Genomic DNA, 226,535 nt, shown 5'->3' with positions numbered 1-226,535 from the left:
GGCTGCTGGTGCTGCACGAGCGCCGCGGCCGCGAGGAGCTGCTGATCTGGGACGTCGAGTCCGACACCGAGACCGAGATCACCCTGGACCTGCCCGGCGAGGTGTCGGCCGACTGGTACCCGGACGGCAGCGCGCTGCTGATCGCGCACACCCACCACGCGCGCACGACCATGCACCGCTACGACATCGCCTCCCGCACGCTCACCGACCTGCCCACCCCGGCCGGGACGGTCGGTGGCGCGGCGGTGCGCCCGGACGGTTCGGTGGAGTACTCGTGGTCGTCGGCGGCGACGCCGTCGCTGGTGCGGTCGCTGTCGGCCGGAGGCGAGGACCGGGTGCTGCTGTCGCCGCCGGGCGAGCGCGCACCGGGATCGCAGCCGGTGACAGACGTGTTCGTCGAGGTGCCCTACGGGCCGAACGACACCGTCCACGCGCTGGTCTCGCGGCCGGAGGGCGACGGGCCGGTGCCGACCGTGTTCAACCTGCACGGCGGTCCGCACGCGGCGGACGAGGACCGCTTCTCCGCCTACCGGGCGGCCTGGCTGGACGCGGGCTTCGCCGTCGTGGAGATCAACTACCGGGGGTCCACCGGCTACGGCTCGGCCTGGCGGGACGCCATCGAGGGCCGTCCGGGACTGACCGAGCTGGAGGACGTGGCACGCGTCCAGGACTGGGCTTTCCGGGAGGGCCTGACCACGCCGGAGCTCAGCGTCGTCGCGGGCGCGTCGTGGGGCGGCTACCTGACGCTGCTGGCGATGGGCACCCAGCCGGAGCGCTGGGCGGGCGGCGTGGCCGGGGTGCCGGTCGCCGACTACGTCTCGGCCTACGCCGACGAGATGGAACCGCTGCGCGCCTACGACCGCGCCCTGTTCGGGGGCTCGCCGGACGATGTCCCGGACACCTACCGCGACTGCTCGCCGATCACCTACGTCGACCAGGTCCGCGCGCCGGTCCTGGTCCTGGCCGGCGACAACGACCCGCGCTGCCCCATCCAGCAGATCCTCAACTACCTGGACCGCCTGGCCGACCGCGACGTCCCCTTCGAGTTCTACCGCTACGACGCGGGCCACGGCTCCCTGGTCATCGCCGAAACCCTCCGCCAGGTGTCAGCGGAGATCGCCTTCGCGCGGAATGTCGTCGGAAGGCCCTGATGGGCCTTCCGACGGCGCTCCGCGCCATCCGGCCGAAGGTCGGATGACAGAGTCGGAACTCTGACAGCCCGGTGGGGCGCCCTGGACCCCAAGGCGCCCCACCGCGGGCACGTATTGCATCCGTCCTCCGGACGGATGGTGCGAAGCACCACTGAAAGCCCCATCTGGGGCTTTCAGCTCACAACTTCTCCGCTCGGACGACGTCGAGGTTGTGGAACGTCGGTTCGCCGTCGCAGAGGTCCCGCATCCTGCGGGAGAGCGTCTCGGTTTCCGGTAGCGCGGAGTTGCGCATCGCCTCGTCGTAGGACGGGAACTCGACGAACTCGTAGTAGCTGTTGGGCTGTTCGTGGTCGGCGGCGAGCACGGCGCGGCTCGCGGTCCGCTTGCCGCCGGTGGCCTTCTCCCACTCGTCGATCAGCTGGTTCATCTCGTCCCGCTTGGTGGTCCGGAACTCGATGAGCTGCACGAAGTTCATCCCGTTCCCGGCCGGGGCTCCCGCTCCTGCCTCGGCCGCGGCCGGGGCCTCGTCCTCGAGGAGGCGGCGGATGTCGTCGCGCAGCTCGGGCGTGTCGTCGTGGCCGTGCACCGAGATCGCGTGCTCCGCGGCGGCCCGCACGACTTCGTCCTCCTCACCGCTGATGGTCAGCGTGCAGTTCATCTCGCTCGGGTAGTTGCGGCAGTCGGCCACTTTCCTGGTCATGATCACTCCTGTTCCCCGCTGAGCCACCTCAGCTCGCGCTGGTACTGCGGGTCCGGATGGGATGCGACGCCCTCGACCAGCGGTGCCCGCAGGTGCGCGGACGGCCAGAACCACTCGGCGCGGCGCAGCACGAGCCCGGCGCGGTGCATCCCCTGCAGCACCTCGTGGTTGAAGTGGCACCGTCCGCTGCCGCGCATGATCTCGTCGGCCCGGTCCTGGGCGTTCCCGACGATGCCGCTCGCCCGGGTGTGTTCGAGGAACACCAGGTGCCCGTTCGGCCGCAGCACGCGCCCGATCTCCGCGAGCGTCTGCTCGGGTTTCGCCGCCCGGCACAGCGAGAACCGCAGCACCACCACGTCGAAGGCGTTCTGCGGGAAGCGCAGGGTGTCGAGCTCGCCGTCCTCGACCTCCGCGCCGGGGAGCCGCAGGGACTTCGCGCGTTCGCACGCCGGTCCGGTCGCTCCGGCAAGCGCCAGCGTGCAGGCGTTGCGGTAGTCGGTCAGGTCGTCGACGTCGTGCGCACCGATGTCGAGCACGCGGCCGCCTGCGATCCTGCGCACCTGGGCGCGCAGACATCGCCGCGGGTCGTCGGGAACCGTGATTCCATCGCGCCGGTAATGGCAGACGAGCGTGGTGCCGCGAGTGGTGCTCGACGTCATAGCTCAAGCGTCGATGGCCGGGTGGGTTGACCCAAAGAGACTTCCGGCCCATGTTCGGCCGATCGGCGGACCGTTCTCCTGGCCTGGACGCCGATACTCATTCTGCGTGAATTCGCGCGAAACGACTAGGTTTCAAGCAACTCTGCGAAAGGACGGAGCATGGCTCGCTTCAGTCGCCGAGGTTTTCTGGGAGCGGTCGCGCTGGGGAGCGCGGCGACCATGGCCGGGACCAACCGGGTGCTCGCCCAGGCCGGTGAGCCCTCCGGGCTGACCGTGCGCGGCAACGAGTTCCTGCTCGACGGCGAGCCGTTCCGCATCATCGCCGGCGAGATGCACTACTTCCGCACCCATCCCGACCAGTGGCGCGATCGGCTGGACAGGATGCGGGCGCTGGGTCTGAACTCCGTCGACACCTACGTCGCGTGGAACTTCCACGAGCCGCGGCGCGGGGAGGTCGACTTCACCGGCTGGCGAGACCTCGTCCGGTTCGTCGAGACGGCGGCGGAGGCCGGACTCAAGGTGATCATCCGCCCTGGCCCGTACATCTGCGCGGAATGGGACTTCGGCGGCCTGCCCGCGTGGCTGCTGGAGTCCGGGAACCTGCCGCTGCGGTGCAGCGACCCCGCCTACACCGAGCTGACGCTGCGGTGGTTCGACGAGCTGCTGCCGCGCCTCGCGCCGTTGCAGGCGACCAAGGGCGGTCCGGTGCTGGCGTTCCAGGTGGAGAACGAGTACGGCAGCTATGGCAACGACCAGACGCACCTGGAACAGCTGAAGGCGGGCATGCGGGAACGCGGCATCGACAGCCTGCTGTTCTGCTCCAACGGGCCGGCGGACTACATGCTGCGCGGCGGGAACCTGCCGGACACGCTCGCGACGGTCAACTTCGCCGGTGACCCGACCGACCCGTTCAAGGCGCTGCGCGAGTACCAGCCGGAGGGACCGCTGTGGTGCACCGAGTTCTGGGACGGCTGGTTCGACCACTGGGGCGAGGAGCACCACACGACAGATCCGGTCGAGACCGCCGGCAACGTCGACAAGATGCTGGCGGCCGGCGCGTCGGTGTCGCTCTACATGGCAGTCGGCGGCACGAACTTCGGCTGGTGGGCCGGTGCCAACTACGACACCTCCAAGGACCAGTACCAGCCGACGATCACCAGCTACGACTACGACTCCCCGATCGGCGAGGCAGGCGAGCTGACCGAGAAGTTCCAGCGCATCCGCGAGGTAATCGCCAAGTACGCCCCGGTTCCCGAGCAGCCGCTGCCCGCACGACCGCCTCGGCTGCGGCCGCAGACCGTGCGGCCGGAGGCGACCGCCGGGCTGCTGGAGTCGCTCGACGTCCTCAGCTCGCCGGTGCGCAGCGCGACTCCGGCGCACATGGAGAAGTTCGGCCAGGCCCACGGCCTGATCCACTACCGGACCACGATCCAGGGCCCGCGCCAGACGGCCGGACTGCGTGTGTCCGGGCTCGCCGACCGCGCGCTGGTCTTCAGCGATGGCGCGTACCTCGGCGCGCTGGACCGCAACGCCCCGGACGTGACGATCGACCTCGCCGTCCCCGGCCGGACCGGGCGGCTGGACCTGCTCGTCGACACCGGCGGACGGGTCAACTTCGGGCACCAGCTCAGCGACCCGAAGGGCATCACCGACCGGGTGCTGCTCGGCGCGCAGGCCCTCCACGGCTGGGAGGTCCGGCCGCTGCCGCTGGACGACCTCTCCGGGCTGCGGTTCGGCGGCGGGTCGTCGGCCGGGCCGGTGTTCCACCGCGCGCGGATGTCGATCGCCGAACCGGCGGACGGGTTCCTGGCGCTTCCGGGCTGGGAGAAGGGGATGATCTGGCTCAACGGCTTCCTGCTCGGCCGGTACTGGTCGGTCGGCCCGCAGGTCACCCTCTACGCTCCGAGTCCACTGTGGAGGAGGGGCGAGAACGAGATCGTGGCGCTGGAGATGCACAAGGCCGGGCAGAACATCGAACTGCGCTCCGAGCCCGACCTCGGCTAGCCCACCCGCACCGGCCCTGGCCAGGGTTGCCGGTCGCCCTCGGCCAGGGGACCGGGGAGGTCCTGTTGCCCGCTACCCCGAAGTACGGGCTGCCCAGACCTCGCCCGGTTAGGCTCAACCGATGATCAACGTCTTGGCCGGAGTCGTCGGCGCGCTGCTGGGTTTCTCGGGCGCCCTGCTCGGAGCCTGGATCAAGAGCAGGGGCGAGCACCGCAAGTGGCTGCGCGACCAGAAGCTTGCCGGGGCTGCCGAGATGGTCAGCGCGGGCACCAACATCTACGAGTTCCGCAGCGGCAGCAAGGCCTGGCTCGAATCTTTCGAACCGAGCGAGTTGCGCGAGTGGCAGTCACAGCTGCAGAGGGGCCGCGCGGCCATCCACCTGCTGTGCACCCGGGAAACCCGCGATCGTGCGGACGCCTTCGTGAGGTCGTGCTGGCACGCCGAGGACGACGAGGAGAACTTGACCGAGGCCACCCAGGCACTGCGTGCGTTCACCGCTTCGCTCCGCAAGGAGGTCGGCAGCGACTGACCCGCCGGGGCCGAAGCGGCTCCTAGAGGTCGAGGTCGTAGCGGGCCTCGGTCAGGTCGTGGCCCCACTGCCGGACCGGGTGCTGTTCCGTGCGGCGGAATCCGGCCTCGGTGTAGAGCCGGGCGGCGGCGTCCAGGCCGTCCACCGTCCAGAGCTTGACCTGCGCGTACCCCCTGCTTCGCGCGTGGTCGAGCAAGGTGCGCAGCAGCTCGCGTCCGAGCCCCGTGCCGCGCGCCGACGGCGCGACCAGGAACCAGCGGAGCTGGGCCACGCCGCCGCCTTCGTCGGTGAGCGCGACCGTGCCGACCGGGTCGTCGCCGCGCTCGGCGACCCAGAGAACCCCCGGGGCCGCCCCGGTGTCGCGGGCGTCGCCGAGCGCCGCCGCGAACGCCGCGAGGCCGCGTGCGACGTGCGCCTCGAAGCGCTCGTCGAAGCCGTGCTCGCGTGCGTAGAGCTGACCGTGCATGGCCAGCACGGTGCCCAGGTCTCCCGGCCGCGGGCCGGTGCGGATCTCGATGCCGCCCATGCGCCCTCCTGAAACAGTTGTTTCAGTACGATAGCCGGATGACCCGCACCGACGAAAGCCGCCGTCGCCGAGAACTGCTGTCCAAGCTGCTGGAGTACTCGGCCGACCACGGCCTGTCCGAGGTGTCGCTGCGCCCGCTGTCCGCAGCCGTCGGGTCGAGCCCGCGCATGCTGCTGTACTTCTTCGGCTCCAAGGAGGGCCTGGTCCGCGAGGTGCACCGGCACGCCCGCGAGGTCCAGCTCGCACTCCTCTCCGACGCGCTCGGCGACAAGCTCGCGGCCGGCTCCCGCGCCGACGCGCTCCGCGCGCTGTGGGAGTGGCTGAGCGATCCCGCGCACCACAACGTCGTGCGGTTCTTCTTCGAGAGCTACGCCCGCTCCCTGCACGCGCGCGAGGACGCATGGGAGGGCTTCGGCGAGACCAGCGTCCGGGAGTGGCTGCCGCACATCCGGCGAGCCCTCGGCTCCTCGGACGCGGAGGCGACGCTCGTGCTCGCCGCGCTACGCGGTCTGATGCTCGACCTGCTTGCCACCGGCGACGCCGAACGGGTGCACGCGGGCTTCGAGTCGCTGGTCGCCGGGCTGCCGGTCGAGCCGGCCTGACCGGGGGCGCCCCGATCATCCCGGGACGCCTCCCGCCGGACCAGCTCCCACTCCCGTCGGCCGCCGCTGCCGGGAACCCACTGGGTGGTCCGCACCACTCCCCGTCCCGCCGTCCGTGTCGGCGGTCATCGCACCTTCGAGCACTTGTTTTGACCCGTTCAGGTTCTTATCTTGACTAGTTCCAATCTAGCCGTGGCATACTGGCGTCGCCATGAACCCGGAAGCGACTCCCGACAGCAGCGACCGCGGCGCCCGCGACGTGCGTGAACGCCTGCACGACGCCGGTCTGCGCGTCACCGGGCCACGGCTCGCGGCGCTCACGTGGCTGCGGGGCCATCCGCACTCGACCGCCGACCAGGTGGCGAGCGCGGTGCGCCGGGAGCTCGGGTCGGTGTCGACCCAGGCCGTCTACGACGTCCTGAACGCCTGCACCGACGCGGGCCTGCTCCGCCGCATCGAACCGGCCGGTCACCCGGCGAGGTTCGAGACCCGGACCGCGGACAACCACCACCACCTGGTCTGCCGCCGGTGCGGGCGGGCCGAGGACGTCGACTGCGTCCACGGCGCCGCGCCGTGCATGAGCCCGTCGTCGACCGCCGGCTACGCGGTGGACGAGGCCGAAGTCGTCTTCTGGGGACTGTGTCCCGACTGTCAGGCTCCCGCGCCGGAGCCGACTGACCCGCACACCCACCACTAGGGAGGCAACGCTCGTGAGTTCGGCACGTTTCACGACGACCAACGCAGGCATCCCGGTCGGGAGCGACGACCACTCGCTGTCCGCAGGCGCCAACGGGCCGCTCCTGCTCCAGGACCACTACCTGATCGAGAAGAACGCGCAGTTCAACCGCGAGCGCGTGCCGGAGCGCGTGGTGCACGCCAAGGGCGGCGGCGCCTTCGGCTTCTTCGAGGTCACCGAGGACGTCAGCCAGTTCACCAAGGCCGCCGTGTTCCAGCCCGGAACCCGGACCGAGGCCCTGATCCGGTTCTCCTCCGTCGCGGGCGAGCTGGGCTCCCCCGACACCTGGCGCGACCCGCGGGGCACCGCGATCAAGTTCTACACCTCCGAGGGCAACTACGACCTCGTGGGCAACAACACCCCGGTGTTCTTCATCCGCGACGCGATCAAGTTCCCGGACTTCATCCGCTCGCAGAAGCGCCGCGCCGACAACCACCTGCGCGACCACGACATGCAGTGGGACTTCTGGACGAACTGCCCGGAGTCGGCGCACCAGGTGACCTGGCTGATGGGCGACCGAGGCATCCCGAGGACCTGGCGCCACATGAACCTCTACGGTTCGCACACCTTCATGTGGCAGAACGCGGGCGGCGAGAAGTTCTGGGTCAAGTACCACTTCAGGACCGAGCAGGGCCACGACTTCCTCACCCAGGCCGAGGCCGACCAGCTCGCGGGCACCGACGCCGACCACCACATCCGCGACCTGTGGAACACCATCAAGGCGGGCGAGAACCCGGAGTGGACGCTGTACGTGCAGGTCATGCCGTACGCCGACGCCGCGGACTACCGGTTCAATCCGTTCGACCTGACCAAGGTGTGGCCGCACGGCGACTACCCGCTGATCAAGGTCGGCCGGTTCGTGCTGAACCGCAACCCGGAGAACTACTTCGCCCAGATCGAGCAGGCAGCGTTCGAGCCGTCGAACCTGGTGCCGGGCATCGGCCCGTCGCCGGACAAGATGCTGCAGGGCAGGCTGTTCTCCTACCCGGACGCGCACCGCTACCGCATCGGCACCAACTACGCGGAGCTGCCGGTCAACCGCCCGGTCTCGGAGGTCAACAGCTACTCCAAGGACGGCGCGATGCGGTTCGGCAACACCCAGGACCCGGTGTACGCGCCGAACTCCTACGGCGGCCCGCACGCCGACGCCGAGCGCTTCGGCGACGACGTGGCCCCGGCCAACATCGAGCAGGAGATCCTGCGCACCGCCTACACGCTGCACTCCGAGGACGACGACTTCGGGCAGCCGGGCGCCATGGTGCGCAACGTGTTCAGCGACGAGGAGCGCGCCCGCTTCGTCGACAACGTCGCGGGGCACCTCAACGGCGGCGTGAGCGCGCCAGTGCTGGAGCGCGCCCTGGCATACTGGCGCAACGTCGACAAGGCCACCGGCGATCGGATCGCCGAGAAGGTCCAGGCCGCCGGCTGACGTCACGGACGCGGGCGACCTGCCGCTGACTGCGGCAACCCACCACACACCGTGCGGCCCGGGAACTCGGTTCCCGGGTCGCACGGCCGTTTTCAGGTACCGGTCAGCGGTCGAACCGCCCGGCCTTCACGGCGTCTACGAACGCCGACCACTGCGCCCGGCTGGTCGTGAAGTATCCGGCAGGCCGGTCCTTGCTGTCCCGCACCGCCGCCCCGGCAGCCGACCCGCCGACCTCGACGCAGTTGCCGTTCGGCTGACTACGACTCGACTTCCGCCAGTTCTCAGGCTTCATTGCGCAACTCCTTCAGGATCTCCGTGATGCGTTCGGTTGTTTCGGCGGGGCTCATCGCGACTCGGCGGATGTCATCCACGGCACGCTGGTACGCCCGCACGTCATCAGCGTCGGGAACGAACGCTCCCGAACTGAAGTGTTCGAAGTGGACGACCGAGGGCGCGTCCGGGAAGTCGTACAGCACGAACGGACCGGCAAGACCCGGGTGCCATCCAATGCGCGGCGGCACGACCTGGACCGTCACGTTGTCGTGCAGACCGAGGTCGAGCAGGTATCGCAGCTGCTCCTCCATCACCTCGGGTTCGCCGATCTTGTCGCACAGGGCGTCTTCACCGATCAGAGCCAGGAACCGCACGGGTTCTCTGCGCGTCAACACCTCGCGCCGCGCGATGCGGAGCATGACCCTCTGCTCGACATCGGCCGTCGCCAGACCGCTCGCCTTCGAGATCGTCCTGGCGTAGTCGGCGGTCTGCAACAGCCCTGGCAGGCCCATCGGCGCCCACTCGACGATCGAGGAGGCCGCGCGTTCGCACTCGACCGCTCCGGCGAGTTGCTGCGGAATCCCGGGCATGCCAACGGTGAGCCAGTTCGGTTCGCTGGCGTGGCGGGCGAGTTCGACGACTCGCTGCTTCTCGTCGCCGGTGATCCCGGCGGCGGTGAGCAGCGATGCGACGTCTTCCGGCGTCGGGACGCGACGGCCCGTCTCCCAGTGCGAGACCGTGCCGTGGCTGAGTCCCAGCCGTTTGCTCAGCTCCCTGCCGCTGACTCCAGAGCGTTCCCTGATCGACCGGATTGCGGCCGAAAGCGCTCGGGCTCGTGGCGTCACGCCGTTGGTGTCTACAGGCACGAGACAAATCGTAGCCGCGCTGACCTGCGTTTTAGTTCGCCCGATCGTGGAATTGATCAGTTGTCTACTAGACGGCAAGCTGTCTACAGCAACTGATCGACCGGCCGATTCAAACGCCCGACTACGGGCCGACCGTACTGGCGGTAGCGATGCTTCCCTTCCACTGGGTTCCCTGCGATGGCGCGCGGCATGCGAGCCGGGACACCCGCCCCGCCGGTGGCTATCCCACCGGCAAGGAAGTGAAGACGCTGTGCGGCCGGGAAATGACGGCCGACAACTCGCAACACGCCTGGTTCTGGGGCACCTGCACCGACTGCAACCGCGAAGCGCACCGCCTGGCCGCATCCCGCCAGGAAGCCCAGGCTCGGGCGCAGAAGTGCTTGCGCCGCAAGTAGGTCCACGCGGAGAGCCACCCACCCAGTCCCTGCTCGACATCGCTGCGCCCGACGAGGGGCGTCGAGCCGCGCGGCCGATCGGTGTACTTCCTCCCCGTATCGCCGACCGGCCGCATCCGAACCACCGCGGCCGATCAGTGGCCACCGCCGGCGGTCGCGTTCCGGGCCGGAGCCCGAGGGGCTGGTCCAACGGGTGAGGCAGCCCCGTGATGCGTTGACCGCTATCCGCGAGTCCTGTTCAATGGAGGTCAGGCCGGTGACAAGAGCCCCAGGGGGGTTCTCCTCCTACGAGGGGTAGCCGGCCTCTCACTTTCCCCAGGGCGTGAAGCACGTGACGATGGAGTCCGCGATCATGTCCTAGTAGCGGACCTCGTCCTTCTCCATCTTCCGCTGAACTGCCCAGGCCGCGTAGTCGGCGACCTGCAGGCCCCACGACGTCGGGGCGGGCCAGTGGCACAGATGAACGTCCCGCCCGCAAGGACCCTGCACCTGGCACACGTCATGGAGCGCCGACTCGAACGCCTTCTTCCGCGCGTTGGTGCCGAGGGTGGCCGCAACGACGAACAGGCGGTCACAGGGATCGGCAACGCGGAGAGCACTGTTCTTGAAGTGCTGGTACCAGGCCATCTTGTAGAGGTACACCTCGCCTGCCTGGCGGACGTGGTCGTAGGCGTTGCGCTTGTACAGCATGGTCGCGTCAAGGCGCCAACCCTGTCCCGCGATCAGGCTGAAGACCTCTTTGCGCGTTGGGTGGCTGTCGTCCGTGGCGTGGAAGAAGCCCTTCTTCAACGGAACACCGCGGGCGTGGAGCTCGGTGCGGAGCATGAGGGCCTCGTTCAGCGCCTGGCCGTGGTGTCGGGTCACCGCCGTGGCGATGCCGAAGAACCGTGATGCTCCTTCGTGCTGCTGGTAGTCGAGATTGCCGGTTTCGTCGGCATACATGTACACGTCGGCCAAAGCGGTCCCTCGCCGGTCATCGAGTGTGGTCGACGGTACTGGCGAAGTGGATCTCCGCTGTACCGACCAGCCCGGTGTTCACGCGTGCGGAGCACCAGTAGATTGGTCGGTTCGCCGCGTCAGCCCCGCATCTGCGAGGCGATGAGCCGCTCGCAGCTGCGGACGACCGTCCGCACCGCTTCGCGGTGCGGACGGTCGTGCAGGGGGTTCACGGCCTGCTCGCGCCAGCGCGCGAGGGTGGCCGCCGCTTCGTCGGCGAGGTCGGCCTCCATGGCGTTCTCGTCGCCGCCCAGCCTGCTGCGCGGGTCGTGGCCGTAGGCGCCGAGCATGCGGTGGGCCTCGGACTGCAGCGAACGCGGGAACCGCACCTGCCCCGACGCCAGGGAGGAGAGCAGCCGCAGCTCGTCCCACTCGTGCGCGGCATTGACCATCAGGTGTTCGAACTCGCCGAGCAGGCGCTGGACGCCCGGGCGGGGGTTCGCGCGCAGCACCATGTCGACGGCCAGCAGGATGGAGCGCGCCCGCAGGGCGTCCTGGCGCTCGACGAACTGCAGGTGCACCGCCTCCTGCAGGTCGTTGAGCCTGCTGTCCTCCAGCAGCGCGGTGCGCAGGCCCTTCAGGTCGGTGACGCTGCCGTCGCGCAGGCACGTCATCGCGCGGGCGATGCCGTAGCGGCCGAAGCGCTCCAGCAGCTTCGCCCGCCCCGCCGCGGGGACCGACTCGGGCGCGGTGCTGTTGGCGAACCGGTCGGCCGACAGCAGCAGCGCCTCCAGATCTGCCTGCGACAGCCGGGCGAGGCCGACGAACGAGGCGAACTCCTCCGCCGTCATCGTCGACGCCGCCTGTCCGAGGAGCCCCACGACGGGGATCACGTGCTGTGAGAAGGACCGCACGGTCGGGTCGTCGCGGTAGCGCTGCGCGATGCGCTCCGCGGCGTCGAGTGCGTCGACACCGCCGCTGCCGGTCTCGTCGGCGCGGGAGAACGCGATGATCGTGTTGATCGGCGCGTAGCGGGCGATCTGCAGCTCGTGCACCGACTGCAGGAACTGCAGGTCCGTCTGGTGCGGATGCCTGGTCAGGTACAGCACCGCGTCGGCTTCCGACAGGATCTGCGCCAGCGCGGAGCGCCCGGTCTCCTGCACCGCCGACGACGCGACCCCCGGCGTCTCGATCAGCGTGATCGCCTGCAGCCCCGGCGACGGCGACTCGATCACCAGTCGCGTCACCTCGTCGGGCCGCCACCGCTGGAGGTCGCGGATGGTGCTGGTGTCCAGCGACGGCACCGGCACGTTCTGCACGGCCCCGCTCGGGGTGTGCACGAGCACCTTCGGCTCGGGCCCGTACTGGTAGAAGGTGCTGACCTGGGTCCGCTCCTCGGCGTCGGTGGGCGCCAGCTCCTCCCCGACCAGGGCGTTGATCAGCGTCGACTTGCCGGACTTGACGCGGCCGCTGACGGCGATGCGCAGCGGCTGGTCGAGTCGCTCCATCCGGCCGCGCAGCCAGGTGGAGGTCCGCGTGTCGTCGCGGTAGAAGGTCATCGCGCGCACCATGAGTGCGCGGGCGTGCTCGAGCAGTCGTGCGCTCATGCGGCGGTGATCCGGTTCTGGGTCAGCAGGCTGGCGCGCTGGCGCAGCACGGCCAGCTCCTCCAGCTTCTTCTTGATCTCACGCGCGCGCCGGTCGCGGTCGACGGCGCTGCGCTCGGCGGAGCGCTTGATGTTCTGGATCTCCCGGCTGACCTCCATCTGCGCCTCCTCGGTGAGCTGGGTGAAGTGCTCGTGCAGCCTGCGGTGCACGCCGCGGATCGCGTCCTTGGCCTCCTTGTTCACCTGGAAGACCAAGTGCTCGACGTAGCGCTGCACCGACGCCCGGGCCTCGGTCTGGCGGCGCCGCAGCCGGGAGTCCTTCTCCTCCTTGAGGCTCTTGCTGCCCAGCAGCAGACCCGCCGAGATCGACACCACGTTCATCAGCGGCAGCCCCGCCATGGTGGTGATCAGACCGAACATCAGCACACCACCGTAGGAGCCGCGCAGACTGGTCAGCACCTGGTCCAGCCCCGGGTAGTCGGAGCTCTTGGGCTCCTTCGGCTTCGGCACCGCGTCGAACGGGTCGGGCGGCCGGATCCGCTCCACGTCGGGCAGCGAGTCGCCGTACTCGCGGCGCAGCTCGTCGGCGACCTGCTCGGCGAGCCGCTCCCGGCGCATGTCCAGCCACTCGAAGGTCTGCACGATCGCGTCCGTCAGCCGCTCGTTGAGCCAGTCGATGAACTCGTCCCAGACCTCCTTCGGGTCGGCCTCGTCGAAGGTCTCGTTGACCTGGTGCATCACCGCCCAGCTGCGCTCGCGGAAGTCGAACTCGATGTCGGCGAACAGCTCGGAGATGCCGTCCGACAGCGTCTTCTGCCAGCGGCCCGCCATCCGCCGCAGGTCCTCGGCGCGCCGCTGCGCCGTCTCCAGCTCGACCAGCGTCTCGGCGGCGGTGCGCGGGTTCTGCGCGGCGAGCTCGGCCTTCAGCGACGTGGTGAGCTGGTTGATGACCTCGGCGAGGTTGTGGGCGACCAGCCTGCGGGTGAGCTGGGCGTGCTTGCCCGCCATCTCGTTGCGCAGGTACTCCAGCAGCGCCGGGAAACCGGACTCGGCGTTGAGCTGGCCGTCCTTGGCCTGCATCGCGCGCATCCGCACGACCGACGACACCGGGAAGATCTTGGTGGTGATGCCCGCGTTGGCCAGGTGCTTGCGGTTGACCTCCATGACCCGGCGCCAGTGCGGGGTGACGTCGATCTTGGGCTGCACCACGGCGACGTTCGGGCACAGCGCCGTGACCTGCTTGAGGAAGGCCAGCTCGCTGGTGGTCAGCTCCTGGGTGGCGTCGGAGACCATCAGCAGCGCGTCGGCCTCGGCGGCGACCGCCAGCGTCGTGGTCGTCAGGGTGGAGGACACGCTGCCCACGCCGGGGGTGTCCATCAGCACCAGGCCGTCTTCCAGCACCGCTCGCGGCAGGCCGACCTCGCCGCGGGTCAGGGGGCGGCCGAGCTCGACGGCGCGGTCGAGGTTCTCGCGGATGCGCTCGATGGGCACGGGGTGGCGTTCCAGCGCGGCCGGACCGCGGGCCGGTTCGTGCTCGACGAGCATCGCGCTCGGTTCGTCGGCGTGGCGCACCAGGGTCGGCACGACGGTCGTGACGTCCTCGCCGGAGGCGCACACCGGGGCGTTGACGATCGCGTTGACCAGCTCGCTCTTGCCCTGCTTGGACTCACCGACGATCAGCACGAGCTGAGCGGGGTCGAGCACCCGCGTGCGGATCTGCCGCAGGCGGCCGTGCAGGTCCGCGCGCTGCTGCTCGGCGCACTCGGCAGTAGCGCGATCGATCAGTTCAACCAGCGCCGTCTCGATCACGGCGGTTATTGTGGCGTGCCGAGCCGAGAAGAGAAACCCGAACGGGTGAAGTCGTCCCGCGACGCGCATGTGTTACACGCGCGGGCGCCGGCAAATCTGCTGCTGAGCAGCGGCACCAGTGCGGGGGGGTGCGGCCGCCGGGATTGGAGTCACTTGTTCCCGGCAGGCGGAATGCCGGGCCCGCGTGAATTCGCAGACCCGGCATTCCCGGCATTCAAGCCTAATTTCAGAGCAGGCCGTCCAGCGGCAGGGCCGAGGTGGCCTCGCCCGCGATCTGCTCGACGGCGCCACCGGCGACCGGGCCGACGACCGGCAGGTCGCTCGGGGCCGGCAGGTGCGAGGTGACGTCGTTGACCGGCAGGGCCGAGGTCACGTCGTCGACCGGCAGGTTCGAGGTCACGTCGTCGACCGGCAGGGCCGAGGTCACGCCACCGACGGTGTCGGTCACGCCGCCCACGGTGTCGGCCACGTCGTCGACCGGCAGGGCGCCCGCGACGTCGTCGACCGGCAGCTCACCGGCGACGCCACCCACGACCGGCAGCGCGGACGGGTCGGAGATCGCCGGGGCCACGTCACCGACGACCGGGAGGCCACCGGTCACGCCGCCGGCCAGGTCGGTCACGCCACCGACGGTGCCGGCCACGTCGCCCACGACGGGCAGCTCACCGGAGCCCGCGGCACCGGCCACGTCACCCACGACCGGCAGGCCACCGGCCACGCCACCGACGGTGCCGGCCACGTCGCCCACGACGGGCAGCTCACCGGAGCCCGCGGCACCGGCCACGTCACCCACGACCGGCAGGTCGCCCGCCACGCCACCGACGGTGTTGGCCACGCCACCCACGACGGGCAGGTCGCCGGCGACACCGGTCACGTTGCCCGCGACGTCGGTCACGTCGCCACCGGTCAGGTCGCCCGCGACGTTGGTCACGTCGCCCACGACGTTGGTGACCTCGTTGACCGGCTGGATGTTGACGTCGCCACCGATGAGCGCGGAGCCCGCACCGGCGACCAGGTCGCCACCCATGTCGACGCTGTTGTCGACGGTGTTGGTGACCTGCGAGACCGAGCCGTAGGCCACGTCGCCGACGGTGCCGACCACGGTGTTGGCGGTGTCGCCCACGACGTCACCGACGACGTTGCCGACAGCGGCGATGTTGCCGATGTTGTTGTCGCTCGCGATGTGGTGAACGCTGATCAGGTTGTGCGAGTCGTTCTGCTCGATGTCGACGTTGACGTCGCCACCCTTGGACTCGGGCGCGGGCTGGGGCATCAGCTTGTCGACGTCGCCGCCCTGGGAGAAGTCGGGGGCCTGCGGGGAGGAGTTGTGCAGCATGGTGAGTTCTTCCTGCTCGAGTGGGTGTACGGGATGCAGTTGGTTGATCGCGACGTGCTGGGTGCTCGCAGCGAACTTCTCGACGCTGCTCTGGAGTGAGCGGTCGTACTCCTGCACGACCTCGACCGGCGCGTAGTCGAGCACCAGTGAGGCGGCTTGCAGCACGTCCGTCGCGGTCATGCCCCCGAGTCCAGCCTGATCCAGCGTGGCGTGCGGATCGGTGTCGAAGGCCGACCTGGCTGCCGGGTCACTGACCAGCCTGGTCAGGAACTCGTGCAGCGTCGGCTGGTCGGCTTCGAATTGCGTCCCGGGACTGGAAGCGAAGGTTTCGGCACGACCTTCCGGCTGAGAGTGCGGCATGTCGTTCTCCTCAGCGGATCGGTTGCGGACGACCGAGTGAGGTCCTGCGTCGCCCTCACTGCCGTTGATCACGCTATGGCCCCCGGCACCCCCGGGCCATCGGGTCAGACGCCTAGTTAGTCGAGACACTATTAGGGGATCGGCCTAGTGACCCGTTAGGGGATCGATGGCAACATTCGGTACCGCTCTGTAACCGAGCGCGCGTTAAATTGTGTCCGCCCCGGACACCCACCGGCTCGCCTGAGCCGGATGGCCGAAGGGAGACAGCCGAAGGGAATGCATGCCGTACGTCCTTGGGATCCATCTCGGTGCCACTGCGACCTCGGCCGCGATCGCGCGGCGCGAGGGCGGGCGGTGGGCCGCGGCGGCCCCGGTTCCGCTCGGCAGCGGTAGCGCGGGCGTCCCGACGGTGCTCTGCCGGGCGCAGGACGGCTCGTACCTGGCAGGCGAGCAGGCGCAGCGCCAGGAGCTCACCCACCACCAGTGGGTGGCCCGCGGCTTCACCCGGCGGGTCGGCGAGGACGCGCCGCTGCTGGTCGGCAACGACTTCGTCCAGCCGCACGCGCTGGCCGCGACCATGATCGAGTGGGTGGCCGACGCCGTCGCGCACCGCCAGGGCCATCCTCCCGAGCACATCGCCGTCGCCCACAGCGCGAACTGGGGACCGCACCGGACCCACGTCGTGCACCAGGCGCTGGCGCAGCTCGGCATCAGCGACGTGACGCTGCTGCCGGAACCGGTGGCGGTGGCCATGGACTACGCGAGCAAGCAGCGCGTCGAGGAAGGAGGCGCGATCGCCGTCGGCAACATCGGCGGCACCGGCTTCGACGCGACCGTGCTGCGCAGGCGCACCCCCGGCTTCGAGGTCGTCGGGCCGCCACTGGACTCGCCCCACCCGGGCGGCCAGGACCTCGACGACGCGCTCTTCGAGCACATCCGCGCCGAGCTGGGCGGCCTCGCCGGACTCGACGTCAGCGACTTCAACGTCCGCGCCTCGCTCGCGCAGCTGCGCGGCGACTGCGTCCACGCACGGGAGACGCTGTCGTTCCACCCCGGGGCGACGCTGCGCATCCACCTGCCGAAGGCCAACACCGACTTCGCGGTCTCGCGCTCGCGCTTCGAGAAGCTGGCCAGGACGCACCTGGAGCGGGTGCCCGAGCTGGTCCTGCAGGCGGTGCAGTCGGCCAACCTCACGCCGGGAGAGCTCGACGCGGTCGTCCTCGCGGGCGGGGTCGCGCGCACCCCGCTGCTGAAGCAGCTCGTCCAGGAGCGGCTGGAGCGCCAGCCGCTGGTCGACGGCGTCCCCGAACTGGTCGCGGCGTGCGGCGCGGCGGTGTCGGCGGTGAAGGCGGTGTCGACCGACGGCGACCAGGCCGCTTCGATGGCCGAGACCAGCGTGCTGATGCGGATCGAGGCGCCCGACCACGACCCGAACCTGCTCGACCCGCTCGACGACGACGTGGCCGAGAGCCCCCGCCCGCCGGTGGAGGTGGAGCCGATGCACATCGAGCCCCCGGACGAGAGGCGGCAGCGGCTCTTCAAGATCCTCAAGTTGACCTTGGCCGCGCTGCTGGTCATCGCAGGGTTGATCATGACCTTCTACGGCACGCCGAGCACCGGCGGCCTGCTCGGCGGCGCGGGCGGCCCCGCTTCCCAGCAACAGCAGCGGTAGCCCCGCGGCCCGCCGGCGAGCACGACAACTGCAAGTCCGAAGATCAGAAGAGAGGTGGCCGTTCAGTTCCGATCGGCCACCAGCTACAACAGAACCCGGCACTACTGGTGAGTAGACCGCCGGACCCGCCAAGCGGTTGCACGACCCACCGGTACGGCATTCGAGAAGGAACGCGCTTGAACCACCCGACGAACCCGCAGGCCGCATCGCCGGCCGGGGTGCACGCAGCAGGGCTGCGGGCTGCCATCGCGGCCGAGCCCGCCGCTCCGGTGGTCGCGGGGATCCAGGGCGCAGGCGGATACGGCAAGAGCGCATTGCTGTCCCAGCTCGCCGGGATCTACCAGGCCGCGGGCATCCCCGTGTCGTCGTCACCGGAGGCGTCGCAGGACGGGGCGCACCTCGTCGACGACGCGCACCTGCTCGACGACACCTCGCTGTACGCGCTGCGCGCGATCGCCGAGAAACCCGGCGCCCGGGTCGTCGTCGCCTACCGCCCGGGACCGCGCTCGCACGCGCTTTCCGAACTGGTCGCCACCCTCGGGGCGCCGGTGCTGCTGACCGGTCTCGGCCGCGACGAGGTCGCCCGCGGGCTCCCCGGCCAGGCGTCGCGGGAGTGGATCGACTGGCTGATCGAGCAGACCGGCGGCGTGCCGCGGCTCGTCGGGCGCGTCACCGGCACGATCGAACCGTCACAACTCGGGGACAGGACGCTGCCCCGGCTCGCGCTGGAGCAGTTCCGCCACGACTTCGACCAGCTCGGCGAGCACGCGCGGGCGTGCGTGACGGCGATGTCGGTCGGCGCCGCCCCGCACCCGGAGGTGCTCGCCTCGGTCCTCGGGCTCGACCCGGGCCACGTCGCCGGAGCGCTGGCGTCGGTGCGTTCGGGCGGCCTGGTCGACGACCACGACATGCCGTGGCCGATCGTGCGCGCCGCCGCCCAGCTGCTGACCCCGCTGGAGGTGCGGCTCGGCATCGTGCGATGGCTGGTCGACGCGCAGCTCGCGCGCGGCGGGCCGGTGCTGCCGCTGGTCCGCCCGCTGCTCGGCGCCCGGGTCGCGCTGCTGCCCGAAGCGACGCTCTCGGCCGCCTTCGAGAAGGGCGGCGACGAGGCGCTGGCCGAAGCGCCGGAGCTGGCGGGCCGCCTGTTCGACGCGGCGGTTTCGGCGGGCGTCCCGGAGCCGCGGGTCGCGGCCCGCCGCGCCCGCGCAGCCGCCGCCGCGGGGCGGCTGGACGAGGCTCTGCGGCTGGCCGACCAGGTGATCGTCGACCCCGCCGTCCCCGACCGCGCACTGGGCGTGCAGGTCGCGGCGAGCGTGCTGGCCCACCGCGGGCTGCTCGCGCAGTCGGCCGACCTGTGCGCGTGGTCCGTCGACAATTTGCGCTGGTCCGGCGACACCGCCTACGCCGCGGTCGGGCTGGTCGGTACCGGGCGGCTGCGCGAAGCCGACGAGCTGCTTGGCTCGCGGCGCGAGTCCGGCCCGCCCACCTCGCTCTCCGGCGCGGCGGCGAAACTCGCCGACGGCGTGCGCGAGTCGGTCACCGGCGCCGCGACCAGCGCGCTGTCCACGCTGGTCAGAGCCGCCGCGCTGGCCGACCCGGTCGGGCCGGGGGTGATGCTGCCCGACAGCCCGGCCGCCATCGCCGCCACCGTCGCGCTGCACTGCGGCGAACTCGAGGTCGCCGAGTCGTCGCTCGCCAAGGCCGTCGAGTCGGGCAGCGGCGGACCGCTGCTCGAGGCGCGGCACCGGCTGCTCGCCGCATGGGTGCCGCTGATGCGCGGCGACACCGTGACCGCGCGGCAGGCGCTGGGCTCGGTGCCCGCCGAGCTCGCCGCCCGCGACCGGCTGCTGGCCACCGCGCTGCACGCCGGCATCGCCGGACGGGACAACGACATGACCGCCCTCACCGCGATCCGCGGCCAGGCGCGGCAGGCCGCCGCCGAGCACTCGCCGGACCTGTTCTGCCTGCTGCCGCTGGGCGAGCTCGTGGTCGCGACCGCCCGCCTGCACGACCAGGACTGGCTGGCCCCCTACCTGCACGAGGCGCAGGCGCTGCTGCGCGGGCTCGGCAACCCGCCGCTGTGGACGTCGATGCTGACCTGGAAGTGCCTGCAGGCGGCGGTGGTCGTGGAGGACATGGACTCCGCCGCGCGGTACGCCGCCGACCTGGGCGAGACCGCCCACCACAACCCGATGTCGGCGGCGATGGCCGAGGCCGCCCGGACGTGGCTGCGCGTGCTGGACGGGCAGGTCGACCAGGACGAGGCCGAGCGGGCCGCCCGCGGCCTGCACGCGGCGGGCCTGACCTGGGACGGCGCCCGCCTCGCCGGTCAGGCCGCGATCCGCACCGCCGACCGCAAGGCCATGCTCGCGCTGCTGGAGTGCGCCCGCGCGCTGCAGGGCAAGCAGCCCCGGCCGCGGGCGATGTCGGCCAACGCGGGCGACGGGGAACTGCTCAGCGACCGCGAACGCGAGGTCGCGCAGCTCGTGCTGGCCGGGCTCACCTACAAGCAGGTGGGCAAGCGGCTGTTCATCTCGGCCAAGACCGTCGAGCACCACATCGGCCGCATCCGCCAGCGCCTCGGCTGCCAGAGCCGGGAGGAGCTGCTCGACCGGCTCCGGGAGCTGGTCGGCTCGGAGGCGTAGCGCCCGCTGCTGGAGCCGGCCGTCTCCCGCTGCGGCTGCGCGGCGACGCCGCGCACACCCGCGCGAGACTGGGAGCACCGCCGACCCCGGGAGGGACCGTGACCGACGACGACCTGCGGCACCTGCGCCGCGCGATCGAGCTGAGCGTGCTGGCCCGCGAACGCGGTGACGAGCCCTTCGGGTCACTGCTGGCCGGCCCCGACGGCGCTGTGCTCGCCGAGGACGTCAACACCGTGCACACCGACCGGGACATCAGCGCGCACCCCGAGCTCAAGCTCGCCGTGTGGGCCGCGCGGCACCTCGACGCCGCCACGGCCGCCGCGACCACGATGTACACGAGCTGCGAGAACTGCGCGATGTGCTCGGCGGCGATGGTGTCCTCCGGACTCGGCCGGCTGGTCTTCGCGCTGGACGGCAGGCGGCTGGCGTCCTTCCGGGGGGAGCAGCGCCCCGGGCTGGACCTGCCCGCCGCCGAGGTGTTCGCCAAGGCCGCCCGAACCATCGCGGTCGAGGGACCGCTGCTGGCCAAGGAGGCCCTGGTCGCGCACGAGGGTTACTGGTGAGAACCGCAGCGCTAGCGCTCAGTCCGACGCGCCCCCTGGCGTCGCGGAAGGTCAGCCGCGCGGTGCCAGTGCCCGGCTGATCAGACGCGCAGCGCCAGCGCGGCACGCAGCGTGCCCGCGATCTCGAACATGGCCTCGCCGAAGCGTCCGCCGGCGGGCCGCATGTTGGCGAAGCCGTGGATGAGGTCGTCGAAGCAGCGGTCGATCACCGGGACGCCCGCTTCCGCCAGGCGCTCGGCGTAGGCGCGGCCCTCGTCGCGAAGCGGGTCGAAGCCCGCGGTGACCACGTAGGCCGGGGGAAGCCCGGTCAGGTCGTCGGCCAGCAGCACCGACAGCCGGTGGTCCCCCCGCTCGCCGACGTCCGGCGCGTAGTGGTCCATGAACCAGTCCATGTCGCGGTCGGTGAGCAGGAAGCCCTCGCCGAAGAGTTCGCGGGAGCGGCGGCGCTTGGTCGCGTCGACGGCGGGGTAGAGCAGCAGTTGCAGGCTCGGCTTGGGCAGGCCGGAACGGGCAGCGTGGTAGGCGACCACCGCCGCCAGGTTGCCGCCCGCGCTGTCGCCGCCGACCGCGATCGCTCCCGGCGAGCTGCCCAGCGCGGCGGCGTTGTCCACCGCGTAGCGGTAGGCGGCGAGCGCGTCGTCGAACGCGGCCGGGAAGCGGCTCTCCGGGGCGAGCCGGTACTCCACCGCCAGCACCCTGACGCCGGCGTGCTTGGCCAGGAAGCGGCACACGTCGTCGTGGCTGTCCAGGTCGCCGATGACGAACCCGCCGCCGTGGTAGAAGACCAGCAGCTCACCGGGTTCGGTCAGCTGGTGCGGCCGGTACAGCCGGGCGGCCAGCTCGCCGGTGGCGCCCGGCACCCTGCGTTCGCCGACCGACACGCCGCTGACCGGCGCGTGCGGCAGCAGGTGGGTCGACTGCAGCATCGCCGCCCGCGCGATCTCGACGGTCGGCGCCGAGAGGTTCCGGTTGCCGCTGAGGTGCTGCAGCTTGAGCAGCAGCTGCGCGTCGAGCGCGAGCTCGCCGCCGTCGATGCGGATCGGCGGGCCCGCGATGGCCCGGCGGACCGGTTGGGGCAACGCGAGGGCGGTGCGCAGCGCGAGCGCCTGCGCCTGGAGCGCTACTCGTTCGATGGCCTTCGGCATGAGCGAACCTTCCCGGGCGAGAACAGTCGAAATGGAGGTTACCCGCAAGTAGCGTGGCGCGCGGCACTGCCGCCGCGCGACTCCCCGGCCCCGGCACCGGCGGTTTTGACTTCGACCTCGCTGGAGGTCGTAGCGTGTCCCGCGTCCCGATGGGCGGACGCGTCGGGGACGCTGATGGAAGGATTTCGTGCATGACGTTGACCGTGGTGGGTATCGGCGGGTCGGTGCGGCCCGACTCGCAGTCCGAACGCGCGATGCGGGCGGCCCTGGCCGGGGCCCGCGACGCCGGCGCCAAGGTCCGCGCGATCACCGGCAACGACCTCGCCCTGCCGTTCTACGACCCGCAGGTGCCCGAGCGCACCGAGAACGCGATCGAGCTCGTCGAGGCCCTGCGCGCCGCCGACGGCGTGGTCATCGCCTCCCCCGGCTACCACGGCACCATCTCGGGCCTGATCAAGAACGCCCTCGACTACGTGGAGGACCTGCGCGGCGACGAGCGGGTCTACCTGGAAGGCCGCGCGGTCGGCTGCATCGGCGTCGCCTACGGCTGGCAGGCCACCGTCACGACGTTGCAGGCGCTGCGCTCTGTGGTGCACTCGCTGCGCGGGTGGCCCACGCCGCTCGGCGCGGCGGTGAACTCGGCGGAGACCCAGCTCGGGCCGGAGGGCGAGAGCGAGGACGAGAAGGTCACCCGGACGCTGCGCACGATCGGCCAGCAGGTGGTGGATTTCGCGAACAGCCGCAGGTGAACTTCGGGCGCAGGTGGGTATCCCCTGGGCAAGGCTGACTGCCAACCACCGAGCTCGCTACGGAGGTATCCGCCCCATGGCCACGAAGACGGCTGCCAAGGCGCCGATCACCAGCGCACTCAACGACTCCGACCGCGACGTCACCGGCAAGGCCCTGCAGGGCACCCTGCTCGACCTCGTCGACCTGCACCTGGTCGCCAAGCAGGCGCACTGGAACGTCGTGGGCAAGTTCTTCCGGGACGTGCACCTGCAGCTCGACGAGCTGATCGACACCGCACGGTCGTTCGCCGACGACGTCGCCGAACGGGCATCGGCCATCGGCGTCTCCCCTGACGGCCGGTCGAGCACGGTCGCGTCCGGTTCGGGCCTGCCGACGTTCGAGGCGGGCTGGAAGAACGACCGCGAGGTGATCGAGTACATCGTCTCGGCGCTCTCCGAGCTGATCAGCCGGGTGCGCATGCGCATCGACGAGACGGACAAGACCGATCTGGTCACCCAGGACCTGCTCCTGAGCATCGCCGCCGAGCTGGAGAAGTCGCACTGGATGTGGCAGGCCCAGCTCGCTTGAAGCCCCCGGGTGGGCTTCAAGTGGCTCGCCAGAGCCACTCGCGCGAAGCGGATTCGCATCTCGGGCATCGTCGGCGACCGTCCCCGGCGGTCGCCGATGAGGCGCGCCCGGAGTCAGGCCGAGCGCCTGACCAGCGCGTCGAGGTCGAGTTCCAGCTCGAACGGGTGGACTGTCTTGAACATCCCGCCTCCGCGGAAGTCCACCTCGTAGACCTCGCCGATCAGACGGCTCGCCGTCAGCTTCACGACGTCGTCGATCTCCAGGACCCAGTAACCCTGGATGCCCGCCGCGGCTTTCGGGCTCACCTGGAGAACACCTTCCTGCAGTTCGTACCGGCGCGAACCGTCCTCCGGAAGCTCGTCGAACTCCTCGATGGTCAACAGGTGGTCGGGACACGAGATCGGGGGCATGTCTCGAAAGTCCCCGGAGCCTTCGCCGATCGCCACGGATCAACCACACAAACACACGTTCGAGTGCCGAATTCACTCCTCGAGCTGCGCCTCCATCGCCTCCGCGAAGCGGGTGAGCGCTTCGACCACGCGCTCGCGATCCGCTCCGAGGCCGGCGAGCAGCCTGCCGTGGGCCTCCAGCTCCCGCGGGAACAGGTCGTCGATGACCTCCTCCCCCTCCGGCGTCATGCGGATCAGGGCCGCGCGCCGGTCGGCGGGGTTGGCGGCACGGGTGATGAGCCCGCGCTTCTCCAGCTTCGCCAGGGTCTTGCTGATGCCCGCGCGCGACATGCCCAGGCGGGCGGCGAGGCGGGCAGCGGTGACCGGTTCGTCGGCGTGACGGAGCGGGACCAGCAGCTCGACCTCCGCGATGGTCAGCGCTGCACCGTCGTAGAGGTCCTCGACGGCCCGGTCGAGCAGCACCCGCACCCGCTTGACCAGCGCGACCACCTCCATCGGCGAGGTGTCCAACTCGGGGTTGCGCTCGCGCCAGAGCTCCACCGTGCGCGCCTGCAGCGGCAGCATGATCACACCACACTTTGTTAACCAGCGAACTACCTGTTACCTTTTCCAGCCTAGATCACGCCGTGGCCGCCGGGAAAGCGGCCGGAAAAGCCTGGGGAGGAATAGATGGACGCGACCCGGTACGACGCCGTGGTGCTCGGGGGTGGCGCGGCGGGCCTGTCGGCCGCGACGCTGCTGGCCCGGTCCCGCCGGCGGGTCGTGGTGGTCGACGCGGGAGAACCGCGCAATGCCCCGTCCGCGCACCTGCACAACTTCCTGTCCCGCGACGGGATGGCCCCCGCGGAGCTGCTCGCTGCCGGACGGCGCGAGCTGGCCGGGTACGGCGGCGAGGTGGTCGAGGGACTGGCGGTCGCCGTCAAGCACGCGGAGCGCGGCTTCGCAGTGCGACTCGCCTCCGGCGCGGACCTGAGCACACGCGGGGTGCTGGTCGCCACGGGGCTGCGGGACGAGCTGGCCGAGATCCCCGGCCTGCGCGACCGGTGGGGCGACACCGTGCTGCACTGCCCCTACTGCCACGGGCACGAAGTGCGTGACCAGCCCATCGGGGTGGTGGGCGGGGACAACCGTCCGTTCACCCTGCACCAGGCCGCGCTGGTGCGGCTGTGGTCGGACGACGTGACGTTCTTCCCGAACCGGATCGCGCTCGAAGCCGGGGAGCGCGAGCGGCTGACCGCCTGGGGCGTGCGCGTCATCGACGGCGACGTGGCGCGGCTGTCAGCGCGCGACGGGCTCACCGTCGAGCTGGCCGACGGCCGTGAGGTGGGGAGGAAGGCGGTGTTCGTGGGCCCGCGCTTCGTGCCGAACGACCGGATGCTCACCGAGCTGGGCTGCGAGGTCGGCGACGACGGCTGGGTAACCACCGACGCCTCGGGCCGCACCAGCGTCGCCGGGGTGTGGGCGGCGGGCAACGTCGTGGACTCCCCGGCGCAGCTCGTCAGCGCCGCGGGCGCCGGCTCGACCGCAGCCATCGCGCTCAACCACCACCTGCTCGCCCAGGACGTCGAACGCGCCGGCGCACTGACGAGGGCCTGAACGGCGAACGGCGTCCTCCTCCCGCCGGGGATGAGAACGCCGTTCGCCGTGAAACCCGCCCGCGCACCGCGTGGGACGTCGGTGCCTACTTGCCCGCCGCGAGGGTCTCCGCGATCTCGTAGGTGTTGAGCGCGGCCCCCTTGCGGAGGTTGTCACCGCAGACGAAGAAGTCCAGCGTGTTCGGGAAGTCCAGCGCCTGGCGCACCCGGCCCACGTAGGTCGGGTCGCCGCCGACGACCGCCGCCGGGGTCGGGAACACGCCGTTGTCCGGGTCGTCCTGCAGGACGATCGACGGCTGCGAGCCGAAGACCTTGTGCGCCTGGTCGATGGTGACCTCCCGCTCGAAAGTGGCGTGCACCGCCAGCGAGTGGGTGGTCAGCACCGGCACCCGCACGCAGGTGGCCGACACCTTCAGCTCCGGGATGCCCAGGATCTTGCGGGACTCGTTGCGGACCTTGAGCTCCTCGGAGGTCCACCCGTCGTCCTTGCGGGAACCCGCCCACGGCACCACGTTCATCGCCAGCGGCGCCTTGAACGGGGTCTCCTCCGGCAGCCCGGCCGCCGACAGCGCCTCCGCGACGTCACCGCCGCGCACGCCGACCTGCTTGCCCGCAACCGCCGAGACCTCGGCGTAGAGGCGGTCCACGCCTTCCTGCCCGGCGCCGGAGGCGGCCTGGTAGGAAGCGACGACCAGCTCGCGCAGGCCGAACTCGCGGTGCAGCGCACCGAGCGCGGCCATCATCGACAGGGTCGTGCAGTTGGGGTTGGCGATGATGCCCTTGGGCCGCTCGTGCACCTTCGCGGCGTTGACCTCGGGCACCACCAGCGGCACTTCGGGATCCAGCCGGAACGCGCCCGAGTTGTCGACCGCGATGGCGCCCCGCTCGGCGGCCACCGGGGCCCACTGCGCCGAGATCTCGTCCGGCACGTCGAACAGGGCGATGTCCACCCCGTCGAACGCCTCCGGCGCGAGCGCGACGACGGTCCGCTCCTCACCGCGCACGGTGATCTTCTTGCCCGCCGAGCGCGGCGAGGCGATCAGCCGGATCTCACCCCACGGCACCGAGGACCGGTTGTTGATGATGTCGATCATGACGGTGCCGACCGCGCCGGTGGCACCCACGATCGCGACGGTCGGGCGCGCGTTCTGCTCGGCCATCAGCGACCACTCCCCGCGTAGACGACGGCTTCCTCGTCGCCACCGAGCTCGAACGCCGCGTGCAGCGCCCCGACGGCGTCCTCGAGCTGGGTGTCACGGATCAGCACCGAGATCCGGATCTCGGAGGTGTTGATGATCTCGATGTTCACGCCGGCCTGCGACAGTGCCTCGCAGAAGGTCGCGGTGACGCCGGGGTGCGAGCGCATGCCCGCGCCGACCAGCGAGACCTTGCCGACGTGGTCGTCGTAGACGACCTGCTCGAAGCCGAGCTCGTCCTTGATCTTCTCCAGCTCGGTCACCGCCAGCGCGCCGTTGCTGCGCGCCACGGTGAAGGTGATGTCGGTGCGGCCCGACGCGGTGCCGGAGACGTTCTGCAGCACCATGTCGATGTCGATCTCGGCATCGGCGATCACGCGGAAGATCCGCCCCGCGATACCCGGGTTGTCCGGCACACCGCGCACGGTGACCTTGGCCTCCGACCGGTCGTGCGCGACGCCGGTGATCATCGCCTGTTCCACGGAAAGGTCCTCCACACTGCCGGACACGATCGTTCCGGACTTGGGTGAGTACGAAGAGCGGACGTGCAGGGGCACGCCGTAGCGGCGGGCGTATTCGACGGCGCGCAGGTGCAGCACCTTCGCACCGGTCGCCGCCATCTCGAGCATCTCCTCGTAGGTGATGCGGTCGAGGTGCTTGGCATCAGAGGCGATGCGCGGGTCCGCGGTGTAGACGCCGTCGACGTCGGTGTAGATCTCGCACACGTCGGCGTTCATCGCGGCGGCCACCGCGACCGCCGTGGTGTCCGAGCCGCCGCGGCCGAGCGTCGTGATGTCCTTGGTGTCCTGGGCGACGCCCTGGAAACCGGCGACCAGCACGACCTGGCCCTGCTTCAGGGCCTCCTGCACCCGGCCGGGCGTGACGTCGATGATGCGGGCGTTCTGGTGGGCGGAAGTGGTGATCACACCGGCCTGGGAGCCCGAGAACGAACGGGCCTCGGCGCCGAGGGCCTCGATGGCCATCGCGACCAGGGCGTTGGAGATGCGCTCACCGGCGGTGAGCAGCATGTCGAGCTCGCGCTCCGGCGGGGCCGGGTTGACCTGCTGGGCGAGGTCGAGCAGCTCGTCAGTGGTATCTCCCATCGCCGAGCACACGACGACCACGTCATTGCCCGCCTTGCGGGTCTCGACGATGCGCTCTGCGACCCGTTTGATGCGATCGGCACTCTCGAGTGAAGAACCGCCGTACTTCTGGACGACGAGCGCCACGTGAAAAAACCTCCTCGGGCCGTGCCTCGCAAGGCTGCGGTCGCCCCGGGTGCGGGTTGTCCCCGCACTGACGCCGGATGGACGAAGAGCGCCGCCGAAACCGGCCGTGACCGGCGCCGGAGGTACCCCGCGACCCGTGGAGAGCAGCTCGGCCCGAACGGCCGAAGCGGCCTCTACCAGGTCGCTCCGCTGCCGGTACAGCCTACCGAATCGTTACCGCCTCGCCCTACTCCGGCAACGTGGGACTAGCCTGGGAGGCCGTTTTGTCGACAAGTTCGGAGGCGCGCGGTGCCCACCTCCCCGGGAGCCCTGGACCCGCAGCGGCGCAACACCGCGGAAACAGTCCGCAACCAGCAGAAACGTCCCGGTGACCACTGGCCCGCCGCCGTCCGGGATGCGCTGCGCGAACACCGCCGCGGACTGCTCCTGGTGGCCCCGGGTGTGGTTTACCTCGCAATCCGGTTCTTCGGCCTGCTGGTGCTGGCGTGGCTGTCGGCGGCCAATGACGAATCTCTCTCCGACAACCTCGGCGCCTGGGACGGCGAGTGGTACCTGGAGATCGCCGAGCACGGCTACGGCGGGGTCGACCCGGGCATGGTCGACGGGTTCGGCAACCGCTACCCGGAGACACCGCTGGCGTTCTTCCCCGGCTACCCGCTGCTGGTGCGGCTGGTCGGCCTGCTCCCGGGCGTGAGCATGCTCGGCGCGGCGATCACGGTGAGCCTGGCGTGCGGCGTGGTGGCCGCCTACGGCCTGGCCCGGATCGGCAGGCGCTTCGGCGGCTCGGAGGGAACCGGGCTGCTGCTGGTGGTGCTGTTCGCGGCGGCGCCGATGTCGGTCGTGCTGTCCATGGCCTACTCGGAGGCGCTGTTCTGCGCGCTGTCCATCTGGGCGCTGATCGGCGTCGTCGAGCGCAAGTGGCTGCTGGCCGGTCTGTGCTGCGCCGGGGCCGGGCTGGTGCGGCCGACCGCGGCCGCGCTGATCGCCGTGGTCGGGCTCGCGGCCCTGATCGCCATCGTCCGGCGGCGGGAGCTGTGGCGGCCGCTGCTGGCGATGCTGCTCGCGCCCGCCGGGATGCTCGCCTACGTCGGCTGGGTCGGGTTGCAGACCGGCAAGCCCGGCGGCTACTTCGACCTCCAGCAGCGCGGCTGGTCGTCGGCCTTCGACGGCGGCGCGCGGACCTCGGAGTTCGTCGTCGAGACGCTGACCTCCGACAAGTCGGTGCTGGAGACCTTCACCGCCTGGATAGTGCTGGCCGCGCTGGTGCTGTTCGTGCTGTGCCTGCGCTACCGGATGGCGTGGCCGCTGGTGGCGTTCGCCGCGGCGGTGCTGGTGCTCGACCTCGGCTCGGACGGGCTGATGTACTCCAAGGTCCGGCTGATGCTGCCGGCGTTCCCGCTGCTGGTACCGGTGGCCATCGGACTGGCCAACCGGCGCACGACGACGGCGGTCTGCACGGCGGTGCTGCTGGTCTGCTTCGGGTCCTGGTTCGGGGCCTACTCTCTGACCGCATGGCCCTACGCGATGTGACATCGGGAGGCGCTCGATGACCGCTGACGAACGCGCGCACGCCCGCTCCGCCGAGCCCGGGAGCCCGGCCGGTCCCGCGGAGTCGGCCAAACCCGCGGACTCCTCGGTCCCCCTGCACCCGCTGATCGCCGAGCGCTGGAGCCCGCGGGCGCTGGACCCGGCGGTGGAGCTGACCGACGAGCAGTTCACCGCGCTGTTCGAGGCGGCGCGCTGGGCCCCCTCGTGGGGCAACACGCAGCCGGCGCGCTACATCGCGGGCAGGCGGGGCGAGGGCACCTTCGACCGCATCCACGCCACGCTCTCGCGCGGCAACCGCGGCTGGACCGAACCCGCGGCGGCGCTGGCCATCGGCGTGGCGCGGGTGGTCGGCGACGAGGGCGAGCCGATGCCCTACGGCGAGTACGGGCTGGGGCTGGCCAGCCAGAACCTGGTGCTGCAGGCCGTGGCCGAGGGGCTGGTCGCGCACCAGATGGCCGGTTTCGACCGCGACGCGGCGCGCGCGGAGTTCGCGATCCCGGGCGAGTTCGAGCCTATGGTGGCCATCGCGGTCGGCGGCTACGGCTCGCCCGCGGAGCTGCCGGAGCGGCTGCAGGCCAAGGAGGCCGCGCCACGCGCCCGCAAGCCGCTGTCCGAGCTGGTGTTCACCGACACCTGGGGCGAGGCGCTGTTCTGACCCGTGCACCGGGCGTGTCGATCACACCCCGGGCTCTGCCCGCTGGCCGACCCGCCATCATGCCGAACGGCCCAGCCAGGCGGCTCCGAACGCACCATGAATTCATTTGAGACTTGAACCAAGATGGTGAAATGGACACTTACCGTAGGGTAATGGAGTAATACTTCACTCGTGTGGACGAGCACGCGACCTGCAGCGACGGCACTCGACAGTGCCGATGCCCTCGCGGGTCTGCGTGTGCGCTACGAGCTTCCCCCTGGCCTGATCCGGCTCGACGGCAACAGCGGTGGCGCGGCTCCGAGCAGGACCAGCGCCCGGCTCCGCAAGTTCGCCGAGCACCGCTGGATGGAGAGCTGCGCACGCCGCTTCGCCCCGGACTGGGAGCTGGAGGCGCGCACGTGCGCCGCGAAGCTGGCCCGCCTCATCGGGGCCGGCGAGTGCGAGCTGACCGTGGCCGAGACGACGTCGGTCAACCTGTTCAAGGCGCTGGTGGCGGCCTCCCGGCTGCGCCCGGAGCAGCCCGCGTTGGCCGTCGGCCGGGACTGCTTCGCCAGTGACCACTACCTCGCCCGCTCCGCGGCCGCCTACACCGGAACCGAGCTGCTGCTGTTCGACGACCTGGCGGAGCTGCCCTTCGACCGGCTTGCGGTGGTGGCCCTGTCGCACACCGACGTCCGGTCCGGAGCGGTGCGCGACCCGGTGGCCACGACGGCGGCCCTGCACGAGCAGGGCGTGCTGGTGCTGTGGGAGCTCAGCGAGTCGGCCGGTGCGCTCGACGTCGACCTGCACGCCTGGAACGCCGACCTCGCCGTCGGCTGCGGCCACCGCTACCTCGGCGGCGGCCCCGGCGCACCGGCCTACTGGTTCGTCGCCGAACGCCACCAGCGTGAGCTGGGCGGGCGCGACCGCAGCTGCGACGGCGTGCTCACCCAGACCGCGTCGGGCTTCAGCGGAGCGCCGTCGACGCTGGCGCTGTCGGAGCTGCGAAACGGGCTGTCGATGCTGGACGGGGTGTCCGGCGCCGAGCTGGAAGCCAAGACCAACGGGCTGGTCTCGCTGTTCGTCGACCGGCTGCTGCGCGCGCCCGGCGTCGAGATCGTGCCGCCCAGACGCGGCAGGCGGCGCGGGCCGCAGGTGAGCCTTCGCCACCCGCGGGCCCAGCTCGTGGTGGCCGAGCTGTTCGCGAGGGGCGTGGTGGTCGACTTCGTCGACCCGGACGTGCTGCGCTTCAGCTTCGCGCCGTCGTGGCTGCGCTACATAGACGTGTGGGAGGCCGCCGAGGTCGTCCGCGAGGTGCTGGAGCAGCTCGACCGCGAGGGCTGAGCGGCTGTCTTCGACTCGCCTTGCTCGGCGGTTCCGGTGCGGACTTCAGAGGCGCCCGCGGCGGAGGTCGGCCAGGAACTCCGAGAGGGCCGAAGCGACCGCCGCGGCGAGGTCGTCGGCCGTGCGGAGATCGGCGGAGAACGCCGCGGGCACCAGTCTCGCCCTGGGCATGACCTCGGCGATCCTGGCCGCGAGCGCGGTCGGGTGGCGCTCGTCGATCCCGGGGAAGACCAGCGTCGGCGCGGTGACCGCGGCGACCTCCTCCACGGTGCGGAACGACCGGTCGCGTCCGATCGCCGCGGCGGCCGCGACGCTCGCGGGGTCCGACCGCGGTATGGCGTCGCGGACCAGCCCGCCGATGACCGGCGCGAGCGCAGGCAGGATCGGCTCCCACGCCGCCTCGACCCCCTCGGTCCGCACGCGCTCGGCGAAGGCGTCCATGAAGGCGGTCTCGGCGCGCTTCGCCTCGTCGTCCTCGATGTCCTCGACGCTGATCAGGACGGTGCCTGCCACCCGGTCGGCGTGGGCCGCGGCGGTCCTCATGGCGACGGTCGCGCCCAGGCCGGTGCCGCCGACCACCGCGCGGTCGACGCCGAGGTGGTCGAGCAGGTCGACCACGTCGTCGGCGTAGCGGGCCCAGGTGTGGCTGGCGGGGTCGGCGCAGACCGACCGGCCGTAACCGCGCACGTCGGGCACGACCAAGGCGCTGCGGTCGGCCAGGCGGCGGGCGAGCGGCAGCAGGCTGCGGTGGTCCGGTCCTCCGCCGTGGAGCAGGACGACCGTCGGCCCGTCGCCGACAGCGGTCGCGTGCAGGAGCACACCGTCGCCGGCGCGGTAGCTGAACTCGCCCGCCATCCGCGCCCCGGCTCAGCGGGCGAGCAGCCGCAGGATGCGGACCGCGATGGAGGTCGCGACCAGCCAGAACAGCGCCGCGATGCCGTAGTTGAGCAGGATCGCCAGCTGCGGGTCCTGCGGCACGAACAGGTCGGAGAAGCCCAGCGCCAGCGGCTGCGCCCAGTCCGCGACGAACCGCGTGATGCCGTTGTCCGGGTTCGCGCCGCCGATCGTCAGCACCACGTGCAGCGCGAGCAGAGCCGCCGCGAGCGTGCCGATCCAGCGGACGACCGCGATCAGCGCGCCTGCCACCCGGACCCGCGCCCGCGCGGCGTCGAACGACCGGTGCCTGCGCCGGCGACCGCCACCGACCTCGTGGGTGCCGGCCGCGGAATCACTCTCGGACATGTGCGGAGTGTTGCACGCCGGACCTACCCGCCGGTAGCCCCGCGCCCGGACGGCGCCACCTCAGCCGAACACGCGGGCCAGCAGACCGGCGACCAGCACCCAGAAGACCGCGGCGAGGCCGAAGTCGGCCATCACCTGCAGGACCTGGTTGCCCGCGTCGAGCATGCCCGGGAAGAACAGCGCGAGCGGCTCCGCCGCCTGCCGCACCGAACCGGCGAGCCCGTTCTCGGTGGGGAACCCCGTCAGGACGAAGACGATGTGCAGCACCAGCATCGCGGCGATCACGAAACCGGCGCCGTTGATCAGCGAAGCGACACCGGACCGACCTCTCTTGGCAGCCATGATCCCAGTCTGCCCGGTCACACCCGCGTGCTGAACACCGCAGCTCGCGGCCGTCCGGTGCCCACCATCTGGGACGACGGCTTGCACACCGGCCCACGGTTGCGGTTAGCCTGGGTCCGTGGCACGCGTTCTCCTGCTTCGCCGCCGCGACGGGGTCTGATCAGACCGGCCCCTCGTCGCGGGGTACGAACGCGCCGGTCGGCAACCGATGGAGCCCCGGTATCCGCAGCACCCCGCGGCAGCGAACAGAGCAGGAGTTTTCCCCGCGATGAGCATTCCCCCTGAACCTCAGACCCCGATCTCCAACCGCGTCCGCAGGCCCTCGCGCCCGGCGCCCGCCGACCAGCAGCCCTGGAACCCCCAGCTCGGCAGCTCGATGCCGTTCCACCGCTACCGCCCGTTCCACGAGCTGGTCGAGGACGTGCGCCTGCCCGACCGCACCTGGCCGGACAACCGGATCACCCGGGCCCCGCTGTGGTGCGCGGTCGACCTGCGCGACGGCAACCAGGCACTGATCGACCCGATGTCGCCCGCGCGCAAGCGCCGAATGTTCGACCTGCTGGTGCGGATGGGCTTCAAGGAGATCGAGGTCGGCTTCCCGGCGGCCAGCCAGACCGACTTCGACTTCGTCCGCGAGATCATCGAGGACGGCGCGGTACCCGACGACGTGCGCATCCAGGTGCTCACCCAGTGCCGCCCGGAGCTGATCGAGCGCACCTTCGCGGCCCTGGAGGGCGCGGCGAAGGCGGTCGTGCACATCTACAACTCCACCTCGATCCTCCAGCGCCGCGTGGTGTTCCGCGAGGAGCGCGAGGGCATCAAGAAGATCGCCACCATGGGCGCGGAGATGGCCCTGGAGTTCGCGGGCAAGTACCCCGACACCGACTTCCGCTTCCAGTACTCGCCGGAGTCCTACACCGGCACGGAGCTGTCCTACGCGGCCGAGGTCTGCGACGCGGTCACCGAGATCTGGCAGCCGACGCCCGAGCGGCCGGTCATCCTGAACCTGCCCGCGACCGTCGAGATGGCGACCCCCAACGTCTACGCCGACTCGATCGAGTGGATGCACCGCAACCTGTCCCGCCGCGACTCGGTGCTGCTGTCTCTGCACCCGCACAACGACCGCGGCACCGGCATCGCCGCCGCGGAGCTGGGCTACCAGGCGGGCGCGGACCGCATCGAGGGCTGCCTGTTCGGCAACGGCGAGCGCACCGGCAACGTCGACCTGGTCGCGCTGGGCATGAACCTGTTCAGCCAGGGCATCGACCCGCAGATCGACTTCTCCGACCTGGACTACATCAAGCGGACCGTCGAGCACTGCAACCAGCTGCCGGTGCACGAGCGGCACCCGTGGGGCGGCGAGCTGGTCTACACGGCGTTCTCCGGCAGCCACCAGGACGCGATCAACAAGGGCCTGAACGCGCTGCGAGAGGAGGCCGCCAAGGCGGGCGCCGAGGTCGACGCGCACCCGTGGGAGGTCCCGTACCTGCCGATCGACCCGAAGGACGTCGGCCGCAGCTACGAGGCCGTGATCCGGGTGAACTCGCAGTCCGGCAAGGGCGGCGTCGCCTACATCATGAAGACCGAGCACCAGCTCGACCTGCCCCGCAAGATGCAGATCGAGTTCTCCAAGCTGGTGCAGGCGCGCACCGACTCGGACGGCGGCGAGGTCACGCCGGACCAGATGTGGGCGGTGTTCTCCGACGAGTACCTGGGGGCGCGGACGCCGCTGGAGCTGGTGCGCCAGCGCCTCGACGGCGAGGCGGGCGACGAGACGATCAGCGCGACGGTGGTCGTGGACGGCGACGAGCGCGAGATCACCGGCCGCGGCAACGGCCCGATCGCGGCGTTCGTCGACGCGCTGAGCACGGTCGGCTACGACGTGCGGGTCATGGACTACAGCGAGCACGCCCTGACCGCCGGTGACGACGCCCTCGCCGCTGCCTACCTGGAGTGCGCGGTCGGCGACGACGTCCTGTGGGGCGTTGCCATCGACAGCTCGACGGTGAAGGCGTCGCTGCACGCCATCGTGTCGGCGGTCAACCGCGCCAGCCGCTGACCGCACCCGGACTCCGAGACCGAACGGCCGGTCGCCCGTCCAGCCCGGACGGGCGACCGGCCGTTTTCGCGTCCGGACAGTTCCCGGCAAGCAGCGATCGGCGTCCGGGCAGGCAGCGCTTGGTGGTCGAGGACGCAGCCGCCGGCTTCGCGGCCGGGGTTTCAGCCGTGGGCTTCGCGTCCGAGGCCGGAGCCGTGGGCGGCTCGATGGCCTTTGGGGGCGGCCAGGGACGGCCTCTCTTGCTAGGCCTTCTCGGTCCCGCTGAGAGCCTCCGCGGCCTCTTCCGGGGATGCGTCCGCGTTGCCGTCGGCCTCGGCGGCCTCCTCGGCCTCGACGGCGCGCTCGGTGCGGTGGCGGACGTAGAGCGTGATCGCCACGCCGATCACGACGGTGATGAGCAGCGCGACCCACGAGAACCGCTTGATCCAGTGCTCGGCGACCACGCCGAACAGGTACGCGACGGTGGTGACGGTGCCCGCCCACGCGATGCCGCCGGTGGCGTTGGCCAGCAGGAACTTGCGGTACTGCATGCCGAGGATGCCCGCCAGCGGTCCGGCGAGGATGCGCAGGAGCGCGACGAACCGGCCGCCGAAGACGGCCCACGCGCCCCAGCGGTCGAACGCGCGCTCGGCGGCGGCGATCCGCTTCGGGCCGAAGTGCTTGGGCATGCGGCGGCCGAGGCGGGTCAGCAGTCCTCGCCCGTACTTCTTGCCGACCGCGTAGCCGACCGAGTCGCCGATGATCGCCCCGGTGGCGGCGATGCAGCCGAGCAGGACCGGATTCACCATTCCCTGCGACGCGGCGACACTGGCGGAGACGAGCAGGATCTCGCCGGGGAGCGGGATGCCCACGCTCTCCAGCCCGATGATCAGCCCGACCGCCAGGTAGATCGCGACGGGCGGGATCGACTCCAGCCACTCAATCATGCATTTTGCCCGTTTCGCCCATTTGATTCCGAATGCCGTCGCCCGGTCGGCGGACGGCGACTGCCGCCAGGGTACGGATGCCGCCCCCGATGACACCGCGCGTCCGACCACTCCGCCTCGGCCGATCGGCCATTTCGTGCGCACGCCCGCACGAATGTGACACTGCTCACTCCGACTCGCGCGAACCACCGCCGGCCCGCGGTTCGTCCGTTTTTTCCGCGCCACCACCGGAAAAACGCGCGCGCCAGCCCCCGAATTACGGAACTGAAGCGTCCGAGTCGACGAATTCACTCGACCAAAGATGGTAGTGCCGACTCCTCCGGCACCTTCACACTCAAGCACGTCGCGATGTGCGGCATGCAGATTCAGCGACGCCCCTGGGGATACGGGAAACGGGGGAGCGGCCGGAGCAGGTTTCGGGGACCGTCGGGGTCCGGTCGCTTTCCCACCCTCGATCCGCGCCGAGCGGCCTTCGAGACGCGCACCGCCCCTCCGAATCCGCGGCGAGCGACCCCACGAGACCGGTGGGAAGCCCTCGATCCACGGCGAGTCAAGTCAGCCGTTCCGGTATTGCCGCAGCGCACCGACCGTGCCGGATTTCGGCGTCTCAGCTGCGCTACGCGACGCTTCCACCGCTCCGGGCTGTGAAGCGCCACTCCACCCGTTAGGTGTAGTCAGCTTGAACGCGGTGCGGTCCGCACGGTTCAGTCAATCCCCGAGACGCTGCACGGATCGACCCGCTGGAGTGGAGATGTGGCCCACCGAGGACCCGATGGAACAGCTCCGATGGCGGATACCGTGCACCAACCCCGCAGCCGAGAATCGCAGGGTGACCGTCCTGGTCATGGGTGACCGGGTGGCCGTGGTGGTGCCGCCGGCCCAGATCCTGGTCTTCGAACCGGACGAGGCCGACGACCTCGCCGCACTCCTGGACAACGCGGCTGAATTCGCGGGGGAGGAATCGGCGTGGGCCTCATCGACACCGATCTGAGCTTCGACCCGAAGGACCCCTACTTCCCCGCCCCGGGCACCTACGGCGTCGAGTGGGGCGTCCAGGTGTTCACCGAGGACAACGGCTACGCCATCCACGCGGGCTGCGCCTACGTCCACGAGACCGACCGCGTCAGCGTGCACAGCGACCGCTTCGCGCTGTTCGGCCAGCAGACCACCGTCGACGCGGGCGTCCTCGACGCCGAGGTCGTCAACCGCGATGGCGTGCTGGAGTGGTCGATCAAGGTCCGCCACACCGAGGCCGTGAAGGCCGTGAAGCTGATGCTGCGCGGTCTGCCGCCGGAGCAGCTTCGCGCCGGGTGGTGGACGCCGAACACCGGCCGCGGCTGGGCGCACGGCGTCAACGGCCACCGCATCCAGCTCGAGTACCCCGGCCCGGACATGGCGACGGCGTGGCTGGCGGTGGGCGACGAGGCCGAGTGCTCGACGCTGAGCATCCGCGATCCGCGGGTCCGGCGGCAGATCGTGCACGTGCGGCATCCGCGGTACTCGCCGGTGCCCATCGTCGAGGTGGTGCACGTGACCTCGGCCAACACCCGCTCGCAGACCTACCGCGTGCCGCCGGTCCGGCTGCGCGTCCGCGCCAGCAGTGCCGTCGCCGACCAGGACCTCGACGACCACCTCGCGTTCGTGGAGAAGGCGCACGACCTGCGGCCGTGGGAGACCCGGCCCGACGTACCGGACTGGATGCGCCACACCGCGCTGGTCGTGACCCTGCACGGCCAGCACTGGACCGGCTACGTGTTCAACACGTTCCCGCAGATGGAAGAGGCGCTGCGGTTCGTCACCCAGCACATCGAGGGGCACCGGGTGCTCGCCTACCTGCCCGGCTGGGAAGGCCGCTACTACTACGCGTATCCGCAGTACCGGCCCGGCCCCGACCTCGGCGGCGACGAGGGCTTCGCGGCGCTGGCCGCCACGGCGCGGGATCTCGGCGTGCGGCTGATGCCGATGTTCGGCGGGCACGGCGCGAACGTGAAGCAGTACCCGAAGTGGGAAGACGCGGTGCTGCGCAACGACACCAACCGCTACGTCGAGCTGCTCAACCGCCCGGACTGGGACACCGACCGCGTCGGCGAGGGCGACCAGGTCTTCCTCAACCCGGGCGAGCCGGGATTCCGCGCGCACCTGGTCGAGTCGATTTCGGCGATGGTGCGCGAGTTCGGCGTCGACGCGGCGTTCCTGGACACCCTCGGCTACTGGTTCAACGACCCCCGCTACGACGTCATGGAGGGCTGCCGCCTGCTCAAGGCGGAACTCCTCCAACGCCACCCCGACCTGCTGCTCGCGGTGGAGGGCTGGTGGGACGCGCTGTCGGCGCTGTTCCCGCTCGGCCAGCACTGGTTCGGCACCGACCGCGACATCCGCAAACCGCGCGTGCTCACCCGCTACGCGCGCACGACGGGACACCTGGCGGAAGGCACACCGGGGCCGGGCAGCACCGGCGTGCACGAGAAGGGCTTCGTGCCCCGGCCTCCGGACACCTCGCGCGAAGGTCACATCCCGGTCCTCGGCATCGTCGACGACACGCTGCCGACCCACGCCGAGGAGGTCGCGGCGATCTGCCGCTGGGCCAGGGACAACGGACCCCGCTAGCGGCCCCGCCCTGGCGGCGAGTGCTGTCGGCAGGCGCGGGGAGGAACGCCAGGGCGTTCGGCTTCTGCGCCGATCGCGTGAACAAGCTCGCGACGAACCCGCGTCCATCGGGTCTCTGGCAGGGTGCGGTGATCAGAATGCCGTGCCACGAATCGGAGACGTCCTCGCGGGCCACCGCAGTTCGGCGACCCCCTGGCCTTGCTCGGTGGTACGCCCGGCGCAAGCGGCGCACATCGTCAACCGCACCAGGCCATGACGCCACCTCTGCTCACCCTTGGCGCCTTGAATGCCGTGCTGATCGCTTCCGCGAGGCACCCCGCTGCCGGTTCGTCTCGACTCACCCGGGAAGGCAGCAGGTCACGTGAAGCGCAAAGTCCACCTCGTAGGAACCCTTCCTCCCACGATCAGCGAGCGGGAGCCACTGCAGGCGTGGTCCTGGGTCAGAAGCCGGCTCGGCGACGCCGAGCTCACCGGTTGGCCTCTCGACAAGGACCCCGACTGGTTGGTGCGCTACATGCGCAGCCTGGCCGACCGCGGATCCCTGCGCGTCGTCTCCGCTGGTGATTTCTCCAGCTACGACGCGATGCCCGACTACCGGCTGGCCGTCGGACCCCTGCCGAGCGCGGAGGACCTGCGCGATGACGCGAGACGCGAGCACGCGCGGGTGATCCTCGACGCCTACCGGCACTGGGACGGCCACGGCGCCGCCGCGCAACTCTCCCGCCCCAATCCGCTCGACACGGCTCTGCTCACTCTCGTGGGCAAGCCGGACTTCCGGCGTCCGGTGCGCCTGGTGCGCGACACAGCGGATGCGCTGCGGGTCCTCCCCCGACTGCACGAAGCCGCGAGGCGCGATATCCGGGAAGCGGTCGAACTATCCGCCGACACAGAGGTGCCGGTGGTCTGGCAGCTCGAAACCCCAGCCGTGCTGTACGCGCTCAACCTCGTTCCCGGGCCGGTGCGCAGGGCGGTCGCCCGGGTGCTCGCCCGGCAGGTCGCAGCCGCGCTGGCGGACATTCCGCCCGGAACGGCGGTCCTGCACCTCTGCTACGGCAACCTGGCCGACACCGAACTCGTCGCGCCCCGCGACACCAAGCCGGCTGTTCTCTTCCTCAACGCCCTCGGCAACAGGCTGACAAGTCTCGGGCTGCCCCTTCCCCCGGTGCACGTACCGTTCGCCTTCGGCTCGAACCCGCCGCCCACCTCGGCCAACTTCTACGCCTCGTTGGGGAACCTGCGACACCCATGGCGTCTGATCGCGGGAGTCGCCGATGAGAACGACCCCCGGGCATCGCGCCTTGCGCTGGAACTGATCGAGTCTCGGCTCGGCCGACCCGCGCACGGGGTGGCGACCGCGTGCGGCCTGGGGCGGCATTCCGAGGCCGACACCGAGAAGGCGTTGGCCCTGCTGGCCACGCTTGCCGAGATGTAGCACGGGCCTGCGGATCGCCGGATCAGAAGTCCCAGACGGTGGAGGGACGGCCCAGCCGCTCGTACTCGGCGGTGCAGTCCTCGCACTGCCGCGTGATCGAGCTGGTCCTGGGCACGTCCGGCCACGGCGTCGACGTCGGCAGCTTGAACCGGCGAGCGCACAGCACGAGGACATCGGACCCGGCGGGCAGCGCGCCCGGCCGGGTCGCCGTGCCATGACGGACGTCCTGGCCCACGGGGACGATCCAGAACACGACGTCGGAGCGGTAGGCGGTCGGGAGGACCGTGCCGCACCGGGCGCTGCCTTCATCCGCGAACATGGGAACCTCCAGGCCGATTTGCGTGTGTTACAACAATTTTCGACCTTTCGGTAACAGCGCAAAACTCCCCATCTGCGTGATCCACTGGACACGAATGCCCAGCTAGGATTGCTTCATGGGTGGAAACACCGGTAGAACTCCAAAAGCTCGCGCTCTCGGCGCGGAACTGCGCGAACTCCGGCAGTCGCACGGAGTCAGCCAACGCGAACTGGCCAGGCGGGTAACGATCTCCAATGCGTCGATGTCACGCTACGAAACCGGTGACCGGATTCCTACTCCGGAAGACGTAGCGAGCATCGTCACCGCGCTCGGAGAAGGCGGCGAACTGCGGGAGAAGCTCATCGAGATGGCCCGCGACGCCGCGCAGCCGAACTGGCTGTCCACCGGGGCGTCGACCGCGCAGAACGTCGTGACCGCGCTCATGGAGTTCGAGCGCACCGCAACGCACATCGTGGAAGTGGCACCGATGATCGTGCCGGGACTCCTCCAGTGCGCGGACTACGCACGAGCGATCATGGCCGGTGTTCCCGCAGCCGTACGGGAAACCCGGGTAGCCGTTCGATTGGGCCGCCGCGACATCCTCACTCGTCGCCGCCCGGTGGACTTCGAGGCGCTCATCGCCGAGCACGTTCTCCGTTCACCGATCGGAGGACGGGACGTCATGGCTGACCAACTGCACCACCTGGCCAAGTTCGCCGAACTCCCGAACGTCACCGTCAGAGTCATCCCCACGGCATCAGAACAGTGGAGTCTGGTGCTCGAAGGTGCGTGCATCCTGTTCACTTTCCCGAAAGCAGCACCTATCGTTCACCTGGAAAACTACAGATCAAGCACGTTCCTCTACGACGCGCCGGCCGTGACCGACTACGTCGACGCGGTGGCCTCGCTCAGGCGTGTGGCCTTGAGCCCCGACCATTCGATGGAGCTGCTGGCCGAATGTGCAGACGAGATGGAGAGAGTCGGATGACGATGCGCCCCGCAGGTTGGCGGAAGTCGAGCCGGTCGGGTCAGGAGTCCGCGTGCGTCGAGGTCGGCCGGATCGGCGAAGGCGCCGCGGTCCGTGACACCAAGGACCGGGCCGCCGGGTACTTCACCACCACCGCCCCGCAATGGTCCGCCTTCATCACCGGAGTCAAAGCCGGGCGCTTCGACCGCTGACCCGAGCGCGGCTTGGTCGCGATTTGCCGACAGGTGCGGACCGGGGCCGCCGGGCCGCACCCGGCTGGGCTAGCGTCCGACCCCATGTCGAGGGTTTTGCTGGTGGAGGACGACAACGCGCTGGCCGAGGCCCTGGCACTGGCGCTGGGCGGCCTCGGCCACGACGTGCGGGTCGCGGCGTCCGGCGAGCAGGCGCTGGGGCTGATGTCCGACGACGCGGCGACCGACGTCGTCCTGCTCGACGTCATGCTGCCCGGGATCGACGGTTTCGAGGTCTGCCGCCGCATCCGCGCGGCGAGCACGGTGCCGCTGATCCTGCTGACCGCCCGCGGCGACCCGGTCGACGTGGTCGTCGGCCTGGAGCACGGTGCCGACGACTACGTGGTCAAGCCCACCGAGCCGCGCGTCCTCGACGCCAGGATGAAAGCCGTGCTGCGGCGGTCGGCGCCCTCCTCCGCAGGTTCCAGGCCCGGTATGCGCTTCGGCCCGCTGGAGATCGACCCGTTGGCGATGACCGTCACCCGCAACGGCGACGAGCTCCAGCTCACCGCCACCGAGCTGCGCCTGCTGCTGGAGTTCGCCGACCACCCCGGGCAGGTGCTCAGCAGGCAGGTGCTGCTCAAACAGGTGTGGGACTACGGCTACGTCGGTGACTCCCGCATGGTCGACGCCGCGGTGGCCAGGCTCCGCGCGAAGATCGAGGAAGACCCCGCGCATCCTGTCCTGCTGCGCACCGTGCGAGGTCTCGGCTACCGGTGGGAGCGGCCGTGAGGCGTCCGCGCCTCGGGCTGCGGATGCGGATCGTCGTCGCCGTCATGGTGGTCACCACCACGGCGACGGTCGCGATGGCGTCCGCCGCCTACCGGCTCCAGGCCACGGGCACGACCGACCGGTTCAACGCGGCCGCGAGCGCCGGGTTCCTGTCGGACGTCAGCCAGGCGCAGGCCAGGTACCGCACGGCCGCCGAGCCGAAGGACCGGATCGGGACGGTCGCCGACTACATGATCGGCCGCAAGGGCCTGCACTGGTCGGTCGTCGACTTCATGCCCACCGCCGACGGGCCGGAGCCGGGACCGGTGTGGCTGCTGGAAGGCCCCGACTACTACTACGGTCCGCAGCTCAGGCCAGCGCACATGCACGCTTCGTCGTTGCGGTTCGAGGGTTTCCCCGAACCGGCGTTCGTCGCCACCACCACGTCGTGGGTGAACCGCACCGCCGGCCTGGTGGCGCGCGCCCGCACCGGGGGCACGACCACCGAGACGGTGCCGGTGGAGGGCGGTGGGCAGCTGCTCGCCTTCGCTTCGCGGGTCGGTCCCGATCTGGTGCTCGTGGAGTTCTACGACATGCAGCCGCTGCACAACGAGCTGTCGCAGCTGCGCAACGCGCTCGCTGTGGTGGCGCTCGGGGTTTCGGCGCTCGGCGTGGTGCTGGCGCTGCTGGCGGCGGCGAGCGTGCAGCGGCCGGTCCGCAAGGTCGCCGCCGCCGCGCACCGGATCGGCGAAGGCGCCTTCGACACCCGGCTCCCGGTGCGGGGCAGGGACGAGATCGCCGAGCTCACCAGCTCGTTCAACACGATGGCGCAGCGGCTCGGCGACTCGATCGAGGAGCTGCGGGTCAAGGATCGCCAGCAGCAGCGGTTCGTCGCCGACGTCGCCCACGACCTGCGCACCCCGACCGCCTCGCTGGTCGCGGCGGCCGACAGCCTGGAGCACCCGGACCCGGAGTCCCGTTCCCGGGCGGTCGCGCTGGTCACCACGCAGGCCCGCCGGCTGGCACGGCTGGTGGACGACCTGCTGGAGATCTCCCGCTTCGACTCCGGTGCCGCCGAGCTGCGCCCGGAGGCCGTCGACCTGCGGGAGCTGGCGCGCGAGGCGATCGAACTGGTCACGTGCGACGCCGACGTGCGGCTGGACGCCACGGCGGACGCCACACTCGTCGGTGACCCGCGCAGGCTGCACACGATCGTCTGCAACCTGCTGGCCAACGCCGTGCACCACGGTGCGGAGCCGATCGCGGTGGCGATCGACGGCACCGATCCCGGGCAGGTCGTCCTGCGCGTCGCCGACTCGGGTCCGGGCGTGCCGGAGGAGCTGACGCGGATCCTGTTCGACCGCTTCGTGCGGGGCGACCGGGCGCGCAGCGCCACCGAGGGCAGCGGCCTGGGCATGGCCATCGCCCAGCAGAACGCCCTCGTGCACGGTGGGCGGATAGCCGTGCACAACGACGGCGGCGCCGTCTTCACCCTCACCCTGCCGCGCGGCCGGTCGGTCACCGGATCGGACCCGCCCGACCCGTCGACCGCGTAGCGCCCGACTACCCCGTCACGCTCGCCGCTTCGGCCAGCAGGGCGTCGAAGACGGCCCGGACGGCGGGCCGTTCCGACGCGCCCCGCCGGGAGACCGCCTCGACGTTGCGGCCCGCGCGCACGCCCGCGAGCGGGCGCAGCACCAGGCGCGGATCGTCCACCGTGTACCTCGGCAGCAGCGCCACGCCGAACCCGTCGGCGACCAGCGCCTCGATGACGCGGAAGTCGTTGATGCGCTGCACGACCTCGGGGCGCGTGCCGGTGCGCACCGCCAGCGAGCGCAGGACGTCGTCGACCGGGAACCCGATGTCCACGCTCACCCAGGGCTCGCCGGCCAGCTCCGTCAGCTCGACCCGTTCCCGGTTCGCCAGGGGGTGGCCGCGCGGGAGGGCGACGTCGAGGGGCTCGCGCAGCAGCGGCGTGATCTCCATCCGCTCGCTGTCGAACGGCGGCGCCTGGTCGTCCCGGTGGGCCACCACGATGTCGAAGTCCGCGACCAGCGCCTGCACCTCCGGCGGGGTCATGTCGACGTCGCGGCACTCCAGCGAGACCTCGCGGATCGCCGACATCCGCCGCAGCAGTCCGGGCAGCAACAGCAGCGCGCCGGAGGGGAACAGGGCCACGCGCACGGTCCCGCGCGGCGTGGAGCGGTAGGTGTTCAGCTCGGCCTCGGCGCGGTCGAGCACCGCGAGCACCTCGTCGGCCCGGACCGCCAGCGCCCGGCCCGCGTCGGTGAGCCGCAGACCCCGCCCGGCCGGTTCGGTGAGGGTGACGCCGACCTCGGCCTGCAACGCGCGGAGCTGCTGCGACACCGCCGACGGCGTGTAGGCCAGCGCCTTCGCGACCGCGGTGACGGTGCCCCGGTCGGCGAGTTCGCGCAGCAGTCTCAGCCTCCGAACGTCCATGAAGGAATACTACAGGGATACTGCAAATTATATCGCTTGTGCTTCATAGTGAGCGGCACTCACCATCGAGTGCGTGACTGCCAGAGACCGGTTGTTGGCCCTGTTCGTCGTCCTGCTGTGGGGCGTCAACTTCATCGCTATCGACTTCGGCCTTCAGCACTTCCCGCCGCTGTTCTTCGGCGGCCTGCGCTTCGCGCTGATCGCCGTGCCCACGGTCCTGTTCGTGCCGCGGCCGAAGGTGCGGTGGCGGTGGCTGGTCGGATACGGCCTCGGCTTCGGGACCCTGCAGTTCGCGTTCCTGTTCGTCGCGATGAAGGTCGGGATGCCGACCGGGCTGGCGTCGCTGGTGCTGCAGGCTTCGGCACCGTTCACCGTGATCCTCGGCGCGCTGCTGCTGCGCGAACGGCTGAACTGGTTGCAGGGGCTGGGAATCGCGATCGCGGTGCTCGGCATGGTCGCGATCGGCTGGAACCGGGCGCAGGACGCCGCGCTGCTGCCGGTCGTGCTGACCCTGCTCGGCGCGCTGAGCTGGGCTTTCGGCAACCTGTGCAACCGCAAGGCGAACCCGGAGAACCCGCTGCACCTGGCGCTGTGGATGTCGATCGTGCCGCCGCTGCCGATGTTCGCGCTGTCGGCGTTCGTCGAGGGCCCGGTGGTGGGCTGGCAGGCGGTCGGGACGTCGTTCACCACGCAGGCCGGCCTCTACGCGCTGTGCGGGCTGGCCTACATCATCGTCTTCGCGACGGTGATCGGCTCGGGGGTGTGGACGGCGCTCATGGGCCGCAACCCGGCCAGCTCCGTCGCGCCGTTCACCCTGCTGGTGCCGGTCGTCGGGTTCACGTCGGCCTGGCTGGTGCTGAACGAGCGGCCCGACCCGTTCGAGCTGGTCGCGGGTGCCGTCGTGGTGGGCGGGGTGCTGCTCGGCAGCATCCGGCGCGGCAGGCCCGTCGAGCTCCCGGAACCGGGACCGGTGCTCACCCCGGCGAGGTGAGCGATGCGCGGGCGGCGCGCGAAGCCGCCCGCTCGCCGCTACTTCGACTGCCAGTAGCCCGGTCCCGGCGTGTCGAAGGTGTGCTTGCGGGTCTTGGCGTTCCAGGACCAGCGGCCCACCTTCAGACCCCACGACGACAGGCCGCGCTGGGTGACGTGAAACACCAGCGGGCCGATCCGGAAGCTCTTGCGCAGCTTGAAACCCATGATCCCATCGTGTCGATCGAGCCGGACCGCCGCAAACCCCTGAGCGCAGACGCACCGGGTTCGCGGCGCGGCGCGGTCGGTGACCACCTGAACAACGCCACTCAGGAAAGCACTCCTCAGCCCAGCGCCTCGGTGGTGGAGGCCGGCGAGGTGGAGCCGACGGCGATGCCGCCGAAGTCGTCCGGGGCTACGGCCTCGGCCGCCACGTCGTGCTTGGCGATCGCGCCGCTGCGGATCTCCTCGGCGTAGTGGCAGGCCACCCGGTGCCCCGGCGAGATCTCGCGCAGCATCGGACGCTCGGTGTCGCAGCGCGTCTCCTGCTTCCACGGGCAGCGGGTGTGGAAGCGGCACCCCGGCGGCGGCGCGGCAGGCGAGGGCAGGTCGCCGGAGAGCAGGATCTGCTCCCGCTGGTCCTCCACCACCGGGTCCGGCACCGGGACCGCCGACAGCAGCGCACGCGTGTAGGGGTGCAGGGGCTCGGTGTAGAGGTCGTCGGACTCCGACTCCTCCACGATCCCGCCCAGGTACATCACCCCGATCCGGTCCGCGATGTGGCGGACGACGGCGAGGTCGTGCGCGATCACCAGGTAGGTCAGGCCGAACTCGTCCTGCAGGTCCTCCAGCAGGTTGAGCACCTGCGCCTGCACCGAGACGTCGAGCGCGGACACCGGCTCGTCGGCGACCAGCAGGTCGGGTCCGACGGTCAGCGCGCGGGCGATGCCGATGCGCTGGCGCTGCCCGCCGGAGAACTCGTGCGGGTACTTGCGCAGCGACGTCGACGGCAGCCCCACCGCGCTGAGCAGCTCGCGCAGGCGCTTGGCGGTGGACTCCCGGCCCTTGTCCAGCCCGTGCGCGCGCATCCCCTCGACCAGCAGCGACTCCACCGACTGCCGCGGGTCGAGCGAGGCCAGCGGGTCCTGGAACACCATCTGCATGCGACGCCGCATCCGGCGCAGTGGTTCGCCCTTCATCGCCGACAGGTCGGTGCCGTCGAAGACCACCCGGCCGCCGGTCGGCTTCTCCAGGCGCAGCAACGCGCGCCCGAGCGTCGACTTGCCGCAGCCCGACTCGCCGACCAGGCCGTAGGTCTCGCCCTTGCGGACGCGCAGCGACACCCCGTCGACGGCGTAGACGTAGCCGACCGTGCGGTCGAGCACCACCCCGCGCTTGATCGGGAAGTGCACGGCGAGGTCGTCGACCTCCACCAGGAGCTGCTCGGTCATGCCCTCTCCCCCGGGGTCGTCGTGGTCGCCCTGCTCGCGGAAAAGCCCCTCACGACACCTCCTGCGTCTTGCGGGACACCCGCACCCGGTCGGTCCCGCGAGCAGTAGAACAAGCGTTGCTCACGACACCTCCATCGAAGACGTGTCCCGCACCGGGTTGTGGCAGCGCAGCAACCGCGCCCCGACGTCCACGCTGACCTCCGGGGTCTGCTGCTGGCAGACGTCCAGGGCGTTCGGGCAGCGGGGGCAGAACGCGCAACCCGCGTCCCACGGGATGTTGTCGCTGATCGAGCCCTTGATCGGGGTGAGCTGCTGCCCCCGGGTCGCGTCGAGCCGGGGGATCGACGACAGCAGGCCCGCCGTGTACGGGTGGCGGGGCCGGGCGAACAGCTCGTGGCGGGCCGCCCGCTCCACGACCCGGCCCGCGTAGAGCACGTTCACCTCGTCGCAGAGCCCGGCGACCACCCCCAGGTCGTGGGTGATCATGATCAGCGCGGTGTCGGTCTCGGCCACCAGCTTGGTCAGCAGGTTCAGGATCTGCGCCTGGATGGTGACGTCCAGCGCGGTGGTCGGCTCGTCGGCGATCAGCAGCCGCGGCCGGCACGCCAGCGCCATAGCGATCAGCGCCCGCTGCCGCATGCCGCCGGAGAGCTGGTGCGGGTACTCCCGCAGCCTCCGGCGCGGATCCGGGATGCCGACCTTGGCCAGCAGCTCCTCGGCCTCCGGCATGGCCTTCTTGCGGGGCAGACCGCGGTGCCGCTCGATGACCTCGGCCACCTGCACGCCGATGGAGACCACCGGGTTCAGCGAGGTCAGCGGGTCCTGGAACACCATGCTCAGGTCCCGGCCGCGCCGCTTGTCCAGCTCCTGGCGGGACAGGCCGAGCAGCTCGGTGCCGTCGAAGGTGATCGAGCCCGAGACCTCGGCGCCGATCGGCGGCAGCAGTCCCATGATCGCGAGCGAGGTGACCGACTTGCCGCACCCGGACTCGCCGACCAGGCCGACGGTGCGCCCGGGTTCGACGTCGAAGGAGATCCCGTCCACGGCGGTCACCGGCGGCTCGCCCCTGCGGGCGAAGACCACCGAGAGGTCGCGGACTTCCAGCAGCGCCATGTTCGTCCTCGAGGTCCTCAGCGTCGTCTCTTCGGGTCCAGCGCGTCCCGCAGCGACTCACCGACCAGGGTGAAGCCCAGCGCGACCAGGATGATGCAGCCGGCGGGCCAGAACGCGAGCTGCGGGTGCGAGTCGATGACGGTCTGCGCGCCGCCGAGCATCTGGCCCCACTCCGGGATCGAGTCGTCGGCGGCACCGAGGCCGAGGAACGACAGCGCGGCGGCGTCGATGATCGCGACCGCCAGCACCAGCGTGGCCTGCACGACGACCGGGCCCAGCGCGTTGGGCAGCATGTGCCGGAACACGATCGCGGTCTCCCGCACGCCCAGCGCCCGCGCGGCCAGCACGTGGTCGCTCGCGCGCTGCGCGAGCATCGTGCCGCGCAGCAGCCGTCCGAAGATCGGCACCTGCACGATGGCCACCGCCAGGATCACGGTGAACTGCGTCTGGCTGGCGAACAGCGCCCCGATCGAGACGGCCAGCAGCAGCGACGGCACCGACAGCATCACGTCGACGACCCGCATGACCACCGAGTCGATCCAGCCGCCGAACGCGCCCGCCGTGACTCCCAGGACCAGGCCGCCGCCGAGGCCGATCACCGTGGCCAGCACCGCGACCAGCAGCGTCTGCTGCGAACCGAGCAGCAGCCGGGAGAACAGGTCGCGGCCGTACTGGTCGCCGCCGAGCGGGAACCCGTCCTGCGGCGGCGGGATCGTGTTCGTCGCGCGGGAAACCTGGTGCTCCAGGATCCGCAGCGCGGGGTCGTGCGGCGCCAGCCACGGCGCGGTGATGGCCAGCACCACGAAGATGCCGATGATCGCCGCACCGACCAGGAAGACCGGGCTGCGCCGCAGCCGCCGCCAAGCCGACGCGGCGAGGCTCACCCCGGAGTCGGCCGTGCTCTCGGCGAGCTCGTCGATTCGCGCCCTGCGCGTGTTCAGCACCACGTCCGCCCCCTCACCGCGTCCGCAGCCGCGGGTCGATCATCGCGTACGAGAGGTCGACGATCAGGTTGACCAGCACGTACACCATCGCCGCGGACAGGATCACGACCTGCAGCACGGGGAAGTCCTTGCGCTGGAAGCCGACCGCGACCGCCTGCCCGATGCCGGGGATGTTGAACACCCGCTCGGTCAGCACCGCGCCCGCCAGCAGCGCGCCGGTCTGCAGGCCGATCGTGGTGACCACCGGCAGCATCGCGTTGTGCAGGATGTGCCTGGTCCTGATCACCATCGCGCTCAGGCCCTTCGCCCGCGCGGTGCGCACGTAGTCGTCGTCCATCACGTCGAGCACCGCGGCCCGGGTGATCCGGAAGATCACCGCGAACGGGATGGTCGACAGCGCGATCGCGGGCAGGATCAGGTGCACGAAGGCGTTCCACGCCGCGTCCCACTCCCGGGTGAGCAACCCGTCGAGGATGTAGAAGCCGGTCACCCGCGTCGCGTCCATACCGGTGTCCTGGCGGCCCGAGGCGGGCAGGAGGCCGAGCTCGACGGCGAAGACGAACTTGAGCAGGAACGCCAGGAAGAACACCGGAACCGCGACGCCCACCAGCGACCACGTGATGCTCAGGTTGTCCAGCCAGCTCCCCCGGCGGCGGGCCGCCAGGTAGCCCAGCGGGATGCCGACCGCGACCGCCAGCAGCAGCGCCAGGATCGACAGCTCCAGCGTCGCCGGGAAGCGCACCAGGAACACCTCCAGCGCGGGCGCACCGCGCTGGACGCCGGTGGAGGTCCCGAAGTCGCCGGTGACGGCGCGCTCCAGGAACTTCCAGTACTGCACGAAGATGGGCTGGTCCAGGCCGAGCTGCGCCTCGAGCCGCGCGCGGGACTCGGGCGTTGCCCGGTCGCCCAGCAGCGCCGACACCGGGCCGCCGGGCAGCGCCCGCAGCCAGGCGAACAGCAGGACGGACAGCACAGCGACGACCAGCACGAGCTGCGCCAGCCGTCGAACCGTATAGCGGAGCACTTCAGTCCCCCAAAGTCGGTCCGTGCGCGACGTGGGCGCTGCGCCCCCGTCCAGGCCGATGGCGCTGCCGGTCACAACCGGCAGCGCCACGACCGTGGCCGGATCGGCGCAACGCCGTCACGTCACTCGGAGAGGCTCACCGTCGCGAACTCTTCGTCCGTCAGCGGCGAGGGGACCAGGCCCTTCACCCGCTCGTTGAGCACGAGCGCGGGCGGCGAGTGCGACAACGGGACCGCGGGCAGGTACTCGGCCAGCAGCTTGCGGTTGATCTGCTGGTACATCGCCTGCCGCTTGCCCTCGTCGGGCTCGCCGTCGGCGGCGCGCAGCTCGGCGGCGAGCTGCGCGCCCCACGGTGCGCCCGCGGTGTAGAAGCGGTTCGTGGGCGTGCCGAAGAACGTGCCGATGTAGTTGTCCGGCGTGTTGTAGTCACCGGTCCAGCCGAGCATGAAGATGTCGGCGCGGGCGTTGTCGACGTCGTCGATGTAGCCGCCGTTCCACGGCTTGCTGACCGGGTTCACCGTGATGCCCACGGCGCGCAGGTCCTCGGCCAGCGCGTTGTAGATGCCCTGGGGGTCCGGCATGTAGGGCCGGGTGACCTCGGTCGGCCAGTAGAAGTTGACCGTCAGGTTCTGCTGTCCGGCCTCCGCAAGAAGCTGCTTGGCCTTCTCCGGGTCGTGCGGGTACTTCTGCACGTCCGGGGCGTAGCCCTCGACGGTGTCCGGGTAGAACTGGGTGGCGACCTCGGCGCCCTCGGGCATGTTGGCCTTGACCAGGTTGTCGCGGTCCAGCGCGTAGGCGATGGCCTGGCGCACCCGCAGGTCGTTCAGCGCCGGGTTGTTCTTCTGGGTGAAGCCCAGGTACATGACGTTGAACGGGTCGCGCACCAGCACGTTGTGCCCGGCGTCGCGCAGTGCCTGCAGGTCGGCTGCGTTGGGGAAGTCGTAGCCGTCGATGCTGCCTGCTTCCAGCTCCTGCTTGCGCGAGGTCTCGTCGGGGATGATCCGGAAGATCAGCTCGCCGATCTTGGCCTTCTCGCCCCAGTACTGGTCGTTGCGGGCCAGCTTGATGGTCTGGTTGCCCTGGTCGTAGCCGTTGAACTTGAACGGCCCGGTGCCGGTCGGATGCGCCTTGGCGTACTCGGGGTAGGAGAAGCTGTCCCCCTGCGCCTGGACGTTGTTGGCCTGGTACTGCTCCATCGCGGCCGGCGACTGCATGCTGAACGACGGAAGACCGAGCAGGTCGGGGAACTTCGACGTCGCGCGGGTCAGGTGGACCACCGCGGTCGCCGGGTCCGGCGACTCGCAGGAGGAGTACAGCGACGGCGTCTGGCCGTCGGCGAACCCACCGAAGTTCTCGATCCAGTAGTAGGAGAGCGCCTGGTTCTGGCCCGCGCCGGTCTGGTGGTACCAGCGCTCGAAGTTCTTGCAGACGGCCTCGGCGTTGAAGTCGGTGCCGTCGTGGAACTTCACGCCCTCATTGAGCTTGAACGTCCACGTCTTGCCGTCCGGTGTGGACTCCCAGCTCTTGGCGAGCTCCGGTTCGACCTCGGCGGTGCCCGGCTTGAAGCCGACCAGGCCCTCCATGATCTGCCGGGTGACGCGGAAGGTCTCGCCGTCGGATGCGTAGAAGGGGTCGAACAGGTCCGGGGCGCCCGCAGCACCGAAGGTCAGGGTGCCGCCCTCGCCGCCGGCGTTCTCGCCTCGCTGCGAAGTGGCGCAGGCCGCGAGCGTGACCGCCATGGTGCAGGCGATCCCCGCGGTCGCGACGCGCCGCCGCAATGTCCGGTGCGGCGTCGACGGAGCTTTACTCATCAAAGCACCTCGGTGTGTCTCAGGTCTCAGAGTGACGTGAGACTAACCTGGCATTTCGCGCACCGGGAGGTCTTGAGGTTACGATCCAGCTACTTAGGGTGACCTAAGCAGATCGCCGTTTTTCCCAGTGTTGTCAACGTTTTCGGCGCTCAGCGGCGTTGGCGGGACAACGGCGAAGATCGTTAACGGCGGATGTCGGCGCGGTGCTTCGCACCGTCCTCGGCGAACCAGCGGCGCTCGAACTCCTGCCAACGGAGCAGGTGCGGACGACTCCACTCGCCGTCGCGAGCGACCGCGCGCTCCAATCGCACCGCGGGATCGCCGACCTCGACCCAGACGGCGAGCGACAGCCGGTCGGCCACCGCCCGCCGGGCGGACGAAACCCCCTCGATCACCAGCACGTCGGGCACCTCGACATCGACCCACGCACCGAGGACCGGGTTCCCGCCGGGCCACTCGGTGCGCCGGTAGCGACCGGGCTCGCCGCGCCTCAACGGCTCGAGGACGCCCTCGGCCAGGCGCGGCCACCACCCGACCGGCTCGTCCCAGGTGGCGAAGTCGTCGGTCGGCACCAACGCGGTGCGAAGGCCGTCCGCGCGCAGCGCGGCCACCAGGCCGCGGGCGAACACCGACTTGCCGGAGCCGGAGGGGCCGTCGACGGCAACCACCCGCACCGCGCCGAGACGCGGCGCGGCGGCACGTATCCGGGCGGCGGTGTCGGAAGCTCCATCTGGAGCTTCCGATGGCGCCCCGCGCCGTCCGGCCGAAGGCCGCAAGCTCTTTTCAGAGTCAGGATGTGCGGGCTGATGCATCAGGCCAGAACACTCCAAAAGGACGGCCCGTCACCGGCCATTCAGCCGTCTTGGAACGGGCCGTCCTCATCACGCTTTCGCCACCGGCGGGTGCGATCGCTCCAGCGACCGCCGCCCCACCACGCCATTCGCCACCGGAATTCCGCATTCGGCCTTCGGCCGAATGGCGCGGAGCGCCATTTGAGGCACCATCTGGCGCCTCAAATGGCCCGACGCCCGGACAGGGCCCGGCCGAGCGTCAGTTCGTCGGCGAACTCCAGGTCGCCGCCCATGGGGAGGCCGGAGGCAAGGCGGGTGACGTTGAGGCCCGGGAAGTCGCGGAGCATGCGGACCAGGTAGGTGGCCGTGGCCTCGCCCTCGGTGTTGGGGTCGGTCGCGATGATCACCTCCGTGATCTCGTCACGGCCGATCCTGGTCAGCAGCTCGCGCACCCGGAGCTGGTCGGGTCCCACCCCGGAGAGCGGGTCGAGCGCGCCGCCGAGCACGTGGTAGCGGCCGCGGAACTCCCTGGTCCGCTCCACCGCCAGCACGTCCTTGGGCTCCTCCACGACGCAGACCACCGCCGGGTCGCGCCGGGCGTCCCGGCAGATGCGGCACGTCGGCTCCTCGGAGACGTTGCCGCAGATGTCGCAGAAGACCACGCCCTCCTTCACCTTCTGCAGGACCTCCTGCAGCCGGGTGACGTCCGCGGGCTCGGCCGCGAGGAGGTGGAAGGCGATCCGCTGCGCGCTCTTGGGACCGATGCCCGGCAGCCTGCCGAGCTCGTCGATCAAGTCCTGGACGGGACCCTCGTACACGTGCCGCTCACAGTCCCGGCAGGCCGAGCCCGCCCAGCCCCTGCCCGCCGCCGAGCGCGCCGGTCACCGGGCCCATCTTCTCCTGCTGCAGTTCCTGGGCGGCCCGGTTGGCGTCGCGCACCGCTGCCACCACCAGGTCGGACAGGGTGTCGGTGTCGTCGGGGTCGACCGCCTTCGGGTCGATCGCGACCGACTTGAGCTCACCGGAACCGCTGACCACCGCGGTCACCAGGCCACCGCCCGCGCTGCCGCTGACCTCGGCCTCGGCGAGCTCCTGCTGCGCGGTCATCAGCTGCTGCTGCATCTTCTGCGCCTGTTCCATGATCTGCTGCATGTTCGGCTGGCCACCTGGTTGCACCGCTGGTCCTCCTCATCGCCGCTGTGTACCCCACCCAGCCTAGACGTGTCCGCGCCGACCGGGAGCGGGGCGTGGAAGGCCCCGCACGGCCGCTGGGACCGCCGCGGCCACCGTGAAATGGTGGCGGCATGAGGCTGGACATCCTGCGGTTGCTGGAGTGCACGAGCCGGCGGTCCTTCGACGTCGACGACGGCGGCCGCGTGCTGGCCGGATCCGACGAGTCGGGCTCGGTGCAGCTCGCCGAGATCGCAGGCGGCGAGGTCAGCGCCCTCACCGCGCTGCCCGGGGCGGTCAGCGGCCGCTACCTGCCGGGCGAGCGCGCGGTGGTCGTGCAGCACGACACCGACGGCAACGAGCGCAGCCAGCTCTCCCTGCTCACCCTGGACGCGCCCCGGACCGGGCCCGCGACCATGCGCGACCTGCGGCCGCTGGTCCACGACTCCCGCTACGTGCACCGGCTGCTCGACGTGCTGCCCGGCCGGGTCGTCTACGCGACCAACCGCCGAAACGGCGTGGACTTCGACGTCGTGGTCCGCAACGCCACCTCCGGCGTGGAGGAGGTGGTCTACGACCGGGGCGGGATGGTGCTGGAGGCGGCGTCCTCCCCGGACGGCCGCTACCTCGCGGTGACCGTGCCCGCCGAGAAGCCGCTGTCGGAACAGATCATCCTCGTCGACACCATGCCGGTGACCGCCGACGAGGAGGTCACCGAGCTCACCGACGCGGGCGCGCACGCCCGGCACACCGGAGTCCGCTGGCTGCCCGACGCCTCCGCGCTCGTCGTCACCACCAACCTCGACCGCGACCGGACCGGCGTGGCCCGCATCGACCCGCGGACCGGCGAACGGCGCTGGCTGGTGACCTCCGACGAGCACGACCTCACCGGCTGGCTCGCTCCGGACGGCTCGACGCTGCTGGTGCAGGCCAACGTCGAGGGCGCCGCCCGGCTCGCGCTGCACGACGCCACGACCGGCGCCCTGCGCCGGGACGTCCGGTTACCCGACGACGGCTGGTGCACCTACCCGCTGCCCGCGCCGGTCTGGTCGCCGAACTCCCGCTTCGCGGCGCTGTCGTTCAGCTCCACCGCGACCCCCGGCGACGCGCTGCTACTGGACTCCGATGGCGAGGTCCGCGCCCTGACCGACTCGGGCGCGCAGCTCGGTTCCGCGCGTCCGGTTCCGCCGACCGCGCACCGGGTGCCGACGCCCGACGGGGAGCAGGTGCCCTGCTTCGTCTACGCGCCGGAGAACCCGCCGCCGGACGTCGCGGGATCGTCGGTCCTGGTCGTCCACGGCGGGCCGGAAGCCCAGTCCGTGCAGGCGTTCAACCCGATCGTGCAAGCACTGGTCGGCCAGGGCCACACGGTGCTGGTGCCCAACGTGCGCGGCTCCACCGGCTACGGCAAGCGCTGGTACTCCGCCGACGACGTGCGCAGGCGGCTGTCCGCTGTGGACGACCTCGCGGCCCTGCACGACTGGCTGCCCTCGCTCGGGCTCGACCCGTCCCGGGCGGCGCTGTGGGGCGGCTCCTACGGCGGGTACATGGTGCTGGCGGGGCTGGCGTTCCAGCCGTCGCGGTGGGCGGCGGGCGTGGACATCGTCGGGATCTCGTCGCTGCTGACGTTCCTGGAGAACACCGCCGCCTACCGGCGGGCGCACCGCGAGCGCGAGTACGGATCGCTGCGCGACGACGCCGACTTCCTGCGGGAGGCATCGCCCCTCACCCGCGCGGACGCGATCTCCGCGCCGCTGTTCGTGCTGCACGGCGCCAACGACCCGCGGGTCCCGCTGTCGGAGGCCGAGCAGCTCGCGGAGGCCGTGCGGGCCAAGGGCATCGAATGCGAGCTGCTGGTCTACGCCGACGAGGGCCACGGCCTGGCCAAACGGGTCAACCGCCTCGACGCCTACCCGCGGGCGCTCGACTTCCTGCTGCGCCACCTCCGCCGGTAGCCGGCCGCGACCGCCGTCAGGCGGTTGCCGCGTCGGCTCGCGTCCGGGGCCATCAGCTCGTCCAGGCCGCTGCGGGACTCCACGAGGTCGTCGATCAGTGCCGTCAGGCGGTCGCGCTCCACGCACAGGTCGACACGTCAGGCATGGAGGGCTACATCGACTACCCGGCGCTCCAGCCCGCGTAGTGGAGTCCGTCCCAGCGGCCACGGCCATCGCGCCGCCGACCGCTCGGCCGTCGTCGCGCTCCAGCCGTCAGCCGTCCAGACGCCTGCCGTTCAACCCGCCGATTCGCCGTGGCTCAGTCGTCGATGCGGCGGGCGCCCAGCTCGCTGGCGAACAGCTCGACGGCGGCTTCCTCCGGATCGGGCCGCGAGGCCATCGCCTCGTCGGCCGGGGTCGAGTCGGCCATCATGGCCTCCTCGTCCTCCTCCTCGTCGACCGGCGGAGGAGGCGGAGGGGCCTGGCGGGCGGGGCGCGACGGCGGGACGTAGTCCTCCGGCGGGGGCTCCTCGTCCGGCGGCTCCGGCGGTGGCGGGATGTCGTCGGCCTGCGCCCGGCGCCCGTTGCCACCCTGCCTGCCCTGCGGCGCGTTGCGCTGCGCCTGCGGGTTCTCCGGCTTGCTCTGCCCCTGCTGGGGGTTGGGCTTGTTCGCCGACCAGTCCGCGGACGGCTTGCGCTGCGGGGCCTCCTCGGCCTGGCGCTCCTCGGCCTGGCGCTGCGGGGCCTGGCGGGGCGGCTGGGCGGGCCGGCTCGGCGGGGCCGGCGGCGCCGCCCCGGCCTCGACGCAGCGGATCTCCCACTCACCGCCGAGGACCGCGCGCAGCGCGTCCTTGACGAAGTCCAGCCTGCGCTGCTGCGCGAACTGCTTGACCAGGCCCGAAGTCGGCATCGACAGCACCAGCGTGCCGTTCTGGATGTCCTGCACGGTGGCGTTGAGCAGCAGCGCCTGCGTCGGCCGGTTGCGCTCGGCGACCGCCCGCAGCACCTCGGTCCACAGCCTCCGGACGTCGGCGGTGTCCCGCCCCGCGTGCGCTCCCGCGCTCGCCCCGGCCTGCGCCGCCTGCTGCTCCGGCGCGTACGGCGACTCCGCCCAGCAGCGCCTGAACGAGCTGGTGGCCTCCGAGCAGTGGCGCAGCCTCTCCGCGGTCCGCAACGGCAAGGCCATCGCGGTGCCCGACGACCGCTGGTTCCTCGCTCTGCCGGAGCCGGCGCCTCCGCGCCGACGGGCCGGGCCGACGCCTCCGGCGTCGGTTGCCCGGCGGGGGCCTGCCGCCCGGCCGCGGCCGATGGGCCGGGCTGCCCGCCCGGAACCCCTGGCTGCGCGCCCGAACCCGCCTGCCGGTCGGCCTGGGAAGGCTGCCCACCCTGGCCGGCCGGGGAGTCCTGGCCCGCCTGAGACCCCTGGCCGGCTTGGGCCGCCTGGCCGCTCTGGGCGGACTGCTCCGGCCCGGCTTGCGCCGCGCGCTCGTGCGGCCGTTGGAAGACCCGTCGCGGGCGGCCCCCCTCGTCCTGCTCCGCGGGCTGGCCGGCGGGCGCCTCGGCCGCGCCGCCCTCCGGCGCTATCGTCATCCGGCGTTCGACCCGCTCGAGCCGTTGCAGCAGCGCCACCTCGGAGTCCGACACCGTCGGCAGCATCATCCGGGCGCAGAGCAGTTCGAGCAGCAACCGGGGCGCGGTGGCACCCCGCATGTCGGCCAGGCCGGTGTGCACGATCTCGGCGAAGCGCGACAGGGTCGCCGCGCCGAGCTGCTCGGCCTGCTGCTGCATCTTGGTCAGCTCGTCGCCCGACGCCTGGATGAGCCCGCGCTGGTCGGCGTCGGGCACCGCGTTCAGCAGCACGAGATCGCGCAACCGGTCGAGCAGGTCCGAGGCGAAGCGGCGCGGGTCGTGCCCGGCCTCCACCAGCCGGTCGACGGTGCCGTAGACCGCCGCGCCGTCGGCGGCGGCCATCGCGTCGACCATGTCGTCGATCAGCGCGACGTCGGTGACCCCGAGCAGCGCGACCGCGCGCTCGTAGGTGACGCCCTCGTCGCCCGCGCCGGCCAGCAGCTGGTCCAGGACGCTGAGGGTGTCGCGCGCCGAGCCGCCGCCCGCGCGCAGCACCAGCGGGTACACCGCGGGCTCGACGCGCACGCTCTCCTGGCCGCAGATCCGCTCCAGCAGCTCGCGCATGACACCCGGCGGCATCAGCCGGAACGGGTAGTGGTGCGTCCGGGACTTGATGGTGGTGAGCACCTTGTCCGGCTCCGTCGTGGCGAAGACGAAGATCAGGTGCTCCGGCGGTTCCTCGACGATCTTCAGCAGGGCGTTGAAGCCCTGCGTGGTGACCATGTGGGCCTCGTCGATGATGAAGATCCGGTACCGCGACTGGGCCGGCGCGAAGAACGCGCGGTCGCGCAGCTCGCGGGTGTCGTCCACACCGCCGTGGCTGGCCGCGTCCAGCTCGACGACGTCGACGCTGCCGCCGCCCTCCGGCGCGAGCGCCACGCACGAGTCGCACTCGCCGCACGGGTCGGCGGTCGGGCCCTGCGCGCAGTTCAGCGAGCGGGCGAGGATGCGTGCGCTGGAGGTCTTGCCACAGCCGCGCGGGCCGGAGAACAGGTATGCGTGGTTGATGCGCCCGGACGACAGCGCCGTCCGCAGCGGTTCGGTGACGTGTTCCTGCCCGACGACCTCAGCGAAGGTCGCCGGCCGGTACTTGCGGTAAAGGGCGAGCGCCACGGTCGAGACCCTACGCGGTGGTTCCGACAGCACCGACGAGGGACGAGCCCGGCGGTCCGGCCCAGAAAAGTAAGGGGACCCCGTGCACCCGCCAGAGCCCGCTTACCCTTGCTGCCTTCCGGCCCTGGGGGAGTTCACAGGATGGACGCCGCACGAGGTCCGCGTTAAGTGTAACCCGGCGTCCCCGCGGCTTCACGAAGGCCCCGCCTGCCGGCCCCGGCGAAGCGCTCCACCAGCCGGGAACCTGTGCCGCAGCAGCCGAAACGCCGTCAGCCGCCCGTCGATGCGAGAGCGTCGCGGACCGCGGACCCGCCCTGAACGCGACAGAGCCCCGGGCGCGGTTCCGCGCTCCGGGGCTCTGGGCTGGCGGAGGATACGGGATTCGAACCCGTGAGGGCTGTTAACCCAACACGATTTCCAATCGTGCGCCTTAGGCCGCTCGGCCAATCCTCCGTGCGGAAGCCTAGCAGAGCGGTTCCTGACCAGGAGATATGGCCTGTGAGCTGCGATGACGGCCGCAGGGCGCCGATCATCGGGGATCACCCGGTTGCACGACGCCGGGGCACGCCATCCAGTACGGCCGGGAGAGGTCGGCGAAATGTGAAACAGCTCGCACGCAGATCGCTAGCATGATCTCCGCTGCGCGGCGCGGGAACTCCTCGCGACCACCGCCCGGCGATGGAGCGCCATGAACGACGCGGGATGGCTGCACGACCGGCCCATCGCCCACCGGGGCCGCTACGACGAGAGCGCGGGCATTCCGGAGAACTCCCTGGCGGCGTTCCGCGCCGCCGTCGAGCGCGGCACGCCGTTCGAGTTCGACGTGCAGCTCACCGCCGACGGCGTCGCCGTCGTGGCGCACGACGCGAACCTGCGCCGGGTGACGGGCGAGGACGTCCTCGTCGCCGAGAGCACGCACGCGCGCATCCGGCGGCTGCGGACGGGTTCCGGCGGCGAACCGGTCCCCACCCTCGACGACGTGCTGGAAGTCGCCGGTGGCCGGGTTCCGGTCGTGGTCGACGTGCGCAGATGGGGCGTGCGCGGCGGCACCGACCTGGAACGGGTGGTGGCCGCGAGCCTTCGCGGATACCGCGGTGCGGTGGCGTTGCAGTCGTTCGACCCGCGCGCGGTGCTCCGGCTGCGGCGGCTCACCGCCGACCACCCCGTCGGCCAGGCTTCCGGTTCCCTGCCGTCGGCCGCGCCTGCGCTGCGGTGGATCGGCCGGTCGATGCTCCCGAACGTGCTCACCCGCCCCGACTTCGTCAGCTACGAGCTGGCCGCGCTGCCGTGCTGGTTCGCCGACCGGTGGCGGACGCGAACCCGCCCGCTGATCGCGTTCACCGCGCATTCCCAGGCCGAGGCCGGGCGCGCGCTGCAGGTCGCCGACAACTACTTCTACGCGGGCTTCACCCCGGACGAGCAGCGCGAGGAGCACAGGCCATGAAGTTCCGCCCGCCGTTCCGCCACCACCTTCCCGACGTCGCCGAACACGGCCTGGAGCACGCGGCCGACATCTACGCCCAGCGGCTGCGCGCCTTCTACGACGCGCGCGCCCGCTGGCACCGGCGCTTCTACCGGTTCAGCGGAATCCTGGTGATCGCGGTCGGTGCGGGGCTGCCGATCCTGACGACCCAGCAGTTCCCCGGGCAGGACCTGGTCATCTCGATCGCCGGTGTCACGGTCGCGGTGTCGGCGGGCCTGCGCGCCTTCTACCGCTGGGACCAGTCGTGGATACTCCTGCGCCGCACCGAGATCGCCCTGACCGACGCGCACTGGCAGTGGAAGGCCGGTCTCGGTGCCGACCCGGTCGCCAACGCCGAGAACACCCAGCGGTTCCTGGAGGAGCTCGGGTCGCTGCGGCGGCAGGAGTCCGACTCCTTCTTCCAGGACCTGTCCTTCCCCGGTTCCGCCGAGGCTTCCCGTCCGCAGCAGTGACCGTCGCGGTACCGGCCGGACACGGCCTTCGGCCGGTACCGCGACGACCTCAGCCCTTGAGGCGCACGATCTGCGGGTCGTGATCGCTGGCCTGGTCGGCGAACTCGGCGTTGACGTGCACGACGTCGTAGTCGGCGGCACCGGCCGCCGGGCTGGTCAGGATGTGGTCCAGCGCCTGCGAGTTGCCTTCGTAGACGTAGCTGTAGCGCTCGGCGGGCGGCAGCCCCTCGGCCGCGTCGACCAAAGCGCCGTCGGCGGTCAGCGTGCGCACCACCGGCGAGAACCCGAAGTCGTTGAGGTCACCCGCGACCACGATCCTCGCCTGGTCGTCGACGGCGCGGAGCTGGTCGGCGAAGGCCCGGACCGCCTTCGCCTGCGCGTCCCGCTGCTCCTCGGAGCCGCGAACCGGCGGCTGGAACCTGCCGTGCAACGGCTGGTCGCCGCCCTTGGAGTTGAAGTGGTTGGCGACCACGAAAACCCGCTGCCCGCGGAAGGTGAACTCGCCCACCAGCGGCTTGCGGCTGTTCTCCCACGCCGCGTTCGCGGGGTCGATGCGACCGGGAGAGACGCTGAGCGCGGCTTCGCCGCCGTCGGCGACCGGCCGCACCGGCGTCGTCGCGTCGCCGCCGGGACGGTCGTTGAACGACACCCGCGCCGGGTCGAACAGGAACGCGACCCTGATGTTGCCGCCGGGCTCGCCGCCGTCGGCGCCGTTCCGCGGGTCGATCTGCCGCCATTCGTAGCGCGGGCCACCCGCCGCGGCGATCGCGTCGGTGAAGCGGCGCAGCGTCTGGTCGGCGGCGACCACGCCGTCGTCTTCGGCTCCGGTGTTGTCCTGGACCTCTTCCAGCGCCACGACGTCCGGGGACGCCAGGTTCCCCGCGATGCCCTGCGCCAGCCGGTCGAACTTGGCCTGGTCGTCGTCCGCGGCGAGGTTCTCGACGTTGTAGGTGGCCACCGCGAGCTCGTCATCGGCCTGGTCGCGGGTCGTCTCGCGCTGGGGCCCGCCCGGCCGGTGCTCGCCCAGGACGGCGGCCTCCAGGACGTAGCCGCCGAACCGGTTGTAGTCGAGCGGACCGGCGGTCGTGCCGGCGAGCCGGTCGCCGACGTCGGCCTTCGGGAACGGGCGCTCGGCGAACGGGATCAGCGACTCGACCTTCAGGCGCCCGCCGTTGGGGTCGTCGTAGGAGGTGTAGGTGCTGCCGCCGCGCTCGTTGGCGCCCTGCTCCGGCCTGGACGTCACCCACAGCGAGTTGTAGGCGTCGGTCGGGCCGACGACGCGGGCGTCGGACACGCCGAGGCTCATCCCCTCGCGCGACTCGTAGAAGTCGAGCGCGTACCCGGCCGGGTCGAGACTCCGCTTCTCCAGCTCGCCCTGCGGGGCGTAGGCCCGCGGCACCGACTCCGGGGTCAGCGCCTCCGGCTGGACCCCGCCCTTGCCGGTGACCTGCCACTGCGCGTTCTTGAGCTCGGTGACCGACTGGTTCGCGGTGTCCTGCGGCGTCTCGCCCTCGGCGGTCGGGTAGTACTCGGCGACCTCGCCGGAGACCGTCACGGCGTCGCCGACCGCGACCTGCGGGGTCTGCTGGCCGGTGAACACGAACAGGCCCTCGCTGGTGCGAGGGTCCTCGTCAGGTTCGGGGTCCTGGAACCAGAAGCCGCGCGACGAGCCGAACGCGCGGACACCGGTGACGACTCCCGGGATGCCGGCGACCTGCTTGCCGGCCAGTGGCGACAGCCGGCCGGTCCCCTGGATGTCGTGGATTCTGTCCGCCGCGTCGGCGGTCGCCACCGGTGCGATCGACAGCGCACCGCAGGCGAAGACCACGCCGGCTGCGATCGTCGAGTTCCTGCCCACTTCGCGAACCCCTCGTCCAGCAGCGGACGCTGCTCGTGGAAATTTCACTCCGAAGCGTGAAACTACCGTCGAGAGGTAACCAGCAGTGGTCATCCATGTGGCCCAAGTCCAGCGCCCGGATGAGCCATCGCTCCTCGGTCGAGGGGACAGGTCGCGGCAAACGGACTGGTCAGCCACCCGGGCGCGCCGCCCGCGTATGCCCCGCGAAAGCAGAAGAGCCGGTCACCGCCTCACGACGATGACCGGCTCTCACCGGCGGTAGCGGTGGGATTCGAACCCACGGTGGCTGTTAACCACACACGCTTTCGAGGCGTGCTCCTTAGGCCGCTCGGACACGCTACCGCCAGCAACTGTAACGGAAGGCCCCCGCGCCTTCGGCAGGGGGGCCGCCCCGCCTGATCAGCGCCAGGCCCGCATCGCGTCGGCCAGGGTGGCGCGGGCCCGCGACAGCCGGCCGCGCACCGCCTCCTCCCCCGCCCCGACGCGCTGCCCGATCTCCACGTAGGACAGCCCGTCGACCTCGGCGAGCAGCCACACGTCGCGCTGCCGGGTCGGCAGTCCGGCCAGCGCGCGGCCGAGCGCGCAGACCCCCGCGCCGGCCTCGGCCACCCGCTGCGGGTCCGCCACCACGCGCGCGGCCCCCACCGCGGGCCGGTGCTCCGGGACCGAGCCCATCGGGTAGGTCCGCCGGATGCGCCTCCGGCGCAGGACGATCAGGCAGTGCCTGCGGGCGATCTGGAACAGCCACGCGCGGGCCGCACCGAAGTCGGCGAGCTCGCCGACCCGCCGCCAGACGGTCACGAAGACGTCCTGCACGACGTCCTCGGCCTCGACCCGGTCGCCCAGCATGCGCAGCGCGAGCGCGAACACGCCGTCCGAATGGCGACGGACGAAGACCGCGAACGCCTGCTCGTCCCCCGCCGCCGCACGCGCGGCCAGCACAGCATCCGTCGGTTCCACGCCAACCCCCGAAGTGCGATGGATCCGCCCCGCTCGCGCCGGCGGGGCGGATCCATCGTCACAGGCCGGTCGGCGGATGACGGCCGGGACAGGCCACCCGAACCGGTGGAATGCGCGGTCCCCGCAAGGCCCGCCACCAGGCCACTCGATGATCAGCGCTGGCCGTGGAAGAAGTCCTCCAGCAGCGCCGAGCACTCCGCCTGGAGCACCCCGCCCACGACCTCCGGCCGGTGGTTGAGCCGCCGGTCGCGGACCACGTCCCAGAGCGAGCCCACCGCGCCGGTCCGCGGCTCCCAGCACCCGAAGACGACCCGTTCGACCCGGGCGAGCACCAGCGCTCCCGCGCACATCGTGCAGGGCTCGACGGTCACCGCGAGCGTGCAGCCCTCGAGCCGCCACCCGTCGCCGAACACCCCGGCGGCGGCCCGCAGCGCGAGGATCTCGGCGTGAGCGGTGGGGTCGCGCAGGGCCTCGCGGCGGTTGTGGTCGCGGGCGAGCACCCGCCCGTCAGGACCCGCTACGACAGCGCCGATCGGAACATCCCCAGTGGACAGAGCGCCGGGAGCGACCTCCAGCGCGGCCCGCACCAGCTCGGCGTCGCGGGCACCTGCCGCGGTCACTGGTCCAGCTTCTCCATCAGGCCGGCGAACTGCTCCCCGAACCCGCAGCGCTGGGCGATCATCTCCAGCTGCTCGTCCGGGTACAGGTCGACCTCCTCGATGATCACCAGGAGCTCGCCCTCCGGCAGGCCGATGTCGGAGAGGATGGCCAGGTTGCCCTCCGGCCACACCTCGTCGTCGTCCTCGTCGGGCGGGTCGACGCGCAGCAGGTCGAGGACGTCGGCGGCGATGTCGTAGTCCAGCGCCGCCGCCGCGTCGGACAGCAGCAGGTCGACGCCGCCGGGCACCGGCCGGATGAGGACGAAGAACTCGTCGTCCACATTGCACATGCCGAACACCGCGCCGGTGGATCGCAACCCGCGCAGTTCCGTGATCGCGGTGTCGAGCCCCGCCAGCACCGAGCTGTCCATCGCGCTGCACCGCCACCGGCCGTCCTCACGCACCACGGCAACGGCGAAGCCCGCGACCGGCTCCTGGTCCGTCATGAGGACACCGTAGAGGGTGCGAACGCCACCCGAAAGCACTATTGCGCGCTCGTAACCTTCCGGGCTCGGATTCCCGCTCATCCGGGTACGTGGGCCGGCCGGGGGCCGCTCCGGCAGGATGGTCGCCATGCGTGCGGTATGCGTCATCGGACTCGGACTGATCGGCGGCTCGGTGCTGCGGGCCGCCTCCGCCGCCGGACGCCCGGCGTGGGGCGCGACCGCCTCGCGGCCGGACGCCGACGCGGCGCGGGCGGACGGCTTCGACGTCGAGGCCGGTGTGGAGGACGCGCTGCGCAGGGCAGCCGCGGAGGACGCGCTCGTGGTGGTCGCCACGCCGCTCACGGCGGTCCGCGAGGTGCTGCGCCAGGTCGCCTGGCACGCGCCGGAGGCATGGCTGACCGACGTGGTGAGCGTGAAGGACCCGGTCGAGGCCGAGGTTCGCAGCCTGCTGCCGGGCGCGAAGTACGCCGGGGGCCACCCGATGGCGGGCCTGGCCGAGTCGGGCTGGCCTGCCGGGTCGGCCGAGCTGTTCGGCGGCGCCTCGTGGGCGGTGACGATCGAGGAGAGCACGACGGCGCCGGCCTGGCGGGAGGCCGCCGCGCTCGCCGTGGACTGCGGGGCGCGTGTCGTGCCGTGCTCGGCGGCCGAGCACGACTCCGCGGTCGCCCGCGTCTCGCACCTGCCGCACGTGTTCGCCGCGGTGCTCGCGGCGGTGGGGGCCGACGGCGGCCCGCTCGCGCTGTCGCTGGCGGCCGGGTCGTTCCGCGACGGGACCAGGGTCGCGGGCAGCGCGCCGGACCTGGTGCGGGCGATGACCGAGGGCAACCGGGTCGCGCTGCTCGACGCGGTCGACGACGCGCTCGGCAGGCTGGGCGCCGCCCGCGGCTCGCTGGCCTCCACCGGCTCGCTGAAGTCCACTGTGGATGCCGGCCACCAGGCCCGCCGGTCGCTGGAGGCGGCCCCCGAGGGCGAGCCGCGCAGCCTCCGTGTCCGGTTAGACGAGAAGGGCGCGCTGGACCGGCTGCGCGACGTCGGCGCCCGCGGCGGACGCGTGGTCGCGCTGGACGAGGACGCGGCGACCGTCGAGGTGCCCTGACCGGCACCCCGGACACCGGAGTCGGCCTGCCCGCACCTGGCGGAGCACGGCTGCGGCGGCCGCCGCGTCGAGAGGCCGGCCGTACCCCGGACAGACAGAGGGGCCGCCCTGTGCGAGAGGCGGCCCCTCCATGATCCGCTCCGGCCACTACCGAGCGGGACGGCCGAACCCCCGGTCCCACCCGCCAGCCCTGGGCCAGGCGGCGAAATCGACTACCGGCCAAAAGTAACCACGCCCCGCGGCCCCCGCCTCGCCGAAGCGATCAATCCGCACCACCGGGTGACGCACGCCCGTTGTCAGCCGACCCGATCGGGTATACCGTTCGTGTGACCGGATGACCAGATTTCAAATCCGGTCACATAGTCACCACGTCCCGTCCCGACGACCCGGACCAGGAGGGCAAGTGCCCAAAGCCGAGGCCAGGAACACCGACCGCGCCGACCGCATCCTCGACGCCGCGGCGGACCTGATGCTGCGCCTCGGGTACCGCAAGGTGACGATCGAGGACGTCGCCCGGCAGGCCGGAATCGGCAAGGGCACCGTCTACCTGCACTGGCGCAGCAAGGAGATGCTGTTCCGGGCGCTGCTCCACCGCGCCTCCATCGCGCTCACCGAGCAGATCGTGGAGCGTCTGGAGAGCAACCCGGAGGAGATCCGGCCACACCGGTTCCTGCGCACGGCCTTCGTGATCACGATGCGCGACCCGCTCCTGCACGCGATGCTGCTCCGCGACACCGAGCTGCTCGGCGACCTGCGGGACAGCCTCACCGGCAGCGTGGAGTCTGTGGTCAACGACCGCTACTTCGAGCTGATGGCCGAGCGCGGGTTCCTGCTCGACATGCCCCACCTCTCCTACGCGGTGTCGGCGTCCATGCTCGGGCACTACCTGATCGACCGCTTCGACCCGAGCGTCCCGTCCGACCTCGACCTCCGGGGCGAGATCGTCGCCCACACCGTCCGCGCCTCATTCGAGCCCGCGGAGGGTCCCGACCGCGCCACCGTGGTCGGCACCGCGACCGAGATCAGCACCATGCTCCGCGACCTGCTCGCGCACTACCGCGAGCGGATCTACTCCCACGACCCGACGCGCGAGCACGGCTGAGGTCGTCGCCCGCAGACCGGAGGCACCGACATGTCCATCCCCGCCGACACCTGGGGCATACCGAAGTCGCAGTTCTGGCTGCGCGGCCGGCGCCCCGAGCGGACCGTAGAACACGACGCCGCGACCGGCATGTGGAACGTCTACGGGTACCCGGAGATCCAGCACGTCCTCAGCGATCCGCGCACCTTCTCGTCGGACACCACGCGGCTGATGCCCGCCAAGGTCGCCGAGCGCACCTCGACGCTCAACGAGGGCAGCCTGCTGCAGATGGACCCGCCGGAGCACACCAAGCTCCGCAAGCTGGTCAGCCACGCCTTCACCCCGAAGGTCGTGGCCGACCTCGCGCCGCGCATCGCCGACCTGACCAACGAACTGCTGGACGAGGTCGGCGACCGGATGGAGATGGTCGAGGATTTGGCCTACCCGCTGCCCGTGATCGTCATCGCCGAGCTGCTGGGAGTGCCCAGCAGCGACCGCCACCTGTTCAAGAAGTGGGTGGACGCGCTGCTGCAACGCGACCAGCAGTTCTCCCTGGTCGACGAGAGCGACGAGCAGGTCCGGCAGGTGGAGGAGGCGCTGGCCCAGGTCAAGCACCTGACCGACTACCTGGGCGAGCACGCGGCCGAGCGGCGGCGGGCACCGCGCGAGGACCTGCTGACCAAGCTCGTGCAGGCCGAGGTCGACGGCCACCGGCTCAGCGACACCGAGGTCGTCAACTTCGCCAACATCCTGCTGCTCGCCGGCCACATCACCACGACCATGCTGCTGGGGAACACGGTGCTCTGCCTGGACTCGCATCCGCGGCAGCGCGACCTGGTCCGCGGCGACCGGTCGCTGGTGCCGCCGGCGATCGAGGAGTCGCTGCGGTTCTTCAGCCCCTTCGCCGTGCTCGGCAGGGTCACCCAGCGCGAGGTCGAGGTGGGTGGGCAGACCATCCCGCAGGACCAGATGCTGATGCTGTGGATCGCCGCGGCCAACCGCGACTCCCGGCAGTTCACCGACCCGGACGTCTTCGACGTCACCCGCGACCCGAACCCGCAGATCGCCTTCGGGCGCGGCATCCACTTCTGCGTCGGGGCGCCGCTGGCCCGGCTGGAGGGCAAGGTCGCGCTGAACATCCTGCTGGACCGGTTCCCGCACCTGCGCACCGATCCGGACGAGGGGCCCACGTTCCTGCCCGCGCCGACCACCACCGGTGTGCGGAAGCTGCCGTTGCTGCTCACCCCCAGCGCCTGAGCAGCAACGGCAACCCGCAGTCCCCCGGCACTCCTTCAGACGCACGCAACGCCGAATGGTTGCCTCGAAAGGCTGACTGTTCGCCCGCCTGGGGACGCGGGTGGGCGCCCCGAGCGAGGAGCACCCTCACTCGGAGGCGCCCACCGGCACGTCCTGGGCGGGACGTGCCCGCTCGGGGACGGCGGCCCGCGCGGCGGGCGCGGGCAGGCGCCAGAACATCACCAGCGCCAGCACCGAGACCACCGCCGACGCGGGCCCGAGCGCTGCCCAGCCCCACGCCGCCGCGACCGCGCCTCCGGTGATGCCGCCGAGCCCCATGCCGAGGTAGAGCGCGGAGGAGTTGAACGCGATCACCACCGCCGCGCTCGCCGGCGTCAGGCTGATCAACCGGTGCTGGATCGCGGGCATGATGCCCCAGCCGCCGAGGCCCCACAGCACCAGCAGCCCGGCGACGGCCCAGGTCTCCGAGCCGGCCAGCGGCAGCAGCGCAAGACCGGCGGCCAGCGCGAGCAGGGAGCCCGCGATGCCGACTCCGGAGCCGAACCGGTCGGTGATCCGGCCGACGACGGCGTTGCCCGTCGCGCCCGCCACGCCGTAGACGAACAGCAGCGCACCGAGCGTCCCCGCACCGGCGCCGGTCAGCGCCGAGAGCATCGGCGAGGCGTAGGTGTAGGCGGCGAAGTCGGCCAGCGAGCCCAGCAGCGAGACCGCCAGCACCCACGCCACCGTCCGGTCGCGCAGGACCGACAGCCGCTCGCCGAACCGGATCGCGGGCGGCGCGGGCACCCGGGGCAGCGCCAGCAGAGCCACCGAGGCCAGGAGGCCGAGCAGCGCCACGATCCAGAACAGCCCGCGGTAGCCGAGCAGCCCCTCCAGCAGCACGCCCAGCGGGACGCCCACGACGGTGGCCAGCGTCAGTCCACTGAGGACCATCGAAACCGCGCGACCGCGGCGGTCCAGCGGGACCAGGTCCGCCGCGATGACCACGGCGGTCGGGGTGAACATGCTCGCGCCCAGGGCTCCGAGCACCCGGGCGGCGGTGAGCGAGGCGAAGTCGGGCGCGACCGCGGTCGCGATGTTGCCGAGCACGAACAGCCCCAGCGAGACCCACAGCAGCCGCCTGCGCTCCCAGCGTCCGGCCAATGTGGACAGAACAGGCGCGCTCACCGCGTAGGTCAGCGCGTGCACGGTGACCAGCTGCCCGGCGGTGGTGACCGGTACACCGACGGCGCCGGCGATCGAGGGCAGGACACCGGCCACGAGGTAGGAACCGGTGTTGATGACGAAGGTGCCGACAGCGAGCACCAGCAGCCGCAACGGCATGGGCGTCTCTCAGTGGTCTGGGCACCCGGGACGGTCGCGTCCGCGGGCGGGTTCGGACAGGGCAGGGCGTGGCGGACCGCACGAGCGGCCGTGCGCCGGCCGCGGAGCGGTTCGCCTTGGTGCCAAGCCGATTCCCGGCCACCCACCACGGCTGCCGGAGGCAGCGCGGGACACCCGGACGCCGGAACCGGCCGGCGGATGTTCGGTTGGGGATGACCCTGCAACTGCGGACGGTCGAAGAGGACCAGACCCGTTCTCGGTGTCAGCAACAACAACGGCCGACTGGCCGCACCCGGCATTTCGGCCCGGCGGGCCGCGGTGTTACGACCCGTGACACGAGTCACGACGGCGGTCGAACTCGGTTGCGCCGGGCGGCCGACCTGCGCGAACCTGCCGCGCATGACCAACGCCGTCGACGACTTCTCCGCTCACCTCCGCCGCCTCGGATCCACCGGGGAGGTGGTCGAGTTCCAGACCGAGGTGCCGACCGCCGCCGCGGCCGCCGAACTGCTCGGCTGCGAGGTCGGAGCCATCGGCAACAGCCTGGTGTTCGACGTCGACGAGGAACCGCTGCTGATCATCACCAGCGGCGCGCACCGGGTGGACACCAAGCACGTGTCGCGCACCCTCGGCCTCGGCCGGATCCGCCGCGCCACACCGGAGTTCGTGCTCGGGGCCACCGGACAGCCCGTCGGCGGCGTCGGACCGGTCGGGCACCCGAAGCCGATCCGCACCCTGGTGGACCGCCACCTGGAGAACTACCCGACGGTCTGGGCCGGCGCGGGAACCAAGCACCGGATGTTCCCCACTTCGTTCGGCGAACTGCTCCGGATCACCGGCGGAACGGCGATAGACGTGAGTGCCGACTGACGAAGAACCGTTTCGCGACTTATCGACAAATCGCCACCCGAAACCGCGTTCCAATTCCCTGGTTCACCCTCCGGTGACCGGCGGACTCACGATCGTGACGGCTTCGAAGTCCCCGGAAAGTGCTACCCGCAGTGCGTTTACGCTGCACAACACGCCTGTTGACGGTCCACAACGGAGGGACCCGGGGGCACGAAACAGCCGACTCGCGGTAATCGAATCACCATTCGTGCACATTCATGTCAGCAGCCCTGACACCTTATGGTGAAGACCATCGTTTCGAACCTGCGGCGCCGTCCCTCCCCCGCTAGAAAGGTGATGCAACATCGTTTCGGACTCTCCGGAACAAACCATCCCGATGAAGGAAGGCAGGCATCATGCGCTCTCTGTCTCGTGCGGTCGTCGTCGGCGCCATGACCGTTCCGCTGGCCCTCGGCTTCGCCGGCTTCGCGGCCGCCGACGGCGACTCGGCGGTCTGCAACGTCAAGTCCTGCAACTACGACGAGTGGAACTGGGACTTCTTCAGCGTGGAGAACACCGAGACCCCCACGATGAACATCGCGAACATCCCCGCCAGCTGAACCTGCTCGGACGCGAACAGCCCCGCCGCGACGCGCGGCGGGGCTGTTCGCGTCCCGGTCACAGGGCGGGGTCGAAGCGCCCGTCGATCGCCGTCCAGCCGCCTTCCACGTACTGCACGGTGCCGGTGACGTAGGACGCCGCGTCCGAAGCCAGGTAGACCACGGCTCCGGCGATCTCGTCGGCCGCGCCCCAGCGCTTCAGCGCGGTCTTCTGCGCATACGCCCCGTACCAGCGCTCGTCGGACTTGATCTGCTCGGTCAGCGGGGTCTCGAACGGCCCGGGCGCCACCGCGTTGACCCGCACGCCCTGCGGCCCCAGCTCTGCCGCCAGCGCACGGGAGAGCTGCACGACCCCGGCCTTGCTCGCCGCGTAGATCCCCTGGCCGGGCTCCACGACGTCGGCGCGGAAGCTCGCGAAGGTGATGATGCTGCCGCTACCGCGCCGCGCCATGTTCCTGCCGAAGTCCCGCACCAGCCGGTAGGTGCCCTTGAGGTTGAGGTCGATGACGCGGTCGAACTCGTCGTCGGCGGTGTCGAGCAGGCGTTTGCGCACGTTGACGCCCGGGGTGATGACCAGCACCGCGGTCTCGTCCTGCTCGTCGGCCAAGTCGCGGATGGCATCGCCGTCGCGGATGTCGAGCTCACGCCAGGACGCCTTGTGCCCGAGCTCCCCGATCGCCGCGACGGTGCCCTCGGCGCTCTCCCGGTCGAGGTCGGCGACGACGACGTCGGCACCGAACTCGGCCAGCCCCAGCGCGCTGGAACGGCCGAGCCCGCTGCCGCCGCCGACGACGACCGCGGTGCGTCCGTCGAGCCGGAACAGGTCGGCGAGCCGTTTGGTCATGGTCTACCTCCCGCAGCTGAGCACGATTTGGCCCAACCTATGCCGCTGCCCGGCCATCGGTCTTGGGCCTTTCGGAGGTACCTGGTGGTCGCGCTGGGTCAGGTTTGCATGGTCGCTCCGCGCTTCCGCACGCGCGTGCCCGGCTGGGGCACGACTTCAGCGGCGCATGAACAACACGTAGCCGTGGTTCCAGCCCCGGTCGCTGGGCACGGTGGAGAAGTGGTCGACGATCCACCCGGTCGCCTCGATCGCCTCGATGTGCCGCGACCAGGAGTCCACCTCGTCGTCCTTGGCCGAAGGCAGATCCAGCAGGCGCACCGCGAACCGCTGCCGCCCGTCGTCGTAAGCCTGCCGGGCCTTCGCCGCGAGGTCTTCCGGTTTGTTCTGAAGGAGTCCCATCGCCCCATTCAAGGCCCCCGGTGCGTGCGGGCGAAGACACGTACACCGACTCGTGATGTCGCGCCCCGCACCACCGGGGGCCTCCGGATGCCGAAGGCCCCCGCGACCGTCCGGGCCGCGGGGGCCTTCGTCGAGGTGCGCGACCGCTACAGCCCGCAGGAACCGCGGTCGAGGCGGAAGAGCCTGGCGTTGGCCCAGCGGCACAGCCACATGCCCACCACGACGCCCGCGATCGTCGCGAGTGCGGGCAGGTAACCGCTGGCGACCTGGATGATCGGGATCGCGGGGCAGCCACCCGAGATCGCCCAGCCGGTGCCGAACATGATGCCGCCGGGAACCACGCCGCCGTGGATGCGCCCCGGTGTGCGGCGGGCACCCACCACGGCGAAGACCACCACGATGATCCCGACGGCACCGGCGAAGGCGAACAGCATGCGCAGGTCCTGGAAGGTGAACATGCGGTTCAGCTCGGCGTAGTCGCCGAACCCGATGTTGGTGACGGTGTAGCCGAGGGCCAGACCGGTGATGACGTTGGCGACGAGAACAGCGCCCCGGTTGCGCATCAGATCACCTTCCACAGCAGGAACGACACCAGCACCGCGGTGCCGAAGAAGACGGCGGTCGCGACGAGGCTGACCGGGCGAAGCCTGCCGCAGCCGCTGAGTCCGTGGCCGGAGCTGCACCCTCCGGCGAGGCGTGTGCCGAAGCCGACCAGCACGCCTCCGGCGAACAGCAGGCCGATCATGATCTTCGGATCCGCGGTGACGAGCTCGCGGAAGCCGGCGCCCATGTCGAAGCGGACCTCGAACCGGCCGGCGGTCACCGCCGCCACCCATCCGCCGGCGAAGATCGCCAGGAGCAGGGCGGCCTGGGTCACCACCGGCACCGGGCGCACGCTCGCGGCCGAGGTTGCCGCGACGGCCGGAGACCCGAGGTCCTGAGCCTGCACCTCGTCCCTCCGGTCCTCCGTCGAGTAGCGGTCCCCGAACTCTTCCGCGGTGGCCGCGGCCAGCGCATCGGCGAGAGCACCTTCGTCGGCGAACCGGGCCTCCTGCCGTTCGAGGCGTCGTTCGGCGCGCCAGTGCAGGACGCGGTCCCACGCCGAAGACACGCCCAAGGACCGGTCGGTGATCAGGGTGTAGTTGATGGTGACGAGGGCGAGGCCGGCAGCGCCCGCCCACCATGGCCAGTAGTCGCTCATGCGGGACCTCTCATCCAGTCGGCGAGCCGCCTCCACCAGCCCCGCTTCTCGGGCTTGTGCCGCTGAGCGGGTCGTTGTGGTTCGGCAGACGGGGTCTTCGGGGGTCGCGGAACCCGCGGCGGTGGAGTTCTCCGCTCCGCCACCGTTCTGAACTCCTCCGTGGTCTCGGTCGACCTGGGATCGGGTGGTGCCGGGGGTTCATACCGGTGTGCCCGCCCCAGGTCGGCGGCGCGGACCGGCTCGGTCCCGGCTGCTTCGGACTCCTCGGCGGCCACCGCCAGGTAGTGCGCGTCGCGACCGTTCGGGAGCAGCGAGATCGGCACCGCTTTCCCCGTGAGGGCCACCTTGTACCGGGCGCATTCGAGCCAGCGGTCATCGCTGTCGCAGTAGTGGTCCCGCCAGCCGCGCAGGCTCGCCCTGAGGTACGGGAACAGAGGACAACTTTCGGCGTGGGTACAGCCCACGTCACTCCGATCTGACCGGCGCACACCACCGGCCGGGGAGGGCGGCGTGGCGCGATCCGGTCGGTGCTGTCGTTGCAGAACCCGGCCAGCGATCGCAGAGCGTCGCGCGGTGTCGCCACGGCGTCGTGGTGATCCACCGAACGGGTTAATCCCGTGTCGCCCTCCGCCCGTTACTCGTGCGGCGACCGCGGCAAAAAGGCGAATATTGGTCGGAAATCCGTGAACACCTGCGACTTTTCCCGGTTGCTTTCAGTCAAACAACCAGAATGGGCAAATTTGGTTATCGCACTGTGATTTCTTCTTTTCCGCATCGTTGGGCGCAGGTGTGGAATGCGTCCTATTTCATCGCCCGTGCTTGTACGAGGGCGTTGGAGGCGGCCGGGCTCAGCTCAGCATGTCGATCTTGCCGGTGGCCAGGGTGAGCACACCGCCGTGGATGGTCAGCTCACCCGACCGCACGGCCTGTGCCAGCCCGGTACTCATCCTGGGCAGCGCCTCGACGACGAGGCGCACGTTGGCCGTGACGGCCTCGTGCAGCAGGGCGTCGCCGGTCGCTCCGAACCGGCGGGCTTCGGCCACCGCCGGCCGGATCGGCTCGGTCAACGGGCCGAACTCACCAGGCGGCATCTTCCCGTCGGCCACCTCGATGGCCGCCTTGACCGCGCCGCAGTTGTCGTGGCCGAGCACGAGGATCACGTCGGTGCCCAGCACGGCCTGGGAGTACAGCAGCGACGCCGCCTCCTCCGGAGTAGCGATGTTGCCCGCGACGCGGCAGACGAACAGGTCGCCGATACCGGCGTCCATGGCCAGCTCCGGCGAGGTGCGGGAGTCGGAGCAGCCGAGCACGGCGGCGAACGGCTGCTGGCTCCCGGCGAGCTGCCGGCGGAGCTCTAGGGACTGGTTCGGGTGCAGCGGGGCACCCGCGACGAAACGCTGGTTGCCTTCCTGGAGGCGGCGCAGGGCGTCCTCGGGCGTTCCCGGCCGGGGCAGCGCGGAGCCCGGCGGGTTCGTGGCCCCGCTGGCGCGCTCTGAGGCTGGGCTTGGCAAGCGGCCAAGGCGACGGGAGACAGTCCGGCTGCCAGGAACGTGCCCAGCGCGGCGCGCCGACGCAGCAACCGATCATCAGCTGGCTGCATGAGATCCCCCTATGCGGCCACCGCGAGACGCTCGACCACTCGGTCATCCCGGCGAACAGGCCACCAGCAGCGTATAGCGGGCCCGGCCCCGGCCAACCCGGTCGTTCGACCCTGGAGCAAGAAACCCCTGCCCGGCAGGGGGACACTCGCCGTCATCGGCGGTGGAGCGCTCAGCGGATCAGGGCGGGGTCCGGAAGCAGCTCGCTCTCTGAGTCGATCGTTGGCGCGGCCCGGGCTCTGCGGCCGGGGCTCTGCGGCCAGGGCTCTAACGCAGCCGGGGCGGGCGTGCGCTGAAGCGCAACTGGTCCTCGTCCGGCTCTCGCGCCTGGGCCACGGAGTGCTCGAGCTGCTCGCTCAGCTCGCGCGCGAGCCGCTGCATCGACCCGCTCCACTGCTGGCTCACCGGCAGACGGACCAGCCGTTGCTTGAGGAGGCCAAGCAGATCGCGGATTTGCACGTACTCGCTTTGCAACTCGTCGACCACGTGATCAGTATGAGCTGAACCACGCTCGGGGACGAGGCCCCTTCCGATAACTGTTCGGAGACCCGCCAGCCCGGCCCGGACGCCGTCAGCACCACCGGCACAGGCCCCGAAAAGCAGGAAACCCCCTGCTAGAGGGGGTTACCAGCTGTCTCGACCAGACGCGCGCCCGTAGGGATTCGAACCCCAAACCTTCTGATCCCGTTTCCGTGATCATCAATGCTTGCCGTCGTTTGCTGATACCTGCCGTGACCTGTGCCGATGGATGCCCCATCGGGCCGCGATGTTGCCGTTGGTTGACATGGCCGGTGGTCGATTGTTGGCAGTTTCTTGGCAATCGGGCCGGATCGTCGCGGGGCGGCGTGCGGCGGTGACCACCTCTAGCTACCAGGCAGTGTCCGTGCCCCTGCCTACACTGCTTGCTCGTGGCGACCGCACGCATCTACGGCGAACCGAGAGATGTTACGAGGAGCACGAGCAACACAAAGCCGACGTGACCTAGATCACGTCGGCTTTACTGGCACCAAGCGTCGAAAGTCGCTAAAGTGGCGCCTGACAAGTATTAAGCGAGGTATAGGCCCCACTCTATGTCTTAGCTGCAACTGCGACAGTAGGGTGACGAGCTGGAGTTGGCAAGGGTTTGTAGCAAACTTCACTCAGCAGGTGGGCCTGCTACCTCCCGAGAGGTAGGAGCTCTGTTGGATCCGATCCGGATCAGTGCCCCATCGTTCCTCGACTACATGCACAGCACGCCCCGAGGCTGCGTCAAGATCGTCAAAGACCAGCGCAAGATGTACCTCGACCCCGAAAGCAAGGGCGGCTACTTCTACTCCCCCATCCGCACTGCCCTTCGCCGGGCGTTCAACTCGGTCGCTCCTGCCGAGGAGCTGGCGAGGGCGGTGAACAAGGCGGACGACAAGCAGTATCCCCACTTCGTGGCGTTGGAATCAGGATTCGTCCAATGGTCACGAAGGATCAAGGCCACAGGCATCAAGGTCTCCGAAGCAGCCTGGAAGGTCAGCAACCTCGACGTGCGGCTGAACAACCTGATCGGTCTGCGCTACGCCAACGACAAGACCGAGGTCGTGCTGCCCTACCTCAAGGAACCCGAGCTGTCCTCCGAAGCAGCGAACCTCATGCTGCGCGTCCTCGAACGCGAGATGCCCAACCTACTGACGGGCGCTCAGCCCATGCTCCTGGATGTGCGGCGAGGCAAGCCCTTCCGACTGCGCCGCAACACCAACCGCAACGATCTCGACGCCCTCCTCGCTGGTGAAGCAGCGAAGTACACCACGCACTGGCAGTCCTCCGCCGCGTAACGCGGTCATGCCCTCCCGAAGCACACCGTCCTAGCCACACGGCCGCTGCCGGACCTCCACAACGCCGAGGTCCGGCAGCGCTTCCGGCACTGCCAAAGGAGCAACGTGGACTACGTGAGGCCTTACCGACGGAAAGACGGCACCTACGTCCGGTCGCACTACCGACGATCTCGCGCCAGCCGCGGGCCGAGCACCAGCACTACCGAACTCGGGGCGGCCGCCGGCATCCTCGTCACCATCCTGTTCCTCTTCTGGATCTTCGGTGGCTCCGAACCAAGCGCCAGCACCACGACCACAGCGCCCACCTGGGAAGCGGCTGGCTACACCGCCACTGAGATCAACACCTCGACAGACACGAACTGCGCCGGTCACTCCTATGGACAGGTCCACCAGTTCTTCGGAGAACAACCATGCATCGGCCTGCAACGCAAGCTGTTCAAGGCCGAAGACGACCAGGGCAACGCTGTGCTCATCGCGACCGCACGGGCAGACATGGCCAGCCCATCTGCCGCAAAGGCACTGAATGGCCTCGCTGAACGAAACGGATCGGGCAACGTGACCCCTCTCGCCCACGAAACCGCTGGCTACCAACACATCTCCTTCACCGGCAAGCACTACGCCTCGCACCCCCGCGAGTCCGCCGTCCACATCGCCGAAACCGAACCGCTCACCGGCAACCCGAGCGCCGCAACCATGCGTGAGCTAGCAAAACAAGCACTCGAACACCTGTAGGGACTCGCTGTGGCCCCAGCGCTCAGCCCTGGGGCCACAGCAGATTCCGTCGGCTGTCGCAATTTGCGACGCGGCACGCTACGGTGGCGCGCCGCGGAGCGACTAGCGCCTCCGCAGCGTGCCCACGACCCGAAGGACATCGACGAGACCGCTGAACAGCACGTCAAGGATGGCGACGGTCCCGCAGAACGCGACAGCGATCAGAACGATCCTCGAGTACGGGGAAGACGTGAGGACGTCCGGGTACGGGGTCCGCATCACGCCAAGTCCCAGGGCGCCAACGAGGATGAGCCCGATCGCACCGAGCTTGGCCGTGCCAGCCAACTTCGCGAGCATGTTTTCCATGGAGCCTCCTGGCTCTACCGCGTCCCGACCAACGCAGACTTTGCAGATGTTGCGGATGTTGCAGACTTTGCAGAGTCCGGTGTATGGTTCACGGTGTTGATAACGAGCTGCCGGTGAGCAGTTGGGAAGCCGAGCACCGACAGCCCTGTTCTAGCGTTCTGAGCGCCCACTGGCCAGTGGGCGCTAGACGTGCGTTTACACATCCAAGGTCAGCGTACCCTGTTTTCGATCACGCGCGGCGGATGGGGTCGAAGCTGCCCCTAAATGCCCCAACCGCTCGGCGCCACGGGCTGTTTCCTCTCAACAGGCGCATATCGAACGGACCACCGCCGGGCAACCCCGTACGCTGCCGGAACGCTGCCATGCCCGTAGGAACTGGCAAGCCGTCCACCCCCGTAGCGTGCCCAGCACTGTCCCCGTTGAGCCTGTCCGGGAGGGCACCTAGACCGCCGGCCACTTCGCCCCGGAATCCGCGGAGCACCTCCCCCGGCTTCGAGCGCCTGGTCCTCGTTGTGCTGCTCCTTGCTCATCGCTGCGGCCCCTGCGTGGTTCCTGGCCGCCTGCCTTCCTTCTGCGCCCCGGCCGCCGGGGTCGCCGGGACCGGCCGCCAGGCCGCACGCCCGGCGTACCCCGGCTTGGCCGGGGCTCGCATACAGCAGGCAGGCGGCCCCGCAGGGGCCGCCCTTGATGAAGTAAGGAAACTCTGAACACGCTGGCCACAAGGGGTACTGGCAGTGGTGTGCGACGGCTGGGTTCGGTGCGCTCGGTGTGGCCGGGGTGGTTGACGGGAACGGCTATCGTGATGGTGTGGCTGCTCCTCATCCAACGCCGAACACGGGCTCGGCTCCGCCGCCGTCGGACGCTGCGAGCATCCGGGCGTGCCTGACACCGCGTGTGGCGGCTGAGTTCGATGCGGAGTGGGAGCAGGCGCTTGATCGCGCGAAGCAGTCGCATGATCTGACCGGGGTCTACGAGCTGCTGCACAAGTGGCGACACCTCGCCCATGCGGAGCAGACCGCCCCTGGTGCCTACTTCCGGCTGCTGGCCAAGGCTGAGCAAATCACCAGCACCGGCGAGAACCCGGACGCGGCACCGCTGGAGGACATGCAGGCCGTGATCCGGCAACGACTGGGCCGCTAGGTGTATCGACTGGTTCCCGACAGTGCCGTTGTCGAACAGGTCGCAGCGCTGCCCAATGACGCCCTGGCGGCCTACGCCGACGTGCTCGAAGTGCTCCAGCTGACGCCTTGGAACGGCAAGCCGCTGCACGAGGCCAACCAGGACGGTGCTGTCCGCCGCTGGAACTTCGGCCCCGCCCAGGCCGGCCAGGTGGTCTATCTGGTCCTCGACGAGCCACCCGAGGTTCACCTATTGCTCGTGCAGTGGCTCGAAACCTGATCACGCACGCTGAAGGGGCTACAGGCGGCCGGTAAGCGAGGTCGGCCGGATCGTCAGCGGCCGCCGGACCTCGGACGGAACGAAACATCCCCGATCGGGCCTGAGGACAGCACGCGGCGCGTCGGGATGCTCGGGTGACTCAAGAGTCAACACCGCTCGGAGAGTCCACGCTGCCGGGGCGTGGTACTGCCAAGACACCAGCTCGGGCCTGAATACATCGGTATCGGGCAGGGCCGGAACCCGGTAGGCCGTGGCATCGTCCTCGCTCCGCAGGAGAACGACATCGGCACACGTCGACCACGCGAACACGTGCCCCACCATCTCCGGTCGCTTCTTATCTCCGAAGACGAACAGCACCCATCCCCGACGGCGGAGTTCGCCAAGCAGGTGATCAACGTCGGGCTTCCATGAGACTCGCTGCTCGGTCGGACCTGTTTGAGGTTCGCTCACACCCCAATCGTTGCATTCGTTGTGTTCGTCCACAAGCGTTGCTTACCGGAGGTGGACGTTGCATTTGTGCTGCATCGTCACGGTGTGACCAGCAAGCTCGTTGCCACCGGGATCGCCGCGAAGGAGATCGGCGTAGACCGCGCGACGCTGGTCCGCTGGTGGCAACGAGAGCTCGTCACCCCGCCGGTTGTGACCGCAGGCGGGCATGCCCGATGGGACGTGGACAAGCTCCGGGCCGATCTGCTGGCGCTGCGCGATGAGCTGAAGGAATGATCGACACTTTCCTCCTCTCTGCGCGCCTGGCCACGGCGTTCCCGGACTCCTGTGCGATTGCTGGGAGTGGCTGAGTGGCACCGAATGAACGGTTACGGGACGCGATGCTCCGGCGCGGCGTGACTCCGGACGATCTCGCCGAACTCCTCAAGGTGGACCCGAAGACCGCGGAACGGTGGGTCACCACCGGTCGTGCGCCGCATGCGAAGACGCGTCGTGCAGTCGCGGCCAAGCTCGGAGAGAGTGAGCGGTACCTGTGGCCGGACGCGCTCTCGAAGGAACGAAGCGAGCAGGTCAGCGAGTCCGAACTGCTGCACATGTACCCACATCGCAGCGCGGTTCCGAACGATCTCTGGGACCGGCTCCTCGGAGGTGCCACCGCGCAAGTGGACATCCTCGTGTACGTCGGCATGTTCATGACGGAGAAGCCCAACCTGCTCGCAACGCTGCGCGAGAAGGCTGCGGCCGGCGCCCGCGTCAGGTTGCTGTTCGGAGAGCGGGACTCCCCTGCGGTCATCCAGCGAAGCCTGGACGAGGGCATCGGGCGGAACACGATCTCAGCCAAGATCGACCATGCTTTGGCCTTCTTCAAGCCGCTCCAGGACGTACCCGGGATCGAGATTCGAACCCACAGCACAGTGCTCTACAACTCGATCTACCGCTTCGATGACGAGATGATCGTGAACCCGCACGTCTACGGCAAGTTGGCGTCACACGCCCCGGCTTTGCACCTGCGCCGACTTGGCGACGGAGATCTCTTCAACACGTACGCCGACAGCTTCGACACGGTCTGGGCCGACGCGCAGGCCGGCACGTGGTAAGCAGGGGTCATGCCCAAAACGGACTACTACGACGACCCTTCGGCACCGCCTGCGAACAGCCTGGTGGTTGCCGTCGCCACCGTTGTCCGTGACGAGTCGGGCCGCGTGCTCATGATCGAGCGCACCGACAACGGCTTGTGGGCTGTTCCCGGTGGCGCCCAGGACGTCGGCGAGACCACGCGCCAAGCCGCGGTACGAGAAGCGCTGGAAGAGACCGGGATCGAGATCGAGGTGACCGGCATCGTCGGCATCTACTCCGACCCGCGCCACGTCATCGCCTACGACGACGGCGAAGTCCGGCAAGAGTTCTCCATCGTCTTCCATGCGCGGCCGACCGGCGGGGAACTTCGCACCAGCAATGAGTCCCGGCGCGTCCACTGGGTCGAGCCTGAGCGCATCGCCGACCTCGACATTCACTCCTCAATGCGCCTGCGCATCCAGCACGCCATGGAGGACAGGGCGGAGCCGTACCTCAGCTAGCTTCCGCTCGTTGCCGTGTGCGATCAACCGCGGCAAGCAGCTCGGGGGCGGCGGAGGTGATGAACGTCGTGACGAGGTGGTCCGGGCCGTAGCGCTGCTTGATCTCTGCGATCCGCTCCCGAGCGTCGACTTCCTCGCCATCGGGCGTTGTGTTCAGGTCGCAGTACCACAAGGCGTCACGTAGCGGCCCATTTTCGTCCACGAACTCGGACAGCTCGGCCGAGAGCCCCCGCAGCTCTGCTTCGAGCGCGGCGTAGGAGTGGTGCGCGACCAAGTGCACCAGCCGGTCCGGCGCGTCGATCTGCCGCAGGAATACCGCGCCGTCCAGGGGGTGGAATCCGGTGGTTGCGAGGTCGGGCGCATACCCAACGTCATGGAGAATCGCCGCCGATTCGAGCAGGTCAGCGTCTTCGCCCGAGACTGAGCGCAGCGACTGCGCCCGTTCGGCTACGCCCTGAACGTGGGACCACCGGCGCGGGAGACTTCCGGACAGCTTCTCTTCGGCGACCTTGAAAGCCCACTGGTACATCGACACCGCAGCACCGTATCCGGCGGTGCTGATCCATTGGTGCCCCTCAACGCGTGAAGCTGCTCTCGGCTCGGCAGCCGGGACGCGCAGGGACGTTTTGACGCGCCGGAGACGTCTTCGAACGTCCTGTCATGTGGTGATCGCGTCCGCGTGATCGCGGGAAGCTAGAGCCATGACAGGGCACAGCAAGAAGGCCGACCGCTCAGGAGCGGGATTCCAACGCTTCGATGCGGGCTTGCAGTTCGGCGACTGTGCCTTGCAGGTCGGCAAGCTGGCGGGCGATCGACTCAACCGCCAGTTCAGCCGGCGCCTCCCCCTCAAAGGGCGGCTCCTTGGCGTAGTAACCGAGGCCGGACACGGCCTCCGCGTAGCCATCCAGGGCCAACTGGTTGAGGGCCTTCTGCGCGGTCATCGCGGACACCTCGTGCTGTTTGGCGAGGGCGCGGACGGACGGCAGACGAGTCCCGGGCGCGAGCTCGCCACTGTCGATCTTGGTGGCGATCTCAGCGGCCAGCTCTTGGTACGGGTGGGCGGCGACTCGCTGCGGCTTCACGGAATGACTGTACCGAGACGCCACATCACGCGCTAGTTCACTCGTATGGAGCAACTGTAGGTGTACTAGCACTGTGCTATGGTGACCTAGTACGACAAAGCACGACACATAACGGAGTGATGATGCTGAAGAACATCCCGGTCCTGCTGGAGGGCTACAAGGTGCAGGTGACTGAGGAGCCGACCCTGAAGATGATCGAGAAGGAGGACGGCTCCCAGGCTCCGGCGACCGACCCTCGGGACGGCTCGCAGCAGTTCGTGGTGATGCTGTTCGTCAAGCCCAAGCCGGTGAACGGCGAGCGGGCCGGTAAGGGCCAGGAGATCAAGGTGACCCTGGAGACCTCGCCCGAGGACGACGTCACCGATGGCGCCCTGGTCGAGCTGATCAACCCTCGGGTGTCGCACTGGGAGAACGACTTCAACGGCCGGACCATGTCCGGACTGTCCTGGCGGGCCACTGGCATCAAGGCCGTGCACCGCTGACTGTTTCGTCCGGCCTCGGCCGGTGCCTGCGTGACCCGGTTCGCGCGCTTTCCTGTCTGGATTGAATGGCGATCGGGATAACTGTTCAGACTTTCTGGTTCTTTGACTATTCCATAGTGGGCCGAGCTATGCCTTTTTCGGCACGAATTCTTTCGTGTCGGGGGCACCGTATTCACCCCCGGCTCAGCGCACGTCGCTGGTTTCCGGGGGTGTTCATGGAGTCCAACGAAAGGTGTTGAGCAATGAGCAAGACGAAGGAACTGGAGCAGGTCCTTGCGTTGGATCAGTACCGCGCGATGCTGCTTGAGATGTACCGCGTCGACCGCAACGGCGACCAGGTCGTGATCGCGGATGTGTTCATCAAGCCCGAGACGGGGCGGGGCGACTTGCTGGAATTCCGGCTGGATTCCTGGCCTGAGCCCGACATTCCGGAGGACACGATGGTGCTCCTGGTGGAGCCGACGGTGCGCGTGCGGACGGTCGACGGCGTGATTGCGCCGGACAGCATCGAATGGCGCGCCTCGACGCTGGTCGCAGTGGCGGAGTGAACGAGAAGATCCGAAAGGAGACCTGGTGTTGCTGAACGAATTGTCGCTGGGGTTGCGGTACTGCCCGGCGTGCGACTGCGACCGCTGGCGGTACGCGCACTCGGAGGATGCCTACTGCCGGACGACGCCAACCGTGGCGAGGGGGTGAGCGTGCGATGAACGGTTTCGGCTTTCACGGTGTTGGTTGTCTGGGTGATCCGGAAAAGGGGGCTTCCTGATGTTCAAGCGCACTCGCACGAAGACCACGGCGGACGTGCTCATTCAAGCACCCGGCGGCAGTGAGCGAATCTCCGCTCAGGTGCGCCAGAACGGCTCGTCGGGGCCGGTGGTCAACGTCCACACGGGCAAGGCGAACAAGGTCATCTCGGCACACACCATCCAGGGTGGTGTGTCGCTGTGACGAGCTGCGCGAAGTGCCGCAAGGCAATGCGGCTGCCAGGTCGCCGGTACCACCCGACGTGCGATCCGGAGGCGAAGACCTTCCGGCAGAAGTGCCCGAAGTGCAAGGAATGGGTACGGGAACTGCCGGTGTCAGGGCGGTGCTTCTGGTGTGAGAGCACCCCCGTGCGGGTGGTCATCGCCCAACGCCAGCAGATCGCACAGGAGACCGCACTACAACAGTGTCGGCAGCATCGCGGCGAGGTACGGCGGCCGTGTCGGCAGTGCCGAGCCTTCGGCTTCCGGATCGCCCGGCAGGCGGACCGGGACCTGCTGATCTTCTCCGGTCAGATCATCGACGAGGTCGGCCGCTACATCGGCGCGATCGAGGCGATGTCGGTCCCGCGCTCCAGGCGGGTGTGGGACGCGCAGGAAGAACTGGTCAGCCAGGCTCGCGCGCTCAAGCGTGCAGCTGGGTCGGTGCGAGAGCTGATTCATCGTTCGAGGGAGAACAAGAGTGAGTGATCCGCGAACCGAGCTCGAGACTCCGGCACGGGTCCTGACCGGCATTGGCGGGCTCAATGACCGCTTCGCGGCCCTGGGCTGGCAGGGGTTGTTCTCCCAGTTGATCGAGGACATGGCGCTCGCTCAACGGCGCTTGGCTGCCGCCATCGACGACGCGGCACAGAAGTAGACGGCACACCAGAAAGGGAATGCAAGCATGGCGGTGTTGCAGAAAAAGAACACCCCGGCGGTTCAGCGGCTCCACACGATTGCGGAGGCGATCGACCAGTTGGACCGGGATCTCGACGCGGTGGAGTTCCTGGAGGACTCCATCGTCGAGAAACGGGACATGTCGACCGCTGAGGACCTGGCGGCGAAGGTCCGGGCCGCGTTGAGCGCGGTGCGGTCGGACATTTCGAAGAAGGGCGGACCGAGCGTGGCGAAGGGATACCCGAAGTGATCTTTCAGAACAAGAACGAAGTGCACGGCGTGGTGAAAAAGATCGACGGCGGCATGTTGGAGCTGTCGGGCACGCTGCGCAAGCTCGGGGTCCCCAAGGGAATGGGGACCTCGCTGAACAAGCTCCGCAACGCGGTGGGGGATCTGGTCGCCCACCTGGAGATGGTCCGACGCCGGGACTGACCGGCACGCAGGTAACTCGGCGGGGCACCGAACCACACACGGTTCGGTGCCCCGCTTCTTTTTGCACACAAGGGAGATTGGTCATGTCGGACACGCGAGTGAACACCGAGAAGTCCCCGATTCGTGACGGTGCCCGGCTCGTCGTCAAGCACCCGCGCTCGTCGACCTCGACGGTCGTGGTGAGTGGGGCGGTGGTCTGGGTCGGCTATCAGACGGTGCTCATGGCCGCCGGCATCGCCGTGCTCGCGGGGGCGTCGTGGTGGGTGTTGGACAAGCCCACCTTTGACCGGTTCGCCGGACGGCTCCTGCGGGCCTGGTGGAGACGCTGGCTGGTCTACCAGCGGCAATGGTTGCGGATCGCGTTCGCCTGCAATCTGGTCACCGCCGACCATCGCGGTGAGACCATGACTCCGAAGCTGGTGCGGGTCCGCTCGACGCGGGTGTGGGACACGCTGTTTATCCGGATGGCCAAGGGGCAGCAGCCCGAAGACTTCGAACAGGTCCTGGAGCGGCTGACCAACGCCTACAAGGCGCGCGCGGGCAACATCCGCCAGATCAAGCCGGGCAAGATCGCGCTCGACCTCCAACGGCGGGAACCGTTCGACGAGATGGTGATCTCGCTTCCAGAGCTGCACGAGCAGGCCGGAGAGGTCGACCTGACGAACCTGGTTCTCGGCCGGGACGAGTACGGCCGAAAGCTGGCATTCGACCTGTTGAAGCGGGATCTGCACATCCTGTTCGGCGGTGCGACCGGTGCCGGTAAGGGCTCGTGGCTGTGGGCGCTGCTGTGGGCGCTGGCTCCGCTGATCAAGGCCGGCCACGTCCGGCTGTGGGTCGTCGACCCCAAGGGCGGTCAGGAGTTCGGTGCGGGCCGGGCGATGTTCCACGACTTCGCCGACAACGCCAAGGACGGCCTCAAGCTCGTGCGCAAGTACGTGGACACGCTCAACGAACGCAAGCTCGACCTGGGGCGCCGGGGCATCCGCACCGCTACGCCCTCGGTCGAAACCCCGCTCGATGTGCTGATCGTCGATGAGCTGTCGGCGATGACCGCCTACGGCGAGAAGGACATCATTCGCAAGTTCGAGCCGCTGATCTCCACCGCGCTGACCCAGTTCCGTTCGGTCGGTGGCCGGGTCATCGGTGCGACTCAGGAGCCGACCAAGGACGTGATCCCGATGCGGGGTCTGTTCTCCACCAAGGTCGCGCTCCGCCTCGACCAGGCCTCGTATGTCGACATGTGCCTGGGTGAGGGGGTACGGGACATGGGCGCGTTCGCCGACAAGATCCCCGCCTACCTGCCTGGCGTGGCATATGTGAAGAAGGACGGCCGCCGCGAAGCCCTCCGCTGTCGCCCCCCGTACGTCACTGACGCCGACATCGCCGAGCTGGTCGAGTTCTGCACCAAGCACGGCGCCACCGTGATCCCGTTCCGCCGCGAAACCCCGGCTGCTAGCGGATTCGAGACCGCCGAGAAGGACTCGGCCGACGAAGTGCACTGGTCAGAGGTCGACTACGAAGCCCTCGAAGACGACCAGGACGACGACTTCGACGGCGACGACGACCCGGACGGCGGCGAGTCCGAGTTCGGATTTGAAGAGATCGACCAGTTCGAGGGTGAGGACGAACTCGACGACGAGTCCGCCTGACCCCTTCCCCACCCGCTTTCCGACTCAACCCTTGGAGGTGGTTGTGATGACCTCGCACACCCTGAACCCGGCCTCGATGCGCGATGCGCTCACTGCCCTGGTGGACCACATCGACGGCCACCGGCTGCCGGAGCCGGTCACGCTGTCATGGAGTCGCACCACCGGATTGCAATGCCAGGCCCACGTCACGGGAGCGCTGGCGTCCCTGGCCGCCTGGGCGGACTCGCTGGACCAGGTCGGAGCCTGCCTGAAGCAGTTGAACGGCGGCGCGGTGCACCTGGACGTGACCGGCCGCCTCGACGGGGGCATACCGGTGTGTCTCTACACCCCGTACCGCGCGGCACTGACCCCGCGCTACCGGCACCTGCTGGAGCAGGGCGAACCCGTGGAGTTCACCGCCCGCCAGCTCCACGCCGCCGCCTCCCACCCCCGAGGCCGGCACCTTCCCTCACCCATTGAACGGCCCGCCCGGTTCCTCTTGGCCGAGACCGGGCGGGCCTACCTCGCAGAGAGGCAGGTTCCATGCTGACAAAGCTCGCGCTCGGTGTCACGACGACCACTGCGGTCGTCTCCAGTACCTACGCCTATCGGTACTTCCAGCAGACCCGCACCGACCCTCTGACCGGCCTGGGCAACCGAGCCGCACTGGTCGCGGCATTCGAGCGGGTCTCCCGTCGCCGCCGGGGCCTGGTCGCCGTCGCCCTGGGCGACATGAACGGCTTCAAGGTCCTCAACGACACCCGCGGCCACCGCTTCGGTGATGCGGTGCTGCGGGAGGTCGCGGCGGTCTGGGAATTCATGGCTTTCCGCGGTGAGCTGCCGGTGCGGCTGCACGGCGACGAGTTCGCCGTCTTCATCCCCTGGACCACCAGGGTGCAGGAAGCCCAGCAGCGCGCCCGTGAGTACCAGGACGCCGTCTCGACCATCACCGTCGTGCACGACAAGCCGGTGGAGGTCTCCATGTCGCTCGGCGTCATGACCGGACACGCTGGCACCACCACGCTCTCAGCGCTGCTCGCCTCCGCCGACGACCGCATGTACGGCGACAAGCACGAGCACTACCGCAACCACACGAAGAGTCGGATTTCCGTTTCACAGTAAGGAGAAACAGCTCATGCACCTGCTTCAGATTCAGCTCACCGGCAAGGGAATCTTGGTCGGCCTCGGCCTCCTACTCGGCGTCATCGGCGTGCTCGCGCTCGTCTGGTGGCTGGTCAGCCCCGGCTACGCCATCGCGGCCGGAATCGGCTTAATCCTGCTGGTCAAGGGCCTGTTCGCGCTGCTCAAGCCCAGCGAATAGCCACAGAGAGGCAGGTGAGACCCGATGTTCGGGCGACGTGCCCGCGACGGTGATTCGGGCGAGACCAAACGGGTCGGCAAGCTTCGCGACCAGATCGCCGAAGCCACCAGTCTGCGCGGTCTCGCCCGCAACCCCGATCTGGTGGCGGTGCTGATCGAACGCCAACGACGGCGCACGCTGGCGGGGTTGTGGTTCTTCCTGGTCCTCGGGTTGAGCTACACCACCACCGGGGTCCAGGAGTTCCTGGCCGGAGACCGGCCTCGGGAAGATCCGGTGTGGTGGGCAGCTTGGGCGGTCGAACCGATGTTCGCCGGGCTGCTGATCGTGTTGCTTAACTTCGAGGCGGTCATCCTCTCCCACGGCATCGACCCCGATCACCCGTGGTGGACCCGACTCAAACACGTGCTGCTGCTCTCGACGCTGTTCATGAACGTCTACCCGCCGCTGGCGCTGCTGGCGGCCGACCGGGAGCGGTTCAGTCTCGGGGACCTGGTGGTGCACGCGATTATCCCGGTCATCGTCTACGGCCTGGCAGAGGTCATCCCCGTGATCCAGGCCAAGGCACGGCAAGTCGTCCTCGACGCCTACGCCGCCGCCGACGAAGTCGAACAGCAGACCGCCGCCGAGCCTGCCGAATCGGCACACCCGGACTGTGCGGAACCGGCACAACCCGACCCTGCCGAAACGGCACGTCCGGCACCTGCCGAACCGGAACAACCTGACGCCGGATCGGCGCCACCGCGGGCGGATGCGCCCGTGGAAAGGAAGCCAGCGGTTCGGCTTCCGCCGCCGCTCATGGCGAAGCTGAGCAAGACCCGCACCGAACTGGCGGCCAAGGGCAGGGAGATGACCCGGGCCGACGTGCAGCAGGTCGTTCAGCTCCCCGACGACCAAGCGCAACTCGTCCTTGACGACATGCGCCAAGCGGCCTGACACACCGTTACGACACAACAGAAAAGCAGCGCTCAACCGTTCCACTTCGGCGGGACACCATCGGCACTTTTCCGGTGGTGTCCCGCCTTTTCTTGTTTCTGGAGGCAGGATGGCCAATGCCGCTCTACTCACCCCCACCGACTACCAACGCCGCGCCGCACTCGACGGCGTCCAGCGCACGGTCCAGTCCCCCGGCTATCGGACATGGCGCGAGGCTGTGGAGTCCACCGGCGGCTGCACCCACCCCGTGCACATGACCGGCCGCTGGGCCGTCCAACTCGGCGACGGCGACACCGCCACGGTCCTCAAGCAGAAGACCGGGGCCATCACCGTGCCGTGCGGCAACAGGCGTGAGTCGGTGTGCCCGGCCTGCTCGGACCGCTACGCCGCCGATGCCTTCCACCTCCTGCGCGCCGGACTCAACGGCGGCACCAAAGACGTCCCGGTCACCGTGGCGGAGAAGCCCCGGGTGTTCCTGACGCTGACCGCGCCCAGCTTCGGCCCGGTCCACAACCGGCCGACCCGCAACGGCAAGACCATCCCGTGCCGCTGCGGCACCTACCACCACCCGGCCGACCCGCGTATCGGTCAGCCCGTCGACCCGGAGTCCTATGACTACGTGGGGCATGTGCTGTGGAACGCCCACGCCGGAAAGCTCTGGGCCAAGTTCACCACCTACCTGCGGCGCCACATCGCGGGCGCGGCCGGAATCCGGGTCCAGGACATCAAGCACCACTTCCGGGTGTCCTTCGCCAAGGTCGCCGAGTACCAGAAGCGCGGCACGATCCACTTCCACGCTGTCGTGCGCGTCGACGGACCCGACGGACCCGACGACGCCACCCCCCGGTGGGTCACCGCCGAGCTACTCGACGCCGCGATCCGCTCCACCCACGCCGCCGTGAGCCTGGAGTCCCCGGAGTTCGAGGGGCAGGTCCGTGAGCTGGCTTGGGGTGAACAGGTCGACATCCGCCCGATCCGCGCGGCTGAGGCCGGCCGACTAGAGGGCGACGACGGGCAGATCAGCGATGACCGGATCGCCTCCTATGTGGCCAAGTACGCCACCAAGGGCACCGGCAAGTCCGAAGCCACCGACCGCCCCATCCGCTCCCAAGGCCACATCGACCGCCTCGACATCAACAACCACCACCGGCGGCTCATCCAGACCGCCTGGGACCTGGCGGCCCCGCTGGTGTGCCCGGACTGCCACCCCGACGGCGAACACCATGCCGACGGCTGCGGCTGCGAGCAGATCGGGCACTGCGAGACGTGCCAGGGCGGCGGCTGGGCCTCCCGCACCGTCCTGCTCCACCGGGCACGCCCGGACCTGGCGGCCAAGCAAACGCTCGATCCGATCGACGAACTCCGCCTCCGCCGCTGGGCACACATGCTCGCCTTCCGCGGCCACTTCCTGTCCAAGTCCCAGCGCTACTCGACCACCTTCAAGCGCATCCGGGGCGACCGGCAGACCTGGCAACACGAACGCGCCCTGGCCGCTGTGCTCGACGAGGCCGGGCTCGACGCCGAAACCCCGGTGACCGTGATCAACCACTGGGACATGACCTCGGTCGGCCACGAGACCGCCGAAGAACGCGAACTGGCCGCAGCCATCGCCGAACGCAAGAGAGCCGACCGCAAGAACCGCTACGCCACCGAACGAAAGGACTGACCACCGTGATCCGCAACCTCTGGGGACCCCAGGACGTCGCCACTTACCTCGGTGTCCCCCTCGGCACCGTCTACCAATGGCGGTCGCGTGGCAGCGGTCCGCCAGGTCGGCGCGTCGGCAAATACGTCCGCTACAAGCCCGACGAGGTCGAAGCGTGGTTCGAGTCCCAGTCCGGGGCGGTGGTCTGATGGCGGGTCGACTGCCATTGCCGCCTGGTAGCAGCGGCGAGATCAAGGTCAAGAAGGTCGGCAGTGTGTGGGTGGCCCGGTGCCGTCATCGGCGCGAGAACGGCACCTACGCGGATGTGCGGCGCAGGGGCAAGACCAAGGAGTTGGCCAAGCAGGCGGTTCGCGACGCGATCAAGGACCTGAGGCTGTCGACGTTTGCTGGTGCGGAGGTCACGGCCACGTCGTTGTTCGATGACGTGGCGCAGTTGTGGCTGAAGCAGTTCCGCCAGGACGCCGAGGACGGGATCTACTCGCTGGGTTCGGCCGACACCTACAGCGACACCTACCGCAACCATGTGAAGCCTGAGCTGGGCAGTCTGCGGTTGTTCGAGGTGAAGACCCCGGTGGTCAACTCGCTGTGCCAGACGACGCTCAAGGCCAACAGCGTGAGCCTGGCCAAGCACGTCAAGGCCGTGATCAGCCACATCGCGACCTTTGCGATGCAGGCCGGCGCGATCGAGGCAAACCCGGTCAAGGGCATCGCCCCCTTGGCCGAACGGCGGGCCAAGACCAAGCGCAAGAAGGCGCGGGCACTGGACAAGGAGCAACTGCTCGATCTGCTGGCCAAGCTCGACGTCGACGAGGAAGCTCACCGATGGGACTTGCCGGACCTGGTCCGGTTCTTCATCGCTACCGGGGAGCGGCGCGGTGAGGCGCTGGGCGCTCACTGGGAGGACTTCGATCCCGTAGCCAAGAAGCTCAGGATGAGCGGCAACATCATCCATGCGCGCGGCAAGGGCACCGTCCGCAACCCCGGCAAGTCCGAGACCTCGGTCCGGGACATCGGCCTGCCGGACTGGTGCGTGCAGATGCTCTCTGAACGTCAGGCCAAGCTCGGGATCGTCGACCTGGCCAAGCCGATCTTCACCAACACGCGGGGTGGCTACCTCAACGCCTCAAACGTGACCAACCGGGTGTGGGTGCCGTTCCGTACGCGGGCCGGGTACGAGTGGGTGACCTTCCACACACTGCGAAAGACGTTCGCGACCCTGCTCGACGAGGCTGGTTTGACGGCGCGCCAGGTCGCTGACCTGCTGGGGCACTCGCGGGTGTCGATGACGCAGGACAACTACTTCGGCCGTGGTCAGGAGTCCCGAGCGGGCGCCGAGGCGCTGGCCTTCCTGGAGGACTTCGAGTAGCCCGGCGGCCAGCTGAGGAAAGTTGGCAATTTGTTGGCACCTCGGGGCCTGAACGGCGTTCAGCCGCGCGCTCCGAGCGTGCCCCGAAAAGCAGGAAACCCCCTGCTAGAGGGGGTTACCAGCTGTCTCGACCAGACGCGCGCCCGTAGGGATTCGAACCCCAAACCTTCTGATCCGTAGTCAGATGCTCTATCCGTTGAGCTACGGGCGCATGTTCATTTTTGGATCCCCACCGGGGCGGGAACCGCTGCGGAGGCTCCGGGATTTGAACCCGGGAGGGGGCGTAACCCCCAACCGCATTAGCAGTGCGGCGCCATAGACCAGACTAGGCGAAGCCTCCCGGTAGTCCTTCTCGCGGCCACCGGAGAAAAGACTACACAACCCCCGAACGGCCCGACACAGGGGGGTCACTTGCGGGTCCCGGGAAGCCCCGGTGGGCCCTCCCAGGACCCGCCGATCAGGCTCCGGACTGCCTGCTGATCTGCACGAACGGGGTAAGGGCGTCCGGGTTCTGCAGTGCGTCGCGGCTGACGGCCCGCTCCGGGTCGGCGCCGGCGAGGATCTTCTTCACCGGCACCTCCAGCTTCTTGCCGTTGAGGGTGTGCGGGACCTCGCCCACGACGATGAACCGGTTCGGCACGTGCCGGGGCGAGAGCTGACCGCGCAGGGCCTCCTTCAGCTTCGGCTGCACGTCCTCCAGGGCGACCCCCTCGGCGAGGACGAGGAAGCACAGCAGCTCGCCGTCGGTCTCTCCCGCGCCGGAGGTGTCGATCACCAGGGAGTCGGTGACCTCGTCGAAGCCCTCCACGACCCGGTAGAACTCCGCGGTGCCCATCCGGATGCCGCCCCGGTTCAGGGTGGAGTCGCTGCGCCCGTAGATGACCAGGGTGTCCCGGTCGGTGACGCGCACCCAGTCGCCGTGGCGCCAGACACCCGGGTAGGTGTCGAAGTAGGCGTCGCGCAGCCGCGAACCGTCCGGGTCGTTCCAGAAGAACACCGGCATGGTCGGCATCGGCTTGGTCACCACCAGCTCGCCGACCTCCTCGTGCAGCTCCCGGCCGTGCTCGTCGTAGGCGGCGACCGCCGCCCCGAGCATGCGGCAGGAGATCTCACCGAGGTACACCGGCACGTCGGGCGAGGCCCCGACGAAGGCCGTGCACATGTCGGTGCCGCCGGAGACGCTGGCGATCTGCACGTCCCGGCCGACCGCGTCGGCGACCCAGCGGAAGCCGTCGGTGGTCAGCGGCGCGCCGGTGGAGCCGACGGTGTGCAGCGCCGAGAGGTCGTAGTCGTCCTTCGGTCGCAGCTCCCGCTTCAGGCAGGTCTGGATGTAGGGCGCGGAGGTTCCGAAGTAGTTGACCCGGTAGCGCTCCGCGAGCTGCCACAGCGCGCTGAGGTCCGGATGGGCCGGGCTGCCGTCGAACAGCACGATCGTGGTGCCGGTCAGCAGCCCGCCGACCAGGAAGTTCCACATCATCCAGCCGGTGGTGGTGAACCAGAAGAACCGGTCTCCCGGTCCGAGGTCGCAGTGCAGCCCGACTGCCTTCAGGTGCTCCAGGGTCATGCCGCCGTGGCCGTGCACGATGCCCTTGGGCAGGCCGGTGGTGCCCGAGGAGTACAGCACCCACAGCGGGTGGTCGAAGGGCACCGCGTCGAAGGTCAGCTCGGCGCCGCGGTGCCTTGCCAGCATCTCCTCCCAACCGACGCAGCCGGGCAGTTCGGCGCCGTTGCCCAGGTAGTCGACCAGCACGGTCGCCGGGGAGCCTGGGATCGCCTCCCGCAGCTCGTCGACGGTGGAGCGGACGTCGAACGACCGGCCGCCGTAGACGTAGCCGTTGACCGCGATGAGCACCTTCGGCTCGATCTGCACGAACCGGTCGGCGACCGCCCGCAGGCCGAAGTCCGGCGAGCACGACGACCAGGTCGCCCCCAGGCTCGCCGCCGCCAGGAAGGCGACCAGGGTCTCCGGCGAGTTCGGCGCCAGCGCCGCGACCCGGTCACCACGCTCGACGCCGAGCTCGACCAGCCCCGCACGCGCGGCGGCGACCCTGGCCCTCAGCTCGCCGAAGGTGATCTCCTCGCCGCGTCCGTCCTCGCGGGCGAAGATGACCGCCAGGTCGTCGTCGGCCTTGCCCGCGCCGCCGCACAGCGCCTGCTCGGCGTAGTTCAGCGTCGCGCCAGGGAACCAGTGCGCGCCGGGCATGACCTCCTCGGCCAGAACGCGCTGCGGCCGATCGTGGAACGCGACGTGGAAGAACTCCGCCAGCGCACCCCAGAAGCCTTCGAGGTCGGCGACCGACCACTCCCAGAGCGTCCGATAATCGGACAGGTCGAGATCTCGCTCGGTGCGCAGCCACGTGCGGAAGGCAGCCATCCGGCTCTCCGCGATCCGCGCCGGGCTCGGCTGCCACAGCAGCTCAGGAGTGGTGCTTGAAGTCATGGGTCGTTCCTAACCCACAACCGGCCCGCTCGGCCATAGCGGACACCAACACATCCGATTATCGGACACGCGATCAGCGCAGGTGCAGGTCGAACCAGTTCCGGGTGCGCTGCCACGCCTCGGAGGCGACCTCGGTGTCGTCGTCGAACCGGTGGTCGGTGTTGTCGTAGCAGACGACGTCGGTGGCCACTTCCGCGCTCTCGGCGGCGTCGCGCAGCTTGTCGACCTCCTCGACCGCGATGACCTCGTCGCCCGCGCCGTAGAGGCCGAGCCACGGACAGGTCAGCTCGCCGGCGATCTCGACCAGCGCGGGCAGCGCGTCCGACAACGGGTCCAGGATGCCGGGGCCGCCGACGGTCACGGCGGCGCCGAGGCGGCGGCTGGCCGCCACGACCAGCGCCGCGGTGCCGCCGATGTCGAAGCCGACCACACCCAGGTGCTCCGGGTGCACGCCCTGGTCGCCGAGCCAGACGAAGGCGGCGTCGGTGTCGGCCAGGATCGACTCGCCGGAGAGGCGCTGGACCTGGTCGATCACGTGCTCGGCGGTGTGCTGCTCGCCGAACTCGTCGGTGCCGTCGCGGTGGTAGAGGTGCGGGGCGACGGTGAGCCAGCCCTCCTCGGCCAGCGAGCTGACCAGGTGGCGCACCCGGTCCGTGACGCCGCGGGCCTCGTGCAGGACGACCAGTCCACCGCGTACGACGTTGTCCGGCTCGGCCACGGTGAGCCTGAGTTCGGTGCCGTCGGTGAGCGCGAGCGTCTCGGTCCGGGTTTGGGTCATACCGTGCAGGTAACCACGCCGGGGTGAACGCCAGTCAACGTGATCAACCAGACGGGCGAGTGATTTTGCCCTCTGCGACAAGCGGTTCCGGAGCGTTCTCGACGAGGCCGCGAAGGGCTGCCAACCGACCGAGGAGAAAGCCGCGGACTTGGTTGGCCGACCGCAACCACGTGCGCGGACGTCTTCTCACAGATCTCCACGCGACCGGTTTCCTCAAGAGACCGCGAGTGCTTGGACGGCGTCGAGCCGCTCGGTTCGGCCGTTTCGCACACCGCGGCGAATTCCACCCGATCGGCCCCCGCCGCGAGCACCGCGCAGATGGAGGTCCTGGGCGGCGGATGGATGCCCTGATCGATCACGTTCAAGCGATGCCAGCAGCAGACGTGGCGGACGGTGAAGGCCGCCGCGCCTTCGAGACCCGGAGCTGCGCGGTACCGAGCGCGTCCAGTCGTCCGAGCACGTCACCGGCCTTCCAACTGGAGAGCACGCCGGATCGGCGAGCAGGCGACAATGCGTTTCAACCCCGGCGGCCGGCGCGCTAGGTTCGGCCGAGCGCCATCTCCGCCCGCAAGCAAGGAGTCACGAATGACCGTTCGCACCCGCGCCGACCTCGATCAGCTCCCGGCGTACGTGGCAGGTCGCACCGTCCCGGGCTCGATCAAGCTCGCCAGCAACGAGGTCTCCGCCGGTCCGCTGCCCAGCGTCGTGGAGACCATCACCCGGGCCGCCGCGGAGGTGCACCGCTACCCCGACATGGGTGCGACCAAGCTGATCGAGGCCCTCGCGACCAAGCTGCACGTCGCCCCCGAGCGGCTGGCCGTGGGCTGCGGCTCGGTGGCCCTGTGCGAGCAGCTGGTCCAGGCGACCTGCTCGGCCGAGGACGAGGTCGTCTTCCCGTGGCGCTCGTTCGAGGCGTACCCGATCATCACGCGCGTCGTGGGCGCGAAGCAGATCCCGGTGCCGCTGACCGGCGAGCACGCCCTGGACCTCGACGCGATGGCCTCGGCCATCACCTCCAGGACGCGGTTGGTGTTCGTCTGCTCGCCCAACAACCCCACCGGGACCCTCGTGCGCCGCGCGGAGCTGGAGGCGTTCCTGGACCGGGTTCCCTCCGACGTACTCGTGGTGCTCGACGAGGCCTACTGGGAGTTCGTCTCCGACCCCGAGGCGCCCGACGGCGTCGAGGTCGCCCGCGCCCGCGAGAACGTCGCGTCGATGCGGACCTTCTCCAAGGCCTACGGCCTGGCCGGGCTCCGCGTCGGCTACACCTACGCGCCCGAGCACGTCGCCGCGGCGCTGCGCAAGGTGTGCATCCCGTTCAGCGTCAACGCGGTCGCGCAGGCCGCGGCGGTGGCGTCGCTGGAGGCGCAGGACGAGCTCAAGGAACGCTGCGACAGCGTCATGTCCGAGCGCCAGCGGGTGCGCGACGAGCTGCTCGGGCTCGGCTACGAGGTCCCGGAGACGCAGGCGAACTTCGTGTGGCTCCCGCTCGGCGAACGCACCCAGGAGTTCAACGAGCACTGCCTGGACAACCGCGTCGTGGTCCGCGCGTTCGTCGGCGAGGGCGCCCGCGTCACGATCGGGCGACCGGAGGAGAACGACACCTTCCTCGCGGCCGCGCGGTCCTATCGTCGGTAGTCGTCAGGACGATGGTCGGCACCGGCGTGCGAACGCGCGCCGGTGCCCGCGCGATCGAGGGGTTGCGATGGACGACATCACCGCCGGCTACCTGGTCGTCGACGCCGCTTCGGGGCGGGTGCTGCGCGAGCGGGAGCCGCGGCGGCGCTTCCGGTCCGCCTCGATCGTCAAGATCCTCATCGCGCTGGACTACCTGCTCGAGCTCGGCCCCGGCGGGGACATCCCCGACGGCGACCGCGCTCTTCTCGGCCCCATGCTCCGGGCCAGCAACGACGACGCGGCGAGCACGCTGTGGGAACGAGCGGGCCAGCGGGCGGTGATCGAGCGGATGGCGCCCGCGCTCGGCCTCCAGGACACCGAACCGCCCGCGGACGAGGGCATGTGGGGATACACGGCCATCAGCGCGGCCGACGTCGTCCGGGTCTACCTGCACCTGCTGCACGACGCGCCGGACGACGTCGGCGCGTTCGTGCTCGGGCACCTGCGCAACCACACGAAGTGGGCCGACGACGGCTTCGACCAGTCCTTCGGACTGCCCAGCGCACTGCCCGACGCCGGCGCAGTGAAGCAGGGGTGGTCGGGATTCGGGAGCAGGACGCGCACCGACACCGGCTCCGGCGACGGCATCGACCTGAAGCGGCCCGCCATGCACACCACGGGCACCACGGCCGACGACGGCACCGTCATCGCGGTCCTGACCCTGCATCCCGGCGACACCGACTGGGACACCGCGGCGAAGCACATCACCGAGCTCACCCGCGCGATCGTCCGCACCTGAACATCTGCCCGAAGAGGCTGAACTCCGGATCTCAGCCCAGGAATGATCTTCGCTTGCTAGCGTCGTTCTCGTCGTGACGAACGTCCGCGACGCAAACAGAAGACAGGGCACCACATGAACAGAGCAATGCGTGCTGTCACCGGTTTAGCGGCTGCGACCGCGAGTCTGGTGATTGCTGCGACACCGGCACTCTCCGCTCCGCAGGCACCGAAGGTGGACCCCGGCATCACGTTCGGATACACCGTCGTCGACGCCCGGTCAGGAGAGACCACCCTGGAGGGCAACGAACACGAGCAGTTCCGGTCGGCTTCCGTGGTCAAGCTGCTCATCGCGCTGGACTACCTGGAGGGGCTGGAACCGGGAGCCGAGATCCCCTCGGAGGACAAGGCCCTGCTGCAGCCGATGCTGCGCTCCAGCAACGACGACGCCGCCAGCACGTTCTGGGTGCGCGGCGGCCAGAAGGCGATCGTCGAGCGGATGGCCGACAAGCTCGACCTCGACGACACCCAACCGCCCGTGAAGGAAGGCACGTGGGGCTACACGGCCATCAGCGCCTCCGACGTGGCCAAGACCTACCAGTACGTCCTCAACGACGCCGAGCCCGAGGTCCGCGACTTCATCATGGGCAACCTGCGCAAGCACACCAGGTGCGCTGACGACGGCTTCGACCAGTCCTTCGGGCTCGCCGACGCCCCCGGCGCCGACGCGGTGAAACAGGGCTGGTCCGGATTCGGCGCCGCCCCGGAACCCGGTAAGGAATGCAAGGACTCCAGCGACGACCCCGCGACGACCGCGAGGGTGCTGAGCTCCCCCGAGGTGGCGCGGGCCCGCCAGATCGCGCCCGGTGAGGACCCCGACGGCGCGCCGGACATCGACCTCAAGCGACCGGCGATGCACACCACCGGCACCGTCGAGGACGGCGACAAGATCGTCGTGCTGCTGACCCTCGAGCCCGAGAAGACCGACTGGCAGACCGCCGCGAAGCGGACCACCCAGATCGCCAGGGCACTCGCCGTGGCCTGAGCCCGCGACGTGGATCGGGCCGGGAGTGCGGCCCCGGCTCGATCCACGCGGTGCTCCTCCGCCGGCTCGGCCTCAGCCACATCTGCAGTCCACTGCGACGTCAGCGCGCGCGGGCCGGCTGCTCCTCTCGCCCGGCCTCCACCAGGCGCCTGCCCAGAACCGAATGCCTGCGCCCGTACGCGAAGTACACCGCCAGCCCCAGCACCAGCCAGATGAAGAACCACACCCACGTGAACACGGTCAGGTTGATCATCAGCCACAGGCAGGCGAGCACCGCGAGCACCGGCACCACCGGCACGAAGGGCGTCCGGAACCCGCGTTCCAGGTCCGGCCGGGTCCGCCGCAGCACGATGACACCGACCGACACCATGGCGAAGGCGAACAGCGTGCCCACGTTGACCAGCTCGGCCAGCACGTTGGTGTCGAACAGGCCCGAGACCAGGGCGACGACCACGCCGACGAAAGCGGTCGCGCGGGCAGGCGTGCCGCGCTCGCTGGTCTTCGACGCCGCCTTCGGCAGCAGCCCGTCCCGCGACATCGCGAAGAGCACCCGGCTCTGGCCCATGATCAGCACCATGACCACGGTCATCAGGCCGATCATGGCGGCCACCGAGATGAACCCGGCGACCCACGTGACGCCGTGGTCGGCGAACGCCGTCGCCAGCGTCGCCGAGCTGCCGTCCGGGCGGTCCTTGAGCGTCGTGTAGTGGCTCATACCGGTCACCACCAGCGACACCGCGACGTAGAGGACCGTCACGATCACCAGCGAACCGAGGATGCCGCGGGGCATGTCCCGCTTGGGGTCGCGGGTCTCCTCGGCGGCGGTGGCCACGATGTCGAAGCCGATGAACGCGAAGAACACCGTCGAAGCGGCCGCGAGCAGACCGAACATGCCGTAGGTGCTGCCGGCCCCGCCGAACAGCACCGACAGCAGCGACTGGTCGAGCCCGGTGGCGCCGGCGTCGGCGCCGGCCGACGGCGCCGCGGGCGGGATGAACGGCGTGTAGTTCCCGGAGTCGACGTAGCCGATGCCGACGACGATGACCACCAGCACCACGGTCACCTTGATCGCGGTGATGACCTGGTTGACCCGCGACGACAGCTTCGTGCCCGCAACGAGCAGCACCGTGATCAGGCCGGCGATGAACATCGCGCCCCAGTCCACGGTCACCGGTCCGACGGTGGTGACCGGCGACAGGTCGGCTCCGGCCAGTCCCAGCACCTCGGCCAGGTAGGAGGACCAGCTCTTGGAGATCACCGACGCGGCGACGGCGAACTCCAGCACCAGGTCCCAGCCGATGATCCAGGCGATCAGCTCGCCGAACGTCGCGTAGGAGAAGGTGTAGGCGCTGCCGGCCACCGGGACGGTGGAGGCGAACTCGGCGTAGCAGAGCGCTGCGAGTCCGCAGGTGACCGCGGCCATGATGAACGCCAGCGACACCGACGGCCCGGCCATGTTGCCCGCCGTGCTGGCCGCCACGCTGAAGATGCCCGCACCGACGACGACCGCCACGCCGAAGACCGTGAGGTCGAAGGCGCCCAGCGACTTCTTCAGCTTGGAGTTGGGTTCGTCGGTGTCACGAATCGACTGCTCGATCGACTTCGTGCGCAGTAGCCCGTTGCCCGGCATGGTGTCTCTTTCGCCGCGTTCGCTCCTGGCCGCCGCAAGTGATCCTGGTTGCACCAGGGACAGCCTGACCATGCCGCGACCCCGGGCGGGGAGGCTACGCCGCGAAGAAGGTGCCGCTCCTCGCCGGTACGTGCGAGGAGTGGGAGATCTCACACGGTGGTGTCCGGCGAAGAGAGGGGGAGTACTTCGCCGGAACACCACCGCGGGGGTTGTGGCCGTCCTGATCCGACAACGGCCACGTGGAGCGCGCAGTGACCTACGCAGCACGCGAATTTAGTGCCATGCAAGGAAATCACGCCATCCACGGAGCAGAACTCTGCCCGTTCGGGTGGAAGATCGAATCGAGCGACTGATCTTTTTCACCCGTGCCGCAACGCGGTCAGCCGGTCACCGCGACGTGGCCCAGCACCGCGGACGGGGCAGGCGCGGTCGGCAGCGCCGCGGCCTGGACCTGCGGCTGGGCCTGCGACACCGGGCTCACGGCACCCGGGGCCGCCGGGGCGGCCGGGCCGGGAGCGACCGGGGCGCACGGCAGCTGGCCCGGCAGGAACGGGGGCTTGACCGCGCACGGGAACTCCGGCTTGGGCTTGGGCTTGTGGTGCTCGTGCTCCGGCTTGGGCTTGTGCGGCACGACCACGTTGACGTCGCCGGTCTCCTGGCTCGGGTGGTCCACGATCGGTGCGTTCACGCACTGCGTGTTCGTCACGGACAGGGCCTTCACGACCGCACCGACGACCGCGATGTCGTTCCCGCAGAGCTGGATCGGCAACACGCTGATGTTGTTGTCGTTGGCGACGTTGACGCCGTCGTTGTCGGCGCTGTCGGCGAGAGCCGGGCTCGCGGAGGCCAGCAGCCCGGAGCTCAGGGCGACCGCACCGAGCAGGAATCGCTTACGCATGTGCACTTCCTTCGATTACCGGTTTGGAGGGGGATTTCTCGTTGTTCACCGCAGGAGCACGAGCGTGCCGAGCGGTAACGACGTCAACGTCCGCAGTGCGTCCGGGGGCACCCGCACGCACCCGTCGCTGCGGTCCTGGCCGAACACCGACGCGTCCGGCCAACCGTGCAGCGCCACCGTTCCGGGGCCGCCGCCGTAGGTGCTGAACGTCTCCGAATGCGTGCCGAGAGGCAGGATGATCGGGCTGTACTTGGTCACGGTCTCCTCGATGGCGGCCATGATGAAGGTGCGCCCGCGCGGGGTCGGCGAAGCCGGCGCGCCCACGCTGACGTCCCAGGAGGCGGTCTCGGCGCCGTTCTCCCGGAGCACCAGCCGCCGCTGGTCGACATCGACGACGACGACGTAGGGCGACCGCGCCTTCTCGGTCCGTTCCGGACTGCCCAGCCACACCCATCCCGTGGAGCCGTTCGGCCGGGAGGGCAGCAGGACCTGCGCCCAGCCCTCGCGCTCGGCGATGGCCGGGACCCAGGTCGGATTCGCGAGCTGGGTCGCGGGCAGCCGGGCGAAAGCCCGGCCGTGCGGTGCGTCGTACACCGCCAGGTCCTGCTTGGCACGCACCACCACACCCGTCGTCTCCGACTGGGGTGCCGGGTCCGAGGGGGCGGCGGCGAGATCGCCGAACGTGGTGGATTCCGGGAGCGCGGCCAACTCGTGCGCGGCGATCGTGTCGGGCACCATCACCAGCGGAGGCGGGGTGCCCGGCAGCTGGGGCTGGCCCCCGCAGGCGGTCAGCACCAGCGCGCCGAGCACGGCGGTGGCGGCGCGCCGGAAATCGATCGTTGGTGATCGAATTCCGCGAGATCTCATCATCGACTCCTGTCCCGGTGACGTCAGCGGCGTCCCGGAAGGAACCCGGGGAATCCGTTCGGCGGTCGCAACGGACCACGCGGGGTCCGGTGCCGCAGGGACACTAACCCGGTCTTCGGCCATGACCGGTGAACGGCGAGTCGGGAAGATCGAGACCGAAACCACTCTGACCAGCGGAAACAGAATGATGTTAACCGCGCCTGGTTCTATCTGATCACCCGCAAGGGTGTAGTTTTTAATTCGTCCGAGTGATCGCGAGAACAAGCTTCGAATACGACGGACCGGGCCGCCCTCCCCATTCTCAGGGAAAGACGACCCGGTCCGGAAGCCGGTTGCCGGCGACGGCTCAGGCGGACGGATCCGCCGCGGCCGAGCGCCGCGCATCCGCGCGGACGCTCAAGGCGGTCCAGGAGCTCAGGCGGTCCAGGTGCCGCCGATGCCGACCGGCTTGTCGCTGCTGTCGGTGGCCTCCCACTCGACCTTGAGCGACGAGAGGTCGGTGCCCTCGGGCACGTCGTAGACGATCACGCCGGTGCCCGGTTCGCCGTTGGGGGCGAGCATCTCCAGGAACATGTCGTCGAGGGTCGCCGCCGCCTGCTCGTAGCGGTTGCCCTTGGCGTCGATCAGGGTGAACTCGTCACCGCTGACGACGCCCATGATGCCGTCGGTCAGGACGGCCTCGGCGTCGATGTAGACGTACTTGCCCTCGGCCGGGACCATCGTCTCCAGGGCGCTCTGGTCGGTCGGCGCCTTGAGGGTGACCTTGAGGGTGGTGTCCGCCTCGGGCGCGAACTCGACGGATTCGCCGAACTTCACGGTGCCGGAGCCGGTGGAGGCCTGCTCCTCGCCCGCGGACTGCTGGTTCTGGGTTTCGCCGCTGTTCTCGCCCGCGACGTCAGCCGGGGCAATGGTGTCGGCGCCGTTCGAACCGGCGCATCCGGTCAGCCCGAGCAGCAACGCGACCGCAACAGGCGCGATCAGCCTTTTCAATTTTCCTCGCACAAGATCAGGGGGAACACGAACGGGTGAAAGACTGCCACATCCGGAAGACGGGACGCAATTTCTGAATGCAACTGATCCAGGGATTGTAAATACTGCACCTGAGATCAGATAATGAGCCCCGAGGAACTCCTCGACGAGCATACGACAAGTGCATATCGAAATCGAATCCGATGAAACCGGAATGCGTCCCGATGCGTCCAATCTCCGGCATCCGCCGGGTCGTCCGGCCCGTACCGCTCGGACGAACGTCGCACGTCAGACGGCGGAAGGCGGCACCCTCGGTACCCACCATGCCGCAAGATCCGCGCATTGCACAGACGCGCACGGTGACGGGAATGGCGCTGGACCGCGGATGCTTCTCCGCTCAGATCCAGACGCGTGGACCAGTACTCACGGCCGACAGGGTCGACCCGATTGCCGATACCCGGCAACGGCAAGAGACGATGAACGCGTTCTTGCACACGCGATAGAAAGCACATCCGGTGTGCTTCATCCGGCAGCGCCCGCGCCGCCGGACAAGCTTGCCGCCCTCAGGAGAGGCGGGCGAGCCTCCGCGCGTCGGCTACCGATGAACTGGTGCGGGAGTCCGGCGGAGTGAAGCGGAACTGCAGGCTGCGCAGCCAGTTCCGCGCCGTCTGACGGCTTCCCCCCGCGCCGACGGCTCCCACCGCCGCGGGCAGGCTGACGCAACAGCAGACCTGCTGCCAGGTCTGGATCGCTACCACCGGCAGCTGCGCCGACAGACCCACGAACGTCACGGCGAACCAAGCCGCAGTGATCAGCGCCAGCTGATCGACATCCAGGCGAGCCTCGCACGCCGGTTGCACGCGTGTATCCGAAACGCACGTGTGCGCATCCGCCGCCGGCGAGTAACCGCCCCCGACCCGCTCTCGCAACAGACCCGCGCGCGAGGACCACCGTGCTTCTAGTCTTCCCGCCACATGGCCAACAACCACGCGTAGATCTCCGGCCGTCTCATCTCCGGACGTTCCTCCTCGATGGCATCGGCCACGCGCCTCGCCTCGTCCCGGCTCACACCCCGCGACTGAGCCGCACGCAAGTACTCGCGTTCGGCGGCCGACGGTCGTCCGCCGCCGGCTCCGCGGCCCGGCAGATCCGCACGCCAGTGCTCCACTTCGGACACACGTGCCGGCCGCCAACCCGGCACCCCGTCGATCTCGACGTCCGGCACGGGGAACGGGTGCGGGGAGTCCGGTCCGTGGCGTTCGCGCCACTTGGCCACCGCTGATCGGGACACGCCGAGACGCCCGGCGAGGCCGGACGCTCCGAGGTACCGCACTGGAACGCTCATGACAGCACCCATCTCTCCAACGTTGTCCTGGACGTTGACGACGTTAGAACGCCACGATCACCATGTCAACGTCGAGGACGACGTTTCCAGCCGGCTCGCACGTCCGACCCTCGACTGAGACGAGAACTGAGCCCAGAGGCAGCGGAGCCCGGCGAGGACGATCCTCGCCGGGCTCCGTTCCTGCTGTTCACGGCTGCGGAAGCGGGGGGATTCGAACCCCCGGTGCCTTTCGGCACGCTCGCTTTCAAGGCGAGTGCATTCGGCCGCTCTGCCACGCTTCCAACGCCGCAGCGTAGCCAATCGGGCGTGTCCGGAAACAGCCGGGATGTGTCAGGTGTCAGTGCTGCGCAGGCGCGCGGTGAGCTTCCCGAAGACCTTGGCGAGGACCTCCTGGTCCTCCGGGTCGATATGGTCGATCATGTGCTCGCGCACGCCCGCGACGTGGGTCGGAGCGGCCTCGCGCAGCCTGCGCTCGCCCGCTTCGGTGAGCATCGCGAAGACACCCCTGCCGTCGCTCGGGCAGTCCTCGCGGCGCACCAGCTCCTCCGCTTCAAGGCGCCGGATCTGGTGTGAGATGCGGCTCTTGGAGTGCGCCACCTCGGTGGCGAGCTCGCTCATCCGCATCCGCATGCCCGGCCGCTCGGACAGCCTGACGAGGATCTCGTAGTCGGCGATCGAGAGTCCATGGGCCGCCTGGAGCTCGCGGTTGAGCCGATGCTCGAGCAGGGCGCTGCCGACGATGTAGGAGCGCCACGCGGCCATCTCGCAGCCGTCCAGCCAACTGACTTCAGCGTCGGTCACGTTCTTCACTCGTTCAGGCTACAAGGCGGCTACATCAGAACGGATGATTCCGTCCACGCGAAAATGATTTGCCGACTAACTGTTCCTGCTGACTACGATCGTGGGGTGACCGGCCTGCTGGAACCGGATCCCGAGCGGATGCCGCTGGGGCGGCTGGTCGCGCTCACCGGCCAGCGGATCGGCAGGCACTGGCACCAGGCCGTCACCGCGCACACCCCGCTGAGCGGGACGGCGCTGACCGCGCTGACCGCGCTCGCCGAGCACGACGGCCTCACCCACCGCGACGTCGCGCGGCACTGCTGGGTCCGCCCGGCGACGCTCACACCGGTCGTGGACGCGCTCGAGGCCGACGGCCTGTTGAGCAGGGAGCGCGACACCAGCGACCGGCGGGCCGTCCGGCTGTGCATCACCGCCGCGGGAAGGCAGGCGCTGCGCGAGGCGTTGGAGGGGGTCAGCGCGCGGTTCCGCGCGATCACCCCGCCGACGACGCCGGAGGAGGAGGCCGTGATCCGCACCTACCTGCTCACGATCCTGGAGGGGCTCGACGCGGTGGAAGCGTCCGAAGCGAGAGAGGGCAGCAGTGACTTCTGCGGTTGAAGTGGTCGACCTGGTCAAGAAGTACCCGAAGAGCGCGTCCAACGCCGTCGACGGGCTGAGCTTCGAGGTCACCCCCGGCGAGGTCTTCGGACTGCTCGGGCCGAACGGCGCGGGCAAGACCACCACCGTGGGGATCCTCACCACCCGGGTCCTGCTGACCAGCGGTACCGCGCGGGTCGCCGGGATCGACGTCGCCACCGATCCGGTCGCCGCCCGCAGCAAGGTCGCCGTCGTCCCGCAGCGGGTCAACCTGGACCGCTCGCTCAACGCCCGGCAGAACCTGGTCTGGCACGCCAACTACCACGGCGTCGGCCGGGCCGAGCGGCACCGGCTCGCCGACGAGCTGCTGGAGCGGATGGGCCTGGCGGGCAAGGCGAAGGCCAGGGTCGACGACCTCTCCGGCGGTCAGGCCCAGCGGCTGATGATCGCCCGCGCGCTGATCCACCGCCCCGAGGTGCTGTTCCTGGACGAACCGTCGACCGGGCTGGACCCGCAGGCCCGCCTGTTCGTCCACGACCGCGTCACCGAGCTGCGCGCCGGCGGCGTGACCGTGGTGCTGACCACGCACGACATGGACGAGGCGGAGAAGCTCTCCGACCGCGTCGGCATCGTCGACCACGGCAAGCTGCTCACGCTGGACACACCGGAGAAGCTGATCAAGTCGCTGCCCGGCAGCGGCACGCTCGCCGTGACGGTGCTGTCGGCCGGTGTCGACGAGCACGAGCTGTCCGAGCTGTTGTGCGCGGTGCGCGGAGTCGAGCGGGTGGAGTCGGTCAGCGCGGGCCAGACCGCCGAGGCCGAGCCGGAGCTGCGGATGCGGCTGTACGTCGAGGGCGAGCCGTCGGCGTTGCTGGGACCGGTCGCCCAGGCCCTGCACCAGCGGCAGGTTCCGATCATCGACCTGTCGCCGGGGTCGGCGACGCTGGAAGACGTGTTCATCGAACTCACCGGGAGAGAACTGCGATGACCTCCGTCCGCGCGTTCACCGCGGTCCTGGGCCGCGACGTCTTCGTCACCGGGCGGGAGCTTCCCAGCTTCATGGCGCAGGTGCTGGTGCAGCCGGTCGCGATGCTGTTCATCTTCGGCACCGTGCTCGGCCAGCTCGGCTACACCCAGCCCGGATACGAGCAGATCCTGCTGCCGGGGATGATCGCGCTCAACGCGTTCCTGGTGTCGCTGCAGAACACGTCGTTCCCGCTGGTGCTGGACTTCTCGTTCTCGCGGGAGATCGAGGACCGGCTGCTGGCTCCGCTGCCGATCAGCCTGGTCGCGGTGGAGAAGATGCTGTTCGGGGCGATGCGCGGGTTGTTCGCGGCGCTGCTGATGGTCCCGATCGGCATCCTGATGTTCGGCACCGTGGCGTGGGACCTCGCCGGACTCCCGTTCGCGGTCCTGTGCATGCTGCTCGGGTCGCTGTCCGGCGCCGCCGTCGGCCTGACGGTGGGTGCCGCCGTGCCGCCCCGGCGCATCAACATCATGTTCGCGGTGATCCTGGCACCGCTGATGTTCACCGGCGCGACGCAGTTCCCGTGGGCGCAGCTCGACCAGCTCCGCTGGTTCCAGGTGTTGTGCGCGTTCAACCCGCTGACCTACCTCAGCGAGGGGATGCGCGGCGCGCTGCTGCCGGACGTTCCGCACATCGCGCCGTGGATCTGCGTGCTCGCGCTGGTGGCGGCGACGCTGCTGTTCGGCGTGCTGGGCGTCCGCTTCTTCCTGCGGCGCGCGCTGGACTGAGTGGCTGTCCTCGATCTGTGAGGCGGCGAAGCCGTTTGGCCCACCCGCGCAACCGGCACCGCTACACGCGCCGCCACGCAAGGCTAGTTCGAAGACAGGCGATGAGCCGCGCGTCAGTCGTGGTAGGCGGCCAGCACGTCGACCCAGACCAGGTGGTGGTCGGAGGTGTCGTTGAGCCGGGACAGCTCGTCGTGGGTGCCCGGCCAGAACACGCCGCTGCGCAGCGGGACCAGCGGCAGCGACGGCAGCACGTAGTCCACCCGCAGGTTGCCCGGGCTCTGGTCGCCGAAGTCGGCGGTGTCGAAGTACGGCGCTCCGCGGTGACCGGTGTTGGCGCCGCCCTGGTTCCGCGCCGCTTCGACCGCCCCGAAGCTGCCCGGTAGGGGGTCGATGACGCGCTGCGCGTTCAGCAGTTGCGTGGCCGCGCGGTCGGCGCTGTCGCCGTCGTTCGCGTCGGCGTTCTGATCGCCTGCGATGACGAAGGGGGCGCCGCGTTCGAGGCCGCCGGTGCGGCCGGCGTCGTCGTAGACGTAGCCGGCGCCGGCTACGTAGTCGGCCCAGAAGCGGATCTCGTCGTGGTTGCGCACACCGTTGCGGTCCTCGGGACCGTCGAAGCTCGGCGGCGTCGGGTGCGAGGCCAGCAGGTGCACGGTCCGGCCGCCGACGTGGATCGGCAGGTCCCAGTGCGACTTCGACGACAGCCGAAGCGCCTGCTTCTCCTGCGGCGAGTACCAGTCGGCGGGCTCGGGCGTGGCCGGGTCGTCGGGCATCATGGCGCCGGGCATGTCGGTCCACCGGAAGTGCTGGAACGTGCGGACATCGCCGATCGGGTGCTTGGACAGCACCACCATCCCGTACTGGCCGGGGAACTGGCCGAATCCGTACGCGTCGCCGGGGCCGCCGGTCCTGCCGTCGTTGTCCAGGTCCATCCCCGACGGCACACCCGTGTTGACCGGCGCGGTGTAGGCGTAGGGGTAGTCGATGGGCTGCGCGCCGTTGTGGCCGACGGCGAGGTAGTTGGCGCGGAACGCGTCGACGGCCGCGCCGCCGGGCACGAAGTCGAACTCGTTGAGCAGCACCACGTCGGGCCGGTTGCGCTGCACGACCTCGGCGACCTTGCGCGCCTGCTCGTCGTCCGGTGTGGACAGGTCCGCCAGCAGCTCGCCTTCGGTGGCGCGGTTGAGCGAGGCGTTGAAGGTGGCGAAGCGCACCAGGCCGGGGACGTCGGCGGGCTCGGGAGACGCGACCGCGGGCGCGGCGGCCGATGCCGTCGCGACGACCACTGCGGACACGGCGAGGACGGTGCACTTCATCGGGACTCCATGCTGCTCGGGCTCAGGCCGCCGGTTCTCACGTTCGTAGTTTCACTCGCGGACGCGGTTTCCGCGGGCTCAGGCGAGAAATGCGGGGTACCCCGCCCGTCCCGGCAGGACGGACGGGGCACCCGGCGTGCCACCTCAGGCGCGGTCGCGCCCGCACCCGTGCGCGTCCGCGCCGTGCGCGTGCTCCGGCTCCGCCGTCGCGACGCGCTGCGCGGTCATCGCGCCTTCGGCACTGCGCAGCTGCGCCCGCTGCGCGCGGGTCTGCACGCCGTTCACACCTTCGGTGCTCGCGGCGTAGTGCTGCACGACCGACGCGACGGCCTTGGCGTTGCGCTCCAGGGCGACCCGGTCGACGTTGGCGAGGGTGTCGCCCGGCATGTGGTAGTTCGGGTCGTAGGCCTTGCCCGCCTCACCGCCCCACTTCGCGGCCTGCTCCGGCGTCTTGATGCCCTCGGCACCGGTGAACAGGCCACCCGCGGGGATGCCGACCGCGATGAACTCGCCGTAGTCGGAGCGCCCGTCGAAGTCCTTGCCCTCGGTCTGCACACCGTTGGCGGCCATCGCCTCGACCAGGTCGCGCTCGATCTGCGCCGAGCCCTGCGGGCCGGGGCCCGCGCCGACGCCGTCGGAGTTGTCGCCGTCGTAGGCGAAGTAGCCGGCGTTGGGCGAGCCGATCATGTCGAAGTTCAGGTAGAGAGCGATGTCGAGCTGCTGCTCGAAGCTCAGGCTCTGCACGTACTTGGTCGAACCGACCAGCCCCGACTCCTCGGCACCCCAGAACGCGAAGCGGACCGCGTTGTTCACCTTGGGCGAGCTGCCGAGCCGCAGCGCGGTCTCCAGCAGACCCGCGCTGCCGGTGCCGTTGTCGTTGATGCCCGGGCCTTCGGGAACGCTGTCGAGGTGGGCCCCCGCCATCACCACGTTGTCGGCGCGCCCGGTGCGGGTCTGCGCGACGACGTTGCGGGTCTTGACGGTCTCCAGCCGCGACTGCACGTCGAGGTGCACCTCGGCACCGGCCTGGCCTGCCAGCGCCTCGCCGACCTGCTTGGTGACTCCCGCGGTCGGGATCCGGGCGTCGGCCGGGTCGCCGAGGGTGCCGTTGAGCGCACCGTCGACGTTGTTGTAGATGATCGCGCCGACCGCGCCCGCCTCGGCGGCGATGCGCTGCTTGTCGGCGAAACTGCAGGTGCCGCGCTGGATGAGCACGACGGTGCCGCTGACGTCGGTGCCCTGGTAGTCGGTCGCCTCGCACCCCGGGGTCGGGTCGGCGGGCAGCACCGAGAGCGGTGCCGTCAGCCCGCCCTGCGGGGTCGCGGGCGAGTACTCCAGCGCGTCGCCCTCGACCGGTTGTCCCGCCACGGCGAGACCGAACTTGTCGAGGTAGTAGGCCTGGTACTCGAACTTCGGCGTGGTGACGTCGAACCCGGCCGAGCGCAGCTTGTTCGCGACGTAGTCGACGCTGGCCTCGTAGCCCGGACGTCCGGAGGCGCGGTTCCCGCCGTTCTGGTCGGCGATTCGCTGCAGGGCGACCAGGTGCCGGTTGACCGCGTTTCCGCTGATCCGGTCACCGAGGTCGCGCGAGGGAGCCGCGGAAGCGGGCGCGACGGCCACCGCGATAGCAGCGCAGCTCGCGAGGACCGCGGTCGTCACACGCCCGGATGTGATGGTTCGCAAACTCATCATTTCCCCCGTTTCGGGTGAGTACGTGACGATCAGCCTTGGGACAACTACACGACGAAGTCAAGAGTTCACCTGCAAAGGTTAAGAACCAGGAATACGTTCCCCTTTTTGCCGGACTACCGTCTGGAGCCATGTACGCCATCACGATTCGAGAGCCGGGCGAACCGGACGTGTTGGAATGGACCGAACAGCCGGACCCGAGCCCTGGACCTGGAGAAGTGCTGGTCAAGGTCGCGGCGGCCGGGGTCAACCGGGCCGATCTGCTGCAACGGCGGGGTTTCTACCCACCGCCGGAGGGAGCCAGCGAGATCCTCGGGCTCGAGTGCTCGGGCACCATCGCCGAACTGGGTGAGGGGGTCACCGGCTGGACGGTCGGCGACCAGGTCTGCGCCCTGCTCTCCGGAGGTGGGTACGCCGAGCAGGTCGCGGTGCCCGCCGCTCAGGTCCTGCCGGTTCCGTCCGGTGTGGACCTGGTCGAAGCCGCCGGGCTCCCCGAAGTCACCTGCACAGTATGGTCCAACGTCGTCATGGAGGCAGGACTGCGCGAGGGGCGGTTCCTGCTGGTGCACGGCGGATCCGGCGGGATCGGCACGTGCGCGATCCAGGTCGCCACCGCGCTCGGCGCGCGGGTCGCGGCGACGGCGGGATCGCCGGAGACGCTCCAGCTGTGCCGCGAGCTCGGCGCCGACCCCGCCATCAGCTACCGCGACGAGGACTTCGTCGAGGTCGTCAAGGGGCTCGGCGGCGCCGACGTCATCCTCGACAACATGGGCGCGTCCTATTTGGACCGCAACATCTCCGCGCTCGCGCCCGACGGGCACCTCGCCGTCATCGGCATGCAGGGCGGGCGCAAGGCCGAGCTCGACATGGGCAAGATGCTGGTCAAGCGGGCCCGGATGTCGACGCTCGCGCTGCGCAGCCGCCCGGTCGAGGGCCACAACGGCAAGGCCGCGATCGTCACCGACGTCCGCCAGCGGCTGTGGCCGCTGGTCGAGGAGGGCAAGGTGCGGCCGATCGTGCACGACCGCATCCCGATGCGGGAGGCCGCGCGGGCGCACTCGGCGCTGGACGCCGGCGGCGTGCGCGGGAAGATCCTGCTGACGGTCGACTGAGCTCCGCGGCGGTGGCGGCGCCCGGCGGCGTCGCCACCGCGGACGTCCTACGGCGGATGCGTCGGGCCCAGGCGCGCGCTCGCACGGCGCACGGAAGCGACGGCGGGACGGACGGCGGAAGGACGGCTGACAGGGCAGGACGGCTGGAAGACTGGGAAGGCCGCTGGAACGGGGAAACCCGCTGGACGACGTCAGCCCAGTTCGCCGACGGCCCTGATCAGCTGGTCGACCTCGAAGGCGTTGGTGTAGTGCGCCAGGCCGACGCGCACCGCGCCGCCGACCTCGCCGACGCCGAGCACCGCGAACACGCCGTGCGTGCCGGGGTCGGCGAACGCGCAGACACCGCGCTCGGCGAGGTGCTCGATGGCGTCCTCGGCCTTGACCCCGCTGACGGTGAACGCCATCGAAGGCACCCGGCGCATCGCGTCGCCTATCACCATCACGTGCCGCAGGCGGCGCAGGCCGCTGGTCAGGTTCGCCAGCAGTCCGGCCTGGTATGCCTTGACGGAGCCGAGCGAGGTGAGCAGCCGCTCGCGGCGCGGGCCGACAGCGGCCTCGTCCAGCGACGCCAGGTAGTCGACCGAGGAGACCACGCCCGCCAGCAGCGGGTAGGCGTGCGGGCCGAGCTCCATCCGCTCGGGTCCGCGGGCGCCGGGCTCCAGCGCCACCGAGGGGAGCTGGTCGAGCATCGCCGGGTTGCGGAAGACCAGCGCGCCGACCGGCGGCCCGCCCCACGCCGAGGCGTTCACCGCGACCACGTCGGCGCCCATCGAGTCGATGTCCAGCGGCACGAACGGCGCCGCCGCCGAGGCGTCGACCACCACCAGCGCGTCGTGCTCGGCCGCGGCCTCAGCGGCGGCGCGCACGTCCGGCCGGGTGCCCACCGCGCCGGAGGCGGCGGTGATGGCGACGACCTTCGTCCGGGGCGTGACCAGGTCCTTGTACTGCCAGGCAGGCAGCTCGCAGGTCTCGATGTCGACCTCGGCGAAGCGCACCGAACCGCCGGAGCGCTGGGCGGCGCGCTGCCACGGCGCAACGTTCGCGGGATGGTCCAGGCGCGAGACGACGACGTCGTCGCCGATCATCCAGCCGTCGCCGAGCGCGTCGGCGAGCCGCTGCAGGAGCACGGCCGAACTCGGGCCGAGCACGACCCCCGCGGGGTCGGCTCCGACCAGGTCAGCAATCGCGCGACGGGCGGCATCCACGATCGCCTCGGCGCGCTGCGACGCGGGGAAGATCCCGCCGGGGCCGGATACCGGGGCCCGCAGCGCGGTCGATACCGCGGTCGCGACCTGTTCAGGCACTTGCATGCCCGCCGGGGCGTCCAGGTGCACCCACCCATCGCCGAGCGCGGGAAACAGCCCGCGCACCGCAGCGACGTCGAACGCCATGCGTGACACCGTACGGAGGACACCGATGCTTCTCGCCTCCGGGTGGCCCATATCGCATACCGGCTCGCCCCGGCCGGCGCGGGCAAGCCAGGATGGAGCAATGAACCAGAGCGAGCACGAGCAGAACGAGGGCAGGCCCCGGGTCTTCGTGGTCGGCGAGGACGGTGCGCCGATCGGCGCGGCCTCCGGCTCGGACGAGGGCAACGAGCGCGGTGAGGACATCAACGAGCTGGTCGAGCAGCCCGCGAAGGTGATGCGGATCGGCACGATGATCAAGCAGCTGCTGGAGGAGGTCCGCGCGGCGCCGCTGGACGAGGCCAGCCGCAGCAGGCTCAAGGAGATCCACCAGTCCTCGATCCGGGAGCTGGAGCAGGGCCTCGCGCCGGAGCTCATAGAGGAGCTGGAGCGGCTGTCGCTGCCCTTCGCGCAGGAGGCCACCCCGTCGGAGTCGGAGCTGCGGATCGCCCAGGCCCAGCTCGTCGGCTGGCTGGAAGGTCTCTTCCACGGCCTGCAGACGGCGCTGTTCGCCCAGCAGATGGCCGCCAGGGCGCAGCTCGAGCAGATGCGGCGCGGCCTGCCCGCGGGCACCGGCGACGTCGAGACCGCCCACCAGCCCCGGGGCACCGGCCAGTACCTCTGAGCGTTTTCGGGGGAACCGCGAGTCACCCGCGGAGCCCTGGTTCCGCGGGCGTTCGCGACCCTGCGCGCATACCCCCGCACGCGACGTGAGCGACAGCGTGAACCCGCCCGGAAAGTGCGGAATCCGCGATGGCTGTCCGTGAGCGGTGCCCAGGGCCGGAACTCGCACGGGCGGTCGGTACTCTGACGCACCGTGCAGGCCACAAGCACGCTAGAGCGATCAGAAGCACCGCCCGAGACGTCGTCGCGGACCTGGCGCAAGGCGTTCAAAGACATCTCCGACGGCGCCCGGCAGCGGCAGTTGTGGGCGCACCTCGGCTGGCAGGACATCAAGCAGCGCTACCGCCGGTCGGTGCTCGGCCCGCTGTGGATCACCATCAGCATGGGCGTCACCTCGGCCGGCCTCGGCCTGATGTACTCCACGATCTTTGGTCAGCCGACGGAAACCTACGTGCCGTACCTGACCGTGGGCTTCATCATCTGGTACTTCATCTCCGGCTGCCTCACCGCGGGCACCGAGGTGTTCATCCAGAACGAGGGCCTCATAAAGCAGCTCCCCGCGCCGATCAGCGTGCACGTGCTGCGGACCGTGTGGCGGGAATTCCTGCTCTTCCTGCACAACCTGGTCATCTACCTCGGAATCCTCGTGATCTTCTGGCCTCCGGTGAGCTGGATGATCATCACGGCGGTTCCCGCGCTCCTCCTGCTGCTCATCAACGGCGGCTGGGTGGTCCTGCTCTTCGGCGTCGCGAGCACCCGGTTCCGGGACATCCCGCCGGTGGTCAGCAGCTTCATGCAGCTGCTGTTCTTCATGTCTCCGATCGTCTGGCCGATCGAGGAGCTGGAGAAGAACGCCGGCCCGCGGGCGTGGCTCGCCCAGCTCAACCCGATCTACCACTACGTGGAGATCGTGCGCGCTCCGCTGCTCGGCGAGCCGCAGCAGCTGCACCACTGGATCGTGGTCGGCGCCTTCACCGTGGGCGGATGGCTGCTCGCCCTCATCATCATGCGCAACTACCGCGCCCGCGTCTCCTACTGGGTCTGATCGGGGGCTGAGGAACTTCATGGTCAGCATCGACGTGTGGAACGCGGCGGTCGACTTCCCGATCTTCGACGCGAAGTCCCGCTCGCTGAAGAAGGCCGTCCTGAGCAAGGCCGGCGGACGGATCGGCACCGACAGCCGCGTGCCGATCATCGAGGCGCTGCACGACATCAACCTGTCGCTCGAGCACGGTGACCGGGTGGCGCTGGTCGGGCACAACGGCGCGGGCAAGTCCACGCTGCTGCGGCTGCTCGCCGGGATCTACGAGCCGACGCGGGGCAGCGCCCGCGTGGTCGGCAAGGTCGCGCCGGTCTTCGACCTGGGCGTGGGCATGGACCCGGAGATCTCCGGGTACGAGAACATCATCATCCGGGGCCTGTTCCTCGGGATGAACCGCAAGCAGATGGAAGCGCGCATCGACGAGATCGCCGAGTTCACCGAGCTGGGCGACTACCTGGAGATGCCGCTGCGCACCTACTCCACCGGCATGCGGGTGCGGCTGGCGCTGGGCGTGGTCACCTCGATCGACCCGGAGATCCTGATCCTGGACGAGGGCATCGGCGCGGTCGACGCCGACTTCCTGGAGAAGGCGCGTGACCGGCTCAACGACCTGGTCAAGCGCTCGGGCATCCTGGTGTTCGCCTCGCACTCCGACGAGTTCCTCATGGAGCTGTGCAACACCGCGCTGTGGATGGACAAGGGCGGCATCAAGGAACGGGGCTCGTTGCGTAGTGTGCTGACGCACTACAAGGGGCACGACCCCTTCGAGAACCTGAGCGAGGAAACCCTGGCCCGGATCGGCGAGTCCGCGGCCTCGATCGGGAGCGAAGAGGGCTCATGAGCACCGACTCCGAGCAGCAGCCGACGCCGCAGGTCCCCGAGGTTCCCGGTGGGTCAGTGGTGGCGGTGATCGTCACCAGGCACCGCAGAGAGCTGCTCGCCGAGTCGCTCAAGGTCATCGCGACCCAGACCCGCGTGCCCGACCACCTCGTCGTGGTCGACAACGGGCCGGACCAGCCCGCGCGGGACGTGGTCGCCGAGTGCCCCATCCCGTCGACCTACCTGGCCTCGCAGCGCAACCTCGGCGGCGCGGGCGGGTTCGCGCTGGGCATGCTGCACGCGCTGTCGATCGGCGCGGAGTGGGTGTGGCTCGGCGACGACGACGGCCGCCCGGCCGACGACCGCGCGCTGGAGACGCTGCTCGACGAGGCGCGGCGCCGCAAGCTCGCGGCGGTTTCGCCGGTCGTGGTCAACATCGACACGCCGAACAAGCTGGCCTTCCCGCTGCGCCGGGGCCTGACCTGGAAGCGCACCCCCGAGGAGCTGCGCACGCCGGGTTCGGACCCCGACTTCCTGCCGGGCATCGCGTCGTTCTTCAACGGCGCCCTGTTCCGCGCCTCGACGCTGGACGTGGTGGGCGTGCCGGACTACCGGCTGTTCTTCCGCGGTGACGAGGTGGAGCTGCACCGGCGCGTGGTCCGCTCCGGCCTGCCGTTCGGCACGACGCTGAAGACGCGGTTCGTGCACCCGGACGGCTCGGCGGAGTTCAAGCCGATGCTCGGCGGCCGCTTCCACGCCCAGGACCCCTCAGACGCGAACAAGCGCTACTACACCTACCGCAACCGTGGTTACCTGCTGTCGCAGCCGGGGATGCGCAAGATCGGCGCGCTGGAGATCCTGCGCTTCGGGCTCTACTTCGTGGGGCACCGGCGCGACCCGAAGGCGTTCCGGGAGTGGCTGCGGCTGCTGCGCCAGGGTCGGCGGGAGCACTTCTTCCGGCGCTGAGGCGGACGGTCACCGGGTGGTCACGAAACACTGAGAGTGATCTGAGAAGGAGCTGAGTCAGCAGGTCAGGGCGTTACCGGCGACCACTCTTTCGTGTCCAGGCACACATGCACCGAACGCCGCGACCGGGCTCGTACCAGCGGCTACTATTCTCCATTCGTGTTCACTGGCCAGGACGACGACAGCCGGAAGGACGACGACGGAACTCCGTCGGGCTCCCCGGCACGAGCAGCGAGTAACGGTCACGACGCTTCGGTCAAGCGGCTGAAGCTGTTCGCGGCGATCACCGGACTGCTCGGCACCGTTCTGGCGCTGGCACTGCCGTTCCTGCCCGTCAACCACGAGGTCACCACGCTCAGGTGGCCGACGGCGCAGGGCACCAAGCCGGTCTCGGCACCGCTGGTGTCCTTCTCTCCGGTCTGGCTCGACGCGAACGTCCCCTGCGAGACCGCGCGCGGGCTCGACGCCCGCATCGGCGGGCGGCCGGCGACCGTCCTCAGCACGAACCCGCCGAACTCCGACTACGGCAACCTGACCGGCCTGGTCCTGCAGGTCGACAACAACATGTTGACGCTGCTGGCCAAGGGCCAGTCGCTGAGCACCGTCCCGCTGCCCGCGGGCGACTGCATGATCTCGGTGCACTCCGACGCGGGCGGCACCACCGCCAACGTCGGCGACCAGCAGCTCGCCTCGACCCGCGGCGACCAGCGCCCGCAGCTCACCGGCATCTACTCCGACCTCGACGAGTCGGTCGACAACGTGCGGGACCTGTCGTTCGAGGCCCGCGTCGACAACCGCTACGAGAGCAGCGCGACGGTGCTGAAGCTGTCGGCGATGGGGCTGGTGGTGCTGGCGTTCATCGGCTCGGTCGTCGCGCTGCGAAGGCTGGACGTGCGCGCGGGCAGGCGTCCGCCGCGCCTGGTGCCGCCGGGCTGGTGGAAGCCGACGTTCCGGGACGTCGCGGTGATCGGCGCGCTCTGCGTGTGGTGGGTCATGGGTGCCATGACCTCCGACGACGGCTACATCCTGACGATCGCGCGGGCCCGGGAGACGGCAGGCTACGTCAGCAACTACTTCCGCTGGTTCGCCGTACCCGAGGCGCCCTTCGGCTGGTTCTACGAGCTGTACTCGTTGTGGGTGCAGGTATCCACGGCGACGCCGTGGGTGCGGCTGCCCGCCCTGCTGATGGGCATCGTGAGCTGGCTGCTGATCAGCCGCGAGGTGCTGCCCCGCCTGGGCCGCCAGGTCCGGCGCAGCAACGCGGCGGGCTGGGCCGCGGCGGCGGTGTTCCTGGCGTTCTGGCTGCCCTACAACAACGGCCTGCGTCCCGAGCCGGTCGTCGTGCTGTTCTCGCTGCTCGCCCTGTGCGCGGTGGAGCGCGCGGTGGCGACCGGGCGGCTGATGCCCGCCGCGCTGGGCCTGGTGGTGGCCGCGCTGGCGGTGGGCGCCAACCCGCACGGCCTGGTTGCCGTGCTGCCCTACATCGCGGCGCTGAAGCCGCTGCTGCAGATCGTGCGCAAGCGTGCGCGGGAGTTCGGCTGGGTGCCGGTGCTGGCGCCGATCGCGGCGTCCGGCTTCGTGATCCTGGTCGTGGTCTTCTCCGACCAGACGCTCCAGTCGATCCTGGACGCCACCGACCTGCGAACCGACCTGGGCCCGAGCCAGGACTGGTACCAAGAGCTCAGCCGCTACAACCTGCTGTTCAGCCCGACGGCGGACGGCTCGATGACCCGGCGCATCCCGGTGCTGCTGGTGATGCTGTGCCTGACGACGTGCGCGGTCGTGCTGCTGCGCCGGGGCAAGATCCGCGGCGCCGCGCTAGGCCCGAGCCGCAGGCTGCTCGCCGTGGCCGCGCTGTCGTTCGTGGTCCTGGCGCTGACCCCCACCAAGTGGACGCACCACTTCGGCCTGTTCGCCGCCGTAGGCGGCGCGCTCGCGGCGCTGACCGCGCTTGCCACCAGCAGCACCGTGCTGCGCTCCAAGCGCAACCGAGCCGGGTTCTTCGCCGGGCTGATGCTGGTGCTCGCGTTCGGCACCACAGGCCCCAACGCCTGGTGGTACGTCTCCGGCTGGGGCGTGCCGTGGTTCGACAAGCCGCCGGTGATCTTCGGATACGGCGCGAGCACGGTGTTCCTGCTCATCGCCGCCATCGCGATGCTCATCGCGTTCATCGAGCACCTGCGCATCGACCCGCACAACCCCGAGGTCGTCGACGAGAAGGCGCGCGGCATGGAGGGCCAGAGCCGCGCGCTGCGGCTGGGCACCGCGCCGCTGTCGATCATCTGCGCACTGCTGGTGGTGTTCGAACTCGTGAACTTCGCCAAGGTCATCCAGAAGCAGTGGGGCAGCTACAGCCTCGGCGCGGACAACGTCAAGCAGATCACCGGGTCCAGTTGCGGCCTGTCCGACTACGTCTACGTGGAGGCCAACCCGCAGGCGGGCATGCTGAAGGTCTCGGCGAACCAGCCGACCACGGCCGCTCCCCCGGTCAGCCCGGACGTGCCGGTGCCCGCCAAGCGCCTCAAGGACAAGGAGACGGCCGACGCGTACCTGAAGGCGAAGCTGGACGGCTTCAACCGCTCCGGGCTGCCGCAGGGCGACGGCAACGACCCGGACGAGCCCGACTGGTCCCCGCCGCACCGCTTCGGCGGTGACAACGCGCCGGTGTGGGGCAGCTACGACAAGACCGGCACCGGGATCGGCGAGCTGCGCACCCAGTGGTACGACCTGCCGGAGCGCGCCGCCAACGGCGAGGTGCCGGTGGTCGTGATGCTGGCCGGGGCCAACGGTGGTGCCAACTCGGCCTACATCGAGTTCGGTCGTGACACCGACAAGGGCTTCGAGGTCATGCAGCGCCACTACGTCCCGGTCAGCCCCGGCCCCAGTTGGCGTGACCACCGGGTGACCGTGCGCGGCGACGCGGAGGGCGCGACCAAGATGCGCGTCGTGGCCACCGACCAGTCGCTCGGGCCGAACGGCTGGGTCGCGGTCAGCGCGCCGCGCGCGCCGCAGCTGCGCAACATGACCGACTTCGTCGGCGACGCGCCGACCTTCGTCGAGTGGACCGCGGCGCTGGTGCACCCGTGCCTGCAGATCCCGGGCATCCGCAACGGCATCGCCGAGATGCCCAAGTTCCGGGTGTCGGCGGGCGCCGAGGTGCGCGACATCGGTCAGGGCTGGTCGTCGCCGGACAGCGGCGGCCCCCTCGGGTGGCTGAACATCACGACGAGCATGCGCGAGCTGCCGACGTACGTGAAGAACGACATCCACCGCGACTGGGGCTCGCTCTACCGGGTCGACCCGTTCGTGCCGGACGCGCTCCCGGCGGAGGCGGCGATGGAGGTGCACCCCGAGACGCACTGGGGCACCTGGACGCCCGGGCCGCTGAGCAAGACGGTGCAGCTGCCCGGCGACGTGCCCAACTCCGACGACCGCAACGACGTCCAGGGCTTCGGGGACAGCGCGGAGGAGCCGCAGCCCGGCCAGCACCCGTGAGGTAGGCGGCGAGCAGCCGTGAGGCCGGGCGGCTCCGGCCGTCCGGCTCGGGCGCGGCTCCGGTCGGCGAGCCGGCTCCTGTCGGCTCCGCCGTCCGGCTCGCACCCGGCGGCTCCGGTCGGCGGCCCGTGCCGGGCTGCTCGGGCCGCCGCCTACGCCCTGGGCGAAAGCGGGGCCCGTGCCGTCAGCTCAGGGTGAAACCGGGTGTCACCGCTTCCGCACGCGTGGTGACCTGGGTCCATGACCAACACCCGACAGAACCTCGTGCTGCACCTGTCCGGTGCCGCCCAGCCCCTGCACGTCGCGCTGGACCCGGCCGAGGCCGACGCCCTGGTCGAGCAGCTGCCCGAGTTCATGGCGGCCGGATCGGCCAGGACGCTCAAGACCGCCGACGGCGGTCGCTTCTCGGTCAACTTCGCCCACGTCGCCACCGCGCACGTCGAGAACAGCCGGGGCGACGCCAACGCCTACGGCGCGCCGTCGCGTGGCACCGGCTTCGCCCGCTGATACATGAAAAAGCCCCCGCGGGCCGGGGCCTGCGGCGGCTGGTGCGACGCGGTGGGTCAGTCGCGGAACACGACCCACTTCAGCATCACGAAGTTGATCAGCGTGCCGAGTCCCTGACCGATGACCCAGCAGAGGGTGAGCAGCCACCCGTTGCCCTCCGCGCCGGTGAGCATCACCAGCAGCTGGTTGGTGCCCCAGTTCACGAAGAACGTGACGATGTACACGAGCGCGAAGCCACCGGCCTTGGCGGTGGTGTTGCCCGTGCTGGCGCCGCGGAAAGTGAATTGTCGGTTGATGACGTAGGAAGCGCTGGTGCCGAGGATGAAGCTGATCGCCCTCGACAGCCAGACCGGCCATCCGAGGAGACCCAGCATCAGCGCGTAGGTGCCCGAGTCGATGATCGCGCAGCCGCCGCCGATGACTACGAAGCGGAACAACTGGTTGAACACGCCGAGCCGCTTGACCTCGGAATTCGCGGTTTGCCCGGCAGCTGGTTCGGCCACGGCCACTGCTTCACCTCAGGAGTTGCGACGGACAGGCCAGGACGACGTGAGTCCGCCCGGCAGTCTATCGATGACCCGGAGCACACCGCCGGGGACCGGCCGCACCCGCCCGTATCGGCACCTGACCCGCGGATAGACTCGGCTGGGTGGGATCGGTAAAGGACGAGCTTCAGACGCTGACCGGCTGGGGGCGCACCGCGCCGACCACCGCTCGGGTCGTCAGCACCCCCGATGTGGAAGTGATCGCGAAGGCGGTCCGGGAGGCCGGTGAGCGCGGCGTCATCGCGCGCGGCCTCGGTCGCAGCTACGGCGACCCCTCGCAGAACGCCGGCGGCACGGTCATCGACATGACCGCGCTCGACCGCGTGCACCAGGTCGACGTCGACAACGCAACGGTCGTCGTGGACGCCGGTGTCTCGCTCGACACGCTGATGCGGCGCCTGCTGCCCTACGGCCTGTGGATCCCGGTGCTGCCCGGCACCCGCCAGGTCACCATCGGCGGCGCCATCGGCTCCGACATCCACGGCAAGAACCACCACTCGCAGGGCTCCTTCGGCAGCCACGTGCTCGCGATGGACCTGCTCACCGCCGACGGCCAGGTCAGGAGCCTGACCCCGGAGGGCGAGAACTCCGAGCTGTTCTGGGCGACCGTGGGCGGGATGGGCCTGACCGGCATCATCCTCAACGCCACCATCCGCCTCAAGCGCGTGGAGACGGCGTACTTCCTGGTCGACAACGTCCAGACCCGCAACCTCGACGAGCTGATCGAGTACTTCACCGACGGCTCCGACGACAACTACATCTACTCGGTCGCCTGGTTCGACTCGCTCGCCCGCGGCGACAAGCTGGGTCGCGCGCTGCTGACCCGCGGCAACTCGGCCAGGATCGAGGACCTGCCGAAGAAGCTGCGCAAGGACCCGCTGAAGTTCAACGCCCCGCAGCTGATGACCGCCCCGCCGATCTTCCCCAACGGTCTGGTCAACAAGTACACCATCACCGCGTTCAACGAGGTCTGGTACCGCAAGGCGCCGACGAAGTTCGGCATGGTCCAGAACATCACGCAGTTCTTCCACCCGCTGGACCTGGTCGGCGAGTGGAACCGGGTGTACGGCCCCAACGGCTTCCTGCAGTACCAGTTCATGGTGCCCTTCGGGCAGGAGGCGATGTTCCGCCGCTCGATCGACAAGATCAGCGCGTCGGGCCACGTGTCGTTCCTCAACGTGCTCAAGACCTTCGGCAAGGGCAACGACGCGCCGATGTCGTTCCCGCGCGAGGGCTGGACGCTGACCGTGGACATCCCGGTCACCCCGGGCCTGGACCGCCTGTGCGGCGAGCTGGACGAGATGGTGCTCGACGCGGGCGGCCGGCTCTACCTGGCCAAGGAGTCGCGCACCACGCCGGAGATGATCGAGCGGATGTACCCGCGGATCGGCGAGTGGCGCAAGATCCGCGCCTCGGTGGACCCCGAAGGCGTGTTCCATTCCGACCTGTCCCGGAGGCTGAGCCTGTGACTGCTGGCGTGGAAACCCGGAAACTGATGGGGTGGGCCCGCACCGCCCCGACGACGGCGCGGGTGGTCAGCACCCCGGACGTCGAGGTGATCGCCCGTGCGGTGCGCGAGGCCGGCGAGCGCGGCGTGATCGCCCGTGGCCTGGGCCGCAGCTACGGGGACGTGTCGCAGAACGCGGGTGGCACCGTCATCGACATGACCGCGCTGAACCGCATCCACGACATCGACCGCGACAAGGCGGTCGTCGACGTCGACGCGGGCGTGAGCCTGGACCAGCTGATGCGGGCCGCGCTGCCGCACGGCCTGTGGGTCCCGGTGCTGCCGGGCACCCGGCAGGTGACCATCGGCGGCGCCATCGGCTGCGACATCCACGGCAAGAACCACCACTCGCACGGCAGCTTCGGCAACCACGTGGTGTCGATGGACCTGCTCACCGCGGACGGCCAGATCCGGACGATCACGCCGGACGGCGAGGGCTCGGAGCTGTTCTGGGCGACCGTCGGTGGTGTCGGGCTGACCGGAATCGTGTTGCGCGCCAAGGTGCAGATGAAGCGCACCGAGAGCGCGTACTTCATCGTCGACGCCGACCGCACCAAGGACCTCGACGAGACGCTGGAGCTGTTCTCCAACGGCTCGGACATGAACTACGACTACTCGATGGCGTGGTTCGACGCGATCTCCACCGGCCCGAAGCTGGGACGTTCGGCGTTCTCCCGCGGCTCGCTGGCCAAGCTGGACGAGCTGCCGCCGAAGCTGCGCGCGGACCCGCTGAAGTTCGACGCGCCGCAGCTGCTGACCTTCCCGGACGTGTTCCCCAACGGGCTGGCCAACAAGCTGACGTTCAGCACGCTCAGCGAGATCTGGTACCGCAAGACGCCGAAGCAGGGACGCGGGCAGGTGCAGAACCTGACCGCCTTCTACCACCCGCTGGACATGTTCGGCGAGTGGAACCGCGCCTACGGTTCGAAGGGTTTCCTGCAGTACCAGTTCATCGTGCCGTTCGAGGAGGACGAGGCCCTGCGCAGGCTCGTGCAGCGGATCGCGGAGTCCGGGCACGTGTCGTTCCTCAACGTCCTGAAGCGGATGGGTGACAGCAGCCGCGCGCCGCTGTCGTTCCCCATCCCGGGTTGGACGATCACGGTCGACTTCCCGATCAAGGACGGGTTGCACCGCTTCTGCGAGGAACTGGACGAGATGGTGCTGGGTGCGGGCGGCCGTCTGTACTTCGCGAAGGACTCGCGCACCACGCCGGAGATGGTCCGGCAGATGTACCCACGTCTCGACGAGTGGCGCCAGGTCCGCGCCGCCGTCGATCCCGAAGGAATCTTCAACTCCGATCTGTCCCGAAGGTTGTTCCTATGATCGACGCGGTTGGAAACCCGCAGTCCCTGTTCATCCTCGGCGGTACTTCCGACATCGCGCTGGCGACCGCGGAGCAGTACGCGGCGCAGCGCCCGCTGCGGATCATCCTCGCGGCGCGCCCGGAGGAAGCCGATCTCGTGGAGGCCGCCGCCGAGCGGCTGCGCAAGACCGGCAGCACCGTCACGACGCTCCCGTTCGAGGCCACCGACCCGCAGACCCACGGCGAGGTCGTCGAGAAGGCGTTCGCCGACGGTGACATCGACGTCACGCTGGTGGCCTTCGGCGTCCAGGGCGACAACGAGAAGGGCTGGACCGACCCGGCGGCCGCTCGCTTCGTCGCCGAGGTCAACTACGTCGCCCCGATCTCGCTGGGCGTGCACCTGTCGAACAAGCTGCGCAAGCAGGGCCACGGGCACATCGTCATGATGTGCTCGCCCGCGGGTGAGCGCGCGCGGCGCTCGAACTTCGTCTACGGCTCGTCGAAGGCCGGCGCCGACATCTTCTACACCGGCCTGACCTACGCCCTGGCCGAGTCCGGCGTGAAGGTGACGGTCGTGCGGCCGAACTTCGTGAAGACCAAGCTCACCGAGGGCATGAAGCCCGCCCCGATGGCCCAGACGCCGCAGCAGGTCGGCGCGGCCATCATCGACGCCGTGCGCAAGGACCGGGAGTCGATCTGGGTTCCGGTGCAGATGCGCTGGGTGATGAGCGTGCTGCGGCACCTGCCGAAGGCGATCTTCCGCAAGCTGCCGTTCTGAGCTATACGAAAAGGGGCCGCCGGAGGACACCTCCGGCGGCCCCTTTTCGCGTCAACACCCCACTCATCCCTCCGCCGCCATGGCTGAGCGGGCATGTTCCGCGGCGGCGTCGACCTGGGCGGTGAGGCGGTCCAGGGTGTCGCGGAGCGCGTCGAGCTCTTCGACCGGCATGCCGGTGGCGCAGAGCATGCTCGCCGGGACGTGTTCGGCGCGGCGGCGCAGGTCGCGGCCGTCGCCGGTGAGGGCGACCTCCACCGACCGCTCGTCCCCCGCGCTGCGGACGCGGGTGACCAGTCCGGCGGATTCCAGGCGCTTGAGCAGGGGCGACAGGGTGCCCGAGTCCAGGCGGAGGGCGGCGCCGAGGTCCTTGACCGAGACCGGTTCGCGCTCCCAGAGCACGAGCATCACCAGGTACTGGGGGTAGGTCAGGCCGAGGTCGGCCAGGACCGGCCGGTACAGGTTGGTGAAGGCGCGGGACGCGCTGTAGAGCGCGAAGCACACCTGGCGATCCAAGGTCAGGTACGACTCCCGCCCGGCGTCCGAAGCACTCATAGCCAGCGAAGCTACCACCCGATTTCGATGGCGCTCAACTCAACTGTGCGCAATATCCGCTGGTCACGGGATTTCACAGGGGTCGTCCAGTGATGAACCACACTTTGGTTGTGCACAATTAAATTGCGCACTACCGTCGCAGCCGACGGCATCCGGCAGTTCGCCGCAGTGGCAAGCCGCCCGACCGAAAGGGGCAATCGTGAACGTCCTCTACACCGCCGAAGCGACCGTGACAGGCCAGGGACGCAGCGGCCACATCCGCTCCTCCGACGGAGTTCTCGACACCGACCTGAGCATGCCCAAGGAGCTCGGCGGCGCCGGTGGCGCCGGCACCAACCCCGAGCAGCTCTTCGCCGCCGGCTACGCGGCCTGCTTCCACAGCGCGCTGCACCTGGTCGCCGGGCAGGCGAAGGTCTCGTCGGAGGGTTCGTCGGTCACCGCGCACGTGAGCATCGGCAAGGACGGCGAGGGCTTCGGCCTGGCCGCCGAGCTCGTGGTGGACCTGCCGGGCGTTGAGCGCGAGCGCGCCGAGGACCTGGTCGCGCAGGCGCACGAGGTGTGCCCCTACTCCCGCGCCACCAGGGGCAACATCGAGGTGAGCGTCAAGGTCGCGTGACCGCCCCCGGGAGTTCCGCGGCGGAGCCGCGCCGCGGAACTCCCGGGCCTGACCAGGCCAAAGCAATCGTGATCCTTTCGAAACGCTGAAACGGTAAACCTGTTCGCCCTCGTCACAGATCTATGAGGCATGGGAGCCGTTCCGCCTCCGGGCGATGACCAGACCCGGATACGCCGCCGCCGCTACTGGACGCCGGCAGTCCTCGCCTGCCTCACCCTGATCTTCGGCGTGCTGGCCGTGCTCTCACCGGTTCGGGCCGACGCGCCGGTGGTGAACTGGCCGAAGGCGGGTTCGGCCCCCACCTCGACGGTGCTCCCGCTCTCCCCGTACCGGCCGCTGGACATCGACGCGACGATTCCCTGCCAGGCCCTCAACTCCGTCGATCCCAACGGCGGGGCCGCGCTCAACACCCACCCCGCGGACGGGCCGGGGATGAACGTGACCGCGCAGTCCGGCACCGCGCGGTTCTGGGTCGACGGGCAGGAAGTCCTCGCCGACTCGCTGCGACCATCCTGCGTCTACCACGTGCGCGCCGACGCAGGCGGAGTACGCATCGACCGCGACGGCGTGCCGCTGCTGCACCGCGCCGACGTGTTGCCGCCGCAGGTTTCGGAGCTGTCCACGCAAGCCGCCGACACCGGCGGGCTCGCCGTGCAACTGCATCCGGACGCCCGATACGAGTCCTCCCCCACCGCGCTGAAGACAGTGCTGCTGATCGCACACGGACTGAGCCTGCTGGCGCTGCTCGTCCTCGCCTGGCGGGTCTGGCGCGGTACCGGGCCTGGCATGCGGTTCCCGAGGTTCGGGGCCGCCGACGCGGTCGTCCTGCTGGTGTCGGTGGCCTGGATCTTCCTCGGTCCGTCCAACATGGACGACGGCTGGTACATGATGATGGCCCGCAACGCCGGCGAGAACGGCTACATGGGCAACTTCGTCTACATGTTCAACGTCACCGAGAACCCGTTCGTGCTCAGCCAGTACCTGTTGCAGGCGTGGGGCGAGCTCGGTGGTTGGTCGCTGTGGTGGATGCGCGTGGTGCCGACCGTCTGCGGCCTGGTGACGTGGATGTTCCTGCGGGTGCTGCTGGCGACGCTGCTCGGCCGCGCCGCGACGCTGCGCGCGGTGCCGTGGGCGCTGCTCGCGGCCCACCTGGTCTGGTACCTGCCCTACGGCACCACGCTGCGGCCGGAGCCGGTGATCGTGATGTGCGCGGCGGCGGTGCTGGTGTTCGCTGAGGCGGCGGTGGTGCGGCAGTCCATCGGCGCGCTCGCGCTCGCGACGGTGTGCGCGGCTCTCGCCGTGACGGCGTCGCCTTCCGGCGTAGTCGCGGCCGCTCCGCTGCTGCTCTGCCTGCCGTGGCTGATCCGGTGGCTGCGGGAGCAGCCGTGGGAGGCGCGCGTCGCCGCGGTGCTGCTGGCGGCGGCTTCGGCGACGGTCGTCATCCCGGTGGGCTTCGCCGACGCCACGCTCGCCGACGTCGTGGAGGCCACCCGCGTCCACCAGTGGTACTACCTGTCGTTCTCCTGGTACGAGGAGTTCGAGCACTACAACACGCTGCTCAACACCGCGGGATGGGCGCGGCGGCTGCCGGTGCTGCTGACGCTGGCGGTGGTCGTGGTGGTCGCGATCGCCAGCGGGCGCGGCGGCATGGGCCGGGACCCGATCCGCAGGCTCACGCTGGTCTCGGTCATCACGACCTCGGTGGCGCTGGTGCTGATCGCGCTGAGCCCGACCAAGTGGGTCAACCACTTCCACTCCGTCGCCGCCGCGCCGACCGTGCTGCTCGCGGCCGTGCTGCTGCGTTCGCCGCTGCCCCGCCGCGCGGGACTCGTCGTCACCGGCGCCGGCGTCCTGCTGCTGGTGGGCGCGGTCTCGCTGAGCTTCGCCGGGGACAACCGGTGGATGCCGTTCACCGACGCGGGCCAGCGGTTCGGCGAGCACCTGAACCTCGACCCGATGACCAACAACCTCGAACCGCACATCGGCCCGCTCTACCTGCGCAATCCGCTGATCTGGGTCGGAGTCGCGGTCGCGGCGTGGTTGTGGGCGAGGTGGCGGCGGCGCCACGGCCAGGTGGTGCGCGTCGGCCCGGACCGCGCGGTGCTGGGTGCCGCGTCGTTCGGCGCGGTGCTGCTGATGCTGGCGCTGTTCGTGGTCGCGCCGATCGGGCAGGCGCCGGGCTGGACGGTCGCGCGGTCCGGCGTGCAGGCGATGTCCGGCGGGTGCGGGCTGGCCACCGACGTGCGAGTGCAACTGCCCGCCGGACGGCTCGGGCCGCCGGGTGCGGCCGAGGTGAGCGGGGACTTCGCCACCACCGCACCTCCGCTGCCGACCTCGCCGTGGGAGGAACCGGCGACGATCTGGCACGACGAGCGACCGGACGGCACCAGCACCGGCACCGGGCGCCTCGCCACCGGCTGGTACCCGATCGCCGAGCCCGCCCCGCACGTGACCGTCCCGGTCGCGGGACGACTCGACGGCCAGGTCCTCGAGGTCGAGTTCGCGACGCGGGCCGGGGTCGTCACCGAGCCCCTGCACCCCGAGCTGCGCCGCTCGGCGCTGCGGGAGTGGCAGCAGCTCTCGGTGGAGGTGCCTGCCGGTGCGAGCGCGCTGCGCGTGATCGTGGTCGACCAGGTCACCGGCGCCCGGACGTGGCTTGCGGTGGCCGAGCCCAAGCTCACCGACGACCGGCCGGTCACCGAGCTGACGCGGGGCAAGGCGGTGCTGGCCAACCACATCAACGCGCCGCTGTGGCCGTGCGTGGACCAGGTCGGCATCCGCGACGGCATCACCGACACCCCGGTCGTGCGGCTGACCGCCGACGAGGGCCTGCCGCCCGAGTGGCTGGACAACATCTCCAACCTCGAATGGGGCGGCGCCTGGGTGGGCACCACCCGGGAGTGGGTGCAGACCAGGCTGCACGCCGAGCTGCCCGGCGGCCCGCCGCGCACGCCGTGGGGCAACGTCTTCGTCATCCGCTACCTGCATCCGGTGGGCCAGTACGACCTGCGGGTGCCGACCGAGATCCGGTCGAGCCTGAAGCGGTTCCCGACGCTGGCCGACAACGACTACCCCGACATCGCGCGCAACGCGGGCACGCAGCAGACCGAGTCCGACAGCGAAGCCCGGTGACCGGCCGGTCCGGTCACCGACGAGCCGGGACGGCGGGAGTGGGGTCTCGCCGTCCCGGCCCACCTCGAAGGCGCTGGGCGAACTGGGGGACGCGCTCGACGGCGGGCAACCGATCACCGCGACGGCACGTGTACATGGCAGCCCAATTCCGGGGCCATGAAAGGGGATCGGATTTGATCAGGAAACGGTTCGCCGCGGCGGTCGCAGCGTGCGCCGCGCTCTCACTCGCATCCTCCCTGCCCGCCACCGCCGCGCCCGGCGAGGCCACGCCGGTGCAGCCCGACGCGCAGGCGTTCACGCCGATCGAGCTCCGGTACTGGACCGACGCCGGGCTGCGGGAACTGCTCGGCAACCCGGTCGACACCGAGTACGTCGAGGGCGACATCTCCTACCAGCACTTCCAGAACGGCTGGCTCTACCACTCCCCGGCCACCGGGGTTCACGAACTGCACGGCGACATCGCGCAGCGGTTCGTCCGCTCCGGTGCGCACCGCGTGCTGGGCGTGCCGACCACCGACGAGGTCGCGACCCCCGACGGGGTCGGCAGCTACAACCACTTCACCCGCGACGCCTCGGTGTACTGGAGCCCGTCGACCGGCGCGCAGACGGTGGCCGGGACGATCCGCAAGTTCTGGTCCGACAAGGGCTGGGAGGCCAGCCGCCTGGGCTACCCGACCTCCTCGACCGCCAGCACTCCCGACGGCGTCGGGGTCTACAACCACTTCGTCGGCGGTGACGGTGCCGGCGCGTCGGTGTACTGGACGAAGGCGACCGGTGCGCACTCGGTGCAGGGCGCGATCCGCGACCTGTGGGCGGCCAACGGCTGGGAGAACGGCTTCGGCTACCCCAGCAGCGACGAGCTGACGACGCTCGACGGCCTGGGCAGGCAGAACGAGTTCACCGGCAAGGACGACCCGCCCGCCGCGGCGTACTGGCACCCGGCCAGCGGCGCGCACTTCGTGACGGGGGCGATCATGCTGCGCTGGCACGAGCTCCGGCGCGAGCTGTCCTACCTGGGGTACCCGACGTCGAACCCGTACGAGGCGGCCGACGGCCGCACCCAGGTCGACTTCGAGGGCGGCTACATCGCGATCGACCAGAGCACCGGGGCCGTCATCGACCAGCCCTGGTGACCAGCGCGGTCCACACCAGCGCGACGACGGCGGTCAGCACGTAGGTGTTGCCGACGACGTGCTGCACCGGTGTCCACGACAGCTCGGCTCCCCCGACGCTGGGCAGGAAGTGCCACGGGGCCGTGACGGCGATCAGTGCCGTCACGGCCACCGGCAGGTAACCACGCCGGCGCCGGATCGCGTTGGCGCCCAACAGCAACAGGCCGGGCACGACCCACACCCAGTGGTTCGACCATGACGTCGGCGAGACCAGGACGGCGAACAGTCCGACGGTGACGAACGCGGCCGGGGCGCTCACCCGCGGCAGGATGCGGGCGGTCACCACGAGCAGTCCGAGGCACAGCACTGCCCACGCGGTGTTCTGCGCGAACACCGGCAGGTCGAAGCGGGCGAACGCACCAAGCACCGACTGGTTGCTGTTCAGCGCGTGCCCGGCGACGTCGGCGGCCGGTCCGCGGCGGAACCAGTAGTCCACCGACGCCGTGAAGTCGACCGCGAAGCCGAGCGCGGTGCACAGCACGGCGGTGGCCGCGGTCGTGACGGCCGCGCGGAAGTCCTTGCGGAGCAGGAAGAACAGCAGGAACGCGGCCGGGGTGAGCTTGATGGCGGCGGCGATGCCGACCAGCAGACCGCGCGGCCAGCGCGGTTCGCGGGCCAGGCAGTCGAGCGCGACCAGCCCCATCAGCGCGATGTTGACCTGCCCCTGGCCGAAGCAGGCGTGCACGGGTTCGAGGACGAACGTCAGCGGCAGGCCGGCGGCCGCCACCGCGAGCGCCCCGCGCGTCCCCGCCGTCGGCCACGCATGGCGGGTGACCAGGTAGATCGTTGCTCCGAGGGCCAGCACGTCGACGACGTTGAGCATGCTGAGGCCGACCATCGGCGGCACCACGGCGAACGGCGCCAGCGGCAGCAGCGCGAACGGCGGGTAGACCCACGGCAGCGGGTCGGGGTTGCGGACCGGCGCCCTGGTGTTGATGAAGTCGCCTCCGGCGAGCCAGGTGTGCACGCCCCACCGGTAGACCTCGAAGTCGCCCCAGAACGAGTACACCGAGACCAGCGTCCCGAGGCAGCCGGCGAGCGCCAGCGCGGACAGCAGCAGGATCACGCGGAGTCTGCGGTCGACCACCCGACTGAGTCGTTCGGACAACCCTGCCGGATCACGCGGTGGAGCTTCGCTGACCATCGCGCCATATTACGAACGAGCGTCCCCCGTTCGAGGCGTTTCAGTACGGTACGTGCCCGACGTGCCGACGCTCCTCCACGATCAGGTGTACCGCGCCAGGAGTGTTCGGGCAGGCTGTGCGCATGCACCCGTCGCACCCGCTGGCGCTGCCCGAGGAGTTCCTCCTGCTCGCGCACCGCGAATCGGGGAAAGTGCGCGAGTCCGCCAGGGTCGCGGCGGGCTGCGCGGCGGCCGAGCTGGGTGACCTGGCGCTGCGCGGGAGGCTGCTGGTCCGGGTAGGTCACGCGAGCCTGCTGAGTTCGAGACTCTTCTGGCCGGAGCCGACAGAGATCGAACTGCTCGCCGTCGAAAGCACCGGTCTCGCCTGGGCCGACAACGTGCTGGCCGAGCTGTTGCAGTGGATCGAGGCGGGTCCGGTCTCGCTGAACCGGTGGGTCCGACGGCACAAGGGCGCCTTCCAGTACCACCGCGCCGCGCTCGTCGGTCGCGGCTTGCTGCGCCCCGGGCCCGGTACGGGCCTGTCACGGCTGCTCGGCAGGCAACACCACTACCCCGACCAGGCGTTGCGCCACCGACTGATCGCGGAGCTGCGCGCCACCACCACAGGTCGGAGGGTGCTCGACGAACGCCTGCTGTTCCTGTCCGACCTCATGGCGGCGGTCGGCCTGCACGACGAGCTGGGCATCGGCAAGTGGGGCTTCCCGCACCGGATGAACCCGGATCGCGGAATCGGCGTGGTCACCTTCCGTCCCGAAGCGATGCGGGACACCAGCTACGCGCTCGCGTCCGCCGTGCCGCCGGCTTCCAGCGGTGACGGCGGTCTGGTCGGCGACAGTGGGGGCGGGGACGGCGGGGGTGGAGGCGGGGACTGAGCGGCCCCGCTACGTGCGGTCGAGGCCGAGGTGGCGCACGACGTCGTGGGCCATCTGGATCGCGTAGCTCTGACCGCGGTCCTGCGGGTAGATCTGCGACATGGTCGCCAGCGTGACGTTGCGCATCGACGTCCGGTGGGGCGGGATCAGCGCCCGGTACTGCGGGGTCACGACGGGCTGGGCGAAGCCCGCCTTCGAGAAGTGCCAGTCCCGCACCCACGACAGGTCGAACTCGGGGTTCAGCTTGCGCAGCCAGGGGACGTAGGCCTCGAGCAGCTCGTTCGGCTCGGTCGTGAACCGCCAGTCGTCGCGCGGCACGTAGTTGCCGACGTACACCACGTGCCTGCCGCCGTACTCGGCCGGATCGACCATGTTGGTGTGCTCGACGACCGCCAGGAACGGGAAGGCCGGATCGTTGATGTTCAGCCAGTAGTAGGGGATGAGGCCGCGGTCGCATTCGAGGATGAAGCAGGTCGCGCCGAGGTACTGGTTGCGCCAGAGCACGTCGTCGGAGGCGGTGCCCGCCGCCTTGGCGAACACCGGCTGCGGCACCGTGACGATGAGGTGGTCGAAGGTGTAGCTGCTGCCGTCGTCGCCGGCCCGGACCTCGACCTCGGTGCCGGGCTGGCGGATCGACGAGACCGGCTTGCCGAACTCCACCTTGCCGCCCCGGTCGGTCACCGCCTCCAGCAGCGCCCGGTACACCTGGTCGAAGCCGCCGTGCACGTAACCGAGCTCGAAGGTGCGGTAGTGGATGCGGGCCCACAGCCAGGCCATCGAGATCTCCCCGGCGCGCGAACCGAACTTGCCGGTCAGCAGCGGCTCCCAGATCGTCTCGGTCACCCTCGGCCCCGCCCAGCGGCGCATCCAGTCCAGCGCGCGCACGGAGTTGAACCGCTCGCCGTCGCGGACCAGCTTCAGCGCCGCCGACGACGCGGCGAAGCGCGCCCGGTCGAGCATCGAGAACTCCGGGAACCGCAGCATCTCCAGCGGCGTGCCGAAGTCGTGCATCCGGCCGTCGAGGTGGACGCCGATGCTCGGCTTGTGGAAGCGCAGCTTCGAGCCGAGCCCCAGCTCGTGCACCAGCTCGATCATCGCGCGGTCGGTCTTGAAGCTGTGGTGGTAGAAGCGCTCCAGCGAGTTGCCGCCGACCTCGATCGAGGCGGCCAGCCCGCCCAGCTCCTCCGACGCCTCCAGCACGGTGACCTCGTGCCCGGCCTTCACCGCGTCGAACGCCGCGGTCAGCCCGGTCGCGCCCGCACCGACGATCCCCAACCTCATCCGAAGCTCCACTTCCGGTTGATCGTGTACTGGAAGACCAGCACCACCGGCAGCGATCCGGCCTTCACCAGGTTCGGGTCGACGCCGAGGTGGCCGGAGAACACCTGCAGCAGCACGAACGTCAGCCCGATCCCGGCCACGCCCACGGCGTAGAAGCGCAGGAACCGGACCAGGATCCGGTCGCGCTTGCGGAAGTTCAGCAGTGCGTTCAACACGAAGTTGTTGGTGATCCCCGCCGTGGTGCTGATCGCGTTGGCCAGCTGCTCGTGCAGGCCGGCCAGGTTGAACAGCAGCAGGAAAAGCCCGTAGTCGAGCAGGACACCGCTGCACCCGATCAGGGCGTAGAGAACCAGCGAGCGGCTGACCAGCCGTTCGCGGACCACCGGTGCGCCGGGGTCAGTCCTGGTCATACCGGATCACTTTCCGGACGATGTAGAGCGGCCGTTGCTGGACCTCGTTGTAGATGCGGCCGACGTAGGAGCCGATCACCCCCAGCGACAGCATCTGCACCCCGCCCAGGAAGAGCATCGCGACCATCAGCATCGTCCACCCGGAGACGGTCACCTCTGGCAGGAAGACCCGCAGCGCCACCGCGTAGACGATGCCGAGCAGCGCCAGCGCGAGGCTGACGAACCCTATCCTGGTTATGAGCCGCAGCGGTACCGTCGAAAAGCTGGTCACGCCGTCGGCGGCCAGCCGCAGCATCTTGCGCATCGGGTACTTCGTCTCGCCCGCGACGCGCTCGTCCCGGTCGAAGAGGACCTCGGCCTGCTCGAAGCCCATCGACGCGACCATGCCGCGGATGAAGCGGCTGCGTTCCCGGAAACCGCGCAGCTCCTCGGCGGCCCGCCGGTCGAGCAGCCGGAAGTCGCCGGTGTCGACCGGGATGTCCACCTCGGCGCAATGGCGCAGCAGCCGGTAGTAGCCGTGGGCGGTGAACCGCTTGAACCTGCTGTCCTGCCGGGTGCGCCTGCGCGCCGAGACGATCTCGGCTCCGCCCAGCCACGCGTCGATCAGCTCGATGCTGACCCGCGGCGGGTCCTGCAGGTCGGTGTCCATGATGATCACCGCGTCGCCCGCCGCGTGGTCCAGGCCCGCGGTGATCGCGATCTGGTGGCCGAAGTTGCGGGCGAAGTCGAGGACGTGCACCCGTGAATCGTTTTTCGCCAGGTCGCGCAGGATTCCCAGCGAACCGTCGGCCGAACCGTCGTTGACGTAGACGAACTCGTAGCGGAACTCCGGCCGCGTCGCGACCGCCGCGGTCAGCTCCTCGTGGAACCTGCGGATGCCCTCCACCTCGTTGTAGACCGGCAGCACGTACGAGACCAGCGAAGGGCTGCCCTCTTCCGCGGCTTGTTGTTGCGGCACCGGAACTCGGACAGAGTGACTGATCGCCTCGGCCATGTTCACTCCCCTCGCCAACCCCACCGTGAAACCGGAACGCTCTGAACATCGAAACCGTTGCCCGATAGCGGGTAATCGACCTCGATCAGGTGGCCCCACTCGGCATATTGGGGAGCGTGATCGACACCGAGTAGCCGCGTGGGTACCTCTTTCTGGTGACCGACCTCCCGGACACCGGCGAAGCTGCCGCCGATCACCCGCTCGTAGGCCGCCCTGCCCCCGAAGCCGAGCTCGTGCGGCGGGTTGACCAGGTAGGCGGGCGGTTCGGCGAGTCCGCCACCGACCTCGGGCATCGCCCGCAGGCACGGCGCGGACCAGGTCATCGACCAGTCAACCAGGATCGGCGCCATGCCGCGCAGGTACTGGGCCATCGGGATGACCTCGCGGATGCGGGGCCCGGTCACCGCCAGCCACCCGGCTCCGTCGGTGGTGCCGTCGGCGGCCCGGATGCGGACCCGGGTGGCGCCGTCGGGGACCTCGGAGTGCAGGGTCCGCCAGGACGGGTTGTCCTGCGGCTTGTCCACGATGACGTGGTCGGCCGGGTAGGCGGGGCGCTCGTCGCCGTCGAACACGGTGTCGTCGAGCACCCGTTCGCCGATGACGCCGTCGCGCGTGCCGAACTCCAGGGCGATGCGGTTCCCGTCTCCGGTGCGGCCCGCGACGTCGACGGCCAGCTCGCGGTTGTCGGGAATCTCGGCAGGCAGTGGGAACCAGCCCGTGGTCAGGTTCCCGGTGGAGATCGGACCGCCGCCGAAGCTGCTCCACGCCGTCCCGCCGGGCGGCGGCGAGGCGAACCCGCCGTTGCGGCGGAAACCGACCGCCTCCGGGTCGCCGCCGGACACCTGGAGCCTGCCGCCCGGTACGTCGGGCGTGACCACGACGTGGTCGACGATCCCGCAGCTCTGCCCGGTCAGGCTCGCGAGGTTCTGCCCGCCGACGGAGTAGCTGCCGCTCTGGCGCAGCGGCGCGACGGCGAAGGAGTACAGCACGAGGGCCACGGTGGTGCCGACCGCCGTCACGCCGAGCACGGCGGGCATGCGGACCAGCGTCCGCCGCGCGGCGAACCGGTCCTTGCGAACGGCACCGAGAACCGCCGCTGCCAGCAGCAGCGCGCCGGCTCCCAGCCCCCACAGCAGCGGGTTGTTCAGCGGGTGCACGGGCTCGTCGCCCCACGGAACGCCGTAGTGCGAGTGCAGGAACCAGTTGTTCTTGCCCGCGAACGTCAACGCCGCGGCCACGACGCCCAGGCCGGTGCAGAGCAGGCCGAGGAGCACCACGGTCCGCTCCCCGGCCAGCCGCCGCGCGGTGACCACGACCAGCACCACCCCGGCGGTCAGCGTGGCGGCACCGACACCGGCGAGCGCACCGAAGTAGTGCGTCCACTTCGACGGCGTCAGCCACATCAGCGCAAGGCTGATCGCCAGGCAGCCCGCGGGCACGCCTGCCATGCGCATGCCCGGCAGCCAGCGGGCGCCCCGGCTGAGCAGCAGCGCGGTGAACAGCAGCACCACCGCGGTCAGCAGCACCGGAGCACGCCTGGCCACGTCGCCCTGGAGGTCGAAGCCGAGGAGGAACTGGTAGCGCTGGATCTCCAGGTACCACGGCACGTTCGGCCCGTAGAACCCGTGCAACCGAGTCGCCTCGCGAGCTCCGGCCAGCGACTGGTCGGCGAACATCGCTACCAGGCCCGTGGAGGCGATGGCGGCCAGCAGCAACACGTCCGGCGCTCGCAGCATCCGCCGCAGCCGGCCCGCGAGCACGACGAACGGCGCTAGCGCGGTGATGCCCATCGGGTTCACCGCCACCGACAGCCCGGCGCACAGCGCGGCGGCTCCGAGCAAGCCCAGCCGCTGCTGCCGCACGCCCTGCAACGTGAAGGCCAGCGCCGCCACCACCCCCAGCGCCACGAACGGCTCCGGCCGCACACCCAGGCCGAAGGGAAGCCACCAGGCGAGGAAGCTCAGCGCGGCGAGCGCCCGCACCGACGGCTTGCGGCTGTGCTCGGGGATGACGGCGCTCAGGACGCCCCGGCTGAGCAGCTGCCAGGTCAGCAGTGCGGCGATGACGCTGGGCACCCGCATGGCCAGCGGCGCCGCGCTCAACCCGGCCATCAGTTCGAGCAGCCGCTGGGCGAGCAGGAACGGCGCCTCGGAGGCGTTCTCCCAGCGGTAGTAGTTGCCGACGTCGCCGGTGTTGAGCGCGTTGGTGATGGTCACGCTCGCGAACGAGTCGTCGGGCGTGTTCGGGCCGAGCACCCACCAGCCGCCGAGCACGCCCACCACGAGCAGGTCCACCAGTGCCGACACCGCGCGCCGCCAGGCGCCGACCCGCGTTTCCACGGGCGCGGCCCCATCGCCGGCGAGGAGTGCCGTGCGAGCGCTGTCGAGGCGTGTGGTGCCGTCGTCGTTGGGGTGTGTCGTGCGGGCGCGGTTGCCGTCGGTGGCCGGCGGGCCGGGCTGGACGGGCAGCGGCGCCGTGGTCGCCGCGACACTGACCACGCGCATGCCGCGCGTGCGCACGGCCAGCACCACGAAAGCGAGGCCGGCCAGCAGGAACTGGCCCCACACCAGCAGCGCCTTCTCCGCGGTCGGCTCGTTCTCGAACGGGTTGGCGGCCCGTGCGGTCACCCGCATCCCGGCCGCAGCGTCCGGCGGAAGGTCGGTGGCGAAGGCGACGACGTCCTCGACCCGTACCCCGGGGAGCGTGGCGGTGCGGTCGCCGATCCGGGCGGTGCTCCCGGAAGCGTCGGAGTGCAGCGAGATGGCGCAGTCGCGGCCGATCGGCGCCCGCAGCGCCTCGCGCCCGCCGACCAGGACCAGCGCGGTGCCGCTCGCCGTGGTCACCGCGAAACCCGCCGTGGGCTGGCCGGGCAGGCGGCTGCTCACCAGCGTGGCGGGCCTGCCGAGCTGCTGGCCCGACCGCACCACCCGGCACGGCACGTCGACGTCCACCGACACCGGCCGGTACGGCACGAAGAACGCGAGGGTGGACCTGGCGGGCGCGGCGGCCTTCGGCCAGGTGACGGTGACCTCGCGGGCGACCACCGGCGCCAGCGGCACCGCGACGGCGGCGAGCAGGCCGAGGAGCCCGACGACGATCCCCAAGATCGCGGACAGGACGCGGGCGGACCTGCCCCGAGGCGCCGGTTGCCGGAACTCCAGCGCCACCTGGTCCCTCAGCTCGGCCGACGCCCCCCGCTCCGGCGCGTCCAGCCCCTTGCCATCCGCCACGGCTGCTCCCCGCGATCAGGTGCTCGCTTCCGGATGCGTCTCCAGAACCGCAGGATGGAGGAAAAGCCGCGGGACCGCCGCGCGGCAGATTCCGCGAACGGTCGATGAAAGCCCATACCCCCAAGCAAAGCGACCACACCGGCACTCACCGACAGTCCACTCGAAAGAGTGGCCGGTGGCGGCACCTGATCAGGCGGCTCCGGGTTTCGCGCCAACCGCTTCAGTGCTCTTCGAACGGGTAGGCGCCGTCGCCGTCCGCACCGCCGATCTGGACCCTCGACACCTGCCGGTCGTAGACGTCGCGCTCGATGTCGTAGCTGACGGCGTAGACGTGCCCCCACCGGACGCCCGGGGCGTCGCGCAACCTGCTCGGCAGTTCGATCCGGCGCGACTGCATCGGCACCCCGGCGAAGACCCCTCCGAGGCCGGGGTCGTACGCCATCGACGCCTCACCGGCGGGCGGCGCGACCAGGACACCGGGGCTGTCAGCGGTGCCGCCGCTGACGCGCGGGTAGTCGATGCGGCACGGGAAGAGCAGTCCCATCGGCCAGTCGACGAGCGTCGGCCCCTGCGCGTCGAGCACCTCGGGCAACGGCACGACGTCGCGGACCACCGGGGCGCTGACCGCCAGCCAGCCCTGCTCGTCGGTCGTCCGGTCCTCGGCGTGCAGCCGCACCGTACGGGCACCGGTGGGGACCTCGACGGTCATCACGCGCCATGGGCGGAAGTCGCGCCAGTCGACCGGCCTGCCGTGTCGGGGGTCGTCGAAGGGCAGTTCGGTCGGTGGCGGGTCGCGCAGCTCCCGGACCACGTCGCCGGTCGGCGTGCCGAACTCGACGACGAGCGAGTTGCCCTGCTCCGGCCTGCCCGCGACCCAGATCGCGAGCACCTGGTCCGGCTCCAGCGCGGGCAGCTCGAACCACTCTGTGGTCAGGCTGCCGGTGTTCTGCGGTCCGCCCTCGCGGCTGTCCCAGACCGGCGGCACGTCCTCCTGCGGCTGCAACTCGCCGTCCTTCCTGGACTCGGGGTCCAGGTCGGGCTCCGGTGGCGGTGACCCGGAAAGGGCGAAGCCGTCGGATTCCGGTGCGCCCGGCAGTGCCCGCAACGTCGCGGCCAGCGGAAGGGTCTCGACCTCGTGCTCGACACCGCAGCTCGTGGCGGTCACGCTGCGCCAGTTGGTGCGGGCGACCGAGAAGCGGTCGCCCATCTCCCGGTACGCGGTGGTGAACGAGCCGAGCAGCACGATCGTCGATGCCAGGGCCGCCAACGCCATCACCGACGACGGCATGGCGGTCCACGCCTGCCGCGCCTCGGAGTCACCGCGCCGCGACAGGAGAACGACGGCGAAGCCGGCCAGACCGGCCGCCACGCCCACGGCGAGCCACAGCACCGGCTGGTCCAGCGGCTCGACCGGCGTGTCCGACCACGGCATCGCGATGTCGGAGTACAGGTACCAGGCGTTGGGCCCCATGAACGCCAACCCCGCCGCCAGCGATGCCGCCAGCGCCCCGCACACTCCCAGCACTCGGGCCTCCCGCCGCGCGCGCACCCGCGTCAGCATCACGACGGTCACCGCCAGCAGCGCCGGACCGAGACCGGCGAGCGAGCCGAAGTGGTGGGTCCACTTCGACGGCGTCAGCCACAGCGCGGCGAAGATCGCCGCCACCGCGCCGAGCAGCAGCGCGACGTCGGGCATCCGCGTCGAGCGGTGCACTCCGCGCAGCACGCAGCCCGCCGCGATCAGCACCGCGGTGACCACCAGGAAGACCGCGAGCCGCTTGCCGGCGGCGCCCCAGTGCGTGGTGCCGAGCAGCACGTTGTAGCGGTTGAACTCCTGATACCAGCCCAGGCTCGGGCCGAACTCGTTGTGCAGCCAGGTCGCCTGCGCAACGCCGTTCCACGTCGAGTCGGCGAACATCGCGACCAGGCCGACCGACCCCGCGCACGTGATCAGCGCGGTGCGCGCCGGGATCGACAGCCACGCCGGTACGACTCCCGGCCGCACGACCAGCCTCGCGATGCGCGGCGAGAACAGGAGCACGATGATCAGCGCCGCGACGCCGGACGGCGTCACCGCGACGGTCAGGCCGGCGGCCACCGCCGCCACGCCCAGCCACGCGAAGGGGCCCGCGGAGTGTTCGGCCTTCAGCAGCGCCGCGACCAGCACCGTGGTACCCAGCGCGACGAACGCCTCGGGACGCACGCCGAGGTCGAAGGGCAGCCAGCAAGCCAGGAAGAACACCGCGGCGAGCAGGTGCGCCCGCAGCCGCGAGCCCGGTCCGCACAGCGGGCCGACCACGCCCCTGCTGAGGACGAGCCAGGTGAGCCCGCCCGCCAGCACGCTCGGCAGCCGCAGCCAGACGGGCGCGAGGCTGTGGTCGGCGAACCACCGCATCGTGTGCTGCACCAGCGTGAACGGCGTCTCGGAGGCGTTGAACCAGCGGTAGTAGTTGGCGATGTCGCCGGTCGGCTCGAAGTTGCGGACCGTCATCATCGCGAAGCCGTCGTCGTCGCTGATCGGGCCGATGACCAGCCACCACGCGAGAATCCCGAGCACGGCGGCGTCGACCGGCAGCAGCAGCCAGGTCCTGGGCCGCGCGGCCCCGCGCAGCGCCGACATCGCCGGCGGCGCGGTCACCACCAGGAACAGCAGCGACAGCACCGCCATCAGCAGCGCGCCGGTGATCAGGCCGCGCTTCTGCTCGGTGGGTGTGGTGTCGAACCACGAGAACGTGCGCGCGGTGACCGAGAGCGTGGCGGCCTGCATCGGTTCGAGATCGGTGCTGAAGGTGAAGATCTCCGGTGCCGCGACACCGGGCAGCGTCGTCGTGGAGGGTCCCGCGGTGATCACCGTCTGCCGCGAGTCGGCGTTCACGGTGAGCGTGCAGTCGCCGGAGAGCGGTGGGAGCTCGACCTCCCGCTGCCCGAGCAGCAGCCGCGGCTCACCGTCGCGGGCCGCGACAACCATGCCCTCGCGGTCGCTGCCCGGCGGCAGCGTCGAGAGCACCGTCCCGTCCGCGATCCGCAGCGTCGCGCACGGCACCGCCGCGTGGAACTCGGCGGGGCGGTAGGGCGCGAACAGCGCCGTGGTCGACTGCAGTCCGGCGTCGAGCGTCGTGCCGGTGCCTGGCGCGTCCGGCGTACCGGCGTGCACGGACGGCCACCGCACCTCGGTGCGGTCGGACCACACCGGCGCGAACGGCAACGACACCGCGCAGACCAGCCCCAGCAGACCGACCGTGAGCGCGACGAGGTGAGCGAGCCACAGCGGAGTGCTCCTGCGCGCTGGCCGCTCCGGGCCGGGCTCGGCGGGACGTTCGAGTACGGCCGAACCGATCGGGTGGTTCACCGGCTCTCCCTGCTGGGGAGTTCGGACTGTTGTTTGACCATACTGGCGAACAACCAGCCCCGAAGGTGTGATCGTTTCGGCGATTCGCCCGCTCGGCGTCCGCGAACGCACGGCGGTTCACTCCGGCGGCGGTTCTCATGATCGCGCCGCCACGGTCCGCGGGCGCTGGTGCCGAGACGGGGCCGGCACCGGACCGGCGGCGGATGCGGCCGCCGCCTCGTCCGGTGGTGCCGCGCGGACCTACGCGTATTCCTTGATCTGCCGTTCGAGCAGCGTGGTCGTCTCCGCCTCGTCGAGGGCCGACCCGCGCAGGCGGTCGAAGGCCGCGCCGTAGCGTTCGACGTGGGAGCCGCCGTCGAGGTAGCCGGCGGTGTAGAGGTCCTCGACGTAGACCACCGTGCTGCCGGACTCCCGCAGGTGCAGCATCACGAACGACGACCCCATGCCGGCGTGCGCGCCGGCATGGAACGGCAGGACCTGGAGCGTGATCTCCGGCGACTCCACCACCTCGCGCAGGTGGCGAAGCTGCCCGCCCATCACCTCCGGCCCTCCGACCGGGCGCAGGAGCACGGCCTCGTTCAGCACGACGTGCAGCAGCGGGACGTTGCCACCGGAGATCCGCGCCTGGCGCTCCTCGCGGACCGCCATCAGCCGGTCGACCTGGCCGGGATCGGTGGCCATCGCATGCGCGCGGGTGTACTCCGCGGTTTGCAGCAGGCCGGGCACGAGCTCCGGTTCGTAGCCGCGGATCTCGTCGGCGATGCTCTCCATCGCGACGAAGCGGCGGGCCCAGTCCGGGACGCGGACCTGGGTGCGCTTGCGGGCCTCGCGGGCCAGTTCCAGAACGGTCTGCGCGGTGTTTCCGTTGGCGCCGTAGAGGTCTATCAGCAGTCTCGCGTCACCGGCGCTGATGGTGGAACGGCCGGTTTCGATCTTGCTGATCTTGGGCGCCTGGCACTCCAGCACCTCCGCGGCGTCCTCGCGTTTCTTACCCGCGCTCTCGCGCAGTTCTCGGAGCAGTTGGCCGAGCTGCAGCCGCGCGACGGGCGGGTTGGCGACGGTCATGAAAATTCCTTCGAATTCAAGAAGCCGGTCATTCTTCCCGATCACCTTGGCATGGCAATGCACGGAAATCGATCACCCTTTTAGGGACTCGCGCGTCGGACCGTTCCATTAATAGGGTTCTCGCCGGCGGCGGCTCCGGCGGCGACTCCCCGATCTCCCGGCCGGGGCCGCCGTCTTGATCTGTCGTTCTGCCTTGGGAGACAACGGTGTTCGGAATCTCGTCTTATCGGCCGACCGTATACTGGCGTCCCATCGCGGGCGAACGGCACGCGCTGCGTCCCACCTCACCGCCTCGCGAGGGCGAGGAACGGGAAACGCTGTGCGGCAAAACGGTCCTGATCCCCGATCCGTCCTACGTGGACTGGCTGGCCCCGACCTGCGCCTGCTGCATGGAGCAGGCGCGCATGCTCTGCGATGCCCCGGAAAGGAAGATCTGATGCACCCGGTTCTCAGCGGCACCGCGGGAATTCTGCTGCTCGGCTGCGCCGCGGCGGTGGCCCTGGCCGTTTTCCCGCTGCGCGGAGGAAAGGGGCAGCACGCGCACGCCGGCCCCGGAACGGTGACGGTCGAGCACCTTTGCGGCGCGCACGCCGGGGCGGAAGGCGAAGACCAGGAAGAGATCGAGTGGCCGCGGGTGGACTGGGATGAGCTGTCGGCGCGGGAAATGATCGAATTCCCGGCGGGCCGGGATGATCTTCCGTCGACCGGGGATGTTTTCCCGGAGCTTGTGGGTGCTTTCCCGGACGCGGCCGGTGCTTTCTCTGCATCCGCCAGCGCTTTCCCGGACCTGACCGACGTTTTCCCGGACCTGAGCCCGGCTTTCCTGGAATCCGCCGAACCCGTTGATCACGAGTACGTCGGTCGGCATCGCCTGCGCTGCAACGACATGCTCAGCCATCGCCTCGAATGGGAGCTGATCGGCTGGCCGGAACCGGTGCGCGGGCCGTACAAGATCGACATCGCGTTCGTCCCGCCAGGCGTGGAGATCCTGGTGCCCGCGTCGCACTGAAGCGGCGACGCCGTGGGGGCCGCTCGCGGCGACCCCCACGGACGCGGTCACGCCGGGTTCGGTCCCGGCTCCGCCAGGATCACGCCGGGTTGAGGCCGGGCCTGCCGTCCTCGACCACGAAGCTGGCGGCGGTGCGCACCGGAGCGCCCTGCTTCGACACGTACGGCACCACGCGGTAGTCCGCGCGCAGCTCGCCCTCGGTGAACCTGGTGCGGATGTAGCCGCGCTGGTTGCTGTAGAAGCGCACGTGCGGGTTGTCCCGCAGGTAGCCCTTCTCCTTGTCGGTCAACGACTCCGAGCCGTCGCCGCCGCTGGTGATCGAGGTGGTGGTCAGCTCGGTGGCCACCGTGCGACCGTCGCTCTGCACGTCGTTGGCCCAGTTCTTGTGCACGTCACCGGTCAGCACGACCGGGTTGCGGACCTTGCCCTGCTGGAAGCCCTGGATGACGCGCTGCCGCGATCCGACGTAGCCGTCCCAGGCGTCGGGGTTGTAGCCCTCGGCGTCACCTTCGGCCAGGTCGATCTCGGCGAACATGACCTGCTGGCCGAGCACGTCCCAGCGCGCGTTCGACGACCGCAGGTTCTTGAGCAGCCAGCGCTCCTGCTCAGCGCCGGTCAGGCTGCGCGCGGGGTCCAGCCGGGCCGGGTCGGTGGTCGGGACCTTGTCACCGCCGACCTGGTCGTCGCGGTACTGGCGGGTGTCGAGCATGTGGAACGTCGCGAGCCGGCCCCACTCGATGCGGCGGTGCAGCCGCAGGTCGATGCCCTTGGGGACCTGGGCCCGGCGCAGCGGCATGTTCTCGTAGTACGCCTGGAAGGCGGCCTTGCGGCGCTCCAGGAAGTCCGGCTGCGGCTTCTCCGGCTTCTCGTGGATCTCGTCGGCCCAGTTGTTGTCCAGCTCGTGGTCGTCCCACACCACGACCCACGGCGCGGCCGCGTGCGCGACCTGCAGGTCCGGGTCCGACTTGTACTGCGCGTGCCGCTGGCGGTAGTTGGCCAGCGTCGTGGTCTCGGGACCGGCGTGGTCGCGGATGTTGCCGCCGGGGATCACGTAGTCGCCGGCCTTGTACTCGTACTGGTAGTCGCCCAGGTGCAGCACCAGGTCCGGGTGCTCCTCGGCGAGGTGGCGGTAGGCGGTGAAGAAGCCGTGCTCGAACTGCGCGCACGAGGCGAAGGCCATGGTCAGCTCGGTCATCGCGCCCGGCAGCGGCGCGGTCCGGGTGCGGCCCACCGGCGAGACGCCGCCCTCTGCGCGGAAGCGGTAGAAGTACTCGCGGTCCGGGCGCAGCCCGGTCAGCTCGACGTGCACGCTGTGGCCGAGGCTCGGCGCGGCCTGCGCCTCACCGCGCTGGACGACGCGGTGGAACCGCTCGTCCTCGGCGACCTCCCACTGCACGGGGAAGGTCTTGTCCGGCATGCCGCCCATGCCGTCCTCGGCGAGCGGGTCGGCGGCCAGCCGGGTCCACAGCACCACGCCGTCTGGGGCCGGGTCGCCGGAGGCGACGCCGAGGGTGAAGACCTCGCCGCGCCGGGCGAAGCCGGCGCCCTGCTGCGCGGCAGCGGGCAGCGCGGTCGCCGCGGAGAGCGCGACGGCGCCGGCGGCGGTGCCGCCCAGCAGCACGCTCCGGCGCGAAACGGTGGTGGGATCGGACAAGACAACCTCCAGGGTTCGGGGCCTCCCACTTTTGCCCCGGACGGTGAAGGTCCACCTCCGAACGGGTGATCTGCGGATGAACATTTCCGCTGACGGTAGGCCACGACGGGTGCTCCTGGCGGCAGTGCGATGTTCATCGCCTCGATCAGGAGCCCTGGTTCGTCGGGCCGCACACAGACCCGGCGGCTTGAGTCCTTCAGGCTCATGTGCTGGTGCCGGCGGAGTCCTCGTCCGGCACCGCCCGTGCCAGCTCGCTTTCCGCCCATTTCGCCCAGTCGACCATGGCCTGGTACTGGCGCACGCCGTACTCCCCCGCGAGCCGGCCGAAACCCCACTGCCCGTCGGGCCCGCTGGCCGCTTCCACCCTTGATTTCAGCTCGGCCACCTCCTCCTCCGCGTGCTCGCGGATGCCGCGCAGCACGGGAAGCGCTTCCGCCGGATCCAGGACCGACATGAGGAAGAGGCGCAGCACGAACTCGTTGCGGACGGGCTGGAGGGAGGACCAGTCCATGAGCCAGTCGTGCAGTGCTTCCCGGCCCGCTTCGGTGAGCGCGTAGGTGCGGCGCCCTCGGGCGCCTTCCTCCACGACGGAGATCAGACCGTCGGCCGCGAGCTTGTTCAGCTCCGGATAGATCTGGCTGTGCCTGGCGTGCCAGGCGTAGCGCTTCAGAGACTGCTCGAAACGCTGGGTCAGGTCGTAACCGCTCTGCGGTTCGTCGGCCAGCAGTCCGAGCAGGGCGTAGCGCAGCGACATCGTTACCTCCGAACCCCGACTCTACCTGACAAAACCGTCATGTCATCCCGAACATGTCAGAGTTGACATGTCGGTGATGACATGTCAAAGTCATCGGCGAAGTTGCTGGCATCTCTTGCCCCTGAGGGGAAACACATGACGGAAGTCGCCGAGGAGGCGTCGAGCGCGTCACCGGTCCACCTCGTCGGCCACCTGGAACCCGTGCCCGACGAGATCGAGGTCCACGACCTGCCGGTGACCGGCGCGTTGCCCCAGGAGCTGACCGGCCGGTACCTGCGAAACGGGCCGAACCCGCTGCCGGGGGAGAACCCGGGGCACTGGTTCGCCGGACACGGCATGGTGCACGGCATCCGCATCCGCGACGGCCGTGCGGAGTGGTACCGGAACCGCTGGGTTCGCACCAACCTGCTGGAAGGGCGCTTCGAGGCCGGCGACGGCGCCGCGCTCGATCGCTCGGTCACGCCGGCCAACACGCACATCATCGAGCACTCGGGGCATCTGCTCGCGCTCTGCGAGGGCGGGCTGCCTTACGAGCTCACCGCCGACCTGGACACCGAGGGGCCGCGCGCCTTCGACGGGCGGCTGACCAACGGGATGACGGCCCACCCCAAGGAAGACCCTGACACCGGCGAACTGCACTTCTTCGGCTACGGCTTCCGGCCGCCGTACCTCACCTACCACCGGTTGTCGCCCGCAGGCGAGCTGGTCCGCAGCCAGGTCGTCGACGTGCCGAGCGCGACGATGATGCACGACTTCGCCATCACCGAGAACCACGTGATCTGGCTGGACCTCCCGGTGACCTTCGACCTGGACCTGGTCGGCCGCGCCCTCCCCTACCGGTGGAACGACGACTACGGCGCTCGGCTGGGGGTGATGGCGCGTGACGGGGAACCGGCCGTGCGCTGGTTCGACATCGATCCCTGCTACGTCTTCCACGTCGGAAACGCCCGCGAGGACGCGGCCGGACGCATCGTGCTGGACGCGGTGCGCTGGGACAGGGACACCTTCCGCAGCGGGTGGTCGCGGCTGGGCGGCGACGGTCGTGCCCGGCGCGAGGGCGGGTTGGCCGGCGAGCTCTCCGGCACCGGTCGCAGCACCCTGCACCGCTGGACCTTCGACCTGGCGTCGGGTTCCGTGCGGGAGCAGGCGATCGACGACCGGGGAGTGGAGTTCCCGACGCTGAACGAGAACCACGTCGGCCGCGACAACCGCTACCTGTACACCGTCGCCGAGCAGTTGGACGACTCGAACACCGGCGCCGCGGTCGTCAAGTACGACACCGCCACCGGCATCGGCGAGACGCACGACCTCGGAGCCGGCCGGACCGCGGGCGAGGCCGTGTTCGTGCCCGCGGCCGGTGCGCGCAACGAAGACGACGGCTGGCTGCTCTCCATCGTCAGCGACCGCTCGGGCAAGGGCTCCGACCTGGTCGTGCTCGACGCCACCGACCTCACCGCCGCCCCGGTGGCCACCGTGCACCTGCCCCGCCGGGTGCCCACCGGATTCCACGGATCCTGGATCCCGGACGCAGAACTGGACGCCTGATCATGACGACTTCGCAGTACCGCACGACAACCGCCGGTACGAGGCTCGCCGGCTCGCCCGACGAAAGGCCCACGATGACCCTGCCCCAGACGCAGTCGACGACCTCGCCGCAGGCCGAGTCGCCCTCGGCGGTCCGCAAGTTCCTGAAGATCTTCGGCGGGCTGCTGGTGGACGTGGGTCTGCCCATGGCGGCCTACTACGGGCTGCGCTCCTACGGTTTCAGCGAGCACGTGTCGCTGCTCGCCGGTGCCGGGGTGGCCGGCGTGCGGCTGCTGTTCGGCGTGTTCCGGGCCGGGAAGCTCGAGCCGTTCGCGGGCTTCATGCTGCTGACATACCTGCTCGCGCTCCCGCTCGTCCTGATCTCCGGGGACGACCGCACCCTCATCATCAAGGACTCGCTGGGCACCGGTATCACCGGGCTGATCTTCCTCGCGAGCTGCTTCGTCGGGAAGCCCGCGATGTTCCACGCCGGAAGGCGGTTCCGTTCCGCCGGTGACAACGTCGAGGAGTGGGAGGGCCTTTGGGGAACGAACCCGGGCTTCCGCCGCACCTTCACCCTCATGACCGCGGTGTGGGCGGTCGTGCTGCTCGCCGAAGCGGCCGTGCGCGTCGGGCTCGCCTTCGTGCTGCCCATCGACGTGATGGTCGCGTTGTCCGCGGTGCTCGGCATGGGAACGATCGCGCTGCTGCTGACCTGGACGATCATCTACGGTGCCCGACGGCAACGGCGTCTCAAGCAGGCCGCGCACGCCGGATGAGCATGCGCTGACAGCGGTCCGGTTCTTCGGACAGCTCGCGGGAAGCCCTGGCCGCTCGTCCCTTGTGGACGGACAGCCGGGGCTTCTCGCTTGAGATCCGCTGGTACGGCCGGTCGGCGGGACGCGGGAAGGGGACACGCCCACGCCGACCGGCCGCGTCGCCCGGTGCCGGAGGTCGGGGAAGCAACGGCACCAGGCGGCTTTCAGAGCGCCCGCATGCGCTCGATGACTCTCCGCAGCAGATCGGGACCGACCCGCGCCCAGTCGATCGACTCGTGCACGAGCCACAGGACGTCTTCGGGAGTCGGTCCGCCGAGGCCCGAGTCCGCGGAAGTGATCTCGGCCGAGTCCGGTGCCGTGCTCATCTTCCCGCCGCACCCTTCAGTTCCTTGAGGTTCTCGTTGCAGCGCTCGCAGGTGGGCGCACGAATCCAGTCCATCTCCGAAGGCGTGGCGAGTGCGAAATCCTCACCGCAGAAAGCAGAACCGGCGGGGCCCGAGTCGATCCTGCTGCCGGGAAAGGCATGCCGCACGAACCCGTACACGCTGGACCTGTCCGGTACCGGCAACCAGTAGTAGCGCCAGGACGGGAAATGCGATGAGTCGATCACGGCGCTTCTCCTGCCCTCGGCTGTCGCCTTCGGTGCTGATCTTGTTGGAGCCGCATCCGAACACACAAGCCAGCAGGTGCAATTGCGCGCTATTTTCAGTCGATCGAGTGCAGCTCGTTGATCGAAAACGGCGATAGGCTCAGGCGCATGCCAGCCACGCCCACCCGGCGCAAACGCCGACTCGGACAACTCCTCCTCGGTCTTCGGGACCGTGCCGCGAAATCACTCGCGGATTCCAGCGAACTGCTGCGCGTTGCCGAATCGACGGTGTCACGGTACGAAACCGGTCACGTGCGGCCGGGCTGGGCCACGATGCAGGCACTGCTGGCGTTCTACGGCGCGGAAGACCACGAACGCGTCGAAGCCGCGGCGATGTGGGAGGACGCGGCGGAACAGGCGACGCGAGTGGTGACCCCGGCGGGAAGTTCCAAGGCACTGCGAGCATTCCTCCGCGCGGAGAACGAAGCCGATACGGCACGTCATCTGGAACCGCTCGTGATCCCCGGGCTTCTTCAGACCCACGCGTACGCCCGCGCCCTCAACCTCACCGGTCAGCAGTTCCACAGCACTCCGCCGCAGCGGTACGTGACCGCACGGTTGAGCAGGCAGGCGAGGTTGTCGCCGCCCTCCCCGATGAACTACCACGCGCTGATCGACGAAGGAGTGATCCGGCGCGTCGTCGGAGGACCGGAGGTCATGGTCGAACAGCTGCGCCACCTGCTGGTCATGGCCGAACGGGACAACGTGACCTTGCAGATCGTGCCGTTCGGCATCGGCGCTTACGCCACCATGACCGGCGGCTTCGTGATCCTCGGTTACCAGGACGCGGCGGATCCGCCCGCCGTCTACGTGGCCTCCGCCGCAGGCGGCAACTGGGTGGAGAATGGTGACGACGTGACCAGGTTCGCGGACACGTTCGACGAGGTCACCAAGTTGGCGCTGAGCACCGACGAGTCGTCGAACCTGATCCGCTCGCAGGTAGGGGCTCTAGATGTCGGACTTGAGATGGCGCAAGAGCAGTCGTAGCGGGAGCGGGGCCAGCGAGTGCGTTGAGCTGGCGATCGAGGACTTACGGACCCACATCCGCGACACCAAGGACAGGGACGGGGGCACGCTGCGCGTGACTCGCCGGGCGTGGGCGAGCTTCCTCGGTGAGGTCAAGAGCGGTGGGTTGGACGTGCGCCGCTAGACGCTGGCGCGTCTGTCCGATCCCCCGCACGCAACGAAAACGCCCCCGGCCGAAGCCGGGGGCGTTTTCTCGGCCTGGGTTACAGGTAGAACGCCAGGAACAGGAAGCCCGCGAGTATCACGCCGAGGACCAGCAGGACCTTGTCCTTCAGCGCCACTTCCTCCGGTTCGCCGGCGACGCCGCGGTCGACGTCGACCGCGTAGCGCAGCATGGCGATCACGAACGGGATGATCGAGATCAGGCCCCAGCGGGACTGCTCGATCTCACGGATGTCGTAGGCCCACAGGGCGAAGGACATGATCGTGATCGCGGCCGAGATGGCCCACACGAACCGCAGGTAGGAGGGCGAGTACGCCTTCAGCGACTTGCGGATCTTCGCGCCGGTCTCCAGCGCCAGCTTCACCTCGGCGTAGCGCTTGCCCGCCACCATGAACAGCGAGCCGAACGCGGTGACCAGCAGGAACCACTGCGAGATCTCCAGCACGGCAGCCGCACCACCGGCCACCAGCCGCAGCAGGAAGCCGGAGGCGACGATGCACAGGTCGATCACCGGCTGGTGCTTGAGGCCGAAGCAGTAGCCGAGCTGCACCGAGATGTAGACCGCCATCACGACGACCAGCGGGAAGCTGACGAATGCCGAGATGAGCAGCGATCCGCCCAGCAGCACCACCGCGACCACCCATGCGATCGGCAGCGGGATCAGGCCCGCCGCGATCGGGCGGTTGCGCTTGGTCGGGTGCTGCCGGTCCGCCTCGACGTCGATCGCGTCGTTGATGAAGTAGATGCCCGACGCGGCCATCGAGAAGACGACGAACGCGAGCACCGCGTCCAGCAGGACGCCGGTCTCCAGCAGCCGGCCGGAAGCGAATGGCGCGGCCAGCACCAGGACGTTCTTGACCCACTGCTTGGGACGCAGCTCCTTGACCAGGCCGGTGGCCAGGCCGGCGGGCGTGCCCGCCTTCGCGGTGACCTTCGCGTGGTAGGCGTCCGACGACTTGTCCTTCGGGTCGTCGGAGACCTTGGTCGCCTCGGGTTCGAGGACCTCGTCGCCGAACTCCGAACCGATCGTGCCCTCGGCGTCGACCTCGACCTCCGCCTTGGCCTCCGCGGCGCGGGCCTCGGTCTGCTCGGCCTCGGTCCGCTCTTCCTTGCTCTCGGCGGCCTCGTCCTCCCGGACGGCCGCGGTTTCCTTCTTGTCAGCCACGGTTCCTCCGCCGTCTGATGAATCGCCGGACGGCCCACGCCACGACACCGCCGAGCGCGGAACCGGCGACCACGTCGCTCGGATAGTGAACCCCCAGGACGAGTCGGCTGACCATCATCGGCGGCACCAGCACCGGGGTCAGCTTCTTACCCGTCAACCCGCCGTAAAGCACCGCGGCGGCCGTCGTGGACGTCGCGTGCGAGGACGGGAAGCTCAGCTTGCTCGGGGTGCCGACCAGCACCTCGACCTGCGGGTCGGCCGGGCGGCGCCTGCGCACCACCCGCTTGACCCCGATGGATGCGCCGTGCGCGAGGGCGACGCCCGCGGCCGCGGTGATCCACTCACCGCGGCGCTTGCGGTCGACCAGCGCACCGACGGCGCCGATGGCCAGCCAGCCGCCCGCGTGCTCGCCGAACAGCGACATCGCGCGCGCGGCCTTGACCACCTGCGGCTTGGCCAGCGCGCCCTGCACCTTGCGCAACGCGACGGTTTCGGGGGTGACCGTCGACTTCGCCTCGTCTGTCTGTGCGGAATCCTGCGGTTCGGCAGGAGCCGCCGTGGTCAGGTCTGCAGCCACTTCGTCTCCGGGGGTTGGTTAAGCGCTCAGGCTCGGTGGTTCGGGGGTCACTTCTGGTCGAAGACCTGTTTCCAGGACTCGGCGCTGGTGAGTTCGGGCAGGGCCGCACGGTACGCCTCCCGCAGCCGGGACCACTCCTTGCCCAGCCTGCGGTAGTTGGCCATCGCCCGGAGGCCGAGCCTGCGGAACTCCTCCGGGTTGCGGCGGCGGAACGCCACCCCGCTGCCGTCGGCGTTGGACACCGTCGCGCTGTCGAGGTTGCCGAGCAGGAACCAGCGGGCGCTGGCGGCGGGCACGTTGAGCTGCGGCCGGTCCGCCGCCTCCCGGTTCGGCTCCTTGAGGTTGTGCAGCAGCGCCTTGGACGCGCGGGCGGCGATCACCGCCGGGTTCACCGGCGGCTTGAGCAGGCCCTCGGCCATCACCGGGTCGGCCGACGGCGGCGGGAACTCCCGGGCCGACGGCAGGGTCTGCGCGTCCTCGTAGTGCTTGCGCAGCTCGCGGACCTCGGGCAGCGCCGTGCGCAGGGACTCGAAGAGCCCCTCCGGCCCGGCCATGAAGTCCTCCAGGGCCTTCTGCTGCACCGCGACCGTCGAGTACTCCATCGACAGCAGGTGGCGCAGCGCCAGCTTGAGGCCCTGCTTGACGATCGGGACCTTCACCTCGTCCGGGCTGTGCAGCGCGGCGAGGATCAGGCGGTTGCGGGTGTGGAAGTACGCGGTCCAGTCGGTCGCGTCGTTCTTGTCGGTCCACGGCATGTGCCAGATCGCCGCACCCGGCAGCGTCACCGTCGGGTAGCCGTGGCCGCCGGCGCGCAGCGAGTACTCCGCGTCGTCCCACTTGATGAACAGCGGCAGCGGCAGGCCGGTGCGCTCGATCACCTCGCGCGGGAACAGGCACATCCACCAGCCGTTGTAGTTGGCGTGGATGCGCTGGTGCACCTTCTTGCTGCGGCGCAGCGGCTTCTTGGCGAAGTCGTGGTCGGTCACCGCGCCCGGCGCCGGCCGCCACATCGCGCCGCCGATGTCGACGACCTCGCCCATGGTGTGCAGGCGCGAGCGGGCCTGCAGGTTGAGCATCTGGCCACCGACGATGACCGGCTGCGACGACGCGCGGGCGAAGGCGTTCGCCCGCAGCACGCCGTCGGGCTCCAGGGCGATGTCGTCGTCGATCAGCATGACCTGCGCGGCGTCGGAGTTGTAGACGCCTTCGTACATCACCCGGCCGAAGCCTCCGGCACCGCCGAGGTTGGCCTGCTCGATCACCTGGAGCTTGTCGCCGAGCCGGGCGGCGGCCTCGTCGAAGCCCTCGGTGTCGCGGATCTTCTGGGGACCCTGGTCGGCGACCACGACGCGCTCCACCACGTCGAGGACCTGCGGGTCCTCGCCCAGCGTCTTCAGCGCGGTCACGCAGTCGGCCGGGCGGATGGTGGTGGTGCCGACCACGACCTTCTGCCTGGGCAGGTCCAGGTCCGTGGTCCACGCCGCCTCGTCGACCTCCAGCGAGGCGTCGTTGGTGAACACGTCGAACCAGATCCAGCCGCCGTCCTCGAACGGCGTCAGCGACACCCGGAACTCCAGGTCGGTCCAGCTGTCCTGGCTGCTGACGTGGGTGCCCTGCAGGTGCACGCTGTCACCGTTGGGCTTGGAGCGGTAGACGTCGAGCCGACCGGCCCCCTTGACCTTCAGCCGCAGCACGACCTCGCTGACCTTCGTCCAGCGCTTCCAGTAGCTCGCGGGGAAGGCGTTGAAGTACGAGGCGAACGAGAGCTTGCTGTGCGAGGGGACCCGCACCGAGCGCCGCGAGACGACGGTGGCCGAGCTGGACAGCGTCTCGGGCTCGTCGATGTAGAGCGCGCGGACGTCCAGCGGGTCCTCGTCGCGGGGGAACACGACGCGCTGGAGCACCTGCTCGGCGGCCACCTGCGAACCGCCGGCGCGCACCGACGCGACGTCGCTGAGCTTGCTCTCCCCCGCCGCCGCGGTTGGGGCTTCAGTGGTCCGGTCGGTCACGCGTCAGTCCTCCAGGGAGCCGTCCAGCGAACGGCCCTCGGTGAAATACGGGGCGATCTTGTTGTCGAACATGCTCAGTGCCGAACCGATCGCCATGTGCATGTCCAGGTACTTGTAGGTCCCGAGCCGTCCGCCGAAGACGACCTTGCGCTCCTTGGCCTCCTTCTTGGCCAGCTCGCGGTAGGCCTCCAGCTTGCTGCGGTCCTCGGGCGTGTTGATCGGGTAGTACGGCTCGTCGCCGCTCTCGGCGAACCGCGAGTACTCCCGGACCACCACGGTCTTGTCCTTCGGGTAGTCCCGCTCCGGGTGGAAGTGCCGGAACTCGTGGATCCGGGTGTAGGGCACCTCCTCGTCGGCGTAGTTCATCACCGACGTGCCCTGGAAGTCCCCGGTGTTCACGACCTCGGTCTCGAAGTCCAGCGTCCGCCAGCCCAGCTCGCCCTCGACGTAGTCGAAGTAGCGGTCCAGCGGCCCGGTGTAGATCACCGGCACGCCCTCGGGCAGGTCGCCGCGCACGTCGAAGTAGTCCGTGCTCAAACGCACGTCGATGTTCGGGTGCTCGGCCATCTTCTCCAGCCACGCGGTGTAGCCGTCGACCGGCAGACCCTCGTAGCTGTCGTTGAAGTACCTGTTGTTGAAGTTGTAGCGAACGGGCAGCCGCGTGATGTTGCCCGCGGGCAGCTCCTTGGGGTCGGTCTGCCACTGCTTGGCCGTGTACCCCTTGATGAACGCCTCGTAGAGGGGACGGCCGATCAGCGAGATGGCCTTCTCCTCGAGGTTCTGCGCGTCAGCGGTGTCGATCTCGGCTGCCTGCTCGGCGACCAGCGCCTTGGCCTCGTCCGGCGTGAACGCGCGGCCGAAGAACTGGCACAGCAGGCCCAAGTTCATCGGCATCGAGTAAATCTGCCCCTGATGCCTGGTGAACACCCGGTGCTGATAGTCGGTGAAGTCGGTGAACTGGTTCACGTAGTCCCACACGCGCTTGTTCGAGGTGTGGAACAGGTGCGCACCGTAGCGGTGCACCTCGATACCGGTTTCGGGCTCCGCCTCCGAATAGGCGTTGCCGCCGATGTGGTCACGTCGGTCCAGCACCAGCACCCGCTTGTCCAGCTGGGTCGCGGTGCGCTCTGCGATCGTCAGTCCGAAGAAGCCGGAACCCACAACGATCAGGTCATAGCCTGCGAAGCTCACAGTCGACGAGGGTAGCGGGGACGGACCTCCGCTCCGAAACCGCGTTGACGTTAGGCGGTACACATCGCTACTGGGCGTGTCGAGATCACCTCTTTCCATGCCTTTCCGCTGGCCACGGCAAGTTGTTTAACCACGTCGGGTGAGGAAATGAGCACTGTTCGTCGTCGAGATTGCGCCCGCGCCCCGCTGAAGGGTGACTCGCCGGTGAGTCGTAGCGGGTAGCATCGGGGCCCCGGTGGGGCTTCGGACACCCCGCAGGGCTTCCCGCGCATCGACGACGGCTTCGCGGAGGCCCCGGTGGCTCTGGCGGAGCCCGCGAACCCCCGGAACCTCTTCCCAGGTCCAGGAGGGTCTGACGGGGTCCGCGAAGTCCCGCACGGGCTCCGCCGGGACCGCGGAGGTACCGGGAACCGATATTGGAGGGTGATCGAGGCGTGACCCGCACGCGCGAGCGCTACCTGCTGGCCACGGCGATCGTCCTCCAGATCCTGTCGATCTGGTTCGTGCACTGGATCGACACCCGCGGCTACATGGACACCGACATCTACCGGCTCGGTGCCCGCGCGTGGCTGACGGGCCTCGAGGTGTACGGCGACGACCTCACGCCCGAGAGCCCCGACTCCGGCACGCTGCCGTTCATCTACCCGCCGTTCGCCGCGATCCTCTTCACTCCGCTTACCTGGATGTCCTCGGACGCGGCGGTGGTGACCGTCGCGGTGTGCTCGCACCTGGCGATCCTGGTCACGGCGTACTCGCTCGCGCGCTCGTCGACCTACCTGGCCAACCGCGCGGGACAGGTCGCGGTGGCGACCGCGGTGCTGATGCCGTTGCTCACACTGATCGAGCCGACCCGGGAAACGCTCAACTACGGCCAGATCAACCTGGTGCTGATGGCGCTGGTCGCCGCCGACTGCCTGCTGCCGCGCACCCGGTAGCCGCGCGGTCTGCTCGTCGGCATCGCGGCGGCGATCAAGCTGACCCCGCTGGGCTTCCTGCTGCTGTTCCTGCTGCGCCGGGACTTCCGCGCCGCCGCGATGGCCGGCGTCACCTTCGCCGCGAGCGTCCTGCTGGGGCTGCTGGCCGCGCCCGACGACTCCGCCGACTGGTGGCTGGACAAGATGCTGTCCACCGGCGACTCCCTGGGCACCGTCTACGCGGGCAACCTCACCCTGCGCAGCCTGCTGGCGAAGCAGGAACTGACCGGGCTCCCGCTGAACGTGCTGTGGGTCGCCGGTTCGCTGGTGCTGCTGGCGCTGGCCGTGCTCGGCATCCGCTACGCGCTGCGGGTGCGCAACGTGCCGTTGGCGCTGATGGTCAACGCGGTCCTGGTGCTGCTGGTCTCGCCGATCTCCTGGTCGCACCACTGGGTGTGGGCCGGGCCGTTGCTGGCGCTGCTGTTCGCGATGTCGGTGCGCCACCGCTGGCACGGCGTGCTGCTCTCGACCGGGCTCGGCGCGCTGACCGTGCTGGCCGGCCCGCAGTGGTACCTGCCCAACACCGGCGACCGCGAGCTGGACTGGACGTTCTCGCAGCAGGTCGTCGGCAACGCCTACACGCTGCTGGGAATCGCGTTCCTGATCGCAGCGGCGGTGGCGCACTTCCGCATGCACCCGCCGATCCACCGGCCGCCGGAGGCGGTGACGCACGAGCCCGCGCCGTCACACGGCCGACCCAACCTGCCCGCGTAGCGGGTCACTCGTCGGGGTTCGCACGCTCGGCGGCCCCCGATCCGGCACTCGATACTCGCCAGGTCCGCCGAGAGCGAGCTGAGGTGCCGCCATGCGTCTGGGGCTGACCTTCCCGTGCGTCCTGCTGCTGACCGCCGCACTGGCCACGACCGTCCGGGCCGAGCCGCCGGAAGCACCGACCGGCACGGTGGTCGTGCCGCTGGGTGATTCGCCGAGCCGCGGCGGGGAGCGCGAGGTGCGCCTCGACCAGCCGTTCAGCATGGTCGGGCTCACCTGGTCCGGCGAGGCACCCGACCGCGTCGAGCTGCGGCCGCTGACCGAGGGCGGCTGGGGCACCTGGACCGACGCCGAGCTGACCTCCGCGCGGGGCAGCGAGCCGGTGTGGACCGGCCGCACGACAGGGGTGCAGGTCCGGGCCACCCGCGGTGGCGACGACGTGACCGGTGAGCTGCGGCTGGTCGCCCTCCGGCCGTCGGCGGGCAGCGCGCCGGTCGCCGCGCCGCCTCCCGGGGCTCCGGCGCCGGACCCGACGCCCGAACCCACCGCCGCGCCGTCGTCGCTCCCTGAGGCGCCGTCGTCCGCGGCCGGACCGTCGTCCGCCGTCGCGACGCCGCGGCACGCGTCCGCACCGCCGCCACTGGTGCGGCGCGCCGACTGGGGCGCCGATGAGCGGAGCATGACGTGGACGCCGCAGCCCACCGAGACCAGGGCGGCGGTCGTGCACCACACGGCGGGCACCAACGACTACGGCTGCGCCGACTCGGCCGCGATCGTGCGCGGCATCTTCGAGTACCACGCGGTGCACCTGGGCTGGGGCGACATCGGCTACCACGCGCTGGTCGACAAGTGCGGCACCATCTTCGAGGGCCGGGCGCAGGGGCTGGAGCGCGACGTGATCGGCGGTCACGCCATGGGTTTCAACCCGAACACCTTCGGTGTGGCGATGCTCGGCAGCTTCCAGGACGTCGTCCCCACCTCCGAGGCGCTCACCGCCACGGGCGCCATCATCGGCTGGAAGCTCCGCGAGTCGGGGGTCGCGCCGGATTCCGCGGTGGAGCTGGTGTCGACCGGAGGCAAGGGGTCGCTGCACCCGCCGGGCGCGGGCGTCCGGCTGCCTGCGATCTTCGCCCACCGCGATGTCGGGCAGACGCTTTGCCCAGGTCAGCTGGCCTACGACCGGCTCGACGAGATCCGCTCCGCCGCCCTGGGCTGAGCGCGGGACCGGGCGAGCCGGGTCACAGCTCCGGCAGCACCTCGGAGGCGATCTCCTCCACTGTGGACTCCTTGCCCGCGAAGGGTTCCTCCGGCCGCGGCCAGTGGCTGATCACGTCGGTGAAGCCCAGCTCATCGGCCCGGCCGACGACCTCGCGGAAGTACTCCACGCTGGACAGCGAGTAGACCGGCGCCGCGTCCAGCGACAGGTACCGGTCGATGCGCGCCGGGTCGCCGCCCTCCTCGGCCACCACGTCGGTGAAGCGCATCGACAGGTCGGCCACCGCGCGCCACCAGGTGTTCAGGTCGTCGGTGTAGCCGCCCGCGGCGATCCAGCCCCGGCCGTACCTGGCGGTCAGACGCATCATCCGCGTGCCGTTGGCGGCGATGGCGAACGGCATCCGGGGCGGCTGCACGCAGCCGGGCGCGCGCCGGGCGTCGACGGCGGTGAAGTACTCGCCGCGGTAGGTCGTGCTGTCGTGCACCAGGACCTGGTCCAGCACCTCCACGAACTCGGCGAAGCGGTCCACCCGCGCGCTCGCGGGCAGCTCCGAGCCGCCGAGCACGTGCGCGTCGAAGCCGACGCCACCTGCGGCGAGGCCGAGCGTGAAGCGGCCGTCGGAGATGTCGTCGAGCGCGGTGAGCTGGCGGGCGTAGTGCACCGGGTGGCGGAAGTCCGGCGACGACGCGAAGGTGCCGATGCGCAGCGTGCTGGTCACCGTCGCCGCCGCGGTCAGCGTGGTGACCGCGTCGAACCACGGCCGCTCCAGGCCGGGCCGCCAGCCGATGTGGTCGTAGGTCCAGGCGTGGGCGAAGCCGTACTCCTCCGCCATCCGCCACAGCGGTTCAGCCGCCCACCAACGGTGCTCGGGCAGAATCACGATTCCTACGCGCACGCCTCTGACCGTATCGGGTGATCGACTGCGGCGGGGACGTGGCCGGACCCCCGTCCGGTGCGCGGCCCCGACCGGGCAGGATGGTGCCGTGCGCAAACCTGGCCTGGTGGCTTCGGACGTCGACGGAACGCTGCTCGACTCGATGGAGCGGGTGAGCTCCCGCACCGCCGCGACGGTGCGGCGGGTCATGGCCGACGACGTCCCCTTCGTGCTGGTGACGGGCAGGCCACCGCGCTGGATGCCGTCGGTGGTGGCCGGCCTCGGCGTGTCCGGGGTGGCGGTGTGCGCCAACGGCGCCGTGCTCTACGACACCACCGCCGACGCGGTGCTCGCGAGCACCGAGATCGACACCGTGACGCTGCACGACGTGGTCCACGAGCTGCACCACGAGATGCCCGGCTGCGCCGTCGCGGTGGAGCGCACGACCGGCGGCGCCAACGACCGCGTGCACGAGCAGTTCCTCGCCGAGGAGGACTTCCGGCAGGTCTGGCCCAACTCCGACATCCACGTCGCCGCCCCCGACGAGCTCGTCGGCAAGCCCGCGGTGAAGCTGCTGGTGCTGCACGACCGGATGAACAGCGCCCAGATGGCAGCGATCGCCGAGGAGGTCGTCGGCGACCGCCTGGAGATGACCTACTCCACCGGCGCCGGGATGATCGAGTTCTCCGCCGCGGGTGTGGACAAGGCGAGCGGGCTGCGCTCGGTCGCCGCCGATCTCGGGGTGGACCAGGCCGACGTCATCGCCTTCGGCGACATGCCCAACGACGTTTCGATGCTCTCCTGGGCGGGGCACGGCGTGGCGATGCGCAACGCCCACGAGGCGGCCCTGGCGGTCGCCGACGAGGTCACCGCCACCAACAACGACAACGGTGTGGCGCAGGTGCTGGAACGCTGGTGGTGACCGGCGTCAGGTCGGCGCGAGCAGGGTCGCGCCGACGGCGAGGAACTCCGCGTCCTGCCCGCCCGCCGCGGACAGCTTGTGCGGGACCTTCGAGCTGAAGCTCACGCTGTCGCCCGCCCCCAGCGTCGTGGAGTCCGACTCGAACTCCACGTGCAGCTCACCGCTGAGCACGTAGAGCCAGTCGTGGCCCACGTGGCGGACCGGGCGCACGCCGGAGCTGGCCGACGACAGCCGGTACCGCGCCGCGTAGAGGCCGGGGATCACCGCGCGCGGGGTCAGGACCTGCACCGACATGCCACCGTCATCGACCGACGGCACCTCGTCGCCGCGCAGGACCACCGCCGCGGGCCCGGGCCGGGCGTCGGTGAACAGCTCCGGGAGTCCGACGCCGAGCGCCTCGGCGAGCTGCGCCAGCACCGGCAGCGACGGCGTCGCGGTGCCGGACTCGACACCGGCCAGTTGCGCCTGCTCCAACTCGGCCCGCCGCGCCAGGGTCGCCTGGTCGAGGCCGCGCTCGCTGCGCAGGCGGACGATCCGGCCGCCCAGCCCCGCCAGCGCCTGACCCGCCGAGCCGCTTGGGGTTTCCGGTTGGTCCGACACGCCACCACCATAGGTCGACTTCTGCGCCGACGCGCGTGGCCGGAGTGTGCCCCCGGCACGAGCCGGGTAGACGCGGAACGGGAGGTGGACACCGATGTCGACTAAGACCGCCGTGCGCGACCTGCTCGACCAGGCGGGCACCACCTACGCCGAGGAGGCGGGCATCAAGCTCGAGGACAAGCCCTCTCCGCTGTACCGGCTGCTGGTGCTCTCGGTGCTGCTGTCCACGCGGATCAAGGCGGGCATCGCGGTGTCGGCCGCGCGGGAGCTGGCCGAGTTCGGCACCCCGCGCAAGATGCGCGACGCGACCTGGCAGCAGCGGGTGGACGCCCTCGGCCGCGGGCACTACGTCCGCTACGACGAGAGCACGGCGACCGCGCTGGGCGACGGCGCCGAGCACCTGCTCGACCGCTGCCAGGGAGACCTGCGCAAGCTCCGCGACGAAGCCGAAGATGACATCAAGGCGCTCAAGAGCAAGCTGCAGGAGGTCAAGGGCCTGGGACCGGTCGGCGCGGAGATCTTCTGCCGCGAGGCACAGGCCGTCTGGCCGGAGCTACGCCCCTACTTCGACAAGAAGGCCCTCTCCGGCGCCGAGAAGGTCGGGCTGCCCAAGGACGCGAAGCGGCTCGCCGAGCTGGTCGGTGAGGACGACCTGGCCCGGCTCGCCGCCGCGCTCGTGCGGGCCACGCTGGAGAAGGACGTGGCCGAGAAGGTCAGCGCGTAGGTTCGAGCACCTCGCGCCCGCCCAGGAACGGCCGCAGCGCCTCCGGCACCCGCACCGAGCCGTCGGCCTGCTGGTGGTTCTCCAGGATCGCCACGATCCAGCGGGTGGTGGCCAGCGTGCCGTTGAGGGTGGCCGCGATCCGGGTCGGCCCCTCGGCCTCCCGGTAGCGGGTGTTGAGCCGCCGCGCCTGGAACGTGGTGCAGTTCGAGGTGGAGGTCAGCTCGCGGTAGGTCTGCTGGCTGGGGATCCACGCCTCGCAGTCGTACTTGCGGGCCGCGCTGGCACCGAGATCGCCCGCCGCGGTGTCGATCACCCGGTAGGGCACCTCGATCTTGGCCAGCATCTCCTCCTCCCAGCCCAGCAGCCGCTCGTGCTCGGCGACCGCGTCCTCCTCGCGGCAGTAGACGAACATCTCCAGCTTGTTGAACTGGTGCACGCGGATGATGCCGCGTGTGTCGCGGCCGTAGGAGCCCGCCTCGCGGCGGAAGCACGACGACCAGCCCGCGTAGCGCAGCGGGCCGGCGCCGAGGTCGACGATCTCGCCCGCGTGGTAGCCCGCCAGCGGGACCTCGGAGGTGCCGACCAGGTAGAGGTCGTCCTCCTCCAGCCGGTAGACCTCGGAGGCGTGCGCGCCGAGGAAGCCGGTGCCCTCCATGATCTCGGGGCGCACCAGGACCGGCGGCACGACCAGCGTGAAGCCGTTGGCCGTGGCGTGCGCGGCGGCCATGTTCAGCAGCGCCAGCTCGAGCTGCGCTCCGATGCCGGTGAGGAAGTAGAAGCGGGCGCCGGAGACCTTCGCCCCGCGCTCCATGTCCATCGCGCCCAGCGCGACGCCCAGCTCCAGGTGGTCCTTGACCTCGAAGTCGAACTCACCGGGCACGCCGACGTGCTTGAGCACGGCGTAGTCGTCCTCACCGCCCGGGGGGACACCCGGCCCGACGATGTTGGAGAGCTTCTTCTGCGCGTCGACCAGCGCCTGGTCGGCCTCGCCCTGCTCGGCCTCGGCCTCCTTGACCTGGGCCGAGAGCTCCTTGGCCTGCTTGAGCAGGTGCTCGCGCTCCTCGCCCGCGGCCTTGCCGACCTGCTTGCCGAGCTGCTTCTGCTCGGCGCGCAGCGTGTCCGCCCGGGACACCGCTGACCTGCGACGCTCGTCGGCGGACAGCAGCGCGTCCACCACCGACGCGTCCTCGCCCCTGGCGCGCTGCGAAACGCGCACGGCTTCCGGATCCTCGCGTAGCGTCTTCAGGTCGATCACAGCAGGTCAGCCTAGCCGCCTCCGCGCACGGCACCCTGCCCGGGTCGGGCTCGCCGCGCCCGGCGGTGGTCAGCCCCCGTCGGGGATGCGGTGCGGGACGAACGCGGCGCCGTCGTCGGTGATCAGACCGGCCGTCTCGCGGATGCCGAGCCCGGCCGAGGAGTCGCCGACGACCCACGCACCCAGCGCCGGCCGCATCCCGTCGAACTCGGGCAGCGGGTCGAACGCCTGGTACACGAAGCCCTCCTCGCCGTAGAAGCCGCCGGTCTCGGTCTCCCAGCCCGGCGCGACGATGGAGATGTTGTTGCCCTCGCGGCCCAGCAACGGCTTGCGCACGTACTCGGTGAGCAGCCCGGGCTGGCCGATGTAGGCGGGCAGCAGGTTCGGGTGCCCCGGGTGCATCTCCCACAGGATCGCCAGCAGCGCCTTGTTGGACAGCAGCATCTTCCACAGCGGCTCGATCCACTGCGTCTGCGGCAGCGTCTTGACCGCGTGGGTGCCGAAGTCGTCGTCGACCATCCACTCCCAGGGGTAGATCTTGACGACCGAGCTCATCGGCGCCTCTTCGAGGTCGACGAAGCGCTCCAGCAGGCTGTCCCAGCCGATCTCCTCGATGGCCAGCCCGACGGTGTCCAGGCCCGCCTCGGCGGCGGTCTCCTGCAGGTAGGCGGCGGTCAGGTTGTCCTCACCGGAGGTGTCCGAACCCGACCAGGTGAAGTGCACCTCGTTGGTGCCGAGCTGCTTGCCTATCTCCTCCCAGCGCTCGACCAGCTTCTCGTGGATGGAGTTCCACTGGTCGTCGCCCTCGTGGACCTCGGTCAGCCAGTGCCACTGCACGACCGCGGCCTCCAGCAGCGAGGTCGGCGTGTCGGCGTTGTACTCGAGCAGCCTGGCCGGGCCGGACCCGTCGTAGCGCAGGTCGAAGCGGCCGTAGAGGTGCGGGTCGTGGCGCTTCCACGACTCGGCAATGTGCGGCCACACCCATTCCGGGATACCGAAGTCGCGGTAGCGCTCGGTGGTGACCACGTGGTCGACCGCGTCCAGGCACATCGAGTGCAGCAGCTCGACGTCGGCCTCCAGCGACAGCACCTCGTCGAGGCCGAACTCGTAGTGCACGCCCTCGTCCCAGTAGGGCCGCTGGGAGCCGTCCGCGGCACGCGCGGGCGTGCCGAAGACCAGCCCCAGCTCCTCGACCTTCGACTGCCAGTCCGGCCGCCGCTGCGTTGTCCTGCGCCGCACCCGCTCAGCTCCCGCTACCGGACTTGTTGTTGATGCCGAAACCACCGCGCGAGACGGTCGAGCCCTTGCTGTCCTTGATGGTGGCGCCTTCCGGCTTGGTGAAGTTCGGGCTCGACACCGGCTGGCCGACCGTCGGGGCCGCTGTCCCGCTCGGCGTGTAGCTGTGCCGGTACTGCACGGGCGGCCCGATGGGGGACCCGCCGATGAAGAACGGCATGAAGAACATGCCGGTGGAGTGGTTGTAGTGGCCTCCGTGGCTCTGCGCGTACCCCTCCGTGCACATCTCGTCGTCCACCGCGACCAGTTGCCCCTGCGGGTTGGGCGCCGTGCAGGTCTGCGTGTACTCCTCCGGCTGCGCGGCCGTGTAGAACGCCGCGACGAGGGCCACCACGCCTACCGTGGCACCGCCGCCGATCATCACCCGGCGCCGCGTGCGGGTCTTGCGCTCGGCCTCGGCCAGCTCCGCGGCCTGCTTCTCCTCGCGCCGCTTCTCGGCGGCGATCCTGGCGCGCTGCTCGGCGAGCGTGGGCTCGCGCGGCGCCGTCGATTCGGGATCCTGGTAGCGCATCTGGCCGCGACGCTGTTCGCCGTCACCCGGCGTCGTCGTCGGCTCCTGGCCCTGCGGCTTGTCGTCGTCTGCCAATGGTCCGCCACTTCCGGTCATCGCCCACTCCCAGCAGCAACATTACCCACCTGAATGGTGGAGGGGTGTCCGACCGTGTGACGAACGATGACGTGAATCGGTTTCGAACCGAGATGAGCGCATCAGGCAGCGCACAGGTCGCCGAGGCATCATGTGTTCGATGGCCGACACCGACTCCTCCACCAGGACCAGCCGCAGGAAGCCCCACACGCGGCTGGTGATGATCTCGGCCGCCATCGGCGCGATGCTGATCCTGCTGATCAGCGCGCTGCTGAACTGGCCGTCCGGCGGCGACGGGGTCGGGGGGCCCGGCCGGATCGGCTCCGCCCCGGCACCCCGCGCCGTGTTCAGCGCCAAGGCGGGCACCTGCCTCAACTGGACCGAGCCCGACGCCGCCGACATCCGGCAGGTCACCTGCAGCGAAGCGCACCTGTTCGAGGTGACCGGCACCGCCGACCTCAAGGGGGAGTTCGGCCCGCAGGCTCCGTTCCCGGACACCGAGCAGTGGCAGCAGCTCAAGACCGACCGCTGCACGCAGGTCTCGGCGCAGTTCCTGTCCGGCCGGTTCGACCCCCACGGCCGGTTCGCGGTCGGGGCCTTCACCCCGAGCGAGCAGGGCTGGGCCGAGGGCGACCGGACGCTGCACTGCGGTCTCCAGCAGCCCGGCCCGTCCGGCAAGCTCTACCGGGTCAGCGGCAGCGCTTCCAAGATCGACCAGTCCAACGTCTACGACGAGGGCCGCTGCCTGGGCATCAACGGCACCGCCGTGTGGGACCCGGTGGACTGCGCCCAGCTGCACTCGGTGGAGATCACCGGCGTGGTCGACCTCGGCGAGCAGTTCCCGGGCGGCTTCCCGGCGGTGCCCGAGCAGGACAACTTCCTGGCCACCAGGTGCGGCGAGCTGACCGCCGGCTACGCGGGCGGGCCGACCGTGGTCCGCGACAAGGGCCTGACGACGTACTGGGACACCCTGCCGATGGAGAGCTGGGACGCCGGGTCGCGCAAGGTCAACTGCAAGGTCAGCGCGCAGCTGCCGGACGGCAGCGGGCTGGCGCCGGTGACCGGCAGCGTCAAGGGCGAGGTGCGGGTGGACAAGGAGCCCGCCCCCGAGGACGCCGCCCCGGTGCAGCCGGGCGTGCCGGCCGAGGGCGAGCGCTGAAGCACGCCGGCGCGGTCCGGTTTGGGGTAGAACTGGGGTCGTGCCGGTGGAGATGACCAGGGCTCGGTTCGAGGAGCTGGTGGCCGACGCGCTGGACCTGCTGCCCGCGGAGTTCGCGTCGGCGATGAACAACGTCGTCGTGCTCGTCGAGGACCGCAACGCCGAGGACCCGTCGCTGCTCGGGCTGTACGAGGGCATCGCCCTCACCGAGCGCGACAGCACCTACGGCGGGGTGCTGCCGGACCACATCACGATCTACCGCGAGGCGCTGCTGGACGTGTGCGCCGACGAGGACGAGGTCGTCGACGAGGTGGCCGTGACCGTGGTGCACGAGATCGCTCACCACTTCGGCATCGACGACGAGAAGCTGCACGCCCTCGGCTGGGGCTGACCTCGCGCGGCGCGGCGGTCGCCGCCGCGCCGGCCGCTCAGATGCCGAGGCCGTCCCACTCCACGCTGTGCCAGCCGGTCGCCGTGGGCGCCGGTTCGAGCACGATCACGCCGGTGTTGGGCAGGTAGGCGGCGTTGGCGCCGGCGGCGTCGACGTTGGCCGCCAGGTGAGCCGCGGCCAGCCGTAGCATCGCCCCGTGGCTGACCAGCACCACCGAGCCGCCGGTGGCGCCGTCGAGGGCCTGCCGGGCCGCGCCGAGGAAGCGCGCGAGCGCCTCGCGGCCGGTCTCGCCGCCCGGCATCGGCACGTCGAGGTCGCCGAAGTGCCAGCTCCGGTAGATGTCCTCGAACCGCTGCCGCGACTCGCCGTCGGTGGTGCCCTCCAGGTCGCCGACGTAGATCTCCTGCGTGCCGTCGACGACCTCGACGTCCAGGCCGTGGTGCCGCGCCAGCGGCGCGGCGGTCTGCTGGGCGCGGACCGCGCGGCTGGCGCGGATCGCCACGACCTTCTCCTCGGCGAGCCGGTCGGCGAGCGCGCGGGCCTGCCGCCTGCCCTCGTCGGTCAGCGCGGGGCCGGGCGGCAGGGTGTCCAGCGCGTGCACCACGTTCGACGGGGTCTGCCCGTGCCTGGCCAGAACCAGGCGGGCGCCGTCGGAGCCGAGGGCGAGTTCGTCGGTCATGCGATCCTTCCAGCTCGGATGTCGTCCAGCCACCGCGCCGAGGCCCGGAACGCCTGCTCGGACGCCGACGGGCGGATGGCCGAAGGCGCGCGGTCGGCCTTCGGGTAGGAGCCCAGGAAGCGGACCTCGCTGCAGCGGCGCCGCAGCGCGGCCAGCGCGTCGCCGACCCGGGAGTCGGCGACGTGCCCGTCGAAGTCGAGGAAGAACCGGTACTCGCCGAGGCGGTCCTTGGTCGGCCGGGACTCGATGCGGCTGAGGTTGATGTCGCGCAGCGTCAGCTCCGACAGCAGCAGCGCCAGCGTGCCGACCTCGTCGGAGATCACCGCGGCGACCGACGTGCGGTCCGCGCCGGTCGGCTCCGGCGGCGGGCTGGGGCGGCGGACCAGCAGGAAGCGGGTGAAGGCGTCCCGGACGTCGGCGATGCCCGCCGACAGGCGCTCCAGCGATGCGTAGCGCTCGACCGCGATCGGCGCGGCCACCGCGGCGTCGTACTCGCCGTCGCGCACCGCGGCGGCCGCGGCAGCGGTCGAACCCGCGAAGTGCACCTCGGCGCTGGGCAGGTTCGCCTCCAGCCAGCCGCGCACCTGCGCGATGGCGTGCGGGTGGCTGGCCACCGTCGACACGTCTTCGGGCCTGGTGCCCGGGCGGACCAGCACGTCGAACACCACCGGGAGCACGGTCTCGGCGACCGCGACCACCGGCTCGTCGCTGGCGAGCGCGTCCATCGTCGCGGGCACCGATCCCTCGACCGAGTTCTCCACCGGCACCCCGGCGGCGACGACCTCGCCCGAGCGCACCGCCGCGAGCGCCTGCCGCACGCCGTCGTACGGGACGAGCTCGGCGTCGAAGTCGGTGGTCAGGGCTCTGGTCGCCTGTTCGGTGAAAGTTCCCGACGGTCCGAGGTAGGCGATTCGTGGCACGGCGCCCAGCCTACGGGTGGCGCGTTGTGCGCAACGCCACCGGCCGTGTGGCCCAGATCATTCTTCGGATGTGTGACCTACCCGATGACACGAATGCGTTCATTCCTGCGATGCTGTGAGCGTGACCGCGGAGTCGGAGCGCTCGTCGGACGGAGCGGAGCCGGAGCTGCGGCTTGTCCTGTGCGCGTTGGACGAGCCGCTGGCCGCAGCCTGGCATGAGGTGGCCGAGGGCCGGGACGGTGTCGAGGTGCACCGCGGCTCGGTGCTCGACATACCGGTGGACGCGGTGGTCAGCCCCGCGAACTCGTACGGGTGGATGCGCGGCGGCATCGACGCCGTCTACGCGCGGGCCTTCCCAGACGTCGAGCAGCACGTGCGCAGCGCGGTGCTGGCCTACCACGGCGGCGAGCTCCCGGTCGGCGAGGCGCTGCTGGTGCCGACCGGCGCGCCGGCGCCACCCTGGCTGTTCAGCTCTCCCACGATGCGGGAGCCCGGTGAAAGTCTTCCCGCCGACACCGTGCACCCCTACCTGTGCGCGCGGGCCGTGCTGCGGCTGTGGGCGGGCGGTGCGCTGGAGAACGGCGTGCCGGTGCGCGAGTTCGTGCGTTCGATAGCGATGCCGGGACTCGGCACCGGCGTGGGCGGTGCCGCGGCGGAGCTGTGCGCGCGGCAGGTCGCGGCGGCGTGGGACGAGGTCTTCGCCCACGTCGAACACCGCTGACGCCGCCGTCGCAGCCCCGGGGATGACCGAAACCCGGACAGGCGCGAGGGCCCGCGCGCGGCGGGCCCTCAGCACTTCTGAGCACCGGGTCGATCCGGTGCGGCGTCAGCTCAGCTCGGCCTTGCCGTCACCCTGGCGCCTGTCGGCGATCTGGATCTTGGTGGGTGCGGGCTCGGGCTTGCTGACCTCGTGCACCCGCACCTCGAGCACACCGCGGTCGTAGCTCGCCTCGACCTGCTCGGCCGTCACGCCCTCCGGCAGGTTGAACTCCCGCCGGAACGCACCGGTGCGGATCTCGCGCAGCAGCACCGCGCCGTCCTCACCGCTGGTCTTCTCGGTGCGGCGGTGGCCGCTGATCGACAGCCGGCCGTCGGTGACCTCGACCTCGACGTCCTGGGCGATGTCCACGCCCGGCAGCTCCAGCTTGACCACAACGTCCGAACCGTCGCGCTCGACGTTGGTGGCCGGGACGAAGCCCTCGACCCCCTGGTTGCCGAAGAACCGGCGGGTGATGTTGTCGAAGTCGCGGTCCATCTGGCGGACCAGGTTGCCGAACGGGTCCCAGCTCGACCTGCGAACCAGAGTCATCTCGCTCCTCCTGCGTTTCACTGCCGGCTCCTTCGACCGGCTCTCATCCCTACCAACGGCTCTGGCCGTCTTCTTGTTCCCAAGTCTGTAACCAAACTTGAGCGAAGTCAACTCAAGTATGCGCGAGGCAGGCGAGACGCTCTGACAGTGAGTACCGTCGGCGACACCGGACGTACCTGAGGAGGCCCGCAGATGCTCATCCGCCGTTTGGCCCGCCCGCTGCTGGCGACGACGTTCATCTACGGCGGCGTGCAGGCGCTTCGCGATGTGCCCAGCCACGCCAAGGCCGCGAGTCCACTGGTGGAGAAGACCACGGGCAAGGTCCGCGACTCGCTGCCCGAGCAGGTGCCCACCGACCCCGAGACGCTGGTCCGCATCGACGCGATGGTGAAGATCGGCGCGGGAACGATGCTGGCGATGGGCAAGTTCCCGCGCCTGGCCTCGCTGCTGCTCGCGGGCAGCATCGTGCCCACGACCCTGGTCGGGCACCCGTTCTGGGAGATCTCCGACCCGGAGCAGCGCCAGAGCCAGCAGGTCCACTTCTACAAGAACCTCGGGCTGCTCGGCGGCCTGCTGATCTCGGCCGTGGACACCGGCGGCAAGCCGTCGGTCGGCTACCGCGCCCGCCACACGGCGCAGCGCGCCCGCCACACGGCGCACAAGGTCTCCGAGCAGACGCAGCAGGCGGTCGGCACCGGGAAGGGCAAGGGGCGCAAGAAGCGCAGGAAGTGAGCGAGATTCGGCACCTGCCCGCGACACCGCGCGAGCGGCTCCGTAGCGTGGTGCCCGTGCCAGTGCGGGTACTGCTTGTCGATGATCACGAGGTCGTGCGCCGCGGCCTGCGCGACCTGCTCGACACCGAGGACGACGTCGAGATCGTCGCCGAGGCGGGCGGGGTCGACGAGGCGCTGGTCCGCGCCCGCAGCGTCGAACCGGACGTCGCGGTCGTGGACATGCGGCTTCCCGACGGCGACGGCCTGGAGCTGTGCCGCAGGCTGCGCGCCCTCGACCCCGCCCCCTACTGCCTGGTGCTGACCGCGTTCGACGACGAGCAGGCGCTGGTCGGCGCGATCAACGCGGGCGCGTCGGGCTACCTGCTCAAGCAGGTGCGCGGTCAGGACCTGGTCAACGCCGTGCGGGAGGTGGCCGCGGGCCGTTCGCTGCTCGACCCGGTCACCACCGCGCGGGTGCTGGACCGCCTGCGCCAGTCCACCAGCCCGGTCCCCGACGAGCTCGACGCGCTCACCGAGCGCGAGCGCAAGGTGCTGGAGCTGATCGGCGAGGGCCTGACCAACCGGCAGATCGCCGAGCGGCTGTTCCTGGCGGAGAAGACGGTCAAGAACTACGTCACCGCGGTGCTGGCCAAGCTCGGGATGGAGCGCCGCACGCAGGCCGCCGCGTGGGTGGCGCGGCGGCAGAGCCACACCTAGGTTCTGTTTTACAAGCGGCGGAGCCGCTTGCGGCGGGGGACTCAGCCCGACCACCCGCGGGTTCTCAGCCGTCTTCTCGCGAGGACAGCTTCGACGCCACGTATCGGACATACGTCAGTCGGAGATCCCGGAGCGAGAAGGCGGCTAAGGTTCCGCCACGCGCCCCACTACACAAGCCACCTTTGAAACACGTCCTAGCGCTTCGGGCGGTTGAGCAGCAGGCCGACGACGATGCCGACGAGCATGACCGCCACGAGCGCGGTCCACAGCGGCATCGACACCACCGGCACGAAGACCCTGATGTCGACGACGTGCCGGTTCTCCAGGATGAACACCACCGCCAAGGCCACGAGGACGAGCCCGCCCACCACCCGGGGAGACATCCCGTGAGCCCGCTTCTCCGGCCGATTCTGCTTCACCATGAGGGCTCCTAGCCGCTCTTCAATCCCAGCGTGCGCGCTCACGCCGCGCTTTCCCAGGGCAGAAGGCCCCAGTGGCGCTCAGCCCAGCGGCACTTCCCAGGTGACCGTGGTGCCGCTGTCCGGGGACGAGGTGATCACGCAGCGGCCACCGGCCGCCGTGGCTCGCTCCTCCAGGTTGCGCAGCCCGCGCTTGGAGACGTCGCGGGGCACGCCGCAGCCGTCGTCGACGACCTGGAGCAGCAGGCCGTAGGGCGTGCGGCGGACGCGGACCAGGACGCTGCGCGCCCCGGAGTGGCGGACCACGTTCGACAGCGCCTCGCGCAGCGCGGCGCGGGCGTGGTCGGCGACCGCGACCGGCACGTCGGAGAGGTCGCCCTCGATGTCCAGCTTCGGCGGCCTGCCCAGCAGCTCACCGGCGATGCGGACCTCCGAGCGCATCGACTCGGCGAGGGCGGGCGCCTGCGCCGGGGTGCCGGGATCGGCCGAGGTCAGCGTCCGCACGGTGGCCCGGACCTCGGCGATCGTCTGGTCGATCTGGTCCATCGTCTCGGCCAGCCGCCTGGCGTCGGGGGTGTCCAGCCTGCCGTCCAGCCGCCGCTCCAGGACCTCCAGTTGCACGCCCGCGGCGTACAGCCGCTGCACGATCACGTCGTGCAGGTCCCGGGCGATGCGCTCGCGCTCCTGATAGACGGCGATGCGCTGGCGCGCGGTCGAGCCCTCGGCCAGCACCAGCGCCATGCCCGCCTGCGCGGCGAACGCGGTCAGCACGTCGACCGCGACCCTGGTGAACGTGCTGGCGCCGCGCCTGCGGTAGACCGCCAGCGCGCCGAGGCGCCGCTCGCGGGTGCCGAACGGGGCCGCCGCGAACGGGCCGTAGACCCGCAGCGCGGCGGGCACGTACGGCGCGGTGATGGGGTCGTCGATGACGTCGTCGACGACGACGGCCACGCCGCTGCGGGCGACGCGGGCGGCCGCCGAGCGGGTGGACAGCACCGCGCCGACCGGGTCGCCCAGCGGCACGGTCGAGGACGGACCGCCGTAGGCGGCCTCGACGGTGAGCCTGCCGTCGTCGCCGCGGACCATGACCAGGCACAGGTCCGCTTCGGCGAGCGCGGCGGCCTTGCGGACGACCATCGGCAGGACGGTCTCCGGGTCCTCGGCAGACAACGCGACCGTGGTGATCTCCGTCGACGCCGCGAGCATCTGCCTGGCAAGGGTCGAGTCCATGACATCCACGAGGCTATATCTCCTGGTAGGGCCTGGATCGATTCGACAGCGGGATCGGGTGAAGGTCACAGGGGCGGCTCCGGCGGGGAGGCGGCGGAGTCGTGCCGTACATCGGCGGCGAGGCGGCGCACAGCCCCGGAGGGGGCGGCACGCCGCACGGGCGGCGGCACCGTGCCGGGCCTGGGGCGCGAAGCGGCGCATCGCGCCGGACGTGAGGCGGCACGCCGCACAGGCGGCATCGCGCCTGGTCCCTGCCGTGCCGCGGCGTCCGGCACGGCCGGCACGGCGGTTCCGGACCGAGGCGAGGAGTCGGCAGCACCGGGCACGGGCGGCACGCGAGGCGAGACGACGGCGTCCGCCGGCGGCCTCGGCGGCACGGCGCACCCCGGCGCCACTGCCGCGCGCCGCGGTGGCGCGCTCCGGCGACACCGCCCGCGCTCGGACGCTACGCGCGCTCACGCTCCTACCGCCGCCCTCCCGGCGTCCGGCCGGGCGGGCGCGTCGCGGAGCACGGTGACCTCGCCGCCTTCGACCCGCAGCACGATGTCGGCGTGGTCGGTCTCCGCCCAGCGGTGCGTCACGTGCACCACGGTCCGCCCGCGGAAAGCTTCGTGCAGCCGCTCCAGCAGCGCCTCGGACGTCGGCACGTCCAGGTGCGCGGTCGGCTCGTCGAGGAGCACCAGCTCCGCGTCGCGGGCGAGCAGCGCCCGCGCGAGCGCGACGCGCTGGGCCTCGCCGCCGGAGAGCGCGGCGCCGCCGGACTCCACCAGGTGGTCGAGTCCCCAGCCCGGCAACCCGGCGATCCGCAGCGCCTCCGCCAGTTCGTCGTCGGTCGCGCGGGGCGCCGCGATCCGCAGGTTCTCCCGGATGGTCGTCGACACCAGTTGCGCGTCCTGCGGGCACCACGAGACGGCCGCCGGGACGCGCACCTCACCGCGCTCGGCGCGCAGGAATCCGAGCAGCAGCGCCAGCAACGTCGACTTCCCGCCGCCGGACGGACCGACGACGGCGACGTGCGTCCCGGCGGGAACCCGGAGCTCCACGTCGCGCAGCGCGGGCTCCTCCGAACCCGGCCAGCGCACGCCGACACCGGTGAGCTCGATGTCCTCGCCCGCCACCGGGGCGACCCCTCCGGTGGAATCCTCCGCCGCCAGCAGCGGCGCGACGCGCGCCTGCGCTTCGCGCAGCGAGCGCCACTGCTGCGCCGCGGGCGCCAGCAGCGCGACGGCTTCCGCCGCCGCGAGCGGCACCAGCGCCAGCAGCGGCGCCAGCTCGGGCGCCAGGCGGCCTCCGGCCACCGCCTGCGCCCCGAGCCACGCGCCGCCGAGCACCCGCGCGTCCTCGTCGGCGAGCCGGGCGCGGCGCTGCCGGTCCGCGCCGAAGGCCAGCAGTTCCGCCGAGCCGTCGAGCAGTTCGAGCGCCTGCGCCGCGACCCGGCGGCGGCCCCGCGCCGCGGCGGTGGTCGCCCGGCGGTCGGCCAGCACCGCGGCGACGGGCCCGGCGATGCCCGCCGCGAGCAGGCAGCCCGCGAGCAGCGCCCCGGCGGCGGGGAGCACGGCGGTCTGGATCGCGACCGCGCCGATGACGACGACGAGCGCGATCAGCGGCGGTACGAGCACGCGCGGCACCAGGTCGCGGACGGCGTCGACGTCGTCCACCAGCCGCGCGACGCCGTCGCCGCGCCGGAGTCCGGCGCTGCGGACCGGCCCGATGCGCACCAGCGCGTCCCAGAGCCTGCGGCGGAGCCGGCCGGAGAGGCGGAAGGCGGCGTCGTGGGTGACGAGCCGCTCGAGGTAGCGCAGCGCGGCACGGGAGAGCGCGAAGGTGCGCACGCCGACCACGGCGACCGAGAGCATGAGGACCGGCGGCTGCTGGGAGGCGCGGGCGATCAGCCACGCCGAGGTCGCGGCCAGCGCGAGCCCGGACAGCAGCGACAGACCCCCCAGCGCCACGCCGGTCAGCGTCTGCGGGGTGAGCAGCTCGCGGACCCGGCCGCGTGCCTCCGGCAGGTCGATCGCCGCGTGCTGCCGGGAGACCTCGGCGGAGGCCGCCTCTTCGGCGTCGGCCCGGGGGCGGTGGCTGGCGAGGATGACGGTGGTGCCGCGGTCGGCCGCCGCGCGGACGGCGGCGTCGACCCGGTGGGCCGTCGCGGCGTCCAGATGCGCTGTCGGTTCGTCGAGGAGCAGCACCCGCGCGCCGCCGCGCAGCCGCAGCAGCGCGCGTGCCACGGCGACCCGCTGCCGCTCGCCGGTGGAGAGCTCGTCGATCCGGCGGTCGACCAGGTGCGCACCGGCGACCTCGGCGAGCACGGTTCCGGCGAGCGCGCGGTCGGCGGTGACATCGGCATCCGCCACGGCCAGGGCGAGCTCGTCGAGGACCGTGCCGCCGGTGAACACCGGCCGCTGCGGCACCCAGGCGAGCAGCCGCCGCCACTGCCGCGGGTCCAGATCGGCGATGTCGGCGCCACCGCACGTGATGCTGCCGCTCTCCGGGGAGGCGAAGCCGAGCAGTGCGGCGAAGGTGGTCGACTTGCCGCTGCCGCTCGGGCCGATGCCGTCGAAACCCTCCAGCCGCAGGACCTCACCCGGCCTGGCCGTGAATCCAAGTCCGTCCGGCGCGTACCCGTCGCGCCGCGCGACGCGCAGGCCCGACACCCGCACGGTGAACTCGTCCGGGATCGGCGAGCGAGCCGGACGGGTGTCACCGCTGCCCTCCACGACCTCCTCGACCCGCCGGACCGCCTCGACGCCGTCTTCGCTGGCGTGGTGCGCCGCGCCCGCGGCGCGCAGCGGCAGGTAGCACTCCGGCGCCAGCACGAGCACCAGCAGCCCGGTCGCCAGGTCGAGATCGCCCGAGACCAGCCGCAGGCCGATGCCCACCGCGACCAGCGCGACCGACAGCGACGAGAACAGCTCCAGCACCAGCGCGGACAGAAACGCGATGCGCAGCGTGGCCCCGGTGGTGCGGCGGTGGGTTTCACCGACCCTGCGCACGACCTCTCCCTGCGCCCGCGCCCGCCCGAACGCGGTGAGCACCGGGAGCGCGCGGATCAGCTCGAGCAGCTGGCCGGAAAGTCGCTGCACCGCGTCGGCCGCGCGGGCGGTGCGGCGCTCGGTGTAGCGGCCGACCAGCCACGCGAACAGCGGGATCAGCGGCACCGTGATCACGATCGCCAGCGCCGAGACCCAGTCGGAGAACAGAATCCACGCGCCCACCAGCAGCGGGACCACACCGGCCGTGACCAGCGCAGGCAGGTACTTGGTGAAGTAGGCGTCCAGCGCGTCCAGGCCCTTGGTCGCCAGCGCGGTCAGCTCGGCGGCGCCGCGCCGCCGGATCCACTCCGGTCCGCGCCGCAGCGCGGAGTCGAGCAGGACCGCCCGCAGCTCCTCCTTCGCCCCGGCCGCCGCCCGCGCCGAGACCGCCTCGGTCGCCCAGCCGAACGCGGCCCGCGCGACGACCGCACCGGCGAGCACCACCAGCTCGTCGCCGATCGCGGTGGTCCCGGTGGTCACCACCGCCGCCAGCGCGGTCGCCAGCGCCCACGCCTGCACGATCAGCGCGACCGCGTTGCCCAGCGCGAGCGCGCCCGCCACGACCAGCGCGCGGCGCGCGGACCGGGACAGCTTCGGCAGCGCTCCGAGCGGGCTCATGAGGGCGCGTGCACCTTCGGGATGTGCTTGGTGCCGATCCGCTTGCGGAACACCCAGTAAGTCCAGCCCTGGTAGACCAGCACCGCCGGGGTGCCGAACGCCGCGACCCACGTGATGACCGTCAGCGTGTAGGGGCTCGACGCGGTTCCGGCGACCGACAGCGACCACGCCGGGTCCAGGTTGGACGGCAGCACGTTCGGCCACAACGTGCCGAACAGGCCGACGACGACGGCGGCCAGCGCGACGCCCTGCAACGCGAACGCCTGCCCGTCGCGCCAGCCGCGCAGGCGCAGGAAGCCGGCCACCGCGGCCAGCACCGCGAGGACCAGCGGCACCCACGTCCACGCGGTGCCCTGGGTGAACTGCGCGATCAGCACCAGCGCGGTGACCGGCAGCAGCAGTGGGACGCCGAGCCGCAGCGCGAACTTGCGCGCCCGCACCCGCAGTTCGCCCTCGGTCTTCAGCGTCACGAAGAACGCGCCGTGCACGAGCGCGAACCCGCACACCGCCAGCGCGCCGACCACGCTCGGCAGCGAGAAGATCCCGAGCAGGCTGCCCACCCGGTCGCCGTTGGCGTCCAGCGGCAGGCCGAAGACGTTGGCCGAGAGCACCAGTCCGACGACCAGCGGCGAGATCCACGACGCCAGCACGATCACGGTGTCCCAGCCGCGCCGCCAGCGGTCGCTGTCCACCTTGCCGCGGTACTCGAAGGCCACCCCGCGCCCGATCAGCGCCAGCAGCAGCACCAGGAACGGCAGGTAGGCGGTGCTCAGCAGCGAGGCGTACCAGCCGGGGAAGGCCGCGAACGTCGCACCCGCCGCGACGATCAGCCACACCTCGTTGCCGTCCCACACCGGGCCGATGGTGTTGATCATGACCCGTCGCTCGGCCTCCTCGCGGCCGAGGAACGGCAGCAGCATGCCGACGCCGAAGTCGAAGCCCTCCAGGAACAGGTAGCCCAGCCACAGCAGAGCGATCACGCAGAACCAGAAGGTGGGCAGATCCATCAGTCGCTCCCCTCAGTACGCGAACGACAGGGCTTCATCGGACTCCTTCTTCCCTTCCGGCGGTTCTGGTGGCAGCACACCCGCGATGCCACCGCGCACGTAGCGCACGATCAGGAAGACCTCGATGACCGCGAGCACGCCGTAGATCGAGGTCAGGCCGATCAGCGAGGTCAGCATCTCGCCCGGTGTCACGCCAGAGGACACCGCCGTCGCGGTGTACATGAACACGCCGTCCACACCGGACGGATTCGGGTTGGGCGCCACCACGAAGGGCTGCCTGCCCATCTCGGTGAAGATCCAGCCGAAGCTGTTGCCGAGGTACGGGGTGGCGATGCTGAGCACCGCCAGCGGCGTCCACCAGCGCCACTTCGGGTAGCGGCCCTTGCGGGTCAGCCACAGCACCACGACCGCGCCCGCCGCGGCGACCGCTCCGAAGCCGATCATGAACCGGAATCCCCAGTAGGTGACCGGCAGGTTCGGCACGTAGTCGATGGGCTTGCCCGCGTAGGGGCCGAGCCGCGGGTCGTCCGGGTAGTGCGAGCCGTAGGCGGCCTGGTACTCGCCGATGAGCTGCTGCACGCCCTTGACCTCGCTGTGGATGTCGCCGTTGGCCAGGTACGACAGCAGGTAGGGCACCGTGAGGCTCTTGACGTCCTCGCAGTTGGACCGGCCGACGTCGCCGACCGCGAAGATCGAGAAGCCGGCGGGCTGCTCGGTGTGGCACAGCGCCTCGGCCGAGGCCATCTTCATCGGCTGCTGCTCGAACATCAGCTTGGCCTGCAGGTCGCCGGAGATCGCCAGCCCGGCGAAGGCGATGACGCCGACCCACGCGCCGAGCCGCAGCGAGCCGTGCCAGACCTTGCGGTCCTCGTTCTGCTCGTCCGTGCGGCCGGCCAGGTCGGGGTTCTTGCCGACGGTGTCGCGGTGGTGCTTCCAGATCTGCCACGCCGAGATGCCGACCAGGAAGGCGCCTGCGACCGCGAAGCAGCCGAACACGGTGTGCGGGAACGCCGCCAGCACGGTGTTGTTGCCCAGCACCGCCCAGATCGAGTCCAGCCGCGGCCTGCCGTCGGTGAACACGATTCCGACCGGGTGCTGCATCCACGAGTTCGCGGCCAGGATGAAGTACGCCGAGGCGACTGTGGCCAGCGAGAACGCCCACGCGCACGCCAGGTGCACGCCCTTGGACAGCCGGTCCCAGCCGAAGATCCACAGCCCCAGGAAGGTGGACTCGACGAAGAAGGCGACGATGCCCTCCATCGCCAGCGGCGCGCCGAAGACGTCGCCGACGAACCGCGAGTAGGCGCTCCAGGACATGCCGAACTGGAACTCCTGGACGATGCCGGTGACCACGCCCATCGCGAAGTTGATCAGCATCAACTTGCCCCAGAACTTGGTCATCTTGAGGTACCGGCGGTCGCCGGTGCGGTACCACGCCGTCTGCATCCCGGCGACCAGGATGGAAAGCCCGATGGTCAGCGGCACCATCAGGAAGTGGTAGACGGTCGTGATGCCGAACTGCCAGCGTGCGATGTCGAGCAGGTCCACGCCATACACACTGCCGGTTCGCGCCCGTGGATTCGCAGGGTCAGGGGTCCTGCCACCCGAGCCGGGAGTCCCGGAGACACCGGGACCAAAGTCCTGCGCACGCGGGAGCGGCGCGCATCGGCCCCGGATGTTGTACCAAGCAACCGCGCGCGGCGGAAGGTCCCGGCGGGAAGTCCGTCGCGGCACCCGGGCGGAAACCGCCGCGGCGCGGTGTGCGTATTCCCTGGCAGATCCCGGCGAGAGGCGCCGGACCGCTCGATGGGAACACTCATGCGCACCCTGCTCGCCGACATCCGCCTGGCCCTCGCGCGCACCGGCCCGGTCACCGTCCTCGACAGCGGGTAGGCGATCCGGAAAACCGTTTCGGGCTCCCGTGCGTCAGGAGTGTCGTGCGCGATCGAGAACTGAGCGACGAGCGGTTGCTCCGGAAAGTGGCGCGCGGCAACCGCTCCGCCTTCGACCAGCTCTACCAGCGCAACGCGGGCTGGATCGCGGCGCGGTTGCGCCGCCGCTGCGACGACCCGGAGCTGGCAGCGGAGGTGCTCCAGGAGTGCTTCCTGACCGTGTGGCGCTCGGCGGGCGGCTTCGACCCCCGCAAGAACGCCGCGGCGTGGCTGTGGACCGTCGCGTCCAGCAGGTTGGTCGACGCGCACCGCCGCCGCCAGGCGCGGGTCCGGACCACCGGTGAACCCCACGAGGCGGCGGTCACCACGGCGTCGGCCGAAGCGGAGTACATGAGTTCGACGCTCAGCCCGGAGCTGGCCGACGCGGTCCACCGGCTGCCTCCCGAACTGCACGCCGTCCTGAAGGCGACCGTCCTCGACGGCATGACGGTCCGGGAGACCGCGACGCTGCTCGGCATCCCGGAAGGCACGGTCAAGACCCGCGCCCGCAAAGCCCGCCACATCCTCAGGGAGGCACTCGCATGACGCACCAGCACTTCCCCGCGTCGACCCTGCGTGCCTACGCCGAGGGCGCGCTCACCGACGCCGACGCGATCGAGGAGCACCTGCTCGACTGCCCGAGCTGCCGGCGGCTGGCCAACGAGTCCGCTCTCGACGATCCGCTGGTGCGACAGGTGCGCGCCGGCCTGACCGCGCTTCCCCCGCAGCCGCCCCGCCCGACCCGCTGGCGCCGGCTGCGGGTCCTGCTCAACTCCGCGCCCGCGGTGCGGGGCACGTGGCTGTTCACCGTGCTCGCCACGTTGGCGGGCGCGGTCGCGGCCGACCTGCTCGGTGGTCCGGGCGGCGGGGTCGGCCCGTGGTGGTCCGAGCACGGTTCGGCCCTGCTGCTCGTGGCGCCCGTCCTGCCCGTGCTCGGTGTCGCACTGTGCTTCGGCAGGCTCGGCGACCCCGCCTACGAGGTCACCGCGAGCACCGCGTCCGGCGGCATGCAGCTCGTCCTGTGGCGAACGCTCTCGGTCCTGCTGACCACGGTTCCGGCCACCGTCCTGGTCGGTGCCGTCACCGGCCGGGTGACGGCCACCGCGTGGCTGCTGCCGTGCCTGGCCCTCACCGCGGTGACGCTGGCGCTCGGCTCGCTGCTGCGGATCGAAGCGGCCGCCGCGGCGATCGCCGTGGGCTGGCTGGTGGTCGCGGGCGGACCGCTGCTGGCCGACCGGGTTCCGGTCGTGCTCGACCGGCCGCTGCCGCTGCTCTGGTCGGCGCTCATCGCGGTGTCGGCGTTCGTGCTCTTCCTGCACCGCACCACGTTCCACGACTCCAGGAGTTGAAAGCCTTGATCCAACTCGAGAACTTGACCGTCAAGTACCGAGCGCGCCACGCGCTCGCCGGTGTCACCGCCCGCTTCGACGTCGGCGTCAACGGACTGCTCGGCCCCAACGGCGCGGGCAAGTCGACGCTGGTCCGCGTCCTGGCCACGCTGATCACGCCCACCAGCGGCTCGGCCGAGGTCCTGGGGCGCCGGCTCGACGCCGCTTCCGACCCGCGTGAGATCCGGCGCCGGCTCGGCTACCTGCCCCAGGAACTCGGCTATTACCCGAGGTTCACCGCACGCGAGTTCGTCGAGCACTTCGCGTGGCTGAAGGAGGTTCCCGCCGCCGGACTGCCCGACGCCGTGCAGCGAGCGCTGGAGCGCGTCGGACTCGCCGACCGCGCCGACGAGAAGATCCGGCGGCTCTCCGGCGGCATGCGGCGCCGCGTCGGCATCGCGCAGGCCATCGTCGGCGAACCGCCCGTGCTGCTGCTCGACGAGCCGACCACCGGTCTCGACCCCGAGCAGCGGATGGAGTTCCGGCAACTGCTGGCCGAGCTCGGTCAGCAGTCGTGCGTGATCGTGAGCAGCCACCTCGTGGAGGACGTGGCGAAGGCGTGCGACCGGATGTGGGTGCTCGACGCGGGTCGGCCGGTCTTCGAAGGCACCCCGGCCGAACTCGCCGCGGGCGGCGATCTCGAAGCCGGGTACCGGGCAGTGCTGTCCTCGGCCCGGGAAGAGGCCGCATGACCGGCCGGATCATCCGCGCGGAGCTCGTCCGGGGCCCCGGCGGCCCGCTCGCGCTGGTCGTCCTGGCCGCCACCGCGGGTGTGCTGTTGGTCAACCCGGACTGGGCGGGCAACTGGAACGGCCTGGCGATGGGCGTCCGCGAGTCCCTCCTGCTCTCGTGCCCTCTGGTCGCGATGGCCGGCACCTGGGCGGCGGGCAGGCAGCGCCGGCGGCAGACCGCGGACCTGCTGGCGACGGCGCCCCGCCCGCGCTGGCAGCCGTTCGCCGCCTCGTGGCTGGCGTTGACCGCGGGCGCCTCCCTGGGGCTGCTGGGAGGTTGGCTCACCGGCGGCGCCCTGGTGCTGCCGATCGCCACTTACGCCGGCATCGGCTGGATCTGGACCCTGCTGGTCTGCGCGCCCGCGCTCGGGGCGTCGGCCGCGTTCGGGATGGCTGTCGGCCACTTCGCGTCGTGGCGGTTGATGGCGCCGATCACCGGCATCGCGGCCGGACTCGCGATGCTGTGGTCGCAGTCCATGGCGTCAGGCGGGTTCAAGTGGCTGGCGCCCGTTCCGGGGAAGTCGTTCCTGGGCGACGTCGGCTATGCGGCATCGACCAACGCGCTGCACACCGCGTGGTTCTCCGGGCTGGCGCTGACGTTCCTGGCGGTCGCCTCGCTGCGGCGCAGGATCCTGGCGCTGGTGCCCGCCGCGCTCGCGGTGGCGGCGGCGACGTCGCTCATGGCGCTGCCCGTGCACTGGACCACCGAGGCGGTGGCCGAGGAAAAGGTGTGCGTCACCAACGGCGCCACCGTTTGCGGGCCTCGGCACCAGGAACACCTCTACCCGGAACTGGCGGGCCTCGCACGACCGATGCTCGACAAGATCCGGGGTGTTCCCGGCTCACCGACGCAGATCACCTACGGCGGCGCGGAGGGCACGACGTTGCACGAACCGACGCCGACAGGAGCCCTCGCCGACCCCGCGGACGAGCGGCGGGCGCTGGCCCAATGGCTGGCCAGTGACAACTACCGCTGTCCGGGACGGCCGTTCTCCGAAGGCTCGGCCGCCGCTGCCCGTTGGCTGCTCGAAGGCATCCCGGGCACCGAAGGCCTCATCGCCAGCGTCCCCGTTCGCGACCGCGACTGGGTGGTCAGGTACTACGCGGCCCTGGAGACCTGCGACGCCGCCGCCATGCACGAGCTGGTGGGCGAGTAGGACGAGCCGACCGCCGCGGACCACGTCTCGCGCTCCGCGGCGGTCCCTCACCGCAGCGCCGCGGCCACGGCCTCGGCGGTCTCCAGCACCATCGGGCCGATCTCCTCCGGTGACACCGGCACGAGCGCCACGATGCCCACGCTCGCCCGCAGACCCGGCACGCCGCGCACCGGCGCGGCCACGCCGAAGGCACCGGACTGGAGCTCGCCGGTGCTGCTGACCCAGCGCGGGCCGCCCGCGGGCAGGTCCACCGCGCGGCCGGCCGCTCCCCGGTGCACCGGATGCCTGGTGCCGACCCGGTAGGACACGTGGTAGTTCGTCCACGACGGCTCGACCACCGCGACCGCCTGCGCCTCGCTGCCGTCGGCGACCGTCAGGTGCACCGTCGCGCCGACCTGCTCGGCCAGTCCGCGCAGCGCGGGCAGCGACGCGACGCGCAGCTGCGGAAGCACCCGCCCGGCCAGCCACAGCACCCCGAGCCCGAGCCGCACCTTCGAACCCTCCCTGCGCACCAGACCGCGGTTCTGCAGCGGTCCGAGCAGCCGGTACACCGCGGCGCGGCTGACGCCGATGGCCGCGGCCAGGTCGCTGATGGTGGGCGCCTCGCTCTCCGCGTCGGCGACCGCCTGGAGCAGGTTGAGCCCGCGCTCCAGCGTCAGCGAGCTCTCCTTGGCCGGGGCGTCTCCGGGCGCGCGGGTCACCGGCGAACGGGTCGGCTCTGGTGTGAAGGCCATCGACTCACCTCCGGGCCGCGGCGAGGACGGTTCCGGTCACCTCGCCGAGTCCGACCACCGAGCCGTCCGGGCCGGGGGCCGTTCCACCGAGTGTCACCCGGTCGCCGTCCTGCAGGAAGGTCCGCTGCTCGCCGTCTTCGAGGCTGACCGGCTCGGCCCCGCCCCAGGTCAGCTCCAGAAGGCAGCCGCGCTGCCCTCGCTCAGGCCCGGAGACGGTGCCCGACGCGAACAAATCGCCCGGCCGCACGGGCGCGCCGTTGACGGTCATGTGCGCGAGCTGCTGCGCCGGCGACCACGCCATGTCGGCGAACCTCGGCCGGGAGAGCACGGTGTCGTTGCACCGGATCTCCAGGCCCAGGTCCAGCCCCCACGGCTCGGACTCCACCAGGTAGGGCTGCAGCCCGTGCTCGGGCACCGGCGTGGGCACGCGGGCGTGCGCGAACGCCTCCAGCGGCGTGATCCAGCCCGCCAGCGAGGTGGCGAAGGACTTCGACAGGAACGGCCCCAGCGGCTGGTATTCCCACGCCTGGATGTCGCGCGCCGACCAGTCGTTGACCAGCCCGACGCCGAACACGTGCTCCTCGATGTCGGAGGTCGCCACCCGGCCGGACGGTTCACCGCCGCAGACGAAACCCACCTCGGCCTCGAAGTCCAGCCGCCGCGTCGGGCCGAACGCGGGCTGCAGGTCGCCCGGGGCCTTGCGCTGACCGCAGGGGCGGTGCACGTCGGTCCCCGAGACGTACACCGTCCCGGCGCGGCCGTGGTAGGCGACCGGCAGATGCGTCCAGTTCTCCAGCAGCGGCGCCGAGCCCCGCCGGAAGATGTGCCCGACGTTCTCGGCGTGGTGCCGGGAGGAGTAGAAGTCGACGTAGTCGGCGACCCGGAACGGCAGCACGAGCGTGTGCCAGTCGGTTCGCAGCAGCTCCGCGCCGGGCGGAGCGCTCTCGGCGGTGACGATCTCGGTCAGCCGCTCGCGCAGCTCGCTCCAGCTCTCCCGGCCCGCGGCGAGCAGAGGATCCAGCGAGTCGCGGTCGACCAGCTCCGGCAGCCGGGGGCCGAGCGAGCCCGCGATCCGCCGCAGCGGAAGCGCGTGCCTGCCGACCCGCACCGACACGACCGGGCCCGCGGAGGTCACCAGCACCCCATAAGGCAGCGTCTGGGGCCCGAAGGGCTTGTCGAGCGCGAACTCGGGATCCTCGATCCAGCTCACAGCAGTTCCAATCCTTCGAGGTCGGTGACCGGATCGGTCAGCGAGGCCGAGCCGTAGGAGGCGAAGACGTCGCGCACCGCCCTGGCCGCGTCGTCGGACAGCGAGCGCGCCTCGTCGGCGAGCGCGGCGTCGTCGGTGCTGGCCAGCGCGTCGCGCACGTTCTTGCCCGACAGCGAGCGCGCGGTGGCGACCAGCAGGTTGAGGAAGCCGTGGTGGTTGAAGCCGGTTTCCGGGTCGGTCCGGCGGACCGCGCTGTGCACTCCCGAGGTGACCTTGAACGGCACGCCGAGCGTGCTGGCCACCGCGAGGAAGTCGGAGACGACCTCGACCGTCGGGAACGACTCCGCGGTCTGGCCGCCGCAGCGCAGCTTCGGCCAGCAGCCGTGCTCGGCGACCCGCTTGATGCCGTCGAGCCAGCCGTTGGCGCCGCGGCGGGGCTCGACCACACGGACGATGTCCTCGGGCACGAACTCCGAGACCCGCTCCAGCCAGACGTCGTCGACGTCGGACGGCGCGGGCATCTCCACCATCCGCAGCGCGAGCAGCTCCTGCCTGCCCTCGATGATCGACAGCGCCTTGGGCACCCCGCCGAGACCGGTGTCGCAGACCAGCGACAACGCCACCGGCTCGGCGGGCTTGGCCTTGGCCAGCTCGGTGATCAGTTCGGCCAGCCGGGACGCCTGGCACAGCATCGGGCCCATCACGCCGGCGTACGGACCGCTCCGCGCCGCGAGGTGGTCGGCGACCGCCTGGGGCACCGGTGCGCTGCCCGGCGGGAACAGTGCTGCGTCATCGACCAGTCGGGCGAACAGGGGCGGGATGCCGCGCGGACCGGGCGCGCGAAGCTCAACAGCGCTTGACACGGCTGACACGCTAATGCCGTACCGGCCAGTGAACAAAGGTGCCCGATAAACGAACGCCCATAGGGACCAATTCGGCACTACGGTCGGGTGGAAGACCGTTCACCGGAACGCCGCAAAGCGCCGGCGGGGGCCACGACATCCCATTGTCACGCGCCTGCGGCGCGGGCCCGCACGCAGGGTCGGCACACGGGTGGCGCCGCTGGTCGCACCGGACGCGGCGCGCGCCGCCGAGCGGCGGCCTCATCGGCCCGCGTTCGCATGGGACGCACTCCTCCTCGGCCGCGGGATCGCAACCTCCCGCCCGCCTCCCCCGGAAACGTCGTCCAGCGCTCGGCCGCTGACCGGAATCCGCACCCGAGATCACTCCGATCGGGTGGTTCTCGCCGAACCCGGCGTCCGGCCGGGGCTCGCCGTGCGTCCTCCGGATGACCAGCCGCGTGGTGCGTCCGCACGCCGTCCCGGCTCCGCCGGACACGGTTCTCACCTCCTGGCGGAGAAGTCGACTTCCACCCGCAGGTCATCTAAGTTAGGGTTGCCTAAGTTGGAGGTGAGCAGTGGGCGAGAAGACGACCCGCCGGCCGGCGCTGCCGAGCCCGGCGGAACGGGCCAGGACCATCGCCAGACGCGGCGGCAAAGCGGTGCTGATGCCCTCCGGCGAGAACGCGGCGCGGATAGCACCGCTCCTGCACCACGTGCACCCGGACGGCGCCGCGACCGTGCTGCTGGCCGACGAGCACCCGCTCATCGCGTCGGCCTGGCAGGCCCCGCGCGGTGAGCTGACCGCGATGCTGGAGGTGGCCGACCCGACGCCGGTCCGGCTCCGCGAGCCGGTGCGCGGCCTGCTCTGGCTCACCGGCTGGCTGCGCGTGCTGGACCCGGAGCAGGCGCGCGCCGAGGTCGTCCGGGTCGCTGAGCAGCGGCCGGACTCCCGCCTGCTCGACGCCGGGCACGGCGCGAGCGTGCTGCGGCTGGAGTCGGCGTCGATGGTGCTCGCCGACGCCGAAGGCACCGCCTCGGTGCAGCCCGAGGACTTCCTGGCAGCCAGCCCCGACCCGTTCTGCCTGATGGAGGACGGCTGGCTGCGGCACCTGGAGCTGTCGCACCGCGACGTCGTCGGCCTGCTCGCCCGCCACCTGCCGGAGCGCCTGCGCGGCGGGCACATCCGGCCGCTTGGGCTGGACAAGTACGGCCTGCGGCTGCGGGTGGAGTCCGCCGACGGCGACCACGACGTCCGGCTGGCGTTCTCCCGGACGGTCACCAACGCCGAACACCTCGGCATCGAGCTGCGCCGTCTCGTCGGCTGCCCGTTCCTCGCCCAGCAGCGCCAGGGCTGACCGCCTGCCTTCGATCGTTGAAGCGGCGCAGCCGCTTGGCAACGCAAGGTGGGCTCAAGGACAGGCTCGGCGCCTCAGTACCGTTCGCCGGAGGTCGGCACGGCCCGGATGCGGCCCTCCCGGTAGTGCAGCGGCTCGGTGTCGTCGCCGAGCAGCAGCGCCTCCTCCACCGGCAGCCTGCGGGTGACCACCCAGAGGAACGAGTGCGCGGCGGTCCACGCGTCGGCCGGGCCGCCCGCGTCGACGAACCGCACCCGCGTGGCGTCCGCGCCTTCCCGGGTCACCTCCACCAGCACACCGTCGCGCATGCCGATGAGCTCGGCCGGTCCGACCGGCCCGTCCAGGGTGTCGAAGGGGCGCAACGCCTCCAGCGTCCGCGCGATCAGACTGCTGTCGGCCCACCCCCAGAGGAACACTCGATACCCGTCCATTCCGCTCCTCACGACGGCTCGCCGTTGCAGGGGTGCCGCATATCGGACGGGAACCGCGCGGGACTCGTTCCCTCCGCCGCTTCCACAGTTTTGCCAGTTCTCCCCCGCGCCGCTGGGCGTCGGCCGCCGCCGGAGTCCCGGGTAGGGTCCGCGAGGTGAGTGGCACTCTGCGCGCGTGGTTGGCCCCGGGTCGTCCCGGCACCCCGGAAGTGATCACCGACCCGGCCGAGCGCAGGGCACTCGTCATCGAGCTCCTCATCGTCTTCGCCGTGACGCTCGGCCTCTCCGCGCTGCAGAGCCTGCTTTCGCTGCTGGACGCGCTGATGCGCCCGGAGCCGCTCGCCGACCAGGCCGTCGCGATCAACGTGCCCCGCGCGGAGCTCGGCCTGCTGGACATGGCACAGCAGCTCGCCGGCGTCCTGCGCCTGTGCGCGTGGGGCTCGCTCGGCGTCTACCTGCTGTGGCGGGGCGGGATCGCGCTGCGCAGCGTCGGTCTCGACCGCTCCCGCCCGCTGCGCGACGCGCTCGGCGGCGTCGGCCTGGCCGCCCTGATCGGCGTGCCGGGCCTGGGCCTGTACCTCATCGCGCACGCGCTCGGGCTGAGCCTCACCGTGCAGCCGTCCACTTTGGACGACGCGTGGTGGCGGTTACCGGTCCTCGTGCTGGCCGCCTTCGGCAACTCCTTCGCCGAAGAGGTCCTGATGATCGCCTACCTGCTGACCCGGCTGCGCCAGCTCGGCTGGAGCGAGAACCGGGCGCTCTGGGCCTCGTCGGTCCTGCGCGGGGCCTACCACCTGTACCAGGGCTTCGGCGGGTTCGTCGGCAACGTGGTGATGGGCCTGGTCTACGGCAGGACGTGGCAGCGCACCGGCCGGATCTGGCCGCTGGTCGCCGGCCACGCGCTGATCGACGTCGTGGCGTTCGTCGGCTACGCCGCGCTGCGCGGGCGGGTGGGCTGGCTGCCCTGATCCGACCGAAAGCCGCACGCAACGAATAGCCACTCAAGCCGCTTTCACGCTTAACGTTCGATCGAATTCCCCTGCGAAGACTGGCGTTTCCGATCGCCGGGGCTAGGCTGCGGGCCGTGAGCGAACCACACGTGCAGAGCGAGGTCGGCCCCTTGCACACGGTGCTCCTGCACCGTCCGGGCAACGAGCTCAAGCGGCTCACGCCGCGCAACAACGATCAGCTCCTGTTCGACGCGATCCCGTGGGTGGACCGCGCCCAGGAGGAGCACGACGCCTTCGCCGGGACGCTGCGGAGCCGGGGCGTGGAGGTGCTGCTGCTGCACGAGCTGCTCGCCGAGACGCTGACCGACACCCGCGCCCGCGCCGCGGCGGTGCACTCCGGCGTCGACGAGCTCAAGGTCGGCACCGACATCGCCGACACCCTGCGCTCGCACCTGTCCAGCGCGGACGCCCCGGCGCTGGCCGAGGTGCTCATCGCCGGGATGACCTTCGAGGAGCTGCCCGGGTCGGAGGGCCAGTCGCTGGTGCGCCGCATGCACCACCCGCACGACTTCGCCATCGAGCCGCTGCCGAACCTGCTGTTCACCCGCGACTCGTCGGCGTGGGTGGGCGACCGCGTGGCCATCGCGGCGCTGGCGATGCCCGCGCGGCGGCGCGAGTCGGCGCTGACCGACCTCGTCTACGCCTACCACCCGCGGTTCTCGCACTGCGCCCGCGCCTACGGCGCGCACTCGGCACCGGTCGAGGGCGGCGACGTCCTGCTGCTCTCCCCGGGCGTGGTCGCCATCGGCGTCGGCGAGCGGACCACGCCCGCCGGGGCGGAGTCGTTCGCGCGGTCGGTGTTCGCCGACGACCTCGCACACACCGTGCTCGCCGTGCCGATCACGCAGCAGCGGGCGTCGATGCACCTGGACACCGTGTGCACGATGGTCGACCGCGACGCCGTCGTCATGTACCCGGCGGTCCAGGACTCACTGACCGCGTTCTCGCTGCGTCCACGAGACGGCGGGGTCGACGTGTCCGGGCCGCAGCCGTTCCTCACCGCGGCGGCCGAGGCGATGGAGATCGACCACCTGCGCGTCATCGACACCGGGCTCGACCCGGTGACAGCCGAGCGGGAGCAGTGGGAGGACGGCAACAACACCCTCGCCGTCGCCCCCGGCGTCGTCGTCGCCTACGAGCGCAACGCCGAGACCAACGCCCGCCTGGAGGAGGCCGGGATCGAGGTGCTGCGCATCAGCGGTTCCGAGCTCGGCTCCGGCCGCGGCGGCCCCCGCTGCATGTCCTGCCCGATCATCCGCGAGGCGCTGTAGACCGCGAAAATCTCCATACCGCCCGAGACCCGGCACCAGCGTTGGTAGGTTCCGCGCTGCCGATGACACCGCAGAACGGGACGGGAACGTGGGGCCTTCCGACGAAATGCTGCCCGGCCATGCCAGCCGTCAGCCCGTGCGGCGGGACGAGCCGACGACGACGCCCAGCGACCGGGCGTGGCGTGTGGGCTACATCGTCTCGCAGGTCCTGGTCCGGTTTCTGGTGCTCGCCGTGTTCCACACGGTCATGGGCGCGACCGGCATCATGACCACCGACGGCACGCCGACCGAGCGCGGAACGGCGCTGGCGAACCGGTGCGAACTCGCCGGACCGGTCAGCATGTCGGGCCTCGGCTGGTGGTGGGACTGCGACGCCACCATCACCTGGGCCGATGGCGACGCGGAAGAGCGCTCGTTCAAGTTCTCCGACCTGACTCCCCGGAACTACACCACCCCGGCTCCCGTCGTGCGCCGCGAGCTGGACAACCGCGGCTCCAACGTCGTCGTCGACGAACCGGCGCCGCACTCGGCGCTCGGCTGGGCGCTGTTCATCCCGCTCCTCGGTCTCGCGCTCGTCGGCTTCCGCATCCCGGGCATCCCGCCGCTGCGTCCCGCCGAGCACCGGGAACGCCGGCGCCGGTCGAGGTTGCAGACATGGCCGCCCGCCGTGCTCGCCGCGGGGTGGTGGCTGGTCATCGCGGGCGGTCTCGGCCACGGACACCTGGACGCCCTGACCTGGGTGCCGGTGGCGGTCATCATCGCGGGCCACGCGTTCCTGGCCGTGGGGGCAGCACTGGCCGTCAGCCGCCGACGCGGCGGATACCCGGATCGCCAACCCCCGATCGCGCTCGGGGGCCGCCAGTTCCGGGCAAACCTGCTGCTCGTCGTGGGAGCCCTGGGGGTGGCCGCGGGCTTGCTCAGCGGGCAACCGCCGACCGGGCTCGCCGCGCTGACCGCGCTACCGCTGGTGGCCGTGGCCTTCGGCGTGCGCGGCCGGCTGGTCGCCGGACGCATCCAACAACTCCAGCACACCACCTGAGAACCGGAGGTAGACGCTTTGAACGACCAATCGGCCCAGGATTTTCTGTCCTCCCTCCAGGACCGCGCCGATGAGATGGTGCGGCAGTCCGAACAGATCCGGGAGCAGCTCGGCTCCCTGACCGAAACCGCCGGCGACGGCGGAATCGCGGTGACCGTGAGCTCCAACGGTGCTCTCAAGGACCTGGAGATCGACCAGCGCGCGCTGCAACGGGGGCCGGAGGAGCTGCGCGCGACGATCCTGCGGCTGGCGGGTGAAGCACAGGCGAAGGTGGCGCACAGGGTGGCGCAGACCGTGGAGCCGTTCGCCGGCGAGTCTGCGATGGAGTTCCTCCGAACCCAGCTGCCGGTGGAACCGGAGGAACCCGCCGCGAGTCGGAACGACGACCCGGACTTCGACGACGAACCACCGCAGACCTACCTGCGCTGACCCTGGGGAGAGTTCCGTGTTCAACGTCAGACCCGGCCGATTGACCACCCACTCGCAGTGGCTCAACGGTCTCGCCGATGACATCGCCGCTGCCGGCACGAAGGGCAACGGCGTGTCGTTCGGCGTGGACAGCTTCGGCCTGGTGGGCCAGGCCTTCGCCGGCCAGGCTCGCCAGACCTCGCAGCAGGCGGCGGCCGAGATCCAGAAGTTCTCCGAGCTGACCCGCGATCTCGGCGGCCGAGTGGCCGAAGCCGCCAAGGACTACCAGGACACCGACGGCAACAACGCCGACTGCCTCGGGCAGGTGCGGCCGTGACCGACATGCTCGTGGACGTCGACGGCAAGGCCGTCGAATCGGGCGCGCACACCGCGGGTGCGGGCATCGTCGATTCGGCGCGGGCCACCTGGACCGCGTTCTCCAACGAGGACTGGGGCGAGTTCGCGGCCAGTGGGGGTGTGCTCGCGCTCGACGCGATGATCACCGCGATCGACCCGATCGGCTCGGCGCTCGCGGCCGGGGTGGGCTGGCTCATGGAGCACCTGTACCCGCTTCGCGAGGCCCTGGATTTCGTCGCGGGAGATCCGAACGCCATCAAGGAAGGCGCCGACACCTGGCAGGAGGTCAAGGCCGACCTGGAGAAGCTGGCCGGGGAGATCCCGGGGCAGGTCCAGGCCCACACCGCCGAGTGGTCCGGCCCGGCGTGCAACACCTACCTGCAACGCTCGAAGGAACTCGCCGAAGGCGTCGAGGCGATGTCGGTCAGCGCGGGAACGGCCTCCGGCGCGATCGCGACCGCCGGCACGATGGTGGCGACCTGCCGCGGGCTCATCCGCGACATCATCGCCGCGGTCGTCGCCGAGCTCATCAAGGGTGCCCTCGCGGCCCTCGCCGGTTCCGTCGTCAGCTTCGGCGCGACGGTGGCCGGCTATCTCGGCTACGCGGCCGGCCGCGTCGGCATGACGCTCGCCAAGATCGCGACCAAGATCAGCCAGCTGCTCGGCAAGCTCGGCAAGGCGGGTACGCACCTGGCGAAGGCGCTCGACGACATGGCCGAGGCGAGCGCGAAGGTCGGCGCCAAGCTCACCACCGGCGGTGCGAAGGCGTTCCCGACCTCGCCCGGACTCGGCGGTGCCGCGACCGCGGCCGGGCAAACCGCGACGAAGGCTTCCGACGCGCTCGGTTCGGCTGCCGGCGCCGTCGGCAGGGGCGGCGACGCTCTTGGCAGCGCCGGTGCGCGGGGCGCCGACGCGGCCGCGAACTTCGGCAAGGGTGCCGAGCAACTCGGCGGTCGCGGCGCCGGGCTGATGGCCGACGCCGACGGGCTGGGCCGGGCCGCCCAGCAGAGCACCCAGAACCTCGTGGACAAGGCGACGCTGTGGCCGAAAAGCGACGGCATCAACAACTCCGCCGCTCGCGAAACCGCCGAGACCATCTCCGATGTCCGCAATCCGGAGAGCCAGCTAGCCCGCGGCGGCTTCGGCGCGCAGCAGTACCACGAGCAGAACTACGCCGAAGACAGCGGCAAGGATTACTACGACGGCAGCCACCGCCTGTCCGGAACAATACCGTCGGCCGAGGAGCACTTTCCCGGGTAAGGTCTGCGGAGGTGCTCTGCTCGGCCGCGGGTGAGCCGAGCAGAGCACAATGCGGCAAGGCGGTCGTGGCACGCGCCGCCGACGTTCAACCCTTCTGGCCAGCGTCTCCACTTGGCAAGGTCTAACACCTCAGGCACGGAAAATCTCGGTCGTCAACATGAGGTTTGCCTAACCGAAATTAGGTGAACAATACCTATCTAAGGCAAGCCGAAACAATTGTAGGCGACCCTGTTAAATGCGACTTGACTGATTCCAGAGTACATTGGCCCCATGGCTATCACCGCGAAGAAGATTGAGCGCAAGGAATCGAAGTTCCACCAGTTGCTGCAGGAGCAGGTGCACAACGAGTTCACCGCCTCGCAGCAGTACATCGCGGTCGCGGTGTGGTTCGACAACGAGGACCTGCCCCGGCTGGCGTCGCACTTCTACAAGCAGGCGCTGGAAGAGCGCAACCACGCGATGATGATCGTCCAGTACCTCATGGACAACAACATCAAGCCGAACATCCCGGGCGTGCCCGACGTCCGCAACGACTTCTCCGAGACCCGCGAGCTCGTGGCGCTGGCCCTGGAGCAGGAGCGCGAGGTCACCCAGGAGATCGTGAACCTGGCCAAGACCGCCCGCGACGAGGGCGACTACCTCGGCGAGCAGTTCATGCAGTGGTTCCTCAAGGAGCAGGTCGAAGAGGTCTCCCAGATGTCGACGCTGCTCAACGTGGTGGACCGCTCGAACGGCAACCTGTTCGACGTCGAGACCTTCCTGGCGCGCGAGACCGTGGGCGACGAGGGCGCGGACTCCGGTGCGCCGTCGGCCGCCGGCGGCGCGCTCTGACCCCGCCGGGCGCGGTCCGTCCGCGCGCCGGCCGCCGGTCCGGGACTGAGCCCGCGCTCAGCCTCCCGGGCCGGACTCGTCCTGCGACGGGTTCTCCCCGGACTCCGACGACGGCCGCGAAGTCGTCGGCGGGTCCTCCGGCTCCGAGGTCGACGGCGGCTCGGAGGTGGTGGTCGGGGAGGTCGTGTCGCGCAGGATCGACGGCCGCTCGCTGGTCTGCGGTCCGGGCGTCACGTGCGTGCTCTCCGGCGGCGACCACGGGTGGTGCGGATCGACCTGCGGCGCCGTCGACTGGCCGCTCGACCCGCTCGGGCTGGTCGTGCTGGTGACCACCGGCGGCACCGCGGGCGGCACCGGCCGCTTCTCGTAGCTCATCGCCGCGACGCCACCGCCCACCAGCACCGTCGCGGCCAGCGCTCCGCCGACCGCGGCCACCGCGGTGTTGCGCTTCCTGCGGCGACGCGCACCGGCCACCAGCGACCACTCGGCCCCGGTCCGAACCGGGATGTCGAGCTTGTCGTCCCGCAGCACCCGCCGCAGTTCGTCCTCGAGGCCCATCACACGTCACCTCCCTCAACCAGCGGTCCGAGGCGCTTGCGCAACGTGGCCATCGCCTTGCTGTTCTGGCTCTTCACCGTTCCACAGCTCACCCCGAGCGTGTCGGCGATCTCGGCCTCGGAAAGCCCTTCGTAGAAACGCAGCACGACCACCGCGCGTTGCCTCGGCGGCAGCGTCTGCAACGCCTGCCACACCGGCTCGTCCTCCAGCCGGTCGTGCCTCGGCTGGGCGGGGACGTCCGGGAACTCCGCGATCAGCGTCTCGCGCCGGGTGCGGCGCCAGCGGCTGACGTGGGTGTTGGCCATCGCCTTGCGCACGTAGGCGCGCGGGTCGTCGCAGTTCTGGCTCACCTTCGCCCACCGCGCGCCGACCTTCTCCAGCACCGTCTGGACCAGGTCGGCCGCGTCGTGCGGGTTGCCGGTCAGCGCGTGGCCATAACGCATCAGCCCAGGTAGAGCTACCCGGACGAACTCCGCGAAGTCGTCTTCCGTCGCCGCCATGTCCCCCTGATGCACGCGCCCGGGCCAGCTGCGTGCCGCCTCCGCGGCGGAGGCGGGTGCAGCAGGCAGGTGCGCGGTCACGCTCCACTCCCTCCACGCCGGGACTCGCCGTGGAGGACACGTCCGTCCACCATGATCGGTTGCCGCGCACCCCCCTCGTCACTCGATCGGAGCAATGTGGGGGTGATCGCGGCCGAACCGTGACTCAGCGGACGGTGATCTGCCTGCCGCGCAGACCGTCCCGGGACCGCCGCTCGGCGGCGTTGAGCGGCTCGGAGTCCAGCGACTCCAGGGCCTCGGCGAGCCGGGTGCCGAGCTCGGCCGCGGGCTGCTCCCACTCGCGGGCGTGCTTCTCGCGGTCGAGGTCCCAGACCGGCACCAGCAGGCCGTGCGCCCGGAACGACCCCGCGTAACGGCTGTCCTCGCCGAGCGCCAGCTCACCGCGCGCCGACAGCCGCGCGAGCGCGGCCAGCAGCTTCTCCTCCGGCTCCGGGCGCACCCACCGCAGGTGGGCCTTCTCTCCCGCGTCGACCCAGTAGGCCGACTCGACGCCCTCGGCGTTGAGGCGCTCGGTGGGCATGATCGCGGCGTTGGCCCGCTCCAGCGACAGCGCGACCTCGCCGGTCGGCTCGGTGTCGCCCGGGATCCACCACGAGAAGTCCTCGTGCAGCTCGACGTCGAGCTTCGCGTCGACGTCGACGAGGTCCTGCAACCGGTTCGGGACGGTGCCCGCCTCCGCGGTCTCCGGACCGACGACCGGCAGCGAGGTGCCTGCCTCGGCCGACTGCACCCACTCCAGGGCGCGCGCGAGGTCGCGGCTGATGTCACCGGAACGGGTCTGCACCTGCAGCCCGACGAACGCCTTCTCGTCGACGCGCATCAGCGCGGCGGCCGCCATCGGCAGGACGGTGGCGAGCGTGACCTCGCGCCCCTCCCGCACCGGCAGCTTCGCCGTCGCCGACGGGACGAACTCGCGCAGCGCGACCAGCTCGCACTCGGCGGCCAGTCCCTCGAAGGGCCTGGTCACGATGACGTCGGCGGCTCCCCCGGCGCGGCCGTGGCAGGCCTTGTAGCGCTTTCCGGAGCCGCACGGGCATGGCTGGCGCGGACTGATGCCGCTTTCGGGCCTCGGTTCGGCGGTACGCTTGGCCACTTTCGACGTCTCCTCGCTCGCTGTGACTGTGGTTACGACGCTATCGAAGCGAGGTCAGCGCTGGTCAACCAGGTAGGAGCGGGTGGAGCCGGGCCGGTTGGTGGCGATGTAGCGGACCCCGGCGCGCCGGCACAGCTCGATGTCGGCGGGCTCGTCGACCGTCCAGCAGTAGGTGGGGTGGCCGCGTTCGGCGGCGCGGGCCACGTAATCGGGGTCCTGCCGCAGCAGCCGGATGTCCGGCCCCGCGCAGTCGGCCCACGACGGCAGCTCACCGTCCCGGCGGCCGTTGGGCATCCGGTCGAACAGCAGCACCGTCGGCAACCTGGGCGCCGCCTGGCGGACGCGGCGCACGGCGGTGGACGAGAACGACATCATCACCACCTGCGAGGACTCCGCGTCCCGCGGGGCGGCGAGCCCGTGCCAGGCCAGCAGCGCGACGAGCTTGGCCTCCACCAGCCCCGCGTAGCGCACCGGGTGCTTGGTCTCGACGAACAGCTTCACCGAGGTGCCCTCGACGAAGTCCAGCAGCATGTCCAGCGTCAGCACACCGCGCTCGTCGGAGGGGTGGCGCCACCCGCTGAAGTCCAGCCCCGACATCATCGGCAGCGTCAGCTCGCTGACCACGCCCCGCCCGTTGGACGTGCGGTCGATGCGCCGGTCGTGCACGCACACCAGGTGGCCGTCGCGGCTGACCCGCACATCGCATTCGAGCGCGTCGGCACCCTGTTCGAGGGCCAGTTCGTAGGCACCGAGGGTGTGCTCGGCCCGTTGCGCCGAGGCCCCCCGGTGCGCAACGACTGCGGGGGTCGCCTGGCACACGCCGACATTATGCGCGCGAGATCTGTCCGGGGACCGCCCGGCGTGGCTAGTCTCGATCGATGTTCGACACCGCCGATCCGGCTTTCGTCGCCGACCCCTACCCGTGCTTCGCCGAGCTGCGCCGACGCGGCGAGGTGCACTGGCACCCGGGGCTCGGGGTGGCGGTCGCCGTTTCCCACGCCGCGGCCTCCGAGGTGCTGCGGCAGCGCGAGCTCGGCCGGATCTGGGTGGACGCGCGGCCTGCCGCGGACTTCCCCGCCTTCAACCTGCTCCACCGCACCTCGCTGCTGGAGACCGAAGGTGCCGAGCACACCCGGCTGCGCCGCAGCATCAGCGCGGCCTTCGCGCGCGGCCACGTCGAGCGGCTGCGGCCCTGGGTCACCGGACTGGCCGACGCGCTGGTCGGCGACATCGTCGAGCGCGGCGGCGGAGACCTCGTCGAGGAGATCGCCGCGCCGCTGCCGGTGCAGGTGATCGCGGAGCTGCTGGGCGTGCCCGAGTCCGACCGGCACCTGTTGCGGCCGTGGTCGAACGCGATCGTGAAGATGTACGAGCCGGGTCTGCCCGGACCCCGGCGCGCGGCGGCGGAGTCGGCGGCGGCGGAGTTCGCCGAGTACATGCGCGCGCTGGCGGGACGCCGACGCTCGGCCCCGGCCGACGACATGGTCAGCGACCTCGTGGCCGCCGAGGAGCTGAGCGCGGACGAGGTCGTCGGCACGGCGGTGCTGCTGCTCATGGCCGGTCACGAAGCCAGCGTCAACCTGTTGGCCAACGGGGTGCTCGCGCTGCTGCGCCACCCCGCTCAGTGGCGGCGGCTCGTCGACGAGCCCGGCCTGGTTCCCACCGCCGTCGAGGAGCTGATCCGCTACGACTCGCCGTTGCAGCTCTTCGAGCGCACCGCGGTCCAGGACGTCGTGGTCGCCGGGCACCGCGTGGCGGCGGGGTCGAAGATCGCCGCGCTGCTCGGCGCGGCGGCGCACGACCCGGAGGTGTTCGAGTCGCCGGACGTGCTCGACGTCGGGCGGCAGCCGAACCCGCACCTCGGCTTCGGCGCGGGCATCCACTACTGCCTCGGCGCGCCGCTCGCGCGGGTGGAGGCCGCCGCCGCGCTGTCGGCGCTGGCGCGGCTGGCACCGCGCCTGGAGCAGGCGGGCGAACCGGTGCGGCGCCCGGAGTTCGTCATCCGCGGCCTGCGGGAACTGCCCGTCGCGGTGTGACTCAGCGCTGGGCGCCGGCGGGCCGGGGCGCCCGCGAAGGTGCCGGAGCGTCGTGAACGCCGACCACGCGCAGGTGCGGCAGCTCTGTCGGGTCCGCCGGGACGAGCAACGTCGTCAGGTACTCGACGACCCGGATGGTGACCACCGCGAGGACCACCACCGCGATGTTGGTCCACACGTGCAGGACGACTCCGTCGGCCAGCGCCTGCGTGCCGCTGCGGAACCCCCACAGGAAGGTGCTCCAGCCCAGCAGCAGGCTCGCCGCCCAGGCCGCCCACCACACCAGGACCAGCCGCGACGGGCGCGGACGGGCACCGGCTTCGCGGACGCCCTCACCGACCAGGACGGCGTGCTCCAGCTCGCTCAGCGACGAACCCGGCACGAGCAGGTTGAGGCCCGGCACCAGCACGCCGAGCACGAACTGCGCGTCGGAGCGCGCGCTGCGCACACCGATCCGCTCGGTCGCGGCCTCGCGCGCCCGCAGCGCCCACAGGACGACGACCACCCCGGCGAGCGCGCCGAGGACCAAGGTCAGCACGCCGGTGGTGGCGACCAGCGCGTCGGAGACCGCGAGGGTCGTCGCGGGCAGCGCCTCACCGCGGCTGCGCAGCAGCAGGACGTAGCGCCAGAGCTCGGCGACGGCGGTCAGGCCGCCCATGCCCGCGGTGATCCACAGCGTCGAGGTGACCGTCGCGTACAGCGCGGCCACCCGCCGCACCGGGTCGACGAGGGGTCCGGCGGGAAGCGCCAGCGGCCACCGCCAGGCCAGCGCCGGGAACCCCCAGCGCGGCACCGCCGGGTAGGCGGGCGGGCCGGTGTAGGGGCGCGCCTGGCGCCGGACGGCGCGCGGGCGCGGGCCACCCGGCGGGGTGGCCACCCACCGCACCCTCGACACCGGCGGCCGGTTCACAGCACGAACGGCTCGGAGTCGGGGTCCTCACCGGTCAGCGGACGCCCGGAGGCGGCCCAGCCGTTCATGCCGCGCTCCACGTTGACCGCGTCCCAGCCGTTGGCGTTGAGGTAGGCGGTGACCTTCGCGGACCGGCCGCCGGACCGGCAGACGACGTAGAGCTGGTCGGTCTCGGGCACGTCGCCCAACCGTGAGGGGATCTCGCTCATCGGGATGTGCACCGCGCCGGGGGCGTGGCCTGCGGCCCACTCGTTGTGCTCCCGGACGTCGAGCAGCGCGGTGCCTTCGCCGGGCAGGTTCTCGGGCAGGTCCTCCGGCTGCACGCCGGGTACCTGGCCGTCCATCGGTGTAGTCACACCCCGATGCTGCCACGCCCGCCGTGGTGCCCGCGTGAGGCTCCGGCACCCGGCCGATCGTCGCTCACAGTGACCACGAATTGGTTGCTCACGCTTTCGGGTTCAATTCCGGTTTCGTGCCGAAGCTATCTCACCAACACGTGTCACAGTTTTCTCGTCCGAATCAGTCCCCCGTCTCGCACAGAAAGAAAGGAATACGTGTCTCGTCACGCAATTCTCCGCTGGCAGCAAGGAAGCGGCTGGGGTCACCTGGCCGTTCGCACCGAAGCCGCAGCACCCCGATTCGCAGGCTTCGTACGCATGACGGACCCCCGCGTCCTGGAACTGCTGGCGGAGAACTCCCCGATCACGGCCGACGGTGACATGCTGGAACTGCACTTCACCGTGCGCGACGGCGCGCTGGTAGCGGCCTGAAACGCACGAGGGCCCGCCCGGTGCCGACCGGACGGGCCCTCGTTGCGGCGATGGCGCGGATCAGTGCCCGCTGCCCGCCTTCTCCGCTCCGGCGCCGGTCAGCGACCGGACCTCCATCTCGGCGTACTTCTCCTCGTTGAACGGCTCCTTGCTCAGCACCGTTCCGAGGTAGCCCAGCAGGAACGAGACCGGGATCGAGATCAGGCCGGGGTTCTTCAGCGGGAAGAACGCGATGTCCAGCGACGGGAACATCGCGTCCTCGTTGCCCGACACCGCAGGCGAGAAGACGATCAGCACGATCGTCACCGCAAGACCGCCGTAGATGCTCCACAGCGCGCCCGCGGTGTTGAAGCGCTTCCAGAACAGCGAGTAGAGCAGGGTCGGCAGGTTCGCCGACGCCGCCACCGCGAAGGCCAGCGCCACCAGGAAGGCGACGTTCTGGCCGTTGGCCGCGATGCCGCCCAGGATCGAGACCACGCCGATCACCACTGCGGTGATCCGCGCGACCTTGACCTCCTGCTGCTTGTCGTCGGCCGAGCCCTTCTTGAGCACGTTGGCGTAGATGTCGTGGGCGAACGACGCCGAGGCCGTGATGGTCAGACCGGCGACCACGGCCAGGATCGTGGCGAAGGCGACCGCCGAGATGAAGCCGAGCAGCAGCGGGCCGCCGAGCTCCAGCGCCAGCAGCGGCGCCGCCGAGTTGACCCCGCCCGGGGCCTCCTTGATCGTGCTCGGCCCGACCAGCGCACCGGCGCCGTACCCGAGCACCAGCGTGAACAGGTAGAACAGGCCGATCAGCCAGATCGCCCACACCACCGAGCGGCGGGCCTCCTTGGCCGTCGGCACGGTGTAGAAGCGCATCAGCACGTGCGGCAGGCCCGCGGTGCCCAGCACCAGGGCGATGCCCAGCGAGACGAAGTCGAGCTGCGAGGTCGGGCTCTTGCCGTACTGCGCACCCGGGTTCAGCACCTTCTCGCCCGCCGCGTCGGCGGCGGCGCCGAGCAGGCCCGACAGGTTGAAGCCGAACATGCCCAGGACCCACAGCGTCATCACGAACGCGCCCGCGATGAGCAGCGCGGCCTTGATGATCTGCACCCACGTGGTGCCCTTCATGCCGCCGACCAGCACGTACAGGATCATCAGCGCGCCGACGACCGCGATGACCACGGCCTGCCCGGCCTTGTCGGTGATGCCCAGCAGCAGCGCGATCAGGCCGCCCGCGCCGGCCATCTGGGCCAGCAGGTAGAAGAAGGTCACCGCCAGCGTCGAAAGCGACGCCGCGGTCCGCACCGGCCGCTCCCGCATCCGGAAGCTGAGCACGTCGGCCATCGTGTACTTGCCGGTGTTGCGCAGCAGCTCGGCGACCAGCAGCAGCGCGACCAGCCACGCCACCAGGAAGCCGATGGAGTACAGGAAGCCGTCGTAGCCGTAGACGGCGATGGCACCCGCGATGCCGAGGAACGACGCGGCCGACAGGTAGTCACCGGCGATCGCGATGCCGTTCTGCGGACCGGTGAACGCACGCCCGGCGGCGTAGTAGTCCGACGCGGTCTTGGTGTTCTTGCTCGCGCGGAACACGATCACCATGGTGACCGCGACGAACACCGCGAAGATGCCGATGTTGAGCCAGCGGTTGCTCGCGGTCTCGCTCTGCGCGAGCACCTGCGCGCTCAGTGCCGGGGAGGAGGTCAGGGCGATCACGACTTGCCTCCTTCGGCACCGCTGTCGACGTTGCTCTCGACGCTGTTGCGGATCTCCTCCGACACAGGGTCGAGCTGGCGGTTGGCGTAGCGGACGTACAGGGTGGTGATGACGAACGTCGAGACGAACTGGAGAAGCCCCAGGACCAGCCCGACGTTGATGTTGCCGATCAGCTTGATGCTCATGAACCCGTGCGCGTAGTCGGCGAGCAACACGTAGACCAAGTACCAAGCCAGGAACAGCGCCGATACCGGGAAGACGAAGCTGCGCAGCCGGCGCCGTAAGGTTTTGAACTCGGGGCTGCTTTGCGCGGAGGCCCAGGTTTCGGCGTCGATACCGGACCCGGACCCGGACGGGTGGTCCGTGGTGCTCACGGCGCTCCCTTCAACATTGAACCGGCTCCGTCCGCGGGGTTGGACAGAGCCGGAAAATCGTTCAACGCGGGAACGCTACGTAGATCAGTCGGCAATGTGAAGACCCGTTCAGGGGTACAGCCTCTAACGATCGTGTGAAGATCGATGTACCCTCCGCCACTCACTGAAGTGGCCCGAATACGGTAAACCGTGGGAATCCCGGCGTTAACCGGCGGTTCGCGTCACGAACTGCAAACGAATCCGAGTCCGTTTTAACCCGTTTGGTCCTATGAGGACTTCCCTGTCGTGATCACTCGCGCAGGTGCCTGCCCGTCCTCGGCTCCTGCGGCACGCCCCGCACCGACGTCCGGTCGTCGATGAAACCGAGCCGGTCCGGGGCGTGCATCCGCAGCATCACCCGCGACACCCCCGCGGGCACCCGCCGCCGCGTCGCGCGGCTGACGCCCCAGGTCACCAGGAAGGCGGCCGGCACCGTGACCACCGCGGGCTGCCAGCTCAGCGCCGCCGCCCAGCTCCCGTCGTCGCCGGTCAGCATGCTCACCACGACCGCCGCCAGCACCAGCCCGCCACCGGTCACCAGACCCGCCGCCGCGCCCGCCGCGGTCAGGCCGCGCCACCAGATGCCCAGCACCAGCATCGGGCAGAACGTCGAGGCGGCCATCGCGAACGCCAGCCCCACGCTCTGCGTTATGTCCTGGTCGGACATGCGCAACGCCAGCAGAGTCGGCAACACGCAGGACACGACCATCATCAGGCGCACGTCGACGGCCCTGCCGCGCAACACGTCGGCCGACAGCACACCGGCCACGCTCACCAGCAGGCCCGACGAGGTGGAGAGGAACGCCGCGAACGCACCCGCCGCGGTGACCGCCCCGAGCAACCCGCCCAGCCAGTTGCCCAGCATCAGGTGCGGAAGCAGCAGCACCGCCGCGTCGGTCTCCCCGGTGACCAGCAGCATCGGGACGTAGAACCGCGACAGCAGCCCGAACACCGTCGGGAACAGGTAGAAAGCACCCAGCAGCGCGAGCACGTACAACGTGGTCCGCCGCGCGCCCTGCCCGTTGGGGTTGGAGTAGAAGCGTGCCAGCACGTGCGGCAGCCCCATGGTGCCCAGGAAGGTCGCCAGGATCACCGAGTAGGTCTCCACCAGGCCGCGGATGCCGCCGTCCTGCGGCCGCAGCCACGACGCGTTGTCGGACTCGGCGTCGTCGACCACCGGCACCGGCGAACCCGCGGGGAAGCGCAGCACCACGCCGGTGGAGACCGGGTGCTCGCCGGGTCGCATGTAGACGGTTCCGGGCTCGGCACCGACGACCTGCACCCACACCGGTTCGTCGACCCGCAGCCGCACGTCGGTCTCGAAGTGGACCGCGGTGTCGCGCTCGAAGACCGGCGGCGCCGGGGAGTCCAGCGCGCGCTGGTGCTGGGCGTCGCCGGTCATGAACACGAAGAACAGCACGAACGCGGGCAGCGTTATCGCGAACAGCTTCACCCAGTACTGGAACGCCTGCACCAGCGTCACCGCGCGCATGCCGCCGCTCAGCACGCTGACCAGCACGAGCCCGGTGACCGCGAGGACCCCCACCCAGTACGGATGCCCGGTGACCGACGACAACGTCAGCCCGGCCGCCTGCATCTGCGGGACCAGGTAGAGCCAGCCGATCAGCACCACCAGCGCCGTCGACAACCACCGCAGCGGCAGCGAGTCCAGCCGCTCCTCGGCGAAGTCGGGCAGCGTGTAGGCACCGGAGCGGCGCAGCGGAGCCGCCACGAACAGCATCAGCGCCAGGTAGCCCGCGGCGAAGCCGATCGGGTACCACAGCGCGTCGACCCCCTCCTTGAGCACCAGTCCCGCGATGCCGAGGAAGGACGCGGCCGACAGGTACTCGCCGGAGATCGCCGCGGCGTTGCGCTCCTCGCGCACCGACTGCCGGGCGGCGAGGAAGTCGGAGGTGGCGCGGGCGTTGCGCGCGCCCCAGAACCCGATGCCGAAGGTGGCGGCGGCGATGACGCCGATGCCGCACAGCGCCCAGATGCTCGAACTCATCGCGCCGCAGCCGCCTCCTGCCGCGCGCCGGGCGGGTTCCCGGCGGCCAACTTCGAGATCTCCAACGGTGCCGCCCGGCTACTGCTCGACCATGTGGATGAAGTCGCGCTCGTGCCGCTCGGCCACGCGCACGCACAGGTACCCGACCAGAACCAGGAACGGGTACGGCAGCACCCCGAGGACCAGCCACGACACGTGCATGCCGAACCAGACGGTGTCGCCCAGCGAGGGAAGGACGTAGAAGAGCGCGGGCAGGCCCAGCAGCACCAGCAGCGCGAACCCGGCGAGCAGCAGCGCGCTGCGCAACTGCACCTTCATCAGGTGGCGGACCAGGAACTCGCCGACGCTGGTCTGCTCCTCCAGCTCCATGATCGTGCGCGCGACCTGGCGGGTCCGCCGCTTGCTGTCGGCCAGCACCACGCGCCGCCTGCGCGGCGGACGGGTCGACTCGCCGCGCGGGCGGATCTCGAAACCGTGGTCGCGGCTCATGACATCCCCGGCTGCTGCCCCCAGCCGCTGCGCGGCGCGCGGACCAGGCGGTCCTTGAGCTCACGGGTGTGCCGCCTGCTGACCGGGAGCTCCTTGGCGGGCCCGCCGCCGAGGACCACCGAGTACCCCGACGACGACATCCGCAGCTCGTTGACCAGCCCGAGCGACACCAGGTACGAGCGGTGGATGCGCAGGAACCCGGCGTCGGCCCAGCGCTCCTCGAGCTGGGCTAAGGGGATGCGAACCAGGTGCGAGCCGTCGGTGGTGTGCAGGCGGGCGTAGTCGCCCTGCGCCTCCACCCAGCGGACCGTCTTGCGCGGCACCAGCTTCGTGGTGCCCGCGAGCTCGACCGGGATCACCTCGTCGTCGTCCTGGGCGGACCCGTCGACCGGACGGCTGGGCGTGGTGTTCTGCGACTTGCGGCGCTCGATGGTGCGCAGCGCGCGGTCGACCCGCTCGGCGTTGGCGGGCTTCATGATGTAGTCCAGCGCGCCGACCTCGAACGCCTCGAGCGCGTTCTCCTCGTGCCCGGTAATGAACACCAGCGCGGGCGGGTTGCGGAACGCCTGCAGCACCCTGGCCAGTTCCATGCCGCTGAGCCCGGGCATCGACACGTCGGCGAACACCGCGTCCACGATGGACTCGTCCTGGTCGCGTCTGCCGCGCAGCTCCGGGTCGTCGCTGCGCAGCAGGCGCAGCGCTTCCGCGGCGTCGAAGGCGGTCAGCACCCTGCCGACGCGCGGATTGTTGCCCAGCAGGTACTTCATCTCGTCCAGGCCGGCCATCTCGTCATCGACGGCCAGCACGACAAGACCGGAGGAGCTCTGTCGAATACTCACTGTAACGCCATATCCTGCCGCGCCGGGGGCGCACTGTCCACGGTCGAATGTCGGCGTCGAGTTTCAGCACTCCCGCGTCGGTGCCCGCCCCGGCGCCCGACACGCGAAGAAGCGCACCCCGTCATCTTCGCGCCGGACGGACCGGCAGCGGCCCCGGCGAAATCCACGGCAAGTGAGATGAATCACGACTGGTGCTACAACGTACGCGTGTGCGGAGCGTGCAGGTTCTGGGGGCCTCACTCCTGCTTTCGGCACCGGCCGCGGGAAAAGCTCTACAGGCCGAACCGGGACCACATCGCGCGGTGCTCCAGCGCCTCCACCACGGCACCGGCTCCGCCGAGGCGGGCCGACGCGGGCGAACCGACGCCCAGCTTCGCCAGCAGCGGCTTGCGCGGCTCGACGGTGACCAGGTGCGCGTCGGGGAACTTCCGGCGCACGATCCCGCGCAGTGAGCCGACACCGTCGACCAGGCCGAGCTCCAGCGCCTTCGCGCCGCTGTAGACCTCCCCGGAGAACAGCTCCTCGTCGGTGCCCTTCAACCGCTCGCCGCGACGGTCGCGAACCCACTGCTGGAACTGGTCGTGCAGCTCGGTCTGCAGGCCGTGCAGCCAGCGCACGTCCTCCTGCTTCTCCGGGCTGAACGGGTCGAGCCGCACCTTGTGGTCGCCTGCGGTGTAGACGCGGCGCTCCACGCCGAAGCGCTCGAGCAGACCGTTGAAGCCGAAGCTGGCGCTCACCACACCGACCGAGCCGACAATCGAGGTCTGGTGCGCGTGGATCTCGTCGGCCGCGCAGGCCAGCCAGTAGCCGCCGGAGGCCGCGACGTCCTCGCAGAAGGCCAGCACCGGCACCTTCTTCTCGTCGGCCAGCTCGCGGATGCGGTCGGCGACCAGCGCGGACTGCGTCGGCGCACCGCCTGGCGAGTTGATCGAGAGGACCACCGCCGACAGCCTGTCGTGGCCGAACGCGCGCGTCAGGGCGGACTCGGTGGTCTGCGCCGAGATCGTGCTGCGGCTGACCGGCGACGGCGTCGGCGTGATCACGCCGTGCAGCTTGACCACCGCCACCACCGGACCGCGCTCGGCCTTCTCGCCGAGCTTGCCGGGCAGCTTCGCGGACAACTTCTCACTCAGCAGGTCGGTGAACCTCTGCGGCGCCTTGTCGTTCATGCTTCGACGTTACCGGCTTCGCGGCGGCCTGGCCGCTACCCGGGCGAGACGGCTGACGGCACCCCGGAGTCGGCGGTCGGTGACGGCACCTCGGGCTTCTGCGATCGGCCACGGCTCGGCGGTCGGTGACGGGCCTGCGGCCCCGCCGGCTCGGCGATCGGTGCGGCTCAGCGGTGGTTCGGGCCTGGCTCGCTCCTACGGCGGTCCGGCCGCCAGCCCGACCGTGGGCTCGTCGATCGCCTGCGCGGGCACCGGGCGCACGCCGGGCGCGAACTTCGGCACGCGCATGATGACCTTCATCCCCGCGCCCTCCTCGGTCTCCACGACCAGGCCGTAGTCGTTGCCGAACGTGGCCCGCATCCGGTTGTTGATGTTGCCGAGTCCGACGTGCGCGCCGGTCAGGTGGGCGTCGGCGAGCTCGGCGTCCAGCCGTTCCGGGTTCATGCCGATGCCGTCGTCGTCGACGCTGATCAGCGCCTCCACCCCGTTGTCCTCGGCGATCACCGAGACCGTGCCGCCGCCGGGCTTGTTGGCCAGGCCGTGCCGCACGGCGTTCTCCACCAGCGGCTGCAACGCCAGGAACGGCACCACGACCGGCAGGACCTCCGGGGCGATCTTGAGCTGCACCTTCAGCCGGTCCGGGCCGAAGCGGGCGCGCTCCAGCGTCAGGTACCGGTCGATGTTGCGGATCTCGTCGGCCAGCGTCGTGTAGAGGCCGCTGGTCCGGAACGAGTAGCGGGTGAAGTCGGCGAACTCCTGCAGCAGGTCCCGCGCCTGCTCGGGGTCGTTGCGGATCTGCGAGGAGATGGTGTTGAGCGCGTTGTAGATGAAGTGCGGCGAGATCTGCGCCCGCAGCGCCCGGACCTCGGCGCGCGCCAGCCGCTCCTTGGACTCCTGGAGCTCGGCCAGCTCGAGCTGCGTGGACACGTGGTTGGCGACCTCGCCCGCGGCGCGCAGCAGACGCCTGCGGTCACCTGCGGAGATGATCACCAGCGCGCCCCGGTTCTCGCCCTCCACCTCCAGCGGCACCACCACGGCGTGCCGCATCACGCACGGCCGCTGCTCGCACGCCACCTCACCGTGGTCGACGTACTCGCGCTTGCCGGTGCGCAGCACCTGCTCGATCCGGGTGCGCAGGCCCCCGTAGTGGTGGTTGGCCTCGCCGTCCCAGCTGAGCAGCGTGCCCTCGGCGTCGACGACGCCGACCGCGATGCACCCGAGCAGGGCGCGCAGGTGCGGCGCGGTCTGGTCCGCGGATTCCTGGGTCAACCCGGCCCGCAGGTGCGGCGCGGCGCTGGTCACCTGGTGCAGGGCCGCGAGCGTGGCGTCCTCGACCGAGGTGCTCACCCGGCGCGACCGGCACAGCATGACGAACATGGCGAGCACGGCTAGCGCGGCGAGCGTGGTCAGCACCGTCCGCTCAGTCAGAAGCTCCGGCACAACATCAATGTTGGGGTCCGACACTCCGGGAATCAAGGCGGCTACGCTCAGTGCACTCGTTCCATCGGCGAGCGGTACCCGTTACTTCCGTTCAGCGGAACCGGTTCGGGTGACCTGGTGGAACGGCCTGTGCACAACCGGCCGACTTGTCCACAGCCTGTGGACAAGTCATTTCAGGAGCCGGGAGAGCCGCCGGTCCGCCAGCGGTTTGCCTCCGGTCTGGCAGGTGGCGCAGTACTGCAGCGACCGTTCGGCGAAGGACACCTCGCGCACCGCGTCCCCGCACACCGGGCACGGCAGCCCGGTTCTCCCGTGCACGCGCATGCCGGAGCGCTTCTCGGCCTTGAGCCGGGCCGCGTCCTGCTTCAGCGACCTCTCCACCGCGTCGGTCAGGATCTCCCGCATCGCGGTGTGCAGGTGCTCGACCGCGTCGGCGTCGAGCCTGCCCGCGGTGGCGTAGGGCGAGAGCTTGGCGGCGTGCAGGATCTCGTCGGAGTAGGCGTTGCCGATGCCCGCGATCCTGGACTGGTCGGTGAGCACGGTCTTGAGCCGCTCGGTCCGCCCGAAGAGCACCGCGGCGAGCCCTTCGACGTCGAGCGAGAGGGCGTCCGGGCCGAGCTTGGCGATGCCGGGCACCTCCGCCGGATCCTCGAGGACCCACGCCGACAGCTTCTTCTGCGTCCCGGCCTCGGTCAGGTCGAAGCCGACACCGCCACCGAGGTGCACGCGCAGCGCGATCGGCCCCCTGCCCGGTTTGAGCGGGGCCGGGGACAACGAGTCCGACCAGCGCATCCAGCCGGCCCTGGCCAGGTGGAACACCAGGTGCAGACCCTCGCAGTCCAGGTCGAGGTACTTGCCGTACCTGGTGGCGCCGGCGACGGTGCGGCCGTGCAGCTCGCTCCACGGCGGGCTGACCGTCTTGAGCACGCTCAGCGAGGCGATGTCGACGCGGGCGACGCTTCGGCCGGTGGCGTTGTCTCGGAGGTGCTGCGCCAACGCCTCGACCTCGGGGAGTTCTGGCACCCCACCAGTGTCCACCACCCGGAGGGCCCGGCGCCCGGTTCGACGCGCGGATCTCCGACCGGGCGAGCGGGTCCTACTCGACGGGCTGCAGCTGCCCGTTCATGTCGGGCTCGGCGTAGAGCTCGATCTGGCGGGCGACCTTGGCCGCCTCCTGGCGGGCGTTGAGCCCGCCGCGGACGACGCCGAGCCAGGTTTCCGGCGGGTGCTCGTCGTGGTCGCCGGGGGTCTCCGCCCGGATCGTCCACGGCCTGCGCAGCATCCAGCGCACCGGGAAGAACAGCGCCGCGACCAGCAACGCGAGTAGCAGCCACGGCGGCACTACGACCTCGGGCGGTGTCCACACCACGAACACGACCACGAGGAACAGCAGGACCGTGCCCATGATGACGCCCGGCATCGGGCCGCCGTTGACGTCGTGCTCGAACTCGTCGGCCGCGATCGGGTTCGACCACTCGACGTTGGTCTTGACGGTCCACATCCGGCCGTCGGAACCCCGAACCACCCGGTTCATCGTCGCCTCCCCGCCCACCCGGGCTGGTCGATCGGTGTCGTCCCACGCCGATGACCCCGCCGGTCACCGAGCGTGCATACACGGTACCGCTCCCGTCATCGGCCCGGCGGGTGAAAGTCGGCCGTCACCCGGCATTGTCGATCATGCCGGGGCGGTGAGGCCAGCCTCGGCGACGACTCACCTGCTGGGGATGAGCCACGCCACACGGCGCGGCGGCGCTGCGGACGGGCGCGACAGCATCCACCGACTCGGGGACGGCTCTGGCACACCGCGGGCTACTGGCGGGCGCAGGCCAGGTCCGAGGCCGCACCGAACGCCCGGCGCGCGTTGGCACGAGTCGTCCGGCCTTTCGGGCCGCCGGTGCTGCTCGCGCCGCTCTTCGGGCCCGCGTGGTGCTCCGCGGCGGACGCCGCCTGGAAGTAGGCGGCCCGCAGGCCGCGCCGGGCCCGGTGCGCCAGGACGGCGGTCGCGTTCGGGCTCAGCCCGAGCTGCCCGGCGATGCTGGCCGGGCGGTGACCCTCGACCTCGGTCCGCCACAGCACCTCGCGCCATCGCTGCGGCAACCGGTGGAACGCCCTGGCCAGCAGTTCCCCCTCGGCCTGGGTGCCCTGGTGGTCGCCCAGCCCGGGTATTCGTTTACCGATCTCGTCGACGAGCATCGGCTCCTCGCGACGAGCGGCGCACCACTCGGCCTGCACCCGGCGCACGACGGTGAGCAGGTAGGTGCGGACGTAGTCCCGCGGACCGGCCCCCGCCCGGACCGCGCGCAGCACGCGCAGGAAGACCTCGGCGACGACGTCGTCGACGTCGATCCCCTGCCGCGGCGTCCGCATCGCGAACCGGCGCACCGCCTGGACGTGCCGCCAGTAGAACTCCCCGTACGCGAGGTCGTCCCCGGCGCGCAGACGGTCCAGGAGCGCGCGGTCGGAATCTTCGCAACGGTTCGGTCCCGGGCGCGCCGCGCCGCCGGCGTCTTCGTCCATGAATGGCCCTCCCCAGTTTCGGCGACCCACTTGGTATCGCGTGACCTGGGAAGATCGGTACTCGGGCTTCACTCGGACGAGTGGGCGCCGGTGACGGACCTCACGGGAGGCGAACATGGATCTCGAAGAAGCGGTGGCGGTGGTCCGGCAGCAGCACCGGGCCGTGCTCAGCACCCTGCGTGCGGACGGGACACCCCAGATGTCGCCGGTGCTGGCCACCCCGGACAGCGCCGGGCACGTCACGGTGAGCACGAGGGCGAAGTCGGCGAAGGTCCGCAACCTGCGCCGCGACCCGCGCGCCTGGCTGTGCGTGCTTCCCGACGAGTTCTTCGGCCGCTGGGTGCAGGTCGAGGGCGACGTGGAGATCGTCGAACTGCCCGACGCGATGCCGCTGCTGGAGGAGTACTTCCGCAGCGTCTCCGGCGAGCACGACGACTGGGAGCAGTACCGCGCGGCCATGCGCGACGAGGGCCGGGTGCTGCTCCGGCTGACGCCGACCCGCGCCGTTTCGGCGCCGACAAGTTGATCTGACCAGCGGCAACGCGCTGGCGGAGCGGGCAGGCGGCGTTCACCCGGACGCGAACCGCACCCCCCTCGAACAACGGGCGAACGATGCGTTAAAGTAGTCCGCAACAGGCCCTGAGGGGCCGGAGAAAATGCGGATGTAGCGCAGCTGGTAGCGCATCACCTTGCCAAGGTGAGGGTCGCGGGTTCGAGTCCCGTCATCCGCTCGCAGTCAGAAGGCCCCGCCGCACGATGCGGCGGGGCCTTCTGGCGTCTGGGGTAGCGACGGGCAGACGAACGGGGCCGCCGGTCGCCGGGCTCCCGGGCCGCCGGGTCGCCGGGTCGCCGGGTCGCCGGGTCGCCGGGTCGAGCACAGTCCAGCCGAGTGGCGAGTTGACGCCAACCGACCCGAGTTTCCGAGCAACCCTGCCAAGTTGCTGAGCAAGCAGCGAAGTTGCGGACCGACCAGCCGGAAGCTGCGAGAAGTCGTTCGCGCCGCTCTTCCCACCGTCGTCCCACAACCAGGCCCGGAGCCGTCGCCCCGGCCGCTTCGCCCGGACGCCGGGCCCTGCTCCCCGTGTGCCCAGGTCAGCGCGGCGCCGCAAGGGGCAGGCACGCCGATGCGCGGGAGCCATATCCGTCAGGTGGACTGGACCAAACGGACTCATGGTCTGGACCAAAACACACGAATTGCCAGGAGGGATGTTGCGCGAAACGGTGCTGTTTCCCACTGCGTCGCCGGGAGTAATTTCTTCGAAACCCCGAAGCAGTGGAAAGGAGCATCCCGTGCTCACGAAACGAATAAAGCGCACTCTCGGCATCGCGCTGTTCGGCCTCGTCCCGCTGACCCTTCCCGTGGTGACCGCCGGTATGGCGCAGAGCCACGGATTCACCCAGAGCCCGTCGAGCCGCCAGGACGCGTGCGCGCAGGGCAAGGTCTCCGACTGCGGCGCGATCGTCTGGGAACCGCAGAGCGTGGAGGGCCCGAAGGGCTTCCCGCAGGCCGGGCCCGCCGACGGCAAGATCTGCTCCGCCGGGCTCGCCCAGTTCGCCGAGCTCGACGACCCGCGCGGCGGCCAGTGGCCCGCGACCAGCGTCATCGCAGGTCAGGACTTCACGTTCACCTGGAAGATCACCGCGGCGCACTCGACGACGTCGTTCCGCTACTTCGTCACCAAGGACGGCTGGGACCCGTCGCAGCCCCTGACCCGGGCCGCGCTGGAGCCCGCGCCGTTCGTCAGCCAGGACCTCGGCGGCCAGCGTCCGCCGAACACCTATACCCACACCGGCAAGCTGCCGAACAAGTCCGGCAAGCACATGATCCTCGGCGTCTGGGACATCGCCGACACGGGGAACGCCTTCTACTCGTGCGCGGACGTGAACTTCGGTTGATCAACGGGACAATCGCCCGCAAGAACGCCTCGATGCGCCTGGCGCACCGAGGCGTTCTCTACTCTTCCGAAAATCTCTGCCGTGCATTTTCCGCGTGCAAGTGGGAAATTTTCTTCCGTGGCTTTCGAATAGAGAAGCCAACGGCCCGGCGATACGGTAGGAACGGTCGCCACTGAACCAGCTCGCCAAGCGCCTGCCCCGGGAGTGCGGATGGGAGTCGACACCGGAAGGACAGCTCTTCCGGCCGGTCTTCCGGCCAGAGCCGCGGACACCTACCCGTCGAACACCGCGCTGTACGCGGACCCGGCGCTGGTCCACGGCACCGACTACCGCATCCGGCACCGGCGGCACCGCACGCCTTCACCGCCGGCCGTCATCGCCCCGCACGGCGGGGAGATCGAAGCCGGGACCTCGGAGCTGTGCCTGGCGATCGCCACCTGGCCCGACGGCGCGCCGTTCGACTACTGGGCCTTCGAGGGGCTGCGCTCGCCGAGTGCCCTGCACGTCACCTCGACCCGTTGCGACGACCCCGTGGCGCTCTCGCTCTGCGCGCGCAGCCCCCGCGCACTGAGCCTGCACGGCTGCCGCCCGGAGCAGACCGGCACCGACCGAGACGCGCAGTCGGTCCTGGTCGGCGGCCGGGACGGAACAACCCGACACCACCTCATCCGCGAGCTGCGCCGCGCCGGCTTCGACGCCACCGACGCCTCCTCCCACGGCGTTCTCAGCGGCATGTCCCGGGCCAACATCTGCAACCGGACGCGCAGGGGGCGCGGCAACCAGCTCGAGATCACCACACCGCTGCTCGACGCCATGTTCACCAGCAACACCCTCCAAGGCCGCGAACACACCAGAACACCCGTCTTCTGGGCCTTCGTGGCAGCGGTCCGCGCCGCGTTGCGCCAGTGAGCGGGACGCGCGGCGAAGCACCGCTGTCGCGGCATGCCTGCACGGCTGACGCCCCCGGGTTCCCTTCCAGTTCGCCGATTCCCACCTTCGTCGGTAGGGAGAATCGACGAACGTACAGAGCCGATCCAGCGATGCAATTGGGCCGATCAGGTGATGTGATCAGCTCGAGTCACGCCTGCTTCCGAGATCTGACAACGTGCGGACCGGAGTCGACGTAGATCGATTCCCATCGACGGGCAGGGGGCCCGTGTTGAGAAACTGAGGAGACTGGCATATGCGCGCATATCAGCGAGGCCGCCGTCGTTCGGCGGGCATGGTGGCCGGGCTTGCATTCGCAGCAATGAGTTTGCTCGTCGGTGTCGCGACTGCGTCGGCGGCACCAGCAGTTCCGGTGGTCACGCAGGCCGACGTCGAGGTGGCGCCGGCTGAAGAAGGTGTCCGTACCTACTACCCGTGGGGCGACTACGCGACCCAGGCGGAATGCGTTGCCGCGGGTAACGGCCACATGCGGGACATGCCTTGGGAGTTCAACGGCTATTTCTGCCAGAAGCAGGGCTACATCTGGAAGCTCTACATGGACGAGAAGGACTGATCGGCCTGAAGCGCGTGTCGCGCTCGGAACATCACAAACACTGGGGGTACAAAAAGTGAAAAAATCAATCTCGCTCGGGCTGACGCTCTGCGCAACCGCGGCTGCTCTGGTCATGTCCTTCGGGACCGCTGTCGCCGGTCCCGGCCTGGGACAGTCGACGATGTCGGCGGGAGATGACGCGCCGCTCTCCTACGTGTACTACGGCACGTACCCGACCCGTGAAACATGCACCGCCAACGGGGTCGGATACTCCAATGCACACAACAATGCCGCGTGGATCTGCCTCGAAAAGCCGGAGGGGCACGTCCTCTACGTCGACGACGGCACCACCGATTAGAAGAGAACAATCCATTGACCAGCCCTGCTAGGCTGAACTAGTGGCAGAACTAGACAGTCTTACAGTCGCTGACGGAGTACGAGTCGAAGGGTCCGGATCGTTGCTCCGGGGCTCGGACGGGCTCTATTTCCAGCCGCCTTCAGCAAATCAACCGGACGAAATAGGCCCTTCGGCCGTACCTCTCGTGTTCCATTCAGAAAAGACTGCAAACGATCTTCACGAGACGCCCAAGTGGGTCTCGGTGGTTGGCACCTGGCGCAACGAGAAGATCGAGACCGAATCCGTTTCGCCACTGCCGGAATCCCCGTTTCGGTGGCCTTCAGCGCTCCTGGAACCCCCGGCCGAGGTGGACGGCGGGCTGCCCCTCGACGAGATCAAGTCGCTGCTTCGCACCCAGGAAATCCGGGAGCTACAGGACAATGGGGCGATCCTGCAGTTGTCTCCGGTGCGGTTGGCGAATTCCGACCGGCACTGCGTGGTCGTTGCGACAGCCGAGCCCGAGCGGGCTGAGCAGGCGTTGCGTCCACGCATCGGCGACGCATTGCTCATCGTCCCGAGCGCGTGGACCGCGGAGACGCTCTCCTCGGTCGCCGACGGTCTCGCCCGACACGACAAGATCCTGCACGGCATCGGGCAGGGCATGGACGCGCGGGGCCAGGTGCGGGTCACGGCCTCCGTCACCCGAGTGACACCTGACTTCGCGAAGTGGGCCGCCAGCGTCCCGGAGGGGCTTCTCGATCTGGAGGTCTGGCTCAAGCCAGCTCAGTGACCTGGCCTTTGCTTGCGTCCCGCCCCGCGTTCAGGGGCGGGACGCGCTGCGTTTGCAGGGCGTCCCGGAGTCCGCGCAGAGGCGTTGTCGATCTGGATGTGCCGAAGCAGCACCCCGACGATGCGGGGGTTCAGCGTTGCTGGGTGTCGGTTCCGGTGGCCAGCCCCACCGGGCACGACACTCCGGTGCCGCCGACGCCGCAGTAGCCGTTGGGGTTCTTGGCGTCGCTCAGGTACTGCTGGTGGTAGGTCTCGGCGTAGTAGAAGTCGCGCAGGGGCGCCAGTTCGGTGGAGATGGTGCCGTGGCCCGCGGTGGTGAGGGCCGCCTGGAACTGGTCGCGGCTTGCCTCCGCGATCTGGCGCTGCTGGTCGTCGGTGTAGTAGATCGCCGAGCGGTACTGGGTGCCGACGTCGTTGCCCTGGCGCATGCCCTGGGTCGGGTCGTGGTTCTCCCAGAAGACCTTGAGGACCTGCTCGTAGCTGATCGCCTTCGGGTCGAAGACCACCAGGACCGCCTCGGTGTGGCCGGTCAGGCCGCTGCACACCTCTTCGTAGGTCGGGTTCGGCGTGTGGCCGCCCGCGTACCCGACGGCCGTCGACCAGACGCCCTCGGTGCGCCAGAACGTCCGTTCCGCGCCCCAGAAGCAGCCCATGCCCACCACGGCGGTGGCCATGCCCTCGGGGAACGGCGGGACGATGCGGCGTTCCGGGTGCACGGCGTGCCACTCCGACACCGGCATCGGCGTCGAACGGCCCGGCAGCGCATCACCCGGCTCGACCATGCGGACCTTGTGCGAGGAGAACGGGTCACCGAACAGCGCCATACCGACGAGGGTACGCGGCGGTCACGAGCCGTCCACCTCTCCGGGAAACGACCGCATCGCGGGACGGGTCTCGTCCTCGGGGTGCTGCTGGTCGGGTCGAGAGTGCCGCCCGCCCTGCCCGCGCGCCGGAGGCGCGGGGCGCGGCGCCGACGGCGGCTCGACCGTGCCGGACAGCCGGCGGGCGAGGACGGAGTCCTCGTCGGGAGGCGGCGGACGGTGGCCGTTGGGGCTCGGCGGCGCAACGGCCCGCGGCGGGCGCGGGCGGCGCGGTGGCACCGGAGGTGCCGCCTCCCGCCGTGGCCCGTCGGGCGCGGAGCGTCCGGGCGCGCGGGCCACGTGCCCGGCGTGGCGCCGGGCCGCGGAGCGGGCCCGGCGGGCCGGGGCGGAGCGGAGCGCGGCGGAGCCGGCGCGTCCGGCGCGGATTGCCCGGCCGGCGCGGACTGTCCGGACTGTGCGGCCGGCGGTGGCGTGACGTGGCGGGATGGGCGGCCGTTCGGGGACGACGGCGAAGCCTCGGGGAAGCCGGCGGACGCGGGAGGCCGGGGCCGCTGGTGCGGGCGCGGAGCGGATGGTTCCGGGGTTCGCCGGGGCGGCGGTGTCCACGGTGAGGGAGAGCCGTGGGAAGGCTCTCCGGGTGCGGGGTCGGCGGCGCGCCGGTGCGTCGGCGCAGAGGGGTCGCGGGGCGGCATTCGGCGTCGAGTGGCGTCCTCCGCGGCGGAAAAGGAAGTCCCGTCCGGCTCGGGGAAAGCTGTGCGCCCGGATTCCGGGAAGGCTGTGCGCCGGGGCTCTCGGTCGTCGAGGCGGTCGGGCGCCGGGGGGCGATCACGGCCTGCTGCGCGCCGGTCGGCGCCGTTCAGCTCATCAGAACCGTCGAGATCGTCGAAACCGTCGTCCGGTTCGTCGTCGGCCTCGCCGTGCTCCTCGTCCTCCAGCGACGGCGACGGCTTCCGCGTCGGCTTGTCCTCCGGCTGCGCCGGGGTGATGTAGTGCCGCAGCCGCATCGTCGGGTCCTCGACGTACTTCCACGACAGGGTGCCCATCACGTACGCCAGCGGAGCGGCGCAGACCAGCATCAGGTACTGGTTGGCGATGCCCGCCATCGCCAGCAGCTGCTGGATAGGGAAGCCCCAGACGTAGACGCCGTAGCTGCCGTTGACCCACACCCCCGGCACCTCAAGCCGCGAGGGCCAGAAGTGGCCGGTCACGATGACCGCGTAGCTGACGGCGAAGGTCATCAGGAACGAGCCGACCTGGTTGTTCGGCATCAGCACCAGCACGCCGAGTCCCGCGGCGGCCGCGACCGGCGAGAGCGGGACGCGGTAGAGGTTGAGCACGACTCCCAGCGCGAACGCGACCAGGAACGCCACCAGCGACTCGATCGGCACGCTCAGCAGCGAGCCCGCCGACTCCGCGCCCGGGGTGTCCTCCAGGTACCGGTCCCACGCCACCAGGCCGACCAGCGCGACCACCGAGAGCCAGCGGTAGCGCGGCTTGCCCGCCCCGAGCAGCAGCAGGGCGTAAAGACCGCCGTAGGCGAGCAGTTCCATCGGCAGCGTCCACAGCGAGCCGTTGACCGCGTCCGGCCACGGGTTGCCGTTGAAGACCCCCGGCAGCTCGTGCTTGAGCGTGAGCATGCCCGCGTTGTTGACGATGTAGCCCCACGTGCCGTGCGCGCCGAAGTACTCGCCGACGGAAAGCGTGGTGACCATCGGCCCGACGATCAGTGCCATGCCGAGCGTCACGGTGAGCATCGGCGGCCACAGCCGCAGGACGCGCTTGGCGGCGAAGCGGGCCGGATGCGGGTCGCGGATCCAGCTCTCGGTGATCTGGAAACCGCTCATGGCGAAGAACCCCATGAGCACACCCTCGTCGGGCTGCACCGGCCACTCCGGCGGGAACAGCTCACCCGAACCGACCAGCGGAGAGCTGTGCCCGTAGATGACCACCAGCGCGCCGATCATGCGGATCCACGCGAAGCCGTGGTTGGGCGACGCGAACAATTCGGGGCGGGCGTGGACGACTCTGGCGTCACCCACCCAGATCACCCCATCACGACATGGCCCCCGCCACCGAATCGACGCTGCGTAGCGTATCCCGCCCTGGTCGATCTATGGAGCCCGTTGCCTCCACCTGGGCGACCGTTGACAGCGGGTGAAGCGCGGTGAACCGCCGGATCGTTATCCGGCCGGTGCACCCGGCTATTGCGCAGGGGTGCAAAATGGCGGTCGATCGCCATTGGTGTGCGGTCGCCAATCCGGAAAGGGCGCATCGGTGACCTGGCAAGACGAGCTGCAACATCTCGACGCCGAACTAGCGGCTGGACGCATCTCCGCCGAGGAGTACCGCAACCGCCGCGACGTCGCGCTCGGCAGGGCGCAGGCGCAGTCCGGTCCCACCTCCGGCGGCTTCCCGGCACAGGACCCGCAGTCCGGTGGCTTTCCGCAGCAGGACCCCCAATCCGGTGGCTTCCCCCAGCAGGATCCCCAGTCGGGTGGGTTCCCCCAGCAGGACCCGCAGTCCGGTGGTTTCCCGCAGCAGCAGCAGGGGCAGGGCGACCCGTTCCCGCCCGCGTTCAACTGGGGTGCCGCCGCGCAGGGCGTTCCGCAGCCCGGGCCGCAGGGCCCGCAGCCGCCCGCCGGCGAGGAGTCGACGCAGATCGTGCACAACCCGATGCTGCAGCAGCCCTCGGCGCAGCAGGGCGGCGACTCGGAGAGCACCCAGGTCGTCAACCTCAACCAGGCGCCGCCGCAGCAGCAGTGGCCCGGTCAGCAGCAGTCCCAGCAGCAGTGGCCGCAGCAGCAGGGCTGGAGCACCTCGGACAGCCCCGGCACGCCGTGGGGTGACGATCTGCCGCCCGCCGAGCACGGCGACACCAGCTGGATGCGCCAGGGCCCGGAGGTCTTCGAGACCGCGGGCAAGTCCTCGAAGGGCAAGCTGGTCGCGGGCCTGTCGATCGGCGGTGTGCTGCTGGTCGCCGTGATCGTGGCGGGCATCTTCTACTTCACCTCCGGCGGCGAGCAGCCGAGTCCCGACGCGCAGGGAACGACGCAGCAGGAGCCGCCGCCCACCACCAGCGCGCTGCCCGAGCCGCCCGCCGCGAAGCCGACGCCGCCCGCCTCCTCGCAGGAGGTGCTCATCGCGTCTCCCGGCGGACAGCCGCACCTGTGGAACGGCGCGCTGGACCCGGCGCTGCTCAGCGGCCCGCGGGCCGGGCTGCTCCAGCCGGAGCAGGTGCGCAACTTCGCGTTGCAGAACGGCTTCGCCGACGGCTGGTTCGTCGGCACCGAGGGCGCGCCGCGGTCGACGCTGCTGGCGCTGCGCATGCCCGACCAGAACACCGCGTCGGGCCTGGTGAAGAAGTACCTGGAGTCGCAGCAGGGTCTGTCCACCGTGGACGAGCTGTCGTACCAGGGCGTGCAGGTGAAGTCGGCGGGCAACGTGTTCCGGACGGCTTACGTGGTGCACAACTGGGCGGTCATCATCGACGTCGGCGCCGACGACAAGGCCGCCGCGCAGCAGCAGTTCCAGACGGTGCTGGGACAGCAGCTCCAGCAGAGCCCGCCGACCGTGCGCGAGTGACCTGATCGCCAAAGGGATGAGGGGGATGCCGGCCGGCATCCCCCTCATCCTTTTGCGTCCAACGCGGCAACGTCGGGCGACCAGCACGCCTTGAAGGCGGAGCGCCCGCCCGGGCGTCAGGCCACCTCGTCGGTGACCTTGCTCAGGAGCTCGCGCAGCGTGCCCAGCGACACCGCCGGTCCGAACTGCGCGGCGACGGCGGCCTTGCCCGCCTCCGACAGCCGCCGCCACGCCTCGTCGTCGGTGAGCAGCCGGACGACGGCGTCGGCGAAGCCGCGGGCGTCGTCGGCGACGAGCACGTCGCGGCCGTCCACCAGGTGCATGCCCTCGGTCGCGACCGTCGTGCCGACCACCGGGACGCCTTCGCCGAGGCTCTCGCCGACCTTGCCCTTGACGCCCGCGCCGAAGCGCAGCGGAGCCAGCGTGACGCGGCTGCGCCGGTACAACGGCGCGAGGTCGGGCACCCAGCCGTGCACCTCGACACCGCGACCGGCCAGCTCCCGGACCTCGCCGGTGGGGTTGCTGCCGACGACGTGCAGCACCGCATCCGGGCACTTCTCCCGCACCAGCGGCATGATCTCCTTCGCCGCCCAGCTCACCGCGTCGCCGTTCGGCGGGTGGTCGAAGCTGCCGACGAACAGCACGTCGCGCCGGCCCTCCGGGTCGGCCGCCTGCCAGTCGATCTCGTGCACGTTGGACAGCACGCGCACGTCGGCGTCGGGCACCAGCTCGGTCAGCAGCTCGCGCTCGGCCTCCGAGACCACCAGCGTGACGTCGCAGGAGCGGGTCAGGCCCAGCTCCATCTGGCGCGACGCGAACGCCTTGCGACGCAGCGCCTGTCCGGCCTCGGCGTCGCCCTGCGACTCGGCCAGCGCCGCCTGCCGCTCCAGCCGCAGGAAGTGCACGTCGACGGTGTCGTAGGCGATGACGCACTGCGGCGCGCTGGTGCGCAGCTCCTCGACCAGGCTCCACGCGATCTGCGGGCGCGAGAGAAGCGCCAGCGAGATCTCCGAGCCCGCCTCGGCCAGGAACGCCTGCTGGAGCTCCGGTGCGGGCAGGACGGTGACGCCGAGCTGCTGCAGGTCGGTGGTGTAGGGCTCCAGGCGGGCGTGGTTGCCGGGGAAGAACACCACGCGGCACCCCAGCTCGACGAGCTGCTGCATGATGCGGCGGATGCGCACCGAGCCGGAGTCGAAGTCCGGCCGCGGCACCTGGTGGTCCTTGACCAGCACGATCGGACCGTGGTGGCCGCGGGTGCCGCGGTGGCGGGCCAGCCACAGGTTGCGCGGGGAGGCTTCCGGCAGGTGCTCGGCGGCCAGCGTGTCCGCCCACTTCTCGGCGAAGGCCCGGCGGTTGAGCTCCTGGTGCTTCTTCACCCCGGTGCTGATGTCAGTGCCGTTGGACACGCCTTCGTGGTGCACGACCACGGCCTTCGGCTGCACCACCGTGCGGTAGCCCTGCGCGCGGACGGCGAAGGCGAGGTCGGTGTCCTCGTAGTAGGCGGGCGCGTAGCGGGTGTCGAAGCCGCCCGCGCGCCGGAACAGCTCGGCGCGCACCAGGATCGCCGCGCCCGAGCAGTAGTCGACGTCGCGCACGTCGTTGAACTCCGCGGCGCCCGCGTCGCCGTCGCGGCCGTAGTTCCAGCCGTTGCCGTCGGACCAGACGATGCCGCCGCACTCCTGCAACCGGCCGTCCGGGTAGACGAGCTTGGCGCCGACCAGGCCGATGCGCTCGTCGGACTCCATCGTCTCGACCAGGATGTCCAGCCAGGACTCGGTGACCTCGGCGTCGTTGTTCAGGAAGAACAGGTGCTCGCCGCGGGCGTGCTCGGCGCCGAGGTTGCAGGCGCCGATGAAGCCGAGGTTGCGCTCGGCCCGCACCAGGCGGACGCCTTCGCACGCGGCGAGCTTGGCGGCGCTGTCGTCCGGGGAGGCGTCGTCGACGACGATCACCTCGAAGGGCACCGACACCAGGTGTCCGGCCAGGAACCGCAGGCACTGCCGGGTGTAGGGCCACTTGCCGTGCACCGGGACGATGACGCTGACGACCGGCCGGTCGCTGCACGGCACCGGCAGCGGACTGGTCTCGGCGGTCTCAGTCACCTGGGGCACGCCGGGCTTGCGGCCGAGCGCGATCTCGTAGACGTCGCGGCGGGCCGTGCCGCGCGGGGCGACCCGCTCGACGACCTGCCGGTACTTGCCGACCGCGCGCTGCACGAGCGCGGAGTTCTGGGCGGCGAGCTCGGCGTTGGTGGCGGTGAGCTCGCCTGCGCGCTGCTCGGCTTCGGCGATGCGGCCTTCGAGGCGTGCCAGGCTGTCCTGCAACCACTCGATGCGGGCGGCGTCGCGTTCGGCGGCCTGCTCGGCGGCGGGCAGCTTGGTGTCGACGACGGCACGCAGCTCCGCGCGTTCGCGCTCGGCGGTCTCGGCGCGCTGCTCCTCCTGCCGCCGCAGCGACTCGAGCTTGGTGATCGTCGCCTTCAGCTCATCGGCCTCGACGCGGCTGCGCTGGTAGAGCCGGTTCAGCTTGGCGACGTCGGCGACGGCGGTGTCGCGCTGCTCGACGACCGCGCCGCTGGCCCCGCGGGCGAGGGCCAGGTCGGCGTCGAGCAGCACCGCCGAGCCGGGCAGCTTCGGCAGCTGGCGGTCGGAGGCGAAGCCGACCAGGTAGGTGTGCGGCAGGCCCGGCTCGACGGTCCAGCGGTCTTCGCCCCGGCGCAGCGTCTGGAGCCGGACGCCGTCGATGGCGGTGTCCGGGTCGCCCGGGTCGGCGGGCGTCATGACCGAGCCGACCGCCACGTTCTGCTTGAGCAGCGCGACGTGCCGGAACGCGCCCTCGAGCAGGGACTCGAACTCCGGCGCGGTGAGCTCCTTGACGTGGAACGGGTTGTCGTTGCCGTGCTCGTGCTGGTAGACGGCGGTGTCCGGGGTGCTGACCAGGAACAGCCCGCCGCGCACGAGCCGGTTGCGCACCAGCGCCAGCACCTCGTCGTGCTCGGCGACGTGCTCGATCGCCTCGAAGCAGACGACCACGTCGAACGGCTTCTCGTCGGCCAGCAGGCCGGGGTCGGTGATGGAACCGGTGCGGAAGCTGACGTCCCGGCCGCCGTAGGTGCGCCGGGCGTGCTCGACGGTGGTCTCGTCGATGTCGACGCCGACGACCTCGGCGCCCTCGGCGGCCAGCAGCGCCGCGCCGTAGCCCTCGCCGCACGCCAGGTCGAGGACCCGCTTGCCCTTCACGAAGCGCGCGGCGATCGCGTAGCGGTGGTAGTGCTCGTAGATCACCTGGACGTCGTCCGCCCACGGGACGCAGCGCTCGCCGGTCCAGTCGATGAGCCGGTCGTCACCGCTGCCGCTGTTGTCGATCATCGTCGTCCCTCGTCGCGAGAAGTCTGCCCGCAGGCTAGCGTGTCTCTTCCGGTCCACGGGGCGGGATCAGGCGACTGGCGCGTCGGGTGCCGGCACCTCGAAACCGCCCGGATGAGGAAGCTCTCATCTTGTCTTCATGCCGTGAAGCGGGTGCGGCGGTCACAGTTGGGGACATGAGGTCGGTTCCCCGCGCGCTGCTGCTGGTCCTGGCGCTCGCGCTGCCGATCGCGGCCGTCCTGGTCAGCTTCGCCATCACCGACGGACCGCGGACGCCGGACGTGCCCGCGCAGGTCCGGGTCGGCAGTTCGCCGGGCCCGGAGCAGCCGGTGCCCTCGGTCGTGCCGCCACCGCAGACACCGCCCGCCGAGCTGCCGCCGCCACCGCCCGACGACGATGACGACGACCACGACGGTGACCATGACGACTGAGCCGCGCACCGCCCAGCGCAGGCACGGCACCCGGATCCCCGCACGCGCCCAGATCATGGGCTGGATGCTGCTGGTCCTGGTGGTCGTGCTGCTGTCGGTGATCCTGATCGTGCGGCAGTTCCTGCACAACGACGTCCAGACCCAGGCGACGAGGGGGATGGAGCAGGAGGCGCGGGAGTTCACCACGTTCGCCGAGACGGGACGCGACCCGGCGACCGGGCAGCTGTTCACCGATCCGCGGTCGCTGTTCCACTCCCACCTGAAGCGGCAGTACCCGGACACCGCCGAAGCCCTGATCGGGGTGTGGCGCACGCCGGCGGGCCTGGAGCCGATGACGCAGGCGCCGGACGCGCTCAAGCCGATCGCCGCCGATCCGGTCATCCTCGACGCCATCGTCTCCTCTCCCGGCACCTACGGGCAGACCGAGACCGCGCAGGGGCAAATGCGCTGGGTGAAGGTGCACGCGGTCAGCAACGGCGTCGACGCCTGGTTCATCACCGAGCACTTCACGGCCGATGCCACCGCCGAGGCCGACCGCACCGTCCAGACCCTGCTGCTGGTCAGCGCGCTCGGGGTGTTGCTGGCGGCGGTCTCGTCGTGGGTCGTGGCGGCCGAGATCCTGGCCCCGGTGCGCACCGTGCGGCAGGCCGCGGCCGAGATCAGCGAGCACGACCTGACCCGGCGCATCCCGGTGGAGGGCCGCGACGACATCGCCGCGCTGGCCGACCAGTTCAACGCCATGCTGGACCGGCTGGAGGACGCCTTCCGCACGCAGCGCCGGTTCGTCGACGACGCCAGCCACGAGCTGCGGACGCCCATCACGATCGTGCGCGGCAACCTCGAGCTGCTCGGCGACGATCCGGCGGAGCGGGAGGAGGTGGTGCGGCTGTGCACCGACGAGCTGGACCGGATGACCCGCATCGTCGAGGACCTGCTGATGCTGGCCAAGGCCGACCGGCCCGACTTCGTCACCCCGGCCCCGGTCTCCCTCGCCGAGCTGACCAGCGACATCGAGGCCAAGGCCCGCTCGATCGCCGACCGCAGGTGGGTGCTGGAGGGCATCGGTGAGGGCGAGGTCGTGGTCGACGAGCAGCGGGTGACCCAGGCGATGGTGCAGCTCGCGCAGAACGCCGTGCAGCACACCGAGCCCGGCTCGACCATCAGGATCGGTTCCGCGCTGAGCCTGGGCCGGATCTCGCTGTGGGTCACCGACGAGGGACCCGGTGTCGACCCGGCCGAGGTCGAGAAGATCTTCGAACGGTTCTCGCACGGCAGCGGCCCCGGCCGCGGCGGGGCGGGGCTCGGCCTGGCGATCGTCAGGGCCATCGCCGAGGCCCACCACGGACGGGTGCGGGTGCTTTCCGCGCCGGGCGAGGGCGCCACTTTCGGGTTGGAGCTGCCGGCCACCCCCGGCACCAGAACCGCTGAGGAGAGCGACTCTTGAGCAAGATCCTGATCGCCGAGGACGAGGCCCGGATCGCCGCCTTCATCGAGAAGGGCCTGCGCGCCAACGGCTTCACCACGACCGTCGTCGGCGATGGCGACACCGCGCTCGACTACGTGCTGACCGGGGACTTCGACCTGGTCGTGCTCGACCTCGGCCTGCCGGGCAAGGACGGCTTCGCGGTGCTGCGGGCGTTGCGCGCCCAGCGCGTGACGGTGCCGGTGATCATCCTGACCGCCCGGGACTCCGTGCACGACACGGTCGCCGGCCTCGAAGGCGGCGCGGACGACTACATGACCAAGCCGTTCCGCTTCGAGGAGCTGCTGGCGCGGGTGCGGCTGCGGTTGCGCCCCAACGACCGGGCGCCGGAGGTGACCGTGCTGCGCGACGGCGAGTTGTCGCTGGACCTGCGCACCCGCCGGGCCCAGGTGCCGGAGGGGACCGTCGACCTGACGGCCCGGGAGTTCTCGATGCTGGAGCTGTTCCTGCGCCACTCCGGTCAGGTGCTCTCCCGCGAGCAGATCCTGTCGCACGTCTGGGGCTACGACTTCGACCCCGGCTCGAACGTCGTCGACGTCTACGTGCGGGCGCTGCGGCGCAAGATCGGCAGCACCCGCATCCACACGGTCCGCGGCATGGGCTACCGCCTCGGCGTCTGAGTTCCGCTGGGCGGCCCACCACGCAGATCGTCACCGCAACTCTTTAGAGTGGGGTCGTGAGCTCTTACTGGCACCGCGTCACTCCGCCTCCCGCCGCCTGACGGGCGCGGGAGCGCAGTTCCACTTCCCCGGGTAGTGCGCCTGGGGCCCTCGCACGCGCCCGTTCGCCGACAGCCACATCTCCCGCGAACGGAAAAGAGTTCACGTGTCCAACGACGTCTTCGCGCCTTCCCGCCCCGTGCCTGGAAGGACGCGGTTCACCACCGGCCCCCTGCCGGTCCTGCTCGCCTCCGCCCTGTGGGGCACGACCGGCACCGCCGCCACCTACGCGCCCGCGTCCGCCAGTGCCCTCTCGATCGGGGCGGCGACCATGGGCTTCGGCGGGATCCTGCTCTGCCTGCTCGCCGGTCGGTCCGCGTTGCGCGTGCTTCGCTCAGCGCCGGTCGGCCTGCTGCTGACGGGTGCGTCGTCCATCGCCGTGTACCCGCTGGCGTTCTACTCCTCGATGGCCTTGGCCGGGGTCGCGGTCGGCACAGTCGTGACGCTCGGGTCGGCGCCGGTGTTCGCCGCCGTGGTCGAGCGCGCCCTCGACGGGGTCCGGCTCGACGGCCGCTGGGCGCTGGCCGCGGCCGTGACGGTCGGCGGCGGCGTCCTGCTCGTCTCCGACGGGGCGCGGCTCGGCGACGCCGGCGGCGCGGTCGCCGGCACCCTGCTCGGCTTGCTCGCGGGCCTGGGGTACGCGATGTACTCGTGGGTCGCCGCCCGGATCCTGCGCGGGGGCCACCACGGCTCCCGGGCCGTGATGGGGGCGATGTTCGGCAGCGCCGCGCTGGTGCTGCTGCCGGTCTTCGCCTGGACCGGCGGCCCGCTGCTCAGCACCGGGATGGGCGTTGCCGTCACCGCCTACCTCGCGGTGGTGCCGATGGGGCTGGCCTACGTCCTGTTCGGCGCGGGCCTGCGCCACACACCGGTCCGGGTCGCGACGACGCTGAGCCTGCTGGAGCCGGTGGTGGCGGCGCTGCTGGGCGTGTTCGTGGTCGGCGAGCGGCTGGGCGCGATGGCCTGGCTGGGCATGGCGGGCATCGGTATCGGGCTCGTCCTGGTTCTCACCCGGCGCTGAGAGGCCTGTGCACAGTTGTGCACAGCTGTGGACAACCCCGTCCGCAGCTGTGCACAACACGGGAATGATGTCTCGTTTCCCCTGGTCGCAAGTTGTGCACAGAGTTATCCACAGGCTGTGCACAACAGCTGTGAAGTGATCAGCAGATGAACTGGGCCTCATCCGGTGTTCACGATCAGCTCAGCGCGCGGACACATCGTTGAGCGCATGGACGGCGGAGGACAGCGAGGAGCGGACCACCGCATCGTCGGCCGGATGCGCGGCGACGAGCGGGGCGTCGACTACCGGACTCCGCCTCGCCCGCGCGTGGTCGAACCGCCGAGGCGTGAAACCGGCTGGGCCGTGGGACTCACCGCCGCCGCCCTGGCGCTGCTCGGCGGCGTCTCGCTCCTGCTCCTGCCTGCCGGGCAAGCGCGGGCGGCAGGCACCGTGCTGCTGTTCGCCGCCGCGGTGGCCGGCTGGATCAGCAAGCGCTTCGACGACACCCACGTCGCGCTGGCGGCGGCCGCCGCGATGGTCGTCATCGGTGCCCTCGAACCCGACGAGATGTTCGAGACGCTGGGCTCGGAGCAGATCTGGCTGCTGGTCGCGGCGTTCGTGCTGGCGGCGGGCATCAGCCGCACCGGGTTGCCCGCCCGGCTGGCGGTCTCGCTGATCGGCCGCGCCCGCTCGGCCCGCGCGCTGGTGCACCTGGTCACCGCCGGGCTGGTGGTGACCGCGCTGCTGATCCCGAGCACCAGTGGCCGCGCGGCGCTCGTGCTGCCCGTCTTCACCGCGCTCGCGTCGGCCTTCGCCGACCGCCCGCGGCTGGTCCGCGCGCTCTCGCTGCTGTTTCCGGCGGTCGTGCTGCTCTCGGCGGTCGCCACCCTGGTCGGTGCCGGTGCGCACCTGATCACCAGCCAGATCCTCGACGAGGCGACCGGCACGGGTATCGGCTTCGCCCAATGGCTGCTGTGGGGCCTGCCGCTGGCGGTCGTGAGCTCGCACGTCGCCGCGGAGCTGGTGCTGCTGCTGTTCACCCGGCGAACCGACCGGGCCGCGCGGCTGCGTGTCGACGGCGCCGGGCTCCGCGAGCAGATGGGAATCCCCGAGCGCGTCCAGCGACGCGAGCTGCGCGCCGCCGCTCTGCTGGGCGCGGTCGTGGTGCTCTGGAGCACCGAGTCGCTGCACCCGTTCCCGCCGGCGCTGGTCGCGCTCGCCGGGGCACTGCTGATCACCGCGCCGAGGGTGGGCACCGTCCGGATCGGTGCCGCCGTGTCCGAGATCCCCTGGTCGATGCTGCTGTTCATGGCGGCCACGACCGCGCTCGGCCTCGCCCTGACCGAGTCCGGCGCGGCGTCATGGCTCGCCGAGCTGCTGCTCTCGGGCTCCGGGTCCGCGCTGCTGGTCTCGGTCGTCGTGCTGAGCACTCTGGCCCACCTGCTCGTGCAGTCCAGGTCCGCGCGGTCTTCGGTGCTGATCCCGCTGGTCGTCCCGGCCGCCGCGGCGGCCGGGATGAACCCGGTCGCGCTGGCATTCGCCTCGACGGCAGCCGCGGGCTTCTGCCACACGCTGCCCTCTTCGGCCAAGCCGGTGGCGATGTTCGCCGCCGTGCCCGACGTCCCCACCTACACCGCGCGCGACCTGCTGAAGCTGTCCGCGCTGCTGGCTCCGGTGATCGCCGCGCTGGTGCTCTTGTTCGCCACCCAGGTCTGGCCGGTCCTCGGCCTGCCGCTGCGTTGATGGAGGAAAAGATCATGCGATTCCTGGTCGCTCCCACCGGGTTCAAGGAGTGCCTCGACGCGCGGGAGGTCGCCGCGGCCATCGGCGCGGGCATCCGCCGCGTGGTGCCGCGGGCCGTCGTCGATGCCATGCCGCTGATCGACGGCGGGGAGGGATCGGCCCGGCAGCTCGCGGGCACGACCGGCGGCGAGCTGGTGCCGGTCGTGGTCACCGGACCGGTCGGCGAGCCGGTGCGGTCGCACTTCGCGCTGCTCGGCGGTGACGGGCCGCGCACCGCGTTCGTCGAGGTCGCCGCTGCCGCCGGGCTCTCGCTGGTGCCGCCCGGGCGCCGCGACCCGGGGCTGACCACTAGCCGGGGCGTCGGGGAGCTGATCGCGGCCGCGCTGGACGCCGGAGCGAACCGCGTCGTCGTCGGCTGCGGTGACTCCGGGATCTGCGACGGCGGTGCCGGGGCGTTGCAGGCGCTGGGGGCCGGCGTGCTCGACGGCACCGGCACGCCCGTCGGCAGCGGCGGCTACGCGCTCGCCCGCGCACGCCGCATCGACACCAGTGGCCGGGACCCCCGGCTGCGCGGTGTGAAGCTGGTGATCGCCGCGAACCCGAGCAACCTGCTGACCGGGCCTCACGGCGTGGCGCGCGTGTTCGGACCGCAGAAGGGCGCGAGCCCCGCGCAGGTGGAGGAACTGGCGGCCGCGATGAGTATCTGGGCGGACCTGCTGCGCGGGCACAGCGGCGCGCGGATC

General features: G+C 70.6%; 223 protein-coding genes, 6 tRNA genes, 1 other RNA gene and 2 pseudogenes (2 of these 232 cut by a window edge). 117 read left to right on the top strand and 115 right to left on the bottom strand.

Annotated elements, in window-relative coordinates; genetic code table 11:
• Positions 1-1,151: the 3' portion of a S9 family peptidase gene (locus HUO13_RS01615; protein WP_211899743.1), read on the top strand. The gene continues 679 nt to the left of window position 1, outside the view; the window shows 1,151 of its 1,830 coding nt (coding positions 680-1,830); its start codon lies beyond the left edge, outside the window; it ends in the stop codon at positions 1,149-1,151.
• A 178-nt stretch (positions 1,152-1,329) separates the two neighbouring features.
• Here HUO13_RS01615 and HUO13_RS01610 read toward each other — a convergent pair whose 3' ends face one another.
• Positions 1,330-1,851, bottom strand: a complete 522-nt coding sequence (locus HUO13_RS01610; RefSeq protein ID WP_211899742.1) for a DUF1059 domain-containing protein — start codon at positions 1,849-1,851, stop codon at positions 1,330-1,332.
• Between the two features lie 2 nt (positions 1,852-1,853).
• Positions 1,854-2,510, bottom strand: a complete 657-nt coding sequence (locus HUO13_RS01605) for a class I SAM-dependent methyltransferase (protein WP_211899741.1) — start codon at positions 2,508-2,510, stop codon at positions 1,854-1,856.
• 159 nt (positions 2,511-2,669) lie between these two features.
• Here HUO13_RS01605 and HUO13_RS01600 point away from each other — a divergent pair, with 159 nt between their 5' ends.
• Positions 2,670-4,514 (top strand): glycoside hydrolase family 35 protein, encoded by a 1,845-nt coding sequence (locus HUO13_RS01600; protein WP_249124386.1) that lies wholly within the window; start codon positions 2,670-2,672, stop codon positions 4,512-4,514.
• Between the two features lie 121 nt (positions 4,515-4,635).
• Entirely contained in the window at positions 4,636-5,043 is a 408-nt protein-coding gene (locus tag HUO13_RS01595; protein ID WP_211899740.1) for a hypothetical protein, read from the top strand.
• Between the two features lie 22 nt (positions 5,044-5,065).
• Here HUO13_RS01595 and HUO13_RS01590 read toward each other — a convergent pair whose 3' ends face one another.
• Positions 5,066-5,569 carry a GNAT family N-acetyltransferase gene (locus HUO13_RS01590; protein WP_211899739.1) on the bottom strand — a complete coding sequence of 168 codons (504 nt, stop codon included), beginning with the start codon at positions 5,567-5,569 and terminating at the stop codon, positions 5,066-5,068.
• Between the two features lie 38 nt (positions 5,570-5,607).
• Here HUO13_RS01590 and HUO13_RS01585 point away from each other — a divergent pair, with 38 nt between their 5' ends.
• The 3 genes from HUO13_RS01585 to HUO13_RS01575 all read left to right on the top strand — a co-directional run bounded on the left by HUO13_RS01585 (position 5,608) and on the right by HUO13_RS01575 (position 8,336).
• Positions 5,608-6,171 carry a TetR/AcrR family transcriptional regulator gene (locus tag HUO13_RS01585; protein WP_211899738.1) on the top strand — a complete coding sequence of 188 codons (564 nt, stop codon included), beginning with the start codon at positions 5,608-5,610 and terminating at the stop codon, positions 6,169-6,171.
• A 211-nt stretch (positions 6,172-6,382) separates the two neighbouring features.
• On the top strand, positions 6,383-6,868 hold the full coding sequence (locus HUO13_RS01580; RefSeq protein ID WP_211899737.1) for a Fur family transcriptional regulator: 486 nt from the start codon (positions 6,383-6,385) through the stop codon (positions 6,866-6,868).
• 13 nt (positions 6,869-6,881) lie between these two features.
• On the top strand, positions 6,882-8,336 hold the full coding sequence (locus HUO13_RS01575; protein ID WP_211899736.1) for a catalase: 1,455 nt from the start codon (positions 6,882-6,884) through the stop codon (positions 8,334-8,336).
• Positions 8,337-8,439: 103 nt separating this feature from the next.
• On the opposite strand, the gene HUO13_RS01570 is transcribed toward HUO13_RS01575, so the two are convergent.
• Together HUO13_RS01570 and HUO13_RS01565 are read right to left on the bottom strand one after the other, a co-directional pair.
• Positions 8,440-8,628, bottom strand: coding sequence for a DUF397 domain-containing protein (locus tag HUO13_RS01570; protein ID WP_211899735.1), 189 nt, complete (start codon positions 8,626-8,628; stop codon positions 8,440-8,442).
• Positions 8,618-9,475: a helix-turn-helix domain-containing protein gene (locus HUO13_RS01565; RefSeq protein WP_211902588.1), complete on the bottom strand. Its 858-nt coding sequence runs from the start codon at positions 9,473-9,475 to the stop codon at positions 8,618-8,620. The genes HUO13_RS01570 and HUO13_RS01565 overlap by 11 nt, the downstream gene beginning before the upstream one ends.
• Positions 9,476-9,624: 149 nt before the next feature.
• Between HUO13_RS01565 and HUO13_RS01560 the strand changes: the two genes are divergently transcribed.
• Positions 9,625-9,870 carry a zinc finger protein gene (locus HUO13_RS01560; protein WP_211899734.1) on the top strand — a complete coding sequence of 82 codons (246 nt, stop codon included), beginning with the start codon at positions 9,625-9,627 and terminating at the stop codon, positions 9,868-9,870.
• A 357-nt stretch (positions 9,871-10,227) separates the two neighbouring features.
• Here HUO13_RS01560 and HUO13_RS01555 read toward each other — a convergent pair whose 3' ends face one another.
• From HUO13_RS01555 to HUO13_RS01540, 4 genes are all read right to left on the bottom strand, one after another.
• The gene (locus HUO13_RS01555) at positions 10,228-10,818 is read right to left on the bottom strand and encodes a DUF3800 domain-containing protein (RefSeq protein ID WP_249125020.1); all 591 of its coding nucleotides are present in this window, start codon (positions 10,816-10,818) and stop codon (positions 10,228-10,230) included.
• Between the two features lie 128 nt (positions 10,819-10,946).
• Positions 10,947-12,413: a dynamin family protein gene (locus HUO13_RS01550; protein ID WP_211899732.1), complete on the bottom strand. Its 1,467-nt coding sequence runs from the start codon at positions 12,411-12,413 to the stop codon at positions 10,947-10,949.
• The gene (locus HUO13_RS01545; protein WP_211899731.1) at positions 12,410-14,221 is read right to left on the bottom strand and encodes a dynamin family protein; all 1,812 of its coding nucleotides are present in this window, start codon (positions 14,219-14,221) and stop codon (positions 12,410-12,412) included. Before HUO13_RS01545 ends, HUO13_RS01550 begins: the two co-directional genes overlap by 4 nt.
• 226 nt (positions 14,222-14,447) lie before the next feature.
• Complete coding sequence (locus HUO13_RS01540) at positions 14,448-15,917, bottom strand: IniB N-terminal domain-containing protein (RefSeq protein ID WP_211899730.1); 1,470 nt, start codon at positions 15,915-15,917, stop codon at positions 14,448-14,450.
• 280 nt (positions 15,918-16,197) lie between these two features.
• On the opposite strand from HUO13_RS01540, the gene HUO13_RS01535 reads away from it, so the two are divergent.
• From HUO13_RS01535 to HUO13_RS01525, 3 genes are all read left to right on the top strand, one after another.
• Positions 16,198-17,589, top strand: coding sequence for an Hsp70 family protein (locus HUO13_RS01535; RefSeq protein ID WP_249124385.1), 1,392 nt, complete (start codon positions 16,198-16,200; stop codon positions 17,587-17,589).
• A gap of 176 nt (positions 17,590-17,765) precedes the next feature.
• On the top strand, positions 17,766-20,234 hold the full coding sequence (locus HUO13_RS01530) for a LuxR C-terminal-related transcriptional regulator (protein WP_211899729.1): 2,469 nt from the start codon (positions 17,766-17,768) through the stop codon (positions 20,232-20,234).
• Positions 20,235-20,332: 98 nt separating this feature from the next.
• Entirely contained in the window at positions 20,333-20,797 is a 465-nt protein-coding gene (locus HUO13_RS01525) for a nucleoside deaminase (RefSeq protein ID WP_211899728.1), read from the top strand.
• Positions 20,798-20,877: 80 nt separating this feature from the next.
• Here HUO13_RS01525 and HUO13_RS01520 read toward each other — a convergent pair whose 3' ends face one another.
• A complete protein-coding gene (locus HUO13_RS01520) occupies positions 20,878-21,942 on the bottom strand; it encodes an alpha/beta hydrolase (protein WP_211899727.1) in 1,065 nt (354 codons plus the stop codon).
• 191 nt (positions 21,943-22,133) lie between these two features.
• Here HUO13_RS01520 and HUO13_RS01515 point away from each other — a divergent pair, with 191 nt between their 5' ends.
• Entirely contained in the window at positions 22,134-22,691 is a 558-nt protein-coding gene (locus tag HUO13_RS01515; protein WP_211899726.1) for an NADPH-dependent FMN reductase, read from the top strand.
• 76 nt (positions 22,692-22,767) lie between these two features.
• Complete coding sequence (locus tag HUO13_RS01510) at positions 22,768-23,259, top strand: Dps family protein (RefSeq protein WP_211899725.1); 492 nt, start codon at positions 22,768-22,770, stop codon at positions 23,257-23,259.
• A 113-nt stretch (positions 23,260-23,372) separates the two neighbouring features.
• Here the strand turns inward: HUO13_RS01510 and HUO13_RS01505 are convergent, their stop codons facing one another.
• Positions 23,373-23,669 (bottom strand): hypothetical protein, encoded by a 297-nt coding sequence (locus tag HUO13_RS01505; protein ID WP_211899724.1) that lies wholly within the window; start codon positions 23,667-23,669, stop codon positions 23,373-23,375.
• 72 nt (positions 23,670-23,741) lie between these two features.
• The gene (locus HUO13_RS01500) at positions 23,742-24,233 is read right to left on the bottom strand and encodes a MarR family winged helix-turn-helix transcriptional regulator (protein ID WP_211899723.1); all 492 of its coding nucleotides are present in this window, start codon (positions 24,231-24,233) and stop codon (positions 23,742-23,744) included.
• Positions 24,234-24,338: 105 nt separating this feature from the next.
• Between HUO13_RS01500 and HUO13_RS01495 the strand changes: the two genes are divergently transcribed.
• Complete coding sequence (locus tag HUO13_RS01495; RefSeq protein WP_211899722.1) at positions 24,339-25,265, top strand: NAD(P)/FAD-dependent oxidoreductase; 927 nt, start codon at positions 24,339-24,341, stop codon at positions 25,263-25,265.
• A gap of 85 nt (positions 25,266-25,350) precedes the next feature.
• Here the strand turns inward: HUO13_RS01495 and HUO13_RS01490 are convergent, their stop codons facing one another.
• Both HUO13_RS01490 and HUO13_RS01485 read right to left on the bottom strand, forming a co-directional pair.
• Entirely contained in the window at positions 25,351-26,424 is a 1,074-nt protein-coding gene (locus HUO13_RS01490; protein ID WP_211899721.1) for an aspartate-semialdehyde dehydrogenase, read from the bottom strand.
• Positions 26,424-27,689, bottom strand: coding sequence for an aspartate kinase (locus HUO13_RS01485; RefSeq protein ID WP_211899720.1), 1,266 nt, complete (start codon positions 27,687-27,689; stop codon positions 26,424-26,426). The genes HUO13_RS01490 and HUO13_RS01485 overlap by 1 nt, the downstream gene beginning before the upstream one ends.
• A gap of 288 nt (positions 27,690-27,977) precedes the next feature.
• Between HUO13_RS01485 and HUO13_RS01480 the strand changes: the two genes are divergently transcribed.
• From HUO13_RS01480 to HUO13_RS01470, 3 genes are all read left to right on the top strand, one after another.
• Positions 27,978-29,219, top strand: a complete 1,242-nt coding sequence (locus tag HUO13_RS01480) for a glycosyltransferase family 39 protein (RefSeq protein WP_249124384.1) — start codon at positions 27,978-27,980, stop codon at positions 29,217-29,219.
• Positions 29,220-29,235: 16 nt separating this feature from the next.
• Positions 29,236-29,892, top strand: a complete 657-nt coding sequence (locus HUO13_RS01475) for a nitroreductase family protein (RefSeq protein ID WP_211899719.1) — start codon at positions 29,236-29,238, stop codon at positions 29,890-29,892.
• 237 nt (positions 29,893-30,129) lie between these two features.
• A complete protein-coding gene (locus tag HUO13_RS01470) occupies positions 30,130-31,215 on the top strand; it encodes an aminotransferase class V-fold PLP-dependent enzyme (RefSeq protein ID WP_249124383.1) in 1,086 nt (361 codons plus the stop codon).
• 45 nt (positions 31,216-31,260) lie between these two features.
• Here HUO13_RS01470 and HUO13_RS01465 read toward each other — a convergent pair whose 3' ends face one another.
• From HUO13_RS01465 to HUO13_RS01455, 3 genes are read right to left on the bottom strand one after another with little or no spacing between them, the layout of a single operon-like run.
• Complete coding sequence (locus HUO13_RS01465) at positions 31,261-32,070, bottom strand: alpha/beta fold hydrolase (protein ID WP_211899717.1); 810 nt, start codon at positions 32,068-32,070, stop codon at positions 31,261-31,263.
• Positions 32,071-32,082: 12 nt separating this feature from the next.
• On the bottom strand, positions 32,083-32,457 hold the full coding sequence (locus HUO13_RS01460) for a hypothetical protein (protein ID WP_211899716.1): 375 nt from the start codon (positions 32,455-32,457) through the stop codon (positions 32,083-32,085).
• A gap of 60 nt (positions 32,458-32,517) precedes the next feature.
• Entirely contained in the window at positions 32,518-32,799 is a 282-nt protein-coding gene (locus HUO13_RS01455) for a hypothetical protein (RefSeq protein ID WP_211899715.1), read from the bottom strand.
• A 268-nt stretch (positions 32,800-33,067) separates the two neighbouring features.
• Between HUO13_RS01455 and leuA the strand changes: the two genes are divergently transcribed.
• On the top strand, positions 33,068-34,858 hold the full coding sequence (gene leuA / locus HUO13_RS01450; protein ID WP_211899714.1) for a 2-isopropylmalate synthase: 1,791 nt from the start codon (positions 33,068-33,070) through the stop codon (positions 34,856-34,858).
• A gap of 242 nt (positions 34,859-35,100) precedes the next feature.
• Here the strand turns inward: leuA and HUO13_RS01445 are convergent, their stop codons facing one another.
• Positions 35,101-35,784: a DedA family protein gene (locus tag HUO13_RS01445; protein ID WP_211899713.1), complete on the bottom strand. Its 684-nt coding sequence runs from the start codon at positions 35,782-35,784 to the stop codon at positions 35,101-35,103.
• Between the two features lie 829 nt (positions 35,785-36,613).
• Between HUO13_RS01445 and HUO13_RS01440 the strand changes: the two genes are divergently transcribed.
• The 3 genes from HUO13_RS01440 (at position 36,614) to HUO13_RS01430 (ending at position 39,823) form a co-directional block, all read left to right on the top strand.
• Positions 36,614-36,775: a hypothetical protein gene (locus tag HUO13_RS01440; protein WP_249124382.1), complete on the top strand. Its 162-nt coding sequence runs from the start codon at positions 36,614-36,616 to the stop codon at positions 36,773-36,775.
• Positions 36,751-38,391: a hypothetical protein gene (locus tag HUO13_RS01435; RefSeq protein ID WP_211899711.1), complete on the top strand. Its 1,641-nt coding sequence runs from the start codon at positions 36,751-36,753 to the stop codon at positions 38,389-38,391. Before HUO13_RS01440 ends, HUO13_RS01435 begins: the two co-directional genes overlap by 25 nt.
• Before the next feature lie 514 nt (positions 38,392-38,905).
• Positions 38,906-39,823, top strand: a complete 918-nt coding sequence (locus HUO13_RS01430) for a hypothetical protein (RefSeq protein WP_211899710.1) — start codon at positions 38,906-38,908, stop codon at positions 39,821-39,823.
• A 22-nt stretch (positions 39,824-39,845) separates the two neighbouring features.
• Here HUO13_RS01430 and HUO13_RS01425 read toward each other — a convergent pair whose 3' ends face one another.
• Positions 39,846-40,142 (bottom strand): hypothetical protein, encoded by a 297-nt coding sequence (locus HUO13_RS01425; RefSeq protein ID WP_211899709.1) that lies wholly within the window; start codon positions 40,140-40,142, stop codon positions 39,846-39,848.
• A gap of 115 nt (positions 40,143-40,257) precedes the next feature.
• On the opposite strand from HUO13_RS01425, the gene HUO13_RS01420 reads away from it, so the two are divergent.
• The 4 genes from HUO13_RS01420 to HUO13_RS01405 all read left to right on the top strand — a co-directional run bounded on the left by HUO13_RS01420 (position 40,258) and on the right by HUO13_RS01405 (position 43,606).
• Positions 40,258-41,109, top strand: coding sequence for a helix-turn-helix domain-containing protein (locus tag HUO13_RS01420; RefSeq protein ID WP_211899708.1), 852 nt, complete (start codon positions 40,258-40,260; stop codon positions 41,107-41,109).
• Positions 41,106-41,300 carry a DUF397 domain-containing protein gene (locus tag HUO13_RS01415; protein ID WP_211899707.1) on the top strand — a complete coding sequence of 65 codons (195 nt, stop codon included), beginning with the start codon at positions 41,106-41,108 and terminating at the stop codon, positions 41,298-41,300. The genes HUO13_RS01420 and HUO13_RS01415 overlap by 4 nt, the downstream gene beginning before the upstream one ends.
• Before the next feature lie 84 nt (positions 41,301-41,384).
• The gene (locus tag HUO13_RS01410; RefSeq protein WP_211899706.1) at positions 41,385-42,071 is read left to right on the top strand and encodes a response regulator transcription factor; all 687 of its coding nucleotides are present in this window, start codon (positions 41,385-41,387) and stop codon (positions 42,069-42,071) included.
• A complete protein-coding gene (locus HUO13_RS01405; RefSeq protein ID WP_349253357.1) occupies positions 42,068-43,606 on the top strand; it encodes a sensor histidine kinase in 1,539 nt (512 codons plus the stop codon). The genes HUO13_RS01410 and HUO13_RS01405 overlap by 4 nt, the downstream gene beginning before the upstream one ends.
• 7 nt (positions 43,607-43,613) lie before the next feature.
• Here the strand turns inward: HUO13_RS01405 and HUO13_RS01400 are convergent, their stop codons facing one another.
• Positions 43,614-44,510: a LysR family transcriptional regulator gene (locus HUO13_RS01400; protein WP_211899705.1), complete on the bottom strand. Its 897-nt coding sequence runs from the start codon at positions 44,508-44,510 to the stop codon at positions 43,614-43,616.
• A 73-nt stretch (positions 44,511-44,583) separates the two neighbouring features.
• Between HUO13_RS01400 and HUO13_RS01395 the strand changes: the two genes are divergently transcribed.
• On the top strand, positions 44,584-45,501 hold the full coding sequence (locus HUO13_RS01395) for an EamA family transporter (protein ID WP_211899704.1): 918 nt from the start codon (positions 44,584-44,586) through the stop codon (positions 45,499-45,501).
• 38 nt (positions 45,502-45,539) lie between these two features.
• Here HUO13_RS01395 and HUO13_RS01390 read toward each other — a convergent pair whose 3' ends face one another.
• From HUO13_RS01390 to HUO13_RS01350, 9 genes are all read right to left on the bottom strand, one after another.
• A complete protein-coding gene (locus HUO13_RS01390; RefSeq protein WP_211899703.1) occupies positions 45,540-45,707 on the bottom strand; it encodes a DUF4236 domain-containing protein in 168 nt (55 codons plus the stop codon).
• Positions 45,708-45,823: 116 nt separating this feature from the next.
• A complete protein-coding gene (locus HUO13_RS01385) occupies positions 45,824-46,930 on the bottom strand; it encodes an ABC transporter ATP-binding protein (protein ID WP_211899702.1) in 1,107 nt (368 codons plus the stop codon).
• A 120-nt stretch (positions 46,931-47,050) separates the two neighbouring features.
• Complete coding sequence (locus HUO13_RS01380; protein WP_211899701.1) at positions 47,051-48,043, bottom strand: ABC transporter ATP-binding protein; 993 nt, start codon at positions 48,041-48,043, stop codon at positions 47,051-47,053.
• Between the two features lie 17 nt (positions 48,044-48,060).
• Entirely contained in the window at positions 48,061-48,990 is a 930-nt protein-coding gene (locus tag HUO13_RS01375; protein ID WP_432757816.1) for an ABC transporter permease, read from the bottom strand.
• A 10-nt stretch (positions 48,991-49,000) separates the two neighbouring features.
• Complete coding sequence (locus tag HUO13_RS01370) at positions 49,001-50,011, bottom strand: ABC transporter permease (RefSeq protein ID WP_211899700.1); 1,011 nt, start codon at positions 50,009-50,011, stop codon at positions 49,001-49,003.
• Between the two features lie 122 nt (positions 50,012-50,133).
• The gene (locus HUO13_RS01365; protein WP_249124381.1) at positions 50,134-51,822 is read right to left on the bottom strand and encodes an ABC transporter substrate-binding protein; all 1,689 of its coding nucleotides are present in this window, start codon (positions 51,820-51,822) and stop codon (positions 50,134-50,136) included.
• A gap of 182 nt (positions 51,823-52,004) precedes the next feature.
• Positions 52,005-52,496, bottom strand: a complete 492-nt coding sequence (locus HUO13_RS01360; RefSeq protein ID WP_211899699.1) for a uridine kinase family protein — start codon at positions 52,494-52,496, stop codon at positions 52,005-52,007.
• 338 nt (positions 52,497-52,834) lie between these two features.
• Positions 52,835-53,431 carry a recombination mediator RecR gene (gene recR, locus HUO13_RS01355; protein WP_211899698.1) on the bottom strand — a complete coding sequence of 199 codons (597 nt, stop codon included), beginning with the start codon at positions 53,429-53,431 and terminating at the stop codon, positions 52,835-52,837.
• 7 nt (positions 53,432-53,438) lie between these two features.
• Complete coding sequence (locus tag HUO13_RS01350) at positions 53,439-53,765, bottom strand: YbaB/EbfC family nucleoid-associated protein (protein WP_009947001.1); 327 nt, start codon at positions 53,763-53,765, stop codon at positions 53,439-53,441.
• Between the two features lie 152 nt (positions 53,766-53,917).
• On the opposite strand from HUO13_RS01350, the gene HUO13_RS01345 reads away from it, so the two are divergent.
• Positions 53,918-55,738: a S9 family peptidase gene (locus HUO13_RS01345; RefSeq protein ID WP_211899697.1), complete on the top strand. Its 1,821-nt coding sequence runs from the start codon at positions 53,918-53,920 to the stop codon at positions 55,736-55,738.
• Positions 55,739-56,146: 408 nt separating this feature from the next.
• On the opposite strand, the gene HUO13_RS01340 is transcribed toward HUO13_RS01345, so the two are convergent.
• The 3 genes from HUO13_RS01340 to HUO13_RS01330 all read right to left on the bottom strand — a co-directional run bounded on the left by HUO13_RS01340 (position 56,147) and on the right by HUO13_RS01330 (position 58,912).
• Positions 56,147-58,459: a DNA polymerase III subunit gamma and tau gene (locus HUO13_RS01340; protein ID WP_249124380.1), complete on the bottom strand. Its 2,313-nt coding sequence runs from the start codon at positions 58,457-58,459 to the stop codon at positions 56,147-56,149.
• Between the two features lie 69 nt (positions 58,460-58,528).
• Positions 58,529-58,623, bottom strand: an RNA gene (gene ffs, locus HUO13_RS01335) — signal recognition particle sRNA small type.
• Between the two features lie 200 nt (positions 58,624-58,823).
• Positions 58,824-58,912, bottom strand: a tRNA-Ser gene (locus HUO13_RS01330).
• A 235-nt stretch (positions 58,913-59,147) separates the two neighbouring features.
• Between HUO13_RS01330 and HUO13_RS01325 the strand changes: the two genes are divergently transcribed.
• Together HUO13_RS01325 and HUO13_RS01320 are read left to right on the top strand one after the other, a co-directional pair.
• Positions 59,148-59,903, top strand: coding sequence for a glycerophosphodiester phosphodiesterase (locus tag HUO13_RS01325; protein WP_211899696.1), 756 nt, complete (start codon positions 59,148-59,150; stop codon positions 59,901-59,903).
• The gene (locus HUO13_RS01320) at positions 59,900-60,394 is read left to right on the top strand and encodes a DUF4231 domain-containing protein (protein WP_211899695.1); all 495 of its coding nucleotides are present in this window, start codon (positions 59,900-59,902) and stop codon (positions 60,392-60,394) included. The genes HUO13_RS01325 and HUO13_RS01320 overlap by 4 nt, the downstream gene beginning before the upstream one ends.
• Before the next feature lie 49 nt (positions 60,395-60,443).
• Here the strand turns inward: HUO13_RS01320 and HUO13_RS01315 are convergent, their stop codons facing one another.
• The 5 genes from HUO13_RS01315 to HUO13_RS01295 all read right to left on the bottom strand — a co-directional run bounded on the left by HUO13_RS01315 (position 60,444) and on the right by HUO13_RS01295 (position 64,317).
• On the bottom strand, positions 60,444-62,252 hold the full coding sequence (locus HUO13_RS01315; protein WP_211899694.1) for an endonuclease/exonuclease/phosphatase family protein: 1,809 nt from the start codon (positions 62,250-62,252) through the stop codon (positions 60,444-60,446).
• Between the two features lie 256 nt (positions 62,253-62,508).
• Positions 62,509-62,594, bottom strand: a tRNA-Ser gene (locus tag HUO13_RS01310).
• A gap of 57 nt (positions 62,595-62,651) precedes the next feature.
• Entirely contained in the window at positions 62,652-63,212 is a 561-nt protein-coding gene (locus tag HUO13_RS01305) for an RNA polymerase sigma factor (protein WP_249124379.1), read from the bottom strand.
• 152 nt (positions 63,213-63,364) lie between these two features.
• Entirely contained in the window at positions 63,365-63,832 is a 468-nt protein-coding gene (locus HUO13_RS01300) for a nucleoside deaminase (RefSeq protein WP_211899693.1), read from the bottom strand.
• Positions 63,829-64,317 (bottom strand): tRNA adenosine deaminase-associated protein, encoded by a 489-nt coding sequence (locus HUO13_RS01295; protein ID WP_211899692.1) that lies wholly within the window; start codon positions 64,315-64,317, stop codon positions 63,829-63,831. The genes HUO13_RS01300 and HUO13_RS01295 overlap by 4 nt, the downstream gene beginning before the upstream one ends.
• Before the next feature lie 127 nt (positions 64,318-64,444).
• Here HUO13_RS01295 and HUO13_RS01290 point away from each other — a divergent pair, with 127 nt between their 5' ends.
• From HUO13_RS01290 to HUO13_RS01280, 3 genes are all read left to right on the top strand, one after another.
• A complete protein-coding gene (locus tag HUO13_RS01290; RefSeq protein ID WP_211899691.1) occupies positions 64,445-65,413 on the top strand; it encodes a prephenate dehydrogenase in 969 nt (322 codons plus the stop codon).
• 403 nt (positions 65,414-65,816) lie between these two features.
• Positions 65,817-66,515 carry a TetR/AcrR family transcriptional regulator gene (locus tag HUO13_RS01285; protein WP_211899690.1) on the top strand — a complete coding sequence of 233 codons (699 nt, stop codon included), beginning with the start codon at positions 65,817-65,819 and terminating at the stop codon, positions 66,513-66,515.
• A 30-nt stretch (positions 66,516-66,545) separates the two neighbouring features.
• The gene (locus HUO13_RS01280) at positions 66,546-67,751 is read left to right on the top strand and encodes a cytochrome P450 (RefSeq protein ID WP_211899689.1); all 1,206 of its coding nucleotides are present in this window, start codon (positions 66,546-66,548) and stop codon (positions 67,749-67,751) included.
• Between the two features lie 126 nt (positions 67,752-67,877).
• On the opposite strand, the gene HUO13_RS01275 is transcribed toward HUO13_RS01280, so the two are convergent.
• A complete protein-coding gene (locus tag HUO13_RS01275; protein WP_211899688.1) occupies positions 67,878-69,074 on the bottom strand; it encodes an MFS transporter in 1,197 nt (398 codons plus the stop codon).
• 399 nt (positions 69,075-69,473) lie between these two features.
• Between HUO13_RS01275 and HUO13_RS01270 the strand changes: the two genes are divergently transcribed.
• Together HUO13_RS01270 and HUO13_RS01265 are read left to right on the top strand one after the other, a co-directional pair.
• A complete protein-coding gene (locus HUO13_RS01270; protein WP_211899687.1) occupies positions 69,474-69,944 on the top strand; it encodes a YbaK/EbsC family protein in 471 nt (156 codons plus the stop codon).
• Between the two features lie 374 nt (positions 69,945-70,318).
• Positions 70,319-70,522, top strand: coding sequence for a hypothetical protein (locus HUO13_RS01265; protein ID WP_211899686.1), 204 nt, complete (start codon positions 70,319-70,321; stop codon positions 70,520-70,522).
• A gap of 58 nt (positions 70,523-70,580) precedes the next feature.
• Here the strand turns inward: HUO13_RS01265 and HUO13_RS01260 are convergent, their stop codons facing one another.
• From HUO13_RS01260 to HUO13_RS01235, 6 genes are all read right to left on the bottom strand, one after another.
• The gene (locus tag HUO13_RS01260) at positions 70,581-71,366 is read right to left on the bottom strand and encodes an SDR family NAD(P)-dependent oxidoreductase (protein ID WP_211899685.1); all 786 of its coding nucleotides are present in this window, start codon (positions 71,364-71,366) and stop codon (positions 70,581-70,583) included.
• 156 nt (positions 71,367-71,522) lie between these two features.
• Entirely contained in the window at positions 71,523-71,765 is a 243-nt protein-coding gene (locus HUO13_RS01255) for a hypothetical protein (RefSeq protein ID WP_211899684.1), read from the bottom strand.
• A 146-nt stretch (positions 71,766-71,911) separates the two neighbouring features.
• A complete protein-coding gene (locus HUO13_RS01250) occupies positions 71,912-72,328 on the bottom strand; it encodes a YeeE/YedE thiosulfate transporter family protein (protein WP_211899683.1) in 417 nt (138 codons plus the stop codon).
• Positions 72,328-72,966, bottom strand: coding sequence for a YeeE/YedE family protein (locus tag HUO13_RS01245; protein ID WP_211899682.1), 639 nt, complete (start codon positions 72,964-72,966; stop codon positions 72,328-72,330). The genes HUO13_RS01250 and HUO13_RS01245 overlap by 1 nt, the downstream gene beginning before the upstream one ends.
• 848 nt (positions 72,967-73,814) lie before the next feature.
• Positions 73,815-74,477 (bottom strand): carbonic anhydrase, encoded by a 663-nt coding sequence (locus HUO13_RS01240; RefSeq protein ID WP_211899681.1) that lies wholly within the window; start codon positions 74,475-74,477, stop codon positions 73,815-73,817.
• A 354-nt stretch (positions 74,478-74,831) separates the two neighbouring features.
• Complete coding sequence (locus tag HUO13_RS01235) at positions 74,832-75,050, bottom strand: hypothetical protein (RefSeq protein ID WP_211899680.1); 219 nt, start codon at positions 75,048-75,050, stop codon at positions 74,832-74,834.
• Between the two features lie 695 nt (positions 75,051-75,745).
• Between HUO13_RS01235 and HUO13_RS01230 the strand changes: the two genes are divergently transcribed.
• Both HUO13_RS01230 and HUO13_RS01225 read left to right on the top strand, forming a co-directional pair.
• Positions 75,746-76,366: a hypothetical protein gene (locus HUO13_RS01230; protein WP_211899679.1), complete on the top strand. Its 621-nt coding sequence runs from the start codon at positions 75,746-75,748 to the stop codon at positions 76,364-76,366.
• A 105-nt stretch (positions 76,367-76,471) separates the two neighbouring features.
• The gene (locus HUO13_RS01225) at positions 76,472-77,098 is read left to right on the top strand and encodes a hypothetical protein (protein ID WP_211899678.1); all 627 of its coding nucleotides are present in this window, start codon (positions 76,472-76,474) and stop codon (positions 77,096-77,098) included.
• A 102-nt stretch (positions 77,099-77,200) separates the two neighbouring features.
• On the opposite strand, the gene HUO13_RS01220 is transcribed toward HUO13_RS01225, so the two are convergent.
• Positions 77,201-77,443, bottom strand: coding sequence for a hypothetical protein (locus HUO13_RS01220; protein WP_211899677.1), 243 nt, complete (start codon positions 77,441-77,443; stop codon positions 77,201-77,203).
• Between the two features lie 768 nt (positions 77,444-78,211).
• On the opposite strand from HUO13_RS01220, the gene HUO13_RS01215 reads away from it, so the two are divergent.
• The 5 genes from HUO13_RS01215 (at position 78,212) to HUO13_RS01195 (ending at position 80,865) form a co-directional block, all read left to right on the top strand.
• Complete coding sequence (locus HUO13_RS01215) at positions 78,212-78,583, top strand: DUF6247 family protein (RefSeq protein WP_349253356.1); 372 nt, start codon at positions 78,212-78,214, stop codon at positions 78,581-78,583.
• A complete protein-coding gene (locus HUO13_RS01210) occupies positions 78,584-78,841 on the top strand; it encodes a hypothetical protein (RefSeq protein WP_211903422.1) in 258 nt (85 codons plus the stop codon).
• A 534-nt stretch (positions 78,842-79,375) separates the two neighbouring features.
• A complete protein-coding gene (locus HUO13_RS01205) occupies positions 79,376-79,564 on the top strand; it encodes a MerR family transcriptional regulator (RefSeq protein ID WP_211899676.1) in 189 nt (62 codons plus the stop codon).
• Positions 79,565-79,668: 104 nt separating this feature from the next.
• Positions 79,669-80,385 carry a DUF5919 domain-containing protein gene (locus HUO13_RS01200; protein ID WP_211902580.1) on the top strand — a complete coding sequence of 239 codons (717 nt, stop codon included), beginning with the start codon at positions 79,669-79,671 and terminating at the stop codon, positions 80,383-80,385.
• Positions 80,386-80,394: 9 nt separating this feature from the next.
• Positions 80,395-80,865: an NUDIX hydrolase gene (locus HUO13_RS01195; RefSeq protein WP_211899675.1), complete on the top strand. Its 471-nt coding sequence runs from the start codon at positions 80,395-80,397 to the stop codon at positions 80,863-80,865.
• On the opposite strand, the gene HUO13_RS01190 is transcribed toward HUO13_RS01195, so the two are convergent.
• A complete protein-coding gene (locus HUO13_RS01190) occupies positions 80,858-81,394 on the bottom strand; it encodes an HD domain-containing protein (RefSeq protein ID WP_211902579.1) in 537 nt (178 codons plus the stop codon). The two genes, HUO13_RS01195 and HUO13_RS01190, sit on opposite strands and share 8 nt — an antisense overlap.
• A gap of 202 nt (positions 81,395-81,596) precedes the next feature.
• Positions 81,597-81,947: a GntR family transcriptional regulator gene (locus tag HUO13_RS01185; protein ID WP_249124377.1), complete on the bottom strand. Its 351-nt coding sequence runs from the start codon at positions 81,945-81,947 to the stop codon at positions 81,597-81,599.
• Between the two features lie 119 nt (positions 81,948-82,066).
• Between HUO13_RS01185 and HUO13_RS01180 the strand changes: the two genes are divergently transcribed.
• The 15 genes from HUO13_RS01180 to HUO13_RS01110 all read left to right on the top strand — a co-directional run bounded on the left by HUO13_RS01180 (position 82,067) and on the right by HUO13_RS01110 (position 91,415).
• Positions 82,067-82,429: a hypothetical protein gene (locus HUO13_RS01180; protein WP_249124376.1), complete on the top strand. Its 363-nt coding sequence runs from the start codon at positions 82,067-82,069 to the stop codon at positions 82,427-82,429.
• A 242-nt stretch (positions 82,430-82,671) separates the two neighbouring features.
• Positions 82,672-82,977 carry a hypothetical protein gene (locus HUO13_RS01175; protein ID WP_211899673.1) on the top strand — a complete coding sequence of 102 codons (306 nt, stop codon included), beginning with the start codon at positions 82,672-82,674 and terminating at the stop codon, positions 82,975-82,977.
• Positions 82,978-83,194: 217 nt separating this feature from the next.
• Positions 83,195-83,377, top strand: a complete 183-nt coding sequence (locus HUO13_RS01170) for a hypothetical protein (protein WP_211899672.1) — start codon at positions 83,195-83,197, stop codon at positions 83,375-83,377.
• A 164-nt stretch (positions 83,378-83,541) separates the two neighbouring features.
• Positions 83,542-83,880 carry a hypothetical protein gene (locus HUO13_RS01165; protein ID WP_211899671.1) on the top strand — a complete coding sequence of 113 codons (339 nt, stop codon included), beginning with the start codon at positions 83,542-83,544 and terminating at the stop codon, positions 83,878-83,880.
• Entirely contained in the window at positions 83,873-84,049 is a 177-nt protein-coding gene (locus HUO13_RS01160) for a hypothetical protein (RefSeq protein WP_211899670.1), read from the top strand. The genes HUO13_RS01165 and HUO13_RS01160 overlap by 8 nt, the downstream gene beginning before the upstream one ends.
• Positions 84,050-84,076: 27 nt before the next feature.
• The gene (locus HUO13_RS01155; RefSeq protein ID WP_211899669.1) at positions 84,077-84,319 is read left to right on the top strand and encodes a hypothetical protein; all 243 of its coding nucleotides are present in this window, start codon (positions 84,077-84,079) and stop codon (positions 84,317-84,319) included.
• Positions 84,316-84,501 carry a hypothetical protein gene (locus HUO13_RS01150; protein WP_211903421.1) on the top strand — a complete coding sequence of 62 codons (186 nt, stop codon included), beginning with the start codon at positions 84,316-84,318 and terminating at the stop codon, positions 84,499-84,501. Before HUO13_RS01155 ends, HUO13_RS01150 begins: the two co-directional genes overlap by 4 nt.
• Positions 84,502-84,584: 83 nt before the next feature.
• Complete coding sequence (locus HUO13_RS01145; RefSeq protein ID WP_211899668.1) at positions 84,585-86,150, top strand: FtsK/SpoIIIE domain-containing protein; 1,566 nt, start codon at positions 84,585-84,587, stop codon at positions 86,148-86,150.
• Positions 86,151-86,196: 46 nt separating this feature from the next.
• Positions 86,197-86,679, top strand: coding sequence for a hypothetical protein (locus HUO13_RS01140; RefSeq protein ID WP_211899667.1), 483 nt, complete (start codon positions 86,197-86,199; stop codon positions 86,677-86,679).
• Positions 86,673-87,251 carry a GGDEF domain-containing protein gene (locus HUO13_RS01135; protein ID WP_211899666.1) on the top strand — a complete coding sequence of 193 codons (579 nt, stop codon included), beginning with the start codon at positions 86,673-86,675 and terminating at the stop codon, positions 87,249-87,251. Before HUO13_RS01140 ends, HUO13_RS01135 begins: the two co-directional genes overlap by 7 nt.
• 13 nt (positions 87,252-87,264) lie before the next feature.
• Positions 87,265-87,450, top strand: a complete 186-nt coding sequence (locus HUO13_RS01130) for a hypothetical protein (protein ID WP_211899665.1) — start codon at positions 87,265-87,267, stop codon at positions 87,448-87,450.
• 141 nt (positions 87,451-87,591) lie between these two features.
• Positions 87,592-88,383 (top strand): hypothetical protein, encoded by a 792-nt coding sequence (locus HUO13_RS01125; protein ID WP_249124375.1) that lies wholly within the window; start codon positions 87,592-87,594, stop codon positions 88,381-88,383.
• Positions 88,384-88,492: 109 nt separating this feature from the next.
• Positions 88,493-90,049, top strand: a complete 1,557-nt coding sequence (locus HUO13_RS01120) for a replication initiator (RefSeq protein WP_211899663.1) — start codon at positions 88,493-88,495, stop codon at positions 90,047-90,049.
• Between the two features lie 5 nt (positions 90,050-90,054).
• A complete protein-coding gene (locus HUO13_RS01115; protein WP_249124374.1) occupies positions 90,055-90,237 on the top strand; it encodes a helix-turn-helix domain-containing protein in 183 nt (60 codons plus the stop codon).
• Entirely contained in the window at positions 90,237-91,415 is a 1,179-nt protein-coding gene (locus tag HUO13_RS01110) for a tyrosine-type recombinase/integrase (protein WP_211899662.1), read from the top strand. Before HUO13_RS01115 ends, HUO13_RS01110 begins: the two co-directional genes overlap by 1 nt.
• 138 nt (positions 91,416-91,553) lie before the next feature.
• Here the strand turns inward: HUO13_RS01110 and HUO13_RS01105 are convergent.
• The 4 genes from HUO13_RS01105 to HUO13_RS01090 form a co-directional block, all read right to left on the bottom strand.
• A tRNA-Arg gene (locus tag HUO13_RS01105) sits at positions 91,554-91,626 on the bottom strand.
• Positions 91,627-91,665: 39 nt separating this feature from the next.
• Positions 91,666-91,755: transfer RNA gene (locus HUO13_RS01100), tRNA-Ser, on the bottom strand.
• Positions 91,756-91,872: 117 nt separating this feature from the next.
• Positions 91,873-93,855, bottom strand: coding sequence for an acetoacetate--CoA ligase (locus HUO13_RS01095; RefSeq protein ID WP_211899661.1), 1,983 nt, complete (start codon positions 93,853-93,855; stop codon positions 91,873-91,875).
• 73 nt (positions 93,856-93,928) lie between these two features.
• Positions 93,929-94,633, bottom strand: coding sequence for a dienelactone hydrolase family protein (locus HUO13_RS01090; protein WP_211899660.1), 705 nt, complete (start codon positions 94,631-94,633; stop codon positions 93,929-93,931).
• Between the two features lie 585 nt (positions 94,634-95,218).
• On the opposite strand from HUO13_RS01090, the gene hisC reads away from it, so the two are divergent.
• The 3 genes from hisC to HUO13_RS01075 all read left to right on the top strand — a co-directional run bounded on the left by hisC (position 95,219) and on the right by HUO13_RS01075 (position 98,072).
• A complete protein-coding gene (gene hisC / locus HUO13_RS01085; RefSeq protein ID WP_211899659.1) occupies positions 95,219-96,271 on the top strand; it encodes a histidinol-phosphate transaminase in 1,053 nt (350 codons plus the stop codon).
• A gap of 67 nt (positions 96,272-96,338) precedes the next feature.
• The gene (locus HUO13_RS01080; RefSeq protein ID WP_211899658.1) at positions 96,339-97,049 is read left to right on the top strand and encodes a hypothetical protein; all 711 of its coding nucleotides are present in this window, start codon (positions 96,339-96,341) and stop codon (positions 97,047-97,049) included.
• A 168-nt stretch (positions 97,050-97,217) separates the two neighbouring features.
• Positions 97,218-98,072 (top strand): hypothetical protein, encoded by an 855-nt coding sequence (locus HUO13_RS01075; protein WP_432757815.1) that lies wholly within the window; start codon positions 97,218-97,220, stop codon positions 98,070-98,072.
• Between the two features lie 100 nt (positions 98,073-98,172).
• Here HUO13_RS01075 and HUO13_RS01070 read toward each other — a convergent pair whose 3' ends face one another.
• The 8 genes from HUO13_RS01070 to HUO13_RS01035 all read right to left on the bottom strand — a co-directional run bounded on the left by HUO13_RS01070 (position 98,173) and on the right by HUO13_RS01035 (position 104,591).
• Entirely contained in the window at positions 98,173-99,702 is a 1,530-nt protein-coding gene (locus HUO13_RS01070) for an amino acid permease (RefSeq protein ID WP_211899656.1), read from the bottom strand.
• Between the two features lie 379 nt (positions 99,703-100,081).
• On the bottom strand, positions 100,082-100,600 hold the full coding sequence (locus HUO13_RS01065; protein WP_211899655.1) for a hypothetical protein: 519 nt from the start codon (positions 100,598-100,600) through the stop codon (positions 100,082-100,084).
• A 45-nt stretch (positions 100,601-100,645) separates the two neighbouring features.
• On the bottom strand, positions 100,646-101,470 hold the full coding sequence (locus tag HUO13_RS01060; RefSeq protein ID WP_249124373.1) for a L,D-transpeptidase: 825 nt from the start codon (positions 101,468-101,470) through the stop codon (positions 100,646-100,648).
• Positions 101,471-101,881: 411 nt separating this feature from the next.
• Positions 101,882-102,457, bottom strand: a complete 576-nt coding sequence (locus HUO13_RS01055; RefSeq protein WP_211899654.1) for a hypothetical protein — start codon at positions 102,455-102,457, stop codon at positions 101,882-101,884.
• A 542-nt stretch (positions 102,458-102,999) separates the two neighbouring features.
• Complete coding sequence (locus tag HUO13_RS01050) at positions 103,000-103,296, bottom strand: hypothetical protein (RefSeq protein ID WP_211899653.1); 297 nt, start codon at positions 103,294-103,296, stop codon at positions 103,000-103,002.
• A 98-nt stretch (positions 103,297-103,394) separates the two neighbouring features.
• Complete coding sequence (locus HUO13_RS01045; protein ID WP_249124372.1) at positions 103,395-103,781, bottom strand: hypothetical protein; 387 nt, start codon at positions 103,779-103,781, stop codon at positions 103,395-103,397.
• Positions 103,782-103,977: 196 nt separating this feature from the next.
• Positions 103,978-104,062: transfer RNA gene (locus HUO13_RS01040), tRNA-Ser, on the bottom strand.
• Positions 104,063-104,111: 49 nt separating this feature from the next.
• Complete coding sequence (locus HUO13_RS01035; protein WP_211899652.1) at positions 104,112-104,591, bottom strand: MarR family winged helix-turn-helix transcriptional regulator; 480 nt, start codon at positions 104,589-104,591, stop codon at positions 104,112-104,114.
• A gap of 96 nt (positions 104,592-104,687) precedes the next feature.
• Between HUO13_RS01035 and HUO13_RS01030 the strand changes: the two genes are divergently transcribed.
• From HUO13_RS01030 to HUO13_RS01020, 3 genes are read left to right on the top strand one after another with little or no spacing between them, the layout of a single operon-like run.
• Positions 104,688-105,179 (top strand): MarR family winged helix-turn-helix transcriptional regulator, encoded by a 492-nt coding sequence (locus tag HUO13_RS01030; protein ID WP_249124371.1) that lies wholly within the window; start codon positions 104,688-104,690, stop codon positions 105,177-105,179.
• Complete coding sequence (locus HUO13_RS01025) at positions 105,163-106,146, top strand: ABC transporter ATP-binding protein (protein ID WP_211899651.1); 984 nt, start codon at positions 105,163-105,165, stop codon at positions 106,144-106,146. The genes HUO13_RS01030 and HUO13_RS01025 overlap by 17 nt, the downstream gene beginning before the upstream one ends.
• On the top strand, positions 106,143-106,913 hold the full coding sequence (locus HUO13_RS01020) for an ABC transporter permease (RefSeq protein ID WP_211899650.1): 771 nt from the start codon (positions 106,143-106,145) through the stop codon (positions 106,911-106,913). The genes HUO13_RS01025 and HUO13_RS01020 overlap by 4 nt, the downstream gene beginning before the upstream one ends.
• A 113-nt stretch (positions 106,914-107,026) precedes the next feature.
• On the opposite strand, the gene HUO13_RS01015 is transcribed toward HUO13_RS01020, so the two are convergent.
• Together HUO13_RS01015 and HUO13_RS01010 are read right to left on the bottom strand one after the other, a co-directional pair.
• A complete protein-coding gene (locus tag HUO13_RS01015; protein WP_211899649.1) occupies positions 107,027-108,226 on the bottom strand; it encodes an endonuclease/exonuclease/phosphatase family protein in 1,200 nt (399 codons plus the stop codon).
• A gap of 144 nt (positions 108,227-108,370) precedes the next feature.
• Positions 108,371-109,915 (bottom strand): M28 family metallopeptidase, encoded by a 1,545-nt coding sequence (locus HUO13_RS01010; RefSeq protein ID WP_432757874.1) that lies wholly within the window; start codon positions 109,913-109,915, stop codon positions 108,371-108,373.
• A gap of 131 nt (positions 109,916-110,046) precedes the next feature.
• Here HUO13_RS01010 and HUO13_RS01005 point away from each other — a divergent pair, with 131 nt between their 5' ends.
• Positions 110,047-111,027, top strand: coding sequence for an NAD(P)H-quinone oxidoreductase (locus tag HUO13_RS01005; protein ID WP_211899647.1), 981 nt, complete (start codon positions 110,047-110,049; stop codon positions 111,025-111,027).
• 191 nt (positions 111,028-111,218) lie between these two features.
• Here the strand turns inward: HUO13_RS01005 and HUO13_RS01000 are convergent, their stop codons facing one another.
• Positions 111,219-112,418 carry a cysteine desulfurase-like protein gene (locus tag HUO13_RS01000; RefSeq protein ID WP_211899646.1) on the bottom strand — a complete coding sequence of 400 codons (1,200 nt, stop codon included), beginning with the start codon at positions 112,416-112,418 and terminating at the stop codon, positions 111,219-111,221.
• 100 nt (positions 112,419-112,518) lie between these two features.
• On the opposite strand from HUO13_RS01000, the gene HUO13_RS00995 reads away from it, so the two are divergent.
• From HUO13_RS00995 to HUO13_RS00970, 6 genes are all read left to right on the top strand, one after another.
• A complete protein-coding gene (locus tag HUO13_RS00995) occupies positions 112,519-113,058 on the top strand; it encodes a bacterial proteasome activator family protein (protein WP_211899645.1) in 540 nt (179 codons plus the stop codon).
• A 192-nt stretch (positions 113,059-113,250) separates the two neighbouring features.
• Positions 113,251-114,102 carry a galactan export ABC transporter permease subunit Wzm/RfbD gene (gene wzm / locus HUO13_RS00990; protein WP_211899644.1) on the top strand — a complete coding sequence of 284 codons (852 nt, stop codon included), beginning with the start codon at positions 113,251-113,253 and terminating at the stop codon, positions 114,100-114,102.
• Between the two features lie 19 nt (positions 114,103-114,121).
• Positions 114,122-114,940 (top strand): galactan export ABC transporter ATP-binding subunit Wzt/RfbE, encoded by an 819-nt coding sequence (gene wzt / locus HUO13_RS00985; RefSeq protein WP_211899643.1) that lies wholly within the window; start codon positions 114,122-114,124, stop codon positions 114,938-114,940.
• A complete protein-coding gene (gene glfT1, locus HUO13_RS00980; protein ID WP_211899642.1) occupies positions 114,937-115,884 on the top strand; it encodes a galactofuranosyltransferase GlfT1 in 948 nt (315 codons plus the stop codon). The genes wzt and glfT1 overlap by 4 nt, the downstream gene beginning before the upstream one ends.
• Positions 115,885-116,043: 159 nt before the next feature.
• Positions 116,044-119,379, top strand: a complete 3,336-nt coding sequence (locus HUO13_RS00975; RefSeq protein WP_211899641.1) for an arabinosyltransferase domain-containing protein — start codon at positions 116,044-116,046, stop codon at positions 119,377-119,379.
• Positions 119,380-119,619: 240 nt separating this feature from the next.
• Positions 119,620-119,886 carry a hypothetical protein gene (locus HUO13_RS00970; RefSeq protein WP_211899640.1) on the top strand — a complete coding sequence of 89 codons (267 nt, stop codon included), beginning with the start codon at positions 119,620-119,622 and terminating at the stop codon, positions 119,884-119,886.
• Between the two features lie 56 nt (positions 119,887-119,942).
• Here the strand turns inward: HUO13_RS00970 and HUO13_RS00965 are convergent, their stop codons facing one another.
• The gene (locus tag HUO13_RS00965; RefSeq protein WP_211899639.1) at positions 119,943-120,395 is read right to left on the bottom strand and encodes a GtrA family protein; all 453 of its coding nucleotides are present in this window, start codon (positions 120,393-120,395) and stop codon (positions 119,943-119,945) included.
• Between the two features lie 140 nt (positions 120,396-120,535).
• Between HUO13_RS00965 and HUO13_RS00960 the strand changes: the two genes are divergently transcribed.
• The 3 genes from HUO13_RS00960 to HUO13_RS00950 are packed head-to-tail and all read left to right on the top strand — an operon-like array spanning position 120,536 to position 124,019.
• Positions 120,536-121,900, top strand: a complete 1,365-nt coding sequence (locus HUO13_RS00960; protein ID WP_211899638.1) for an FAD-binding oxidoreductase — start codon at positions 120,536-120,538, stop codon at positions 121,898-121,900.
• Between the two features lie 26 nt (positions 121,901-121,926).
• Entirely contained in the window at positions 121,927-123,261 is a 1,335-nt protein-coding gene (locus HUO13_RS00955) for an FAD-binding oxidoreductase (RefSeq protein ID WP_211902573.1), read from the top strand.
• Entirely contained in the window at positions 123,258-124,019 is a 762-nt protein-coding gene (locus HUO13_RS00950; protein WP_211899637.1) for a decaprenylphospho-beta-D-erythro-pentofuranosid-2-ulose 2-reductase, read from the top strand. The genes HUO13_RS00955 and HUO13_RS00950 overlap by 4 nt, the downstream gene beginning before the upstream one ends.
• Before the next feature lie 63 nt (positions 124,020-124,082).
• On the opposite strand, the gene HUO13_RS00945 is transcribed toward HUO13_RS00950, so the two are convergent.
• The gene (locus HUO13_RS00945) at positions 124,083-124,571 is read right to left on the bottom strand and encodes a MarR family winged helix-turn-helix transcriptional regulator (protein WP_211899636.1); all 489 of its coding nucleotides are present in this window, start codon (positions 124,569-124,571) and stop codon (positions 124,083-124,085) included.
• A 196-nt stretch (positions 124,572-124,767) separates the two neighbouring features.
• Between HUO13_RS00945 and HUO13_RS00940 the strand changes: the two genes are divergently transcribed.
• The 3 genes from HUO13_RS00940 (at position 124,768) to HUO13_RS00930 (ending at position 129,452) form a co-directional block, all read left to right on the top strand.
• On the top strand, positions 124,768-125,187 hold the full coding sequence (locus HUO13_RS00940) for an organic hydroperoxide resistance protein (RefSeq protein ID WP_211902572.1): 420 nt from the start codon (positions 124,768-124,770) through the stop codon (positions 125,185-125,187).
• A 129-nt stretch (positions 125,188-125,316) separates the two neighbouring features.
• Positions 125,317-128,319, top strand: coding sequence for an arabinosyltransferase domain-containing protein (locus tag HUO13_RS00935; protein ID WP_211899635.1), 3,003 nt, complete (start codon positions 125,317-125,319; stop codon positions 128,317-128,319).
• Positions 128,320-128,492: 173 nt separating this feature from the next.
• Entirely contained in the window at positions 128,493-129,452 is a 960-nt protein-coding gene (locus HUO13_RS00930; RefSeq protein ID WP_249124370.1) for an LGFP repeat-containing protein, read from the top strand.
• Here HUO13_RS00930 and HUO13_RS00925 read toward each other — a convergent pair.
• The gene (locus HUO13_RS00925; protein WP_211899634.1) at positions 129,433-130,635 is read right to left on the bottom strand and encodes a glycosyltransferase family 87 protein; all 1,203 of its coding nucleotides are present in this window, start codon (positions 130,633-130,635) and stop codon (positions 129,433-129,435) included. The genes HUO13_RS00930 and HUO13_RS00925 overlap by 20 nt on opposite strands.
• Positions 130,636-130,757: 122 nt before the next feature.
• Here HUO13_RS00925 and HUO13_RS00920 point away from each other — a divergent pair, with 122 nt between their 5' ends.
• Entirely contained in the window at positions 130,758-131,507 is a 750-nt protein-coding gene (locus tag HUO13_RS00920; RefSeq protein ID WP_211899633.1) for a GPP34 family phosphoprotein, read from the top strand.
• Between the two features lie 9 nt (positions 131,508-131,516).
• On the opposite strand, the gene HUO13_RS00915 is transcribed toward HUO13_RS00920, so the two are convergent.
• The 6 genes from HUO13_RS00915 to HUO13_RS00890 form a co-directional block, all read right to left on the bottom strand.
• Positions 131,517-132,788, bottom strand: coding sequence for an NAD(P)/FAD-dependent oxidoreductase (locus HUO13_RS00915; RefSeq protein WP_211899632.1), 1,272 nt, complete (start codon positions 132,786-132,788; stop codon positions 131,517-131,519).
• Positions 132,785-133,198 (bottom strand): GtrA family protein, encoded by a 414-nt coding sequence (locus tag HUO13_RS00910; protein ID WP_211899631.1) that lies wholly within the window; start codon positions 133,196-133,198, stop codon positions 132,785-132,787. Before HUO13_RS00910 ends, HUO13_RS00915 begins: the two co-directional genes overlap by 4 nt.
• Positions 133,185-134,156, bottom strand: a complete 972-nt coding sequence (locus HUO13_RS00905) for a glycosyltransferase family 2 protein (protein WP_249124369.1) — start codon at positions 134,154-134,156, stop codon at positions 133,185-133,187. Before HUO13_RS00905 ends, HUO13_RS00910 begins: the two co-directional genes overlap by 14 nt.
• Before the next feature lie 38 nt (positions 134,157-134,194).
• Positions 134,195-137,422 (bottom strand): arabinosyltransferase domain-containing protein, encoded by a 3,228-nt coding sequence (locus HUO13_RS00900; protein ID WP_211899629.1) that lies wholly within the window; start codon positions 137,420-137,422, stop codon positions 134,195-134,197.
• Positions 137,423-137,642: 220 nt separating this feature from the next.
• Complete coding sequence (locus tag HUO13_RS00895) at positions 137,643-140,771, bottom strand: arabinosyltransferase domain-containing protein (RefSeq protein ID WP_211899628.1); 3,129 nt, start codon at positions 140,769-140,771, stop codon at positions 137,643-137,645.
• A 240-nt stretch (positions 140,772-141,011) separates the two neighbouring features.
• A complete protein-coding gene (locus HUO13_RS00890; RefSeq protein WP_211899627.1) occupies positions 141,012-141,836 on the bottom strand; it encodes a helix-turn-helix domain-containing protein in 825 nt (274 codons plus the stop codon).
• Between the two features lie 206 nt (positions 141,837-142,042).
• Between HUO13_RS00890 and HUO13_RS00885 the strand changes: the two genes are divergently transcribed.
• Together HUO13_RS00885 and HUO13_RS00880 are read left to right on the top strand one after the other, a co-directional pair.
• A complete protein-coding gene (locus tag HUO13_RS00885; protein ID WP_197537720.1) occupies positions 142,043-142,273 on the top strand; it encodes a zinc finger protein in 231 nt (76 codons plus the stop codon).
• A complete protein-coding gene (locus HUO13_RS00880; protein WP_211899626.1) occupies positions 142,273-142,845 on the top strand; it encodes a hypothetical protein in 573 nt (190 codons plus the stop codon). The genes HUO13_RS00885 and HUO13_RS00880 overlap by 1 nt, the downstream gene beginning before the upstream one ends.
• Before the next feature lie 79 nt (positions 142,846-142,924).
• Here HUO13_RS00880 and HUO13_RS00875 read toward each other — a convergent pair whose 3' ends face one another.
• Entirely contained in the window at positions 142,925-144,499 is a 1,575-nt protein-coding gene (locus HUO13_RS00875; protein ID WP_211899625.1) for an alkaline phosphatase D family protein, read from the bottom strand.
• 202 nt (positions 144,500-144,701) lie between these two features.
• Positions 144,702-145,253 (bottom strand): PadR family transcriptional regulator, encoded by a 552-nt coding sequence (locus tag HUO13_RS00870; protein WP_211899624.1) that lies wholly within the window; start codon positions 145,251-145,253, stop codon positions 144,702-144,704.
• A 135-nt stretch (positions 145,254-145,388) separates the two neighbouring features.
• On the opposite strand from HUO13_RS00870, the gene HUO13_RS00865 reads away from it, so the two are divergent.
• Both HUO13_RS00865 and HUO13_RS00860 read left to right on the top strand, forming a co-directional pair.
• Positions 145,389-146,798 (top strand): carotenoid oxygenase family protein, encoded by a 1,410-nt coding sequence (locus HUO13_RS00865; protein WP_211899623.1) that lies wholly within the window; start codon positions 145,389-145,391, stop codon positions 146,796-146,798.
• Between the two features lie 2 nt (positions 146,799-146,800).
• Positions 146,801-147,556, top strand: coding sequence for a VC0807 family protein (locus HUO13_RS00860; protein ID WP_249124368.1), 756 nt, complete (start codon positions 146,801-146,803; stop codon positions 147,554-147,556).
• Positions 147,557-147,759: 203 nt separating this feature from the next.
• Here HUO13_RS00860 and HUO13_RS00855 read toward each other — a convergent pair whose 3' ends face one another.
• Together HUO13_RS00855 and HUO13_RS00850 are read right to left on the bottom strand one after the other, a co-directional pair.
• Positions 147,760-147,921, bottom strand: coding sequence for a hypothetical protein (locus tag HUO13_RS00855; RefSeq protein WP_211899622.1), 162 nt, complete (start codon positions 147,919-147,921; stop codon positions 147,760-147,762).
• Positions 147,918-148,166 (bottom strand): hypothetical protein, encoded by a 249-nt coding sequence (locus HUO13_RS00850; protein WP_249124367.1) that lies wholly within the window; start codon positions 148,164-148,166, stop codon positions 147,918-147,920. The genes HUO13_RS00855 and HUO13_RS00850 overlap by 4 nt, the downstream gene beginning before the upstream one ends.
• A gap of 117 nt (positions 148,167-148,283) precedes the next feature.
• On the opposite strand from HUO13_RS00850, the gene HUO13_RS00845 reads away from it, so the two are divergent.
• Positions 148,284-149,192 carry a helix-turn-helix domain-containing protein gene (locus HUO13_RS00845; RefSeq protein WP_211899621.1) on the top strand — a complete coding sequence of 303 codons (909 nt, stop codon included), beginning with the start codon at positions 148,284-148,286 and terminating at the stop codon, positions 149,190-149,192.
• Complete coding sequence (locus HUO13_RS00840) at positions 149,158-149,355, top strand: DUF397 domain-containing protein (RefSeq protein WP_211899620.1); 198 nt, start codon at positions 149,158-149,160, stop codon at positions 149,353-149,355. The genes HUO13_RS00845 and HUO13_RS00840 overlap by 35 nt, the downstream gene beginning before the upstream one ends.
• 79 nt (positions 149,356-149,434) lie before the next feature.
• Here the strand turns inward: HUO13_RS00840 and HUO13_RS00835 are convergent, their stop codons facing one another.
• Genes HUO13_RS00835 through glf form a run of 4 tightly spaced genes read right to left on the bottom strand, consistent with a single transcriptional unit; the run spans position 149,435 to position 154,336 of the window.
• Positions 149,435-150,559: a decaprenyl-phosphate phosphoribosyltransferase gene (locus tag HUO13_RS00835; protein WP_211899619.1), complete on the bottom strand. Its 1,125-nt coding sequence runs from the start codon at positions 150,557-150,559 to the stop codon at positions 149,435-149,437.
• A complete protein-coding gene (locus tag HUO13_RS00830) occupies positions 150,552-151,136 on the bottom strand; it encodes a phosphatase PAP2 family protein (protein WP_432757814.1) in 585 nt (194 codons plus the stop codon). The genes HUO13_RS00835 and HUO13_RS00830 overlap by 8 nt, the downstream gene beginning before the upstream one ends.
• 47 nt (positions 151,137-151,183) lie before the next feature.
• Positions 151,184-153,145, bottom strand: a complete 1,962-nt coding sequence (locus HUO13_RS00825; protein ID WP_282975639.1) for a glycosyltransferase — start codon at positions 153,143-153,145, stop codon at positions 151,184-151,186.
• Positions 153,146-153,148: 3 nt separating this feature from the next.
• A complete protein-coding gene (gene glf / locus HUO13_RS00820; RefSeq protein WP_211899618.1) occupies positions 153,149-154,336 on the bottom strand; it encodes a UDP-galactopyranose mutase in 1,188 nt (395 codons plus the stop codon).
• 530 nt (positions 154,337-154,866) lie between these two features.
• On the opposite strand from glf, the pseudogene HUO13_RS00815 reads away from it, so the two are divergent.
• Together HUO13_RS00815 and HUO13_RS00810 are read left to right on the top strand one after the other, a co-directional pair.
• Positions 154,867-156,024, top strand: a pseudogene (locus HUO13_RS00815) (glycosyltransferase 87 family protein).
• Between the two features lie 91 nt (positions 156,025-156,115).
• Positions 156,116-157,237 (top strand): peptidoglycan recognition protein family protein, encoded by a 1,122-nt coding sequence (locus tag HUO13_RS00810; RefSeq protein ID WP_211899617.1) that lies wholly within the window; start codon positions 156,116-156,118, stop codon positions 157,235-157,237.
• Between the two features lie 22 nt (positions 157,238-157,259).
• Here the strand turns inward: HUO13_RS00810 and HUO13_RS00805 are convergent, their stop codons facing one another.
• Positions 157,260-158,132 carry an LLM class flavin-dependent oxidoreductase gene (locus HUO13_RS00805; protein WP_211899616.1) on the bottom strand — a complete coding sequence of 291 codons (873 nt, stop codon included), beginning with the start codon at positions 158,130-158,132 and terminating at the stop codon, positions 157,260-157,262.
• Between the two features lie 88 nt (positions 158,133-158,220).
• On the opposite strand from HUO13_RS00805, the gene HUO13_RS00800 reads away from it, so the two are divergent.
• Positions 158,221-159,033: an HAD family hydrolase gene (locus HUO13_RS00800; protein ID WP_211899615.1), complete on the top strand. Its 813-nt coding sequence runs from the start codon at positions 158,221-158,223 to the stop codon at positions 159,031-159,033.
• Between the two features lie 6 nt (positions 159,034-159,039).
• On the opposite strand, the gene HUO13_RS00795 is transcribed toward HUO13_RS00800, so the two are convergent.
• Positions 159,040-159,633 carry a helix-turn-helix domain-containing protein gene (locus HUO13_RS00795; RefSeq protein ID WP_211899614.1) on the bottom strand — a complete coding sequence of 198 codons (594 nt, stop codon included), beginning with the start codon at positions 159,631-159,633 and terminating at the stop codon, positions 159,040-159,042.
• A 94-nt stretch (positions 159,634-159,727) separates the two neighbouring features.
• On the opposite strand from HUO13_RS00795, the gene HUO13_RS00790 reads away from it, so the two are divergent.
• On the top strand, positions 159,728-160,357 hold the full coding sequence (locus HUO13_RS00790) for an endonuclease (protein ID WP_211899613.1): 630 nt from the start codon (positions 159,728-159,730) through the stop codon (positions 160,355-160,357).
• Here the strand turns inward: HUO13_RS00790 and serS are convergent.
• The 3 genes from serS to HUO13_RS00775 all read right to left on the bottom strand — a co-directional run bounded on the left by serS (position 160,347) and on the right by HUO13_RS00775 (position 163,515).
• Complete coding sequence (gene serS / locus HUO13_RS00785; protein ID WP_211899612.1) at positions 160,347-161,612, bottom strand: serine--tRNA ligase; 1,266 nt, start codon at positions 161,610-161,612, stop codon at positions 160,347-160,349. The genes HUO13_RS00790 and serS overlap by 11 nt on opposite strands.
• A 69-nt stretch (positions 161,613-161,681) precedes the next feature.
• The gene (locus tag HUO13_RS00780) at positions 161,682-162,851 is read right to left on the bottom strand and encodes a glutathionylspermidine synthase family protein (RefSeq protein WP_211899611.1); all 1,170 of its coding nucleotides are present in this window, start codon (positions 162,849-162,851) and stop codon (positions 161,682-161,684) included.
• 4 nt (positions 162,852-162,855) lie between these two features.
• A complete protein-coding gene (locus HUO13_RS00775; protein ID WP_249124366.1) occupies positions 162,856-163,515 on the bottom strand; it encodes a hypothetical protein in 660 nt (219 codons plus the stop codon).
• A 139-nt stretch (positions 163,516-163,654) separates the two neighbouring features.
• Between HUO13_RS00775 and HUO13_RS00770 the strand changes: the two genes are divergently transcribed.
• Together HUO13_RS00770 and HUO13_RS00765 are read left to right on the top strand one after the other, a co-directional pair.
• The gene (locus HUO13_RS00770; RefSeq protein WP_211899610.1) at positions 163,655-164,653 is read left to right on the top strand and encodes a septum formation family protein; all 999 of its coding nucleotides are present in this window, start codon (positions 163,655-163,657) and stop codon (positions 164,651-164,653) included.
• Positions 164,654-164,693: 40 nt separating this feature from the next.
• Entirely contained in the window at positions 164,694-165,044 is a 351-nt protein-coding gene (locus HUO13_RS00765) for a metallopeptidase family protein (RefSeq protein WP_211899609.1), read from the top strand.
• A gap of 37 nt (positions 165,045-165,081) precedes the next feature.
• On the opposite strand, the gene HUO13_RS00760 is transcribed toward HUO13_RS00765, so the two are convergent.
• Positions 165,082-165,723 carry a histidine phosphatase family protein gene (locus HUO13_RS00760; protein WP_211899608.1) on the bottom strand — a complete coding sequence of 214 codons (642 nt, stop codon included), beginning with the start codon at positions 165,721-165,723 and terminating at the stop codon, positions 165,082-165,084.
• A complete protein-coding gene (gene pheA / locus HUO13_RS00755) occupies positions 165,720-166,643 on the bottom strand; it encodes a prephenate dehydratase (RefSeq protein WP_211899607.1) in 924 nt (307 codons plus the stop codon). Before pheA ends, HUO13_RS00760 begins: the two co-directional genes overlap by 4 nt.
• A 121-nt stretch (positions 166,644-166,764) precedes the next feature.
• Between pheA and HUO13_RS00750 the strand changes: the two genes are divergently transcribed.
• Positions 166,765-167,364, top strand: coding sequence for a macro domain-containing protein (locus HUO13_RS00750; protein ID WP_432757813.1), 600 nt, complete (start codon positions 166,765-166,767; stop codon positions 167,362-167,364).
• Positions 167,365-167,469: 105 nt separating this feature from the next.
• On the opposite strand, the gene HUO13_RS00745 is transcribed toward HUO13_RS00750, so the two are convergent.
• Positions 167,470-167,952, bottom strand: coding sequence for an Hsp20/alpha crystallin family protein (locus HUO13_RS00745; RefSeq protein WP_211899605.1), 483 nt, complete (start codon positions 167,950-167,952; stop codon positions 167,470-167,472).
• Positions 167,953-168,144: 192 nt separating this feature from the next.
• Between HUO13_RS00745 and HUO13_RS00740 the strand changes: the two genes are divergently transcribed.
• Together HUO13_RS00740 and HUO13_RS00735 are read left to right on the top strand one after the other, a co-directional pair.
• On the top strand, positions 168,145-168,684 hold the full coding sequence (locus HUO13_RS00740; protein ID WP_211899604.1) for a DoxX family protein: 540 nt from the start codon (positions 168,145-168,147) through the stop codon (positions 168,682-168,684).
• A 56-nt stretch (positions 168,685-168,740) separates the two neighbouring features.
• Positions 168,741-169,382, top strand: coding sequence for a response regulator (locus tag HUO13_RS00735; RefSeq protein ID WP_029621489.1), 642 nt, complete (start codon positions 168,741-168,743; stop codon positions 169,380-169,382).
• 194 nt (positions 169,383-169,576) lie between these two features.
• On the opposite strand, the gene HUO13_RS00730 is transcribed toward HUO13_RS00735, so the two are convergent.
• The 5 genes from HUO13_RS00730 to HUO13_RS00710 form a co-directional block, all read right to left on the bottom strand.
• The gene (locus HUO13_RS00730; protein ID WP_211899603.1) at positions 169,577-169,804 is read right to left on the bottom strand and encodes a LapA family protein; all 228 of its coding nucleotides are present in this window, start codon (positions 169,802-169,804) and stop codon (positions 169,577-169,579) included.
• A 78-nt stretch (positions 169,805-169,882) separates the two neighbouring features.
• Positions 169,883-171,031, bottom strand: coding sequence for a GAF domain-containing sensor histidine kinase (locus tag HUO13_RS00725; protein ID WP_211899602.1), 1,149 nt, complete (start codon positions 171,029-171,031; stop codon positions 169,883-169,885).
• 455 nt (positions 171,032-171,486) lie between these two features.
• Positions 171,487-174,681 carry a thiol reductant ABC exporter subunit CydD gene (gene cydD, locus HUO13_RS00720; protein WP_211899601.1) on the bottom strand — a complete coding sequence of 1,065 codons (3,195 nt, stop codon included), beginning with the start codon at positions 174,679-174,681 and terminating at the stop codon, positions 171,487-171,489.
• The gene (cydB, locus tag HUO13_RS00715) at positions 174,678-175,688 is read right to left on the bottom strand and encodes a cytochrome d ubiquinol oxidase subunit II (protein ID WP_211899600.1); all 1,011 of its coding nucleotides are present in this window, start codon (positions 175,686-175,688) and stop codon (positions 174,678-174,680) included. The genes cydD and cydB overlap by 4 nt, the downstream gene beginning before the upstream one ends.
• Before the next feature lie 12 nt (positions 175,689-175,700).
• Positions 175,701-177,236: a cytochrome ubiquinol oxidase subunit I gene (locus HUO13_RS00710; protein ID WP_211899599.1), complete on the bottom strand. Its 1,536-nt coding sequence runs from the start codon at positions 177,234-177,236 to the stop codon at positions 175,701-175,703.
• Between the two features lie 389 nt (positions 177,237-177,625).
• Here HUO13_RS00710 and HUO13_RS00705 point away from each other — a divergent pair, with 389 nt between their 5' ends.
• Genes HUO13_RS00705 through HUO13_RS00690 form a run of 4 tightly spaced genes read left to right on the top strand, consistent with a single transcriptional unit; the run spans position 177,626 to position 180,895 of the window.
• Entirely contained in the window at positions 177,626-178,165 is a 540-nt protein-coding gene (locus tag HUO13_RS00705) for an RNA polymerase sigma factor (protein ID WP_432757812.1), read from the top strand.
• Entirely contained in the window at positions 178,162-178,968 is an 807-nt protein-coding gene (locus HUO13_RS00700; protein ID WP_211899598.1) for an anti-sigma factor family protein, read from the top strand. Before HUO13_RS00705 ends, HUO13_RS00700 begins: the two co-directional genes overlap by 4 nt.
• A 23-nt stretch (positions 178,969-178,991) precedes the next feature.
• Positions 178,992-179,699: an ABC transporter ATP-binding protein gene (locus HUO13_RS00695; protein WP_249124365.1), complete on the top strand. Its 708-nt coding sequence runs from the start codon at positions 178,992-178,994 to the stop codon at positions 179,697-179,699.
• Positions 179,696-180,895, top strand: a complete 1,200-nt coding sequence (locus tag HUO13_RS00690) for a hypothetical protein (RefSeq protein ID WP_211899596.1) — start codon at positions 179,696-179,698, stop codon at positions 180,893-180,895. Before HUO13_RS00695 ends, HUO13_RS00690 begins: the two co-directional genes overlap by 4 nt.
• A gap of 47 nt (positions 180,896-180,942) precedes the next feature.
• Here the strand turns inward: HUO13_RS00690 and HUO13_RS00685 are convergent, their stop codons facing one another.
• Genes HUO13_RS00685 through HUO13_RS00675 form a run of 3 tightly spaced genes read right to left on the bottom strand, consistent with a single transcriptional unit; the run spans position 180,943 to position 183,702 of the window.
• Entirely contained in the window at positions 180,943-181,629 is a 687-nt protein-coding gene (locus HUO13_RS00685) for an IclR family transcriptional regulator (protein ID WP_211899595.1), read from the bottom strand.
• Positions 181,630-181,633: 4 nt separating this feature from the next.
• A complete protein-coding gene (locus HUO13_RS00680; RefSeq protein WP_211899594.1) occupies positions 181,634-182,839 on the bottom strand; it encodes a fumarylacetoacetate hydrolase family protein in 1,206 nt (401 codons plus the stop codon).
• On the bottom strand, positions 182,836-183,702 hold the full coding sequence (locus HUO13_RS00675) for a hypothetical protein (RefSeq protein ID WP_282975631.1): 867 nt from the start codon (positions 183,700-183,702) through the stop codon (positions 182,836-182,838). The genes HUO13_RS00680 and HUO13_RS00675 overlap by 4 nt, the downstream gene beginning before the upstream one ends.
• Positions 183,703-184,256: 554 nt before the next feature.
• Here HUO13_RS00675 and HUO13_RS00670 point away from each other — a divergent pair.
• Positions 184,257-185,036, top strand: coding sequence for a DUF2470 domain-containing protein (locus HUO13_RS00670; RefSeq protein WP_211899593.1), 780 nt, complete (start codon positions 184,257-184,259; stop codon positions 185,034-185,036).
• Positions 185,037-185,110: 74 nt separating this feature from the next.
• On the opposite strand, the gene HUO13_RS00665 is transcribed toward HUO13_RS00670, so the two are convergent.
• Entirely contained in the window at positions 185,111-185,467 is a 357-nt protein-coding gene (locus HUO13_RS00665; RefSeq protein ID WP_249124364.1) for a hypothetical protein, read from the bottom strand.
• A gap of 155 nt (positions 185,468-185,622) precedes the next feature.
• Here HUO13_RS00665 and HUO13_RS00660 point away from each other — a divergent pair, with 155 nt between their 5' ends.
• The 7 genes from HUO13_RS00660 (at position 185,623) to HUO13_RS00630 (ending at position 191,643) form a co-directional block, all read left to right on the top strand.
• Positions 185,623-186,435: a CPBP family intramembrane glutamic endopeptidase gene (locus tag HUO13_RS00660; protein ID WP_211899592.1), complete on the top strand. Its 813-nt coding sequence runs from the start codon at positions 185,623-185,625 to the stop codon at positions 186,433-186,435.
• A gap of 131 nt (positions 186,436-186,566) precedes the next feature.
• Positions 186,567-187,748, top strand: coding sequence for an arginine deiminase (locus tag HUO13_RS00655; RefSeq protein WP_211902562.1), 1,182 nt, complete (start codon positions 186,567-186,569; stop codon positions 187,746-187,748).
• A 136-nt stretch (positions 187,749-187,884) separates the two neighbouring features.
• Positions 187,885-188,787: a DUF6346 domain-containing protein gene (locus HUO13_RS00650; RefSeq protein WP_211899591.1), complete on the top strand. Its 903-nt coding sequence runs from the start codon at positions 187,885-187,887 to the stop codon at positions 188,785-188,787.
• A gap of 18 nt (positions 188,788-188,805) precedes the next feature.
• Positions 188,806-189,216: a YbaB/EbfC family nucleoid-associated protein gene (locus tag HUO13_RS00645; protein ID WP_211899590.1), complete on the top strand. Its 411-nt coding sequence runs from the start codon at positions 188,806-188,808 to the stop codon at positions 189,214-189,216.
• A 16-nt stretch (positions 189,217-189,232) separates the two neighbouring features.
• On the top strand, positions 189,233-189,532 hold the full coding sequence (locus HUO13_RS00640; protein WP_282975627.1) for a type VII secretion target: 300 nt from the start codon (positions 189,233-189,235) through the stop codon (positions 189,530-189,532).
• Positions 189,529-190,812: a hypothetical protein gene (locus HUO13_RS00635; protein WP_211899588.1), complete on the top strand. Its 1,284-nt coding sequence runs from the start codon at positions 189,529-189,531 to the stop codon at positions 190,810-190,812. Before HUO13_RS00640 ends, HUO13_RS00635 begins: the two co-directional genes overlap by 4 nt.
• Before the next feature lie 270 nt (positions 190,813-191,082).
• Positions 191,083-191,643 (top strand): ferritin, encoded by a 561-nt coding sequence (locus tag HUO13_RS00630; protein ID WP_211899587.1) that lies wholly within the window; start codon positions 191,083-191,085, stop codon positions 191,641-191,643.
• Positions 191,644-191,700: 57 nt separating this feature from the next.
• Here HUO13_RS00630 and HUO13_RS00625 read toward each other — a convergent pair whose 3' ends face one another.
• The 4 genes from HUO13_RS00625 to HUO13_RS00610 all read right to left on the bottom strand — a co-directional run bounded on the left by HUO13_RS00625 (position 191,701) and on the right by HUO13_RS00610 (position 194,673).
• Entirely contained in the window at positions 191,701-192,201 is a 501-nt protein-coding gene (locus HUO13_RS00625) for a hypothetical protein (protein WP_211899586.1), read from the bottom strand.
• Positions 192,201-192,782: a SigE family RNA polymerase sigma factor gene (locus tag HUO13_RS00620; protein ID WP_211899585.1), complete on the bottom strand. Its 582-nt coding sequence runs from the start codon at positions 192,780-192,782 to the stop codon at positions 192,201-192,203. Before HUO13_RS00620 ends, HUO13_RS00625 begins: the two co-directional genes overlap by 1 nt.
• 124 nt (positions 192,783-192,906) lie before the next feature.
• The gene (locus HUO13_RS00615) at positions 192,907-193,854 is read right to left on the bottom strand and encodes a DUF5926 family protein (protein WP_211899584.1); all 948 of its coding nucleotides are present in this window, start codon (positions 193,852-193,854) and stop codon (positions 192,907-192,909) included.
• A 54-nt stretch (positions 193,855-193,908) separates the two neighbouring features.
• The gene (locus HUO13_RS00610; RefSeq protein WP_211899583.1) at positions 193,909-194,673 is read right to left on the bottom strand and encodes a glycerophosphodiester phosphodiesterase; all 765 of its coding nucleotides are present in this window, start codon (positions 194,671-194,673) and stop codon (positions 193,909-193,911) included.
• Between the two features lie 59 nt (positions 194,674-194,732).
• Between HUO13_RS00610 and HUO13_RS00605 the strand changes: the two genes are divergently transcribed.
• The gene (locus tag HUO13_RS00605; protein WP_211899582.1) at positions 194,733-195,890 is read left to right on the top strand and encodes a cytochrome P450; all 1,158 of its coding nucleotides are present in this window, start codon (positions 194,733-194,735) and stop codon (positions 195,888-195,890) included.
• A 1-nt stretch (position 195,891) separates the two neighbouring features.
• Here HUO13_RS00605 and HUO13_RS00600 read toward each other — a convergent pair whose 3' ends face one another.
• From HUO13_RS00600 to HUO13_RS00545, 12 genes are all read right to left on the bottom strand, one after another.
• On the bottom strand, positions 195,892-196,767 hold the full coding sequence (locus HUO13_RS00600) for a DUF4328 domain-containing protein (protein ID WP_211899581.1): 876 nt from the start codon (positions 196,765-196,767) through the stop codon (positions 195,892-195,894).
• Between the two features lie 29 nt (positions 196,768-196,796).
• Positions 196,797-197,144 carry a rhodanese-like domain-containing protein gene (locus tag HUO13_RS00595; protein ID WP_211902561.1) on the bottom strand — a complete coding sequence of 116 codons (348 nt, stop codon included), beginning with the start codon at positions 197,142-197,144 and terminating at the stop codon, positions 196,797-196,799.
• Positions 197,145-197,630: 486 nt separating this feature from the next.
• Positions 197,631-199,271, bottom strand: a complete 1,641-nt coding sequence (locus HUO13_RS00590; RefSeq protein WP_432757811.1) for a solute symporter family protein — start codon at positions 199,269-199,271, stop codon at positions 197,631-197,633.
• Positions 199,268-199,645 carry a DUF485 domain-containing protein gene (locus HUO13_RS00585; protein WP_432757810.1) on the bottom strand — a complete coding sequence of 126 codons (378 nt, stop codon included), beginning with the start codon at positions 199,643-199,645 and terminating at the stop codon, positions 199,268-199,270. The genes HUO13_RS00590 and HUO13_RS00585 overlap by 4 nt, the downstream gene beginning before the upstream one ends.
• Positions 199,646-199,934: 289 nt before the next feature.
• Positions 199,935-201,692 (bottom strand): cation acetate symporter, encoded by a 1,758-nt coding sequence (locus HUO13_RS00580; RefSeq protein WP_211899580.1) that lies wholly within the window; start codon positions 201,690-201,692, stop codon positions 199,935-199,937.
• Between the two features lie 78 nt (positions 201,693-201,770).
• Positions 201,771-202,181: a hypothetical protein gene (locus HUO13_RS00575; RefSeq protein WP_211899579.1), complete on the bottom strand. Its 411-nt coding sequence runs from the start codon at positions 202,179-202,181 to the stop codon at positions 201,771-201,773.
• Entirely contained in the window at positions 202,178-202,966 is a 789-nt protein-coding gene (locus HUO13_RS00570) for a LytR/AlgR family response regulator transcription factor (protein WP_249125242.1), read from the bottom strand. The genes HUO13_RS00575 and HUO13_RS00570 overlap by 4 nt, the downstream gene beginning before the upstream one ends.
• Before the next feature lie 326 nt (positions 202,967-203,292).
• Entirely contained in the window at positions 203,293-204,189 is an 897-nt protein-coding gene (locus HUO13_RS00565) for a S49 family peptidase (protein ID WP_211899577.1), read from the bottom strand.
• A gap of 195 nt (positions 204,190-204,384) precedes the next feature.
• On the bottom strand, positions 204,385-205,629 hold the full coding sequence (locus HUO13_RS00560) for a GAF domain-containing sensor histidine kinase (RefSeq protein ID WP_211899576.1): 1,245 nt from the start codon (positions 205,627-205,629) through the stop codon (positions 204,385-204,387).
• 168 nt (positions 205,630-205,797) lie between these two features.
• The gene (locus HUO13_RS00555) at positions 205,798-206,652 is read right to left on the bottom strand and encodes an Fpg/Nei family DNA glycosylase (protein WP_211899575.1); all 855 of its coding nucleotides are present in this window, start codon (positions 206,650-206,652) and stop codon (positions 205,798-205,800) included.
• A 73-nt stretch (positions 206,653-206,725) separates the two neighbouring features.
• Entirely contained in the window at positions 206,726-207,163 is a 438-nt protein-coding gene (locus tag HUO13_RS00550; RefSeq protein WP_211899574.1) for a DUF983 domain-containing protein, read from the bottom strand.
• 275 nt (positions 207,164-207,438) lie between these two features.
• The gene (locus HUO13_RS00545; RefSeq protein WP_211899573.1) at positions 207,439-208,146 is read right to left on the bottom strand and encodes an RNA polymerase sigma factor; all 708 of its coding nucleotides are present in this window, start codon (positions 208,144-208,146) and stop codon (positions 207,439-207,441) included.
• Between the two features lie 115 nt (positions 208,147-208,261).
• On the opposite strand from HUO13_RS00545, the gene HUO13_RS00540 reads away from it, so the two are divergent.
• The 7 genes from HUO13_RS00540 (at position 208,262) to HUO13_RS00510 (ending at position 212,649) form a co-directional block, all read left to right on the top strand.
• Positions 208,262-208,672 (top strand): PPOX class F420-dependent oxidoreductase, encoded by a 411-nt coding sequence (locus HUO13_RS00540; protein WP_211899572.1) that lies wholly within the window; start codon positions 208,262-208,264, stop codon positions 208,670-208,672.
• A gap of 132 nt (positions 208,673-208,804) precedes the next feature.
• A tRNA-Gly gene (locus tag HUO13_RS00535) sits at positions 208,805-208,877 on the top strand.
• A 559-nt stretch (positions 208,878-209,436) separates the two neighbouring features.
• The gene (locus HUO13_RS00530) at positions 209,437-210,042 is read left to right on the top strand and encodes a lytic polysaccharide monooxygenase auxiliary activity family 9 protein (protein ID WP_211899571.1); all 606 of its coding nucleotides are present in this window, start codon (positions 209,437-209,439) and stop codon (positions 210,040-210,042) included.
• Between the two features lie 210 nt (positions 210,043-210,252).
• Complete coding sequence (locus HUO13_RS00525; protein WP_211899570.1) at positions 210,253-210,951, top strand: poly-gamma-glutamate hydrolase family protein; 699 nt, start codon at positions 210,253-210,255, stop codon at positions 210,949-210,951.
• A 274-nt stretch (positions 210,952-211,225) separates the two neighbouring features.
• Complete coding sequence (locus tag HUO13_RS00520) at positions 211,226-211,543, top strand: hypothetical protein (protein ID WP_211899569.1); 318 nt, start codon at positions 211,226-211,228, stop codon at positions 211,541-211,543.
• Between the two features lie 112 nt (positions 211,544-211,655).
• Positions 211,656-211,880: a hypothetical protein gene (locus tag HUO13_RS00515; protein WP_211899568.1), complete on the top strand. Its 225-nt coding sequence runs from the start codon at positions 211,656-211,658 to the stop codon at positions 211,878-211,880.
• A gap of 184 nt (positions 211,881-212,064) precedes the next feature.
• The gene (locus tag HUO13_RS00510) at positions 212,065-212,649 is read left to right on the top strand and encodes a hypothetical protein (protein WP_211899567.1); all 585 of its coding nucleotides are present in this window, start codon (positions 212,065-212,067) and stop codon (positions 212,647-212,649) included.
• 130 nt (positions 212,650-212,779) lie between these two features.
• Here HUO13_RS00510 and msrA read toward each other — a convergent pair whose 3' ends face one another.
• Both msrA and HUO13_RS37210 read right to left on the bottom strand, forming a co-directional pair.
• Positions 212,780-213,472, bottom strand: a complete 693-nt coding sequence (msrA, locus tag HUO13_RS00505; RefSeq protein ID WP_211899566.1) for a peptide-methionine (S)-S-oxide reductase MsrA — start codon at positions 213,470-213,472, stop codon at positions 212,780-212,782.
• A gap of 1,094 nt (positions 213,473-214,566) precedes the next feature.
• Positions 214,567-215,433: pseudogene (locus tag HUO13_RS37210) on the bottom strand (acyltransferase family protein); the annotation flags it as partial.
• A gap of 310 nt (positions 215,434-215,743) precedes the next feature.
• On the opposite strand from HUO13_RS37210, the gene HUO13_RS00500 reads away from it, so the two are divergent.
• Entirely contained in the window at positions 215,744-217,051 is a 1,308-nt protein-coding gene (locus HUO13_RS00500; RefSeq protein ID WP_211899565.1) for a hypothetical protein, read from the top strand.
• A gap of 116 nt (positions 217,052-217,167) precedes the next feature.
• Here the strand turns inward: HUO13_RS00500 and HUO13_RS00495 are convergent, their stop codons facing one another.
• The gene (locus HUO13_RS00495) at positions 217,168-220,419 is read right to left on the bottom strand and encodes a glycosyltransferase (protein ID WP_211899564.1); all 3,252 of its coding nucleotides are present in this window, start codon (positions 220,417-220,419) and stop codon (positions 217,168-217,170) included.
• 173 nt (positions 220,420-220,592) lie between these two features.
• Here HUO13_RS00495 and HUO13_RS00490 point away from each other — a divergent pair, with 173 nt between their 5' ends.
• The 6 genes from HUO13_RS00490 to HUO13_RS00465 form a co-directional block, all read left to right on the top strand.
• Entirely contained in the window at positions 220,593-220,847 is a 255-nt protein-coding gene (locus HUO13_RS00490; protein WP_211899563.1) for a hypothetical protein, read from the top strand.
• Positions 220,837-222,291, top strand: coding sequence for a sensor histidine kinase (locus HUO13_RS00485; protein WP_211899562.1), 1,455 nt, complete (start codon positions 220,837-220,839; stop codon positions 222,289-222,291). Before HUO13_RS00490 ends, HUO13_RS00485 begins: the two co-directional genes overlap by 11 nt.
• Positions 222,288-222,950 (top strand): response regulator transcription factor, encoded by a 663-nt coding sequence (locus HUO13_RS00480; RefSeq protein ID WP_211899561.1) that lies wholly within the window; start codon positions 222,288-222,290, stop codon positions 222,948-222,950. Before HUO13_RS00485 ends, HUO13_RS00480 begins: the two co-directional genes overlap by 4 nt.
• A gap of 205 nt (positions 222,951-223,155) precedes the next feature.
• Complete coding sequence (locus HUO13_RS00475) at positions 223,156-224,070, top strand: DMT family transporter (RefSeq protein ID WP_211899560.1); 915 nt, start codon at positions 223,156-223,158, stop codon at positions 224,068-224,070.
• A 207-nt stretch (positions 224,071-224,277) separates the two neighbouring features.
• The gene (locus tag HUO13_RS00470) at positions 224,278-225,792 is read left to right on the top strand and encodes an SLC13 family permease (protein ID WP_211899559.1); all 1,515 of its coding nucleotides are present in this window, start codon (positions 224,278-224,280) and stop codon (positions 225,790-225,792) included.
• Between the two features lie 14 nt (positions 225,793-225,806).
• Positions 225,807-226,535, top strand: the 5' portion of a protein-coding gene (locus HUO13_RS00465) for a glycerate kinase family protein (protein ID WP_211899558.1). 423 nt of this gene lie beyond the right edge of the window; 729 of the gene's 1,152 nt are visible here — the first part of the coding sequence; the start codon lies at positions 225,807-225,809; its stop codon lies off the right edge, out of view.

It is taken from the genome of Saccharopolyspora erythraea (genome assembly GCF_018141105.1).
In the GTDB taxonomy this organism is placed as follows: domain Bacteria; phylum Actinomycetota; class Actinomycetes; order Mycobacteriales; family Pseudonocardiaceae; genus Saccharopolyspora_D; species Saccharopolyspora_D erythraea_A.
The sequence above is the reverse complement of the archived record's forward strand: the minus strand, read 5'-3'. Positions and strand labels throughout refer to the sequence as shown.

Bases quoted from the DNA above. Each gene is read 5' to 3' on its own strand.
- HUO13_RS01220 (WP_211899677.1), bottom strand. From the start codon at position 77,443: ATGGAAAACATGCTCGCGAAGTTGGCTGGCACGGCCAAGCTCGGTGCG.
- HUO13_RS01120 (WP_211899663.1), top strand. From the start codon at position 88,493: ATGGCCAATGCCGCTCTACTCACCCCCACCGACTACCAACGCCGCGCC.
- HUO13_RS01550 (WP_211899732.1), bottom strand. From the start codon at position 12,413: ATGAGCGCACGACTGCTCGAGCACGCCCGCGCACTCATGGTGCGCGCG.
- HUO13_RS01130 (WP_211899665.1), top strand. From the start codon at position 87,265: ATGCACCTGCTTCAGATTCAGCTCACCGGCAAGGGAATCTTGGTCGGC.
- HUO13_RS00525 (WP_211899570.1), top strand. From the start codon at position 210,253: ATGGGAGTCGACACCGGAAGGACAGCTCTTCCGGCCGGTCTTCCGGCC.
- HUO13_RS00470 (WP_211899559.1), top strand. From the start codon at position 224,278: ATGGACGGCGGAGGACAGCGAGGAGCGGACCACCGCATCGTCGGCCGG.
- HUO13_RS01460 (WP_211899716.1), bottom strand. From the start codon at position 32,457: ATGTCCGAGAGTGATTCCGCGGCCGGCACCCACGAGGTCGGTGGCGGT.
- HUO13_RS01535 (WP_249124385.1), top strand. From the start codon at position 16,198: ATGCCGTACGTCCTTGGGATCCATCTCGGTGCCACTGCGACCTCGGCC.
- HUO13_RS01515 (WP_211899726.1), top strand. From the start codon at position 22,134: ATGACGTTGACCGTGGTGGGTATCGGCGGGTCGGTGCGGCCCGACTCG.
- HUO13_RS01275 (WP_211899688.1), bottom strand. From the start codon at position 69,074: ATGCCGTTGCGGCTGCTGGTGCTCGCTGTCGGCACCTTCGTCATCAAC.
- HUO13_RS01585 (WP_211899738.1), top strand. From the start codon at position 5,608: ATGACCCGCACCGACGAAAGCCGCCGTCGCCGAGAACTGCTGTCCAAG.
- HUO13_RS00740 (WP_211899604.1), top strand. From the start codon at position 168,145: ATGCTCATCCGCCGTTTGGCCCGCCCGCTGCTGGCGACGACGTTCATC.
- HUO13_RS00540 (WP_211899572.1), top strand. From the start codon at position 208,262: ATGGATCTCGAAGAAGCGGTGGCGGTGGTCCGGCAGCAGCACCGGGCC.
- HUO13_RS00490 (WP_211899563.1), top strand. From the start codon at position 220,593: ATGAGGTCGGTTCCCCGCGCGCTGCTGCTGGTCCTGGCGCTCGCGCTG.
- HUO13_RS00575 (WP_211899579.1), bottom strand. From the start codon at position 202,181: ATGAGCCGCGACCACGGTTTCGAGATCCGCCCGCGCGGCGAGTCGACC.
- HUO13_RS01570 (WP_211899735.1), bottom strand. From the start codon at position 8,628: ATGAAGCCTGAGAACTGGCGGAAGTCGAGTCGTAGTCAGCCGAACGGC.
- HUO13_RS01015 (WP_211899649.1), bottom strand. From the start codon at position 108,226: ATGAAGTGCACCGTCCTCGCCGTGTCCGCAGTGGTCGTCGCGACGGCA.
- HUO13_RS01445 (WP_211899713.1), bottom strand. From the start codon at position 35,784: ATGATTGAGTGGCTGGAGTCGATCCCGCCCGTCGCGATCTACCTGGCG.
- HUO13_RS01080 (WP_211899658.1), top strand. From the start codon at position 96,339: ATGGACGACATCACCGCCGGCTACCTGGTCGTCGACGCCGCTTCGGGG.
- HUO13_RS00730 (WP_211899603.1), bottom strand. From the start codon at position 169,804: ATGGTGAAGCAGAATCGGCCGGAGAAGCGGGCTCACGGGATGTCTCCC.
- HUO13_RS01600 (WP_249124386.1), top strand. From the start codon at position 2,670: ATGGCTCGCTTCAGTCGCCGAGGTTTTCTGGGAGCGGTCGCGCTGGGG.
- HUO13_RS01540 (WP_211899730.1), bottom strand. From the start codon at position 15,917: ATGCCGCACTCTCAGCCGGAAGGTCGTGCCGAAACCTTCGCTTCCAGT.
- HUO13_RS01180 (WP_249124376.1), top strand. From the start codon at position 82,067: ATGATGCTGAAGAACATCCCGGTCCTGCTGGAGGGCTACAAGGTGCAG.
- HUO13_RS00545 (WP_211899573.1), bottom strand. From the start codon at position 208,146: ATGGACGAAGACGCCGGCGGCGCGGCGCGCCCGGGACCGAACCGTTGC.
- HUO13_RS01320 (WP_211899695.1), top strand. From the start codon at position 59,900: ATGAAGTTCCGCCCGCCGTTCCGCCACCACCTTCCCGACGTCGCCGAA.
- HUO13_RS00580 (WP_211899580.1), bottom strand. From the start codon at position 201,692: ATGAGTTCGAGCATCTGGGCGCTGTGCGGCATCGGCGTCATCGCCGCC.
- HUO13_RS00950 (WP_211899637.1), top strand. From the start codon at position 123,258: ATGATCGACGCGGTTGGAAACCCGCAGTCCCTGTTCATCCTCGGCGGT.
- HUO13_RS01400 (WP_211899705.1), bottom strand. From the start codon at position 44,510: ATGGACGTTCGGAGGCTGAGACTGCTGCGCGAACTCGCCGACCGGGGC.
- HUO13_RS00605 (WP_211899582.1), top strand. From the start codon at position 194,733: ATGTTCGACACCGCCGATCCGGCTTTCGTCGCCGACCCCTACCCGTGC.
- HUO13_RS01500 (WP_211899723.1), bottom strand. From the start codon at position 24,233: ATGCTGCCGCTGCAGGCGCGCACGGTGGAGCTCTGGCGCGAGCGCAAC.
- HUO13_RS01145 (WP_211899668.1), top strand. From the start codon at position 84,585: ATGTCGGACACGCGAGTGAACACCGAGAAGTCCCCGATTCGTGACGGT.
- HUO13_RS00685 (WP_211899595.1), bottom strand. From the start codon at position 181,629: ATGGCCTTCACACCAGAGCCGACCCGTTCGCCGGTGACCCGCGCGCCC.
- HUO13_RS01260 (WP_211899685.1), bottom strand. From the start codon at position 71,366: ATGACCAAACGGCTCGCCGACCTGTTCCGGCTCGACGGACGCACCGCG.
- HUO13_RS00920 (WP_211899633.1), top strand. From the start codon at position 130,758: ATGCACCCGTCGCACCCGCTGGCGCTGCCCGAGGAGTTCCTCCTGCTC.
- HUO13_RS01005 (WP_211899647.1), top strand. From the start codon at position 110,047: ATGTACGCCATCACGATTCGAGAGCCGGGCGAACCGGACGTGTTGGAA.
- HUO13_RS01155 (WP_211899669.1), top strand. From the start codon at position 84,077: ATGGCGGTGTTGCAGAAAAAGAACACCCCGGCGGTTCAGCGGCTCCAC.
- HUO13_RS00595 (WP_211902561.1), bottom strand. From the start codon at position 197,144: ATGGACGGCCAGGTACCCGGCGTGCAGCCGGAGGACCTGCCCGAGAAC.
- HUO13_RS00515 (WP_211899568.1), top strand. From the start codon at position 211,656: ATGTCCTTCGGGACCGCTGTCGCCGGTCCCGGCCTGGGACAGTCGACG.
- HUO13_RS00915 (WP_211899632.1), bottom strand. From the start codon at position 132,788: ATGAGGTTGGGGATCGTCGGTGCGGGCGCGACCGGGCTGACCGCGGCG.
- HUO13_RS00725 (WP_211899602.1), bottom strand. From the start codon at position 171,031: ATGGACTCGACCCTTGCCAGGCAGATGCTCGCGGCGTCGACGGAGATC.
- HUO13_RS00550 (WP_211899574.1), bottom strand. From the start codon at position 207,163: ATGAACCGGGTGGTTCGGGGTTCCGACGGCCGGATGTGGACCGTCAAG.
- HUO13_RS00870 (WP_211899624.1), bottom strand. From the start codon at position 145,253: ATGTCGCTGCGCTACGCCCTGCTCGGACTGCTGGCCGACGAACCGCAG.
- HUO13_RS01505 (WP_211899724.1), bottom strand. From the start codon at position 23,669: ATGCCCCCGATCTCGTGTCCCGACCACCTGTTGACCATCGAGGAGTTC.
- wzt (WP_211899643.1), top strand. From the start codon at position 114,122: ATGGTCAGCATCGACGTGTGGAACGCGGCGGTCGACTTCCCGATCTTC.
- HUO13_RS01010 (WP_432757874.1), bottom strand. From the start codon at position 109,915: ATGAGTTTGCGAACCATCACATCCGGGCGTGTGACGACCGCGGTCCTC.
- HUO13_RS01000 (WP_211899646.1), bottom strand. From the start codon at position 112,418: ATGGCGTTCGACGTCGCTGCGGTGCGCGGGCTGTTTCCCGCGCTCGGC.
- HUO13_RS00955 (WP_211902573.1), top strand. From the start codon at position 121,927: ATGGGGTGGGCCCGCACCGCCCCGACGACGGCGCGGGTGGTCAGCACC.
- HUO13_RS01560 (WP_211899734.1), top strand. From the start codon at position 9,625: ATGCTTCCCTTCCACTGGGTTCCCTGCGATGGCGCGCGGCATGCGAGC.
- HUO13_RS01415 (WP_211899707.1), top strand. From the start codon at position 41,106: ATGACGATGCGCCCCGCAGGTTGGCGGAAGTCGAGCCGGTCGGGTCAG.
- HUO13_RS01495 (WP_211899722.1), top strand. From the start codon at position 24,339: ATGGACGCGACCCGGTACGACGCCGTGGTGCTCGGGGGTGGCGCGGCG.
- HUO13_RS01510 (WP_211899725.1), top strand. From the start codon at position 22,768: ATGGCCACGAAGACGGCTGCCAAGGCGCCGATCACCAGCGCACTCAAC.
- HUO13_RS01380 (WP_211899701.1), bottom strand. From the start codon at position 48,043: ATGGCGCTGCTGGAAGTCCGCGACCTCTCGGTGGTCTTCGCCCGCAGG.
- HUO13_RS00770 (WP_211899610.1), top strand. From the start codon at position 163,655: ATGGCCGACACCGACTCCTCCACCAGGACCAGCCGCAGGAAGCCCCAC.
- glfT1 (WP_211899642.1), top strand. From the start codon at position 114,937: ATGAGCACCGACTCCGAGCAGCAGCCGACGCCGCAGGTCCCCGAGGTT.
- HUO13_RS00925 (WP_211899634.1), bottom strand. From the start codon at position 130,635: ATGGTCAGCGAAGCTCCACCGCGTGATCCGGCAGGGTTGTCCGAACGA.
- HUO13_RS01365 (WP_249124381.1), bottom strand. From the start codon at position 51,822: ATGAGTAAAGCTCCGTCGACGCCGCACCGGACATTGCGGCGGCGCGTC.
- HUO13_RS00865 (WP_211899623.1), top strand. From the start codon at position 145,389: ATGACGGAAGTCGCCGAGGAGGCGTCGAGCGCGTCACCGGTCCACCTC.
- HUO13_RS01095 (WP_211899661.1), bottom strand. From the start codon at position 93,855: ATGACTTCAAGCACCACTCCTGAGCTGCTGTGGCAGCCGAGCCCGGCG.
- HUO13_RS01420 (WP_211899708.1), top strand. From the start codon at position 40,258: ATGGGTGGAAACACCGGTAGAACTCCAAAAGCTCGCGCTCTCGGCGCG.
- HUO13_RS00690 (WP_211899596.1), top strand. From the start codon at position 179,696: ATGACCGGCCGGATCATCCGCGCGGAGCTCGTCCGGGGCCCCGGCGGC.
- HUO13_RS01090 (WP_211899660.1), bottom strand. From the start codon at position 94,633: ATGACCCAAACCCGGACCGAGACGCTCGCGCTCACCGACGGCACCGAA.
- cydD (WP_211899601.1), bottom strand. From the start codon at position 174,681: ATGAGCCCGCTCGGAGCGCTGCCGAAGCTGTCCCGGTCCGCGCGCCGC.
- HUO13_RS01410 (WP_211899706.1), top strand. From the start codon at position 41,385: ATGTCGAGGGTTTTGCTGGTGGAGGACGACAACGCGCTGGCCGAGGCC.
- HUO13_RS00840 (WP_211899620.1), top strand. From the start codon at position 149,158: ATGTCGGACTTGAGATGGCGCAAGAGCAGTCGTAGCGGGAGCGGGGCC.
- hisC (WP_211899659.1), top strand. From the start codon at position 95,219: ATGACCGTTCGCACCCGCGCCGACCTCGATCAGCTCCCGGCGTACGTG.
- HUO13_RS01430 (WP_211899710.1), top strand. From the start codon at position 38,906: ATGCGCAGCCTGGCCGACCGCGGATCCCTGCGCGTCGTCTCCGCTGGT.
- HUO13_RS01270 (WP_211899687.1), top strand. From the start codon at position 69,474: ATGACCAACGCCGTCGACGACTTCTCCGCTCACCTCCGCCGCCTCGGA.
- HUO13_RS00945 (WP_211899636.1), bottom strand. From the start codon at position 124,571: ATGAGTGCTTCGGACGCCGGGCGGGAGTCGTACCTGACCTTGGATCGC.
- HUO13_RS00745 (WP_211899605.1), bottom strand. From the start codon at position 167,952: ATGACTCTGGTTCGCAGGTCGAGCTGGGACCCGTTCGGCAACCTGGTC.
- HUO13_RS00860 (WP_249124368.1), top strand. From the start codon at position 146,801: ATGACGACTTCGCAGTACCGCACGACAACCGCCGGTACGAGGCTCGCC.
- HUO13_RS00570 (WP_249125242.1), bottom strand. From the start codon at position 202,966: ATGGCCGGCCTGGACGAGATGAAGTACCTGCTGGGCAACAATCCGCGC.
- HUO13_RS01170 (WP_211899672.1), top strand. From the start codon at position 83,195: ATGTTCAAGCGCACTCGCACGAAGACCACGGCGGACGTGCTCATTCAA.
- HUO13_RS01465 (WP_211899717.1), bottom strand. From the start codon at position 32,070: ATGGCGGGCGAGTTCAGCTACCGCGCCGGCGACGGTGTGCTCCTGCAC.
- leuA (WP_211899714.1), top strand. From the start codon at position 33,068: ATGAGCATTCCCCCTGAACCTCAGACCCCGATCTCCAACCGCGTCCGC.
- HUO13_RS00810 (WP_211899617.1), top strand. From the start codon at position 156,116: ATGCGTCTGGGGCTGACCTTCCCGTGCGTCCTGCTGCTGACCGCCGCA.
- HUO13_RS01295 (WP_211899692.1), bottom strand. From the start codon at position 64,317: ATGACGGACCAGGAGCCGGTCGCGGGCTTCGCCGTTGCCGTGGTGCGT.
- HUO13_RS01250 (WP_211899683.1), bottom strand. From the start codon at position 72,328: ATGCGCAACCGGGGCGCTGTTCTCGTCGCCAACGTCATCACCGGTCTG.
- HUO13_RS00495 (WP_211899564.1), bottom strand. From the start codon at position 220,419: ATGATCGACAACAGCGGCAGCGGTGACGACCGGCTCATCGACTGGACC.
- HUO13_RS01520 (WP_211899727.1), bottom strand. From the start codon at position 21,942: ATGCCGAAGGCCATCGAACGAGTAGCGCTCCAGGCGCAGGCGCTCGCG.
- HUO13_RS01245 (WP_211899682.1), bottom strand. From the start codon at position 72,966: ATGAGCGACTACTGGCCATGGTGGGCGGGCGCTGCCGGCCTCGCCCTC.
- HUO13_RS01200 (WP_211902580.1), top strand. From the start codon at position 79,669: ATGCTCCGGCGCGGCGTGACTCCGGACGATCTCGCCGAACTCCTCAAG.
- HUO13_RS00970 (WP_211899640.1), top strand. From the start codon at position 119,620: ATGACCAACACCCGACAGAACCTCGTGCTGCACCTGTCCGGTGCCGCC.
- HUO13_RS01045 (WP_249124372.1), bottom strand. From the start codon at position 103,781: ATGAGCGTTCCAGTGCGGTACCTCGGAGCGTCCGGCCTCGCCGGGCGT.
- HUO13_RS00890 (WP_211899627.1), bottom strand. From the start codon at position 141,836: ATGACCGTCGCCAACCCGCCCGTCGCGCGGCTGCAGCTCGGCCAACTG.
- HUO13_RS01070 (WP_211899656.1), bottom strand. From the start codon at position 99,702: ATGCCGGGCAACGGGCTACTGCGCACGAAGTCGATCGAGCAGTCGATT.
- HUO13_RS01135 (WP_211899666.1), top strand. From the start codon at position 86,673: ATGCTGACAAAGCTCGCGCTCGGTGTCACGACGACCACTGCGGTCGTC.
- HUO13_RS00995 (WP_211899645.1), top strand. From the start codon at position 112,519: ATGAACCAGAGCGAGCACGAGCAGAACGAGGGCAGGCCCCGGGTCTTC.
- HUO13_RS01175 (WP_211899673.1), top strand. From the start codon at position 82,672: ATGAGCAAGACGAAGGAACTGGAGCAGGTCCTTGCGTTGGATCAGTAC.
- HUO13_RS00700 (WP_211899598.1), top strand. From the start codon at position 178,162: ATGACGCACCAGCACTTCCCCGCGTCGACCCTGCGTGCCTACGCCGAG.
- HUO13_RS00775 (WP_249124366.1), bottom strand. From the start codon at position 163,515: ATGACCGGAAGTGGCGGACCATTGGCAGACGACGACAAGCCGCAGGGC.
- HUO13_RS00565 (WP_211899577.1), bottom strand. From the start codon at position 204,189: ATGAACGACAAGGCGCCGCAGAGGTTCACCGACCTGCTGAGTGAGAAG.
- HUO13_RS01345 (WP_211899697.1), top strand. From the start codon at position 53,918: ATGAGGCTGGACATCCTGCGGTTGCTGGAGTGCACGAGCCGGCGGTCC.
- HUO13_RS00910 (WP_211899631.1), bottom strand. From the start codon at position 133,198: ATGACCAGGACTGACCCCGGCGCACCGGTGGTCCGCGAACGGCTGGTC.
- HUO13_RS01455 (WP_211899715.1), bottom strand. From the start codon at position 32,799: ATGGCTGCCAAGAGAGGTCGGTCCGGTGTCGCTTCGCTGATCAACGGC.
- msrA (WP_211899566.1), bottom strand. From the start codon at position 213,472: ATGGCGCTGTTCGGTGACCCGTTCTCCTCGCACAAGGTCCGCATGGTC.
- HUO13_RS01290 (WP_211899691.1), top strand. From the start codon at position 64,445: ATGCGTGCGGTATGCGTCATCGGACTCGGACTGATCGGCGGCTCGGTG.
- HUO13_RS00625 (WP_211899586.1), bottom strand. From the start codon at position 192,201: ATGGGCCTCGAGGACGAACTGCGGCGGGTGCTGCGGGACGACAAGCTC.
- HUO13_RS01065 (WP_211899655.1), bottom strand. From the start codon at position 100,600: ATGCGTAAGCGATTCCTGCTCGGTGCGGTCGCCCTGAGCTCCGGGCTG.
- HUO13_RS01265 (WP_211899686.1), top strand. From the start codon at position 70,319: ATGCGCTCTCTGTCTCGTGCGGTCGTCGTCGGCGCCATGACCGTTCCG.
- HUO13_RS01110 (WP_211899662.1), top strand. From the start codon at position 90,237: ATGGCGGGTCGACTGCCATTGCCGCCTGGTAGCAGCGGCGAGATCAAG.
- HUO13_RS01325 (WP_211899696.1), top strand. From the start codon at position 59,148: ATGAACGACGCGGGATGGCTGCACGACCGGCCCATCGCCCACCGGGGC.
- HUO13_RS01390 (WP_211899703.1), bottom strand. From the start codon at position 45,707: ATGGGTTTCAAGCTGCGCAAGAGCTTCCGGATCGGCCCGCTGGTGTTT.
- HUO13_RS01020 (WP_211899650.1), top strand. From the start codon at position 106,143: ATGACCTCCGTCCGCGCGTTCACCGCGGTCCTGGGCCGCGACGTCTTC.
- HUO13_RS01140 (WP_211899667.1), top strand. From the start codon at position 86,197: ATGACCTCGCACACCCTGAACCCGGCCTCGATGCGCGATGCGCTCACT.
- HUO13_RS00760 (WP_211899608.1), bottom strand. From the start codon at position 165,723: ATGACCGACGAACTCGCCCTCGGCTCCGACGGCGCCCGCCTGGTTCTG.
- cydB (WP_211899600.1), bottom strand. From the start codon at position 175,688: ATGGATCTGCCCACCTTCTGGTTCTGCGTGATCGCTCTGCTGTGGCTG.
- HUO13_RS00485 (WP_211899562.1), top strand. From the start codon at position 220,837: ATGACGACTGAGCCGCGCACCGCCCAGCGCAGGCACGGCACCCGGATC.
- HUO13_RS00630 (WP_211899587.1), top strand. From the start codon at position 191,083: ATGGCTATCACCGCGAAGAAGATTGAGCGCAAGGAATCGAAGTTCCAC.
- HUO13_RS01255 (WP_211899684.1), bottom strand. From the start codon at position 71,765: ATGGGACTCCTTCAGAACAAACCGGAAGACCTCGCGGCGAAGGCCCGG.
- HUO13_RS01350 (WP_009947001.1), bottom strand. From the start codon at position 53,765: ATGCAGCAGATCATGGAACAGGCGCAGAAGATGCAGCAGCAGCTGATG.
- HUO13_RS01490 (WP_211899721.1), bottom strand. From the start codon at position 26,424: ATGGCCGAGCAGAACGCGCGCCCGACCGTCGCGATCGTGGGTGCCACC.
- HUO13_RS01195 (WP_211899675.1), top strand. From the start codon at position 80,395: ATGCCCAAAACGGACTACTACGACGACCCTTCGGCACCGCCTGCGAAC.
- HUO13_RS01580 (WP_211899737.1), top strand. From the start codon at position 6,383: ATGAACCCGGAAGCGACTCCCGACAGCAGCGACCGCGGCGCCCGCGAC.
- HUO13_RS01595 (WP_211899740.1), top strand. From the start codon at position 4,636: ATGATCAACGTCTTGGCCGGAGTCGTCGGCGCGCTGCTGGGTTTCTCG.
- HUO13_RS01610 (WP_211899742.1), bottom strand. From the start codon at position 1,851: ATGACCAGGAAAGTGGCCGACTGCCGCAACTACCCGAGCGAGATGAAC.
- HUO13_RS01605 (WP_211899741.1), bottom strand. From the start codon at position 2,510: ATGACGTCGAGCACCACTCGCGGCACCACGCTCGTCTGCCATTACCGG.
- HUO13_RS00855 (WP_211899622.1), bottom strand. From the start codon at position 147,921: ATGAGCACGGCACCGGACTCGGCCGAGATCACTTCCGCGGACTCGGGC.
- HUO13_RS01190 (WP_211902579.1), bottom strand. From the start codon at position 81,394: ATGTACCAGTGGGCTTTCAAGGTCGCCGAAGAGAAGCTGTCCGGAAGT.
- HUO13_RS00665 (WP_249124364.1), bottom strand. From the start codon at position 185,467: ATGGACGGGTATCGAGTGTTCCTCTGGGGGTGGGCCGACAGCAGTCTG.
- HUO13_RS01425 (WP_211899709.1), bottom strand. From the start codon at position 40,142: ATGTTCGCGGATGAAGGCAGCGCCCGGTGCGGCACGGTCCTCCCGACC.
- HUO13_RS01280 (WP_211899689.1), top strand. From the start codon at position 66,546: ATGTCCATCCCCGCCGACACCTGGGGCATACCGAAGTCGCAGTTCTGG.
- HUO13_RS00935 (WP_211899635.1), top strand. From the start codon at position 125,317: ATGGGAGCCGTTCCGCCTCCGGGCGATGACCAGACCCGGATACGCCGC.
- HUO13_RS01475 (WP_211899719.1), top strand. From the start codon at position 29,236: ATGACCGCTGACGAACGCGCGCACGCCCGCTCCGCCGAGCCCGGGAGC.
- HUO13_RS00880 (WP_211899626.1), top strand. From the start codon at position 142,273: ATGCACCCGGTTCTCAGCGGCACCGCGGGAATTCTGCTGCTCGGCTGC.
- HUO13_RS00790 (WP_211899613.1), top strand. From the start codon at position 159,728: ATGTCGACTAAGACCGCCGTGCGCGACCTGCTCGACCAGGCGGGCACC.
- HUO13_RS01385 (WP_211899702.1), bottom strand. From the start codon at position 46,930: ATGACCGAGCAGCTCCTGGTGGAGGTCGACGACCTCGCCGTGCACTTC.
- HUO13_RS00520 (WP_211899569.1), top strand. From the start codon at position 211,226: ATGCGCGCATATCAGCGAGGCCGCCGTCGTTCGGCGGGCATGGTGGCC.
- HUO13_RS01590 (WP_211899739.1), bottom strand. From the start codon at position 5,569: ATGGGCGGCATCGAGATCCGCACCGGCCCGCGGCCGGGAGACCTGGGC.
- HUO13_RS01060 (WP_249124373.1), bottom strand. From the start codon at position 101,470: ATGATGAGATCTCGCGGAATTCGATCACCAACGATCGATTTCCGGCGC.